This window comes from Pseudoalteromonas sp. R3 (assembly GCF_004014715.1).
In the GTDB taxonomy this organism is placed as follows: domain Bacteria; phylum Pseudomonadota; class Gammaproteobacteria; order Enterobacterales; family Alteromonadaceae; genus Pseudoalteromonas.
Genome location: NZ_CP034834.1, coordinates 634,387 through 865,072 on the forward strand (window position 1 = coordinate 634,387; position 230,686 = coordinate 865,072).

The 230,686-nt window shown below is 48.3% G+C and carries 188 protein-coding genes, 2 pseudogenes and 1 riboswitch (2 of these 191 running past the window's edge); of the genes and pseudogenes, 108 read left to right on the plus strand and 82 right to left on the minus strand.

Annotated features, from left to right (window positions below; genetic code table 11):
• On the minus strand, positions 1-3,139 hold the 5' portion of the coding sequence (locus tag ELR70_RS02260) for a hypothetical protein (RefSeq protein WP_054016405.1). It extends 368 nt beyond the left edge of the window; only the first 3,139 of its 3,507 coding nucleotides appear in the window; it begins with the start codon at positions 3,137-3,139; the stop codon falls past the left edge of the window.
• 306 nt (positions 3,140-3,445) lie between these two features.
• On the minus strand, positions 3,446-3,940 hold the full coding sequence (locus tag ELR70_RS02265; RefSeq protein WP_054016403.1) for a DUF6702 family protein: 495 nt from the start codon (positions 3,938-3,940) through the stop codon (positions 3,446-3,448).
• Between the two features lie 433 nt (positions 3,941-4,373).
• Here ELR70_RS02265 and ELR70_RS02270 point away from each other — a divergent pair, with 433 nt between their 5' ends.
• The 4 genes from ELR70_RS02270 to ELR70_RS02285 are packed head-to-tail and all read left to right on the plus strand — an operon-like array spanning position 4,374 to position 10,206.
• A complete protein-coding gene (locus ELR70_RS02270) occupies positions 4,374-4,604 on the plus strand; it encodes a hypothetical protein (protein WP_054016402.1) in 231 nt (76 codons plus the stop codon).
• A 53-nt stretch (positions 4,605-4,657) separates the two neighbouring features.
• Complete coding sequence (gene sbcD / locus ELR70_RS02275; protein ID WP_054016401.1) at positions 4,658-5,878, plus strand: exonuclease subunit SbcD; 1,221 nt, start codon at positions 4,658-4,660, stop codon at positions 5,876-5,878.
• On the plus strand, positions 5,875-9,531 hold the full coding sequence (locus tag ELR70_RS02280) for an AAA family ATPase (RefSeq protein ID WP_054016400.1): 3,657 nt from the start codon (positions 5,875-5,877) through the stop codon (positions 9,529-9,531). Before sbcD ends, ELR70_RS02280 begins: the two co-directional genes overlap by 4 nt.
• Before the next feature lie 9 nt (positions 9,532-9,540).
• The gene (locus tag ELR70_RS02285; RefSeq protein ID WP_054016399.1) at positions 9,541-10,206 is read left to right on the plus strand and encodes a class I SAM-dependent methyltransferase; all 666 of its coding nucleotides are present in this window, start codon (positions 9,541-9,543) and stop codon (positions 10,204-10,206) included.
• Between the two features lies 1 nt (position 10,207).
• Here the strand turns inward: ELR70_RS02285 and ELR70_RS02290 are convergent, their stop codons facing one another.
• A complete protein-coding gene (locus tag ELR70_RS02290; protein ID WP_054016398.1) occupies positions 10,208-10,750 on the minus strand; it encodes a hypothetical protein in 543 nt (180 codons plus the stop codon).
• Between the two features lie 252 nt (positions 10,751-11,002).
• On the opposite strand from ELR70_RS02290, the gene ELR70_RS02295 reads away from it, so the two are divergent.
• Complete coding sequence (locus tag ELR70_RS02295; RefSeq protein ID WP_054016397.1) at positions 11,003-12,880, plus strand: alkaline phosphatase PhoX; 1,878 nt, start codon at positions 11,003-11,005, stop codon at positions 12,878-12,880.
• 65 nt (positions 12,881-12,945) lie between these two features.
• Positions 12,946-14,610: a hypothetical protein gene (locus ELR70_RS02300; protein ID WP_054016396.1), complete on the plus strand. Its 1,665-nt coding sequence runs from the start codon at positions 12,946-12,948 to the stop codon at positions 14,608-14,610.
• An 865-nt stretch (positions 14,611-15,475) separates the two neighbouring features.
• On the opposite strand, the gene ELR70_RS02305 is transcribed toward ELR70_RS02300, so the two are convergent.
• Complete coding sequence (locus ELR70_RS02305; RefSeq protein ID WP_128064435.1) at positions 15,476-15,709, minus strand: hypothetical protein; 234 nt, start codon at positions 15,707-15,709, stop codon at positions 15,476-15,478.
• Positions 15,706-16,071: a rod shape-determining protein MreB gene (locus tag ELR70_RS02310; RefSeq protein ID WP_128064436.1), complete on the minus strand. Its 366-nt coding sequence runs from the start codon at positions 16,069-16,071 to the stop codon at positions 15,706-15,708. Before ELR70_RS02310 ends, ELR70_RS02305 begins: the two co-directional genes overlap by 4 nt.
• Before the next feature lie 409 nt (positions 16,072-16,480).
• On the opposite strand from ELR70_RS02310, the gene ELR70_RS02315 reads away from it, so the two are divergent.
• Positions 16,481-16,771 (plus strand): hypothetical protein, encoded by a 291-nt coding sequence (locus ELR70_RS02315; RefSeq protein ID WP_054016394.1) that lies wholly within the window; start codon positions 16,481-16,483, stop codon positions 16,769-16,771.
• A 60-nt stretch (positions 16,772-16,831) separates the two neighbouring features.
• A complete protein-coding gene (locus ELR70_RS02320; protein WP_235577121.1) occupies positions 16,832-17,296 on the plus strand; it encodes a nuclear transport factor 2 family protein in 465 nt (154 codons plus the stop codon).
• A gap of 60 nt (positions 17,297-17,356) precedes the next feature.
• Here ELR70_RS02320 and ELR70_RS02325 read toward each other — a convergent pair whose 3' ends face one another.
• The 3 genes from ELR70_RS02325 to ELR70_RS02335 all read right to left on the minus strand — a co-directional run bounded on the left by ELR70_RS02325 (position 17,357) and on the right by ELR70_RS02335 (position 21,842).
• Positions 17,357-19,477: a TonB-dependent receptor gene (locus ELR70_RS02325; RefSeq protein ID WP_054016392.1), complete on the minus strand. Its 2,121-nt coding sequence runs from the start codon at positions 19,475-19,477 to the stop codon at positions 17,357-17,359.
• A 161-nt stretch (positions 19,478-19,638) separates the two neighbouring features.
• The gene (locus ELR70_RS02330) at positions 19,639-20,442 is read right to left on the minus strand and encodes a hypothetical protein (RefSeq protein ID WP_054016391.1); all 804 of its coding nucleotides are present in this window, start codon (positions 20,440-20,442) and stop codon (positions 19,639-19,641) included.
• 53 nt (positions 20,443-20,495) lie between these two features.
• A complete protein-coding gene (locus tag ELR70_RS02335; protein WP_054016390.1) occupies positions 20,496-21,842 on the minus strand; it encodes an amidohydrolase family protein in 1,347 nt (448 codons plus the stop codon).
• Between the two features lie 325 nt (positions 21,843-22,167).
• On the opposite strand from ELR70_RS02335, the gene ELR70_RS02345 reads away from it, so the two are divergent.
• The 3 genes from ELR70_RS02345 (at position 22,168) to ELR70_RS02355 (ending at position 23,891) form a co-directional block, all read left to right on the plus strand.
• Complete coding sequence (locus ELR70_RS02345) at positions 22,168-22,590, plus strand: VOC family protein (protein ID WP_054016389.1); 423 nt, start codon at positions 22,168-22,170, stop codon at positions 22,588-22,590.
• Between the two features lie 121 nt (positions 22,591-22,711).
• Positions 22,712-23,314: a hypothetical protein gene (locus ELR70_RS02350; RefSeq protein ID WP_054016388.1), complete on the plus strand. Its 603-nt coding sequence runs from the start codon at positions 22,712-22,714 to the stop codon at positions 23,312-23,314.
• Between the two features lie 187 nt (positions 23,315-23,501).
• A complete protein-coding gene (locus tag ELR70_RS02355; protein ID WP_054016387.1) occupies positions 23,502-23,891 on the plus strand; it encodes a disulfide bond formation protein B in 390 nt (129 codons plus the stop codon).
• Between the two features lie 71 nt (positions 23,892-23,962).
• On the opposite strand, the pseudogene ELR70_RS02360 reads toward ELR70_RS02355, so the two are convergent.
• From ELR70_RS02360 to ELR70_RS02385, 6 genes and pseudogenes are all read right to left on the minus strand, one after another.
• A pseudogene (locus tag ELR70_RS02360) lies at positions 23,963-27,090 on the minus strand (efflux RND transporter permease subunit).
• On the minus strand, positions 27,087-28,178 hold the full coding sequence (locus ELR70_RS02365) for an efflux RND transporter periplasmic adaptor subunit (RefSeq protein ID WP_054016385.1): 1,092 nt from the start codon (positions 28,176-28,178) through the stop codon (positions 27,087-27,089). Before ELR70_RS02365 ends, ELR70_RS02360 begins: the two are co-directional and overlap by 4 nt.
• Positions 28,179-28,279: 101 nt before the next feature.
• Positions 28,280-28,987 carry an SDR family NAD(P)-dependent oxidoreductase gene (locus ELR70_RS02370; protein WP_054016384.1) on the minus strand — a complete coding sequence of 236 codons (708 nt, stop codon included), beginning with the start codon at positions 28,985-28,987 and terminating at the stop codon, positions 28,280-28,282.
• Positions 28,988-29,703: 716 nt separating this feature from the next.
• Positions 29,704-30,036, minus strand: coding sequence for a DUF3325 domain-containing protein (locus ELR70_RS02375; RefSeq protein ID WP_054016383.1), 333 nt, complete (start codon positions 30,034-30,036; stop codon positions 29,704-29,706).
• Positions 30,033-31,598, minus strand: coding sequence for a PepSY-associated TM helix domain-containing protein (locus ELR70_RS02380; RefSeq protein WP_054016382.1), 1,566 nt, complete (start codon positions 31,596-31,598; stop codon positions 30,033-30,035). Before ELR70_RS02380 ends, ELR70_RS02375 begins: the two co-directional genes overlap by 4 nt.
• Before the next feature lie 2 nt (positions 31,599-31,600).
• Positions 31,601-31,897, minus strand: a complete 297-nt coding sequence (locus ELR70_RS02385) for a hypothetical protein (protein WP_054016381.1) — start codon at positions 31,895-31,897, stop codon at positions 31,601-31,603.
• A 219-nt stretch (positions 31,898-32,116) separates the two neighbouring features.
• Between ELR70_RS02385 and ELR70_RS02390 the strand changes: the two genes are divergently transcribed.
• The 5 genes from ELR70_RS02390 (at position 32,117) to ELR70_RS02410 (ending at position 35,292) form a co-directional block, all read left to right on the plus strand.
• Complete coding sequence (locus ELR70_RS02390; protein ID WP_054016380.1) at positions 32,117-32,686, plus strand: uracil-DNA glycosylase family protein; 570 nt, start codon at positions 32,117-32,119, stop codon at positions 32,684-32,686.
• A gap of 159 nt (positions 32,687-32,845) precedes the next feature.
• Positions 32,846-33,211: a hypothetical protein gene (locus tag ELR70_RS02395; RefSeq protein ID WP_054016379.1), complete on the plus strand. Its 366-nt coding sequence runs from the start codon at positions 32,846-32,848 to the stop codon at positions 33,209-33,211.
• 117 nt (positions 33,212-33,328) lie between these two features.
• Positions 33,329-33,619: a YciI family protein gene (locus tag ELR70_RS02400; RefSeq protein ID WP_054016378.1), complete on the plus strand. Its 291-nt coding sequence runs from the start codon at positions 33,329-33,331 to the stop codon at positions 33,617-33,619.
• A gap of 346 nt (positions 33,620-33,965) precedes the next feature.
• On the plus strand, positions 33,966-34,670 hold the full coding sequence (locus ELR70_RS02405) for an SDR family oxidoreductase (RefSeq protein ID WP_241566299.1): 705 nt from the start codon (positions 33,966-33,968) through the stop codon (positions 34,668-34,670).
• 133 nt (positions 34,671-34,803) lie between these two features.
• Complete coding sequence (locus tag ELR70_RS02410) at positions 34,804-35,292, plus strand: DUF2314 domain-containing protein (protein WP_054016376.1); 489 nt, start codon at positions 34,804-34,806, stop codon at positions 35,290-35,292.
• Here the strand turns inward: ELR70_RS02410 and ELR70_RS02415 are convergent.
• Positions 35,289-36,500, minus strand: a complete 1,212-nt coding sequence (locus tag ELR70_RS02415; RefSeq protein WP_054016375.1) for an alpha/beta hydrolase-fold protein — start codon at positions 36,498-36,500, stop codon at positions 35,289-35,291. The genes ELR70_RS02410 and ELR70_RS02415 overlap by 4 nt on opposite strands.
• A gap of 172 nt (positions 36,501-36,672) precedes the next feature.
• Between ELR70_RS02415 and ELR70_RS02420 the strand changes: the two genes are divergently transcribed.
• The 3 genes from ELR70_RS02420 to ELR70_RS02430 are packed head-to-tail and all read left to right on the plus strand — an operon-like array spanning position 36,673 to position 38,698.
• Entirely contained in the window at positions 36,673-37,593 is a 921-nt protein-coding gene (locus ELR70_RS02420; protein WP_128064437.1) for a winged helix-turn-helix domain-containing protein, read from the plus strand.
• On the plus strand, positions 37,590-38,138 hold the full coding sequence (locus ELR70_RS02425) for a hypothetical protein (protein WP_128064438.1): 549 nt from the start codon (positions 37,590-37,592) through the stop codon (positions 38,136-38,138). The genes ELR70_RS02420 and ELR70_RS02425 overlap by 4 nt, the downstream gene beginning before the upstream one ends.
• A complete protein-coding gene (locus tag ELR70_RS02430) occupies positions 38,135-38,698 on the plus strand; it encodes a hypothetical protein (RefSeq protein ID WP_128064439.1) in 564 nt (187 codons plus the stop codon). The genes ELR70_RS02425 and ELR70_RS02430 overlap by 4 nt, the downstream gene beginning before the upstream one ends.
• 4 nt (positions 38,699-38,702) lie before the next feature.
• Here the strand turns inward: ELR70_RS02430 and ELR70_RS02435 are convergent, their stop codons facing one another.
• A complete protein-coding gene (locus ELR70_RS02435; RefSeq protein ID WP_054016421.1) occupies positions 38,703-39,182 on the minus strand; it encodes a GNAT family N-acetyltransferase in 480 nt (159 codons plus the stop codon).
• 101 nt (positions 39,183-39,283) lie between these two features.
• Between ELR70_RS02435 and ELR70_RS02440 the strand changes: the two genes are divergently transcribed.
• Positions 39,284-40,201: a LysR family transcriptional regulator gene (locus ELR70_RS02440; RefSeq protein WP_054016373.1), complete on the plus strand. Its 918-nt coding sequence runs from the start codon at positions 39,284-39,286 to the stop codon at positions 40,199-40,201.
• A gap of 96 nt (positions 40,202-40,297) precedes the next feature.
• Here ELR70_RS02440 and ELR70_RS02445 read toward each other — a convergent pair whose 3' ends face one another.
• Positions 40,298-41,068 (minus strand): substrate binding domain-containing protein, encoded by a 771-nt coding sequence (locus ELR70_RS02445; protein WP_164881415.1) that lies wholly within the window; start codon positions 41,066-41,068, stop codon positions 40,298-40,300.
• A gap of 26 nt (positions 41,069-41,094) precedes the next feature.
• Positions 41,095-41,232, minus strand: coding sequence for a LysR family transcriptional regulator (locus ELR70_RS02450; RefSeq protein WP_164881416.1), 138 nt, complete (start codon positions 41,230-41,232; stop codon positions 41,095-41,097).
• Between the two features lie 142 nt (positions 41,233-41,374).
• On the opposite strand from ELR70_RS02450, the gene ELR70_RS02455 reads away from it, so the two are divergent.
• Positions 41,375-41,998: an NAD(P)H-dependent oxidoreductase gene (locus tag ELR70_RS02455; RefSeq protein ID WP_160317407.1), complete on the plus strand. Its 624-nt coding sequence runs from the start codon at positions 41,375-41,377 to the stop codon at positions 41,996-41,998.
• A gap of 66 nt (positions 41,999-42,064) precedes the next feature.
• Here the strand turns inward: ELR70_RS02455 and def are convergent, their stop codons facing one another.
• From def to ELR70_RS02470, 3 genes are all read right to left on the minus strand, one after another.
• A complete protein-coding gene (gene def / locus ELR70_RS02460) occupies positions 42,065-42,580 on the minus strand; it encodes a peptide deformylase (protein WP_054016370.1) in 516 nt (171 codons plus the stop codon).
• Between the two features lie 68 nt (positions 42,581-42,648).
• Entirely contained in the window at positions 42,649-43,611 is a 963-nt protein-coding gene (locus tag ELR70_RS02465; RefSeq protein WP_054016369.1) for a helix-turn-helix domain-containing protein, read from the minus strand.
• Between the two features lie 15 nt (positions 43,612-43,626).
• The gene (locus tag ELR70_RS02470) at positions 43,627-44,172 is read right to left on the minus strand and encodes an isochorismatase family protein (protein WP_054016368.1); all 546 of its coding nucleotides are present in this window, start codon (positions 44,170-44,172) and stop codon (positions 43,627-43,629) included.
• Positions 44,173-44,412: 240 nt separating this feature from the next.
• Here ELR70_RS02470 and ELR70_RS02475 point away from each other — a divergent pair, with 240 nt between their 5' ends.
• The gene (locus ELR70_RS02475; RefSeq protein ID WP_010384442.1) at positions 44,413-44,598 is read left to right on the plus strand and encodes a hypothetical protein; all 186 of its coding nucleotides are present in this window, start codon (positions 44,413-44,415) and stop codon (positions 44,596-44,598) included.
• 151 nt (positions 44,599-44,749) lie between these two features.
• On the opposite strand, the gene ELR70_RS02480 is transcribed toward ELR70_RS02475, so the two are convergent.
• Genes ELR70_RS02480 through ELR70_RS02495 form a run of 4 tightly spaced genes read right to left on the minus strand, consistent with a single transcriptional unit; the run spans position 44,750 to position 47,564 of the window.
• Entirely contained in the window at positions 44,750-45,403 is a 654-nt protein-coding gene (locus ELR70_RS02480; RefSeq protein WP_054016367.1) for an SCO family protein, read from the minus strand.
• Entirely contained in the window at positions 45,396-45,797 is a 402-nt protein-coding gene (locus ELR70_RS02485) for a hypothetical protein (RefSeq protein ID WP_054016366.1), read from the minus strand. The genes ELR70_RS02480 and ELR70_RS02485 overlap by 8 nt, the downstream gene beginning before the upstream one ends.
• A 4-nt stretch (positions 45,798-45,801) precedes the next feature.
• A complete protein-coding gene (locus ELR70_RS02490) occupies positions 45,802-46,359 on the minus strand; it encodes a hypothetical protein (RefSeq protein ID WP_054016365.1) in 558 nt (185 codons plus the stop codon).
• Entirely contained in the window at positions 46,356-47,564 is a 1,209-nt protein-coding gene (locus ELR70_RS02495; RefSeq protein ID WP_054016364.1) for a hypothetical protein, read from the minus strand. Before ELR70_RS02495 ends, ELR70_RS02490 begins: the two co-directional genes overlap by 4 nt.
• Positions 47,565-47,723: 159 nt before the next feature.
• Between ELR70_RS02495 and ELR70_RS02500 the strand changes: the two genes are divergently transcribed.
• A complete protein-coding gene (locus ELR70_RS02500) occupies positions 47,724-48,716 on the plus strand; it encodes a LysR family transcriptional regulator (RefSeq protein WP_054016363.1) in 993 nt (330 codons plus the stop codon).
• Here the strand turns inward: ELR70_RS02500 and ELR70_RS02505 are convergent.
• The gene (locus ELR70_RS02505) at positions 48,684-49,445 is read right to left on the minus strand and encodes an isocitrate lyase/phosphoenolpyruvate mutase family protein (RefSeq protein WP_054016420.1); all 762 of its coding nucleotides are present in this window, start codon (positions 49,443-49,445) and stop codon (positions 48,684-48,686) included. The genes ELR70_RS02500 and ELR70_RS02505 overlap by 33 nt on opposite strands.
• Positions 49,446-49,625: 180 nt before the next feature.
• Here ELR70_RS02505 and ELR70_RS02510 point away from each other — a divergent pair, with 180 nt between their 5' ends.
• The 3 genes from ELR70_RS02510 (at position 49,626) to ELR70_RS02520 (ending at position 52,955) form a co-directional block, all read left to right on the plus strand.
• Positions 49,626-50,492, plus strand: coding sequence for a LysR substrate-binding domain-containing protein (locus ELR70_RS02510; RefSeq protein WP_235577120.1), 867 nt, complete (start codon positions 49,626-49,628; stop codon positions 50,490-50,492).
• A 117-nt stretch (positions 50,493-50,609) separates the two neighbouring features.
• Positions 50,610-51,617: a permease gene (locus tag ELR70_RS02515; RefSeq protein WP_054016361.1), complete on the plus strand. Its 1,008-nt coding sequence runs from the start codon at positions 50,610-50,612 to the stop codon at positions 51,615-51,617.
• A 78-nt stretch (positions 51,618-51,695) separates the two neighbouring features.
• A complete protein-coding gene (locus tag ELR70_RS02520; RefSeq protein WP_054016360.1) occupies positions 51,696-52,955 on the plus strand; it encodes an FAD-dependent oxidoreductase in 1,260 nt (419 codons plus the stop codon).
• Positions 52,956-52,966: 11 nt separating this feature from the next.
• Here the strand turns inward: ELR70_RS02520 and ELR70_RS02525 are convergent, their stop codons facing one another.
• Positions 52,967-53,317 carry a metalloregulator ArsR/SmtB family transcription factor gene (locus ELR70_RS02525; protein ID WP_054016359.1) on the minus strand — a complete coding sequence of 117 codons (351 nt, stop codon included), beginning with the start codon at positions 53,315-53,317 and terminating at the stop codon, positions 52,967-52,969.
• Between the two features lie 118 nt (positions 53,318-53,435).
• On the minus strand, positions 53,436-58,739 hold the full coding sequence (locus ELR70_RS02530) for an alpha-2-macroglobulin family protein (protein WP_054016358.1): 5,304 nt from the start codon (positions 58,737-58,739) through the stop codon (positions 53,436-53,438).
• Between the two features lie 210 nt (positions 58,740-58,949).
• On the opposite strand from ELR70_RS02530, the gene ELR70_RS02535 reads away from it, so the two are divergent.
• A complete protein-coding gene (locus tag ELR70_RS02535; protein WP_054016357.1) occupies positions 58,950-59,777 on the plus strand; it encodes a DUF4437 domain-containing protein in 828 nt (275 codons plus the stop codon).
• A 51-nt stretch (positions 59,778-59,828) separates the two neighbouring features.
• Here ELR70_RS02535 and ELR70_RS02540 read toward each other — a convergent pair whose 3' ends face one another.
• From ELR70_RS02540 to ELR70_RS02575, 8 genes are all read right to left on the minus strand, one after another.
• Positions 59,829-60,164: a hypothetical protein gene (locus ELR70_RS02540; protein ID WP_054016356.1), complete on the minus strand. Its 336-nt coding sequence runs from the start codon at positions 60,162-60,164 to the stop codon at positions 59,829-59,831.
• 204 nt (positions 60,165-60,368) lie between these two features.
• On the minus strand, positions 60,369-60,725 hold the full coding sequence (locus ELR70_RS02545; RefSeq protein WP_054016355.1) for a RidA family protein: 357 nt from the start codon (positions 60,723-60,725) through the stop codon (positions 60,369-60,371).
• A gap of 198 nt (positions 60,726-60,923) precedes the next feature.
• Positions 60,924-62,372, minus strand: a complete 1,449-nt coding sequence (locus tag ELR70_RS02550) for a dihydrolipoyl dehydrogenase (RefSeq protein ID WP_054016354.1) — start codon at positions 62,370-62,372, stop codon at positions 60,924-60,926.
• Between the two features lie 90 nt (positions 62,373-62,462).
• Positions 62,463-63,191 (minus strand): glutathione peroxidase, encoded by a 729-nt coding sequence (locus ELR70_RS02555; protein ID WP_054016353.1) that lies wholly within the window; start codon positions 63,189-63,191, stop codon positions 62,463-62,465.
• A 236-nt stretch (positions 63,192-63,427) separates the two neighbouring features.
• Positions 63,428-65,590 carry an ATP-binding protein gene (locus ELR70_RS02560; protein ID WP_054016352.1) on the minus strand — a complete coding sequence of 721 codons (2,163 nt, stop codon included), beginning with the start codon at positions 65,588-65,590 and terminating at the stop codon, positions 63,428-63,430.
• A gap of 53 nt (positions 65,591-65,643) precedes the next feature.
• On the minus strand, positions 65,644-66,678 hold the full coding sequence (locus ELR70_RS02565) for an AraC family transcriptional regulator (RefSeq protein WP_128064442.1): 1,035 nt from the start codon (positions 66,676-66,678) through the stop codon (positions 65,644-65,646).
• On the minus strand, positions 66,678-67,457 hold the full coding sequence (locus ELR70_RS02570) for an SDR family oxidoreductase (protein WP_054016350.1): 780 nt from the start codon (positions 67,455-67,457) through the stop codon (positions 66,678-66,680). Before ELR70_RS02570 ends, ELR70_RS02565 begins: the two co-directional genes overlap by 1 nt.
• A gap of 131 nt (positions 67,458-67,588) precedes the next feature.
• Complete coding sequence (locus tag ELR70_RS02575) at positions 67,589-68,617, minus strand: DUF4097 family beta strand repeat-containing protein (RefSeq protein ID WP_054016349.1); 1,029 nt, start codon at positions 68,615-68,617, stop codon at positions 67,589-67,591.
• A gap of 256 nt (positions 68,618-68,873) precedes the next feature.
• On the opposite strand from ELR70_RS02575, the gene ELR70_RS02580 reads away from it, so the two are divergent.
• The gene (locus tag ELR70_RS02580) at positions 68,874-69,659 is read left to right on the plus strand and encodes an MBL fold metallo-hydrolase (protein WP_054016348.1); all 786 of its coding nucleotides are present in this window, start codon (positions 68,874-68,876) and stop codon (positions 69,657-69,659) included.
• Here ELR70_RS02580 and ELR70_RS25825 read toward each other — a convergent pair.
• Positions 69,643-70,581 carry a GNAT family N-acetyltransferase gene (locus tag ELR70_RS25825; RefSeq protein ID WP_128064443.1) on the minus strand — a complete coding sequence of 313 codons (939 nt, stop codon included), beginning with the start codon at positions 70,579-70,581 and terminating at the stop codon, positions 69,643-69,645. The two genes, ELR70_RS02580 and ELR70_RS25825, sit on opposite strands and share 17 nt — an antisense overlap.
• Positions 70,582-71,224: 643 nt before the next feature.
• On the opposite strand from ELR70_RS25825, the gene ELR70_RS02590 reads away from it, so the two are divergent.
• Positions 71,225-71,695: a GNAT family N-acetyltransferase gene (locus ELR70_RS02590; protein ID WP_054016347.1), complete on the plus strand. Its 471-nt coding sequence runs from the start codon at positions 71,225-71,227 to the stop codon at positions 71,693-71,695.
• Positions 71,696-71,783: 88 nt separating this feature from the next.
• The gene (locus ELR70_RS02595) at positions 71,784-72,173 is read left to right on the plus strand and encodes a response regulator (RefSeq protein WP_054016346.1); all 390 of its coding nucleotides are present in this window, start codon (positions 71,784-71,786) and stop codon (positions 72,171-72,173) included.
• 70 nt (positions 72,174-72,243) lie between these two features.
• Here the strand turns inward: ELR70_RS02595 and ELR70_RS02600 are convergent, their stop codons facing one another.
• Complete coding sequence (locus ELR70_RS02600) at positions 72,244-74,412, minus strand: M3 family metallopeptidase (RefSeq protein WP_054016345.1); 2,169 nt, start codon at positions 74,410-74,412, stop codon at positions 72,244-72,246.
• Between the two features lie 170 nt (positions 74,413-74,582).
• On the opposite strand from ELR70_RS02600, the gene ELR70_RS02605 reads away from it, so the two are divergent.
• Complete coding sequence (locus ELR70_RS02605; protein ID WP_054016344.1) at positions 74,583-75,152, plus strand: DJ-1/PfpI family protein; 570 nt, start codon at positions 74,583-74,585, stop codon at positions 75,150-75,152.
• On the opposite strand, the gene ELR70_RS02610 is transcribed toward ELR70_RS02605, so the two are convergent.
• A complete protein-coding gene (locus tag ELR70_RS02610) occupies positions 75,149-76,024 on the minus strand; it encodes a LysR family transcriptional regulator (RefSeq protein ID WP_054016343.1) in 876 nt (291 codons plus the stop codon). The genes ELR70_RS02605 and ELR70_RS02610 overlap by 4 nt on opposite strands.
• 98 nt (positions 76,025-76,122) lie before the next feature.
• Here ELR70_RS02610 and ELR70_RS02615 point away from each other — a divergent pair, with 98 nt between their 5' ends.
• Positions 76,123-77,511: an MATE family efflux transporter gene (locus ELR70_RS02615; protein ID WP_082353253.1), complete on the plus strand. Its 1,389-nt coding sequence runs from the start codon at positions 76,123-76,125 to the stop codon at positions 77,509-77,511.
• Positions 77,512-77,551: 40 nt separating this feature from the next.
• On the opposite strand, the gene ELR70_RS02620 is transcribed toward ELR70_RS02615, so the two are convergent.
• Positions 77,552-79,963, minus strand: coding sequence for an ABC transporter permease (locus ELR70_RS02620; RefSeq protein WP_054016342.1), 2,412 nt, complete (start codon positions 79,961-79,963; stop codon positions 77,552-77,554).
• A 170-nt stretch (positions 79,964-80,133) separates the two neighbouring features.
• On the opposite strand from ELR70_RS02620, the gene ELR70_RS02625 reads away from it, so the two are divergent.
• The gene (locus tag ELR70_RS02625; protein ID WP_054016341.1) at positions 80,134-81,249 is read left to right on the plus strand and encodes an amidohydrolase family protein; all 1,116 of its coding nucleotides are present in this window, start codon (positions 80,134-80,136) and stop codon (positions 81,247-81,249) included.
• 533 nt (positions 81,250-81,782) lie between these two features.
• Here ELR70_RS02625 and ELR70_RS02630 read toward each other — a convergent pair.
• The 3 genes from ELR70_RS02630 to ELR70_RS02640 form a co-directional block, all read right to left on the minus strand.
• Entirely contained in the window at positions 81,783-83,051 is a 1,269-nt protein-coding gene (locus ELR70_RS02630; protein ID WP_054016340.1) for a S41 family peptidase, read from the minus strand.
• A gap of 11 nt (positions 83,052-83,062) precedes the next feature.
• Positions 83,063-83,653: a hypothetical protein gene (locus ELR70_RS02635; RefSeq protein ID WP_054016339.1), complete on the minus strand. Its 591-nt coding sequence runs from the start codon at positions 83,651-83,653 to the stop codon at positions 83,063-83,065.
• A gap of 132 nt (positions 83,654-83,785) precedes the next feature.
• Positions 83,786-84,805 carry an alpha/beta hydrolase gene (locus ELR70_RS02640; RefSeq protein ID WP_128064444.1) on the minus strand — a complete coding sequence of 340 codons (1,020 nt, stop codon included), beginning with the start codon at positions 84,803-84,805 and terminating at the stop codon, positions 83,786-83,788.
• A gap of 432 nt (positions 84,806-85,237) precedes the next feature.
• Between ELR70_RS02640 and ELR70_RS02645 the strand changes: the two genes are divergently transcribed.
• Together ELR70_RS02645 and ELR70_RS02650 are read left to right on the plus strand one after the other, a co-directional pair.
• A complete protein-coding gene (locus tag ELR70_RS02645) occupies positions 85,238-85,912 on the plus strand; it encodes a type 1 glutamine amidotransferase domain-containing protein (protein ID WP_054016338.1) in 675 nt (224 codons plus the stop codon).
• A 78-nt stretch (positions 85,913-85,990) separates the two neighbouring features.
• Positions 85,991-86,599, plus strand: coding sequence for a glutathione S-transferase family protein (locus tag ELR70_RS02650; protein WP_054016337.1), 609 nt, complete (start codon positions 85,991-85,993; stop codon positions 86,597-86,599).
• 178 nt (positions 86,600-86,777) lie between these two features.
• Here ELR70_RS02650 and ELR70_RS02660 read toward each other — a convergent pair whose 3' ends face one another.
• From ELR70_RS02660 to ELR70_RS02670, 3 genes are all read right to left on the minus strand, one after another.
• The gene (locus ELR70_RS02660; RefSeq protein WP_054016336.1) at positions 86,778-87,278 is read right to left on the minus strand and encodes a tyrosine-protein phosphatase; all 501 of its coding nucleotides are present in this window, start codon (positions 87,276-87,278) and stop codon (positions 86,778-86,780) included.
• Positions 87,279-89,270 (minus strand): methyl-accepting chemotaxis protein, encoded by a 1,992-nt coding sequence (locus ELR70_RS02665; RefSeq protein WP_054016335.1) that lies wholly within the window; start codon positions 89,268-89,270, stop codon positions 87,279-87,281.
• Positions 89,271-89,536: 266 nt separating this feature from the next.
• Positions 89,537-89,962, minus strand: coding sequence for a DUF2141 domain-containing protein (locus ELR70_RS02670; protein ID WP_054016334.1), 426 nt, complete (start codon positions 89,960-89,962; stop codon positions 89,537-89,539).
• Between the two features lie 303 nt (positions 89,963-90,265).
• On the opposite strand from ELR70_RS02670, the gene ELR70_RS02675 reads away from it, so the two are divergent.
• Together ELR70_RS02675 and ELR70_RS02680 are read left to right on the plus strand one after the other, a co-directional pair.
• The gene (locus ELR70_RS02675; protein ID WP_054016333.1) at positions 90,266-90,883 is read left to right on the plus strand and encodes an HAD-IA family hydrolase; all 618 of its coding nucleotides are present in this window, start codon (positions 90,266-90,268) and stop codon (positions 90,881-90,883) included.
• A gap of 112 nt (positions 90,884-90,995) precedes the next feature.
• Complete coding sequence (locus tag ELR70_RS02680; RefSeq protein WP_054016332.1) at positions 90,996-91,721, plus strand: YebC/PmpR family DNA-binding transcriptional regulator; 726 nt, start codon at positions 90,996-90,998, stop codon at positions 91,719-91,721.
• A gap of 455 nt (positions 91,722-92,176) precedes the next feature.
• Here ELR70_RS02680 and ELR70_RS02685 read toward each other — a convergent pair whose 3' ends face one another.
• Positions 92,177-92,377, minus strand: a complete 201-nt coding sequence (locus tag ELR70_RS02685) for a hypothetical protein (RefSeq protein ID WP_054016331.1) — start codon at positions 92,375-92,377, stop codon at positions 92,177-92,179.
• Positions 92,378-92,995: 618 nt separating this feature from the next.
• On the opposite strand from ELR70_RS02685, the gene ELR70_RS02690 reads away from it, so the two are divergent.
• Positions 92,996-97,063: an ATP-binding protein gene (locus tag ELR70_RS02690; protein WP_160317406.1), complete on the plus strand. Its 4,068-nt coding sequence runs from the start codon at positions 92,996-92,998 to the stop codon at positions 97,061-97,063.
• Positions 97,064-97,303: 240 nt separating this feature from the next.
• On the opposite strand, the gene ELR70_RS02695 is transcribed toward ELR70_RS02690, so the two are convergent.
• Positions 97,304-99,235 (minus strand): phytase, encoded by a 1,932-nt coding sequence (locus ELR70_RS02695; RefSeq protein WP_054016328.1) that lies wholly within the window; start codon positions 99,233-99,235, stop codon positions 97,304-97,306.
• A 413-nt stretch (positions 99,236-99,648) separates the two neighbouring features.
• Here ELR70_RS02695 and ELR70_RS02700 point away from each other — a divergent pair, with 413 nt between their 5' ends.
• The 4 genes from ELR70_RS02700 to ELR70_RS02710 all read left to right on the plus strand — a co-directional run bounded on the left by ELR70_RS02700 (position 99,649) and on the right by ELR70_RS02710 (position 102,442).
• A complete protein-coding gene (locus tag ELR70_RS02700) occupies positions 99,649-100,536 on the plus strand; it encodes a diguanylate cyclase (RefSeq protein WP_054016327.1) in 888 nt (295 codons plus the stop codon).
• Positions 100,533-101,420, plus strand: coding sequence for an AraC family transcriptional regulator ligand-binding domain-containing protein (locus tag ELR70_RS02705; protein ID WP_128064445.1), 888 nt, complete (start codon positions 100,533-100,535; stop codon positions 101,418-101,420). Before ELR70_RS02700 ends, ELR70_RS02705 begins: the two co-directional genes overlap by 4 nt.
• Positions 101,420-101,548: an AraC family transcriptional regulator gene (locus ELR70_RS25190; RefSeq protein WP_164881417.1), complete on the plus strand. Its 129-nt coding sequence runs from the start codon at positions 101,420-101,422 to the stop codon at positions 101,546-101,548. The genes ELR70_RS02705 and ELR70_RS25190 overlap by 1 nt, the downstream gene beginning before the upstream one ends.
• Positions 101,549-101,941: 393 nt before the next feature.
• Positions 101,942-102,442 (plus strand): hypothetical protein, encoded by a 501-nt coding sequence (locus ELR70_RS02710; RefSeq protein WP_128064446.1) that lies wholly within the window; start codon positions 101,942-101,944, stop codon positions 102,440-102,442.
• A gap of 46 nt (positions 102,443-102,488) precedes the next feature.
• Here the strand turns inward: ELR70_RS02710 and ELR70_RS02715 are convergent, their stop codons facing one another.
• The 5 genes from ELR70_RS02715 to betI form a co-directional block, all read right to left on the minus strand.
• Positions 102,489-103,193 carry a TorF family putative porin gene (locus ELR70_RS02715; protein ID WP_054016324.1) on the minus strand — a complete coding sequence of 235 codons (705 nt, stop codon included), beginning with the start codon at positions 103,191-103,193 and terminating at the stop codon, positions 102,489-102,491.
• Between the two features lie 12 nt (positions 103,194-103,205).
• Positions 103,206-104,423 carry a choline transporter gene (locus ELR70_RS02720; RefSeq protein WP_054016323.1) on the minus strand — a complete coding sequence of 406 codons (1,218 nt, stop codon included), beginning with the start codon at positions 104,421-104,423 and terminating at the stop codon, positions 103,206-103,208.
• A 136-nt stretch (positions 104,424-104,559) separates the two neighbouring features.
• A complete protein-coding gene (betA, locus tag ELR70_RS02725) occupies positions 104,560-106,227 on the minus strand; it encodes a choline dehydrogenase (RefSeq protein WP_054016322.1) in 1,668 nt (555 codons plus the stop codon).
• A 16-nt stretch (positions 106,228-106,243) separates the two neighbouring features.
• Positions 106,244-107,707 carry a betaine-aldehyde dehydrogenase gene (gene betB, locus ELR70_RS02730; RefSeq protein WP_054016321.1) on the minus strand — a complete coding sequence of 488 codons (1,464 nt, stop codon included), beginning with the start codon at positions 107,705-107,707 and terminating at the stop codon, positions 106,244-106,246.
• A 1-nt stretch (position 107,708) separates the two neighbouring features.
• On the minus strand, positions 107,709-108,299 hold the full coding sequence (gene betI, locus ELR70_RS02735; RefSeq protein ID WP_054016320.1) for a transcriptional regulator BetI: 591 nt from the start codon (positions 108,297-108,299) through the stop codon (positions 107,709-107,711).
• A 376-nt stretch (positions 108,300-108,675) separates the two neighbouring features.
• On the opposite strand from betI, the gene ELR70_RS02740 reads away from it, so the two are divergent.
• The gene (locus ELR70_RS02740; RefSeq protein WP_054016319.1) at positions 108,676-110,733 is read left to right on the plus strand and encodes a TonB-dependent receptor; all 2,058 of its coding nucleotides are present in this window, start codon (positions 108,676-108,678) and stop codon (positions 110,731-110,733) included.
• Here ELR70_RS02740 and ELR70_RS02745 read toward each other — a convergent pair.
• Entirely contained in the window at positions 110,730-111,500 is a 771-nt protein-coding gene (locus tag ELR70_RS02745) for an SDR family oxidoreductase (RefSeq protein ID WP_054016318.1), read from the minus strand. The genes ELR70_RS02740 and ELR70_RS02745 overlap by 4 nt on opposite strands.
• Positions 111,501-111,609: 109 nt before the next feature.
• Here ELR70_RS02745 and ELR70_RS02750 point away from each other — a divergent pair, with 109 nt between their 5' ends.
• Entirely contained in the window at positions 111,610-112,515 is a 906-nt protein-coding gene (locus ELR70_RS02750; protein WP_054016317.1) for a LysR family transcriptional regulator, read from the plus strand.
• Between the two features lie 71 nt (positions 112,516-112,586).
• Here ELR70_RS02750 and ELR70_RS02755 read toward each other — a convergent pair whose 3' ends face one another.
• Complete coding sequence (locus tag ELR70_RS02755) at positions 112,587-113,306, minus strand: substrate binding domain-containing protein (protein ID WP_164881418.1); 720 nt, start codon at positions 113,304-113,306, stop codon at positions 112,587-112,589.
• Between the two features lie 338 nt (positions 113,307-113,644).
• On the opposite strand from ELR70_RS02755, the gene ELR70_RS02765 reads away from it, so the two are divergent.
• From ELR70_RS02765 to ELR70_RS02790, 6 genes are read left to right on the plus strand one after another with little or no spacing between them, the layout of a single operon-like run.
• Positions 113,645-114,250, plus strand: coding sequence for a glutathione S-transferase family protein (locus ELR70_RS02765; RefSeq protein WP_054016315.1), 606 nt, complete (start codon positions 113,645-113,647; stop codon positions 114,248-114,250).
• Between the two features lie 28 nt (positions 114,251-114,278).
• The gene (locus ELR70_RS02770) at positions 114,279-115,733 is read left to right on the plus strand and encodes a di-heme oxidoredictase family protein (RefSeq protein WP_200908215.1); all 1,455 of its coding nucleotides are present in this window, start codon (positions 114,279-114,281) and stop codon (positions 115,731-115,733) included.
• A gap of 18 nt (positions 115,734-115,751) precedes the next feature.
• Positions 115,752-116,897 carry a cupin domain-containing protein gene (locus ELR70_RS02775; protein ID WP_082353250.1) on the plus strand — a complete coding sequence of 382 codons (1,146 nt, stop codon included), beginning with the start codon at positions 115,752-115,754 and terminating at the stop codon, positions 116,895-116,897.
• Positions 116,894-118,102 (plus strand): SRPBCC family protein, encoded by a 1,209-nt coding sequence (locus tag ELR70_RS02780; protein WP_054016314.1) that lies wholly within the window; start codon positions 116,894-116,896, stop codon positions 118,100-118,102. Before ELR70_RS02775 ends, ELR70_RS02780 begins: the two co-directional genes overlap by 4 nt.
• A 2-nt stretch (positions 118,103-118,104) precedes the next feature.
• Positions 118,105-118,593, plus strand: a complete 489-nt coding sequence (locus tag ELR70_RS02785) for an aromatic-ring-hydroxylating dioxygenase subunit beta (protein WP_054016313.1) — start codon at positions 118,105-118,107, stop codon at positions 118,591-118,593.
• A gap of 19 nt (positions 118,594-118,612) precedes the next feature.
• Positions 118,613-120,502, plus strand: a complete 1,890-nt coding sequence (locus ELR70_RS02790) for an NAD(P)-binding domain-containing protein (protein ID WP_235577122.1) — start codon at positions 118,613-118,615, stop codon at positions 120,500-120,502.
• A gap of 145 nt (positions 120,503-120,647) precedes the next feature.
• Here the strand turns inward: ELR70_RS02790 and ELR70_RS02795 are convergent, their stop codons facing one another.
• Entirely contained in the window at positions 120,648-121,340 is a 693-nt protein-coding gene (locus tag ELR70_RS02795) for a pirin family protein (RefSeq protein ID WP_054016312.1), read from the minus strand.
• Positions 121,341-121,531: 191 nt separating this feature from the next.
• Here ELR70_RS02795 and ELR70_RS02800 point away from each other — a divergent pair, with 191 nt between their 5' ends.
• The 13 genes from ELR70_RS02800 (at position 121,532) to ELR70_RS02860 (ending at position 134,330) form a co-directional block, all read left to right on the plus strand.
• On the plus strand, positions 121,532-122,344 hold the full coding sequence (locus ELR70_RS02800; RefSeq protein WP_054016311.1) for a hypothetical protein: 813 nt from the start codon (positions 121,532-121,534) through the stop codon (positions 122,342-122,344).
• A gap of 985 nt (positions 122,345-123,329) precedes the next feature.
• Positions 123,330-123,938, plus strand: a complete 609-nt coding sequence (locus ELR70_RS02805) for a hypothetical protein (RefSeq protein ID WP_054016309.1) — start codon at positions 123,330-123,332, stop codon at positions 123,936-123,938.
• A gap of 1 nt (position 123,939) precedes the next feature.
• On the plus strand, positions 123,940-124,374 hold the full coding sequence (locus ELR70_RS02810) for a hypothetical protein (protein ID WP_128064450.1): 435 nt from the start codon (positions 123,940-123,942) through the stop codon (positions 124,372-124,374).
• Positions 124,375-124,535: 161 nt separating this feature from the next.
• On the plus strand, positions 124,536-125,039 hold the full coding sequence (locus tag ELR70_RS02815; RefSeq protein ID WP_164881419.1) for a glycosyltransferase: 504 nt from the start codon (positions 124,536-124,538) through the stop codon (positions 125,037-125,039).
• Positions 125,040-125,056: 17 nt separating this feature from the next.
• Positions 125,057-126,229, plus strand: a complete 1,173-nt coding sequence (locus tag ELR70_RS02820) for a radical SAM protein (protein WP_054016307.1) — start codon at positions 125,057-125,059, stop codon at positions 126,227-126,229.
• An 8-nt stretch (positions 126,230-126,237) separates the two neighbouring features.
• On the plus strand, positions 126,238-126,597 hold the full coding sequence (locus ELR70_RS02825) for a glycosyltransferase family A protein (RefSeq protein ID WP_128064452.1): 360 nt from the start codon (positions 126,238-126,240) through the stop codon (positions 126,595-126,597).
• Entirely contained in the window at positions 126,552-126,920 is a 369-nt protein-coding gene (locus ELR70_RS02830) for a hypothetical protein (protein WP_128064453.1), read from the plus strand. The genes ELR70_RS02825 and ELR70_RS02830 overlap by 46 nt, the downstream gene beginning before the upstream one ends.
• Positions 126,917-127,150, plus strand: coding sequence for a hypothetical protein (locus tag ELR70_RS02835; protein ID WP_128064454.1), 234 nt, complete (start codon positions 126,917-126,919; stop codon positions 127,148-127,150). The genes ELR70_RS02830 and ELR70_RS02835 overlap by 4 nt, the downstream gene beginning before the upstream one ends.
• Positions 127,134-128,540, plus strand: a complete 1,407-nt coding sequence (locus ELR70_RS02840) for an ATP-binding cassette domain-containing protein (protein ID WP_164881420.1) — start codon at positions 127,134-127,136, stop codon at positions 128,538-128,540. Before ELR70_RS02835 ends, ELR70_RS02840 begins: the two co-directional genes overlap by 17 nt.
• 8 nt (positions 128,541-128,548) lie before the next feature.
• The gene (locus ELR70_RS02845) at positions 128,549-129,652 is read left to right on the plus strand and encodes a glycosyltransferase family 2 protein (protein WP_054016304.1); all 1,104 of its coding nucleotides are present in this window, start codon (positions 128,549-128,551) and stop codon (positions 129,650-129,652) included.
• A complete protein-coding gene (locus ELR70_RS02850; protein ID WP_054016303.1) occupies positions 129,649-130,368 on the plus strand; it encodes a DUF1796 family putative cysteine peptidase in 720 nt (239 codons plus the stop codon). The genes ELR70_RS02845 and ELR70_RS02850 overlap by 4 nt, the downstream gene beginning before the upstream one ends.
• Positions 130,365-133,415 carry an amino acid adenylation domain-containing protein gene (locus ELR70_RS02855; protein ID WP_054016302.1) on the plus strand — a complete coding sequence of 1,017 codons (3,051 nt, stop codon included), beginning with the start codon at positions 130,365-130,367 and terminating at the stop codon, positions 133,413-133,415. The genes ELR70_RS02850 and ELR70_RS02855 overlap by 4 nt, the downstream gene beginning before the upstream one ends.
• Before the next feature lie 105 nt (positions 133,416-133,520).
• Positions 133,521-134,330: a transporter substrate-binding domain-containing protein gene (locus ELR70_RS02860; protein WP_054016301.1), complete on the plus strand. Its 810-nt coding sequence runs from the start codon at positions 133,521-133,523 to the stop codon at positions 134,328-134,330.
• On the opposite strand, the gene ELR70_RS02865 is transcribed toward ELR70_RS02860, so the two are convergent.
• Positions 134,320-134,763, minus strand: a complete 444-nt coding sequence (locus tag ELR70_RS02865; protein WP_054016300.1) for a GNAT family N-acetyltransferase — start codon at positions 134,761-134,763, stop codon at positions 134,320-134,322. The two genes, ELR70_RS02860 and ELR70_RS02865, sit on opposite strands and share 11 nt — an antisense overlap.
• A gap of 315 nt (positions 134,764-135,078) precedes the next feature.
• On the opposite strand from ELR70_RS02865, the gene ELR70_RS02870 reads away from it, so the two are divergent.
• Both ELR70_RS02870 and ELR70_RS02880 read left to right on the plus strand, forming a co-directional pair.
• Positions 135,079-135,399: a hypothetical protein gene (locus ELR70_RS02870; RefSeq protein ID WP_054016299.1), complete on the plus strand. Its 321-nt coding sequence runs from the start codon at positions 135,079-135,081 to the stop codon at positions 135,397-135,399.
• Positions 135,400-135,646: 247 nt separating this feature from the next.
• Entirely contained in the window at positions 135,647-137,242 is a 1,596-nt protein-coding gene (locus ELR70_RS02880) for a PepSY-associated TM helix domain-containing protein (protein WP_235577119.1), read from the plus strand.
• A gap of 93 nt (positions 137,243-137,335) precedes the next feature.
• Here the strand turns inward: ELR70_RS02880 and ELR70_RS02885 are convergent, their stop codons facing one another.
• Both ELR70_RS02885 and ELR70_RS24735 read right to left on the minus strand, forming a co-directional pair.
• Positions 137,336-138,301 (minus strand): hypothetical protein, encoded by a 966-nt coding sequence (locus ELR70_RS02885; RefSeq protein WP_054016296.1) that lies wholly within the window; start codon positions 138,299-138,301, stop codon positions 137,336-137,338.
• Positions 138,302-138,438: 137 nt separating this feature from the next.
• Entirely contained in the window at positions 138,439-138,609 is a 171-nt protein-coding gene (locus ELR70_RS24735; protein ID WP_164881421.1) for a hypothetical protein, read from the minus strand.
• Positions 138,610-138,750: 141 nt separating this feature from the next.
• Here ELR70_RS24735 and ELR70_RS02890 point away from each other — a divergent pair, with 141 nt between their 5' ends.
• The 4 genes from ELR70_RS02890 (at position 138,751) to ELR70_RS02905 (ending at position 140,804) form a co-directional block, all read left to right on the plus strand.
• Positions 138,751-139,104: a DUF5329 family protein gene (locus ELR70_RS02890; RefSeq protein WP_054016295.1), complete on the plus strand. Its 354-nt coding sequence runs from the start codon at positions 138,751-138,753 to the stop codon at positions 139,102-139,104.
• Between the two features lie 134 nt (positions 139,105-139,238).
• Positions 139,239-139,865 carry a LysE family translocator gene (locus tag ELR70_RS02895; RefSeq protein ID WP_054016294.1) on the plus strand — a complete coding sequence of 209 codons (627 nt, stop codon included), beginning with the start codon at positions 139,239-139,241 and terminating at the stop codon, positions 139,863-139,865.
• 41 nt (positions 139,866-139,906) lie between these two features.
• Entirely contained in the window at positions 139,907-140,263 is a 357-nt protein-coding gene (locus ELR70_RS02900; RefSeq protein ID WP_054016293.1) for a cupin domain-containing protein, read from the plus strand.
• 40 nt (positions 140,264-140,303) lie between these two features.
• Positions 140,304-140,804 (plus strand): GNAT family N-acetyltransferase, encoded by a 501-nt coding sequence (locus tag ELR70_RS02905; protein ID WP_054016292.1) that lies wholly within the window; start codon positions 140,304-140,306, stop codon positions 140,802-140,804.
• 74 nt (positions 140,805-140,878) lie between these two features.
• On the opposite strand, the gene ELR70_RS02910 is transcribed toward ELR70_RS02905, so the two are convergent.
• Both ELR70_RS02910 and ELR70_RS02915 read right to left on the minus strand, forming a co-directional pair.
• Entirely contained in the window at positions 140,879-141,487 is a 609-nt protein-coding gene (locus tag ELR70_RS02910) for a LysE family translocator (RefSeq protein WP_054016291.1), read from the minus strand.
• 47 nt (positions 141,488-141,534) lie between these two features.
• Positions 141,535-141,918: a nuclear transport factor 2 family protein gene (locus tag ELR70_RS02915; protein ID WP_054016290.1), complete on the minus strand. Its 384-nt coding sequence runs from the start codon at positions 141,916-141,918 to the stop codon at positions 141,535-141,537.
• Positions 141,919-142,215: 297 nt separating this feature from the next.
• Here ELR70_RS02915 and ELR70_RS02920 point away from each other — a divergent pair, with 297 nt between their 5' ends.
• The 3 genes from ELR70_RS02920 to ELR70_RS02930 are packed head-to-tail and all read left to right on the plus strand — an operon-like array spanning position 142,216 to position 145,968.
• A complete protein-coding gene (locus ELR70_RS02920; RefSeq protein WP_128064456.1) occupies positions 142,216-143,493 on the plus strand; it encodes a sensor domain-containing diguanylate cyclase in 1,278 nt (425 codons plus the stop codon).
• Positions 143,490-145,469, plus strand: a complete 1,980-nt coding sequence (locus ELR70_RS02925; RefSeq protein ID WP_054016288.1) for a TonB-dependent receptor — start codon at positions 143,490-143,492, stop codon at positions 145,467-145,469. Before ELR70_RS02920 ends, ELR70_RS02925 begins: the two co-directional genes overlap by 4 nt.
• Entirely contained in the window at positions 145,462-145,968 is a 507-nt protein-coding gene (locus tag ELR70_RS02930; RefSeq protein ID WP_054016287.1) for a YfiR family protein, read from the plus strand. Before ELR70_RS02925 ends, ELR70_RS02930 begins: the two co-directional genes overlap by 8 nt.
• Before the next feature lie 177 nt (positions 145,969-146,145).
• On the opposite strand, the gene ELR70_RS02935 is transcribed toward ELR70_RS02930, so the two are convergent.
• On the minus strand, positions 146,146-146,679 hold the full coding sequence (locus ELR70_RS02935; RefSeq protein ID WP_054016286.1) for a dihydrofolate reductase family protein: 534 nt from the start codon (positions 146,677-146,679) through the stop codon (positions 146,146-146,148).
• Positions 146,680-146,777: 98 nt separating this feature from the next.
• On the opposite strand from ELR70_RS02935, the gene ELR70_RS02940 reads away from it, so the two are divergent.
• The 5 genes from ELR70_RS02940 to ELR70_RS02960 all read left to right on the plus strand — a co-directional run bounded on the left by ELR70_RS02940 (position 146,778) and on the right by ELR70_RS02960 (position 150,160).
• Positions 146,778-147,344 (plus strand): helix-turn-helix domain-containing protein, encoded by a 567-nt coding sequence (locus ELR70_RS02940; RefSeq protein WP_054016285.1) that lies wholly within the window; start codon positions 146,778-146,780, stop codon positions 147,342-147,344.
• Positions 147,345-147,550: 206 nt separating this feature from the next.
• Positions 147,551-148,027: a GNAT family N-acetyltransferase gene (locus ELR70_RS02945; RefSeq protein ID WP_235577118.1), complete on the plus strand. Its 477-nt coding sequence runs from the start codon at positions 147,551-147,553 to the stop codon at positions 148,025-148,027.
• Positions 148,028-148,174: 147 nt separating this feature from the next.
• A complete protein-coding gene (locus tag ELR70_RS02950) occupies positions 148,175-149,266 on the plus strand; it encodes a YHYH protein (RefSeq protein WP_054016284.1) in 1,092 nt (363 codons plus the stop codon).
• Positions 149,267-149,283: 17 nt separating this feature from the next.
• Positions 149,284-149,796, plus strand: coding sequence for a hypothetical protein (locus tag ELR70_RS02955; protein ID WP_054016283.1), 513 nt, complete (start codon positions 149,284-149,286; stop codon positions 149,794-149,796).
• Positions 149,797-149,968: 172 nt separating this feature from the next.
• A complete protein-coding gene (locus ELR70_RS02960; protein WP_054016282.1) occupies positions 149,969-150,160 on the plus strand; it encodes a hypothetical protein in 192 nt (63 codons plus the stop codon).
• Between the two features lie 95 nt (positions 150,161-150,255).
• Here ELR70_RS02960 and ELR70_RS02965 read toward each other — a convergent pair whose 3' ends face one another.
• Complete coding sequence (locus ELR70_RS02965; RefSeq protein WP_054016281.1) at positions 150,256-151,065, minus strand: sulfite exporter TauE/SafE family protein; 810 nt, start codon at positions 151,063-151,065, stop codon at positions 150,256-150,258.
• A 435-nt stretch (positions 151,066-151,500) separates the two neighbouring features.
• Here ELR70_RS02965 and ELR70_RS02970 point away from each other — a divergent pair, with 435 nt between their 5' ends.
• The 4 genes from ELR70_RS02970 (at position 151,501) to ELR70_RS02985 (ending at position 155,262) form a co-directional block, all read left to right on the plus strand.
• Positions 151,501-152,475 (plus strand): DUF1852 domain-containing protein, encoded by a 975-nt coding sequence (locus ELR70_RS02970; protein ID WP_054016280.1) that lies wholly within the window; start codon positions 151,501-151,503, stop codon positions 152,473-152,475.
• A 29-nt stretch (positions 152,476-152,504) separates the two neighbouring features.
• Positions 152,505-153,533, plus strand: a complete 1,029-nt coding sequence (locus tag ELR70_RS02975) for a methionine synthase (protein WP_054016413.1) — start codon at positions 152,505-152,507, stop codon at positions 153,531-153,533.
• 215 nt (positions 153,534-153,748) lie between these two features.
• Positions 153,749-154,783 (plus strand): kelch repeat-containing protein, encoded by a 1,035-nt coding sequence (locus ELR70_RS02980; RefSeq protein ID WP_054016279.1) that lies wholly within the window; start codon positions 153,749-153,751, stop codon positions 154,781-154,783.
• A gap of 161 nt (positions 154,784-154,944) precedes the next feature.
• Positions 154,945-155,262 (plus strand): hypothetical protein, encoded by a 318-nt coding sequence (locus ELR70_RS02985; protein ID WP_054016278.1) that lies wholly within the window; start codon positions 154,945-154,947, stop codon positions 155,260-155,262.
• Positions 155,263-155,386: 124 nt separating this feature from the next.
• Here the strand turns inward: ELR70_RS02985 and ELR70_RS02990 are convergent, their stop codons facing one another.
• Positions 155,387-157,561 (minus strand): phosphatidylinositol-specific phospholipase C domain-containing protein, encoded by a 2,175-nt coding sequence (locus tag ELR70_RS02990; protein ID WP_054016277.1) that lies wholly within the window; start codon positions 157,559-157,561, stop codon positions 155,387-155,389.
• Positions 157,562-157,875: 314 nt separating this feature from the next.
• Between ELR70_RS02990 and ELR70_RS02995 the strand changes: the two genes are divergently transcribed.
• Positions 157,876-158,313, plus strand: a complete 438-nt coding sequence (locus ELR70_RS02995; RefSeq protein WP_054016276.1) for a cupin domain-containing protein — start codon at positions 157,876-157,878, stop codon at positions 158,311-158,313.
• Between the two features lie 643 nt (positions 158,314-158,956).
• Positions 158,957-160,899: pseudogene (locus tag ELR70_RS03000) on the plus strand (RecQ family ATP-dependent DNA helicase).
• 964 nt (positions 160,900-161,863) lie between these two features.
• Here the strand turns inward: ELR70_RS03000 and ELR70_RS03005 are convergent.
• Positions 161,864-162,175, minus strand: a complete 312-nt coding sequence (locus tag ELR70_RS03005) for a hypothetical protein (protein WP_054016273.1) — start codon at positions 162,173-162,175, stop codon at positions 161,864-161,866.
• A gap of 895 nt (positions 162,176-163,070) precedes the next feature.
• Between ELR70_RS03005 and ELR70_RS03010 the strand changes: the two genes are divergently transcribed.
• Complete coding sequence (locus tag ELR70_RS03010) at positions 163,071-163,859, plus strand: hypothetical protein (protein ID WP_054016272.1); 789 nt, start codon at positions 163,071-163,073, stop codon at positions 163,857-163,859.
• A gap of 141 nt (positions 163,860-164,000) precedes the next feature.
• Here the strand turns inward: ELR70_RS03010 and ELR70_RS03015 are convergent, their stop codons facing one another.
• From ELR70_RS03015 to ELR70_RS03025, 4 genes are read right to left on the minus strand one after another with little or no spacing between them, the layout of a single operon-like run.
• Positions 164,001-165,227, minus strand: a complete 1,227-nt coding sequence (locus tag ELR70_RS03015) for a DUF1552 domain-containing protein (protein WP_054016271.1) — start codon at positions 165,225-165,227, stop codon at positions 164,001-164,003.
• Positions 165,228-165,257: 30 nt separating this feature from the next.
• Complete coding sequence (locus ELR70_RS03020; RefSeq protein WP_241566261.1) at positions 165,258-167,906, minus strand: DUF1592 domain-containing protein; 2,649 nt, start codon at positions 167,904-167,906, stop codon at positions 165,258-165,260.
• 41 nt (positions 167,907-167,947) lie between these two features.
• Complete coding sequence (locus tag ELR70_RS25205) at positions 167,948-168,427, minus strand: cellulose binding domain-containing protein (protein WP_241566262.1); 480 nt, start codon at positions 168,425-168,427, stop codon at positions 167,948-167,950.
• 12 nt (positions 168,428-168,439) lie between these two features.
• Positions 168,440-170,239, minus strand: coding sequence for a cellulose binding domain-containing protein (locus tag ELR70_RS03025; RefSeq protein WP_054016269.1), 1,800 nt, complete (start codon positions 170,237-170,239; stop codon positions 168,440-168,442).
• Positions 170,240-170,471: 232 nt separating this feature from the next.
• Positions 170,472-170,554, minus strand: a riboswitch (cyclic di-GMP riboswitch).
• Positions 170,555-170,909: 355 nt separating this feature from the next.
• Here ELR70_RS03025 and ELR70_RS03030 point away from each other — a divergent pair.
• The 3 genes from ELR70_RS03030 (at position 170,910) to ELR70_RS03040 (ending at position 176,739) form a co-directional block, all read left to right on the plus strand.
• Entirely contained in the window at positions 170,910-171,626 is a 717-nt protein-coding gene (locus ELR70_RS03030) for an SIMPL domain-containing protein (RefSeq protein ID WP_054016268.1), read from the plus strand.
• Positions 171,627-172,078: 452 nt separating this feature from the next.
• Positions 172,079-175,783: a hypothetical protein gene (locus tag ELR70_RS03035; RefSeq protein WP_054016267.1), complete on the plus strand. Its 3,705-nt coding sequence runs from the start codon at positions 172,079-172,081 to the stop codon at positions 175,781-175,783.
• 170 nt (positions 175,784-175,953) lie between these two features.
• Positions 175,954-176,739 (plus strand): class I SAM-dependent methyltransferase, encoded by a 786-nt coding sequence (locus tag ELR70_RS03040; RefSeq protein WP_054016266.1) that lies wholly within the window; start codon positions 175,954-175,956, stop codon positions 176,737-176,739.
• A gap of 210 nt (positions 176,740-176,949) precedes the next feature.
• On the opposite strand, the gene ELR70_RS03045 is transcribed toward ELR70_RS03040, so the two are convergent.
• The 4 genes from ELR70_RS03045 to ELR70_RS03060 form a co-directional block, all read right to left on the minus strand.
• Entirely contained in the window at positions 176,950-178,710 is a 1,761-nt protein-coding gene (locus ELR70_RS03045) for an FAD-dependent oxidoreductase (protein WP_054016412.1), read from the minus strand.
• 14 nt (positions 178,711-178,724) lie between these two features.
• Positions 178,725-180,467: a thiamine pyrophosphate-binding protein gene (locus ELR70_RS03050; protein ID WP_054016265.1), complete on the minus strand. Its 1,743-nt coding sequence runs from the start codon at positions 180,465-180,467 to the stop codon at positions 178,725-178,727.
• Entirely contained in the window at positions 180,454-182,310 is a 1,857-nt protein-coding gene (locus ELR70_RS03055) for an FAD-dependent oxidoreductase (RefSeq protein WP_054016264.1), read from the minus strand. Before ELR70_RS03055 ends, ELR70_RS03050 begins: the two co-directional genes overlap by 14 nt.
• Positions 182,311-182,482: 172 nt before the next feature.
• Entirely contained in the window at positions 182,483-182,860 is a 378-nt protein-coding gene (locus tag ELR70_RS03060; RefSeq protein ID WP_054016263.1) for a hypothetical protein, read from the minus strand.
• 251 nt (positions 182,861-183,111) lie between these two features.
• On the opposite strand from ELR70_RS03060, the gene ELR70_RS03065 reads away from it, so the two are divergent.
• Positions 183,112-183,684 carry a hypothetical protein gene (locus tag ELR70_RS03065; protein WP_054016262.1) on the plus strand — a complete coding sequence of 191 codons (573 nt, stop codon included), beginning with the start codon at positions 183,112-183,114 and terminating at the stop codon, positions 183,682-183,684.
• Between the two features lie 148 nt (positions 183,685-183,832).
• Here the strand turns inward: ELR70_RS03065 and ELR70_RS03070 are convergent, their stop codons facing one another.
• A complete protein-coding gene (locus tag ELR70_RS03070; protein WP_054016261.1) occupies positions 183,833-184,258 on the minus strand; it encodes a DMT family transporter in 426 nt (141 codons plus the stop codon).
• Complete coding sequence (locus tag ELR70_RS03075) at positions 184,258-184,716, minus strand: DMT family transporter (RefSeq protein WP_054016260.1); 459 nt, start codon at positions 184,714-184,716, stop codon at positions 184,258-184,260. The genes ELR70_RS03070 and ELR70_RS03075 overlap by 1 nt, the downstream gene beginning before the upstream one ends.
• 92 nt (positions 184,717-184,808) lie before the next feature.
• Here ELR70_RS03075 and ELR70_RS03080 point away from each other — a divergent pair, with 92 nt between their 5' ends.
• Positions 184,809-185,729, plus strand: coding sequence for a LysR family transcriptional regulator (locus ELR70_RS03080; RefSeq protein ID WP_054016259.1), 921 nt, complete (start codon positions 184,809-184,811; stop codon positions 185,727-185,729).
• Positions 185,730-186,178: 449 nt separating this feature from the next.
• On the opposite strand, the gene ELR70_RS03085 is transcribed toward ELR70_RS03080, so the two are convergent.
• The 3 genes from ELR70_RS03085 to ELR70_RS03095 all read right to left on the minus strand — a co-directional run bounded on the left by ELR70_RS03085 (position 186,179) and on the right by ELR70_RS03095 (position 188,224).
• A complete protein-coding gene (locus tag ELR70_RS03085) occupies positions 186,179-187,150 on the minus strand; it encodes a hypothetical protein (RefSeq protein ID WP_054016258.1) in 972 nt (323 codons plus the stop codon).
• A 137-nt stretch (positions 187,151-187,287) separates the two neighbouring features.
• The gene (locus tag ELR70_RS03090) at positions 187,288-187,557 is read right to left on the minus strand and encodes a barstar family protein (RefSeq protein ID WP_082353247.1); all 270 of its coding nucleotides are present in this window, start codon (positions 187,555-187,557) and stop codon (positions 187,288-187,290) included.
• 22 nt (positions 187,558-187,579) lie between these two features.
• Entirely contained in the window at positions 187,580-188,224 is a 645-nt protein-coding gene (locus ELR70_RS03095) for a hypothetical protein (RefSeq protein ID WP_054016257.1), read from the minus strand.
• Positions 188,225-189,095: 871 nt separating this feature from the next.
• On the opposite strand from ELR70_RS03095, the gene ELR70_RS03100 reads away from it, so the two are divergent.
• From ELR70_RS03100 to ELR70_RS03130, 8 genes are all read left to right on the plus strand, one after another.
• Positions 189,096-189,611 carry a hypothetical protein gene (locus ELR70_RS03100; protein ID WP_054016255.1) on the plus strand — a complete coding sequence of 172 codons (516 nt, stop codon included), beginning with the start codon at positions 189,096-189,098 and terminating at the stop codon, positions 189,609-189,611.
• Positions 189,612-189,861: 250 nt separating this feature from the next.
• A complete protein-coding gene (locus tag ELR70_RS03105) occupies positions 189,862-191,118 on the plus strand; it encodes an HlyD family efflux transporter periplasmic adaptor subunit (RefSeq protein ID WP_054016254.1) in 1,257 nt (418 codons plus the stop codon).
• 112 nt (positions 191,119-191,230) lie between these two features.
• Positions 191,231-191,968: an ABC transporter ATP-binding protein gene (locus tag ELR70_RS03110; protein WP_054016253.1), complete on the plus strand. Its 738-nt coding sequence runs from the start codon at positions 191,231-191,233 to the stop codon at positions 191,966-191,968.
• Positions 191,965-193,236 carry an ABC transporter permease gene (locus tag ELR70_RS25210; protein ID WP_241566263.1) on the plus strand — a complete coding sequence of 424 codons (1,272 nt, stop codon included), beginning with the start codon at positions 191,965-191,967 and terminating at the stop codon, positions 193,234-193,236. Before ELR70_RS03110 ends, ELR70_RS25210 begins: the two co-directional genes overlap by 4 nt.
• 20 nt (positions 193,237-193,256) lie before the next feature.
• A complete protein-coding gene (locus tag ELR70_RS25215) occupies positions 193,257-194,390 on the plus strand; it encodes an FtsX-like permease family protein (protein ID WP_241566264.1) in 1,134 nt (377 codons plus the stop codon).
• 32 nt (positions 194,391-194,422) lie between these two features.
• Complete coding sequence (locus ELR70_RS03120; RefSeq protein ID WP_054016252.1) at positions 194,423-195,808, plus strand: sigma-54 dependent transcriptional regulator; 1,386 nt, start codon at positions 194,423-194,425, stop codon at positions 195,806-195,808.
• Positions 195,808-197,139, plus strand: a complete 1,332-nt coding sequence (locus ELR70_RS03125; protein WP_054016251.1) for an ATP-binding protein — start codon at positions 195,808-195,810, stop codon at positions 197,137-197,139. The genes ELR70_RS03120 and ELR70_RS03125 overlap by 1 nt, the downstream gene beginning before the upstream one ends.
• Before the next feature lie 442 nt (positions 197,140-197,581).
• Positions 197,582-198,937 carry a trypsin-like serine protease gene (locus tag ELR70_RS03130; RefSeq protein ID WP_054016250.1) on the plus strand — a complete coding sequence of 452 codons (1,356 nt, stop codon included), beginning with the start codon at positions 197,582-197,584 and terminating at the stop codon, positions 198,935-198,937.
• 185 nt (positions 198,938-199,122) lie between these two features.
• On the opposite strand, the gene ELR70_RS25830 is transcribed toward ELR70_RS03130, so the two are convergent.
• Positions 199,123-199,257, minus strand: coding sequence for a cytochrome b/b6 domain-containing protein (locus ELR70_RS25830; RefSeq protein ID WP_347232122.1), 135 nt, complete (start codon positions 199,255-199,257; stop codon positions 199,123-199,125).
• Between the two features lie 299 nt (positions 199,258-199,556).
• Here ELR70_RS25830 and ELR70_RS03140 point away from each other — a divergent pair, with 299 nt between their 5' ends.
• Positions 199,557-200,057, plus strand: a complete 501-nt coding sequence (locus ELR70_RS03140; RefSeq protein WP_054016249.1) for a zf-TFIIB domain-containing protein — start codon at positions 199,557-199,559, stop codon at positions 200,055-200,057.
• A gap of 435 nt (positions 200,058-200,492) precedes the next feature.
• Here the strand turns inward: ELR70_RS03140 and ELR70_RS24740 are convergent, their stop codons facing one another.
• The 3 genes from ELR70_RS24740 to ELR70_RS03150 all read right to left on the minus strand — a co-directional run bounded on the left by ELR70_RS24740 (position 200,493) and on the right by ELR70_RS03150 (position 202,719).
• Positions 200,493-200,669, minus strand: a complete 177-nt coding sequence (locus ELR70_RS24740; protein WP_160317405.1) for a hypothetical protein — start codon at positions 200,667-200,669, stop codon at positions 200,493-200,495.
• A 203-nt stretch (positions 200,670-200,872) separates the two neighbouring features.
• A complete protein-coding gene (locus ELR70_RS03145; protein WP_054016247.1) occupies positions 200,873-201,844 on the minus strand; it encodes a glutathione S-transferase family protein in 972 nt (323 codons plus the stop codon).
• Between the two features lie 38 nt (positions 201,845-201,882).
• Positions 201,883-202,719, minus strand: a complete 837-nt coding sequence (locus tag ELR70_RS03150) for a pirin family protein (RefSeq protein ID WP_054016246.1) — start codon at positions 202,717-202,719, stop codon at positions 201,883-201,885.
• A gap of 241 nt (positions 202,720-202,960) precedes the next feature.
• Between ELR70_RS03150 and ELR70_RS03155 the strand changes: the two genes are divergently transcribed.
• The 10 genes from ELR70_RS03155 to ELR70_RS03190 form a co-directional block, all read left to right on the plus strand.
• Positions 202,961-203,926 (plus strand): hypothetical protein, encoded by a 966-nt coding sequence (locus tag ELR70_RS03155; protein ID WP_054016245.1) that lies wholly within the window; start codon positions 202,961-202,963, stop codon positions 203,924-203,926.
• 205 nt (positions 203,927-204,131) lie between these two features.
• On the plus strand, positions 204,132-205,211 hold the full coding sequence (locus ELR70_RS03160) for a hypothetical protein (protein WP_054016244.1): 1,080 nt from the start codon (positions 204,132-204,134) through the stop codon (positions 205,209-205,211).
• 861 nt (positions 205,212-206,072) lie between these two features.
• Positions 206,073-206,270 carry a hypothetical protein gene (locus ELR70_RS03165; protein WP_054016410.1) on the plus strand — a complete coding sequence of 66 codons (198 nt, stop codon included), beginning with the start codon at positions 206,073-206,075 and terminating at the stop codon, positions 206,268-206,270.
• A gap of 351 nt (positions 206,271-206,621) precedes the next feature.
• Positions 206,622-213,311 (plus strand): non-ribosomal peptide synthetase, encoded by a 6,690-nt coding sequence (locus ELR70_RS03170; protein WP_054016242.1) that lies wholly within the window; start codon positions 206,622-206,624, stop codon positions 213,309-213,311.
• A gap of 208 nt (positions 213,312-213,519) precedes the next feature.
• Complete coding sequence (locus ELR70_RS03175; RefSeq protein WP_241566265.1) at positions 213,520-219,771, plus strand: non-ribosomal peptide synthetase; 6,252 nt, start codon at positions 213,520-213,522, stop codon at positions 219,769-219,771.
• Positions 219,762-220,265: a phosphopantetheine-binding protein gene (locus ELR70_RS25220; RefSeq protein ID WP_241566266.1), complete on the plus strand. Its 504-nt coding sequence runs from the start codon at positions 219,762-219,764 to the stop codon at positions 220,263-220,265. Before ELR70_RS03175 ends, ELR70_RS25220 begins: the two co-directional genes overlap by 10 nt.
• On the plus strand, positions 220,262-224,431 hold the full coding sequence (locus ELR70_RS25225; RefSeq protein WP_241566267.1) for an amino acid adenylation domain-containing protein: 4,170 nt from the start codon (positions 220,262-220,264) through the stop codon (positions 224,429-224,431). The genes ELR70_RS25220 and ELR70_RS25225 overlap by 4 nt, the downstream gene beginning before the upstream one ends.
• A gap of 71 nt (positions 224,432-224,502) precedes the next feature.
• Entirely contained in the window at positions 224,503-227,709 is a 3,207-nt protein-coding gene (locus ELR70_RS25230; RefSeq protein ID WP_241566268.1) for an amino acid adenylation domain-containing protein, read from the plus strand.
• A gap of 111 nt (positions 227,710-227,820) precedes the next feature.
• Positions 227,821-229,494 (plus strand): cyclic peptide export ABC transporter, encoded by a 1,674-nt coding sequence (locus ELR70_RS03185; protein WP_054016239.1) that lies wholly within the window; start codon positions 227,821-227,823, stop codon positions 229,492-229,494.
• A gap of 115 nt (positions 229,495-229,609) precedes the next feature.
• Positions 229,610-230,686 carry the start of a non-ribosomal peptide synthetase gene (locus ELR70_RS03190; protein WP_164881422.1) on the plus strand. Its footprint extends 11,931 nt past the window's final position, so the window shows 1,077 of its 13,008 coding nt (coding positions 1-1,077); it begins with the start codon at positions 229,610-229,612; the stop codon falls past the right edge of the window.

The window sequence follows — 230,686 nt, forward strand, 5'->3', positions numbered from 1 at the left end:
TTTCGTTCTCGATCTGATAGGTGTTGTCTGGCTTACCTATGATGACAAAAGCGTCGTAACTGCTAAACCGCCCGAAATAATACACGCTGATTTGACCATGTCCCGGGTAACGAAGTGTTTGGTACTGTCGAAGGTTACGTTCAAATTCAACCCGTGCGATGCCCTGACGGCTGATGGCCAGCTCGGTTCCGGTGATATCCCATACTGCTTGCTCATAAGTATCAAAACTCGCAGTCCATGCAGGGTTTTGCTCCGGGTCAATATACTTCCCATTTGCGTCTACCGGCAGGCCCTGTTCATTGAGGCCGTATGGTTCGATATAGTATGCGGCATAGCCTCCCGCGCTGCTTGGCTTGAGGAAAGCAGTAATACTTCTGTCAATGTTGTGGAACTGATCAAAGTAGCGCGTACTAATCATGTAGGCATTTTGCTCATTGACCGGCTCAACCACATTAATGAACGCAGACTTTTGTTCTATGGCCGTGCCGTTATGCGACACGCTATAGTGATAATTCGCTGCTTTGGCATCGTCGCTTGACGAAGTCCAGGACTGTGTCAGTTCACCAATAACAGACGTCACGGTATTACCGTCTGCTGCTACGGTAATCTCTGGCTGATTAGAAAACTTGGGATACAAATAACGCGCAGACAGGGTATAGCTACCACCAACCTGGTAGTCTTGTTCTGTGAGCTGATAGCGAGCATATCCGCCTTCTAATTGTGCGAGATGAATATTATCCATATGTGCTGGTGTCAGCAAAGTCTGAACGTCTTTTATCGCGGCGAAGTTGACGGGCATACGTCTGAGTTTTTTGAGTGTTTCCGCATTGTCAGCGTAGATCCAGGTACTCCAAGGGAGATCATCGGCCGGTATTGTTTCACCGGATTCAAGTACGACTTGCCCGTTTGCGTAACTGACAATTTTTCCTCGTCTGAATGAGACAAACTGAGCATCAAACTTTCCGTGTCCATCAGGGAGCACCCGCTCGAGTCGTGTTGGACTGTAACCATCGGAATATGTTCTTTTATATACCATATAATCAGTACCCTCATAGGTGCTGAGTTCTCTGATATGAGTTGCTAGGGTACCATCATCCTGCGCATATTGAGTGGTAAGGGTCGCAATGCCCTGCTCATTGACTGGCTGATAGTCAATGTCTACCGTATCTCCAGCTGTGCTGGTGATTTTTGCTTTTGATTGCGACGCGAAAGTCAAAGTACCTGCTTTAGGAATTACACGGCCAAACTGCTCAAAGCCTGCCGGGTTGAACTCGCTCAGGTTATCGAGTTTGACAGTCAGGTTGGCGCTGATCTGATCTCCCTGAGCTGCAATAAATGCCCCGCGCAGTGACAACATGGCAGGCACAAAGACGGTATCCGGACGAATGCTGAAATCGTAAGTAGAGATTGCGCCACTGGAGGAGGATGTTTGCTCTATTTTTTCGATGTGCTTAGCAGTCAGCTCTGCATTGATCATACCTTTAAAGCTCACCGGGTTAGCGACGGCGTCTGTCGCTTTTTGTGCTACGGTTACGTTCAGTGTCAGGCTACCATGGCGACCATCAAGTGTCGGGGTATTATCTTCTTTGAGCTGTGCCACGGTGACGGGTTGATTCAACACGACCTGGACTTGGCTACCCGGGTGGAGAGTTAACGCGGCAATGCTATTTTCAACTTTGCCTGAAACGGTCAGCGTATAAGTTTTGTTGTCCTCAGCAATCATTATGTTAGCGTTGGCTTGCAGCTGCTCATCACCGGCTGAAGCAGAGACTGAGTAGCTCAATCCGGCTTCGTCGATAACAGCTACACCGGTCGCTCCGGCCAATTCCAGATAATCATCCAGTTTGATTGGCAGGTTATTGTTGGGCAAGTCACCAGCGCGGCGAGCACTGTCGATTAAGGCTAAGGCTTCGGAAACATCCGCAAGCAGTTTATACGAGTTCGCTTGTTCACGTACCACATCGGTTGCATCTTCAATGAGAGTGACAAACTGTTCACCCTGAGTCTGTACGTCCTTACCTTGTGCATCAGCAATATCAAACAGGTTGGCAAATACGCGAATGTCTTGCACCATGGCTGCCGCTTTGGCTACGGCATCTTTCCCACTTTGCTGTTGTGCCTGACCTTTGACACGATCCTCGGATTCCATGTCGGCGCTGAGCATCTCATTGTGTAGTCGGGTTGAAAGTTTTTCTAGCTTGCTGAGTTTGCCTAACTGATCTGCCAAAGTGGGATCCGCTTTAATCAGCGTGATCAGTTGTTTGCTGGCCAGCTCTGCACCAGCAAGAATATCACTGAGATTAAATTCAAAGCTGGCATCGTCATCTCCTTCACGGTTGGCCAAAAAGGCGCCGTCAGTTGCCTGAATATCAGCAATAGCCTCAGCCAGGCGGGTGCTCAGAGCATTTGTTTGTTCATTTGAATCCGCAAACAAGGCGTGTGCTATACCGGCGTTGATCAGTGCATAGCGTAGATCGTTACTGTTATCCTCCCCCAGCAGTGAGGCGCTGTCTTCTAGCATTGTTGGCGTCATTTGCTGCAGTGCACCGACCAGCCCAAACAGATCCGCGATTTCTGAGTGTGCTTTCTCAATGGACTCAACTGAAACGTCTCCGCGCTGCTGGGCAATTGCTGCTGCAAAGTGCGTCAGCGGTGTAATATTGGCCGTGCTTGACTGCTCGGTTACATTAACGAATGTGCTTAGCACCAGCTCTGGGTCTTCTTTGGTCAGATTAATGCGCTCCCCAAATGCAATAGCATTACCCGCATCATTTTGACCACATCCAGCTGGTGCATCACAGATCATGTAGGTTGGTTTTTGCGTATCCTGACTGACACTGATCTGTGCTTTGACTATGCCCTGTACGCCATCAAGGGTGGTACTAAACTGCCCCTTTTCATCGGTAAAAACAGCGCTCTGCTCTGTTACCTGAACGGGCTTACCTTCCTTAAGTGTGAAAAAAGTCACAGGCGCGTTGATCAGGGTGCCTTTTGCTGCAACACCTTTTATTTCACGGGATGTGCTTGTGGTATCTGGAGTCTGATCCTGAGTGGTCTGTTTTGCATTGTCGTTGTCAGAGCCGCATCCGCTGAGTACAGACAGAACACCTATCGCGAGGAGTGTTTTTTTGAATTCCATGTTTAGTCTCCGAAATTTCGAGGTAGTAGAGCAATACGCAGGTCAGACCACTACATGGGTCGACGGTCTAAAGAGAAGGGGGAAAGTTATGTATCAGTTAGAATGCCATATCCTTGCTGTGAATCCACTTCGTCCTGATGCAGTATGTGCTTTATTGCTATTATTGGTTCAGGGTGTATTTTAATCAGATACAGCGTTTTGGCAATATCTAACCGGACTTTAGTTTTATATTCAAAAGTCTAATCATGGAGTGTGATAAGCAAGGTAACTTTGGTTTTAGCTCTATTGGTGAAAAAAGCGCAATTGCTACTTAGGGAAACTCACCCACAGCCAGCCATCAGCACCGTTAAAGTGCAGTGTCTGAATCGCATCATGTGTTTTGAAGTTGACCATATTGACCTGTTCTGACCAGACATCCCTGAGCGCATCATGGCGCATTTGCAGGCGATTCAACACATCGGGCATAGGAGCGCGTTGGGTCACCCAGAAAAACTGTCCGTCTATGCTACCGCTGTATAAGGAAAGGGGTATGACTTTACCGTTTTCATCTTTAAGCGCCACAGTATTATGCACATACTCGGCAAAGCGGGCTCTGTCTGATGCGTTTTGAAAGAGGTTAGCCTCTTCACCAAATAGTTTCTCAACAGCATGTTCTGTATCGTGCAAATAAAATCGATGCATGAGTTCGAGCTGCTCACTATTTGGGTCAATCAGTACTGTTGTCATAGCGGCTTTTATCTGGTGCGCTGTTGCGGTGTTTGCCCAAATTAATGCCAGTGCGGCAATCAGCCGATCCTTCATGTGGTCCCCCTTGGTTGCTTTCGGGTTCTATCATATCGCGAATTGGTTCTGATTATTGTTATTTTACTGCTGTCCTTGTTATCCAGATTAAAATAATCAGTATGTAGTGAGCGCATTGAGTTTTTCATTGTTTGCATTGGTCTAGTGTGCGATGTGTCTTGGCCCCGTTATTGCTGGCTGTATAAACCCTGCATTCCAGGTATGTAAAAGTGACATGCTTTGTGTGTCAAAATGACAATAAATTTTCGTGCCAAGTTCCCATTTTGCAAATTTATTGTCTCTATTTTACAAATAAATTAAAAAAGCCAAATTCAATGGTTGAAATCGGAACTAAATTCCCAGTAAAATCGCGGACTTTTCAATCGGCGAGTAAAACTGGCGTTGGTTTTGCTCTGTACTAAGTACCCGTTTAGCTTAAAATGTGGTGAGCAGTATGGATTTCTACATACTAAAAAAACATGAGAAACTCGTTGCCATACCGGCAGACGAACAGAACTGTAAAGAGTATCTAGATAACGGTTATTTTTACGTAGATAAAGTGGCCGCGTGTAACGAAAAATCGGCACTGAAACGATTACATGGCAAACACAATCGTTATTTAAGAGCACTTTGGTTACTGGTGATACCTGTCGTGATTTACGCCTGGCGTCAACTCAGCCATTAACCTCTTCGCCTAAGCAGTGTATATTAACCGACATTAAGGTTAAGGAACGCTGCATGAAGGTTTTACACACATCTGACTGGCATTTGGGTCAACAGTTTTACGAGCACAGCCGTCACGCTGAACATCAGTTTTTTCTCGACTGGCTGTGCGACACACTCACCTCCTATCAAATCAATGTTTTAATTGTCAGTGGCGACATCTATCACAGTGCAACGCCCTCCGCTATGGCTGAGCAACAGCTATATTCGTTCATAAAGCGTGTAAAAATGAACAACCCGGGTCTACATATTGTGATCACTGCAGGCAATCATGATTCTGCTAATCGAATAGAAACCGCCAAGCCGTTACTGAGTCAGTTTGATACCCATGTGGTGGGTCGCTTTGATAAGCATAATCCTCAGGATGTGGTTAAAACCCTCGTAACCGAACAGGGCACGTTACAGGTTGTGGCTATGCCTTTTTTGCGCAGTGCCGATCTGGACAGTCAACCCGACGACCCGCTGGCGTATCAGCAGGGCGTGGAACGTGCATATCATGCTGCATACCAAAGTCTGGATGAGCAACATCCGGTTCTGGCTATGGGTCATTTGCATGCAAAAGGGGGCAGTATTTCTGGTGACTCCGAGCGCAACATCACGATAGGTGGCTTCGATGCCATTACTGCAACTGTATTTGGTGAGCGCCCTGATTATGTAGCACTGGGACATTTGCATAAAGCACAAAAAGTCGCAGGCTGTGAATCAATTCGATACTGTGGGACGCCCTTACCGATGTCATTTTCGGAGCGCAACTATCGACATCAGGTGCTGCTGGTGGAATTTTCCGACAATGTCCTCAGTGGTGTAAAGCCCCTTGACGTTCCCCGCCTAAAGCCGGTGATTTTGCTCCCTGAACGCGGTGGCGCGACTTTGGATGAATTACTTGAGTTACTGAGTGATTTGGATCTATCTGACTATCAAGACAAGCCCGAAGCGACGCCTTACCTGAGGCTACGTCTCAATGCCAGTGACACGGATAGCCAGTTCCGCGTTAAGATTGAGCAGGCACTGACTGATAAACGTGTCCACTTTTGTGGTATCGAGCGGATCAGTACAACACAACACTCTTTAGACACCCCTTACTTCGAAGACTTGGGGCAGGTCGAGAAGCTGGAGCCAATGCGTTTACTGGAGTTGGCATATGAGGCACAAATTGACAGCGAGCAACCTGTTCCCGATGCGTTGCAAAATTGCCTGATGCAGGTGCTGGCCAGTGTACAGGAGCAGGAAGCATGAAGTTATTAGGGATCCAAGTACAGAATCTGGCATCGCTGGCTGATGCTGAAATCGACTTTACTCAACCTCCGCTCAAAGATACTGGCCTGTTTGCCATCACCGGAGACACCGGCGCAGGTAAAAGCACCTTGCTGGATGCCATTTGCCTGGCGCTCTATGGCAAAACAGCACGCTTAAAAGCAGACGCCAAAAACAAAGTGTTACTTAATGGCGATGAGCTAAAGCTCAATGATCCGCGTAACCTATTGCGTCGTGGTTGTGTCAGTGCCTTGGCTGAAGTGACTTTTTGTGGTCAGGATGGTGAGCAATACCGCGCAAGCTGGCGTGTCAGCCGTGCCCGCAATAAGCTCAACGGGCGAGTGAAAGAGGCCGAACACCAGGTTGTGCGAGTAAGTGATGACACCCTACTTGCCACCAAAACCACCGAAGCCAAACAGCTTCTGGAGCAACTGCTGGGATTGAACTTTGAGCAGTTTTCCCGGGCAGTCTTACTTGCACAGCATGAGTTTGCCGCCTTTTTAAAAGCGAACAGTGATGAGCGTGCGCAGCTGCTAGAAACCCTGACCGGTACGGCCAAGTTCAGTGTCATAGGTAAGGCAATTTTTGAACACCATAAAGCCAAACAGGATGCACTGGAGCAGCGCAAACAATCACTGAATCACGTTACTTTGCTCAGTGATGAGGTGCTTGCTGAGCATCAGAGCAAAGTAGCCGGCTTGACGACATCCATTACACATGCCAGGCAGGAAGAAAAAACGCTTGAGCAGGGGATCACCTGGTATCAAACCTGTGAAAAACTGACTCAACAGTGCCTCTTGGCTGAGCAAGAGCAAATGCAGTTTCAGCAGCGCCTGAAAGAGCTACAGGATGACTACAATAAAGCCAGGCGTGCACAGTCGGTAGAAGTGATAGCGGACAACCGGGTCCAGGCCAAAGAAGCCATAGCCCGGTTAACACAGCTGGATGCGGATATCAGTGCACTGCAACAGCAAGATTACACCCCGCAGATCCGCTCTGCACGCAGTGCCCAGCAAGATGCTCAGACGCGACTTACACAGGCAAAACAGCAGTTGCAGGCAGCAGCGCCCGCTCTGCATGCATTGCGTGAGTTAGATCAACAACGCGAAGCCAATAAGCAGCTGCTGGCACAGAGCACTGCGGCGCTCAATGAAATGCGAGCGCAGCATGATACGCTGATACAAGACGTTGAAAAATTAGAAGTGCAACTGAAAACTGATCGCCAGGAGATGGCGCTATTGCAGTCCCGTTGTGAAGCAGAACCTGAGCTTACCCATTTGAGTGCGCATTGGCCGCAGGTCAGCAATGCGCTGGCGCACTGGCAGAGCTGTCAGCAGCAACGCATTAAACTGATGGCTGAACAGCAGCAAACACAGGTGAGTGTTGATAAAGACAGGGTGGCACAGCAAGGACTAAAACCCAAACTGGCTGAGCTAAAGCAACAACTCACAGATGTTCAGGCCAGCCTGAATGCCACTCAGTCTGAGCTAAGTGGGCTCGATTATGAGACGTTACAATTTCAGCGCACTCAGTTATTACAGGCGCAGCAGAGCCAGCAACAGCGCAAGGAGCTGGACCAGGAACTCGGTGAACACCGTGTTCATATTGACCGCTTAAGGCATCAGCATCATAGTCTGCAGCAGCAGCTTAAAGATACAGAGCAGCAGGATGAACTAACCAGACAACGCGTGTTACTGACCCAGGAAAATCTCCAGCAGGTGCGCTTTCGGGCCAGTGACAGTGTCAGTAACTTGAGGGCTCAGCTGGTTGCTGGTCAGGAATGCATGGTGTGTGGTTCGACCGAGCACCCCTATGGTGTGGATCATATCGACAGCCACTGGCAAACACTGATAGCCGATTTTGAATCGCAATATCAGGCTGCAGAAAAGGCCCGTGAGCAGACACAACAGCGGTATCATGACTTGGTTGGTCAGGCCGAAAAGTGTAATGGTCAGCTACAGGCCGCGCTCCAGCATGAGGCGCAGCTCAGCAGAAAGCTCGCTCAGGTTGCAGAGATTTTAGCGCAGCTGCCGGCAGAGTTACGAGATACAGGCGATCCTCAGGCATATCTGGCTCAGCTGGAGCAAAAATTACATACCTACAGCCAGCTGAGTAAGAGACAGCAACAATTGTGGCAGCAACAACAGACATGCCAGCAGGAGTTACAGCAACAGGAGGAACAGCTGCGGTTGTTGCAAAACCAGATAGAACGAGCTGAGCAGTCATTGGCTTATGTGCAGAGCAGGTTGACAGACATTCAAACTGAACAGCACGATGCAGTAGCAGAGATAAAACAGTTATATCCAGTGCCATTATGGTGGCAGCAGTTTGAGCAAGCACCTGACGATGCCATCGCAATACTGACTGAGCAGGTGCGACAGAGGCAGCAGCAGCAAGCATTAGTTGCAGAGCTACAACAAAAAATCAGTAACGATGAACAACAGGCGAAGTTACTAGAGCAACAGCGCCACGACAAACAAGTGCAACTTGATAAAGCGGTGCGCTCAGATCAGCAACTGGCTGAGCAAGCTGATGCACTGACGCGCGAACGTACTGCAATACAGCCTTTGGAGGTCAGCGCCGACAACTGGCATCAGTCTTTGCTGGAAGCGCAGCAAAGCGCTGAGGCTGCCCTCGCTCAGGCTACGCAGCATGCAACCGAGTTGCGCCAGGCACAGGAATCTCAGGCACTGACATTGGTACATAAACAACAGTCGCAACAGCAGCAGCACGAAGCGCTCGAAAAAATTCAGTCTCGTTACCAAGTCTGGTTCACTGAGGTAAAAACGCAGTTTGAGACACTGACTGAGGACGAAGTCGAGACACTGCTGCAATGGGATAAAACACAGTGGCAAACCTTGTTACAGGCGTATGAAGAGCTAAATAAGGCTTTTCAAAGTGCTCAAAGCAAGCATGCGCACCTTAATGAGGAGCTTCAGCTACTTCGGGCTAATCCCGCAACTGAGCAAAGCCTGGAGCAACTTAAGGCAACTTTGGCGCAGCTGCAAAAGGTGCGAGACGAAAACCAGGCACAGCTGGTCAGCATCAATGCCGTGCTAAAACAGCACGAAGATAATAAAGCGTATCTGGCTGAACAGTATGAGCAACTTCAGACTCAACAAGCTGAGTATGAACACTGGCATTTGCTAAATCGCTTGCTTGGTGATGCTACGGGTAAAACTATGCGCAATCTGGCTCAGGCGCAGACGCTGCGGATCTTATTGCAGTATGCAAACCATCACCTTTGCAGCCTGAGTAATCGTTATCGTCTGACGGTAATAGGTCAGTCCCTCGAAATTGCGATAATTGACCGGGATATGGCTGATGAACAGCGCAGCGTAAACACGCTCTCTGGTGGCGAGTCATTTTTAGTGTCACTGGCACTGGCGCTGGGTTTGGCTTCTCTCTCATCAAACCAGGTTCAAATCAGCTCATTGTTTATTGATGAAGGATTTGGCACTTTGGATCCACATACGCTTAGCGTGGCGCTGGATGCGCTTGATGCTTTACAGTCGCAAGGGCGTAAAGTGGGTGTTATTTCCCATGTGGCAGAAATGACCGAACGCGTTGCGACACAGATTAAAGTACAAAAACAGGCCGGCGGTTATTCGTCAGTCACCATCAGTGAACGATAAGGAGACATCATGCCCAGTTTTACAAAGGATGAAGCAACCCATTACGACAGTCGCATTGAGCGCCTGGTGCCTGGCTATCAGCTGTTACATGAACTGGTTCAGGCACAGTTACAGACGCTATTACCCGAGCAGGCTGAGGTCCTGATTGTGGGCGCCGGGACTGGAAAAGAAGTACTGCAGCTGGCAGAGGGTAACCCGAACTGGACTTTCATCGTACAGGATGTGTCTGACGATATGCTGGCCATCGCAGATCAAAATTTTACTAACTGTGGATTGTCATCGCGCGTGACCATGCATTCAGGGCCGCTGGTGCCGGGCCAGTATCAGGCAGATGTTGCACTGTGCCTGTTGGTGATGCATTTTGTGGCAGACGATGGCGCTAAGCTGGCACTACTGGAGTCAATTCATAGTAACCTCAAGCTGGGTAAACAGCTGCTTCTGGCGGATCTAATGAAGCCCGAAACCCCATTTGAGCGCGAGTCTCAGCTTAAGCACTGCCGCGCAATGGGCCTGACTCATATCGGCGAAGAACGAATGCGTCATAATCTGGAGCACGAATTTTACCCACTCGACAGGATCCGGCTGGCAGAGCTGCTGGATGAAAGCGGTTTTTCTGCCGCTCATATGTTCTTTAAAGCGTTAGGGTTCAGTGGCTTAAGCTGTATTAAACAGTAACTCAGTTATGCTCCGTCAGGATCAGCTCAGCCAGCTTTGAGATCTTTATATTACTAAGCTGGCGATAATCCAAATACGGGCAGATCAGTAACTTATTAACGGGGTCGATGGCAAATTCCTCATCTATCCAGTGCAAAGAGTTAGTAAAAATATGATCTCTGAGTAAAGCTTTTGCATAAGTGCGCCCCGCTATGATGTGCCAGTCATAGCGATTGGCAGCCAGATCAGGCACAGAGAACAATAAAGCCTCCTGACTTCCCTGCTGTAACAGCCGCTTATCCCGATACTTTTGCCAGCTTGGATAGTGTTTTGGTTGGTTAGTAAAATCGTGATCTGGGTGACTAAGTTCAGCTATAAACTTGGCATAGACATTAAACACCTTGCGCCAACCATTACCACATTGCTGGTTGATGTAGTCGATTTCCCCAGCCTGTAAGGCTATGACTTTATTTAATTTTTGAAATTCTGCGAGTTTTGGCGGGTGTTCGACATAAATAGCCAGCATCCCCTGCTCTGCGCCAAACCCGTAAGTTGGTAAATTCATGATCTCACTAAAAGGTGTTTGCTAATACTCTGAATATTATATCTGTTTTTGTACCGCTCTTTCGAGTTATCAGCTGTAAACCCCCTTTACACTGAGCTTTCGCTCTAACTTTTCTGACTGTCTTATCTTTGACTTATAAATGACTGAAAATATTAATATTTAAGAAATGTGTCTGTAACCGGTTCGGCCCAACCTATTGTGCGCTTTATAACAATAACTGTAGCAATCGTAGCAACTAACTCGGAGTAACTAATGAAGCGCATAGCATATTCGTTGATCGCCGCTGCCGTCACAGTGGCATTATCCGCCTGTGATGGTGACGATGGTAAACAAGGCCCTCAGGGCGAGCAAGGTGTTCAGGGTGAGCAAGGCACTAACGGTACAAATGGCAAAGATGGTGCGAGTGCCGCTAAAGGTAATGATGGCGCTAACGGTACTGATGGCCAAAACGGTGGTTCAGGCCTGATCCGTATTGCCACAGTGCCAGCTGGCGCTGAGGTCACAGGTTTGTTCCTGAGCGAGCAAGGCGATCTGTTCTTCAATGTACAGCACCCGAGCGATGCGAATACATTGGTAGATGGTAATCAGCGCCCTTATAACGGCGGCACTGTGGGTGTACTAACGGGTGTTAACTTCAACGAATTGCCACGCAATATTGTGAGCTCACCTGTTCCAGTGACAGATCTTGAGAGGCAAACGGTTGTGACTGCGATTGGTCAATATCAGATCCTGGGCCAGACTGGTGATGTGTATGCTGACTTGGGTGAAAAAGGCTTGGCCGGTGGCTTAGGTGTGCACTACGGTATCACCTCAGGTGACAAAATCCTTGAAAACGACAGTCCGGACTTCAATGGCTTTGTTCCAAGTGCTGACGATGAAAATACAGGTTATTTATTTACTAACTGGGAAGCTTACCCGGGTGGTATGAGCCGCCTTAAAATGAGCAAGAGCGACACGGGTAAATGGAGCATCGAAGAAGCCATGATGCTCAATTTTGATGCCGTTAAAGGCACCGCGGCAAACTGTTTTGGTTCTGTATCACCTTGGGGCACGCCGTTAACGTCTGAAGAATGGATTGTAAGATCTGACGTTGACACTACTCAACATGCTAACTGGAATGATCCGGCCTTTACCAGCATCAACAGAATGAAAGAGCTGGTTGCACCTGAGTTCCCTAACCCATATCGCTATGGTTATATTGCTGAAGTGCAAAATCCGCTTTCCGATACGCCAGATATTGTGAAGCACTTCACCATTGGCCGTTACGAGCACGAAAACTCAGTAGTTATGCCGGATGAGCGCACTGTGTACTCTTCTCAGGATGATACCGGTGGCGTACTGTTTAAGTTTATTGCAGATCAACCTAAAGATCTGAGTTCAGGTACGCTGTATGGCGCGAAGCTGACTCAGGACAAGGGCCTGAACGATCCGGCGGTGACAGGCTTTGATGTGACCTGGGTTGAAATTGCATCAGGCACCAATGCTGAAATTGAAGCCTGGATTGCCGAGTACGATGAAATCAATACTGAAGACTTTGTTGAAGGTCAGACAAGCTACCTGTCTGTGGCTGACGTAAAAGCCTGGGCAGAAGGTAAGGCAACCTACCCAACGCTTGCTGAAGGTGGTGGTCTGGTTACAGCGGGTAAGCCAATGGATAACCGTGCCGCATTCCTTGAGTCTCGCCAGGCGGCCAAGCAGTTAGGCGCAACGGCAGAATGGCGTAAGCTGGAAGGGATCAGCATCAACTACGACCGTGTAGTCGAAGCGGTGACAGGTCAGGACAGGGTACCGGGCGAAGTGGTTGAGCAGGCTTATATGTATATCGGTGTTGCTGATATCGACAATACGATGACTGATGGAAAGGGTGATGTTCAGTTGTCGAAACGTGTTCTTGATTGTGGTGGTGTTTACCGTGCCCACATCGATAATAACTACAACCTGACTCGCATTGAGCCAGTAGTGATGGGTGGCACATTCCGCTCTAGCCTGACTGATGCAGAACAATGTGACGTCAATCAACTGTCTCAGCCTGATAACGTGATTGTTATGCAGGACGGCCGCATCATCATTGGTGAAGACGGTATCCAGGAAAACAACACCCTGTGGTTGTACGATCCTAACTCTAAGTAAGTGTAAGACTCGCGGTGCCCGTTCGTGGCACCGCATTTTTTTATCCAAAAATGGACGTCATAAAAATGAAATACCAAGTAATCGGCCTGGCGGTAGTTACTGGCCTGGCACTGACCGGCTGCGAAGAAGCACAACATCATAATCAAGCTGCCGAGCTAATCGCCTCGCAGTCAGCGCATAAAGTTGCACCTTACAAACCCGGTGATGACATTCCGGCAACCGCTTACCTGGAGCACGATGAGGTCTATAACCCTGAGTCTGTGATCCCACCTCAGTGTTACACCAAAACCGATGGCGTGAATAACCCCTGTTATGCCTGCCATCAGACTTATCAGCAGGAGCCGGAAAGACCCAACGCGATGCGCGATGGCCATTTGCAGGGCGTGTATGAATTCTCTGACTTAGGCCTGAAAAACCACTGGAAAAACCTCTTTGTGGACAGGACAGATTTGATTGCAGGTGTGCCAGATAAAGAGATCATGGAATGGATCAATCAGGATAATTACACCCCGTTTATAGAAAAGCTGAAACAAGATAAGCAATGGCAAGGTGAGATCACCCCGTTGGAAAACCTGGCCTACCCGGAAAAAGCCTTTGATGAAATGGGTTTTGCCAAAGATGGCAGTGGCTGGGTGGCGTTTAACTACAAACCCTTCCCATCGACGTTTTGGCCCACCAACGGTTCCACGGGCGATGTGATGATCCGTTTGCCCGAAGCGTTTCGCTCAAAAGGTGGCGTATACAATCAGGACGTGTACCTGGCAAACCTGAGTCTGGTTGAGCTGGCATTAAAAGGCTTAGATAAGATCTCAACACCCACAATCTCGGAACAACGCATTGGCCAGGATTTAAATGGCGACAATCAGCTCACCAAAATCAGCGAGATAACGAGGCAGTCACATTATGTGGGGGATGCCACAGATGCGTTGGCGCATATGCTCTACCCCCAGGAAACTGAGTTCCTGCATACAGTACGTTACATTGGTGTAGACGAACATGGTGGTATTTACAACGCGCCGCGTATGAAAGAAGTACGCTACATGAAAAAGCATAGGTTTAAGACCCGCCAGTCACTGAATTCTTCATATCACCGTGAAGAAAAAGAGAAAGCATTCGAAAATCTGCCGCAAACCCTGTATCTGGGCGATCAGGGTATCAACAACACCTTTGGCTGGACCATTAATGGCTATATAGAGGACAAGCAAGGTAACCTGAGACCACAGCATAAGCAGGAGCTTGCGTTTTGTAATGGCTGTCACAAAACCATAGGCTCAACCTACGACCAGACCTTCTCATTTGCTCGCAAAGTAGAAGGCGCACGCGGCTGGGGCTATATCAACCTCAAAGAAATGAAAGATGTCCCCAACAAAGGTGAAACTTTGGGGGAATTCCTGACTTATATGAACCGCGTTGGCGGTGGCGACGAGTTCCGCCAGAACCGCGAAATGCTGCAAAAGTGGTTTAAAGCAGACGGCACGGTAGACAAAGAAAAAGTCGAGTCAGCAGATAACCTGTACGAGCTGATCACCCCATCAAAAGAACGGGCGCTGGCACTCAACAAAGCCTACAAAACCATTGTGGAGGAGCAAAGCTACCTGTTCGGCCGCGACGCAACATTGGTAGAGGCAAGCAACGTACTGCAACAAGTAGACGACTCCCAGGCCCCGTTAAAAAAGGAAAACCAACACCAATGGGACATGCAACTTGATTGGGTGAGCAGCGACCGATGATTAATTATCATCGCAGCACTGCGAACGCTTTTCATGGATGAAAAGCCGGGAGCCCCCTACAGGGACGTATTGCCACTCGTACGTTATGAGAACGACGATTGATAATCGTCGCAGACTCGGCGCCCCCGCTCACTTAGCGCTTTTCATGGATGAAAAGCCGGAAGCCCCCTACAGGGACGTATTGCCACTCGTACCTTACGCGACCGATGATTAATTATCATCGAATATTGTGAACGCGAGGCATGGACGCCGAGCCGGGAGCCCTCCACATGGACGTATTGCCACTCGTACCTTATGAGAACGACGATTGATAATCGTCGCAGACTCGGCGCCCCCGCTCACTTAGCGCTTTTCATGGATGAAAAGCCGGAAGCCCTCTACAGGGACGTATATCCACTCGTACCTTAAGCGACCGATGATTAATTATCATCGAATATTGTGAACGCGAGGCATGGACGCCGAGCCGGGAGCCCTCCACATGGACGTATTGCCACTCGTACCTTATGAGAACGACGATTGATAATCGTCGCAGACTCGGCGCCCCCGCTCACTTAGCGCTTTTCCTGGGTGTGTCGTGCAAAGTCGTGCTCTAGCGCGTTCTTTGCGCAAGGTGAAATGAGCCGTTTTAGCTGGACTTACAGTGTACTCTTTCCTGTAATTCACCTGTCTGAATGTCGACACCCTGTACACGACATGGGATCTATTATCATGCAACTCGAATTTAGCAATAACTTGGAAATTGAATACGCCAGATCCGCTGCTCAGCAAAAATGAGTGATTGTTGCACAGATAAGTTGTCAATCAGGTTGTTCTCCATCGTTAGCAGGCTGAGTATAAAGTTTAATGACTGAATTATTCATCCTGTTCAGTGTAACCCTAAATACACTGCGGCCAGGATAAATAGAGCAACCCACAGTAATGGCCATAACCCGATATCATCGCTGCTTTTAAGCCTCGCTTGAGAGGGGTTAATGCCACCAATGTCTTCAACCTGGTCAAAGTCAAACTGGGCAATTGATAAAGGGCATCCGACATGAATTTTGCTATCGGCAGAGCCAGCTCCAAGTGCTACTTCTCTGAATGCCCTGACTTCAATCATAGTAAGCCCCCTTCTGTTTTTTCCATTGGGTGTATAACTGTTTTCGGAGTCAGTTTCAGAAATTTACCTTTGTAGAATGTGGAAAACGCATGTTGTAATATTTTTTCTCCAACATGGAAGTCGGAAAATAACAGCCTGGGATGAGAAAATGGGTTAATGACCTGAATGTCAGGTGACGTGAGCTCATTTGCCTCTTTACCAATGGCTGCAATCACTTTTTTGCCTGATTTTGTTGATTGTAATGCCAGTAAGGGGACATCCTCGTAAGTTTGCTTCGTTTTTATATCTGTGACTTTTAACTTGTCTTCCCAAATTTGCACATATAAAACAGGCGCAAACTTTTTTTGAATCCACTTCAACATATTGAAACCCTTTTAAAGCAGGGCTTCTATATTACCATCAAAACAGGTTTTATGGGTTGGGCTTTGAGTGAACAGCTGATCACCAGAGTTGCCTTTTTAAATGAGTGCTTATGTATCGTGTTGATAAAAGGAAAAAAATACTACATCCATACGAGCCCAAAAGAGGTTTATATAACCTAACCTCCACTAAAAATGTAAACAATGATGAATGACTGAAACAATAAAGCTTAAAATAGCAGACTGTTAATTTTTTTCTTTTCATATGGTTAGAACGAAGGTTTAGCCAATCAGGCTCGCCAGTCTGTCATAAGTTAATACAACAGAAGGCGTTGGTTCGATGAGAAGCCAAGTATTCACATGCTAAGGTATTTGCGGAAGTCGATATGATAAGTAGCTACAGGAGTGTCATATGCAAACAAAGAAAAACATAAAAATGATGATGTTTATTTGGGCTGAACGACTCCCGCTTATCTTGGCGTTGGTTATCGGCTTGTTGTCTACAGGACTGTATTACCTGGTACTGTTTGCCAGTATGGCTGATACTGAAAGCGCTCTGATCTGGCTGCTTGGATTTGGGGTTGGTGGTGCCAGTATTGGCTATCTGGCTGGCTTAAGTATCGCTAAGCAAGTATACGGTGAACAGCAGGGCACTGAGCCATCGATAACTGACGGCTATGAACAATCGAACAATGGTGATTAGCTCTGGATTGAATAAGTAAACCAGACACTCATGATGTCCTCGATAAATGAAGGGAATAGGATGAAAATAACAAGAAAAATAATGGCTTGTGCCTTTTTAAGCTTGCTTTCTCTGGGAGCCCAGGCGAAAGCTGACTGCGCAACCAATTGTCAGCTGAGCAAAGTAAACCAGTATTTTGATGCATTGGATACAGTCTCTTATAAAGGCTCTACCGTTGCGGATATTGATGCCCTGATTAACCTTATGCACGATGAGGTTAAGTACGAGCATATTGAATATCAGGCAAATTTTGATAAACCCGCCTGGCGACGCGCATTTTTACGCAACCTTGAAAGTGGCCGTTACGATAGTGCAACCAATCGTGAGATCCGGGTATTACGAACTATTCCGGGTAAAAATCACGTTGCTGTAGAGTATGCTTATGGTTTCAACCAGGCTGATGGCAGCTGGCAACAGCAAGAGCCGATGCTGGCCGTATTTGGTTTTAAAGAAGGCAAAATCAGCCTGATAAGGGAGCTGTGGTAGTGATAAGCGGCGTATCCGTGATGACGGATACGCCTGTCGTATGTTTATTACGTCAGATAATTAAAAATCATAGCTGATCCCGACATACGCTGTACGTGGCATGCCGGGTTGGATACGGGTTCGGCCAAAGCGCTCCTCGTTTTGCAGTGCATAGGTTTTGTCGGTGAGGTTGGCTATCCGGGCGTGAAGCTTTACACGCTTATTGAGCCGGTAGTTGGCCTTGAGGTTAAACACCGTATAACCCGAGTAAGTATCGGTATTTTCAACGCTCAGGTAGTAATCACCGATGCTTTTGGCTTCCGCAGTTAGTCTGAGTCCCTTAATGGTCTGACTAGTGTAGTTAAGCCTGAAGTTGGCAACATACTCCGGTGCCATGTGCAGGCTGTTACCCGACAAATCCTGCTCCATCGACTCGCCCGTCTCGCGGTGAACCCGTCCTTCATCACGAATGTAATGACGGAATTCATGATCAGACTGGCTGTAGGCCAGCGCGGCAGAAAATGCGCGGTTAAACTGGTAATTCAGGCCAAGCTCAAAGCCTTTATGTCTGACACTGGATGCATTGACCCGGTAAGAGGCGCCCAGGTCGCTGAATGCCGTAACAATGGCATCGTCCACATCCATTAAATAATATGCCAGTTCAATCGACAGCGCATCCAGGTTGGCCTTGTAGCCCAGCTCATAGGTATCGGACGTTTCTTCTTTCAGACTCCCCAGCTGTGCACTACTTTGGCGGCTTTTAAGGTGGTACATCTCAGGTGCTGTGGGTAATCGCATCGCGTTGGCAAAGCGTGCATATAGACTCGACTGCTCGTTAAGCAGATAGTTCAGGCTCAGCTTAGGGCTGAGGTGGCTGAAGGTATCCTTACGGGAATCGATAGAGCGATTGCCAAAGCCATCGTCTTTGTATTTCGGCAGTGCATTATCAAATTCGTATTGACTGTGGTCAAAGCGTGCACCCAGCGTATAACTGAGTGCATCGCTAAAATAGCCGATATGCTGGATGTAAGGTGACACGCTCTTGAAGGTGGTGGTGTCGTCGTAGAATACATGCCCTTGTGGGTAAGTTGCCGCTCCACGCCCATTGGTGGTTCGGGTGGTGGGCTGAAACGAATAGGTATCTCCGGAAGTATGTTCTAAATCGACGCCCAGTGTTGTTTCGGCACTGTTTTGGTGGGACCAGCTTGCCAGTGCCAACAGGCCGAATGTGGTGACTTCCGTTTCTTCTACCGGGAAATTGGGCTGCCAGGTAGCGAGGTGTTCCAACGTGCGATGACGCGCATAAGGAATAAGTGACACACTCAGGTTTTTATCCTCATACAGATATTCAGTACTAAGGCGTATATAATCCGTGGTTCTGCGCGGATCCAATCCGATCACCTCGTCAGGCAGGCCTGACTGAGAGGGATCCTGTTCAAATTGCTCTATGCTGAGTGTGGTCAGGATCTGCTGATCAAGCGATGAGGCAATCAGCGAGGTCGTCAGGCTTTGTTTGTCGTCCAGCTGATATTCATGGCGTACATCCAGCTCGGTTTTTTCAACGGCGTTATGCTCTCGCCAGCCGTCATTTTCCAGATAGGCCGCTGATACGCGCAAGCCACCCAGATTGTCATCCAGCCAGGTGGTGCTGCCATTTATACGTGAATAGCCATGCTCCCCAAGTGTCAGGCCCAGAGAATTTTTATCTGCTGAAACCGGCTTCGACAATACATTGACCGTGGCTGCTACCGCGCCTGCGCCATGCAAGCTAGTTCCTGCACCACGAAGGACTTCGAGGCGTGACAGACCAATGTTACTGCTGGTCCACCACAGCGCATTATGGGTATAAAAGGCAGCCGATTGCAGCGGGATATTATCCTGTAAATACAAAGTGTAGCCGTCAAAGTTAATGGGCATGCGCACGGCGGCGTTGTGTCCTTGTCCACCCGATAGTTGATTGATCAAAACGCCCGGTATCGTTTGCAGTGACTCGGAGATATGCTGCGCATTGTCGTCAGCAATGGTTTGCTCGGATACCTGACCGACACTCAGGGCCAGATCGGTATTGGCTTTGGCTGTACGGGTTGATGTAACCGTGATTTTTTCTATCTGGTCGATACCTACTGTATCAGCAGCAACCTGTGCTGAGTATGCCTGTAGCAAGGCTAACGTTAACGCAGAAACAGTCAAACCGGGTTTCATGAAGACCTCATTTTTCGTTCAGGGAGCTGGATGATAATCCTGCCATGGAAAAATGTACAAATTATGCGGTCAGTATATGGTGATGTTTTTATTATCGATCTTTGCCTGGCGGAGTAAACCAAGTCCTGCCACATGATATTCACTTGTATGGTTCAATGAGCTTATTCGCGATGCTGTAACTCACTGGCCAGTTGCTGTGCCTGAGTAATTTCATCGAGTGTCATACGCTGCTCCAGATATTGCCTGGTCCACTCAACACGACCATACACCTCACTGTCCTGGCGGGTTTGCAAAAAGTAATGGCTGTATGCAAGTGCCTGAATATAGTTTTGTCCGCCGGTGTCAGGGTCCAGATACTGATAGCCACGGATCAACTGTAAGGTCGCTTTCTCCCCACCCAGTATTGCGGCTTGTTCGGTCACCTGATATTTCTGTGCCGTGAATGCTTGCATACGAGCAACCTGTTCATCTCTGGTGAGTGTACGCAAACGCAGCGCCTGGTGTATTTCCGTCGGCGCGAGTAGCCATAGTGTATCGGCTGCTTTGTCAGAGCCCATTTTGGCTGCGTTTATTAGCTTCTCTACATAGTTTTCATCACGGTTGGTGTTGCTCAGACAGCCTTCATATCTGGTTTTCATGGTATCGATTATCTCGTGCACTTCATTGCGAGATAATGCCTCTTCGAACCATTGATTGAACGCTTCGTCGCTACGCGGTACGTTGCGACACTGGCGTATTTGCATGGCTTGTTTGAATAGTGCCTCGGCTGACTCGGTCTGCACCTGCTCGGGTTGTTGGCGTGTCGTGCTGACAATTGTATTCGTCAGGCCCCGGTGCTGAACGTGTTCGATAATGGGGGCTGCAACTTTGGTATTCTCGGTTTTATTCTGTTCTTTTGGGTAAAGGTACAGCGTACAAATAAAAAGACAAAGGCCTGTCAGCAGGCCAATATATAGACGGTGCATTAAAAGGGTCCCTGTTGATGAAAGGTGCCGCTTTATGAAGGCGGCACCCGAGATTAAAATCCGTTTTTAAGCACCAGGGCTCTGTCGACCACCTGGCCCTGATGGATCACTGTGTGGATTTTTTGGGTGTTCTGAATATCTTCTATCGGTGAGGCATCCAGGACCACAAAGCTTGCCTGAGCGCCGGTTTGCAGTGTGTTATCTATACCCAAGAAAGTCCCCGCTTTTGTTGTTGCTGCTGCCAGTGCTTGCCAGTTTGTCATACCTGCCTGAGTGAATTTCAGTATTTCTCTGTGTACAGAGTAACCCTGAATAGTGCCGTAGTTACCGGCGTCTGTGCCTGCTAAAACGGTTACACCGGCCTTCACTAACGCAGCCAGGTTGGCTGTTCTCTGGTCGTCGAGTTTGCGCCACTTGGCCTCCCGGTCGCCCCACTTCTTCATAGTTTGTTCGCTTTGGTAACCTGCGATAATGTCGGGAGTCGTCATAGCCTGAACCAGTTCGGAAGCAAGTACGGTCTTGTCGAACAGAAAATCCGTCAAGTCTGTGTGAACTGTCATAGTTGGGATCACCACCATCTTTGTTTTGGCTATTTTATCTGCCAACCCTGCCGGGATGGGTGTACCGGGAATGTGTGTAAAAGCACTTGCCCCTACCTCTATGGCATCACTGACCTCCTGCCAGGTTTTAAGGTGGACAATGGTTTTGATCCCCAACTGGTTGCTTTGCTGGACAATGGCAGAAAAGGTCGCTTTATCAATTGAGGGCTGGTCGTCACTGGGTTGATATACCACTTTAATAACGTCGGGTTTGGCTTTGGCCAGGCTTTGCACTTGAACTACGGCTTCTTCGGGGGTCGACATAGTGCGTGTTTCCAGGCCGTATTCTGTGCAATGGCCTTTTGGCGCGGTCAGACAAGATAAACTGCTGTAGATATCGGCACCCAAAAACGCACCTGTTCTTTGTTTTTGTCTTGCAGCTATCTGGCTTTGCTCATGGCCAAATAAGTCTACAAACCCAGTTACTCCGGTATAAAGTACACGTTGGGAGATCTTTTCAGTACCGGCAAAATCTGATTTAGCATGGGGAGCCCGATTGCCAAAAGCATGAACATGCATGTCGATCAGTCCCGGGATTAACCAACGGTTGTTCAGATTGAGTATTTGACCTTTAAAGTTGGCTGGAGGTACGGCGTATTCAGCGGCTATCTTGCCTTGCTCAATAAGCACGGCACCACGGCGGATCTTTTGTTTTTCGGTATCGACTATCTGAACCTGAGTGAGCAGCAGTGTATCTGGAGAAGAGATTGGGTTATCAGCTGCATAGCTAAATTGTGTTGTCGAGAGCATGAGCATGGCACCACTGAGTATGGCTGTCAGCTTTGTAACTATTGTTTTCATTATCTGGATCCTTGAGCTGAAAAAGTGTTTTTTATTAGTGTTATATCCAGCGTCATAGTGTGCCTATTTAGCAGATACCGTGCAACGTTAAATAGGCAGGGTTACGCAATGTAAAGGGGGTTGACGCCGCTTAAGAAGGCGCCAGAGCAGGTTCAATAAAACTTATTGTGATATTGTAAGATTTATTTTCGTCGCCCGGCTCTTATGTCTCCATGGTTGCCGATGACCCAGTATTTTTCGAACAATTGGGGTATAGATTGGTCGCACCGAAGAGCCAGGGCATGACTAAGAGGTTCCAGCCTCACAAATAAACTCAAGGGTCACTATGAAACAGAACATTGCGCACATCGCGCTGGTGGTCAACGACTACGACGAAGCGCTCGACTTTTATGTCGGTAAACTTAAGTTTGAGTTAATAGAAGATACCTATCAGGCGGAGCAAGATAAGCGCTGGGTAGTGGTGGCACCGCCTAATTCTCAGGGAGTTGCTTTATTACTTGCAAAAGCCTCTAAACCAGAACAAAAACGCTTTGTGGGCGACCAGGCGGGCGGTCGTGTGTTTTTGTTTTTAAGCACTGACGATTTTTGGCGGGACTATGAAGCGATGAAAGCTGAGGGGATTCAGTTTGTGCGAGAGCCCGCGACACAAGACTATGGCACGGTGGCCGTATTTGAGGACTTGTATGGGAATTTATGGGATCTGATCCAGTACTGCGATGACCACCCGATGTCTCGCAGGTGCTGCTAGTTTCAATAGCCATGCAACAAAGTGGATATAGGATCTGCAAACGATACTTACTGATGAGTTTTTATAAATAGAGTACACTCAAGCACTTATCCAGTGTCATATCTTTTGGAGTCATATAACAATGATAAAAGTGGATTACGCTCAGTATACTCTGGAAGAGCTTATGGAAGCTCGGCAGCATATAAGCGCCGATTCGGAAAATTACCCGGCTCTGATGGCAGAGATCAGCGCCCGACAGGAAAATACAAGCTCGTACGAACAACAGCAGGTGAAAGCGTCATTTCACAGTGCTGAAATGCGGGTGAAGGTCATAGGCTATATGCAGTTACTGGCTGCGCTGGTGATGACGGTTGGCCTGATAGTTGGCCTCTTTGAGTCGGGGTGGTCACTCATTAGTCTGCCCTTTATCATGCTCAGTGCAGCGGCGGGTTATACCGTCATCAGTGAGCAGGTAAGGTGGTACTGGCTATCCATATTGAATCAGGGATTACAGGTTGTCAGCTTCTCTTTTGGGGTACTTAACTATAAATATACCGGGCTGGGAGGTATCCAAATTGGTTTTACCTGGCTAACAGAGTTCAAATTGTCTTTTGGCATTTTGCTCTCTTCGACTGTGCGTGTTACGGGGCATGCAGAGGCGCTTGCAGAGAATGCTGTTCACATCGATGTGCTTGCTTTGGTGTTTATCGTTGCCCTGCTCACCTTGCGAGAGCGTCAGCAATAGCCTTGTTTTGATTTTTTAACGTGGCCGCTCGGCCACATAACCTGTCGATCTGATTGCTTTTTTATTCCTTAATAGTATTACTTATTCTCATTGTGAATATGTGATAGTATATCTTAATTGTGATGTGCGAGCTGTCGCCAGCAAAGATTGTGGTGTACTCAGCTTGTTGATTAAGAAAGGTAAATAGATGTTATTTGAGTTAGAAACCTATACCCGCCATGCTAAGTGGCTGGGCCTTGCTGCTATTGGGATATCCGTTCTTGCCTGGACGGTTGAGTTAATGGGAGCTGTTTATGTTTGTCCTTATTGTCGCGTGCAACGCACAGTCATTGGCCTGCTTGGCTTAATTTTGTTTACTGGGGCTGGGCGTCATTGGGTAGGTAAATATGCCGCACTGGTATTTGGTTTCTTTGGAGCGGTTGTTGCTGCGAATCAGCATTTTATGGGCTGGAAAAAGATTTCAGCTGGTAAGTTTGAATTTAATGAGACCCTGATCATTGATCCCTTCTTGCTGTCGGGCTTGGCGATGACGGCAATCATAGGTTTGGTCTGGCTGGCCACCACACAGAAAAAATAAGCGGCCAATTTAGGCTATACGCAAAACCAAACAATACAGCCCGAAGCATTGTGCTCCGGGCTGGATTGTTTTTAAGCCGGTTTTTCGTCCTTAATAACAGCAACCAGCAGTGCCGGTAAAAAGGTCAGGCTGAGTAGTGTTGAAACCAAAATACCACTGAGTACGATAATCCCCACACCGCGATACAGCTCGGTTCCTTCTCCTGGGATCAGTACCAGAGGTGCCAGACCGAAAATGGTGGTGGTCGTTGACATCAGTATTGGTCTGAGGCGTTTTGCAACGGCCTGCTGGACCGCTTCTTTGACCTTCATTCCCTGCTCCATCACATAACGACGAGTCTGATCGACAATCAGGATGGGGTTATTCACCACAGTGCCCAGTAAGATCAAAAAGCCCAGCATAGTGATCATATCAAATGGCTGATGGAAGGCACTGAGCCCTATGGCCGATAAGGTGCTGTTAATGCCATTAACGGTCACCAGTCCTAGCAGGCCTCCGGCCATACCTAAAGGCACGGTCGCCAGAATAAACAACGGATAGCGCCAATGGGTAAAAATGGCCACCAACAGCAGGTAGCTCAGTACCAGTGCTATAACAAAGTTGCCAGACAGAGATGCTTTTGTGGCTTCTAACTGATCCGCGGCACCACTGATGTTGACCTTAATACCCTGAGCAATCTTACCCTGTTGCCAGAGGTTAGGTAACAGCTGTTGACGCACTATCTGCTCGGCTGTTTCCAGCGCAACGTCTCTCGGCGGGATGATATACACGGTGACGGTCCGGTTACCATCAACACGACGCACGGAGTTGCTGTTCTTACTTTCAACCAGATCGGCCAGCGCATTGAGCGGTAGCACCTGCCCGTTAGGGGTGATGATAGGTGTTGTCGATAGCTGCTCTATGGTCTGGCGATTACCCGAGCCACTGAACAGGAACATGTCGACTTTATCATCGTTAAGAATGAATTCATCTACATATGCGCCATCACTCATGGCAGCCACGGCGTACCCAAAGTCTCTATTATCCAGCCCCAGCTCTGCCAGTCGTGCCCAGCGGGGTTGGATCTCGATGAGTGGCTGGTCGAGTGTCAGTGATCTGGGGTCGGAATTGATCTGCGGCTTATCAAATAGTTTATCCGCTTCGCCATAGACTGCTTCTGCCGCGCTATAGAGGTCCATGATGTTTGCACCGGCAATATCCACCGCGACGGCACGTGTACCGCCATCATTGCTGGAAATAATCGAGCCACGAGCAGAGAATGCACGCATGCCTTCGTAACTTCTGAACTTATCCGTAATGGCATTCATCATCTGATTGATATGCTCTGGTTCAACCGGCGCACTTAAGAACCAGATCCGCCCAACTGACACTGACATGGAGTAGTACTCCAGTGGTGGCATATCAGTCTTCCCCGCCAGAAAATCCGCGTTGTCTGCCTGCACAAAGCCATCAAAATAGCCGCGCAGTTCCGTACCAATTTTTTCCATCTCAGTCAGGTTGTAGTTCGGGGGGCAATCATCATAGAAAACGCCTTAGGCTCTTCACCTTCAGGCAAATATTCGGCAGCCGGCATCAGGGTTGTGGCCAGACCCATAATAACCACGATAAACGCAGCGCTGGCAATACGTGCCTGGGTGGTCGTGCGGGTAAATAGCTGTGATAACTTCAGCCAGTAGGCACTCAGCTCAACCTGGCGTTTTTCTTCCAGATCTTGCTGCTTACCAAAGTTTGCCAGTGCGACGGGCACCACAAAAATGGCCACAAGCATAGAGGCAATGATGGCACCAGAAATAGCAATCGCAATGTCTGAGTAGAGTTGGCCGGCTTCCTGTTGTACAAACAAAATCGGTGCGAAAACTAATACCGTTGTGGCGGTTGATGCCAGTACAGCAGGCCAGACTTCCTTCACGCCATTGATGGCCGCTAAGCGTCGGCTGATCCCCTCGCGTTTGGCCTGAACGATAGATTCTAACACCACTATGGTATTGTCCACCGTCATGCCGATGGCAAAGGCGACCCCGGCCAGGGAGATAACATTGATGGTGCGGCCAAAGCTCATCAGAGCAAAAAAGGCAGCGATGGTACATAATGGGATCCCCATCACACCAACCAGCGTCGCGCGGCCAGAACGCAGGAAGAAGTACATCACCAGAGTGGCCAGCAGCGCACCTAATGCCAGATTGGTCCATACGTTCTCCAGAGAGCTTTTTACATAGCGGACATCGTCGCTCAGTAATTTCAATTCCAGACCATTTTGCGCGAGCAGCTGTTGGTTAATTTCTTCAACCACTGGCAGCATCTGTTCTTTGATATCAAGTACGTTGGAGCCGCTTTCACGTCGCACCGACAGGCGCAAAGTACGTTCACCATTTGAATAGCTCACACCGCGAGTTTCGAAGTGGTCCAGCGTGACGCTGGCAACATCTTTGAGCAGTACATTGGCATTGCCATCACGCTTGATGATCAGGTTTTCCAGTTCATTGAGTTGTTCAAAGCGGCCAATCACACGCAGCAGGTAACGGCTTTCGCCACTTTCGATATCACCGCCAGAGGTATCGCGGTTACGGTCGCGGATCACGGTTCTGACGTCGCTCAGGCTGATGCCGCGCTGAGCCAGACGTGCTGCATCGACCTTAATCTGGATTTGTCGTTGTGCACCGCCGCCAATGCGTACTTCGGAAACGCCTGTGACGCTTTCCATACGTGGACGAATGTAATCTTCGGCGTAATCCCGCAGCAGATCCATGTCCAGTTGTAATGGATTGCCGGCTTGCGGTTTAAGCAGGAAGAACATAAAGGCGTTACTAGAAAAGGAGCTGGAAAACAGCCGTGGCTGGTCGACATTTTCCGGATAAGCAGGCACCTGGCTGAGTGCATTGTTTACCCGGATCAGGGCGTCGTTGACCTCAACACCAAAAGGAAATTCCAGCTCTATGGTGGCTTCGCCCATTTCGGCAAACGAGATCATGCGTTGCAGATTCGGTAAGCTGCGCAGGTAGCGCTCCTGTTCAATCAGGATCTCTTTTTCCACATCTTGCGGGGTTGCGCCGGGCCAGCCCGTTTGTACTGTAATGGTTCTGACTTCCAAATCAGGGATCATTTGTACAGGAATGTTCAAAGCTGATACCAGGCCCAAAATGGTGGTGATCAGCACCACCACGGCCACTAAGGTGCCGCGTTTTACCGCTGATTCTATCATTGTAGGTTCCCTGCCCTGGCGCTGATTTGCAGTTGTGTGCCTTCTTTTAACAGCTCGATACCAGTAGTGATCACCGACTCATTACCTGTCAGGCCGGTCACTGCAACATAGTCTGGTCGAGAAGCCGTGATGGTCACCATTTTTCGTTTGGCTGTGTTGTTGTCGGCAATAAACACGCTGCTGCCGCCATCCGGGTGCTGCTTAACGGCTTTTTTGGGGATCCATACAGCACCGTCTTGTGCACTCAGGAGCAGATCCGTCTGGGCCGACATGCCTGGCGTAAATTGAGCATGGACCGCCATGGTATCGGTCAAATCAATGTGTGCCGTAAAGGTCCGGCTGGATGGATCTGTGACGGCAACGATGCGACTGATCTCGGCTTTAATAGGCTTAGCAGCGTTGATATCGGGCGTAACCATAACTGGTAGTCTGGGCGTTGAGCGTAACAGGGGAAAGTACTCCTGCGGGACATTGATCACAATGCGTAAGTCTGATTCTGCAACCAGTGTAAAGAGCTGATTGCCCGGTGTGACCCACTCGCCCATATCCACAGAGCGTCGCCCTATTACGCCTGTAAAGGGGGCATACAGCGTATGACGGTTTAGTCTTTCTTGTGCCAGGGCAACCAGTGCCTGTTGTTTTACCTGTTCAGCCTTCGCGTTGGCCAGTGCTGCGGTGCGCTCACCAATCAGCGTTTGTGCCACACTTTGCTTTTTGGAGAGTGCTGCAACTTCATCAAGCAGGCGCTGTGCCTCGTTGACCGAAACCTTGGCTGCCTGCGCACCGGCCCTGGCCTGTGCCAGATTTAACTCTGCCAGTGTGGCATCCAGCTTTAGCAATGGATCGCCTTTGCTGACGGTGTCTCCTGCATCTACGAGCAAGGCCTGTACTAGTCCAGACTCCTGACTGGCCAGTTGTGCGTCGTGTCTGGCTTCGACTGAGCCGCTAAGGGTCATTACCCTGGGTTGCTTTGTGGCACTGGGTGTGTAAACCTCAACCTGTGTGGCTTGCGCTAGCCCCGAGTGTGAGTAAAGCAACATTGTGGTGATTAGCATGACGCTTGCGATTACGCGTGCGGAAATATGCATATAAGCCTCTAATGATAATAGTTTTCATTTAATTCTATGGGTCTTTTGACCAATAAGCATGCGATTTGCGACTAAACATGAGATTTTTGCTATTTATGGGATTACCAGGTAATCGCTGAACCATCATAGCTATAAAAGCCGCCACTGTCTGATGCCTGCTTACTGTAGATCAGGTCTATCAAACTCTCTGCCACAAAATCAGCAGTAAACAGCTTGCCTGCGGGCACATTTTTTTGGAAAGGGACTGACAAGGCGGTATCGGTTGTACCCGGATGGAATGACAATACACAGCAATTTGGCAGTTTATAACGCCATTCTATACTGATGGTTTTTAGTGCCATGTTCAGGGCGGCCTTGGCACTGCGATAGCTGATCCAGCCACCCAAATGGTTGTCGGAAATACTGCCAATGCGGGCTGACAGCGCAACAAAATAAGTCGGATGTTTTGCTTTGAGCGCTTTGGCAAAGTGTTTGGCTAACAGCAAAGTCGGCACTGTGTTTGCTTGCAAGTTTTCATTAAAAAAGCCGGGGTCGAATTCCTGTATGGACTTCTCTGGTAGTTTGTCGGGGGTATGCAGCAGCCCCGTGGCATTGATGAGTATATCGACCTGCTGAACCTGTTCTGCTAAGTCGCAGACGTCGCATTCCTGACTCGCATCGACCTTAATCCACTTTACATTGTTTAAGGTGATAGCTGGCTGTGTGGTTCTATATGTCGCATATACCTGAGTATCGGGCTGCATATTGGCAAAACGTTTAACCAGAGCCTGCCCTATTCCACCTGAACCGCCGACAATTAAGACTCTCACCCGTGCTCCTTTTTAAATACCTGTTTTGCTTTATGAGTGTATTAAACGGACTATATGACGGATTGGATCTGTCTATAGAGATCGGGTTTTTACTAACTCTATCTGAAAAGGGCTTTGAAACCCCGCTAGTTAGTTAATAGATCACATTTTTACTAACTTATGATTCCCTGTAGATCAAGATTTAACTAACTTGGTCAGTATTCAGATCAGTAATTAACTAACTAAGTTAGGCTCAGATCACGAATTTACCAACTTATGAGCTTTCCGTGCTTGGATCAGGGTAAGGAATAGGTCGTTGCCTGCTTTTATTGGCGGTATTTGCTCTATAAATGGGTGATAAAACATAGCACTGCCAGTTTGGGATCGTATTTTTACTAACTTGTGAGGCTGTTGGATCGCACCATAGATCACTAATTTACCAACTCCTCTTTCCTCAGATCGCATTTTTACCAACTAAAAACAAGTTCGGGTCAGCGAGATCATTATTTTACTAAGTAATTGGCCCTGGTAGCTGGCTGGGATTGGTTTTTTTACCAAGTGCGGGGTGAAATTTGCCAGAAGCTGAGCTGAAAGCCACCCTGATATACGTGTGCTTTTTGCGCAACTTGGTAATTTTTTGCTCTGAATTATGTGAGCCCAGCGCGTGGTATATTGGACTACCTACATGATATATATAATATTTTAAGGGGCTGAGAAAGCTTCAGCCCCTTATCATTTTAGACCGCATGTAGTACTGAAATCAGGAGCGTCGTGGCCGGAAGTAGGTAAAATAGTGATCTCATCCACTTTGGCCGAAACGTGAGTAAACAGGTAAGAAGCAATACAGAGAAAGCCATCTGGCCGCAAAACATCAGACTGCCGTATCCGACAGCCTGACTAACATTTATCACCAATGTTAGTAAAAGTATGATCCAGGCTGCGATCAGGTAGCGCTGACTTAGCGCGTGCTCTGGTCGAGTGCCAAACACGGCTTTGTAGTGCGGTGTTTTAGCCAGTGCGAAGGCCATGAAGCTGGTGAAGCACAGTAAGGTCGCGATCAGATACATCATGCAGTACGCTCCCTGCGGACACGCTGTGGCTGCTGTGTAGACTGAAGCTGTTTGCTTTGCCAGAAAAATACCGCAGCGGCCAGCAAGGCCATAGTATCAAACATGGCCAGCGCCCACTGTCCATTACTCACGTAACTAATTAAACTGCCTTGAGTTGTTAGCGCATTGCACAGTGGTAGTGTTAGCCAGGCCAGGGCGTTGATGAGTGCCAGAGCCCGCCAGCCTTGGGTGTTACGCCACTTGGTGGCAAACAGAGCCGTGGCCGCCCAGGTAAGGAAAAATACCAGCACTTCCTGATCAGCACGGCCACTATTCGTTACCGGGATCAGGCGATTAGCATAGAAGAATGCTGCGGTTGCCAGCGGTAGCCCCATAATCGCCGCGAGATTGAGTGATTCCACCAACTTAAGACCAAAACCGACGGGTTGCGCCAGCTTTTGACGCTCTTTTAGGCGTTTAGCCCACATCACACAGCCACTGGCAATCATGGCACAGCCTGCGAGGCCACACAAAAAGTAGAGCCAACGCAACCCCGGGGATGCAAGGCGACCTGTATGCATGGCTATCATGCCGCCATATAATTGGGCTGCTGCACTGTCTTCCTGGTGGGCGGTGTTGAGCAGTTCGCCAGTTTTGCCTGAGTACAGCCACACCGCTTGTTCGTCTTTTATCTCACTGCGGTTAGCGCCGTAAATTTTCATCACAGCTGCTGCATCCTTGGGGTGATCTATGATAATGCGTGAAATGGGTTGTTCTGGCCAGTTAGTAAAAAAGTGATCCAGAGACTGGGTAAATGCTGGGCTGGTCAGGGGTTGTTGGCTCAGCTCTGGGCGTTGCCGCTCCGGATAGAATTCTTTTCTGAATTCCTTTACCCCACCTTCATAGACGGTTTGCGCCGGGTAGGGGAATAGCGTGAATATGAGTGTGATCAGACCTGTGTAGGTGATCATCAAGTGAAATGGTAAGGCCAGCACAGAGCTCAGGTTGTGGCCATCCAGCCAGCTTCGACTACCTTTGCCTGCCCTGAACTGGAACATATCCTTAAAAATACGTTTGTGGATCACTATCCCGGAGATCAGGGCAACCAGCATAAATAAGCTAGCCAGACATACTATCCAGCGTGCTGTGGTGCGATCCATATAATGTAAGTCAAAGTGCAGCCTATAAAAGAAACTGCCTCCTTTGGATTCTCTTGGTGTTACAGGTACCTTGCTGTCGGCCGCCAGATTGTGGTTTACCCAACTGGCTTTTTCTCCAGGCGCTGGGTAGGGCAAGTGAGAAACGCGTAGCAGAGTATTGCGCTCAGAAGGCAGACTGATCCACCAACGTGCTGCGTCAGGTGCCTCTGTGTTTAGGCGTTCGAAGCCATAATCTAGTAGCGCCTGCTGCGAACTTTGCACCTTAGCACTGTATGGGTGCAATTCAGGTTTGCTCCACAAAGTAATTTCCTGGCGGAAAAAACTCAGAGTACCGGCAAAAAATACCAACCACAGCAGCCAGCAGAAAAGTAGCCCAACCCAGGTGTGTAACCAGGTCATAGAGCGGAAAAGACTGTCTTTCATAGTTATCCTTTTAATATCAGGATCAGCATCCATTGCAATATGGCAAGCAGCAGCAATCCACCGCAAAGGAGGCGTAGTGACTTTATTGCAAATACAGCGATAAAAATAAGGCAGTGAATGAGTACACTCAGGCACACACTGAATAATACGGCGTCAACTTTAGAAACAGGCAACGACAAGCTTATCAGGCTGATGGACAGCGCAGTGAGCACGTAGCCGCCGAAAATAGCCGTTGCAAAGCGGGCAACGACGTTCAGTCGATAAGCGGTAAAATAAGCAAAGTAAGACGACATCGGCATACTTGTTCTTTGATCAAAAATAGGGAGGCGAATTATTACTGAATCGCGCTATAAATAACAGTAATTATCATTAGCAAATGCGTTAAATGTACAAATATTAATGCCAGATGGAATATCAAATTCCAAAAATCAGCTGCTAGGTGTTTTATGGGCATTCTTTAAATGGATAGACCCTTGATATACTGGTCATATAATAATATGAGGTTAAGGGAGTGAGATTTGAATATCATAGAGCGTGTCCGGCAGTGTACTTTATGTCGGGGTGAGCTGCCCTTTGAGCCTAGACCTGTGATCCAGGGATTGCCTACAGCCAAAATACTGATTGCGGGTCAGGCCCCGAGTATGACTGTGCACAAAACGGGTAAGCCATTTGATGATGCCAGCGGAAAACGGCTCAGAGATTGGCTGGGGGTCACTAAAACTCAGTTTTACGATCCTACCTTGTTCGCGATTGTGCCCATGGCCTTTTGTTACCCGGGCAAGGGTAAATCGGGTGATTTGCCTCCTCCTAAAATCTGTGCGCAAACTTGGCGCGTCCCTTTGCTTGAGGTGTTTGAACAAATTGAATTTACTATATTAATTGGCCAATATGCACAAAGCTATCATTTGACTGATTTTGTTAACGTGTCACTGGCCGTTTCTGGCTGGCAATCGAGTTTACCCGAGCAGCTAGCATTGCCTCACCCAAGTCCTCGTAATCAATTATGGTTGCGAAAACGACCCTGGTTTGAGGCTGATGTGATACCGGCATTAAGAAATCGTGTTCAGGAAGTTTTGGGTGAATTTTGAACGTTTTAAGGCCGGAATATTAAAGGAGTTTGGGACTATAATGTAAACTTTTAGAAAATGAATTAACTCATATGGGTTGCTATTTAGCACTGTATAGCTCATAATTTGGTTTGAGTTAGAATTACAAATTTTAACATTTTATATTCAAAGGACTTGAACATGTTATATAGAATTTCGGGCTGGTCAGCCATCGTTCTCTCTCTGTTGGCTTTATATCCCAGTTACCAAACAGGCGCACTATCGGTCATTGGATTTTACCTGGGCTTATTTGCCCTGCTCCTCTCTTCTTTCGCAAGCCACACTGGCAACCTAATCTATTACCGTAGCGTATTTGTATTTTCTGTACTGAATGTTTTTTTCGTGAATGATGGCACCTGTGTGATGTTATTGGCAGAAAATAATGATTGGGTGTACATAGGATCTATGTATGGGATTTTTATTGTAATCAGCAGCATCTGTGGCTTTTTGGTCAATAAAGATAGCTTTTTACTTAATATTGCTCCCAAAATGAAGCGCGCTCGGTAATCTCTAAAACCCAAGGCAAACTCCTTAGAAGGGCATTTACAAAATAGTTTTTCGCTTATACACTTGTGGTGGTTTTTAACACAGCCTAACTGATAACGACACAAGGAGCGGTACTGAGTGTTTGTCGTCAACATAACATACACTGTTGAATTGGAGGAAATTGATGCGCATTTACCCGCACATATCCAGTTTTTACAACAGTATTATCAGCAAGGTGTGTTTTTAGCATCTGGTAGAAAAGTGCCCAGAACTGGCGGCATGATTTTCGCCAAGGCAACGAGCCAATCTGAGTTAGAAGCAATTCTACACAACGACCCTTTTTATCTCGCCGGACTGGCGAATTACGAGATCACAGAAATTGAAGTAAGCAAGACTGCCAGTGGTTTATCACAACTGCTAACGCTATAAATCAGCTGATATTTACAGGCTGAACAGAGTACTATGATTGACGTTCATGGCTATGAGCGTAATGCATGGTGTATTAGCAGGGTGTCCACACGCCAGTTTTGGTACTTCGATATCATTTCAAGTTATCCCATTTTTGTGCTTTGCATGATATCCCTGCTGCGGCTTTCTCTGTCCGGCTGACAACGACTGTGCGTTGGTTACTCTGCCTTACATTTTTTGTTTAAAAGGAATCTACAACGGAGAATATTATGGCCAGACTAGACAATAAAATAGCCCTTGTAACAGGTGCTGCCCGGGGATTGGCGCGGCGATCGCGACATGCTTTATTGAGCAAGGAGCAGTCGTTATTGTTACAGATAAAAACGCCGAAGAGGCTATGCAACTTTGTGAGAAGCTGGGTGAAAATGCCTATTTCCTTTCACTTGATGTGTCCGACGAGGTGCAATGGCAAAACGTTGAGCGTTTTGTCCAAGACCAGTTTGGTCGACTCGATATACTGATCAATAACGCTGGGATCACGGGCTTTTTAGAAACACAGGGGCCACATGATCCTGAACATCTGGATTTGAACAGCTGGCACACAGTACAGCAAACTAACAGCGATGGTGTGGCATTAGGGTGTAAGTACGGTATTCGTTTGATGAAAGCGTCCAATGCGGCCAGCATTGTGAATATTTCTTCTCGTTCTGGACTTGTGGGGATCCCGGCTGCCGCCGCCTATGCAGCAAGTAAAGCTGCGGTGCGTAATCATAGCAAATCGGTTGCGTTGTACTGCGCTCAGCAAAATTACCCGATCCGCTGTAATTCGGTGCATCCGGGTGCCATTTTAACACCTATGTGGGATGCCATGTTGGGAGAAGGAGAAGCCCGTAATGCAGCTATTGCTGGCATTGCTGCCGATATCCCGCTTGGCCATATGGGGCGTGCCATAGATGTTGCTTATGCCGTGTTGTATCTCGCATCAGATGAATCTGCTTATGTGACAGGAATTGAACTGAACGTAGATGGCGGGATCCTGGCTGGTAGCAGTGCCTCACCTAAATCTAGCTAAGTAATACGCAGTTCCTTTCCAGGTGGAACGGGCATAAAACCAGGCCGGTATATTACCAATACCGGCTTTAGTCCTGCGAATTAGTTTGCTAAGCTCAAATTAACAGATGTCACAATTACAAGGAGCCAGGCTTATGTACTGGGGTTTGATTGTTGTTTTTATTGTGCTGGCTTTTTGGCTGCATAACCGCTACAGCTCTAGCTCAGAGGATTATCCCGCGCTGGAAACAGATCCGAACGATCCCTTGTTGCTTCAGGCTGTGGCAGACGCTAAAGCGTCATTAGAAGAATTCAAATCACTGTACCGTCAGTTTCCCAAAGATGCGTTTGTCAAATTAGATTTCGAAAGCGATTGTGGCGTTTCGGAACACCTGGGCGCGCATGTTGAAGGCATAAAAGGCGATGAACTCAGCGTGTTTTTGGTTACCCCTCCTGTGACACATCAGGGAAAGTTAGCACATAACTATACCTGCCACTTTGATGACATTGAAGACTGGCAGATCACAGATAAAGACGGCAACATCTACGGTGGCTTCACACAACGGGCGATGTTTGCCATCGCCGAGCGTGAAGGTGTAGAGTTGCCTGCCGAGCTTCAGGAAATGCAAGCAAAGTATGTCTAAAGCGAGCGTTTCTCTGTGGCTGCAATGACCATTTCATTCAAAAAGTCAGAGACGGTTTTATCTTCGATGTTGTTAGCTTCGAGCAGTGATAGTGCAGTGTTAAAACTAACAACGGCCTGGCTATATTGAGCCATTTTCATATATCCCAGCCCCAGGCTTTGATGGGCATAAGCTGACTCTGGATAGAGGGTGGTAAAATAGCTTAGTGTTGCCATTGCCTGTGTGTTGCGGCCATATTCAAACTGCATGTGTGCCAGATCTGCCAGCGTTGATTGCTGCGCTAGGTATTGTGTTGCATCGCGCTTTGACAGCTTGTTGAAATAGGCTTGAACGTTTGCGATATCGCCGTATTTTGCGGTTTGTTCAAGGTCTGGATAAATTAACTCTCGATATAGAAAGGGCAAGCCAGAAAGCATCGACGGAAAGGCAATACTGCTGTGATCTTCATCAGGTATTATTTTGAATTGCCAACGCAGGCCAGTTGGTGTGTGGCTGTGCAGCTGAGCACTTAAATTCATCATATACGCATAGTAGCCTTGACTCTCTTGCTCTCCCAGCGTCAAAAATAGATTGGCGTGATGTGTGCTATAACTTTTTTGACTTTGTGTAACCAGCTGACTGATTTGCGCCGTGCTCCACCATGGAGCCGGGCTTGCCAACAGATAGTTGGCAAACAGAGTCGGCTGGTTAAATAGCAAATGCATGCCAAATACCCCAGCGTTTGAGTGGCCAACAAGGGTTCGAGTTGGGTGGACTGTGTAGTTTTGTTCAACCCAGGGGAACAGCTCGTTTTCTAAAAACAGAGCGAATTTGGGAGCACTCCCAAATTCCGGAAAATGCTCAGTAATATGAGACTGCATGCGGCCCTGGGCTGGGCCCTGAAGAGGAGGCAGATAATCTCTGACTCTGATTTTTGTTTTTACGCCAATCAGAATCACATTTGGAATTTGACGTGTGTTACGTAAGGCGTTTGTGACGCCGACAGCCTGTTCAAAGTAATGCTCCGCATCCAAAATATAGAGCGTGTGATACCGTGTTTGTGCGTTATAGTTTTTTGGTAAGTGAATAGTTACTTCCCTTTTCTCATCTAAAATATCTGACTCTATAGTAAGTGTCTGTCCTGTAATCAATGGTGCGACAGAGACTGCTGGTGCAGCGTGTGATTGGGAGAATAGCCCAAGTAAAATAGCGATCAGTAATATGCGCATAGGTAGATAGTCCTTTGTTATTGTGTACGAAGCAGCTTAAATGCGAAGTTTGAAGGGGTGAAGTTATAACGGCTGATTTTTCGCTGAATGTTGCTATTGGATTGCAAGCGGATTTGCTTATGCTTTATTTATCAGTATGATTTATATGCTTTTATTATCTGGTTGGTAAGGAATGGAAAACAAGCAATATAGGCTTGGTCGATACTTTGTTGACGTCTCACGCAACGAAATCGTTCAAGGTGATAGCACCGTCTCTGTGCCTCCCAAAGCAATGGAGGTCTTGCATGTGCTTATCCAAAATCAGGGTAAAGTGATTGAGTTTACAACCCTGACTGAGCTTGTCTGGCACAACAGAGTCGTGTCACCTAATTCCCTGCAACGGTGTATATCCCAGTTACGCCAAGCATTCGGAGAAGACAGTAAATCACAAAGTGTGATCCGAACACACGCGCGACGTGGTTATAGTCTGGAGCTGGCTATTGGGGATGGCCCGGCCAGTGTGCCAAAGCGACGATATCTGATTTATGTGCTGATCCTGGGTATGCTCATCTTCGCTGGGCTGAGTATAGAAGGTTGGCGAGCAAGCCAAGAAAATTTTGCTAAGGTTGAACTCACAGCAAGTACCCCACTGACCAGTAGTGACGGACCAGAGATGTATGGTAGTTTCTCTGCTGACGGTCGCTTTATTGTATTTTTGCGAAGCATAGACGCTTGCCACAGTCATATCTGGGTTAAAGACCTGGTGCGTGCGCAGACATTTCGCCTTAGCTCGAAACCCGGCGTGTATGGGCGCCCAAGGTGGTCATTGGATAGCTCACACATTGTGGTTCCCGCTCGTGGTCAGTGTCAGTCAGATTCAAAAGCACAGCTGCGCTGGTCTATCAAACGCTTTAATATGGGTTCTGAACGGTCTCTGCCACACGGTGGAGACACAATATTAGAGGCAGGTCAGCAACGTGTAGGGAAAGTACTTGGTTTTAAACAAGGAGCCATAACTTTTTTGCAGGAATATACAGACAACCAGGTGCGTTTAGCGACTTTTAACCCACAAAACGGGAAGGTTTTGCCCTTGTTCAGCCCCGCGGGGGGTTGATATATGAATATGTCTATCTGCCAAAGCGTGATCAATTTGTCGTGTTTGTAGTCGACAGTATCAACCAGCACGACATGGTGTTGTTATCGAGTTCGGGTGAGATACTCGCTCAGCATCGTCTTAAGTTTCCATTTGCAGTTTCAGGTGTTACAGGCGTTGAAGTAAGCATTCACCCGTCCGAGCGTTACCTTATTGCTGACATTGCAGGTAAACTCTATCACCTGACCCTGAAGGGGGAATTAAGTTTGCTGCCTGCCCCAACTCGTCATAAGGCATCTGCTCCACATTTTCATCCTGAAGGGCGGTCATTATTGGTAACCGAGTCTTATGCCGATACCGACATTCGGGTGTTCTCGTTCAAGACAAACTCTGTTGGTGAGCCCGGGCTCTACCCTCAACTGCGCTCAAACCTGAGCGATGAGGCGGCACGTTTTCAGCCAGGTGGTAAGTTAGTTGCATTTACTTCCACTCGTTCGGGAATCGTCAGGTATGGTTGTCCAATGGGCGGACTAGTTATCCTCTTGAAGCACCTGATACACCAATGACATCTAGGTTCATAAGCTGGTCTCCTGCGGGAGATGCCCTTGCGGCTGCGACACAAGATGGCGTAATTGTGTACAACCTGGAGGGAGGTGCCCGGCATATCCAGACTCAATATCCTGTATTGGAAATTCTGCAATGGTCTGACAAACAGACCCTGCTGGTATTGGTACCAGAGTTAGGAGCACAGCGGCTTTATCAATTGCATCTTCACAATGGTCGGTTCATGAAAGTGTCAGATCGTGATCTTCTCTGGGCGGTTAGTACACCAAATAAAGAGATCGTTGTACTAGATAAAGAGCACAGAATATGGATTGGAGATAAAGAAGTGAGTGGCCTGGCAAAACAGCTGGAGCGACCCTATTTTTCGTTGCACGATGGCGCACTATATGGCGTTTCTCCTGATAGAAAGCTGTGGCGATATCACTTAGATGATGATGTGCTGAGCGATATTGCACAGCTTCCTGTTGGCGCCCGTTATGTCAGTGACGTCAATGGTGAACAGGCGCTGTTGACTTATATGATGCAGCTAAACCGAGAGTTAGTTTCTTTTTCTGTTCAATAAATCTTTACTGCTCGGCAAACGCTCTGAGCTCATCACCCGTCAGGCGATAGATGATCCATTCGTCCTGTGGTTTTGCGCCAATACTGTTATAAAAGTCGATGGCGGGTTTGTTCCAGTCGAGCACTACCCACTCAAAGCGGCCACAGTCTTTTTCCAGAGCCAGCCGGGCCAAAAACTTCATCAATGCTTTGCCCGCGCCCTGCCCGCGCTGATCCTGAGATACATAGAGGTCTTCCAGGTAAAGGCCATATTTACCCAGCCAGGTCGAATAATTGAAAAAATACACAGCAAAACCAATCGCCTCGCCATCTTGCTCACAGATCAGTGCATGGGCACGTACATCGTCACCAAACAGTTTTTGCTCAATGTCAGAAACAGTATTGAGCACAGCATCAGGCTCTTTTTCGTAGACGGCTAGTTCATTGATAAAGTGTAAAATGGTTGCAGCGTCGCTTTTCTGTGCGTGGCGAATGGTGATACTCATTGGTAAATGACTTCCAAAGTTGACATGATTGGGGCCCAGTGTAAGCTCAAATTTTAAATGAATAAAGTGCATAGATTGCACGTGCTAAATGTATATTATTAATGAGCAAACTACCCAATCTAGATCTAAATTTGCTTAAGCTGTTTGCTGCTCTGTATCAAAATGGTTCTGTCACGCACACTGCTGAGCAACTCAACCTCAGTCAGTCTGCTTGCAGTCATGCACTGACCCGACTTAGGGAGCGCCTTGGAGATGAGCTCTTTGTGAGAGTAAACAACCGTATGCTTGCAACAGAGCACGCTCATCAGTTAGCTAAAACGGTGCTGCCCGCTTTGCAGATGCTTGAGCGAGGGTTACAAGAAGCCAGACCCTTTGATGCCAGTGAAATGCATACATTGACGATTGCAGCCACGGATTATACCGCCTGGTGTTTGCGGCCCTTTATAACCCACCTGCTCTGCAAATTTGCAAAACTGAACATACGGTTTGTGCAGCTTGAAGAGCGTATTGCTGAGCAGGCACTGGAAGAAGGTGCTCTGGATCTGGTTTGCGGGTTCGCACATCAGCAGGAGTTTTCTGAGAGCCTGGCACAACTCAACTGGTTTGAAGATGCTTACGTCACAGTCCGCTGTCAATCTCATCCATGTAGTCAAGCACTTGAATTGAGCGCTTTCCTGGCGTATCCACATATTCTGATTGCTCCCTGGAATGAGCGGCGGGGCATTGTTGATAAAGCGCTGGCCAAAATCAAGAAATCCAGAACCATCGCGGTGACTACGCCTCACGTGCTGATGGCACCGACTTTGTTACCCGACAGTGATATGCTGCTGACTATGCCACAGCGTTATGCTTTGCAGGTATGTGACAGGTTACAGCTCCAACTAGAACCTCCACCGCTATCGGTCCCCAACTATCAGCTAAAGTTATATTGGCATCGCACCCGTAAGAGCGATCCTAAAATCGTATGGTTTGTGAAGCAGTTTTGCGACTTCCACAACTTGCCCGATACCGAGACGTAGTTAGTAAAATACTGATCTCTTTATATGAGTGATATACACAGACTTACTTTTCTGAATGATTCAGCAAGGCTATAAATATCAACTGCTTAGTTTGGATCAGGTTTTTACCATATTGGTCATATATGCCTGCATATACTCGCAGATAAAGTCGACACTGAGCTTAATATTCGGGAGCTGATACTTGGCGTGTTGGTACACCAAGTTGATTTCCATTGTTGGCGTTTTACCTGGCGACAGAATATGGTGCGCTGCGACCGGTGTCACCTTGCCTTCCAGATGCGGTGGGATCAGCCAGTCCGGGGCCAGTAAGAGCCCTTCCCCCTGTTCAAGTGCATCCAGCAAGGTAGCACTGTCATTGCTGATAAGCACAGGCTGTGTATCGAGCGGCTGCCAGTCGTCGCCCAGGCACACCCACCAGGGAACGATCGTATTTTTGTTGCGAAACATAATCGTCGGGCAATCACTAAGTTGCTCGAGAGACCAGTTTGGCGTACCAAATTTAGCATTAAGCTCATCAGCGAGCTGGGTTTGAGCCCAGAGTCTAAAGCCGCTGCGGATAAGTGGCCTGGCAATAAGACGTGCGTCATCGACTGGCCCGCCTCTTATCGCCAGGTCGACCGAGTCTTGACCAAACAGTGCGTATTCATTGGTGTAGTCCAGATCGAGGAGAATGTTGGGAAACTGTTGTCGGAAACGCCTGAACAGTGGAACCAGCAGCGCCTGGGCCAGACCGGGAGGTGCACTGACTTTTAGCGTGCCGCTTGGATTGTCGAAACTCTGTGAGATCAGTTCGTCAGCGTGAGTTAGTCTGCTGAGGAGCTCGCTGATATGTTGGTAGTAGATCTGGCCAAGTTCAGTAATACTCACATGGCGGGTAGTCCGCTTGACCAGCTCTACCCCAGCGATGCTTCCAGATCTTTAATGCGTCTTGAAACGGAAGACGCGGGTACCGAGAACTCCTCGGCAACCGCACTGAAGCTGTTCAATTCAACGACGCGCTTGAAATAGCGCAGTGCTCTGAGTTTATCCATAGTGATCCGAACGGCCATTTATAGCAGTGAATTTAGATTATTTTTGCCATAAAGACAAAACTGATTTGTGTTTAACACACTTTTTCATAGCACACGAAAACGCAATAATACATGGTGTAGTTAGTTTTAAGTGATGATTTATATGACAAAACAAGTGCTTATTATAAAGTCTAGCCCAGCAAATGAATTCTCCATTTCGAGTGAAATTGCCGACTACCTGCAATCACAATTGCAAAATAAGAATGAAAGCCTGACTTTTACAGTGCGTGACCTTAGCAAAACACCGGCACCGGTTTATGACAATCAGATCCTCAATAGCTTTTATGGTGATCAGGATGCGTTAACAACTGAACAAGCCGCAGTGGCACAGCCGTCATTACTCTATATTGAAGAGCTGAAACAGGCAGATATCATTGTCTTTGCGTCTCCAATGCATAATTTCAGTGTCACCAGCCTGATGAAAAACTATATTGATCAGATCTGCCGTTTTGGTCTGACTTTTTCTTATTCAGAGCAGGGACCAACGGGACTGTTGCAAGGAAAACAGGCCGTGATTATCGCCAGTGCGGGTGCCGATATGGCAATGCCTGAGATGCAAGCTGTCGACTTTCAGGTGCCTTATCTTAAGCAGGTGTTGGGCTTTATCGGCATCTCCGATATTAAGGTGATCACGGCATATGGGATCAGTATCCCGCACATTGGCAGTGAAATGGCGACTGAGCGGGCAAAAGCACAGATTGATCAATGGCTGGGTAATGCAGCCTGACACTGTCTCAGCCAGCATTTATGTTAAATTAAACATCGCTGGCTAATATCTGGACAGATTGTCGTTTTAGGCGCTTTGCTTACTCTGTGCTTTCACGTATTTCTTCACCTTTTTCATGGCCATTTGACGTTTTAACGGTGACAGGTAATCGATGAACAGGTTGCCCGACAAATGATCTATTTCATGTTGCATGACAATGGCCAGAAATTCATCGCTGTGTACTGTGATGGGTTTTCCGGTACGGTCAAGCCCCTTTACAGTAACCTCTGTATAGCGTTCTACTTTGGCAAAGTAGTCAGGTACTGACAGACACCCCTCTTCACCCATAGCTTTGTTGCTGCCGCTGACCACTTCCGGATTTATGAGGATTAGTGGATCATTTCGTTCTTCTGATAAGTCGATGATCACAATTGCTTCATTCCGGCCAACCTGAGTTGCAGCCAGACCAATTCCATTGCTGGTTGCATATAAAGTATCGAGCATATCGTCGATGAGCGGTTGTACTGATGTGATATCACTGACTGGTTTTGCTTTTACCTGCAGTCTTGGGTCGGGTGCGGTTAGGATTTCTAAAACGGCCATTTTGTTATTTGTAGTTATCTGAAAACACGGAGTTTAAAGCGTAAAGTGCACTAAGGCCAGTGCAATTCTTAATGCTGGTGAGCCTGGCGGTATTGCGAAGGAGACAGGGATTCGTATTGATTCCAGATCCGTCGAAAGTGACGAGCACTGCTGTATCCGCAGGCCTCAGCGATGGCCTCTATCTGAATATTACTCCTGGACAATAACGCCTTGGCATGTGCTACTTTAATGCTGCTGACATACTCACCCGGTGTGATCCCAAGTGTTTGTTTAAAAAGACGACTAAGCTGGCGTACTGAGAGGTGAGCTGAGTTTGCTAAAGTTTGCAGGCTATGCGAGCATCCCACCTCACTGCAGATCAAATCCTGGACCTGATGTAAAGCCCGGTGCATATGGTTGCGATGTTGCAGCCAGGGACTGAGCTGAGGATCTTGCCCGTTACGGCGAAAGTACACCAACATTTCTTTGGCAACCTGGGCGGCAACATACTCGCCAAACTGCAATGATACAAAGTGCAGTGTCATATCTATGCCTGAACTAATACCCGCGCTACTGAATAGTTTGCCGTCCTGTACAAAGATACGATTATCGGCCACTTTACAGGCTCTGAATGTCTGACGGAAGCGCTCAATGAGCGCAAAGTGTGTGGTACAGGCTTTGTTATTGATTAGCCCTGCTTTTGCTGCCAGTACTGCACCTGAGCAGATAGTTAAAATATAGGGGTCATATCTGGCCTGCTCTTCCAACCATTGCTGAGTAACTAGACCTGCCGGGCTGTCATAGGTAGCAAACGAGTCGTTACAGCCGGGTAAGATGACCACATTATTGGCATTCAGTTGGCCGGGTAAAGGGCTAAGCTGATGTAGCATCAGCCCGCCATCCATTATTTGTTCACGCTCGGCACTGACATAATGTATCTCAATTGGCTGCCCTGCACGCCTGGCTTCCAGTAGCACCTGCAATGGTCCTGCCAAATCGAGTGGTAGGGTGTGTTGTAACAGGACAAAGTAAAAGTGCTGCGGTGCTGGCATTTTTTCTCCTTATTCTTAGGCCACAAAGTCCTGCGTTTTGCAGATTGTGGCAAAACGCTCAGCCAATACCAGTTCAGTACGGACCTTGATTTCATCGGCACTAAAGTGCTGACCGCTTGGCTGATGTTGCATATCAAATGTTAGGGTTGCATCGGTGACAAACTCGACCTGAAAACCCAGGTCGCTTGCAACACGGGCGGTAGTTTCACAGCACTGCTCCGTGCGAATGCCTGAGATAGCGACACAGCCTATGTTATTTCTTTTCAACCACATAGCAAGCCCTGTATCGGTAAAAGCGTTGTGTACTGATTTATGAAAGGTTTTATCAAATTGCATATCCAAAAATGCCATGGGCTTAACAAACCCAGAGGCAGGATTGAAAGGGCTGTCTGGCACGTCGTCACGACTATGAAGAATTTTGATCACTTTGTGTTGATTGCACTGAAATGCAGCTATCAGCTGAGTCAGGTTATGCTGGAAGTCAGCGACATCGCGAACGGACCAATAAGGAGTGTGGTAGAACGAGTCCTGGGTATCTATTACTAGTAAAGCTTTATTCATGGTGTATTGTCCTGTTTATGTATTAATGGTGTGTTCTGTGTGTAGTTTAGTGGTTTTCATTGCACACAAAGAGATCGGTTTTGGACATATAGAGGACGTATATAGCCACTTTGTAATAGTTGTTCAGGGTGGTGTGATGACAAAATTTGCTTAAGCGGGTTGACATGTATTTATTATGTATATACGTTGTATATACATAATAGAGGCTGAGAGACAGGCCTCCGGTGCAGGAAGCAGAGCATGGCTAACAACAAAGATGCACAACTAATTGTGCGTATCAATAAAGCGCAAAGAGATGAGTTTGTTGCCTTGTGCAACGAGCTGGATACCTCCTCTTCCCGCGAGATTAGAAAGTTTATTAAGCGGTTTGTGAAAAAGCACAAGCCAGAGCAAGAGAAACCGGTCAAAGGAGATCAGGATGGCTAAGAAAGTTGATGTTAAAAAGCTAAAGAAAGAAGTACAGAAACGTACTGGTAAGATTGCAAAACATGAAGCGAAAATCAAAAAGCTGAAAAAAGCGATCAAGAAAGCGAGCTAATCGCGAAAAAAGGCAGCCAATGGCTGCCTTTTTCTTTTCTTATCGTGGGCTATCAACCCTACTCCTCTCTGTGTAAATCCCCTTTACACTTTCTGCCCGGCTTATTTCGTTGTGTAATTGATTCGCCAGCTCTGCTAGGTTGTGATCAATATTAAAACGCGCACGCAATTTTCCCTGCGGACCCGTAAGGTAAAGTAAAGTGGAATGGGCAACCTGATAATTGCCTGGTTTAGGGTCAACCTGAAATTGTGCGCCTAGGATATTCGCCAATGACTTGAGCTGCTCCGGGTGACCGGTAACACTGAAAAATGATGGGCTAAATTGGCGTACATACATGTCGAGCATGGCTATCGAATCGCGCTCTGGGTCGACCGAGACAAACAGGTACGCCAGCGTCTGGTGGTTTGATAACCTCGACATATGAGTTTCAAGTACTGCCAGTCGAGAGAGAGTTGTCGGGCAAATATCCGGACAATGTGTGAATCCAAACATGATCAATGTCCACTGTCCATGTAATGAGCGGTTATTAAACACACCTCCTGCGCTTTGCAGTTCAAATGGCTTCAGGCTGCGTTCGGTTTTCTGCACCAGGCTCTGTACTAGGGCTGGCTGGGACGGTGGGGTGGTGGGTAAGACTAGGCCCAGACCTAAACCTGTAAACAGGGTTAATATTAATGCGTTTCTGTTACCCATCTGCATCTGCCTTTTTTGCCTGCCAGCACAATCCCAATCCCAATAACGCAGGTAAGGTAACGCCCGCAAAATCAATTAACAGAAAAATTGGCCCGCAGATCCCGACCAGTACTTCCCAAAAATGAAACAGGGCGTGGCAGGTTAACCAAAGAGCTGGGAACAGCCATACTTGCAACCGATAACGGGCATAAAAAGCACCATAGCTGAATGCCCCTCCAATCAGGATATAGAGCATACCGATATCACGTATAAAGTGCTGGTTATAAAACCCCCTGTCAGGCACGCCGGGCACACTCCAGTACCACTGTTGCGGGTAAAGCAGCATAAACACGCCATTAGCCAGCGCCGCCAGTCCAAGAAAAACGGCGACGGATGTGATGACTTGATTGCGCATAACGTTACCCTGTTACTGAACTGCTTTTGTCAGACGGCGTCAGCATTTGCTCATTCACGACCACACGACTGCAAGCTTTACCGTATCCCAAAGTATATTTAAGGGCCGGATAGACACGACAGGAGCTGATACTAAACGCGATCGCAATCAGCCCCTTCTCTCCCCACATGGCACGAACATGCGGGCGAATGTCATCGGCACTGGGGTCATGGGCTAACACCAGATCGGTAAATTCCACTATCTGAGCGAGTTCATCAGGTAATGCAGTAAGGTCCTTGTTGACGATTGCACTGACCTGAGCCGCAGGCACACCTGCTTCCAGTGCCATATTGACCAGTAGCTGAGTGCAGGGGCCACAGTCGTCCCACAATATGGCGCGTAACCTGGCGGCATATAATGGTGCCACAGGCAGTCCCCCGCGATAACCCGCCATGGACTGAAATTTCAGGTATTTAAAAAAGGCGCTCAGATCCGCGGACAGAATGTCCTGCATATACGTGACGTCGTAGTCATACTTTTTTTGCATAGAAATGAGCATTTTGTTCAGTAGGTATTTGATCATCGGATACTCCTGGTGGTTTGGTAAGCCTGGTCAGAGGGTGCACTTAACTGCGAGTGACGCTGTGCAGGGGTTTTTAGCGGGCGTTGTAGCAAGAGCAGGCAAAGGGTAAACAGGGCTGCAAAGGTGCACAACATAAGGGTATAGATATCATTGTTTAGCAGTGCTGCACCAAGGAGTGGGCCAGATGCCACGCCTATGCTGGATACCACGGCTGCGACGGATGAAAGCTGTCCTGAACTATCCTGCTCTGCGATGAGGGCGAGCAGGTAGGCATGTACGGCGGGCCAGGAAAAAAACAACAGTGCCAGCGCCAGCATGTAGACAAGGTTAAAATGCGCGTAAATGAGCAGCAAGGCAGTCATGAAAGAGAGCAAAATGCTGCTACATAAATACAGTGTGCGGTGTGCCTGACCTGATTTCAGAATGGGGAGTAACGCGCCTGCCAGCCCCAGTAAACCGGTCAGCGCAATGATCTGGCTGATCTGAGTTTGAGACTGGCCTGCACTTAGACCCATCTGGCCCGCAAACGCCCAGATCCCGCTGGCCGCGACCAGATAGAGCAGCATCGCCAGCAGTAACCGGGCGCTTTTAGCTGTTAAATGCAGACGTTTTGAATGCTGTTTTGGGCTATGTACCGCTGGCAAGGCTGGCAGCAAGGGCAAAAAGAGCAATGCAATAAACACCAGCGCAGCCATGATATAAAACACGGCGTAGTCACCGAGCAGGCGCTCAAGTGCCGGTACGGCATAGATCACCATAGAGCCGATACTGAACTGAATAAACAGCAAGGTGCCGAAGGCTCTGTCCGGGTTCGTTAAACGCGCGAGAATGGCAAATGAAATACCGACACTAAAGCCACCCAGTACCCCGGCGATAAATCTCCAAGTCAGCAAACCTGTGTAAGTGCTCCATGCTGATGTACTAAGCTCCATAGCGCCTAATGCGATGAAGGTGAACAGTAGAGCGGGTTTCCAGGCAATATATCGAACCACAAAAATGGCGCAAATACTGCCTAGTAATGCGCCATACCCATTACTGGCCACCAGAGTACCGGCATGCTGTGCGGAAAAACCAATCCCGCCTGCCAGTGCATCCACAACGGCGGGTAAAAAGTTGAGATAGGCCAGTCCGGCCATGGCAACGAATGCCAGGCAAAAATAACGGATCCCTGAGTTTTCTGCATGGTTTGCAGTGTGCTGTAACATAGTGTGTCGCCTCCTGAGTCACTTTGTCATTACTCTAAGAGATTCAGAGAGGTGGAAAAACCAGCGATTTTGCCATTGAGTCGTGAATACTATTCATGAATAATTGCTGATATAGTGCAAATATCGACGCTGTTTACCCAATTCACAGGACTGACTATCATGGATAAACTGAGATCACTGACACTGTTTCTGGCAACCTGTGAGGAACAAAGCTTTGCGGCTGCAGCGCGTGTCTGTAATACAGATCCTTCTACCATCAGTAAAGCCGTAAGTCGCCTCGAAGCTGAGCTGGGGGTAACTTTATTTCAGCGCTCCACCCGGCAATTGAAGATCACCGCTGCCGGGCGGCATTATGCACACACCGTACGTTCGAGCATTCAGGCCCTGTCCAGCTGTGAAGATGAGCTCAGACAACTCAATGACGCACCCAGAGGACGGTTGCGGGTGAATTCCGCCGTGTGCTATGGTCACCTTTACCTGCGCCCGTTACTTAAAGCGTTTTGTCAGCGTTATCCCGAGATCACACTGGAGTTATCTCTAGACGATATGCATGTGGATATTATCGAGCAAGACATTGATGTGGCGTTACGTACAGGGTTTATCAAAGATAGTCGTCTGGTGGCTCGCTGTCTGAGTCCGATGGATTTTTTAGTATGTGCTTCACCGTATTATCTTGAACAGCATGGCACGCCAGGCAGTCGAGGCGATTTTGACAATCATGCCTGGATAGGCTTTAAGATCAAAGAAACACAGCAGCTACAACCGATTTTTCTGCCAGATGAGCAGGGAAATTATCAGCTCTGCGACCTGCGTCGTACCCATATTACCGATGATGGCGAGGCCATGGCACAATTATGTGCCGATGGTCTGGGACTTGCTCAGTTACCGCACTTTTTGGCTAAAGCAGGTCTGGAAACTGGGGCGTTGGTGTCACTCTACCCTGCGTTCAGAGCGCCTTTGCCAGAGGGCGGGGTATTTGCGATTTACCCCAAACGTGAATACCTGCCTGCCAGAGTACGGGTTTTTCTGGATTTTTTGGTTGCGGCTTTAGCAGTGCAACAAGAAACGCCAACCCATACCTGGGCCGAGCATTGGCCGGAGCGTATCCGCTTTGACGGATCAGCTGAACAAGGGCGCACAGTTGCCCTGTGAGCGGACCTGTTCAAGCGCAGTGTTCAGGTGAGTGTGCATGCCCTCAAAGGCGAAGTTGCCCATACTGATCCGTTTAACGCCTAGCCCGGCCAGGGTGTCGATGTCGGGTAAATCAGGCATCGCCATCACATTTAGCGGCAGTGCACACGCATGTGTGATGGCCTGAATATCTGCTGGCTTGACAATGCAGGGCAAGAACAAACCATCAGCCCCAGCCTGCTGGTATTGTTGAGCCCGATGTAATGCTTCCTTGCGTGCGTTTTCCAGACCCAGCAAAAAGGCGTCACAGCGCACATTGATAAAAATGTCTGTCTGCTGAGTGATTAAATGGCCGCGTACAGACGCTAAACACTCAGCAAACTCACCGGCATGGGCTAATGTACGAGTTGAGCCAACCAGGCTGTCTTCAAGGTTAACCCCCACTACGCCCAGCTGTGCAAGTTGCTGAATATGTTTTGCAATTTGTTGTGGGTCACGGCTGTAGCCCGCTTCAATATCAACACTCAGTGGCAAGCTGGTGGCACTGGCGATACGGCTGACCATAAAGCGCAGCTCGTCGAAAGGGAGCTGTTCACCGTCCTCGTAGCCCAGCACACTGGCGACGGCGGCACTGGAGGTACCTATGGCCTGATATCCGACGTGTTGTGCCGCTTTGGCACTGGCAGCATCCCAGACATTCGCCAGTAAAAGAGGGGTTGTTTGTTGATGTAGTTGTGTGAAGTGTTGCATATCGTCTCGCTTTTCCAGGTGTTTGTTTTTGTTGGCAACGTTTTGGTTTGCAACATAGTGCGTTTGCGAGAAATAAAAGACCAACGATAAAAATCGACTTGTATTATAAGCAGAGCTTATAATAGGGTTTTTCAGAAACCCGGCAGCGTCCCTATCGTGTTTAAAAATATGAATTTGCTTGTGACGTTTGAGTGTGCGGCAAGACACCAAAGCTACAGTCTGGCAGCTGCTGAACTGTGCATCTCTCAGGCGGCGGTCAGCCAGCAAATGCGCCTGCTGGAGCAGCAGTTGGCACAGCGGCTGTTTGTCAGGACCGGCCGACACATGCAGCTCACACAGGCGGGTGAAACTTTGCACGAACATATTGCACCTGCCTTAACGATGATCGGTCAGGGTATAAATCGTTTACGTCAGGAAGAGTTGGCGGGCGAACTTTGCATCAGTTCTACCCAGGCATTTAATACCCTGTGGCTGATGCCCAGATTGCAGGAATTCGCGAGTTTGTATCCGCAGATCCGCATTCGTCTGCACTCATCCGCCAGCTTTGAAGATTTACAACACGCCCGCATTGATCTGGCGATCCGGTTTGGCACTGAAGTAGAAAAGCACACTCCGACGACGTTAGCGTGTGAATACTTTGGCGCATCACCTGTTTTGCCTGTGTGCTCCGCTCAGCTTGCTGAATCATTGCCACTAGCGGCGCCTGCCGATTTGCTGTCGACCTGGCTGGTCGCCTTAGAGCAGTCTGGTGCTTATGACTGGCCCCAGTGGTTTGAAGCACATAGCGTGCCAGGCTATGCTGAACATCCGCACTGGACCTATGTGAACTCTACAGATATGGCACTCAGTGCCGTCGCGAATGGCCACGGTGTCACGCTGGCAGTGCCTTATCTGTTTCAGCGTCAACTCGATAGTGGCGAGCTGGTGATCCCATTTAAACTGCCCCACCCCAACTCGGTAAAACGTTATCTGGTTTATGATCCCAACTCGGCTCGGATAACCCGCCTGAAGGTATTTATGGCCTGGTTAAAAGCGCAGGAGATATGACGCGCATAGGGCAAGACTGGTTTTAAATCCCATATTTCTATATTTATAGAAATAACTATTGATCTGAATTTATATTTCTATAATACTAGAAATGTGAGTTTAGATCGGGAGAGACTTATGTCACCAGAAATGCAGGTCATGCTTGAAGAAGCGGCCGATATGTTTGTGTTCCTCGCTGCGGAATTAACTGTATTGTTTCTTGTAGTGAGTTATTTAGTGGGTGTGCTGCAGGAATACATCACACCAGAAAAGGTCCGGGAAAACCTGAGTGCACGTAAAGGCAAAGGTTATATGATTGCTGCGCTGCTGGGCGCCATAACGCCGTTTTGTTCCTGTTCAACGATACCCTTTCTCAAAGGCCTGTTGCAGGCACGCGCCGGGTTTGGGCCGGTTACCGTGTTCTTATTTTCCAGCCCGTTGTTAAACCCCATTGTTATCGGGTTATTGATAGTGACATTCGGCCTCGATGTGGCGCTATTTTATTTTGTCATTGCACTTGTCACGTCTGTGGTGTCTGGCTATGCACTGGAGCGGCTGGGGTTTGAACGTTATGTGCGGGACGAAGCCTATCAGGCTGCGGTCAGCCAATCTGCTTGTAGTGCTAATCAGGCAGACAAACCGGGCTGTACAGACGTCCCTGCTGACTCACAAACGTCCGTTAACCAGAAGCGCGGTTGTGCAGTGCAAAACTCGAATGAGGCAGCTATGCCTGCAGAAAATCGCTGGTTGCGGATCTGGCACGCCACCTGGAAAGACTTTCGCACTACCCTGCCTTATCTGTTGCTTGGTATCACCATAGGGTCATTCATTTACGGTTTTGTGCCGACGGAGCTCATCGTTGAGTATGCCGGTGAGAATAAATGGTACGCAATCCCCCTTGCGGCCGTGATTGGTATCCCCCTTTACATTCGTGCTTCGGCAGTGATCCCCCTGAGTGCCGGTTTAGTGCAAAAAGGCATGGCACTGGGCTCGGTTATGGCACTGATCATTGGCAGTGCGGGTGCCAGCCTGACCGAAGTCATTCTGCTTAAATCCATCTTCAGAACACAGATGATCCTGGCTTTTCTGAGTGTCGTGCTTGGGATGGCGATCACTGCGGGATATCTGTACACGCTTATTTTTTAAATTATGGCATGTCCTTTTTGCGCTGTGAGCCTGAACGACAGCGAGACTTGGACACATTCAATCAAGAGGTAATCTGATATGAAACCAATCAAAGACGTCATTATTATTGGTGCCGGACCTGTCGGGCTGGCCGCTGCAGCGAGACTGGTCGAAAAAGGCATACGCCCCACCATCATTGAAAAAGGTAACTCTGCCGGAGAGGCAATACGCCAGTGGGGTCATGTGAGTTTGTTTACGCCCTGGTCCTATATGATTGACGACGCCGTTGTTAGCTTGCTTAATCGACATGGCTGGCCAGGCATCGATCTTAATGCTATCCCAACTGGTCAGGAGGTGGTTGAGCAGTACTTGCAACCTGCGTCGCAGCTGCCTGAGCTTGCTGAAGGGATCCTTTATAACACAGAGGTTTTCGGAGTGTCGAAAGAGGGGAGCAGTAAGCACACAACACAAGGTCGCGACCGTGCTCGTTTCGCAGTGCATTGTCGCAATGGACAGGGAATTCAGGTGCTGCATAGCGACGCTGTGATTGATGCTTCCGGCACCTGGTCAACACCTAATCCATTGGGGTTAGATGGCCTGCCTGTGCCGGGTGAGCTGGCAAATCTGGACAGAGTGCATTATGGCATTCCTGATATTCTGGGTGCGCAGCGAGGCGACTTTATGAATAAGCGAACATTGGTCGTAGGTGCGGGTCACTCTGCAATGAATATTGCGCTGGACTTACTGAAACTGCAAACCGCTGAACCGGACACTGAGGTGATCTGGGGAATGCGAAAAAACAACATAGATAAATTACTGGGCAGAGGTATTAACGATAAAGTGCCGGCTCGCAAGCAGCTGGGGCTGGCAGCAAAACAAGCGATTGAGCGCGGTGCACTAAAACTGCTTCCTCAGTTAGAGATCAGACAAATCACGCGTTCTGACCATGGACTGGAGATCGATTCTTTGGTGGCTGGCACCCAGGCTGAGATACAGGCAGATCACATCATCGTTGCCACTGGCTTCAGGCCTGATCTGGATATGTTGCGAGAGTTAAGACTGGATCTGGATCAGATTGTCGAAGCGCCGTCACAGCTTGCGCCTTTGATTGACCCAAACCTGCACAGCTGCGGATCGGTGCGTGCCCATGGTGTCGATGAACTGTCCCATAATGATGCGCACTTTTACATTGCAGGTATGAAGTCTTACGGACGTGCTCCTACCTTCCTGATGCTGACCGGTTATGAGCAGGTCCGCTCTATTGTTGAATCCTTGGCTGGTAATGAAGCCGCGGCCAGACGCGTTCAGTTGAGATTTCCCGGCGCACCTGAAGCTCAGTCTGGCGCTTGTTGTTCTTAGGTTGCGTCGATTTATGTGTTATCGCAGGGAGTATCACAGTCGCGCGATAACACATCATCACAGCCGGGTTCATCGGCCTGATTGGCGCAGCACTCCTCTTGCAAAAATCCGATTAACCCAATCAGAGCGTCATATTGAGGCACGCAATAAAGCGTCCGGCTTTCTCGGCGTTGCTTAACCAGCCCTACTTTAACCAGGCGATTTATATGGTGTGACAAGGTAGAGCCAGGTACATTCAATGCTGCCTGTATTTCTCCAACAGGGACGCCCTGTGTGCCACCTTTCACCAAATATCGGAAAATGCTCAATCGGGTTGTGTGCCCCAGTTCGGCGAGTTTATCTGCCGCAGATGCCAGGTCCATAGTGTACTCCTCAGTTATATAATTCCATAATACTGGAAATATATAACTGAGGCAAAGCAAGCCAGTGAATTTTAGGTCTGTCACTTTATCGATCTGGCTTGTTTTGATGGAGTCATGCTCAGGGTCGCGTGCTTATAAGCACTTCCTGTGCATTGCTGTCTCCGGCTATCTCTGGTTGATACATCATTTCAACGCTGGCGGGTGGCGCCAGATAGTTGCCACCGGCCTGTGCCTGTGCCAGATATTCAAATGTTGTTGTCCCGGCGCTGAGATATGCCTGATGCCAGAGCACTTGTTGTGCCCCTTGTGATGTCTGTTGCATAAGCAGACTGGTATCCAGGGAGTCCGCCTTCAACCAGTTTTTATACTGAGTATGGCTGTGTTGCGGATTGAGCAATCGCAGCCCGCCTGGCAGTGTATCGGTCAACAGTACATGTGCTCGCTTATCAGCCGAAAAGACCTCCAATGTGACTTTGATCAGGTAGCCAGGCTTAATTGCCTGACCTGCAATGGGCTGCCATTTGTCATTGCTGTATGTGTGATAACGTCGAGTCACATCCAGGCCATTACTCTGCGTCTTGGACAATGAAAGAGGCTGACGGGTTTGTACTGTTAACCAGTAGGGCTCTGCCAAAGGTGTCTTTATTTTATATTCGTTGCTCTGAGCATCAGGTGATGCTGTCAATGATACGGGGGCCGCTGCGTTATGCTGGTGATCTTGCAGGGCCAGCGCACAGATCCCATCATTCAGCGTATTGCCAAAATGTCCCTGGCGGTGTTGACGACTGATGGCCAGTTTGCTGAGTTGTGCTTTCAATGCCTCACGCTCAGTGAGCAGCAGAGCAAGACATTGCTCCAACGGACCTGGCAGCGCACTGAGGGTTTGATCCTCAAAGCCGGTGTCGAGAACCCGGGTGAGTGCACGCTCCAGTTCAGGCTGCTCGTGTCCGAGCGCTTTCATTGCCAATAGTTGTAACAGATTACTACGAGTGCCCGTTACACCGAAGGTGTGTCGCCAGGAGAGTACCTGCTCAAGTGTCACCTGTCGGCTTTGCGCCAGCGCCCACCACTGCCAGTCGGCACTGTCATCGTCAAATGCTCGCCGTTGGTGCTCTGCTATATGTAATGCCTCAAGCACGTCCTGGCTTATGGCTTCTGGTATTGTTTTATCGATAGTCAGACTCAGGGGACTGTTATTGAGCCATTGACTTACGAGCAGCGTATAGGCGCTCAACATTGGGTCTGGGTAGGCGTGCGGGTAGTAAGCGTATCCCGTACCAAATTGCCAGCTTGAGTTCTCAGTTGCGCCCTTGGTGAGCATCTGTTGCAGGGCCTGCTTTCCCTCTGGCCAAAGTTCACTGGCAAGGGGGTTTACACTGTAGCTTAATGCTCTGGAAAGCGTTTGCTCCCAACATTGATGAGGATAATGCTGATGGTGTTGCTGTAGTGCAGACCAATTGGGAGCGAGCTGCTCAATGGAGTGCGCTTCAGCTGATTCGACCTGTACACCCTCTGCCAGTGTTACGGTGTTTTGGCGGGCAGGGTCTAACAGCCATGACTGCTGCACAATACGGCTACTATCGCTGACCCTAAACTCCGAAAGTCGCGGGAATGCCATTCGTTCGCTGTGCAGCTGCAATATGTATTCACCCGGTGGCAGCTCAGGGAGTGTGACATCAAGCAACTGTGGCTCCTGCTCTTGCACCTCAATGGTGTGCTCTGCGAGTGTCTTACCGTTGAGTGTGAGCCGCACTTTATCCTCTAATGGTTTTCCCAGCCGGTTTTCTGCCCGAATGGTGACTATGGCTTTGTCACCCTGGATAAAATGTGCTGCATGAGTTAGGTGATATTCCAGCCCCGCATGACTGGTGATGGTGTTTGTATACGTCTGTGTGCTCTGAGTATTCAGGGCCACGGCAAACACACGCCAGCGCCCAAGTAACTGGGGCAGTTGCAGTGAGACCGTTTTTGTCTGGTTAGCTTTAAGGGGGATGACCGGTTGCCAGATGGTATTTGCCAAAGCCTGAGACAATGTATCTGGTGGGGCGATTCTTGATCCGGTTGCCATCATTGCTTCATATTGAGCTTTAAAAAGCTGCTCATCCAGCTGTTGGATAAACTGCGATGCGACCAGTCTGTCACTCAGGTTATAGTCACTGATAAGGCTTTGCTGATACCCTTCACGGTTAAACAATCGATTGAGATGTATCTCGCCTGCCTGTGCACTGGCAATATTAAACAATGCATCATTGACCAGCCAGAGCTGAATATCCGCGTCCTGATCGCTGGATACCTTGATATCCAGCTGACCATTGGCTGCCACTGTTTCTGGGTGCTCTACCCTGATTGACAAAGCGTTAGCGGGTCGCACCTCAACGGAAAGGCTGGCAAACTGGCCGCGCATGTCGGGTTTGGTTGGCAAAGCAGGCGAAGAAGTCGCCCGTGAAAAATGAGGCTGGGCTTGCCATTCGAGCTGTGCAGCGCTGGCGTCACTCAGCCACTGTTGATGTAGCACTTCTCGATGGTGGTCCGAGTAAGGCATGACGGCTGTTATCCGAAAGCCGGGTAGCCAGCTGGGCGGTACCTGCAAAGTTAAGTCGTTGCTTCCCTTTTTTACTGTAAAGGTGTGTAGCGACTGATGCTCTCCGGCAGTGATAAAAGCCAGTATTTCGCCGTTTCTGAGGGCGTTTACAGAGAAGGTGTATTCCGCTTGGGCCGTTATCTGTTTTTTACCCGTTAAGCCGAATTGTGCTGCCGGTTCGCTTTCATCTGGTGAAGAGTCACTGCGAAAAACGTTGCGCATCCACAAGTAATCCTGCTTCCCGCTGCGGATATCCAGATAAAAAAAGTCTGACTCGTTGTCGGGCAGAGCGCAGGTTGCGGGTGTCTGGATCTCACAAAGTAACACCTGTTCCTTGCGTTGTTGGCCCTGTTCCGTGGTTGAAACTTCCATATGAACGGAGGCCGGCACAGACACCGGATTACCTGAGTGGTCGACAGCTATGATATGCACTTGTCCGTCTTGTTCCCGGACACCAATATAGTGCTCACGGGATAAGTAGGTCAGTTGCTGATTGAAAAATTGTACTTCGCCTTGCTCGGAGACCACTCTGCCAGACAGAGCCAGTTTTACCAGTGGCAAAGTCTCAGTTGGCGTGAAAGTAGCTGAAGACAGCTTGCCATTTGTGCTTAGAGGAATGGCGTTATTGCGCTGGCTCGCAGGCTTTTCTCTTCTGCTGCTAAAGTCATACTCCTGTGGCCAGCCACTGGGCAGATCCGAATAACCAAAGCGAATAAACTGGTATTTTAGCTCACCGCTGAGGTTGTCTGCATCAAATCCATTCATGGTTTTGCCACTCACAGAGAGGTTCAGTGGCCGATCTTTATATGCTGTGTCAGGGTGTTGCCAGGTAAACTCTATCTCAGGTGGAATAAACTCAGAGACATAGATTGAACCCAAAAAGTGAGATGTCCCCGATACTTTGGCATGCACATGATATCTGCCCTGCTTATCAACGCCTTCGGGGAGGTGAAATTGTCTTAGCCCAAACTCAGACACTGACTGTTGTGCCAGGCGAGCTTTGTGTTCGGAGCCTCTTCTTTGCAGTGTGAGTTCGATATTGTCGAGCACAGGTTGCAGGCCGTCGCTGGTGTGACGATACAAAACGACACTCAAGTCGATGGCTGAATTGGGCTGATAAATGGGTTGGCTTTTAAGCAGCTCGCCACTGATTGCCGCAGCAGATTGGGGCGTGAGCGCCATCATGGCGTGGGTGGTGTCTTTGCTGGCCCATAACCAACAGTCAGCATTGTTTTGTGGGTGTAAAGACTGCCATTGCTCAGGGGACAGCGTAAGCAATCCCTGCTGATTACTTTGGCCAAGATATTTGGGCGCGCTAAAAGACGCACAGGCAAGGTAAATATCGACATCAGCGATGGTCTTGTCGGTATCAAATTCTGTGTTGTAAAGGGTAATACCGGAGCCATGATGGACAGACAGGTTAAAGTCAGATGCGGTCAGCGTTTGCTGCAGCTGGCGCATTGTTACCTGATTGTCATAAACAGAGGACGAACCCGGGCCTTGCAGATCGTAAAATAGTATGCCACTTCGGTCTTTCAGATGGCCACTGACAGGCAAGTTAGTCTGATGTATTCGGTTATCCATATGACGCGGCATATCCGGCAATGGCATCAAAAGTTCTGATTTATCTTTTGTCTGTAGCCAGTGATGCAGCTGCGCCAGCTCGAATACGGGATAAAATTGAATTGAGAGATCTGCTGTATTACGTGTGCTCAGAGACAGTGCTGCGGGGGTACGTGCCCGATAGGCACTGCCTGATTGCTCGCTGATATGCCAGTAAGGGCTACTGGGCCCTGTACTCAGCGTCAGCAAACCTGCTTTTTTAAACGGATGCCCCGTTGAATCTGAACGCAGTGTGCTGAGATCCAGTTGGTAGTCCGTTTCCCCTTTGAGTGCGATGGGATAATAGTACAGGTCACTTTCGTGGTTTTCACGCGCGTTGCCTTTGATTATCACAGGTTGCGTGGCAATCGATGCTGATATGACAGACTCCATGAGCCAAAACTTCTCTACCCTGTGGGTAAAGCCCAATGCCAGTGCTTCTGGGGCACAGGAGCCTGCCTCTTCAGGGGGGAGCGCTTTAAAAGCGTTTTGCCAATATGGCCCTCGAGCGAAAGGCTTTACACAAAAGAGTCCCTTAAACTCGGCCTCAACCTCTGGCTCTGGGCGTTGCTCAGGGGAGAGAATTAGCTGCGAGGCCGGCAATGCAACGTGTGCTTGTGTAGGCTGAAAACCGGCGGGCAATGCAACCTCCAGATTGCCGTTATCTATCGGCTCAGCAAAGTCAATTGTGAGCCGATAGATTTGTCTTGAGTCGGCTATCTCATAATGTCGCGCTGTTGGAACAATCGTTTGATCATTAAGCTTAAAGGTCAGCGAATGCGTGATATCCCATACAACGTGCTTGTCTGTTTCTGTGTCAGCAGAGTAAACCAGCTGAAGCTGCGTTTCTTCGCGCTCTTCTATGTAAATGGGCCAGTTAGCACTGTGCCACTTTGCTGTTCGGTCATTTTGTAACTGAGAATGCAGACCAGGAAACCCAGCTTCAACACGCACTTTCACTGGTTTGTAGGCGCTTGTTTCTGTGTGTATATCACAACTGAGCTTATTGAATGTCACATAACGCCAGCGGCACTGCTGCTTGTATTGATCAGTGAGTGTGATATGCGTCAGTTGTGCGTGGCTAGGTACTTGTCCCGCTTGAGCAATATCCTGGTCAAATTGGATCAGAATTTGTTGGAGGGTATTTTTTTGTGTATGAAAGCGAATATCCTCGACCTCTAATGCCTGAGTAGCCCAGGTTAAGCAGGTGAGCAGTAACAGCACGCCTCTGAGTAACATATTGAGTCCTTGTATTGGTGTATCTGATGACTTTAGCAAATTTATAACGTTGGCCAGTATAGAAAGGGGTTAAAGTGCATTACTAAACTTGATTATCATTGTTTTATTGATAATCTTTCAATCTTTAGCCAATTTATTGTCTGTTCAATAGAGTCTACTATGACACGCGTTGCTTATTAAATCTGCGATTGCTCTGGGAGGCCGATAACCGTGGTAAAACTCAATACACTCAACAGCCTGTTGGCTGGGACCCTGTTTATTCCAGTTGCTGTGTTGGCTACTGATGCACACACCACTGCAGACAAGGTTAAGGTGGTCAGCACTGAGCAAATAGAATGGGGTTACCTTAATCCTGCACGGGGTGACAAAAGCCCAAAAGCGGCAAACCTATGGGGTGACAGAACAGGCTCTGGTGCTACCGGAATGCTGGTCAGGTTTGAGCCGGGCTTCTCATCGCCACCACATATTCACAATGTGTCTTACCGTGGCATCGTGATAGAAGGCTCATTACATAACGACGACCCCACAGCAAAAGCCATGTGGATGCCATCGGGTTCTTTCTGGACCCAGCCTGCAGGTGAAGATCACATTACTTCAGCCAAAGCGCCAGCCAACATGATTTACCTGGAGATAGACAGCGGTCCCTATCTGGTGAAGCCATCTACTCAGCAGTTCGACAATGGTGAGCGCCCCCTCAATCTTCATTACAATAACCTGACCTGGCTGGATCAGGGTACTTCGACTCAGCTGAACGGTACAGGAATTGAAATGGCCAATCTGTGGCAAAAAAGCGGTTTGACAGGTGTGTTGTTGCGCTTACCTGCGAATACGAAAATGACGTTGTCGAACGAAGGCACCGAGTTTAAGGCGGTGGTTATTCAGGGAGAGCTTAATTTTGAGCGGGAAAATGCTCGACAGGTACTGCACGCAGGCAGCTTTGTGACAGCCCACCATCCTGTAGACATGTCTTTTTCAGCGGACCAGCAAGTGTTGTTGTATGTACGCACCAATGCTGCGTTTAAGGTAGCGGCAGAATAGCCACAGGGTCACAAAAGCAGGCTCAGCAAAGCCTGCCCTTTATATCAGGTGTTATGGGCGGTAAATAGTACGCAGATAGTCTTTGACACCATCGTCACAACGCGCACCATCTTCTTCCCCTTTTGCTTCTACAGGGTAAAGGCGAACCTTGTAGCGGTATTTTTGCGCATCCAGAGCACGCATATAGATGCCGCCGAAGTTGCTGTCGTCGTAATCTTTGTACATTACATCTAGTGTACGGCCGTCATAAGCGCTGGTTGAATAGACTGTAATGCCCATTGAGTTTGGTACTACACGCTCAATAAAAGCTTCACACCAGTGCGCGGCATTTGCGCTTGCAGATAAAACAAGTGCTGCTGATGCAGCTAATAGAGATAGTTTTTTCATGATATTTCCTTATTATGATTTCCGACTCCGTATGAAGTCGCATCAAATATAGGAACTAATAATGAATCTTAGATGTGATTTTTGTGTATTTTTCATACACTAAATGTGTCAGGGGTTGATGGGAGGTGGCCAGTATAAAAGCTCAGTCAGACCAAGCTTTTCGTTTCAGGATAGTGATGCAGTGGCCACTAAACCACAGCTGCCTTAACTGGGGTTGATCTCGGCGGCAATCACTGAAATTTCTACTAACAGAGCGTCCCGCGCCATAGCGGCTTCCACACAGGCACGCGCAGGTGCATGGCCTTCAGGAACCCAGGCGTCCCACACCTCGTTCATGTCACTAAAGTACTTCATGTCTTTAATGTAAATTGTTGCAGATAGAATGTGCTGACGGTCACTTCCAGCCTGTTGCAATAGTTCATCGACTTTTTCAAGCATGGTGGTGGTTTGCTCTTTAATGCCTTGCTCTGCGTCTTTACACACCTGACCACATAAATAAATTGTGCCGTTGTGTTTTACGATACGACTCATGCGTTGTTTGGTATCAATTCTCTGTATCACGGGTGGCCCCCTTGTTGAATAATTGGTGGAACAAAAGAGGTGCTCATGGTACCACTGCTTATTTCATAGGGTAACCACTTTGGCTCTGAATGCGATTTAAGGGCATGCGCAAAGCATCAAAGCCGATAAGAATTAAACCTTACCGGCCGACTTGTGTGCAGCTTACAGTCAGGTTAAGACTGGATTGCCTGATATGTGTTATGCGCCCGGACCACACTCCATGCAGTGCTGGACAATATCCGGACCAAATTTAAGTTTGGCGTTAAGGTTTCGCAGTGCAGTACGCAAGCCTTCCTCTATGACAGGGTGGTAGAAAGGCATGTCTAGCATTTGAGGTACCGTCATCTTATTTTGTACAGCCCAGGCGAGCAAGTGCGCCATGTGCTCGGCGGCAGGACCGATGAATTCTGCACCCAAAAACAAACCACTGCCCTGTTCTGCATACAGGTGCATATAGCCCTTATTCCTGAGCATGACTCGGCTACGGCCCTGGTTTTCAAAACTGACTTCACCGATTGCGAAGCAGCCACATTTGCCATATCGTTCGTTCAGTTGTTTAAAACTCTCTCCTACCATGGCGATTTGCGGATCACTAAATACGGCAGCAATCGGTGCACGTCGCAGGCCATTGCGCACATCCGGAAAACGTCCGGCATTTTGACCGGCAATGGTGCCCTGATCGGCGGCTTCATGCAGTAATGGGATCTGGTTACTGGCATCTCCGGCAATGAAGATATGGCTTTCACCGCATTGCATTGTATGTGAATCAGCCAGTGGCACACCGCGCTCATCCAATTCTATTCCGGTATTTTCAAGGCCCAATTTGTCGATATTTGGCACCCTGCCCGTTGCAGCCAGCACATAATCAAACTGCTCTGTTTGCGGTTTGCCATCACGGTCAATGTAGGTGAGCTGAGCTTTGTCACCAACTTGCTTCATATCAGACACTTTGGCATCACTGTCAACGTAAAACTCTTCTGCAAACACAGTATTGGCATAATCCTGAATTTGTGGATCTGTGAGAGGTCCAATGTTACCCCCTACTCCAAAGAGCTTCACCTTAACGCCCAGTCGATGTAGTGCCTGACCCAGCTCAAGACCTATCACTCCGGGACCAAACACCGCAACTGACTCTGGCAAGTCCTGCCAGTCGAAGACATCGTCGTTAATAATAAGGCGATCGCCAAATGCTTGAAAGAATCCAGGTACATTGGGTCTTGAGCCGGTTGCAATCACAAATCGTTTTGCAGTTATTATGGTATGGTCATCGATCTGAACTCGATTTGCGTCCAAAAAGCGCGCGTACCCTTTGATCCTGTCTTGCTCGGGCAGTTCATCCACAGCTTCCAGTACAAAGCCAACAAACCGATCTCGCTCGCTGCGCACCCTTGCCATCACGGCTTTACCATCGATGTCGGGGGGCGTGGTATTGACTCCGAATTTTGGCGCTTCAGTGACGCTGTGGGCTGCTTCTGCTGCTGCAATCAACAACTTGCTGGGCATACAGCCGACACGTGCGCAAGTAGTGCCATATGCACCGGCTTCGATCATTAACACATTATCAGTAGATTGTTTGGCATTACGATAGGCGCTGAGCCCAGCTGTGCCCGCACCAATGACGACGACGTCAGTTTCAAGTTGTTTCATGTTTTACCTCTGAGCAAGGGGGAGTATTGAGGGGCTGTAACGCCCCTTTACAGATGTGTTTATTGGCTTGTAATTAAGCCTGCACAGACATTAAGCGAAGTGCGCCGCTAAGTCGTCGGAGCCACCAATGTGCTTGCCGCCAATGAATACCTGAGGGACCGTTTCGCGGCCAGACAGCGCTTTAAGGCTAGTCAGTGTCGCTTGCTGACCTAATACCAGCTCTTCATAAACCAAGCCTTTTTCATCCAGCAGTGCTTTTGCTTTGGCACAGAAAGGACATCCAGGCTTAGTGATAATAGAGACAGGCTCAGGTTTTACTTGCTCTGGATTTATGTACTCAAGCATAGTATCTGCATCTGATACTTCAAACGGGTCGCCTGGTACGTCTGGTTCAATGAACATTTTTTCAATCACACCGTCTTTGACCAGCATAGAATAACGCCAGCTGCGCTTGCCAAAGCCTAACTCTTTTTTGTCAACCAGCATGCCCATGCCTTCAGAAAATTCACCGTTTCCATCCGGGATAAGCGTAACATTTTCGGCTTCCTGATCTTTGGCCCATGCGTTCATCACAAAGGTATCGTTAACCGAAATACAGACGATGTCATCAACACCATTTTGTTTAAACACGCCAGCTAACTCGTTGTAACGTGGCAAGTGAGTTGATGAACAGGTCGGTGTAAACGCACCTGGTAATGAGAAAACCACGACGGTTTTACCTTTGAATAAGTCATCTGTGCTGATGTTCTTCCATTCGTCGTTTTCACGTACCGGAAAAGTAACCTGAGGAACTGTCTGACCTTCGATATTGTTTAGCATAATGTGTGTCTCCTTTGATTTCGATGGAGCCATTATCAGCCACATCGATTCATTTGTATAATGGGTTAAATTAATTGGTTCGATTGAAAAAATGGAATAAACACCTTGTCAGGTGCGTATTGCACTCTGACTATGATGTTTTTCAAGGTAGTATGAATTACTCAAAAGTAAAACTGTACGAAAGGGAAGTTGACCAGCTACCAATGAGCTATGAGGCGTTCTATCAATTTGCTGATTTAGGTGTTCAGGGGAAGGGTGAGCGTTACCCTTAGCCCGCCCAGTTCACTGTGCGATAAAGAGAGCGTTCCCTGATGTAATTCAGAGAGTTTCTGACAGATGGAGAGCCCGAGTCCAGAACCACCAAGGTCACGACTGCGAGATTTATCGCACCGGTAAAGGCGCTCGGTGAGACGAGGCAAGTCCTCATCGCTGACACCGGGGCTGGAGTCGTCAAAGTGGCACACCAACAGATCCTCTTGTCTGGTAATTGTGACGTTTACGTGACCCGGTTTGTTGCTGTAATGACAGCTGTTGCGTGCCAGATTATTGAAAATCTGATGCATCCGGTTGCTGTCGCAGACAATGAGGTCGGTGTCTGTCAGGCGATTGTCTGTCGTCAACGTTAAGTCGTCTTGTTCTATTAAGGGTTTGATACCGCTGAGTAACTCATCAAATAACACTCGAGCCGGCCAGGCTTGCAAGTCGAGTTGTAAGCTATGGGTATCAGCCTGCGCCAATTCATAAATATCAGCGATAAGCGTATTGAGCATTGAGAGGCGACTTTGCATCAGCTGATAGGTGGCGTCCGGATCGGTAATCAAATTGTGTTGTAGCGCCTCAATATTGAGCTTAAGTACGGTTAGTGGCGTTCGTAGTTCATGTGATACATCTGCAAGCAGTTGTTGTTTGAGTGTCAGTGCCTGATTCAGTACAGTGGCTTCTTTTTCCATCACTTTACGCTTTTTCAGGTGATAGAGGTAAAACATCAGGAAAAAGTTCAGCAATACGATGATGGCTGCTGCGAGGACAACACTTTGTAATTTGCTCTGGCGTTTTTGTTCATCCAGTCCACTTTGCAGCTGGTTGACTTTTAACGTCTCTAAATTGAGTTCAGCATCGCGCTTTTTGGCTTCTAGTCGGGTCAGTTTCGATTGTTCAGTTTGTTGTCTGAGCAGTGCTGTGGCATGTGTCTGATAGGTCAGGGCTGCTTCAAAATTCTGTTGTTTCTGATGGGCAAAAGCTAACACTTTTGCTGCCTCAACCATAGTATCTGTTGGGGTGGCGGTGAAATAAGGCGCCAGTTGCTCTATGGCCTGGTCGGGGCTTTGATGGCTCAATGCGCTGGCATACCAGACGAGATTGTTCAGGTACAGTGCTCGGCTAGTGTCGGGGTTGATTAATGCCAGACCTTGACCAATTAAGTTGGCCGCATGCGGATAGTTTGTTTTGGCTAACTGTACGCGACCCAAACCTGCAATGGCCCAGCCAAGATTCCGCTTATGGTTAATTTCCTCGTTGAGTGTTTTGGCTTGCTCAAATGCCTTTTCTGCGGCATCCAGCTTATTCAGTTGCAAATATTGTTCTGCAACTCGGATCTGAGTTTGCCCCATATAGAGGCGGTCGTTGACCTGTGCATCATAGCGGTAGGATTGTGCAAACGCATCCAGTGCCGCCTGATGATCGCCGAAATCAACGAATATATCAGCAAGGCCATAATACGTGGCTGACAGCATAGCCGGCTCTGGGGTAGCCTGTTCCTTTAGCCAGCTGAGCTGAGCCTGACGACTCTCAAGTGCTCGGTCTAACTGGCCAAATAGCTTATAGATTCGAGCTTCGGTATCAAATGCGGCATTGTGTAGCGGAATATTGTTATCTAACTCAGCATAGTGCTTAGCGAGAGTGACATGCTCAATTGCATTTAGGTCCGGACTGCCTTTTGCTACTGCATTGGCTATCATGCGATGGGCATGACTGAGCATGCGCCAGTCCTGGGTGCGCGAAAAGAACTCGCTGGCTTTTAAAAAGTGCGTTTGAGCGGTTTGGCTGTCGCTCAGGCGATATGCAAGGTCACCCCGTACCCAGTGATATTTTCCGAGCATAGAGTCATCAGGGTGAGCGTTTAAATGTGATGCTAATGCATCTAGCCTGATTTGAGCGCGGTCATAATCGTCGAGCCGTACCAGGTGTAAAGCGGTTCTGTGCAGAACAAAAGTGCGTTGCTCTGGGGTCAGGGTGGATTCTGTAAGGAGCGCTTCGCCTTCTTCAAGTGCTGTGCGGAAGTCTTTTTTCCCTTTTAATGGGAATTGTTGCGCATAGGATGCAAAATCCGCGCTGTGTGAGGCCGAGGGCCAGAGTGCACAGAGTTGAGCTGCAAAGGTTAAGGCGAATAAGTTCTTCAAAATTAACGTCCGGTAGTGTGACGTTAAATTTTATGTGTTATCGGAATAAACGCCTATCCAACTTTTCTATTAAATTGAATAATCCTTGTTAGCTCCCGCTTCATCCTGATGCCTAAACTGACCGGGGGCACTCCATGCCATTGGCTAAAGGCCCTGATGAACGTATTGGCGTCACTAAAGCCGAGTAAAAAGGCGATTTCTTGCAACGACATACTGGAGCGGCGCAGATATTGGCGGGCCAGATCGGAGCGCAATGTACTTAACAGAGACTGAAAGTTGACAGACTCACCATCCAGTTTGCGTTGTAAGGTACGTTTGCTGATCGCCAGTTTTCCGGCCACCTGGTCTGCACTTACCTGCCCTGACGGCAATAGTTCCATCAGCAGTGCTTTGACCTTCTGTGTCATACTGGCAGAAGCATCGAGTTCAGCCAGACGACGAGCAAGATCATTTTCAAAAAAAGACCACATGGCGGCGTTTTCAGTCAGAAATGGCCGCTGTGCATCCTCAGTGCTGAAACGCAATGCAACCTGGTGACTGAGGTTAAGTTCGGTACCAAAATAATCATTAAACTCTGCGGCGTTGTCGGGAAGTTGTGTGACGTACAATGCTGCGGGTACTATCTGAGTACGAGTTGCAAGGCGAGCGAGCTGGGTGAAAAATGCCAGTTCACATAGTTCAACCGACTTAGGTAAAGGCTTGTCATAGCCGTAACAATCAAGACTGAGTAATAAACCCTGATTGTCTTCTCGGACATCCAGGGTCAGCGGTCCTATCAGAGGTTTGTAACTGCTGAGACGACGCATTGCTGCGCTCAGATTGGCGCTACAAAGGCAAGCGAAAATAGCCGGATCGAACGCCTCAACGTTGAGATGCTGTGCCAGTTTAAGTGGCAGTGTTTCACCTATTTGCTCTTCCATGGCATGCCACAGGTCAAAATACTGCGCGGCATTCAATGAAGCAGGCAAGCTTTGCCACAGGTCAGCTGGTAATTTTGCCTGTTTTAACAGTTGTGCCTGATCCAGACCAAGGTCTTTAAATAAAATCAGGCAATGGGGCGACAGGGTAAATTTGGAGGTGCGCTTCATTACTTTTCCATTGTACGGCGAGACATAGACAATACCAAAGCGCGAGGTAACAGAGGCACTATCCAGTTTAGTAAGAAGTTTAGCATAGGCTCATTAAACGACAATAGTTTACCTCTTTGCATAGCCTGATAGCCACATTTGGCGACAGATGAGGCGCTTTTACCTTGCTTGAACACAGCCAGGTCTTCAAGGTTGCCTGTTTTGGCAAACTCCGTGGCTACGGCACCCGGACATAGGGCCGTGACACTGATCCCCTGCTCTTTCAGCTCTTCTGCCAGAGCTTGAGAAAACGAAGTAACAAAGGCTTTGGTTGCATAATAAGTGGCTTGTAGTGGGCCCGGGATAAACGATGCTGTGGAAGAGACGTTAAGGATTTTGCCACTTTTTCGCGCTGTCATATCCTGAACAAACAAGTGAGTCAGTGCTACCAGGCTACTAATGTTAACCTGGATCATTTCGAGGTCCGCTTGCAGTTCACGTTCATGAAAAAAACCATGGCCGCCGAAGCCGGCATTGTTGATCAAAACATCGACTTCAATACCCTGTTGCTTGGTTGCTGTGTAGATCTGTTGTGCTGAGCCAGGATCCGTCAGGTCGGCTGTAATGACACTGGCCTTGACACCATAGGCTTGCTCCAGCTCGTTTTTCAGCGTATTGAGTTTACCTTCTGAGCGGGCAACGAGGATCAGATCTCCCCCTCGCTGAGCATGCAAGCGAGCCAGCTCTAAACCAATACCTGAAGATGCGCCTGTAATGAGTGCTGTGTTTGTGTATGTCATGATGTCACCTTATTGCCTGAGTTGATGATGCCATTGTAGAAGCTGGCATCAAGAAGTTCACTGGCAAAAGGTGACGCTTTACTTGCAAAAGGTGTCGTTCTTTTTATTCGTGGAGATGGAATTACATCGAGCTAGTCCCGAATGTTGACCTCACCGCGCACTTTTTCGATGCGCTGGCCACCCGAAGTATCACCTGTGATGGTGAGGCCGCCAGCTTCAATTACTTCGATGTCGCCGGAATCATCATCAATGGTGACGTGGCCTTTGATGTTTTGTAGTACCAGGTTACCACTGCCATCGTTTACGTTGACATTGCCCTGCACGTCCTGAACTTTGATGAAACCAGAGTCATCGCGTAAGTCCAGCGAGCTACCACCACGGATCTCAAGATTGCCAGAACCATCGACAATGATCAGATCGCCGCTCAAGTCAGTCAGGCTGATGTTACCTGATTCATCGTCCAGATTGAGTGAGCGCCCACCAATGATTTGCAGGTCGCCGGAGCCATCTTCGATGTCCATATCGCCACGAATGTCTGTGATATAAACTTGCCCAGAGGCATCGTCGAGTTTAAGCTGACTGCCGCCCTGAATACTGATATCGCCAGAGCCATCCTCGATATCCAGCATACCGCTGACACCACGGATAAGCATTTGTCCTGAGCCATCATCAATTTTGACATTGGCCGCGCCATTAATACTGATGTCCCCGGAACCGTCTTCCAGTTCAATATCGCCTGTCATTCCTGTAATGGCAATGTCGCCAGAACTATCGTCAATATCTAATGCCAGATGTTTAGGCACACGCACTGTGAGATCGATTCTGGGGCTATTGCCGCTGTACCAGACAATACCAACCCGGGTGTTTTGTTTTGCGACGAGTCGGGCGTTATTGCCGTCCTGTTCAAGACTGAGCTGATAGCTATGCTCTTTGTCGGTCAGTATCTTGGCCTCGACTTCGATGTGTGTGAGGTTATCGTCACCAACGATGTCCAGTGAACCCGCACTGGTATCTGCGACCAGGCTGGAGAGGTTTGCTGCATCCAGTGTCAGGCTTTGTTGCAGTTCTACATCGGCCACTGTTTTACTGTGGCCATCAATATGGATTACACAACCACTAAGTGCTAATGCTGCGAATAAAGGAGAGAGTTTTTTTATCATGGTGAGTTTCCATTTTGTTCTTTTTCGATATGTACAGGTTTAGCAAAACGAGTGCCAAAAATATAAATCTAATAATATCATAGTGATATGGGGTTTTGCGGCCTCGATAATGGATGCAGTGTGACTGACTTTGGTGAATTTGACCAAATATTAGTGTAACTAATTATGTGTGTAGGTTTGAGTGTGTCACTGAATTGTCAATTATTGCATCTAGCATTGGACTTGTACCGAGTGGCTTTCATTGACGAGCAGACAGATGTTACATTCGATAGTAACCCGGCCGACACAGGACAATACGAGTGATACGCAGGCGCTGGCAAGAATTCCGGATTGCGCTATGTTTCTCGGGGTTGGGGCGGCCAGTGCTGCGGAGCTTGGGAATTCAGCATGTGTTATCTGCAGTAACGACTCACCCTGGTTACTTATCGACTGTGGCCACGATACCCTGTTGCGATTTAAGCGGGCTTTTGGCGGTCAGTCTCTGCCTCAGGCGGTATTTATTACTCACCTGCATTACGATCATATTGGCGGGCTGGAACAGCTCTACTTCAAAGCGGCATTGCGTGAGCAAAAAGTCCGCTTGTATGTGCCTGTGCAACTTATCCAGTCATTGTGTGCCATGCTGGCTTATACTGGGTTGGCAGAGCAACGTGAAGATGTCTGGCACACTTTTGAGTTACACCCGGTTGGTGAGTACTTTTTTCATCAGCAGGTTCGGCTAAATTGTTATCCGGTGCGTCATCAGGCCCCTGGCAGCGCTTTTTCCCTGCATTTGCCCGGACGGTTTTTCTACAGCGGTGATACCCGCCCCATCCCTGAACTATTAATACACCACGTAGGTCAGGGAGAGGTCATTTTTCACGATTGTGCAGCGTCGGGCAACCCCAGTCATGCTGGTCTGGATGAACTACTAAGAGAATATCCGCCAGTCATACTGGCCAGACTGTGGGCCTATCACTATCACGGGGAGGACGACGTACGTGCGTTTGAACACGCGGGTATTAGGTATGCCAAACCACAGCAAATTATTCCTTTTTGTTAAGCCCTTTACAGTGCGTACCCTGGTCAATTCGACTGATACGGATCTCAGCCAGCATTTCCTCTTCCTCCTCATCAAAGCCGGTTTCAATGAAACCAAAACTGGCATAAAAGTCCTTGGCAACCGGGTTATCTGGTACGTAACAGATTGCGATTTCAGTGATTTCCGGGTGGCTACGGATCTCCTCCAGTGCTGCACTAAGGGCTTGTCGGCCTATGCCCTGCTGCTGATATGTTTTGTCCACCATTAATCGCCAGATTGAGACCCTGTGTGGCTTTTCAAACACCCACATAATGAGGCCGACCTGTTCACCCCGATAATTGATTGCACGTACTTCATATTCCGGGTTATAGGCTGCTTCCAGGAGCGTCCAGTCGTTGGGAGCCACCAATGACTTTTGCTTTTCGTGCAATTGCAGATCACCCAGATGTTCAAAATTTTCACGCCAAACACTACTCAGAAACACTTCTGGTTGCACAGATTCCCGGTGCCACTCCATCAGGTAGGCATTGTCGCTCCAGCGCCCTTTGAACTCAAATGAGAGTTGGCTAAGAAGTGCTCTCATTCGCTCATTACCCTGTACATAGACAGCGGAAATGACCTGGCAATCCGACTTAGCTTGAAGTTGGGTAAGTAATGCCCGCAAAGCCTGAGTTGCAAATCCCTGGCGTCGATAACGTTTGTCTATGAGCAGTTGTGTGATGGTATATTCATACTTGGTGCCCTCGGGCTCCATGGGGTGATACTGAACAAACCCGACCAGCGTTTGCTGATGATAGATAAGCAGGTTGCGGTAATATGCAAAGAATGCCGACTCAGCGAGCGCTTCGGCTGGTGAGGCAATATAGTTCAGGTCTTCACTGAGCAGTTGCAGCGCAAATACGTCACTGTAGTTGTCTTTAGTGGCTGATTTTAGTGTGATCATGACGACTCCTTTTTTCCTTATATAGGTCCTAACTGGCTAAAACCAAGCCATTTGTATGTTTTTTGATGTTTACAGTAGATTATCGTTAAGTTATTGATTTTTAATGATGCTTTTTAAGTCAACGAAGTTTGATGACTTTTTTAGGATAATAATTGCACTATTTTCTGGTTATTTGGGTAATTTTTTGCTATCAATGTTACTACTTTTGGTTGTATTGCTTATTCTCTTATTCATACTTTTGTGGGTTTTAAGGGGCAGAGAAAGAAGCGAGGGGAGTTAATCATGTTATTTTCTCATTCAGGCCGCACTAGCCATAATCAGTGTTCATTGTTTTTCATCATCATTGCGACAGTCATTCTGTTTGCTATTACTCTGTTACTCGCTTAACTGGTCGATATCCACGGACGGCCTGCGCAGTTTGGCAAAATAACTCAAACATGTGGAGCATTGTGCTCGTTAATCACATGCTGCAACTTGTTTCATCACTACAATATCTGAATATATTTAGTTATATTTCCCGCAAAATACGTTAAAATACTCCTTTACGATGTTGTACAGGTCATGTCCCTTAATCAGGCATGTCTTGCTACTAAAGGGCGCATAACTGTGCTCTGAATGTAACCGCTCTGTTCAAAGGAAAATTATGCAACTAGTTGATTTAAAAAGCGATGATCCCAGTGTGAAAGAACTATTTGCAGAAATTGACCGACTTATGAATACCCTCTACCCTATTGCCAGTGACCAATCTCTGGCGTTGGAAGAACTCAATCAGCCGAATGTCCGCGCTGTTGGCCTTCGCAACGAAGAAGGCATTGTGGCGTGTGGCGCCATCGTCAAGCAATTCGACAAAACTTTATACGGTGAAATTAAGCGTCTGTATGTCAAACCTCAGTATCGCGGTAAGGGGTTGTCCAAACGTATCATGCAAATTCTGTTGCATTATGCTGGCGATGCGCAAATCCCTCTGATCCGTCTGGAAACCGGGGTTAAACAAGAAAAGGCCATTAACCTCTATGAGAGCCTGGGATTTGAGCGTTGCGAACGATTTGGTTTGTACCGTGACAATCCGCTCAGTGTGTTTATGTCCTTGTCGCTAAACAAAGAATCAAACTAGTCGTTGAAAACCCCAAGTCCTAAAGTCGACTTTACCGCCATCTTAGTCTAATTTTTTATCTGACTATTGCGAAGTTAAGGAGGAGCGGGTGAAAATTCTGGTTGTCGATGATATGACCTCAATGCGCCACGTGATGATAGGCATGCTTCGTAAGCTTGGTTATGAAGACATAGATGAAGCCACAGATGGTTTGCGGGCCCTGCAATTGTTGAGTAACAAAAACTATGATTTGGTGATATCCGATCTGAACATGCCACATGTGGATGGATTAGGGCTCCTTAATGAGATTCGCTCCAGACCTAAGCTCAAACACCTCAAGTTAGTTATGGTAACCTGTGAAAATGGTCGCGAACGCGTGCAGCAGGTGCTACTACATAAGGTTGATGGCTTTATTATCAAACCCTTCTGTCTTGCTACATTAGAAAAACAATTAAAGCGCATTACAACATTTACGAAGCAACCCAATCTTAGCAATTAGTATGATATTACTGTCTCTTTGATAAGCATTAAAAAGCCCCGTTACTTCGGGGCTTTTTTGACTTTGAAGATTACTGCTGTGAAGTAACCGGGAAGCCTCGATCCAGCATCAGGGCTTCTACCGCAGCATCACGACCGCGGAACTTGCGATAGGCCTCCGCCGGATCCATTGCATTACGAACCGAGAACAGGTAGTTAACCAGACGTTGTGCAACGTCTTCATCGTAAAAACCACCTGGTGCACTGGCAAATGCCTGTGCTGCATCTGATGTCAGTACTTCTGCCCACAGGTAGCCATAATAACCGGCTGAATAACCTTCACCGGAGAAAACGTGGCCAAAATGGGTGGTACGATGGCGCATCACAATTTCGGATGGCATGCCAATCGCCGCCAGCTGAGATTTTTCGAATTCAACCGGATCGCCAATCTTGGCAGGATCTGTGGTGTGGAACTTCATGTCCATGATGGCCGATGCCAGGTATTCAGTGGTGGCGAAACCCTGGTTGAAGTTGGCTGCCTGTTTGATTTTGTTTACCAAAGATTTTGGCATTGGTTTGCCTGTCTCATGGTGTACCAGGAAGCGGTCAATCACTTCATCGGTCACCAGCCAGCGCTCTAATAGCTGAGACTGGAATTCAGTGTAATCACGCACACCTGAGTTTGAGCCAGGATATTTTACTTTAGAAGACAAAGAGTGCAGCGCGTGGCCAAATTCATGGAAGTAGGTTTCTGCGTCATTCCATGAGATCAGACTCGCCTGGCCCTCAGGTGCTTTCACAAAGTTAGAGTTGTTTGAACTGAGTACATTGGTTTTGCCATCAAATGTGGTGTGACCACGGTAGGACGTTGCCCATGCGCCAGAGCGCTTGCCTTGACGTGCAAACGGGTCGAGATACCATAAACCGATATGTTCGCCGCTGGTCTTGTCGGTTACTTCCCATACACGTACGTCTTCATGGAACACAGGGACTGAGCCCTCTGGTACTTCGGTAAACTCGAAGTTGAACAGGCGTCCGGCAACGTAGAACATGGCTTCACGCAGCTTGTCCAGTTGCAGGTATTGTTTTACTTCATTGGAGTCCAGATCGTACTTGGCTTTACGTACTTTCTCTGAGTAGAAACGGTAATCCCATGGTTCGATTTTGATGTTTGCGCCTTCTTTGTCCGCCAGTGCCTGCATATCAGCAACTTCTTCTTTCACACGAGCAATCGCAGCCGGCCAGACATTATTCATCAACTCCATGGCATTTTTAGGATCTTTGGCCATGCGATCTTCAAGGCGCCATTGTGCGTAGTTCTCATAACCTAGCAGCTGCACGCGCTCATGACGTAGAGTCAGGATCTCATTAATGATGGCTTTGTTATTGTGCTCACCTGCATTGTTACCGCGGCTATAGTAGTTTTGCCATACCTGTTTGCGTAACTCTCGTTCTGTGGAGTACATCAGGAAAGGATCCATAGATGAACGGGTGTTGGTGACCGCGTACATGCCCGGCTTACCCCGCTCTTCAGCAGCTGCAGCCGCAGATGTGATGTACGACTCAGGCAGGCCCGAAAGCTGATCTTTTGTCAGATACACCACATAGCCTTCTTCATCGGCCAACACATTATTTGCGAAGTCTGCGTGCAGCTTTGACAATGCCAGATTAATCTCGGCGTAGCGTTTAGCTGCTTCTCCTTCAAGCGTTGCACCATTGCGGGCAAAGTTGTTGTACTGAAGCCAGGTAATACGTTGCTCTTCAGCTGTGAGCTTTTTGAACTCCGCACTCTCGTAAACTGTTTTCACGCGCTCAAACAGGGCTTTATTTTGGGTGATTTGTGAGCGGTATTTGGCATATTTTGCCATCAGGCCGCCCTGCATCTGACGAAACTCAGGCGACGAATTATTTGCGCTCCAGATACCAAAGTAGGTAAAAAGGCGATCCAGTGCTGCGCCTGAGCGCTCCATCGCAACAATGGTGTTCTCAAATGTTGCGGGAGCGGTGTTGCTTGCTATCTGATCTATTTCGCTCAGATGATCCGCCAAAGCAATATCCAGTGCCGGCTCCAGGTCTTTCAGCTGGACTTTATCAAACTGAGGCACACCCTGGTAAGGGCCCGAAAAAGGTTGTAGTAGTGGGTTTTGATATTGTTTTTCAGCGATTGTAGGTGCTGCTGAGCTGCTTGGTTGTGTGCTGCTGCATCCTGCCAGCCCGATAATTACGGCTGCGCTGAGTAGTGTTAGTTTCATTTTCAACATAGTTGGATTTCGCTTGTTGGTATTTTAGTGTCAGCATACTAAAAGACTATTTCATGAAAGTGCAATCAGGATTCGATTAATCGCCAAAATCAAAGTGTAAAAAGATATGAATGGCTAAGATCTGCGCTACACTATGAGGGCTCAAAAACTTCCTTATTCTGGATCATTCAATGGAAATCGGTATTTTTATTTACGATGGCGTTGAAGTGCTAGACTTTAGCGGCCCATTTGAAGTGTTCAGTACGGCAGCACGTTTTATCGACGAGCCCGTAAACATTAGTCTTATTGCTCCCAGCCATGCGCCGGTTAGTTGCCGTGGTGGCCTGTCTGTTAACCCGCATTACAGTATCCATGGTCATCCCCGATTTGATTTACTGGTTGTTGCTGGTGGACAATATCAGCATGTCGTCAACAATACGTCTGTGCTGGCCTGGCTGGCTGAAACCGCCACTCACACGCGACGATGTGCATCTACTTGTACGGGGGTGTTTTTGTTTGCCGAAGCTGGGCTGATTGATGGTAAGTCTGTGACCACGCATTGGGATGATGTGGACCTGTTGCAAACACAGTACCCACACCTGAAAGTGCTTAAGGATACGCGGTTTGTTATGGATCAGAATTTTACCAGCTCAGCTGGGATTTCAGCCGGCATAGATATGAGCCTTGAGCTGGTCAAGCTGCATTTTGGCAAGAAACTGGCGGAGAAAACCGCCCGGCAGATGGATTATAACTGGCTTTAGGACATCATTGACACAGTAGTGTCGTACAGCCAGTGAATAACCGGGCCTTTGGCTTTGTCTCTGCGCCTGACCAGGCCCATATCTACTGTCAAAGAACCGGGAATGTTACGCGTTGATAAAATGGTGACGGCTTCATTAAACCAGTGTGATTTAACCACATGTTCAGGCACCATTGCCCAGCCAACGCCTCTGAGCACTAAGCCAACTATGTAGTAATAACTGTCGATATGCCAGTGATGCGAGGAGATGGCCTGAGACTGGTTGTTGCCGATGCGGTCGCGGATCACCAGCTGTCGGTGTTGATTAAGCTGTTCCACCGTCGGGCTTGAACAGGACGCCAGAGGGTGATCAGGTGCCACGATCAATCTCTGCTCAAAACTGCCCAGCGGGGTAAAATCCAGATTCTGCGACAGAGGTTTTTGATGAAATAAAATGCCCAGATCGGCTTTTTGTTCTTCCACCCATCGGGCAATATCATCTTGCGAGCCATTTAATATTGATAGTTTTAACAAGGGAAACTGATGTGATAGCCGTTCAAACATGGTTTCAAAAGCATTGATAGGTACGGCTTCATCCATGGCGACGGTCACAGAGACTTCTTCTCCACAGCTCATTGAGAGTGCTCTGGACTGCAGCCTTTGACATTGCATCAGCACGGCCTCGGCTTCTGCAAACAAGTCATGTCCGGCGGCATTTAATACCGGTAGTCGTGAAGAGCGATCGAACAACTCAAAGCCCAGATCGGTTTCGAGATTGGCGATGGCGGTACTGATACGCGATTGTGCTTTGCCCAGTTTCCGGGCCGCAGCAGAAAAAGAGCCGGTTCTGACCGCAGTGACAAAGGCCTCCAGCTGGTCGAGTGTCCAGTGCATAGGGTGCTCCAAAGTATCCGAAAAGCGGATGGTAACTAACTTTAACTCATCCGTTAAAAAAGCATAATAGCGGGTATTCGCAGTGAGTGGGGAATTTTATGCAAACACACGATGCTGAGCTACCAGTGCTCGGTCAAGATCAACAAGGGTCCACTGAACCACACAATGAGTCGGTTGCCAGAACATTCTGGCGTTACACGATCCCAGCCGTAGTGGCCATGATGGTAAATGGCTTATATCAGGTTGTGGATGGGGTCTTTGTAGGCCACTTTATCGGGTCCGATGGACTTGCCGCAGTTAATCTCGCCTGGCCTGTGGTGGGGCTGATTGCGGGACTGGGCACACTGGTCGGGATTGGTGCGGGGAGCTTGTTGTCGTTGTTTCGCGGTGCGAAAGACACCACACAGGGGCAAGCTGTGCTGACGACCAGTTTTTGGTTATTACTGATACTGGCTGCAACGACGAGTTTGGCACTTTATGCCAGCGGTACCTTATTGTTGGATTTACAGGGCGCCAGTGGCGATGTGCTCAGATTCGGGCACAGTTATCTGTCGGTATTTGGCTGGGGGGCTGTGGCAACCATGGCAGCGGGCGCGCTGCCTATGCTCATTCGCAATGATGGTAGTCCCGGGGTCGCCACGCGCTTACTGATCTTTGGCGCACTCACTAATATTGTTCTGGACTATGTATTTATCGTGCTGTTGCAGTGGCAACTTGCCGGTGCCGCCTGGGCAAGTGTGGTATCACAGTCTCTGGTTGCTGTGCTGGCTCTGAGTTATTTCTGTTCAGCAAAAGCGGGTGTTAGATTGACGGCAGCCAGTCTGAGGTTTTCTCTTAACCTGGCGGGGCGGACTCTGGTGCAGGGGGCCTCGGGACTTGTGATGTTCCTTTACTTTGCCTTTATCACCGCGCTGCACAATAAGCAGTTACTGATGTATGGTGAGCCTCTGCACGTCGCGGCATTCGCGCTGATTGGCTACATTGGTGTGATTTATTACTTTTTTGCAGAGGGAGTTGCCAGTGGGATGCAACCGCCGATCAGTTACTATTATGGGGCAGGGAAGATAGAGAGAATTAGCGCAACATTGAAGCTGGCTTGTCAGGTTAGTCTGTCGGTTGGGCTTGTTATCGTGTTGTGTCTGAATGTGTTCCCGGAATTCATTGTGTCGCTCTTTTCCCAGGAGAATACATTGCTTAATGAGGCGCAAAAAGGCGCACGCCTACACCTTTCTATGGTTTTTCTGGACGGGTTTATATTCCTAGCGGCGATGTATTATGTGGCGTTGGATCAGGGGGCGAAGTCTTTATTGATCTCGCTGGGTAACATGGCCATTCAGGTGCCTTTTTTGTTCTTTTTACCTGAGTATTTGGGTGTTGACGGGGTGTGGCTGTCCGTACCTGTGTCTAATCTGGTCCTGACTTTGATCGTTGCACCTATGCTGTGGCGTGATGTATCACGGTTGCGACATGGCAGGGTGTTCAGCTAAAGCCAGCATTAATAAGGGGGTGGCAACCCCCTTTACATCTTTAAACTAATCGCTTTACAGGCACATATTGTCTGGCTGTGACCAGGCTGATAGCGACTAAGGCAGTAACCACACTACAGAAGCTTATCGCAACCAGCGTGAGGTCAGGTGAAAACGCCATCAAGGTGTTCAGCCAGGGCCATGCAAATGCAAGGACGATCCCTGCAAGTAAAACACTCAGCAGTGCGGGCTGCAAAAAAGCGTAAAGCCTCGCGGCAAGTACCTGACGACGCTTGGCACCCAGCATGAGATGTACTTTGACAACGCCCTGCTGCAGGTATGCGGCGTAACTTTGCAAACTGTAGACGCCATAAGCTGTGATGATTAGGATCAGCGCATTGATAAACATCAGTAACAGTGATGTGATGCGCCGATATTGATGCGCATGCGCTATTTCCTCTTCCAGCGCGCGCCACTGTGTCAGTACAAACTGTGGGTGTTGTTGTTGCAACAGCGTATTGAGTTGCGCTTTGCTCAATGTAAGTCCGGGCGTCACTTTGACCAGCATATAAGTGGCACTGCCATAATTGGGCAGGTAAAAGCGTGGTGGTGATATAGGCTTGCCTGGCAGCTGCAAATCGTCGATAACTGCGATGATCCTCAGGGCATTCGCCCCATTAATATTAACGGTTTTGCCAATGACTTCACCACCCAGTTGGCGCGCGAATGTTTGATTGATGATCACCACAGGGTTCTCATCCTCAATGTCCTCGAGGGTGAATGTACGCCCGGCGACAAGGTGCTGATCCAGAACCTCAAAGTAATCCTGGTCGACATTGCGGTGAAATGGCAGATAGCTGGCATCTTGCCACGGCGCGGTGATTTTAAACTGAAAGTCGTCTTTAAGTGGTGAACGGGCGAAGCTGACTGATAACACGCCCGGCTCTTGCAACAGTGTCTGCTTAAAGGCCTTGGCCATGGGGGCGTAGGCTGACCAGCCTTGCCAGTCTAGTGTGGCGACACTAAATTCCAGTTCATATACCTGACTTGCATCGAAGCCCAGGGGATGAGTTAGCTGTTTGAGGCTGTCCCAGACAAGCTGAGAGCAGGCTAACAGGGTTATTGACACCAGCAAAACCTGCGAGGCAACAAAGCGCCTGATGGTCGCCTGTGACAATTGCTGAGCTTGGCCCTTGCCGCTACGTTTAAGGCTGTTTAACAGATTGGCGGGTTGGCAATGGGAGCGACTCAGCAGCATGAATAAGCCCAGAATTGCGCTGCCTAATACACAGGCCAGTAGCATAACAGGATAGGTAAGTGCCAGGTGTTCACTCTGATAGATAAACTGTGATAGCCAGGCTGCGCTGAGTTTAAGTACCAGAGTTGTTAGCCACAGAGAGAGTATCATCGCCGGTACGATCAACAAAATCAGCTGACACAGCAAGGTAGTGCGAATGGTGCTGTACTTTGCACCAACGGCGCTGCGCACAGCTAACTGGTGGCGGCTTTGGAGTAACTGGAGCAAAAATAACTGGGCCAGATTCAAGCTTGCCAGCAGCAGCAGAGCGAGCGTACAGGCAAATACAATCAGTATGATCGGGTGGTCGCCGCGCAGTGCCTGGGTTAAGGTCTGCATTGTGAGTTGCGTTTGCCAATCTGCCAGCTGTGGGGGAGCATGACGAGAAGCGGTTTCATTCATTGCACTTTGCAGATGTGTGAGCGCATTTTGCGTGGCATCAGAGTTGATCAGAACCCGTATATTTGGATCGGGGCTTTGCCAGTACCCCTTGTACTCTGAATTATTGTAGCGCCATGGGAGCCACAGCTGTGGTTGCCAGCCCGCTTTGAATAGCTCGGGCGGTTGATAGTTTTGACTGACTACGCCGCGAATGGGGTGAATAATCCCATTAATATTGATGTGTTGCTGTAAGATATCTGATGTGCCACCAAAGACCTCCTGCCACAACGCAAAGCTGATCACTGCCCCTTCTGGCTGCTCCTTTGGCGCTACCATAAAGTGATCCCCCTGACCGTGCACAAACTCAACCCCCAGCATGGCTTGCCAGTCACCACTAAGATACGCCGTTTTTATTTTTTCTGCATTTGTCGACGTCAGTGGTACTTCTTCACCATAGTAAAAAGCCAAAAGTGGAGCTGTTTGCAATGCACGCTCTTGTGAAAGATGCTGCCCGGTCAGTAGCGCAGCGGTGGCGGGGTAAGGCCAGCCATTATCATGGAGTTCGGCAGCTGTTCCCTGGCGTTGATGCTCAAGCTGGAAAATAGTATTGGGCTGCGGATAGGGTAGGGGTTTAAACCAGATATGGTAAAGCAGGGCTGCAACACATAACACGGCGCTGAGCGTCATTGTGAGTAAGATAAGCATACTCAAAGCCCAGCGAGGTTGCTGGCGCAGTTGCATGAGTGCTGGTTGTAAACAGGTAAACCAGATAAAGTCACGGTAGCACTGTGGCATAGTGTGTATCCATTGAACGGTCAGTGATCAGGGTTTAGTCTACAGCAAAGATTGGTCCATAAAAATTGTATAACAATAACAAAAGGTTATATATTTAATGCCGGATGCAATTGCAAAAGCGGACGATCAGTCCGGAATTATTACTCTCAGACTCCCAAAGGAGAATTACAGTGAGGATAAAGAGGTCGTGCGCAGCATTATGCTTAGTGGCTATGGTGTCATTAACGACAGCCTGTCAGTCCCCGGGAGCTGGACGTAAGCTGGCGCAGTTTAAAACGGGTTCTGAACAAGCATGCTATGACAGAACAACCCAACCCTATACATTTGTGGTCGATGCCCATGCTCACTTTCGCCCTTTTGGTGGTGAAGCTGTGCCCTATACTGAACTTGTTGGTTACTTTCAAAGCGCTGACGTATTATTCGTCAATGTGTTTGGTATTGGACAGATGTTTAGCGCCCAAAGTGGCTGTCAGCGCTTTTCGAGCTGTCCAACCGGTGAAATTAAGCCAACTATCAGAAATGATGTGATCAACGCATCTAACGCGCTGCTCCACCCGACCACAGAGACGCACCTGACTTTGTCTATGAGCTTTCCTGATCTGAGTAAACCGCATCACATAGTGCAACAAATGACATTGCTCGATGAAGAGTTTGGGCCTGCGTTTGGTTGGATGGGAGAGGTCAACTTAGTGAAACAGGCATTGTTTGATCATTCTCATCAGGCAACCCCTGTAGAGCGTATTAAAGACTGGGCACCTTTCATGGCCAGGCTACGTGCGCCTGATCAGGGTCGCTCGCCCATGCCCTTGTCAATACATGCTGACATTGGCTCTGATACTGAGCCAACCAAATACTTACATCTAATGGAATCTGTACTGGCCCAGTATCCAGATAACCCGATTGTTTGGGTTCATATGGGATTGTCGAGGGAGCAAACCAGGATGGATCCGCAACAACACATTGAAATCCTGTCTCGCTTGCTGGACGCATATCCAAACCTGATGCTGGACATTTCCTGGCGCGTTTTATACGAGGCTTATTTTCGTCATGCGGCAATTCGAGCGCAGTATGTGGCGTTTTTTAATCGTTATGCCACACGCATTCTGACCGGCAGTGATTTTGTTGCAGCAAAAGGTTACAAGTACCGGGATTATGTGCGTGAAGTCGAGATCAACAGTCGTATCAATCAGTACCTCAGCGATAAGGCGTTTCGCCATATTGCACTGGGTCAGAATTATTTTGACTTAATGGGACTAAGCTATCAGGCGCCAGAGATATGCCAATAACATCAGTTGTGAGCTGGTGTAAATGACCCCGACAGGCGGGGTCAGGCAACGCCTGTCAGTGGCAATAAAAAGTCACAAATGTGTGAGTGTTACACTGACCATCGGTGACACAAAAATGGCTTGGCGGTGGTGCCGCACCACCCACCCGGGGCGTCAATCCTGCGTCCAGTCCTTTTGCCTCGTTCGACAGTTGCTTTATACCAATTTCACTTAATACCTGTTCAATTTGAAGGAGCAAATATGACGCTAACGGCGTTAAAAATTTCTCATTTAGAACAACTAAATAGCAAAATTTTTGCCTCGCCTATAGGGATGTAGGTGCCTCAGCGATAGCAGGACGCGGGAGCGGTGTTATCGACCATATTTTCTCGCCTCAAAATAGAACACTTAATTAAGCAAATTGGTATTACATGTCTTTGTTTAATTTCATGGTCTTTTCCTTAGTTGAATTGTGTTGCTTTTTTCAGCAACATCTTCAACTTAGCGGGTAAAGAACGAACCAGCAATTGCCTATTTGTAACATTTTTTACGCATTAGTCTGTCTGAGGCTTGTTGAGCCACTCCAGTGCCGCCTGTAGCGTGGCGTCCTGCTCCTGATTGTATTGTCGCTGTTCAATCACGATATCAGGGATAAATGCTTCTCTGGGTGTACCGTCAACGTGGTAGAGCTTTTCTCTGGGTAACATATAATTGAGCTGGCTATGGGGCAGGGTCTCACCGTAAATGGCCCCAAGCAGTTGCGACATTTGTGTGCCTACGACCGTTGCCCGCTTCATGCCATGCAGGCCAATCGTTAGTCCTTCCCCCATGCTGCCTGTCCATTTGTTACAAAGTACAATTAACGGCTTGTCATACTGGAAGTCTCCACGTGGATACACGAACTCCTGCCAGGCGCGTTTCACGCCAAACTCTCGCTCGATAGAGACTAACTCATGTGTCTGATAAGGCTGAGGTGCTTTTATAAAGCGGCTCATAATGCCTCTTGCCACTTCTGTATTGCCACCACTGGGGGTGTGGCGTAAATCGAGGATCATGGCCTGGGTATCTTTTAACTGATCCATAGCCTCGTCAAATGCACTGATTAGCGCGTTATTGCCCAAGCTGTTTTCCGGGCGTATATAGCCCACTGTGCCAATGCGCTTTTGTGTCAGAAGGGGTTTTTCTGTGATCACATTTTTTACAATGGCTTCAATATCCAGCAGCTTTATTTCGGTTTTACCAAGCCAGCGAACTTCCAGTGAGAGGCGTTGTTTACGTTTACCCGTTAACAGCCGGTTGAGTGTCCAGCTTTTTGCCGAGTCGAACCCCGAAACATTGGCCTGTTCAATGGCTTGTTCGACGGCAATGCCATCAATACGCAGGATTTGCATACCTGCACGAAAGCCTTGCTGATAAGCTGATTCGGCAAAGGGGACCGCAGTGATAGTTGCTTGTCCATTGCGCCACTGTGCCCACAAGCCTGTGGCCGTGGGCATTGGCAGATAATAGTCTTTTGGCCGTGGTGTAACGTCAGCGTGATGATCAAACCAATGTTCCAGACAATGATTGAGCCGGCCTGACAGTTGCAGCTTAGTTTTGAGTTCAACACTTTGATGACGAATACACTGCTCAAAAGTGGCGAAATCGGTCGGTTTGTCATCACGGTAGGCATAGCCGAGCCGGACATACTCAATAAAATGCTCTATGTCCTGCTGTATTTGCTCTGGCGTCAGAACATTTTGCTTATCATCTGTTTTAGTGGAGGCTGCAGCATTGCTAATGCAACAGGCTGACAGCAGTGTTGCGACGAGTAATGAGCGCATGACTATCCTTATTATTGTTGGTAAACAAGTTGCTCTTCTAGGGTATCAAGCTGTTGTTCATAGTCTTCAGCTGACAACTCTCCGCGCTGATAGCTGCGTTCCAGAATCAGCACCTGTTTTATATAACGCATACTGGCAATGAATATTTTGGGTGCAACCCGCTGTGAACGCTGCAATGTAATAAGATGCTCATTGAGTTCACTGAGTGCTTCCAGAGAGAGATTTTTACTGCTCAGGTTCTGGCTTAACATGGTATCCAGGTAATGAGGGTAAACGAGCGGGTTATTAGTAAAAAAGTCAGCTTGATCGCCAAACTCTTCAATGTTTTGCTGATAGGCTTCATTGAGGCGGATGCTATAGTCCAGACTCTCTTCTACAACCGCCTCAGCTGCGGTGAGTACCTTTATTAAGTCTCTGATTTCTTTTTGATCTGAGTCGTAATTGCTAATTGCAATCGCCAGTAATACACCGACCAGAGTCGCAACCAGAGTCAGAATAAAATTGCAGGCTACGTCATGGTGGCGGGTGAACGCCTTGAATGAGGACGTGAACAGTAAAGCGCTGAGCGCCAGAAGTGCGCAGGTCAGTATGATATACAGCATAGTGGTAATAATTATTTTTGTTATATAGGTAAGATATTGATTTTATAAGAACAGTGCAACTAAAGAGCGAAAAGAGGGTGAAGATTGTGTGTATTGAGTCATTTCTTCACCCAAATCGTTGTGCTTCAGCGACTATGGCGCTGGTTGGTGTGCCTGAGCATCAAGCCACGCTATTAAAGCGTCCAGCGCGCCCGGCGCAAAGTCGTCTTCGGTGAGGTACAAAGCGGCCCTTACTGGCAGGTCAGTTTTTAGCAGGCTATGAGAGGCATTGCTGATGACCTTTTGTGTGAGCTTGTCTGGTGCACCTATGGTGCTGGCAAATATCTGTTGGCTGTGATCAACATCAACCCGGGTGTCGGAATCGCCAAACAGGGCGAGCAGTGGGAAATGGATCTGAGAAAAACCCAAGCTGACATCTGAGTCTATATTGGTCCGGACAAAGTTGAAGCGGGCTTCGTCTTCCAAAGGAGTGCCCATAAAAGGATGCAAATGCAGATCACTGCCTTGATAAGTGTCATACCCGGATTTTATCAGCTGGTACTCTATTTCATTTAATTCTGAAATTTCCGGCCACACCGAGTGGTCATCGGCATGGATCTTTTGTTCATCTATCAGGCGCAACCACATCGTATATTTGCTCTGCTCTCGCCAGTTTGCCGCGCCTCCCACTAAAGCTGCAAATTCAATCTCAGGTTCACTGTGCAGTTCGGCCAGTACCCAGCTTGCCTGGCTAAAACCAACCACGCCAATTGGATTATCCGGGTAACCATTGTCGCGCAAGTAGCGAATTGCGCTACGTACTTCCTCTGCGCGTTGAGGCATGGTTTGAGCCAGCCAGTTTCCGGTTGACTCGCCAATTCCGGGTTTACTCCACGACATGGTGGCATATCGTTTGCGGGTTAAAGTGTTGATAACAGGGTCAAAGTATCCGTTGGCACTATGATCCATCGCGCCATCGCCGTGGACAAGCAGGATGATTGCATCATGACTTTTATGTACATGTGGCACGACCAGCCTGGCATCTAAGGTGTTTGTGTTTGCGCTGAATGCAACGTAGCGCTCTTCGACGTGTTCCTTGTTATTGTTATGGCATCCGCCAAGTAAGCAGCACAAAAAGGTAATAAAAACAGCAGTATTCCATCTGGGTATCATGATCTCTCCTTTTATAAACTGATACCAACGCATGCGATAATTTTGAGCATATAAAGAGTTGGTACATTCAAATATCATCAGGTGTCTACCATATAGAAGGATCTCCCCGATGAGTGTTAAGCAGTGTGGAAAGTTGTAAGCTGCTGTAAAATTTCAGGTCAGGTACATCTTTGTGTAAGCGGCATCGACTTCCGCTTTGCCTTCCACTGAGACGCACAGGCATTTGTAATGCCCTGACAGGCAAGCCGTGAAAATGGCCAGGCATATATTACATCAACCCTGACTTTATTATTGCACAGCTGCAAAAGTGTTTATCTACATGTTTTATTATCATTTCCTGAGAAATAATCTACAGTGTGTTTTCAGAGCGTGTTGCTATTGCATACACAGGCGTTGTCTAAGCTATCATTTAATTCTGGAGGGTAAAGCTCGATGAAAAAAGTACTAATACCGGTCACCAACCATGCAACCTTAGGCGAAACAGATCAGGCCAATGGGACCTATGCCCCGGAGTTGACACATGTAGTGCATGTACTCAAAGCACAGGGGATCGCCTTTGACTTGGCTTCTCTTAGTGGTGGTCATGCTCCTCTGTATGGCACTGACATAGAAGGAGATGAGGTTAATCAGCAGATGCTCGCCGATACTGAGCTTCAGGCTAAGATTGCGAATACGCTGAGCGTATCTGAGCTTGATATCAGTGACTATGACGCCATTTTTTACCCGGGTGGTTTCGGGCTGCTTAGCGACTTAGCGACAGACAGCCAGTTTGCTGAACTGGCAGCAACACATTATGAAGCCGGCGGAGTCATTGCTGCAGTGTGTCATGGGCCCGCCGCTTTGCTGCCTATTACATTAAGTAATGGTGAAGCGCTCATCGCTGATAAATCGGTGACCTGTTTTACCCGTGAAGAAGAAATCGATTTTGGTACCATCAATGACATTCCTTTCCTGCTTGAAGAAGCAATAGCTCGAAAAGCGGCGCAGTATCGTAAAGTTCAGCCTTGGCAGGAATTAGTGATTGAAGACGCACGCCTGATCACAGGTCAAAACCCAGCCAGCGCTCATGCCGTGGGTGTGGCACTGGTAAAACATCTTGCACAGTAATTGCTGCGATTATTAACAGGCATTGTCAGTGCCTTACAGCATCTGGCAGGCCTCTTCTGATAAGGAATCCATGTATCCATGATTAAGGTACATCATCTCAACCAATCACGATCAACCCGGGTATTGTGGCTGCTCGAAGAACTTAAGTTACCCTATGAAGTAGTACACCATGAAAGGGACGCGCAAACCAGGCTGGCACCGGCGAGTCTGGGTGAGGTTCATCCGCTGAATAAAGCTCCGGTTATTGAACACAATGGTCTGGTATTGTGTGAATCGGGCGCGGTGATGGAGTATCTGCTCGATCAGGCCGACTCAACGAGTTTACGTCCTGAAAAAGGCGACGCCCATTACTATCAATATCTGGAATGGTCTCATTTTGCGGAAGGGTCACTGGCGCTACCTGTGATCACCACCCTGCTGATGCAGATGGAACAGCGCGAAGGCACAGCGCCAATGGATGGGTATATTGCCAAAGAGCTGGCACTGGACTTGGGGTACATCGAAGCGACGCTGACAAAGCAGGCGTTTTTTGCAGGTCCGCAGTTTAGTGCGGCAGACATTATGATGACCATTACCCTGGAATTTGCTGCCAACCTCAACCTGCTGAATGATAAACCTCAGATACAAGGCTATCTTAACAAAGTGCAAAGTCGCGAGGCGTATCAGGCCGCCAGAAAACTGGGCTAAATCATTTCACTATCGTCTGCTCTGTAGTGTGCGGAGCAGATATTTTTTCAGGGCCGTTTTGCACGGGCTCATGATGCAGCATATGACGAGCAAAAAGTGACTGATCTGATCCAGGTTCTGGAGACCTTTCGCCAGCATCATGGGTTTGCCGCTGTCAGATGACAGCGGCACCTGATTGCTACTCGAAACGAGAGAACTGATTGAAAAAAGCGAGCTGAGCCGGATGAGTTAAGGCTTTGGGACGCAGCGCCTGTACCTGAGGGATGATATCCGCCTTATCCAGCCCAAGTTGATACATGATCAACCCAATGACCATTCCTGTACGCCCTGAACCGCCTTTGCAGTGAACCGCAACAGAGCCTTGTTCAGACAAAATTGCTTTGAGCGTCGGCCAGCTCTGTGCAAACGCCTGCGTAAAATCTTTATTAGGTGGCGCATCGTCTGCGATCGGCAGTTGAAACCATGACATACCAAGGGCATCACACACCTGAGGTAACGCTGTTGCTTCGTTGCTTTCTAATTCTGAAGGATACATGAGTGTCACAATAGCCTGTGCGCCGGCATCGTGCAGTTGCTGTACGGATTCTGTCAGTGGTGTGCCCTTAGTACCCGGGCAAGGCGTAAATAATAACGCTGCACCTGTGTCTAAATGCAGCGTATCAAACGGATGTGAGGTCATTTAGTTTGTCTGTTCCTGTACTTTATAACGGTCAATTAATTCATCCATATCCATTGCGGCTTCTGCGATATTAGAGGCCGCCACAGCAATTTGTTCGGCTCCGGTCACATTTTCGGTTGCCTTGGCAAAAATTTCTACAATATGCCGACTAACTTCGTCAATGGCATTGCTTTGCTGCTGAGTGTTCACTGACACAGAATCTGTCACTGATTCTACCTGTTTCGCCTGTTCGACGATTTTGCCTAAGGCTTCTTTGATTAACTCGGCACGCTGGGCAGCCTGCATGGCGTTATCCTTACCCTGAGTGATTACATCTGATGCTGATTGTGCGCTGCTTTGCAGTTCGTTGACCAAAGCCGAGATTTCTTCGGTGGATTGCTGAGTTCTGCTGGCCAGGCTACGTACTTCATCGGCAACCACGGCAAAACCACGCCCCTGCTCACCTGCCCGGGCAGCTTCAATGGCGGCATTTAACGCAAGTAAATTGGTCTGCTCTGCGATACTCTTGATCATATCAACCATGCTGGAAATACTGCCCACCCGTTCGTTCAGCGCATCGACGGATGTCGCAGACTTTTCCATATCAAAGGAGGCTTGTTGGATCACCGATACCGCATCTGTGACGACTTTCTGACCATTAACCGATTCCTCAGTAACGGACTTTGCCGCGGCAGCATTTTCTAACATAGAATTGGCAATAACCTGGATATTAGCGCTCATTTGCTCAGCCGCTGAGGCGATAGTCTGCACACCTGATTGCTGCTCAACCAAATTGGTCTGGCTCTGGCTGATGGCACAGGCGGTTTCATGTGTAGAGGTTGCAATCTTGCGTGATGCACGCCCGAATTCAATCAAGTCTTCTTCAAACTGTTGGGTCAGTCGGTTAATGTCTTTTGCCGAATTGCCCAAATCGTCAGAACTTAAAATATCGATTTCATGTGCCAGGTTTCGATTGTTAATCGCAATAGCAATCCCCTCAGCAATTTTTACTGACTGCTGATGGCGAAGACGGATTGATATAAACAGGGCCGCTGTGATCAGCAAACCTATCACCAGAATAATCAGCTCAACCACCAGAATGGTCACCGCCGTTTCCTGAATGTCTATGGCTGTTTTATCAACAAGTGTTAAGGCTTTTTCCTCGGCCTCTTTCAGGGCGTTAATACGCCGAGTGGCGGCTTCAAACCAGGCTTCTGGATCTTGCCCAAACCCAGAATCCCGATCTGCGACGGCGGCTCTGAAAGCATCAACGTTTTTCATGGCACTGCTGTTTAACGCTGTGGAAAACATGGCTTTCATTTGTGGGGGAGACGCTTCTAGTGCTTCAGCTAGATAAACCTCTTGTTTGGTGTGAAGTTGGGTATAGCGGGTTCGAAGTGCCGGAGTAAATCTATCTTGTGCAAATACATTGCTCAGAACGGCACGCTCTATACCGGCAGATTCTTTGGCGCTGGAGAAATTGTATATCGCCATTAATTCAGTGGCGACGATATAATCCCGGCTCAGGCGCGCTGCAGTGATGACAATATGCAAGCCCTGGTTGTTTATGTCGGTGTAGTACTTTAAAGCTTCAGGCAGGCTCATAGAGAGCGCACTTACTTTACGCCTTACATTGTCGAGCTGGTTAAATTTTTGCAAAAATGTGTTGATCTCACGCGTCATTTCATCCGACAAATCCCAGTTCACCACCTCGCTTTTAAGCTTACTGAGCTTGCTTTCGGTTAAACGGCGCTGCTGCGTCAGGTTGCTTTGAAATTTTTGGCCTTGTGAGCCGATAAACCCGGCTGAAGCACCTCGTTCTTTCTGTGTTTCGTGAATCAGCGCGAGTACCGCGTGGCTCAAAAAGGCATTATATTCGGCGTCGTATGCATCATTCATGCGTTTCGCTGATACCGATACATCATAAAAAATGACGCCACCGAGCAACAAACAGGGAAGTAATACGACAAGGGTTAAATGGCTGGAAATGGTTTTAGCTATTGTTCTCAGCATGCACGACTCACTTCTGGGGGTTAAAGCGGGAATAGCTGTTAAAAATTATAGTGCGAAGAGCCAAAATTGGATCACTTTGCAGCCACACTATTGCACAAATTAATGCTCTAAAGCTAGTAACTTGCTAACATTTAATAAGAAAAAAATACTATGAGCCTGTTATGGGGACGATAAGTGATGTCGTAGAGTGCATGGAAAAGTAAGCTGTTTTGATGGTGGATGAGAAAAGTGCCACAGAACAAAGAACGACTGTGACACTTTTTCTGTCAACGCAGTCTTATTTCTAAGTTCTGATTGTGCTGCGTGATCTGTACTGCCAGCTGCGGAAACTGTGGGATGCCGGCAAGCAGCTCATTATTGCTAAAACCATAAGGCTCTGTTGGCAAGCCAAAACGATTGCGATTTAGCCGCCCATCGCCATTGAGATCCTGATAAACCATAAAGCTGTATTGTCCGGGTTCTACATTATGCAGCGTGAGCTCAGGCTGAGTGTCTGACACCTGTTGCTGTGCAACCCGCCAGGCTCGTTGTTGTAAAAATCCTGCTGCCGAGTCATAGGCTACCAGCTTTAGGGTGCCTGACTGGTGCGCCAGGCCGCTGAACGTAATAGTCAGATCCTGTGCCATTGCACTGGCCGAAAGTGCACCAAGTATGCAGGCAATGGCGGTAGTGCGAGTCAGATGTTTAGTCATGTTAGTTATCCTTTGCTGAATCAATTTGTTGATGGGATAACTTTACGAAATGAAGCGGGTGGTAGCATGTGTGATCTGTCATGACAATGGCATGACAGATGTCATTTGTGTCCAAAGATGTCATGTTTTAGCGGTGGTTTCAATTGATCCACTTTGCTTGCTAACTCGTACCTTTATAGCGTCCCTTTGCTGTGATATGACCAGCAGGTTGGGCCTGAATAATTTTGTCTCAATATCTTTGCAAGGTAACACAGCTTACCCTATGTTTAGGGCTGGTTAAGCCTTGGTGATAAGGAAATATGAATGGCTGATTTAACGGTAAAAGGTGTGATTTTTGATTTGGACGGCACCTTAGTAACCTCTACCCTCGATTTTGCTTTAATTAAGGCGCAAGTTGGCTGCGACCGTGACGCGGATTTACTTGACTATGTCGAGTCTTTACCCTCGCCTTACATGCGCGAGGAAGCCATGGCATTGATCCATCAACATGAAATGCAGGATGCACAGCACGCCGAGCCCATCCCCGGTGTGATAGAAACGTTGTCTGTATTAAAAGCGATGGGCATGCCTATGGCCATTGTCACACGTAACTATTCTAAAGCGGCCAAATTAAAGCTGTCGCGCTGCCAGCTGGGCCTGGATTTCTTGCTGACACGCGAAGATGCGCTACCAAAACCTGACCCGCAGGCACTTCATATGGTCGCAGATACCTGGTCGCTGCCTTATCAGCAGTGTGTATATGTAGGCGATTACAAGTACGACATCGAGGCAGCGCAACGCGCCAATATGCATGCATGTTTGTTCGCACCACTGGGTATGCCTGAATACGCTGATCAGGCCGATATCATCATTGAACGCTTTTGTGACCTGCCAGGTGCGCTGGGCTTGCACTATCAGGCTCGCTCTGGCCAGTTGGCCTGATTAATTCTTATGGAATGCGTACGATACCGAGCAATTCTCGTCTGGGTATAGCCCAAAATGCAATGTCTTGTTAGAATCTTGTCCAATTTAATTTGCACAAACGAGAATTAAGATGGGTAGAGCATTTGAAGTCCGCAAAAACGCCATGGCAAAAACGGCAGCGGCAAAGACCAAAGTAAACTCAAAATATGGTAAAGAGATCTATGTAGTTGCGAAAAACGGTGGTGCAGATCCGGATACCAACCTCTCCCTTCGTCGTTTGATCGATAAAGCTAAGAAAGACCAGGTTCCGGCACACGTTATTGAAAAGGCGATTGAAAAAGCAGCTGGTGGTGCAGGTGAAGATTACTCTCCGGCACGTTACGAAGGGTACGGTCCTGGTAACTGTATGGTGATTGTGGATTGTTTAACTGACAATCCAAACCGTACTATCAAGGATGTACGTCTGCCATTCACCAAGACAGACTCTAAAATTGGTAGCCCGGGCTGTGTTGCACACATGTTTGATCACTTTGCTATTCTTGGCTTCGCCGGTGATGACGATGAAGCGGTACTGGAAGCGCTGATGATGGCGGATGTTGATGTCACCGATGTAGAAGTAGAAGAGGGTCAGGTCTCTGTGTTTGCACCGCACACTGAATACTTCAAAGCGAAAACTGCACTGATTGAAGCGTTTGAAGGCATCAATTTCGACGTAGACGAAATCACTTGGGTACCGCAAACACACGTTGAAATCACGGGTGAAGACGATCTGGCAAACTTCGAGAAGTTTATTAACATGCTGGAAGATTGCGACGACGTACAAAACGTGTATCACAACGCGATTGTGAAGAACTAAACGAAAATGACGTTGTAATGTGCTTCATGTATGTGAAGCACAACACGCCAATGTTTCTAAAAAAGCCGGGCACTGTTGCCCGGCTTTTTTGACAGGGTACACCTTTGTGCCTGAGTCATTTGTGTATCAGCAACTGCGTGACTTGGACTGCTCATCATAGACAGGTAAATATGTTTTGGAAGGAAGGGCAATCAATTGTTTCGGGCTTACAATAAGATACCGGCTGACACTGAATTGAACGGCAATCTCTGAAATTTGTAACGTAGCCACCCCCAATCTCAGGGGTCTGGTTGGCAGAAATGTGCGATTTGGCACAGAGCGACTTCATATTTTTTTTGTATAGCTTTAACTTCATATTTCTGTCCTTTGCTCCGTCATTTGACGTGATTTACAAGTCCTGTATCACTGCACAGTGACACCTTTATCACTGTGCAGTTAGTCTTACAATGCCAAAATTAAAGACATTGAATGGTTTGGCATAGTGGGCCATCTGAGGCACATCCGTAGCTCTCGGTACAGCCACCTCTGCGTGTATCACAACGTAAAGAACAGGCCGCACGACTGCCTGCACCGGCGACTTCAGGGGTCTGATTGGCAGCAATTTGCGAATTCGCTGAGAGTGATTTCATATGTTTTTTATTAAGCTTAAGTTTCATTTTTCAGTACCTTTAATGTGTGATAGAGGTAATTAACCTCTGATCCTGTTGAGTTAAAAATTGTAGTGTTATACCTGTAAAAGCAGTGCTTACAGACAGGTCACTGTCGCACAGTTAGGGCCTTCGGATTTGCACCCATAACTGAGATCGCAGTTTGCTTTGTATGAGTCGCAAGCCAAAGTGCAGCCGCCGCCCCGCGTATAATAACCACCGGCAATCTCAGGTGTCTGGTTGGCAGAAATGTGAGAATTGACAGAGAGCGCCTTCATATTTTTTTTGTTTAGTTGTAGCTTCATTTTTTAGTACCTTTGATAAGTAACTCGGTAAAGTTAGTTATTGTTCCTTCACTCAAGTCGATATTGATGCTTCCATGCCCTTTTTATGCACATTCTGAATTATTGATGCACTCATACTTGTTTGCATTTCATCAGGTAATGCGGCCCCTTACTCCGTTGGCAACACTGTAATCGTCTACCGTACAAAAAAGTTTAAAATTTGGGACGGCTTGTTTCAAAATTGGGACTGTGTAATATATAAGTAAAAATATCAAAAGGATGGAATAAAAAAGAAATGGTAAGGAAATTATCTTTTGTGTTTTTTCTATGTATGAGCTTGCTTGTGCAAGCGACAAGCCTAACGCCGGTACACACTAAAGTTCAGGATCCAGTTGTTCGGCATATCGCTGATTTTGAAAACCGTGCAATAGGAGAGGTGACTGCACTTCATCAAGATAAATATGGCTTTTTATGGCTCGGAACCACCACAGGCCTGTATCGTTATGATGGCACAATATTGCGCCATTATGACACTACAACAGTGCCGTCACTGGCGCATAATTTGGTACTTGATATTGTTGAAACTGCCGATGCACTGTGGTTGACAACCTATGGCGGTGGACTACATAAGTACGACTTTGCTAAAGACACAATCAAAATATTTGGCCCTAAACATGACAACTTTTCTGAGCAACAGCTTTGGTTTGCTGAGCTGGCAGATTCTGAGCTGTATATTGGAGGACGAGACGGAGGGCATTTATTTGACGTGCAATCAGAAACCCAACTCACATTACCCGAAAAATTGCGGCATACGCTCTCACAGAAGAACATCTGGCGCTATTTAAAGGATAAGCGGGGTGATCTTTGGATAGCGACCTTATCTGAAGGCCTGTATCGCTATATTTATGCCACGGATGAGTTACGGCATTATCCCGGGCAAAATGGCAATGACGGACCTGCTGACAATATTGTCCGTGCATTGCAATTGGATGCTCAAGGGCGGCTTTGGATAGGCACAGATAATGGTCTTAGCGTCATGAACACAGACACTGAGCAGTTCCAGCACTTTCTCTATAACCCGGATGAGCCTGATGCACCAGATAGTTTGGCTGCAAACACCATCTGGGCGTTACATTTAGATAGCCAACAACGTTTATGGGTGGGCGCGCGCTCAACCAATTTAGGGTTGTCAATCTTAGATACCAAAACCTTAACCTGGCAAAATATGGGACTTGGCGAATCTGGCGGGCTGAGTAACCTCACCATCAGCGTGATTGAAGAAGATGATCAGGGCAATATTTGGCTGGGTACCCACACTGGGCTTTATCAGATCCCAGCCTCTGCACTCGCTTTTTCAGTGCTCTCACTCCAGCAAGGGTCAAATAACGTAACATGCACTTATCTGGATAGTCGTGGTGTTTTATGGGTGGCTACCGACACAGGTATCTATCAACGCAAAAATGGGAAACTGTTTCATGTGTCTTCGATTGTCGGTGTCAATACGTTTGTAGAAGCATCTGATGGTAACATTTGGGCGACCTCCATTAACCGGGGACTGGTCAATCTGAGTCCGGAGGGGAAGTTGTTACATCACTTCTTGAAAGGGGATGCATACAATACCGCAACTAGTAACTTTATAACGGTTGCTGCTGATGGAGGGGCTGTCTGGGCGGGCGTCTATAACGCGTCAGAAGGGATTGGCTTGATGAAGCTTGATTTGGCCACTCTGGAGTCTGAGTGGTTCAACACCAACTCACCCGTTCGGCAAATTGCTGTGCTCAATAACAAGCTATTACTGGGGCATAATAACTCTCTTCCCAGCATATTCGATAAAAACGCTGGCACGGTAACCGAGCTTAGCCTCGATAACGATGAAGTAACAGACAGTATGGCTATTATGGATATGCATATTATCGATGAACGTTATACCTGGATCGCTTCGCATTACCGTGGTTTATGGTTAGCTGATAGCGAGCGACATACGCTTACCCAGGTTTCATCTATTTCAAATAGTGAGATTTGGGCAATGTGGCAGACAAACGATTCGTTGTGGCTAGCCTCAACCGACGGCCTCTTAGAGTTGGAGGCGGATCACCACACTATGAAAGTTAATTTAGTGCGTCGCTTGGATGCACAGCATGGTTTGCCAAACAGCAACTTCAATGCTCACGGGGCGACGTTCGACAAACAAACGGGGATGGTTTATTTGGGGACGTTGGAAGGATTAGTGCTCTTTGACATGGCGAAAATGCACTCTGCCTCATCCACCAAACTTCCATGGATGACTCGATTCAGTATCATCAATCAATCTGTGAGTGTAGGCTCTTCCCCTGCTGAATCAGCACTTTCTCGGGCAATAGAATTAACCGAATCCATCACTTTAGGGTACGAGGATTATGTTTTTTCATTGGATTTCGCGACTCCCGATTTCGTTGAAGCGCAAAGCCTGGAGTATGCATACAAGTTAGAAGGCCTTGATACAAAATGGTTTTATACCGACAGTACGAGCCGCAAAGCTACCTACACTACCTTACCTGCCGGAAAATATCGTTTTTTGGTAAAAAGTAAACGTCGGGACGAGGATTGGCCAGACACATATCGCGCGTTAGATATCGAGATTTTGCCCCCCTGGTGGCACACTTGGCAGGCTTATTTGGCGTATGGCGTTATATATTTAATCTTAATGTGGTTATTTGTCCGTCACCGTAGTCAACGTTTGAAGCAGCAAGCACGAGCTCTGCAACAGGCCGTTGAACTAAAAACTGCGGAACTGAATGAACAAAATGATGAGCTTAAACAAAACCAGCAAACTATTGCTGCCTTACTCCAGCAACGTACGACTTTTTTTACCAATGTGTCTCATGAGTTGAGGACACCATTGTCGTTGTTGAGCATTCCTTTAGAGCACTTGCAGCGTCAACATACTCAGGGTGAGTCGGCCTATCTGACCGGCGTAATGAGCAAAAGCCTTGCACAATTGCGTCGTCTGGTAGAGCAACTGATGACTCTGGCACGATTGGACAGTCAGGTAGAGCAGAGCCAAACTTCAGTCTCCACTGTGCAGGTGTGTGCCGAGTTATACGCGGTTTTTAATCCTTTGTGTGAGCAGAGAAACATTCGGCTGTCGTTGTCTGATATTCCGGATATGCATCTGAGTTTAATTCCTGAAACTTTGCAGACTTGCCTGGCGAACCTGTTGTCCAATGCCGTTAAGTACAGCTTTGATGGTGGAGATGTGCGACTGACCGTATCCATGCACAATATGGATGTACATTTTTGTGTGCAAGATCAGGGTTGTGGTATAGCTGCGCAGGATATCCCTAAGATTTTTGAACGCTTTAGTAGAGCTGGCAGTGTGGCACAACAGGGTCAGGTTACAGGCTCCGGGATTGGGCTTACAGTCGTTAAAGAGTTAGCGCTTGCCAATGGAGGTGATATTCGCTGTACCAGTGAGCTGGGCAAGGGGAGTACATTCACACTGACACTACCGGCATCATCTGTGGTAGCCGCAGGCGTTGACGCTGCGCAGGCTGAGCACCAGCCGTTATTATTAGAAGCAGGTATTTTGGAGCAAAGTGAACCTGTGCTGCTCACGCCAAATGAACCAACAGGACAAACCAAACCGCTGTTGCTGGTAATTGATGACAATGTGGAGCTGCGTGAGTTACTGTCTTTTTCACTGAGTGAAGCTTATACAATTGAAACAGCGCAAAGTGGTCAGCAAGGGATAGACATGGCATTGCAATTATTACCGGACCTGGTCATCTGTGATCTAATGATGCCGGATATTGACGGTTTTGATGTGACGCAGCAGTTACGAGAGCATGCATTAACCAGCCACATTCCTATTATTATGCTAACCGCCAAGAGTGAAACGCAAAGTCGTTTAAAAGGCTGGCAACAGCGGGTAGATGACTATATAGCCAAGCCATTTAATCTCACTGAGTTAACCATGCGAATTGATAATCTGTTGGCAATCCGTCAACTGATCCGCAAGCGACTGGATACTTTGGTTGGACGTAATCTGGCGTGTGCTTCTGCAGAAGCTTCTTTTTGTGACAGAGATAAGCAATTTTTACAGCGCTTTGAAGATTTGGTAAGGCAGCACTATCAGGAGCCTGATTTTAATCGCTCTTTCGCAGCCAAAATATTGGCTGTTAGTGAGCGCCAACTTAATAGAAAGCTGTCAGCATTGTTGGACCATAATTTTGCAGACTATCTCAGACGTTATCGTGTTCAACAAGCCGCGACTTTTTTGCGGCAGGGCACAGATACCCCCATCAGCCATATTTGTGAGCTGGTTGGGTTTGCTTCTAGTAGTTATCTGGCAAGTTGTTTCAAAGCTGAATTCGGTGTTTCCATGCGTGAATATCGGCAAAAACACTCTTCACCAGAAGCGGAGCCTTTGTAAAATACCGCCCAAATAAAGGGGGATCTGAGCCTATAGCGCCAGCTGTACAATGCTGGCGCAGTCGATTAATTACATCTATGGGATGCATGAGTCGGACATAGGGTTGATATGTACGTCTGATGCATCCAGCATGATGAGGTGTTTATTCAGCCGTTACAGAACGGTTGCTTTTTGCCAGATACCTCAAACTCTTAATGACGTTTTAAGTTCATCGAAAATATCTTTGATATGCATTGATGGCTATTTCTTAGGTTTCTTAAGCCCGGTACTTTCCAGCACATCCCGCCAGCTGACGTATTTAAAGTTTTGTGGTTGATCAGGGAAGCGATTGCGGCCATCCTGGAGCACCAGCAGACCCTCTGGGTAGTCTTGGGTTCGTAGCCGGGTAGACAATGCCAGACCATCGGTTTCTGATGCCCCATCAATGCCCTTAAAGCCATCCAGGCCAACGCGAAACCCTGCTAAATGGCGGTAGGGCGGTGTTGCTTCGTAAAGCTGATAGCTGTTATTGCCCTGGCTGGAAACAACCAGCACAGGAGCGTCACCAAAAGACAGTGCCAGGCCTTCTACATCATCAACCAGATGCTTGCCCACTTTTGCCACTGAAACGGGTTGGCTGTTATCCGCCGGATTCAGGCTGGTGGCCCAGATCCCTACGTCTTCTTCGCCAATAAATAAACGGCCACGCGTATCATCTGCGACACAGCCTTCTGGTTGTGAGCTTAGGGGGATTTCTCGCATTTTCTCAGCATGCAGCTTATCCTGATAGGCTTTAACTCTGTATTGAAAGGTCAGGCCGGCTTTGTTGTTTGCAAACACGTAGTGACTGCCTTCAAAAATGGCCATACACAGTCCATAAATTTCTTCCAGACCCGATGGTGCACTGCCCAGACGAAAGACGTGGCCGTTTGCCTCTATGCCGTAAAATGCGAGGCTGTCATCGTTGCGCTTACTGGCGGCAGCAATACTGATAGTTCGCCCTTGCCAGCTAAAACCATCACGCAGATCGACATTGTTAAGCCGACCATCTTTGAATTCTTGTAACCGTTTACCCTGCAGATCGTAGACTTCCAGTCCTTGCTTCTTGTGTGTACCCAATACCCTAGAGGCGTCGGGGTTGGTAGGATGAACCCAGATAGCCGGGTCATCCATGGCGTCTCCAAATTGTAAAGCGGGCTGGCTTTGTGCTGCGGGCCGAACGACCGGCAATGCTTGCGCTGTGAATGCTGATTTTAGGGAGATTTGAGTCGTGGCATATTGACCTTGTAGTTCATTGGTAAAGCTCAGTGTAGCCTTTGCTGTGCCGGGTAACTGACTCAGGTTCATCATAGTCGCCATGTCATTTTCAAGCCCCAGGGAGTCTGCTGCTGACCAGCTATCGGCAGCGTCTGGTGCATCCCAGTAAAGCACTTGCTGGCCGTTTTCCAGTAATGCAAAGAGTTCTCCTGAGTCACTGGTTGCCAGGCTAACTGCTGGCTCTGACTGACTTCCGTATGGGGCGACCAAAGAGACCGGGTAATACTGGGGGTTATCTTCAATACGAGCAGAGTAGCGCCAGATCCCCAAAGGTTCACTAATGTAGAGGTAGCCATTGCGCGGGTCGACTGCACAGGAATCCGAATCATAAGGTAAAGACAGTGTTCGCAGCAGCAGTGGCGTTTGCAGCCAGCTTTGTTGTTGGCGTAGCAGCCATTGCTCAGCTCTTCCTCGTCCGTCTGAGACAAAGATAGACAGTGTCTGGTTAGTCTTATCGGAGAATAAGCAGAAATTATCGACCAATAATCCGGTCTGCGACAGTTCAAAGCGTGGCAACAGTTGCGCTGAATTGGCATCCAGTGTGCCTACGAACACGCTATCTTTGCTGCCCTCAAGTGCGGCATACAGCCACTGATTATCACTCAGCTCGCTCAAGCGGACTTGTTTGAACGCGCCCGGGAGGTGTGCTTTAAGTGTGCTTCCCTGGCGCAATACCAACCCCTTATGCTCTGAGGCTATCAGTATCTGGTCTTTACCTGGCACCTGGGCGCTATCCACTATGCCAGCGACAGAGCCTTGAGTTTGGAGTTGTAATGGCTGCTGCACAGTTTGCTGGTTTGTTTGATTTTGGCAAGCACTTAGCGCGCCCAGTAACCCCAGTATAAGCGTTGTTTTGTATAACTTCTGTTTTTTCATTTTTAAGTTCCGACGTCACAGAGTATTGACGGAGATGGGCCAACTTATCGCACACTAAGCTGATTTTGAAACCGCCAATGGATGTAAGTGAGCGGCTACCTTAAAAAGTCGATATGACCGTTTTGTTTCAGCCTAATCTGCGATTGCCTCGAGGTATATGATTTATGGCTGATTGAGCGTCAAATACATGGGGGAGTGAGCTACTTAGCCATATAAAACATGTGACATTCAAAAATAAATGTCAATAAAAACAAGTGGATATTGGTTGTTGGTGTGCTTTTTTAGAGATTGATGCAATGTTAAGTGAGCCGTTCCGGCCGGGTCTAAATAGCTCAGGTCTTAAGCAGCGACGTCTTAAAAGTGTCATATAGCGTCGTTAGGATACTCGAAATATTCAAGATTTGGCTTAAAAGATGAAGAATGTCAGCAGTTTATGCTTAGCACTGGTTTTCAGTACGCTATTGACCATTTTGGCGTTGTTCATCGGTGAGCTTAAATTAATGCATGACGTTGACTGGGTTGACTTAGTTGGTGAAGCAACTTCGTCTATGATGGCCGCAATCTGGCTAATACTCCTGACACTATGTCGCCCGAGAGGCCGCGTGACCACTGTGTTATTGCTGGGTTCTGCAACCTACTGGCTCACAACCTGGCTTGACGTATTGGATGAATTCATTGCTTACCCGCCGCAAAGTCACTTATTTACCTGGCTGGAGTCGTTGCCGGCCCCGATCAGCATGACGCTGCTCACCTGGGGGTTGGTCACCTGGTATCGGGAGCAGCAGGCGGTTAATCGCCAGCTTAAGCAAAGGGAGCACTTTCACCGTGAGCACAGCCTGATAGACCCGGTTACCCAGTTGTATAGTCTGCAATACCTGTTGATTCAGCTAAACCGTGAAGCCATGTTGCACGACAAGCGCAATCAGCCACTCTCTTTGGTTATGGTGGATATCAATGGCTTTGCCCAATACAATCGGGAGCATGGTGCTCATAAAGGGGATCAGGCCCTCAATGAAGTTGCTTCGGCACTCGAAGTTGCGCTCAGAGAAACCGATCTTGCCTGTCGTTATACCAGTGATCGCTTTGCGATACTGCTGCCTGATACTCCATCACATGAAGTCGGTGTTTTCTCTAAACTAATTCAGGAGTGTTGCAACACAGCGTTAAAAGGGGCACTGAGTGTAACAACCGTGCAGGCTACCCGGATTGAGGGTGAATCCGAAAATGCGTTGTTTGAGCGACTCAATCAACAGCTTGCGGGGGCGAAACGTGCGACTTCTGCGGTAGTGGAGGCAGTATGATACCTGCAAACTTTGCCTATCTGAATGACAAGCGTATGCCTGCGCATTTCCTTATCACCATACTGGAACTGGCCGAGCACTATCAGATAAAACCACATCAGCTTATTCGTGGGTCTCAGTTATTTCTTGAAGACTTGGCTTATCCCGGTGCCCAGGTTGCACCAGCCAGCGCGCTTTTCATACTAAAAAAGCTTAAACGAGAGTTGACCGAACAGCCCCAGCTGGCACTGGAACTTGGGCAAAGGATAGCGACCGGTCATGGCCACGTTTTGTTTGACCTGTGGCGCTATGCACCGAATTTAAGTGGTGCCCTTAATGCCTGGGCAAGAGTTCAAAAGGGCATTGAGACCTTGGTCCAGTTCAACGTGGAGCGACATCAAGGCAAGCTCTATATCAGGCTGACTGAATCAGCATCATTAAGTACGCAGCAGCGTATGCTATTTGAAATTGTACTCTCGGCCTGCCGGTTGCTGCTTAAAGAGCAACTCGGTGCGCAGACCTGGGTGAAGGTAGAGCTGCCATGGTCACAACCCGGGCAGGATTTACACTATCCGGTTTTTCTGGGTGAACATGTGCGGTTTGACGCGCCGCGTTGCGCGATTATTTTGTCTGAAGAGGCGCTTTACCAGCCCTTCAAAGAGGCCAGTGCGCTGCGGTTTGCTCAGGCAAAACACACAGCCAAGCATCTGTTGTGCCCGCCGCAGCTATTGCAGGCTCATTTGCGTCGTATATTTAGAAAGAACCTCGGGCAGGCCTGGTCGCTGGAATATACTGCCGGCTATCTGGGTATGAGTCCTGCGACATTGAAGCGTCGCCTTAAGCAAGATGGCACTAATTTTAAACTACTGGTTGACGAAGTCAGGGGCAAGAAGCGTTGCACCTGATGGATCTTAATCAATGGAATAACAGCCAGCTGGCCAGCACCATGGCATTTGCCGATGTACACAGCTTTCGGCGCGCATTTAAGCGCTGGACCGGGGCTGTGCCCAGTGCGTTTCGCTGTGGCTCTTAATCATACCTCCTACAATCATAGATATAACAAGCGCAGAGTGCGCTTGTTACTAAACTTTATTAATCAGACCGGGCAGCGTTTCGTCCCTTCGCAGTTCGACCGGGTGTCAATACAAACCCAAAATGATTCATCGATTACACGGCCACCCCCTATCTGAGGTGTCTCTTGAGCGCGAATAATCGTTGCTGGATTAACAGATAGAGATTTAATGGATTTTTTATTCAAAGTCACTTTCATAGTTAACATCCTTTTTGTTGTGGAAGTAGCAGGTTGATTCTTTTCTTTTCAAATGTCAACGGTGTGTTGCTATGTAATTATTGTGTAATGTTCTTTCGTTGGAGCTGAAACTAGTCTCATTACTGCCATAAGGCAAAATGAACAGAGGACATGGTTATGGAATTTAGTAAAAGTACAGCTCAGCTACAGGGAAATTTCGATGGACGTAATGACTTAGTAGTCACAGTACAGAATGAGACCCGGTATGAGTTGACCATCTATACACACACTGAGCATGGAAAATTGAAAAAGTATCCTACTGATAACAGAGTGGCTGTAAATGGCCAATGGGAAGGTGGGGTAGAGGCGCAAGGTGCTGGCTCCAATTTGACACTAGGGATCAATGTGCAAGGCAATCAGCCTCACTGTTTTGGTTGGGCTGTGATGTCTGCCACTCCACCTAACAAAACCAATTACGTAAAAGTTGCATATAACGATAGTGGATTCAGCAGTGGTAGTGAAGCCTATAAAAGTGCGGACAGCCAGTCCAAGCATTATGCTAATGACGGGTATTATACCAATGTTAGGCACGACGTTGAAATTATCGTGAGCATAAGTCAGGACAGTGGAGCATCCAGCACTATTATTGTCAGAGAAACAGCTTCACGTGGCGAATAAATGAGAGAGTGAGGGCGCCGTTGCGCCCTCACTGTAGTCACTTGGATTACAAGTTAAACGTGCGTGCAATCGAGAACACAAAGCGCTCGTCGGTATGCTCGCCATCTATGGTGGTGTCTTCCACGGTAAAGGTTAGATCGAAATCGAACTGTGTGGTGGTGTAAGAAACGGCATAGTGGGTGTAAGAGCTATCGAGCCCATCCCAGGCATATTTCTCAGCATCGAATGAGTTAGATACGTCGCCACTGAGAGTAATTGAGTGGTTATCGGCGATATCAAAGGTATGCGACAGCATCACAATACTATGACCGACATCAACACCAAAGTAGTCCCAGCTATACCAGAAGTTAACATTGGTGGTACCCAGGCTACTTGCGTAAGCAAACTTTGTGTAGACTTCAGGGTAGTTATAGTCGCTGGACGCATCACCACCATGATAGGTGTAGTAGGCGATACCATAATCCACCGACCAGGCGCTGGAAAGCTCCGAAGAGCGACCAACGTAAAAGTCCCACTCATGGCCTGTGTCATCGCCAAAGTCTACCCCTGAGGCCCAGGTGCCCACATACCAGCCAGCATCGGCTGCGTAGTCCAGGCTACCCTGAATGGTCGGGTCGCTCTGTGTCTGTGACACCCCGTTAAAGGTATAGTCCGAGGTGCCGGTAATGGTGGTTGACCAGCCAGCTACAGCCATGTTCGACAGCAGGGCCAGAGGAAGTGCGCAGAGTGTAGTTTTAAAATTTATTTTCATTTCTTTTGAACCTTAGTTTACGGTCTCGATACGGCTGAAGTCGATGGTATTCTCTTTGGGTGAACGGGTAATATTGGCCACTGTTTTGAACTTGCTATAGCAAATATAGCCAAAACAACCAAAAAAGAGCGCAATAACCAGTGCACCAACCCATTGTATCTGCAAAAAGTTTAGTTTAAATAGCAGCGTCAGCAACGACAGGGCGGCAATATTAAATAAAATATAGTTGCGTTTCCCGAGTTTTTTAACCGTTAGGCCAAGGTTATCGGTATACAGTCTAATTAATGAGTCCAGAGAGTTGATCACAAAGATCACGCCAACAATGACCATCGCCAGATTTTTAATCCCTGCGGTGTCAATGCCTGCCTCATGGTAGTGATACAACACACTAAACCACACGGCGATAGGAATAGACGGGAACACCAGCATGGCCGCCAGTACCTGATAGGTTTTCAGACCACCGACAAAGCGTGAAGTGAACTGACCTATCATGATGCTCCATGCGAACCACCAGAACAGGTAAAATTCATGGTAATCATTGAGTGGTAATACAAACTCGTTGAGATTGCTAAAGTAGCCGCCCAACAGCGCAATATTGTTGGTAAAGGCGCTTATCTCACTGTCACCAAATACAAATGCAGAGGCCCACATAAAGGCGATCAGAGCGATGAACATCCAGGTTGTAGAAATACTCAGAATACGCACGTACTTCAGGCTGGTGCTCGAATACACCGCAAAGCAAATGGCGGCGAACACAATGAGATAAAAGGTCGGAATAATGGATTCACCATCACCCACATTTGGCATATACCAGGGCAGGTTGGATAGCAGCAAATAGGCCGTAAAGGCGCATGTACCAATAATGACCACGTTGTTGATGAATTTAACCCAAGGGATCTCGAAAAATTTCACCTTAGGTTCTATTACGCAGAAATAAAAACACGTCAGAAAATAAAATCCCCAGATCAGGAAGCCCCAAAAGCCAAATTCGATGGCGAGTGGATTGGCAAACGCATATTCTGGGCTTGCTTTTATGTCTGCGTAACCCGCAAACTCCGTCAGCGGAAACATGATAAGTCCGACATCCAGCCCGGACGTAAATAAAATAGCAATAAAGGTAAAGGTTTTAACCGGTGTCACACCGACACAGCGTAGGTTCCCCCATTTTAATAAAATAAAAGCAATCGCAATTAGGGTAAATACAATGCCTGCACTAAGCCATACTGTCATTGTCACCCTCCCAAAATAAGTAAAAATAACTCATTGTCTCTCCGTTTTTTATTGTCTCCGCATTAACCCGATACAACCAATTTGTATCGCGCACCACTGCAGACCCCACGGCCCGATTGGGCCGCAGGTGGCTTTGTTAAATCTCCGTGCTACGTTGTACTGCTTGCCACTGGTTGTGATTGGCAACCTGAGCATTGTTTGCTTTGAGGGCCGGCTGGCCCAGAATAATATCTGCGGCTTTCTCCGCGACCATAATAGTTGGTGCGTTGAGGTTGCCGTTCGGGATCGTCGGGAAGATAGACGAATCCACTACGTTCAGGCCATCGATACCATGCACCTGGGTGTTTGAATCCACTACGGCCATGTCGTCTTCACCCATTTTGCATGAGCAGGACGGGTGATAGGCGCTTTCGACGGCCTGGCGTACAAAGGCATCGATTTCTGCGTCGCTCTGCACGTCTTTGCCTGGCTGAATTTCACCGTCGCGGTAGGCATCAAAGGCCGGTTGCTCGATGATCTCTCTGGTCAGGCGAACACAGGCGCGGAAGCCTTCGATGTCTTCCTGGTGTGCCAGATAGTTAAATTGGATCTTGGGGGCCTGAGTCGGGTCGGCCGATTTAATGGTGACTTCACCGCGACTTTTCGGTTTGTTGTGACCAATATGGACCTGGAAACCGTGTCCGTCAAACGCACTTTTGCCATCGTAGCGAATGGCTGCGGGCAAAAAGTGATACTGGAGATCTGGCCACTCAACACCCGCTTTGGAGCGGATAAAGGCGCAAGATTCAAAATGATTGGTTGCACCCAGGCCGGTTTTGTTGAGGAGCCAGCGTGCTCCGATCAACCCTTTAGAGAACCAGTCCAGTTTGCCATTGAGGGTAATGGGCTGCTTACACTTGTACTGGAAATAAAACTCCAGATGGTCTTGTAAGTTTTTACCGACGCCGGGCAGATGATGCTGTACCTCAACGCCTGCGGCTTTGAGTGCATCCTGATCGCCAATCCCCGACAGTTGCAACAGGTGCGGCGAGCCGATTGGTCCGGCACTTAAGATCACGCGGCGCTCGGCTGTGGCACGATGGGTTTTGCCCTTACATTGATATTCCACGCCCACAGCGCGTTTACCATCCAGCAGCACCTTGTGCGCCAGCGCACCGGTGACGATTGTCAGATTGTCACGCCCCTTTACAGGGTCGAGATAGGCGCGGCTGGCAGAGCAGCGACGGCCATCTTTTACCGTCATGTGCATCGGGCCAAAGCCTTCCTGCTGCTCGCCATTGTAATCGTCAGTCTTGGCATATCCTGCCTGTGCACCGGCTTCGATAAATGCGCGATACAGCGGGTTGGCCATTTCGTTACCATTGTTGGTGCCAAGCGGGCCTTCACTGCCCCGATACGAGTCTTCGCCCAGATACCAGCTTTCGGCACGCTTAAAGTAAGGCAGACAAGCCTGATAATCCCAGCCCTGTGCACCGTGTTGCTGCCATTCATCAAAATCTTTGGCGTGGCCACGTACATACACCATGCCATTGATAGATGACGAACCACCCAGCACCTTGCCGCGTGGGCAATGCATCACCCGGTTGTCCAGATGCGGCTCCGGCTCGGTATGAAACTGCCAGGCGTATTTGTCGGTATTCATAGGAATAGACAGCGCCGTAGGCATCTGAATAAAGATGCTCTTATCGCTGCCACCCGTTTCTAACAGTAACACCCGGTGTTGTGGATTGGCGGACAATCGATTTGCCAGTACACAGCCTGCTGAGCCAGCACCGACAATAATATAGTCGAATACTTTTTTCATAATCTGGCTCCTTTGCTTAAAATGGGCTTTCGATTTGGCTCATTCCTACGTAAACAGACTTGGTCTGGGTGTAGTGATCCAGTGTTTCAATGCCATTTTCACGGCCAATACCGGATTGTTTGTAGCCACCAACCGGCATTTCGGCGGGTGAGTTGCCATAGGCGTTGATCCAGGTAATACCAGCCTGTAACTGGTGGATCACGCGGTGTGCACGCTGAATATCGCGGCTGAATACCCCAGCCGCCAGACCCAAGTGCGTATTGTTGGCACGGTTAATCGCTTCTTGTTCGTCATCAAACACCATGACGCACATGACCGGACCAAAGATCTCTTCGCGGACTATGGTCATGTCTTCGTGACAGTCGGTGAATATGGTGGGGGCAACAAAGTAGCCGTTAGGTGCCGAAGCCGGGCTCAGGGCATGGCCACCAGTCAGCACGGTCGCGCCTTCCTGCTTGCCCTGCTCAATGTAATCTAGCACCAGCTGCTGATGTTTTTTCGAGATCAAGGCGCCCAGATTTACTTCGGGATTAAGTGGATCGCCAGCGATAATATTGTGCTCTGTGCGGGTTTTAAGCTGTTCAAGGAATTGCTCATACACGCCGCGCTGCACATAAACGCGTGTACAGTTTGTGCAGATCTCACCCTGAGTGTAGAAGTTGCCCAGCATGGCAGCACTGACCGCCTGTTCGATATTGGCATCGTCAAATACCAGCAGCGGCGATTTACCGCCCAGCTCCATGGTCACGTCTTTGAGGTTAGAAGCAGCACTTTGCATGACTTTTTTGCCCGTGCCCACTTCACCCGTAAACGAAACTTTTTCAATTTCCGGGTGCAGTGTCAGCCACTGTCCGACTTCGGCGGCACCCTGTACGACATTAAAGACACCTGCTGGCATACCTGCTTCAACAAAGATCTCAGCCAGTTTCATTGCACCCAGCGGCGTTTCTTCAGATGGTTTAAAGATCAAAGCATTACCAGCCGCCAGTGCCGGGCCGGATTTCCAGCAGGCGATTTGCAGCGGGTAGTTCCAGGCGCCAATGCCTGCGCATATACCTAACGGTTCTTTGCGGGTATAGTAAAAATCATCGCCGACCATTTGTTGCTGGCCAACTTGTGCAGGCGCCAGTCCGGCAAAGTATTCGATCACATCAGCGCCAGTTTGAATATCAACGCATTCGGCTTCTTGCCAGGGTTTGCCGGTGTCCAGCACCTCGATTTTAGCCAGCTCATCGTTGCGCTCACGCAATAGCGCCACCGCTTTATTCAGAATTCTGCTGCGCTCAATCGGGGTCATAGCTGACCACTGCGCAAACCCGGCTTTGGCACTGTCGATGGCCGCTTTTTGAATGTGTGCATCTGCCACTTCAACGTGATAAATGACTTCGTCGGTCGCGGGGTTTTTTACCGCAAACTGCTCGCCGGTCTGATTGGCAAGGTAGCGGCCGTGAATAAAGTTCTGGTAGAGCGGTGTGGACATATTAGACTCCAAATTGTTGGATGAGGGACTGGATATAGCGTTTGGCCAGATCCTGCGCGCTGTCAAACTGCGCATCATCGGCTTTATTGAGAACGGCTCTGAGCCACAGGCCGTCGATCATAGCGGCACCCAGCTCAGCAGCTTCACGCGCTTCGCCCGGGGCCATTAACTGTTTAAACGAGTACAATAAATTACTGTAAAGTCGGCGCGCATTGACGCGCTGTAAACGATGTAACTCAGGATCATGCATGGAGTGCGCCCAAAAACTCAGCCAGGTACGGGTGGTGTCTCGTTGTTGCTGCACCACGGCAAAGTTGGCTTCGACAATAAACATTAGGCGCTGCTCAGGCGTACACCCCTGTGATGTCCGTTGCAATAAGCTGCGTTGCAGACTGCTCAGGAGGTAACGCACAGTCGCTTCTATGAGACCTTGTTTACCACCAAAGTAGTGGCTAATGATCCCCGAAGACATACCTGCTTTTTTACTGATGCTGTTAATCGTGGTGGCTTGTAATCCAAGCTCAGCCACTGACTGTAAGGTCGCCTCAATCAGTTGTTGGCGACGCACAGGTTCCATTCCGACTTTAGGCATATTTTTATTAATTGACCGTTCAATAAAAATAAATTTTAAGGTGAACAGGTGGAGAATTCAAGGTTGACATTTTGTAAATGATACTGGGTCTCTCACTCGTTTATTTCTATCTTTATGATATTTAAATAATTATATGGGATTGAATGAAAATTGAATTTGTCCTGTATGTGCTTCTATTTCGGCCGGAATTCGACCATCTATCACAAGAGTGATGTACCAACACTCAGCAGTAGATAGGTTTTTTGTTGTGCTGACTGCAAAAGTATTGACTGATAAGTCCGCTTATTTGGGTTGCGGTGTGTAAATGCTCTATTTCACTCAAAAGTCAAAATGCTTAGCTATACTTGCCAGAGATTTCTTGTTAAGTAAGCAGTATATGGCCCGATTAGTTACCTCTTTATTTATCTGCGTGATCTCGCATAGTTCAATGACATTGGCACAGGAGGGGGATGCGCTCTTTGCAATGTCATTTGAGGAGCTACTCGACCAGGATGTGACTGTTGCAGCTCGTAAGAGCGAATCCTGGCTGGCTTCATCCGGCACTGTGTACGTGATTAACCGCTCGGATATTGAGCGCTATGGCTGGCGTGATTTAAAAGAGATCCTCGCCTTTGTACCGAACATGGACTATTTCTACCAGTGGTCCTGGTTACCAGGAGGTCAGAGGGGGTTTACCGGGAATATGTCGGGTACCCTGATGCTGATAGATGGCCGTGAAGTGCAAAATTTGCTGGCTAATGAAGCTTTTATTATGAATAACTTTCCGAGCGCCAGAATTGAACGAGTAGAGATATTACAAGGGCCAAACTCCACCTTATATGGGGGTAATGCAACGCAAGGGGTGATCAATGTGATCACCCGCCTGGACAGCGGTGTGAACGAATTGTCATTACTGGTTGGTGATGTGGGAACGCGCCATGGGCATGGTCTGCTTCATTATCAACAAGGTGAGGTTGAACTGGCGGTGTCGGCCAGTTATTTTGAAAGCGATCAGGATTATCGTGAAATAGGTGGTTTTTTGGTCGATGATGACGCATTCAGCCGTAACAGCAAAGATCCATTAAGAAACCACAACCCCAATGACTTTCGCAATCGAGAGCAAAATATTACGCTGGACAGCCGCCTGACTACACCCTGGTTTTATCTTGGCAATAACCTCACTCGCACCACCAATGTTAGTGGTATAGAAGCTGTCGCGTTTGACTACATTACCGGAGATGACGCTTATCGTGGGTATAGTAGCTACTATCTGGGCAAAAATATGCAACCGTCCGTAAACTGGTCGGGCAATGTTGAACTGAGCTATTTTCGTGAGTACAAAGAGAAATATCGCCTCAGTGTGGATAACTCTGATCAGGCAACTCGTTATGAAGAACTGGCATTATACACTGAACGCGAAGACATAGGGCCGTCAGACAGGATACGGCTCAATACCCAATGGACCTACCAGGGCGGTTCTGATCAGGATTGGATCTTGGGGTATGATGGCTGGCGAACCGAAATCGGCCGCAAAGTCAAATACCGGCGAACCGCTGAGGGGGTTAGACTGGTTACGCCTGACTCCTGGCCGACAGACAAAGAGCGTTCTGATAAGCACGCCGTATTTGGCCAGTACTCAAGGCTGTGGCGCTTTGGTGAGCGCACGCTCAAAGTCAACGCCGGGCTTAGGTATCACCGTCAGGATTATACCAATGCCAGCTGGCTGCCCCGAGTCAGCATGGTCTATCAGCCAAACCCAGAGCAAGCGCTGAAACTGACCTATGGAAAGGCGTTTCGTCCACCCACAATTTTTGAGTTCGACCTGGTTGTTGACGACGAAATTGAATCGCAAACTATGCAGATGTACGAATTCAACTGGAGCAGTAAGTTTCGCTGGCGTGGGGTTGAATTTGCCAATATCTCTGTCCTGTACAGCATGCAGGCAAAGAACTTTTATCAAAAAGTACAGGACCCGAATACCCAGATTTGGCGCACCATAGTGGCCGGAGAGCACAGAGTATCTGGATGGGAAAACCAGCTGCGATGGCATGCCCAGCGCTGGCACGGGCAACTGGCTATACGCTATGTTTCACCGGATAAAACCCAGGTTGCAGGGCAATCTGTGGTGCTGAATGTACCAGGTTACAAGGTGAAACTGGGTTTAGGTTACACGCTGGATCAACACTGGCAGGTCTCTGTGTTTATCGATCATTGGGATAAAGTACTGACCGAAGCCAATCGCTTTCAACAAAGCGGCACTGAGGTCGTCACCATACCCGCCTGGATGACGCTCAATGCCAATCTAACTTACACAAAAGGCAACAGCACGATGGGCCTGTATATCGAGAATTTGTTCGATGAAACCTATTATCACGGCAACGCGCGGGGTGTGTCTCCCGTTAAGTATATTCAGGCGCCACGAAACTTGCGCCTGAGTTGGTCATATCGTTTTTAACGGGTAACAAAGCCGCCATTGACGAATAAAGTCTGACCCGTGATCCAGCGCGCCTCTTCACTGACCAGAAAGTCAATCATGGGCACGACGTCATCTATGTTACCAAGACGATTAAGCACGCTGGCTGCACTGAGATAGGCAACGGACTGAGCATTTTCTTCGCCGTGGAAAAATGCGGTATCTATCGGGCCAGGTGCTACCACATTGACAGTGACTTTCCGACTGCCAATTTCCTTAGCAAGTGCACGGGTAAAGTCTTCAAGCGGGGCTTTGGCACCGGCATAGGCGCCGTAAAGGCCAGTAAATGCGCCCAGTAATGAAGTGCCCATATTGATGATTCGACCCTGATCCTGAATATGCGTAGCAGCATGCTTCATCATTAAAAATGGTGCCTTGGTATTAATCGCGAAGAGTTGGTCATACTCTTGTTCAGAAATATCTGCAATGGCTTTTTTCAGGACTTTTCCGGCGTTGTTTATAACAATATCAACGCGGCCAAAGGTTTCCAGAGTCTGTCGGTATAGGGCCTGAACCTGGCTTTCATGACTCAGATCGCCCTGAACTAATAGTACTCGTCTGCCAATCTGAGCAATCTCGGCGGCGGTTTGCTCAGCGTCGTTAAGCGACGCATCACTGTGATAGTGTACGACAACATTGGCGCCACGCTTTGCCAGTGAAATAGCAAATGCACGTCCCATGTTTCGGGCAGAACCAGTAACAATGGCGACCTTACCGGTCAAATCAAGAAGGGTGTTTGAAGTAGACATAATACGCTCTCCTGTGTGGGTTAATTGACGAAAGTAAGCTTAGCTGCTTGCGTTTATTTCAGGTATGCCATAAGTTTTCATTTATTAATTGCATATATCGCAAAAAGCAATGAACACAAATGAACTCACTTTTTTGAAAGTGATTGAGGCGGGCAGCCTCAAAGGCGCAGCAGAGCAATTGAATACGGACCCTTCATCAGTGAGCCGTAAAGTGGCTGCGCTGGAGCGTCATCTGGGTGTTAAACTGATCAATCGTTCTACGGTGCGATCTCAGGCAACCGAGGCTGGGCTCCTATATTTTCAAGGACTAAAACACATTGCTGAGCAACAGGCAGTGTTGGAAAGTCGTCTGCGAGGTTTGCAGGATCAACCCAGTGGAACCCTGACGGTCGCTGCGCCAGTTGATTTTGGTACTCAGTTTGTTGTACCTGTACTGAACAAGATGCGGGCCGCTTACGCTGACCTTAAAGTCGAGTTGTTACTGGGAAGTCATTTTGAAGATCTGACTGCCAATGGCATTGATGTGGCAGTACGTGTTGGCATGCTGCCGGATTCAGGGTTGATCTGCAGAGGGTTGGGCACTGCTGAGCGTGTACTGGTTGCCAGCCCGGGTTATCTGGAGCAGATTGATGGGGTAACGGGTCCATCCGGGCTGAGTCGGTGCCAGTTTATATTCTATTCACGCGCTCAGGCTAACAGTCAGGTAAGTATAAAAAAAGGTGAAACAACATCACGAGTCAAAGTGTCAGGGGGCTTTACAGTTAACAGCGTGTCTGCAATCCGACAGCTGGTTTTGGATGGTAAAGGGGTACACCTTGGGCCGCGTTGGGCCTTTGAAGAAGCGCTGAATACAGGTGAGCTGGTGGCACTGCTCCCTGACTATCAGTTGGAAGGGTTTCCAATCCATGCTTTGTATCGGCCCGGAGGATATGTTCCTGCCAAGATCCGGTGTTTTATTGATATGATAAGCCAGCATTGCGAGCACAGCTTTGATACCAGGACAGGTACGCGATGATATGTTCACCTGAGCTGTTTTCAGTCTTTAAGTGTTTTGACCGCTATGGCCTAAAAATATATTTTGGGTGATTATATCAAGGTGTTGAGTAACCTGTTCCCTTGCGTCTGAGGTTCGACGGGATTATCGCCATATTGCTGTTTCAAAAAGTTGATAAAAACGCGCGATTTTTCTGGAATATACTTATTCTCTGGGTAAATAACATGCACACTTAACGGTTGTTTAATGGCGTCTTTCATTAGCTGAATAAGCGTACCGTCTGCCAGCTCCTCCTCGACCAGAAATTTAGGGATCAATGCGACCCCGGCGCCGGATTTGACCAGTGTCTTAAGAATATTGGGGCTGTTGACTGAAATCGGGGCCGATGTAAACAGTGCATCCCACTGATCGATATCTTTGTCATCTACCCAGTCGTTAATTGGCATTTTCTTATCAATGAGCCAGACATGGGTATTGAGGTCTCTGACACACTCAGGTTGACCGTGTTGTTTTATGTACTCAGGTGTTGCGCATAACACCATCGGAAATTGACATATTTGCGTTGCCACAAAGTCCTGAACTTCGGTGGAACCTACGCGGATTGCCAGATCGAAACTCTCTTCGACTAAATCGACTTTGCGGTTATTAAGTTCTAAATCCAGCTGGATATCAGGATATAAAGACATAAACTTAGGTAACTTAGGCGCCAGCACTTGCTCTCCGAATGTCACCGAGGTTGTGATCCTGAGCAGGCCTGTACATTTAGTGCTTTCCTCACTGACCTGATCCACCAGTGAGGTATATTCGTTCAATACGTGGACGATACCATGATAAAATGTCGTCCAGCCCGAGTCATAGAAACCTTTCTGGTTGAGCGGTTAAATATCTTGGTGGCATGTTGATTTTCAACTGCATTGACGTATTTACTGACAACGGACTTCGAAATACCCAGTCGCAGGGCTGCTGCCGTAAACGAGCCGGTTTCTGCCACCGCGATAACTGCTCTAAAGCCTTCTATAGTGTCCACAAGTTAGGTCCTTTTGTTTTCAATTTGTGTGATCAGTGTTTTCGTTTTGTATGTTTATTCTATGAAAATTTTAATGTCTAATGCTCCGCATGTCACCAATATAGGGAGCATTAGGTTGCTATCATGAGTAATATTCAGCTGTACTATCACCCGATGTCAGGGCACAGTCACAAGGTCCTCACTCTTGCATCAATGTTAGGGTTAAGCATAGAGACTGTGACCGTTGACTTAAAAGCTAAAGCACATTTGTCTGAATCATTTTTGCGTCTTAACCCGGCTGGCAAGATACCTGTGCTGGTCGATGGAGACAAAACGATCACTGACTCCCACGCTATCTTGTTTTACCTTGCCCAACAATACGACCAACAGCGAATCTGGTACCCAGATGATTTGCCAACCCAGGTAGAGATCCAGCGCTGGTTTGCGCTCTCTGCGGGCGAGCTGTGTACTGGTCCCGTCGCGCTAAGAGGGATCCGGATATTAGGTAAACCAGGCAATGAAGAACAAGCTATGCAGCTGACTATCAAGCTGTTTTCTCTTATGAGCAAACAGCTGGAGCAGCAGCCATGGCTGGCAGGCTCACACGCTACCCTTGCGGATATTGCGCTTTACAGTTACATCGCTTTGGTTATCAAACTCGAGCCAAGTCTGAGCGATTTTCCGCGCGTACTTGACTGGGCTGCACGTTTCGAGCAGCTACCCGGTTATCGCACATTACCAGAAAAATAAACCCGCATTGTATGTAATTGGAGGGGCCATGAACAGCTACATACGCACAAAAAATAGAGTAAATACACTAATTGACCGTCACCTGTTGATGGCCGTTCCATTGGTTTTGTCTGGTGTGATAAGTGCATCAGTAGAGGCCGCTTGTCCGGTGGATTATCCGGAAGAAGGGGCGATTAAAAAGCATATTGAACATGATGATATTGCAAATGGAAAGGCGACTTTAAAGCAGATCCATAAAATGGGGCGAGATCTTTTCGTTGCCAAGTTTAATAAATGTGATGGTCAGGGTCGTCCGGCAACGACCGGCGGTGGCGTGAAACGTGCTCCGGATCAGCCCGCTTTTATTCGTACCTCATCACCTGAAACGAATTCCTGTGCCGGGTGTCACTCTCAGCCAGCCATAGGTGGATCAGGTGAGTTTGTGGTCAACGCTTTCATTTTGGCACAGCGTTTGGACCCGGTTACAGAGTCCGTGTCTAATCAGTTTAGTAACGAAAGGAACACACCGGGCATGCACGGTGCGGGTGCCATTGAAATGGTAGCCCGTGAAATGACCTACGATCTGCGTGCCCAGGCCGAAGCTCTTCCTGACGGGGAACACACATTAATCTCAAAAGGAGTGTCCTTTGATATCCGCAAGGAAGGCGGATTGGTGGTGGAAAGTGAAGGCATTAATACAGATCTGATGGTCCGGCCATTTAACCAGTCGGGCAACATTGCCACTTTGCGTCATTTTACCGTTGATGCAATGAACCATCACCACGGCATGCAGGCAGAAGAGCGTTTTGATTTAAACCCGGGCAAAGGATTCGATAAAGATCACGATGAAGATGGTGTGGAAAGAGAGTTATCGGTTGGTGACATCACGGCACTATCTGTGTATCAGGCCAGTTTACCCGTGCCGGTTCAGGTGATGCCGCGAGCCCGTGCTGAGCGCAAAGCCGTGCGCCTTGGCAAGCGTAAGTTCAACGAGATTGGCTGTAACAGCTGCCATGTACCGGCACTTAAGCTGGATACGCCGGTATTTTCTGAACCCAGCCCGCTTAATGCGTCTCATACTTTCCGCGATACCAGTCGTTCGGTGCGCTGGGATATGACCAAGCAAGGTCCTAAGCCCCGGTTGAAGAAAAACCCAGATGGCAGTGCCACAGTATGGGCCTATACAGACCTGAAACGCCACAATTTGTGTGATCCGGTGGAGCGTGAAGATGCCATTCGCTTTTTCTGTAATGAAACACTCGATCAGGCTCGTCCGTCACAAGATGGCCGCCCGGGGAGTGAGTTCTTTATTACCAGAAAGCTCTGGGATGTAGGCAGTTCAGCGCCTTATGGTCACCGGGGGGATATCACGACCATTACCGAGGCCATCCTGTACCACGGTGGGGAAGCACGTCAAAGTCGTGACCACTTCTCGCTGTTACCGCTTTCTGAGCAGAAGAGCATTATTAAATTTTTGAAATCGCTACAAGTTGTAGAAAAATAAGATACCTAAGGAATGAGCATGTCTGAGAGTAAATTAGTTTCACTGGTAAAGCGCGATGATATTCCGTCTATTCGCACTATCGAGGTTAACGGTGTTGAGCACTGGTTAGGTCACGTTAAAGACTTCACCAAACATGAAGGGCTGACCGAGTTTTTGCCAAAGGATAACCGTATTTCGATGGCCTGGGTCAGACTGGAAGCTGGTGAGCAGCTGGATGAGCATATCCATCCTGTGGAATCGATGATCTTAATTTGTGAAGGCGGCGCGTCTACGCTTGGCGATGTAGAAACTGACATGGGCGCAGGGGATGCACTGCTGGTTCCACCTGGCCGCCCCCATGGTTTTATCGGCGCAGAGCCCGCGGGTTTCTGGGGCCTGTCATTACAATTCGATTCCCGTGGATTGTATGAAGACATAGCCGACCCTTGGGCGACGTTCCACGAAGACGAAAACTATGAATTGAAGCACGCCGATACCATAGTCGACAAACTGTTCCAGAAGAACGAAATCTTCAAAGATCGTTTCGATAAACATCGCTTGTTTGCACTGGTAAATAAAGGGCTGCTAACAGACTCAGAGACAAGAAATCGTTTCTTGGATTGTTTTCAGGTGTGGTCAAATCACTTCCAGAAAATGGTGTTTAACCGATATCTGACCAGTGCAGAGGGGGCACATTTAGATCTGGCCTGGGATCATTTAATTGAAGAGTTCGGTCACAATATGGACTTAGCTTCCAGCCGGGATTCGAGCACGCGTATTTTTGATCCGGTTCTTGAAGCGACCAGTAGCTGGTTCTGCAGTATTTTAAACCGCTTGTCTGACATGCAAAAGTTGGTTCTGATCCACCTGGTAGTTGAAGCCTCAGCTACTGTATTCTACAAGCATGTAGCGCCTGTGATGTCAGAAACACAGCATTCTCGCCATTTCCATGAGCATGACGATGGCGACCACGAACATGTCAAAATGGGCTATGACTTTGTGCGTCGTCAGACACCCAGCCTGAGTGAGGCAGAAGGTTTGCTTGAAATTCAGGAGCAAGGTTGGTCCATGCTGATGTCGGTGATGAGCCGGATCGCTGACTTAGTGGTCTATGGCTCAGAACGACAGTCAAACAGCAACGCAGAGCAAGCAACTAAGCAACCGGCAGCTGAGCTTGAATCATGAGTGAGTTCCAAGGATGGCCTGACGCGGGTGTGCGCAGGCTTCCCCAGCACATTTATGCCGACAAGGATAACTTTCAGCGTGAGCTGGACGCCATATTCTTCGCCGATTCCTGGAACTATGTGGCATTAAGCTGTGAGGTGCCAGAGCCGGGCGATTATATTCTGAGCTCGGTAGGCAATGTCGGTGTAATTGTGTCGAGAGACCGCAAAGGGGCAATTCGCGTTTTTGTGAATCGCTGTACTCATCGAGGCGCGCGGTTATGTGAGAAGCGAAAAGGCAACAACAAGCTGTTTACCTGTCCGTATCACGAATGGCGTTTTAATCTGGAAGGCCGCCTGGTGGGCGTGCCTTTGAGTCAGGGGGTGAAAGGAAAAGGGGGAATGTCGGCGCAGTTTGATCCGCAAAATCATGGTTTGAAACAGCTAAATGTATGTGAGCGACACGGTGTAGTGTTTGCCAGCTTTAGTAACGACATGGTGCCGCTTGAGACCTATCTGGGCCCTAAGATCCTGCGTTACTTTGACCGTGTATGTGATGGCCGTCCCTTAAAGGTGATTGGCAAGCATAAGCACGTTGTTGCCGGGAACTGGAAGCTGCAAATTGAGAATGTGAAAGACACCGTGCATGCGGCTATTTTGCACTCATTTTTCACCTTGTTTGGGATCTGGCGGTCAGATCAGGAAACGGAGATCGTGGTTGAGGACAAAGGCATGCACAGTGTGCTGGCTTCTACTGCCACATTTAGCAAGCAGCAGACTCACTCTGAAAAAGTTGATTCGGAGTTTTCATTACTTGATCCGAGTTTGATAGCCCATGAGGCTGAGTTTTCTCATGCGACTGGCGCAGTCATGACTATCTGGCCAAACCTGATTTTTCTGCAACAGTTGAACTGTTTGGTCATGCGCCATGTGGAACCGGTTAGTCAGGATAAATGTGTAAAAACCTGGACTTTCTTTGCGTATGAAGACGAAGACCCTGCGCTGACGGCACGGCGGGTTAAACAGGCCAATTTACTGGGAGCGTCGGGCCTGGTCACCATAGATGACAATGAGATCCTGGCTTCCTGTCAAGAGGGTTTACAGCAGCAATCAGAGTTTGAATGCGCCATTGAATATGGAGAAGGCACGTCAGATTGCGATCATATGGTGTCTGAATCAGCGATCCGTGGGTTCTATAACTACTATCGTCAGGTGATGGAGCTGTGAGCATGGAAGAAATGTTGAAAACCTTGTTGCTGGAGCGCTCTGTTCGCGAATTTTACCAGCGCTATCACGCCCAACTGGACCAGCAAATGTTGACCCAGTGGCCAGACTTTTTTACCGAAGACGCCAGTTACTTAGTGACCAATCGAGCCAACTTTGAAGAAGATATGCTGGTCTACAACGTGTTTTGTGAAGGCAAAAAAATGTTGATAGACAGGGCACTGGGCCTACAAAAAGCCGTTTGGTTTCGTGACCGATTGCAACGCCGGTTTGCGGGCAGCATAGAGATCACGCACCAAAGTGAACATGCATTAGAAGTGGTGAGCAGCTTTATGGTCACTGAATCCCGACAAGGAGAGCCTTCCACTTTGTTGCTTACCAGCGAAAGTCAGGACAGCCTAAGCGTCGCACCAGACGGTACGCTGCAATTTTCAAAGCGGCTTTGCATCATAGACGCAGAAGTGTTACCTGATTCGATAATTTACCCAATCTAACCGAGTGGGAGACGATGTGATGAATTCACAAGCTATGCAGGCACCAAGCCACCCGATGAAGCGTGTTGCGGTCATTGGCGCAGGGTTATCTGGCCTGGTAACCACCAAAGAACTGATAGATCAAAGCCACACTGTGGTGTGTTTTGAGCGCAGTGATGACATTGGTGGCGCCTTTTATAACAAAGAAAACGAAGGTGGGATCTATAACGACATCCACCTGACGGTTTCTAACTTTTTTATGGCGTTTTCCTCATTTGCGCCAAGAGAAAAGAATCGCAAGTACTGGACTGCCAGTGAATATATCGAGTATCTGCAAGACTTTACCGAGCATTTCAGACTAAGAAAGTTCATCCGTTTTAACACTGTCATTGAGTCTGTTGAGCCAGTTGGCACACAAAAATGGCGGGTGACTTATCTTAAAAACGGTGAACGTAAAGACGAGTTGTTTGATTCTGTTGCGGTGTGCAGTGGCAAGTTTCGCAACCCGTTATTGCCCTCTGTTCCCAACATGGAGCAGTTTAAGGGGACTATTCACCATAGTTTTGATTTCAAAGAAGCGTCAAAATTTAAGGGTAAAAAGGTGGTCTGCCTGGGGCTGGGAGAGTCTGGCTCTGACGTGGTGCACCAAATTGCGCAAGTTGCGCAAGAGACTCATCTGGTGGTTAAGCGCCCCAAGAGTATTATTGCCCGGGTGATTCTGGGTGATACCGGAGACTCCAGAACCACACGAGCTGCGCATTACTCTTTTTTGGTTAACCATTCGCTTTTTGAGGCCACACTGAAGAAACGGATTATGAATAAAGGCTTGAAGGTAAATGAGCAGAAACGTCAGCGACCTTTAAGCGCATTTTGGATGTGGAAGTTTCTGGTTAAATACGGCCTGCACGGCGAATTCAGTAATAAGAATGATATCTGGTTGCAGGATCTGGAAACCGGGCAAACCCAGCTGCATTTGTTCTCTGTAAAGCGTTTTGCTGAGAATGGTGTTTATCTTCACGATGGTCAGTTTATTGAATGTACCGATGTGATGATGTCGACCGGCTATGAGACGCAGTTTGACATGATCCACCACAGCGCAGCACAAGATGCGGCGAAGAATATCCGCTCTAACTTTTTACACATGATCCACCCGACATTACGAGACAGCTTAGTCTGGATTGGATTTACCCGTCCGGATGTGGGGGGCGTTCCGACCATTGCCGAGTTACAGGCGCGTTTATATGCCCGGGTTTTAGCGGGTAAAACTGAGCTGGCTGATTCGCACACGCTGCAACGGCGCATTGAGGAATATCAGCAGGAATGTCGGGAGCAATTCTGTCTGGAGCCAGACCGTTCAGAAAATGTGCGTTACTACCGATTTACCGGTGAGCTGGCCCGAACGCTGGGCGTAGAGCCTAAATGGTATCACTTGTTGCCAGACCCCAGGCTGATCTTCAACTTTTATCATGGCAGCTTAGTCGCCGCGCAATTTAGATTAAGCGGGCCGGGTAAAGATCCTGAGGCGGCCAAGGCGATGATCCGCCGAGTCGGTCTGATGCAGGTACCCACCTGGCATAAATTCTTTTTCTTTGGCCTAACCAGTGCTTTGAGTTTAATAGCACCTGTGGTGCGTAAGGTCGTAAAGATGTTGAAAATGCAAGAGCACAACTGGAATGACTACAAACAATATCAAAGTGTGGCAGATATCCTTGCGCATCAATGGCCATCGGGGCAGGCTTTCCCGTTGAGTAAGACTGACACTTTGGCTGAACTGTTTAGCCAGGCCTATGAATATGAAGGGTTTAAGTTCTTCTTACATTCTGAGTATGAGGTGCCCTTGCGGTTGCTTTCACCCTCTGCGTCCATTAAAGATATTGATGATTTTTTGCGCTTTCAGGAAGGCGCAGCGCCACTGGAGGAAAAGACTTAATTTTTTGAATGCTGGACGTAGCTGTGACACTACTGCCCGTAGCAAAGCCATGCCTGTTTAACTGCGCATGGCTTTTTTTGTTTGGGTACCAGTATTGATTGCTGAGAAAGTTGAGCTGCAGATACGTTTTCTACTGTATTGACATTCAGCCTGGTGGCAGCTCAAACCACAATGCCTCAAGTGGCGCTGTTGCAGTCACTGTAGCGGCTTCCCGTGCAGTCAGGCCCATCGCATCGCCAGGTTCTAGCCTTATTTCAGCAATTTGGGCTGAACCTTCAACTAGGTGTAGATAGCCCCAGCGATTATGTGTGTTCAGTGTGTACGTCTCACCTTTTGAGAGCCTAAGACGATGCAGACTGGCATCCTGATGAATGACCAGTGAACCGTGCTGGCCATCGGGAGTTGCAAGCGGTGTAAGCGGACCGTCTTGTTTGATATTGGCCTGCGCGTAACCGGGATTGAGCCCTTTAGCATTCGGGCGGATCCAGATCTGTAGAAAGCGAGTCTGTTCCGTGGCAGAGTGATTGTATTCAGAGTGCGTTATCCCCGTGCCTGCGCTCATCAACTGGACGTCGCCAGCTGGAATGATATGGTGGTTCCCTCGGCTGTCTCTGTGTTCCAGTGCGCCTTGTATGACATAAGAGATGATCTCCATATCACGGTGACCATGTGTATCAAAACCCTTACCTGGTGCGACCGTATCATCATTGATAACGCGTAATACGGAAAACCCCATATGCTTGGGATCGTAGTAGTGGCCAAAAGAAAATGTATGCTGGCTATGCAACCAACCCATATGAACCTGGCCCCGTTCTGAGGCGCGTCGTATTGATGGCATAAGTTTTATCTCTGAAAGTGGAATACCATGACTGTAATGTTTAGTTAAGTAGAATAAAATGCGTCATTATCGGCACTTTTATTCTGTTTTAAAGAATGAATATGTTGCAACTCATTGCGTGCCTTAGTGGATGTATATGCTAGAGTTATAGAGTTCGAAATAAGCCTGTGAATTCAGTTTCAGGGAGTGTTATGTCGTCTTTAAAGCAGTTTATTCCATCACCCGTAATTGCCGTTGCTGCGGCTTACCAGACGCACCTTGGCGGTATTGATGTCTTTATCTGTTTTGCTCAGATAGATGAAGATAACCAGCTGCTGCTCGAGCTGCGAGAAAGCCATCAGTTGAGTGTGGGAGATTTGGTCACTGTGCATTTGGATAACCGCACCGGCGTGAGTGAATATGATGCTGAGCTGAGTGTCTATCGTTTATCCTATAAGGGGCGAGTAACAGCATTGAATAATACTGAGGTCACCATAGCGCCGCTTGAGTACCTGGTTTATTATGGGATTTCGGTAGCGCTGGAATATCGGGCGCCGGGTTATGAATTCCCGGAAGATCCGCGTGTGCAAAACCCCTTGCCCTGCACACCTTTAACCGCAACGCCTGTGATGGATGAAGAAGAGCATGACAACAAAGTTGGCGTGCTGATCACCAAAGCACAGTCGCAACCACACACTACCGTGATGGCGTTTTTATCCAGCACCGATGACGATATCTTTTTTATCACTTTGCCACAAACCTTTAAATCCAGCCTGATGAAGCGGGATAACCAGTGTTATTTTGCGATCGACAATCGTGCCAGCTTTACCTTTGAAAACTATGTCGAGTGGAACTATTCCATTATTACCGGGCGGGTGCATCAAATAGCCACCAACAGTACTTTGTTTAATGAAGTGAGAGAGTTATTTATCTCTAAAAACCCCTGGGAAGTGGGCTTTTTCAGTCATCCTGACATTGAGATGTATCACCTGAAGGCAGAGAAAGTGGTATGTCCTAAGCGGTGATGTTACCTGTTTGACTTGCTTTGTTCTCGGGCTCTGGGCCGGTATGATGCTGAGGAGTCGCGTGGTAGGCCGTTGTCTGATCTAAATTCTGTTCTGGCGGGGGTCTGGTTGCAAAGCACATCCTCTTTTCGAGTTTCTTATGAGCCAACACAAACCTGACCCTTTTCATCCGTCATCCCGTGCTCGACACGGGATCTTGCCGAAGAGCACGCCGTTGATGGTGCATTTCCCGAGCTAACAGTCGTCTGTAGGTAGATACCGGCTCAAGGCCGGCATGACGGGGGAGTGTGCGCATTGTCTGGCATATCAGTCGTCTGTAAATAGATACCGGCTCAAGGCCGGTATGACGGGGAGAGTGTACATTGTCTGGCATAACAGTCGTCTGTAAATAGATACCGGCTCAAGGCCAGCATGACGGGGAGAGTGTAAATTGTCTGGCATAGCAGTCGTCTGTACATAGATACCGGCTCAAGGCCGGCATGACGCAGGGGAGTGTGCGTATTGTCTGGCATATCAGTCGTCTGTAAATAGATACCGGCTCAAGGCCGGCATGACGGGGGGAGAGTGCGCATTGTCTGGCATAGCAGTCGTCTGTAAATAGATACCGGCTCAAGGCCGATATGACGCAGAAGAGAGGTATGCATGTGAGGAGCTTGTGCCGAGCCGCAAGAGGAGATTTGGTTTTAAAAACAGCCAGTCTATTTGCATCATTGGCAAACTTTTGAGTGTAAATGTTGACTCATGTCATACAGAGCAACACGCTTTTCCTGCTCAGCGTCATGGAGGGATTTACCGCCCAATGTTAAGCAAAAAAGTCCATGTTAATAGTATTGAAATGGGCTGTTTTCTCATTAGTTAGAATAACCATTGCTCAGTGTTCATTGTGCTCTCGTAACCATTCATCACTTTTCCATAAGCGATTTTATCCAATAATTATAATAACTTGCAGGCCATCAAAGCAAAGCAACATAATGGGTGGCCGGATATGGAACAGCAATTTAAAGATCGCAGAGCAGAACTTTTGGTACAAAAAATGCGCCGTACCGAGCGCTTTATGAATCATCAAGGGCTTGAAAAGACAGCGGTGTCATTTGGCGATGAGCAGCTTGAGTTTATTGAGCATGCTATGGTCGACGGTCTTAATGAAGACACCATACGCACCATCGACTTTCACCGTCGTTGTCTGGCTGCGGGCATCGACAATGGTCGTCATTACTGGTGTTTTAAGCAGGACGAGCAATTGGTGGGTATGTCTGGCTATCATTATCGGTTATGGGACCCAAAAAGTATTGTCTGGGGTGGCTGGTTTGTTGCCGACCAGAATGTGTCGCCTCTGGTAAAAATGGCGATGCTGCTTGATACGCTCAAGGTATTGCTGGAAGAGACTAACTACGAAGAGTTATACATCGAGGTCTTCGCCGATACTGAGCAGTCAAATATTCTCAATATCTATCATTCTTTACAGTTCACTTCGCTTGGGCGTTTTGAAAGTTTCTACGGGCCGAAGCAGGATATGGTGGTGATGAAGCTGGAGCTGGCTGAGGTCAGGGCGCTGTGGTTAAACACCACTCGTCCACTTGAGCGAGTGCAGTAGCATGTTGCTTTTGTATGTTGAATCCGGTGCGGGCTCGCGAGCACTGGCGCTGGCGCTGGCGAACAGCTTTCGTCAGCAAGGTGAACAGGTCGAGCTGATGTCAGTATCTGAGCTGTTACCACCGTGGTTATCCGACATACTATTTGGCCAATACTATGAGTGGTGTATGTCGGGCAAGCAACATCACAGTAAGTTGTATGCTAGTCGCTGGTTTTACCCGTTTCTCTATCGGTTGTTACCTATGTGGCTGGCGTTCAAGGGTAATAATAAGCTTAGCGAAGCCAAAGCGGTGCTCCGTCGTCACAATAAAGTAGTGGCATGTAGTTACTATGGCGCTTTTTTTGCCCGCTATTTTGCCAGACTGGCAGGACACGAGATTGAGATCAGTGGCGTGCTGGGCGACTATCAGATTTCCAACGGCTGGCGTACCCTTTAACACGCCTGTTTATTTCGCACCAGTATGATCATCCGGTACTGGACTGGCATCGCGCCAGAGGTACCCGTATTTTACCTCTGGGTATCCCCACCGAGGGCTCGCAGGGTGTAACTATTTCACCTAAAACTGCAGTCCAGGCTTGTGGCTCGAGACTCAGTGTTTTGTTGTGTGGCGGCGGCTGGGGGCTGGGCATTTCTGCCTCTACGGTTGCGCTGCTGCTGACACAAGCGCAGTTTGGAAAAGTCACTGTCATTTGTGGTCAGAATGTGGCGCTGTATGAACAGCTGAAAACACGTTTTAGCAATGATATTGCACAACAGCGACTGGCGCTTACCGGGTTTGTGTCTGATATGCAGTCATTTTATGCGCAAGCCGACATCATTATCACAAAAGCAGGAGGTCTGACGCTGACAGAGGCGGCGCTGACTAATACCTGTCTGATCATTCATGGCGCTTTACCCGGGCAGGAACAACACAACCGTGCGGTATTTGTGGCGCAGGGCGCTGCGTTGAACGCCGAGTGTGAGCAGGAGTTGAGTGAGTTGCTAAGTCGCTTACAGACATCCGCCGAGCTGCGCAGGCAGACGGCCATGCAGGCTGCCTCTTTGGTTAATGCCAAAGCATCACAACAGATTTGTCATCATTTACTCGCAAGTAGCAAATAATATTGTAGGAGTCGACTATGTGGACTAAAAAAGCCACGCAACTAGCGGTCAGCGAATTACCGCAAGCACATCAGAACTTTATGGCCAGAAATCCGGGCTTTACCGCTCATCATCAGGCCAGTACCGAGCGTGTGGCTAATGCCCTCAGACGCTATGCCGCGAGCGGAAAAATTGAAGCAGATAATATCTGTAAGCTGGTAATTAAAATGACCAGTAGCTGCAACCTGCGTTGTGAACAATGTTTTCAATGGCGTGAAACCGGTTTTCACCATGGCCTGGATCCCACCGCGATTCCCTATGATCAGAGTGGGCACCTGTTTGATTTTGTGGAGCGCCAGCGCTGCGACATTATATTAACCGGGGGTGAGCCCACCTTACACCCCGACTTTCCAAAGTTTCTCAGCCGCCTGGCTGAAGCCGGGTGTTTTATCTACATCTGTACCAACGGTCTGATGATTAAACGCCACTTTGAAGTACTCAGTAAGTATCACGACCAGCTGGCTTTTTTAATCTCTATTGACGGTCCAAAGGACATTCATGACTCGATCCGGGGAAAAGGCACTTATAACAAAACAATGGCGGGTATTAAGCTGCTGGCTGAGGGCAAAAAGGAAGGTAAACAATGGCTGATTGGGGTGGAAAACACCATGATGGCCAAGAACCTGGACAGAGCGACAGAGTTACTGAATGAGTGCGAGCAAGCGGGTGTTGACTGGATGATCTACAACCACCTGTGGGTGGTGGATATGATGGCGCGCAGTGAATATCATCGTTTTTGTGAGGACTATGACACAGTGCCAAATTCCTATACCGGATTCGATATGGGAGATTTTCGCCCGGATTACATTGAGAAGGTAATCGAGACCATAGATACACTACGTGCTTATCCCGCGCAGATCCCGGTGCTATTTGGACCAGACTATGATGCTGATGAAATTCGTCAGTACTATCGTGGCAAGATGCCGGCACGGCCTCACTATCTCAAAATGGGCGTAAAACTGGACGTCGACATTGGCGGCAAGCTGGTGATGACCAAGCAGTTCCCGGATCTGGTTTTTGGTAATGTGCTCGACACCCCCATTGAGGAGCTAATCGCTTCTGAACCTTATCAACGAGCGGCTAAAACAATGCGTCAGCAGAGTCTTAAAGTGCTTAATGCCTGCCCTGATGCGCATAACTTTTTGCTCTAGAGGTGCCTATGTTGTCAGTGATCTTGCCGGCCCACAATGAAGCAGAGGCGCTCACAATCAGTTTACCTGCACTGGTCGCTCAATTGCCCGAAAACGCAGAACTGATCGTGGTTTGTGATCGTTGCTCTGACGCAACAGCAGAGATCGCTCGCCGATATACGGCGCGGGTTTTTTCCATTACCGCGGGCAGTGCTGCGGCGGCCCGTAATTACGGTGCAGAGCAGGCAAAAGGTGAAATGTTTTTATTTCTTGATGCCGATACGGTATGCAGTGAAAACGTGCCTGAACTGGTGGGCAGCTTGCCCTGGGCACTGGCAATTCAGTGTACGGAACCGCGCCGCTACAAAGTGACAGCGGTCACTGGTTAGGTCGTTTTATTGCGGCCGACATTAACCGTTTCAATCGTCGACATCAAAGCATGGGTGGTAATTGTTTTGTCGCAGCAGGCTTATTCAGGGCTGTGGATGGCTTTAATACGCAATTATTGCGTGGTGAGGACACCGATCTGGGTGTGCGCTGCCAGCGTCAGGGAGGACGGTATGTGTGGCTAAAAGGCGGCCATTTTGTCCATAACGAGCGCAAGTTTCGTACCCACGGCTACGTCAGATATTACTGCTCTTTGGTGCTCGGTGGTTTGCTTTGGCAGCTTTCTGAGCGGCTTTATGCCCGCAGTCTGGGAGGCCAGGCATGATAGACAAGTGCAAAGCCTTATGGCAGGTACTGTCACTCAAACTGGTGCTGTTAAGCAGCCTGAGTGCCTGTACCACCATTTTTATACTGCATACATTTACCATGGCACTGCAACTGGATAGCACGAATTCAGCCAACCTGATGCAAGGTGCGCTGTGGTTTGCAGTGGCTTTTTTGCGCTTTTGTTGTTGTTCAGCTCACTTTTCAGCGCAGTGTGATCCGGCTAACTGAAACCACCATCAAAAAGGTTCGGCTGGATATTCTGGACGCAGTGCGTCATGCCCGGTTGCAAATGGTTGAACAATTTGGCCAGGAGCGGATTTTGTCGGCGATTGCTTACGATGCCAATACGCTCAGCCAGCTGAATCAATTTGTTGCACTGAGTGTGGGTCACTTGTTCACTGTGCTAGCAGCACTGATCTATATGTTTGTGATTGCGCCTATGGGGGCACTTCTGGCGCTGGGGTTGATGGCCGTGGCGGTCATTGTTTATTGTTTGCGCTTTGCTGGTATCCATCAGGGGTATGAACGCGCACGCGAAGCCGAAGATAGTTTTTTTACACATCTGCACGATTTGCTGATGGGGATACGGGAGGTCAAACAAAATGCCACACGCAATGACAGCCTTTACCGAGAATACCTGAGTCGCGATGCGACCGAGGTTCAGCATAACAAAATCTTGGCCGAGTGCCGTTTTGCGCACAATCAACTGATGCTGATGGCTGCGTTATACCTGCTCGCTGCCGTGGCGGTATTTGTTGCACCGTTATGGTTTGCTTTATCACCGCAGCAAAGTATCAGTTTTGTCATCATTACCTTGTTTATCGTGAGCCCATTTCACAGCAGCATGGAGCTGTTTAGGGTGCTTAGCCAGCTTCAGGTCTCGCAAGACAAGCTGGCCGAAATTAAACAACTGGCCAGTGACGCGAGCGAAGACGACGCAGCGTTTAGTCAGGCTTCGTTTTCACATCAGCTGACACTGCAAAAGCTGACCTTTGAGTATCAGCAAGGGTTCGCTGTGGGGCCGATCAATCTGACGGTGAATCGAGGTGACATTGTGTTTATTTCCGGCGGAAATGGCTCGGGAAAAACCACTTTTATGCGTCTGCTGAGCGGCCTGTATACGCCAAAGAGTGGACAAGTCTGGCTCGACAACGCCGCGCTGGACAAGGGGCAGTTACTCACTTATCGACAGCTCTTTGCAGGTATTTCGGCCGACAGCGTGGTATTTGCAAATCGCTATGGTCAGCCTATGGGCGAAGAAACGATTAATCAGTGGCTGGAAAGGCTCGAGCTGAGTGACAAAGTCCAGTTTCGCGAGGGGCAATTCACCAATATTCGTTTGTCTACAGGTCAGTTGAAACGCCTGGCCATGGTGCAGGCTTTAATGGAGGAGCGGCCGATTCTGGTGCTGGATGAGTTTGCTGCCAACATCGACCCACAAAGCAGGCAGGTGTTTTACCGGCAGTGGTTACCAACGCTCAAAGCCATGGGTAAAACACTGTTTGTGATCACGCATGATGAGGCTTACTTTGATTGTTGCGACTGTCATTATTTGATGCGGGACGGTCAGCTTCATCCCTATCCGGCACAGACACTGTCATTGGTTAAATCGCACTAAGGAGTGTTATGAAAGACTATCAGTTAACCTGGCTTGAACAGCGGGTGCATACCGAAACGACGGCGGTGCTGGTGCCCTTTTACAATGAAGCTGGCGATAAAACGCACTTTGCCGAGCGACTTGCATATTTTGATGCGCTGGCAGCGCGCTACCCTGAACTCGATATCATCCTGATTGATGATGGTTCTACCGACCAACCTTTTTCGGCCAGTACCGAGCAGCTGACCCATCTTAGTCTTAGCCGGGTGACGCCAAATGGCCAAAAGATCGGGGCTCTTTACACCCTGATCAAAGCTTTGCCCCATAAGTACATCATTTTCACCGACTTTGATACAGAGCTTCAGGGTTTGGATAATCTGCCTGAAGTACATCGTAAACTGGCAGCAGATCCCACCTCTATGGGATGCTATTTCAGCATGCGCCCCACGGCGGGCAACACACCCGCAGTGCAGTTTCAGATGCTGGAATATGCTCTGGAACGAGCCAGCTATCAGTTCAGTAAAAATGAAGGCAGCGTACCTATCATGCCGGGCGCTGGGTGTTTGTATAAGCGACCTGTCATTGCTGATTTATTATCTCGTCATAGCGGGCTGCGCAGCGGTGAAGACAGAGAAACCTGTTTGCTGGGCCTGGAACTGGGTTATACCGTGTTTTATGCGCCTGAAATAGAGGCACTAACGCACCCTCCGCAAACCTTCAGTGCGCTGCTGCAACAACGCCGTCGCTGGTCGCAGGGGTTTGTTGAGGTGGCACTGCATAAGGCCGAGTTTTATCGAGCCCAGATGGCAGACAAAACCATTCTGGGCCTGCGCCATCGTATTGACATGATCTCTGTCAGCATCTTTCTTTTGATGCCTTTGATTTTGCTGAGTGCATTTTTGTTCAGCACGGCGGTTGGTGTTGCTCTGGTGCTGGCCTGGACAGCGCTGGGATTTGTTGAAACCTTCTGGCTGTATAGTAAGGCGAGCAGTGAGTTTCGGACTATTCCTCACCATAAGCTCAAACTCTGCCTGATCCCATTTGCCAGGGTGATGCTGGAAGTACCGACCTGGTGGCGGGTGATAGGGCGCGTTTGTTTAAACAAATTACAAGGTAAAGGAGCCTGTGCATGAGTAATCCCTTATCAGTCCGGGCAGGCAACCCTTATATTGCTGGTAATTATAGTCGGGTACACAGTCTGGGCATGGACTGTCGACCCAGACACCTGACCCGTCAACTGGGTTTAGGGTGTCGGCGTGGCCCATTCGACTGGATCGGCGGGCGCTCTGTTGCTGATCTCGACAGAGCATTGCAAACGCGCTGCAAAGAAGTGCTGTTGCTGGAAAACTTAACGCCCTATGAGCCCGACTGCAAAGAATATCGCAAGTATGCCGACCCCTCGGCTGGATATTTATCGGCCCACGATTTTGCGCTGGAAAACCACGATTTGGCTCGGGAGTATCCGATCTTTCGTGAGAAATTTGATGGGATCTGCGAGCGCTTTTTTACCGAGCTGGCAAGCCTTGACAGTGTATTGTTTTTCCTGAGTGTAGCCATGGAAGAGCATGCCGACTGGCAATTCGAAACGCCCGACGAAATCTTGTCTAACACACTGGCTTTAAAAGCAACGCTTGAGCAGGTGTGTCCAAACGCAAAAGTGGGCCTGCTGGTGGCAACCTTTCACGATGAGCTTTCTGAACACAGCCGTCCCGGATTGGCATTTACCCGCAAGTACACTTTTGACAATGATGAACCCTGGATGGAAGGGCGTGAACTCCAGCACTGGAGTGATATGTTAGTGGGTGTCAACGGATTTTCCGGACTCAGCGCTGTCAAGGAGTCGGCATGAACCTTGTCACAGTGGCTGATATGGTCGCCCAGATCCTCAAACAACCGGCTCAGGTACAGGCTTTAGCGGGCGATGACTGGACATTAAGCTATGGTGAGTTGCGAGAACTGGTTGCCTGCTGCCTTGCTCAGCTCAAGACATTTGAAGTTCAACCGAATGAGTGTGTGGCCATCTATGGGGATGATCCTCGGTTAAGTACGGCAGGTGTGTTGAGTGCGCTACTGATGGGATGTCCTTTTGTGTGCCTGGATACCCGTTTCCCGGTGGCTCGCAAGCAGCATATGCTGGCACGTAGTCAGGTGCGGGTATTATTTTACAGTCAGAATGACCCTCAATTGGGTGTCGCGGGTTGCAAAATTGCCCTGTCTTGCAATCAGGCACCTGCTGCGCTCTGTGTGCATACACCCTCAGCAGACACTATAAATAACGAAAAACAGCATGTTGCTTATCATGTGTACACTTCCGGCAGTACTGGACTGCCCAAAGGCATTAGCATTTCGCGCCACAGCCTGGCTCAGCAGATCCAGGCCGCACGGCAACAATATCAGCTCACACCGGATAATCGTGCGTTGTGTATTTTATCCAGTGCGACCGACGCGTTTTTACAGCAGCTGCTGATGTTTCTCTCTGCCGGTGCCTGTGTGTACTTTACACAGCGTACAGTCCTTGACCCGGCAGAGTTTGCGGCTGTATGTATCTCACACAATATCACCCATATTGACGTACCACCTAGCCTGCTGGCAACTTTTCTGGCCGATCCCCGGGCGCAAGACTGGTTTTCGGACATGGCACTCAGCACGGTGATTCTTGGCGGAGAGGAGTTCAGCCACAATATAGTGCGCCACTGGGAGCGGCTAAACCTGTTTGAACGCGTGGCGCTTTATAACGAATATGGTCCGTCTGAGGCCACAGTGACATCCTGTTTGCACCGCGTTACTCGTCAGGACCTGCAACGGCAAAGAGTACCCATTGGCCGTCCGTCGGCAGGCAGTATCTTGTTGATCGTTGACGCTCAGAATCGGCCAGCCAAAGAAGGGGAATTGTTAATTGGGGGAGAGGGCCTGGCTTTAGAGTACCTGGCTGAGCCACAAAAAACGGCCGATAAGTTTATAACGATGCAGCGGTTAGGCCGTACGCAGCGCTTCTATCGAAGTGGCGATTTGGTCAAGCGGGACGAACAAGGGCTTATCACTTATCTGGGTCGCCAAGACAATCAAGTGAACTTACTGGGACATCGGATAGAGCTTGAAGGTATCGAAGCGGTACTGGATCAATATCCTGGCGTACAGAGTTCAGCGGTACTGGCTGTTGGTAGTGAACTGATAGCCTTTGTTGCCGGAGCGCTTAATGGCACACACACACCTAAGCTACGCAAGGCGTTGCGCCACTCTTTGCCTGACTATATGCTGCCGGCACGGTTCTACTATTACTCTCAGCTGCCAACCACCGCCATTGGTAAAATTGATAAGCAGGCTTTACAGCGGACCGCTCAGCACCGGTATGCGCAAGCTTCCAAGGTCGCATCTGTGTCTGAACTCATTGCACACAGTCTAAATATACCGCGTGCCGAGCTTGCCATGTTTAAAGGGTACAAGGAACAGGGAGGCGATTCACTCAAAGCGTTGGCATTGCAGCTGCGTGCCAAACAACACGGCTGGACCTTGTCTTTGTCTCAATTGCTAAATGATACGCCACTGGCTCAGTTAGAACACAATGAACATACCAACAAACTGCTTTTCTCACCTGAGCTGCTCAATTACGCTTTGCCGAATAAATTGGCCATGATCTATGTTGAGCAGATCGCCCGCTGGCAAGTGTGCTCTGTATTGTTTACCCGCCAGCAGATCAGTAGTGTCAAGGTGCATCAGGTTGCGCGGATCTTACTGCGTAAGTATCCCACGCTGAGGCTGCGCTTTAATGTGAAAGAGATGACACAGTCTATCAGTAAAGGGGCTTTACACCTGACCGGTGTGCTTGACGTGACCAGTTTTGATGACTTTAAACGACAGGCCTGCGATGCATTTAAGTCCCGTCTCGCGGAATCTTCTTTGCACGAACAGTTAGTGACCATTGCCAGCTATCGCAGTCGCTACGGTCATATTGTGGCTGTGGGAGTGAACCATCTGCTGGTCGACGATATCAGCCTTCAGGTGCTCAGTAATGATCTGGACAGCCTATTGCATGCGCCGCGACAGTTTGACAGACAACGAGACTGGGCGTTGCTGCATTGGCAGCAGCAGTGGCATTGTGCAGTAATGGCAGGCCGGTTTGATGAAGATCTTGTTTACTGGCGTCGCGCGCTCAGTGGCAAAGGGACTTTTTGTCAGGAAGCAGAGCGCAAACTCAGGCAGTTGGACAGGCTACAATCAGTCAGTAGCCAGACTAAACTAGGGGATCCGGAACAGATCGCTGCCCTGACGTCACGGCTTGCTCAGCAGGGTCAGTCTCTGCAGACTGTTCTTTGTGCGGCGCTGGCTCATAGTTACCGAGCGTGCACAGCAGAAAAGTCTATGGTGGTGGCGCTGGAAAACAACGGCAGACAACCTTTAAATGATCTGGAGCACGGAATCACCGTTGAAGTAGGTCAGGCTGTTGGCTGGTTTGCTCAAAGCGCCCCTTTGTTGCTACATAGCCGTGAATCTTTTGAAGCACAGTTAGAAACAACCTGCGCGGACTTACTTGCACCTCCCGTGGGCGGGCACAGTTATGGCTGGTTGAGTTTATTCAGTGAGGACCCGCCTTTTAAAGCACTTGTTCAAACTCAGGCACCAAGAATTTCGCTGGCTTTTGCCAGTCATATTGAACTGCCTGAGCAGCAATTGTTTGCTCAGCCAAGGCTTGGCTTGAGTGCAACCGATTGGCTCAAAGACGAAGACGTTTTTTCCTTTGGGCAACTCTATCACTGGTTGCAGATCCGATTTGTGCGTGAGCAAGAAGGCGGTTTGATGGTAGAATTAAAAAGTGATGCCGGTATTGTAAGTCAGTGTTGGCTTGACGCGCTCTCAGCGCATTTGGTCAAGGCCTTTAAGCAATTGAGCTTTGGATAACCCTTATTTGCCAGAGCTGAACGCTTTGATTTATTGCTTAAAATTAGGGTCATCGCTTAAATAGCATGTTATGGTCTAAGCTGGTAAGTGTTGTGTGAGGGGAATATGCGCTTGTTTCGCCATTGTTTTAGCATTTTGCTGGCCACTATCGTGTGCCTGACGCCATATATAGCCTTTGCACAATCCTGCGATCAAACGGTCACTGTCAGTGCCAGCGACAACTGGCCACCATACTCTTATCGAGTGGGTGAGCAGTATCACGGCCTGGACATTGAGATACTGGAGCTGGTACTGAACAATGCCAATTTATGTTGGCGCTATGTGACTTTTCCCTCTTCAAGCCGGGCCTTTGAGGAATTTAGAAAAGGCAAAGTCGATGTGATTTTTGCAGCCAGCTTCACACAGGAGCGACGCAAGTTTTCAGAGTTTAGTGTGCCGTACCGGGATGAAGTCATGCAATTGTTTCGCCACGCGGATAACCCCCTGAGCCCGCAACATGCATTTGCGCCAACCCTGCACTTTTTGACTAAGTCGCTTGTGGCTGTGAATCGTGGCAGTGTTTACGGCGAAGCATTTTCTCGCGTTGCCCAGCAGTGTCCGGATTGTGTGGTTGACATCAACTTAGCGACAGAGCGTTTTGATTTGCTGGTGCGAAAGCGTGTTGATTATGCAGTGGAAGATTTGTTCACCGGCATTTACCTGATCAACCGTGAGCCCTATAACGCACATGTCAGAGCAAGTCGTTTAACCGTACATAAAAACCCGGTACATTACATGATCCGTCCGGGTCTGTTCAGCGAAAAGCGGCTACAGCAGTTCAACCTGGCCATCGAACGCAATCAGGCTGCCATCGATGAACTGATTGATCTGCATTTCCAGCGTTTGTTATCTGGCTCTGTGCAAGCTAAGCCATAAATGCTTTGTGCGCAGGTCGGCGCATAAGGTATTCATACTCGTCTTCATCATAGGTCTTGAAGCCCAGAGAAAGGTACAAACGACGCGCCGGGTTGTGTTTGAGTACTGTCAGGATAAAGGGATTATTGGGGTATTGCTCAAATAAGTACTTGAGTGTGCTGCGGCCAAGCCCTTGCTTCTGGAATTCAGGCGCAATTTGTAGTTGCATGATGTCCACCTGTTCATTTACCAGCCTAAATTTGAGTGTCCCGACCACCATCTTATCAATGATCAGCAAATGGGAGCAGGCATAATCTTCTTCCAGCCGACACAAGTGTGCCTCGTCACTGAGGAAAATGCCTGCCTGCTCAAGATGCTCTACCATGGTTTGCAGGCGAAGCTGTAACAGAAAAGGTTTGTCGGCATTGCTGGCTTGCTTTAATTCTATCTCCATATTCCCTCACTATTGTCTGGTCTGTCGCTCAGAGCTTGTTTGCACCTCGCCGGCCGCACTTCGTCGCCCTGAAACTCAAGATGGGAAATTGATAGTGCTATTGCTTATCTAATCCCAATGCTTTTCGGGTTGCAAGGGGAAATTGTTCAAAGAAACAAAACTTTAATGAACCTGAAAATCGGGCGTTGAGGCATTCATAACAAATGGTCTGCAGTGCAATACGCAGCTCATCAGCGACTATATTTTGTGCTTTGTAGTTGAATGTCTGGGTGTAAAACCGTACCATAATTGCAAATGATAACGATTAGTATAAATATGAGTTTTATTGAAATTATTCCTCTATGGCTGTCTGCACTGAGTTTATATCTCGGCAGTGAACGGCAAACCCTGATTTCCAGAGCATGGCCCAAGCCGTTGGCTGGGTTTAGTGCGCTCTCTTTGTTTATTCTCGGGATCGTAACATTCAGTTTTGATTACCCCTGGGTATCGTCAATGCTGGCGGCTTTGGTGGTGTTTATGCTGAGTTTGTTTACGGTTACCATCAGCTCGGGTTACTCGAAAGCACGCACCTTCTCAATAACCGCGGCGTTGTGCCTGGTGAGTTTACTTTTCGGAGGGGCAAGTTATGTGGCCTAGAACATTAATTGGATTGTTCATCGGTTTATTTTTGTCAGTCTCTTTGGTACTGAACTTAAACTTATTGCTTCCTTTTGCTGAAGGAACCAGGCTGCTGATTGGTTTGATTTTGGCATTTCCCATTTGGGCGGGCTGCATCGTATGGGCATATGCTTATCCATCAGCGTGGAAATCTTTTAAGGCGCTCATGCTTATGTTTGTGCCGTCCGTCATACTTAATACAACTCTGATGATGCTAAGGTAGGCAATGACGATGAATAATCAGACGTTAAAATCACTCACGAATGCACATGCCTGGGTTGGGCTTATCATTTCCACTGTCCTGTTTGTGATCTTTTTTGCAGGCGCAATCTCGTTGTTTAAGGCCAATATCACCAGCTGGGAACGCACCCCTTTGTTGATCGATGTCAAGGCCGCAACAGGCACGCCAGCGTTCGACAAAGCGTTGGCAACCATCGAAGAGCAATACCAAGTGGAAATGCATGGCGGCTTTTTCATCTTTCCCCCGGACGAACACAATCCTTATATCGAAATTGGTTTTGAAAGCGAGTTAGCACAGCCGGATCCAGTGACCGGCGAAGATCATGAACATCACACGTTGTTGTTTGACGCAACCTCGGGAGAGCTGGTCGGGGACAGTCATGAATATAACTACGCCGAGTTCGTCTATTTGCTTCATTACAACCTTGGGCTGGACCGCCCGGGTTTGTACTTTGTGGGCTTAGTGACCTTGTTTTTCTTTGTCGCGATACTCAGCGGTATTGTGATTCATTGGCGGAAGTTGTTCAGTAAGTTCTTTCAATACCGTAAAGACGGCAAAAAAGACAAATGGCTGGATGCGCACAACCTCATTGGCACTATGGGTTTGCCGATGCATATTATGTACGCCTTTACTGGTTTGGTATTCAACCTGGTGATTATTTATCAGATCTCTTATGCCGTGATTTTGTATCAGGGTAATCAGGATGCTTTACTTGATGCCGCCGGATTCGACCAGCCTCACCTGGAAGAAGTAGATAAGCGCATGGCCATGACAGGCGTAGACGATATGTACCGGCGCGCGATGGCCACTATGGGCGATGTAACACTAGAGCGCATAAGCATAGAGCACTATGGTGATGAGAGTGCCATTTTGGTATTTGCGGCAACCAGCAATGACGACTTTTCTCTTTGGCGCGAAGTGCGCTATCTGATGAGTAGTCAGGAGCAAATTTACCTGACGATGGACAATTACGACAATGCAGTACGTGGTGGCTTATCAACCATTGCGAGTTTGCATTTTGGTGATTTTGCCGGCTATGGCATGCGTATGGCCTTTTTCTTGTTTGGCCTGGCAACAGCGTATTTGATTATCACAGGTAATTTAATGTGGATCGACAAGCGTGCCAAGCAACGTAAGCAAAGTGCACGTAGTCTGAACTTTGTCAGACGTCTAACCTCTGGTGGTTTTATCGGGGTTGTTTTGGCGACGGCAGTAGGCTTTGTTTTGGCGAGAGTATTACCTGTAGAGCAGCTTGGCAGAGCGGACTTAATTGAACGCAGCTTTTACGCCGTGTGGATCGCCAGCATCGTCATCGCTCAACTGTTTGCCAATCAAAAGTTATTCTGTAAAGGGCTACTCGGTATATGTGCTGCATTGTTTGCTCTGGTCGCAGTTGCAGACTGGACCTTGATGTATGGTGTTTCCAGCCAGCTTGAAGGGAGTGTGTTACGCGACGTTTTACTGGTAGATGCTATCTTACTGTTATTGTCTGCAATCTGTGTTGGGGCTATGAAACGGGTTTATGCAGGCGAGAAACAGGTGGCACCCACAGACGTGGAGCCCATCGCCTCCCAGGCATAACTCACAAAGAAAGGCGCTGTCACAGCGCCTTTTTTGTGCCTAAAAGGTAGCCTTGCTGTCGTCATCATCACAAGACATCGTACGCAGCTTTATTTAGAGACAGCTAACAGGGCAGGTATCAGGACCTAGCGGGTTCTTTCTGCGTTGACTGTCTAATTGTATTTCCAGCGTGTCAGAGAGCTTAACGTTTAAAGAAGCCGAATGTGTGGTGTAGCCCAGTGAATTACCAGAGACTGAAATACGGACTGACTGCCCACTGATGATGTGTCGAATCGCATCTTTTGCCTTTACGCCTAAATCTTCACCGCCATAGAAAAACTCACCGCTCGGGATCGCTTTATCCAGAGAGAAAATAGTCCGAGAGCCAGTTAGTTTATCACTGTTAATGGCACCATAAACCATGCTAGATAGCTTTGACTCAACGAAGTTATCTATCAGGTTCGACAAGCCTGGAATGCTGATCCCTAAAAAGCGGGTTTCAAAATCAATATTCAGGTTCACCGGGTTAACTCTGATGTTGCTAACTTCACCACTATAAGGGTTGTAGTCTGCTGTTGCCCAGATTTCAGGAGAATTGATTTTGCCATAGGCCTTGAAAATAAAGGATGGAGTGTTTTTTAACGTAATTTTTGCCGTAGAGCTAATACCTATGCCACCTGCCTTAGCTAAAATACGGCTGCCAGATTCACGTAACTCAAATACCAAAGGCCCGTTGAGATTGGTGTTTACGTAGTCCAGGTCAAAGCTGCCATTGAGGTTAGCGTCGATACTCTGATACACCTTCTGGCGGATATCCGTTTCGAGTGCTTGCCTGCGATAAGAGGTCTTTGTCAGTACTGATTTTACGTGATTGTTTCTGTCCAGTGCACAGCCCTGATAGCCTTTGTAAGAGACAGACGCGGTAACCCGGGTAACATAATCGTCCCGATGGTGTTGCTCAAATAAACTGTAGAAATCACACTCACCAATATTATTGTTGATTGCGGCTGAAGCCATACCAGGCAAAAAACTAGTGCCTAAAACGGCTGCCAGTGTCAGTGCTTTTACTTTTGTACTCATCTTTCATTTCCTTTGTATTTTAGTTTTGCGTAACAATTTATCTACTTATGTTTATAAACGTCAAAGGAATAAATATTAATTTTTAATTAAATGAGTTCTTGTCCATCTTTTTAAAGTAAAGGCATCGGAGTGGTTGTTCAGTCTAATTCTTCTTTGAGTAAGCGCAGCAGTGCTCTGAGCCCCGGATGTCGCTCTAAGTCACGGCAATAAAGGTAGTAGTCAACACTGGGTAATGCTTGCTTAATGGGTAAAAATTCAATCTGTTTATTGTCGTGCTGACTCAGTAATGAAGCTGGGTATGTTAACAAAGAGAACGACGACCGGCCTCTGTGAGGCTGGTTTACTGTGTAAGTACAATATAGTGAAAGTAAAAAAATGATGATGAATTTAAACTAATCGCCCTGAGGGTGCGTCAAACAGCCCATACCTTTTTATAATTGGAAACTGCTATGTTGAGTGTATTTTTGTTTGGTACGGTACTATTAACTGCTGAAAGCTCTTCGATAAGTGAAATCAACCATCTTCTGATGTATGTCGCAAAGACCCAATGCCGGTATGAACGTAATGGTACGCTGCACACCGGTGCAGAAGCTGTTGAACACATACAGAAAAAATACGAGTATTTCTCTGATGATATAGGGTCAGCAGAAGAATTCATTCAGTATGCTGCAACCAAAAGCAAGTTGTCGGGCAAGCACTATCAGGTGCATTGTGACGGGCAGCCGCCTTTAACAAGTAAAGACTGGTTATTGGATGAACTGTCCACGTATCGCTTGTCGACAAATCGCAGTGCACAAAAGTAAGCGCCTGCTGCACGAGTTATATGGGCTTGTAAACAAGGCTTGGGCGAAAGAATAGATACCCGTTGGTGGTACTTGTGCGATCGCTAAATGTTCTGTAAAAGAGGACTAAACAACAAAACACGGAATGACGCTAAATGGATTACCTCTATGCTGTTGTACTCTTTGCCATATCATCCTCAGTGACACCTGGACCCAATAATATTATGGTGATGACGTCAGGGGTAAACTTCGGGATTCAAAGAAGTTTGCCGCTGCTCAGTGGTATTTGTATAGGCTTTGCCTTTATGCTACTGCTGGTTGGCCTGGGTTTTTCGCGGCTTTTTGAGTGGTTTCCTGCGCTGCATATGATCATCAAATGTGCTGGTGTAATGTATCTGCTTTACCTTGCTTTGTTGATCGCTCGCTCTGCAGATACTCAGGGCGCCGAAAGTCAAAGCAAACCCCTGTCATTTCTAAAAGGCGCCTTGTTCCAATGGATCAATGGCAAAGCCTGGGTGGTCGCTACCGGCGCAGTTGCAGCATTTACAACGCTTGGAGCTGGCGTTGATAGTCAGACCGTGTTGATTGCTACGACCTTTCTGCTGGTCTCTTTCCCTTGTGTTGGTGTCTGGTTGTTGTTTGGCTCTATGCTTAAGAATTGGCTTAACAGTGCTGCCAGTCGAAAACGTTTCAACCTGACCATGGCTGCTCTATTAGTCATATCCATCTTGCCGGTGTTAAAAGAGATTGTGGAACAGCTGTCAGGGTTGGTAACTTCATAGAGATACAAAGCACTGTAAAGGGCATTTACACAGGAGTAATTATGACCCCGGTTTCAAAAAACAACGCAGAACACTATTTGTGGGGGGCGCAATGCGATGGCTGGCACCTGGTCAAGTCGACGGCACTCAGTGTGATACAGGAACGTGTACCGCCTGGTGGGGCAGAACGCCGACATTATCACAGTCATGCAGAGCAGTTTTTCTTTGTGTTAAGTGGCGTCGCTACGCTGGAAGTGGATGGTACTGTTCATACATTGCAGCCACAACAGGGGTTGCATGTGCCTGCCAGTATTGCTCATCAGCTAAGTAATACACACCATGAAGACCTCATATTTATCGTCACATCAACGCCGCCCAGTCATGGTGATCGGGTTGAACTTGCTCCAACACGCGATTGAATTAATTTATAAGTACAATAATAACGTAAGGATTACCCAAATGGTTACCTATCGACTCGCATTAGCGACAGAGGCTGATAACTTAAAAAAGCTATTGTGGCAACACGGCCAGAATGAATGGAACTACCTCACCGAAGCTGGCGTTAATGCCGAATTTGAGCTGCTCGAGCGCGGCGCAGCAAGTGCTATGGTGGCGGTACAGGATGATGAAATAGTCGGCTTTGCGGTGCTGATTGACGGCGCTCACAGCCCGGACTATCTGGACAAATATACCAGCCACAGAGCGATGCATTTTATTGGTGATGTGGTGGTTGCAAGTCAGCACAGCGGTAAAGGGGTTGCCACTACCTTGCTGCAAGCTTGTATCGCACAGGCAAAGCAGGCGGGTAGTGAAGTGGTCTTAATAGAGCGCCATGAAGAGAATCTGGCTTCTGCGGGTATGATGCGAAAAGCAGGGTTCCATATTGTTGATACGTTTTTTGACCCTGACAAACGCAGTGCCGGGTCACAAAAGAGCTGTATCCTTTCAAAAGCGTTATAACAACAAGCTTAACGAAAACTCAACGTAGTCAGGTAAAGACCACACAAATGCCAGTGTGGTCTTCATTAAGCCGGTCAGCGCAATGCTACCGTCACGCCAGATGCTGCCAGCACTGAACCGGCACACCGGTTGAGCACGGTAAGCCGTTTTGGCGTTGATATCAGCTTTCTGGCCTGACTGCCCAAATAAACATAGCCCAGGTTAACTGAGCCAAATGCCAGCGTAGCACATGCCATGATCCCTAAAATGTCCATATAGGTCATACTTTCTATGGCCACAAAGGTGGGAAACAAGGCAACATAAAAAACAATGGCTTTAGGGTTACTCAGCGTGAGCAAAAAGCCGCTGAGTATGGCCGAGTGTGTGCTGGGTGTTGCTGTGTCTTTTGCCGTTGTATCGGGTTTGGACAGTAGCAGTGAAACCCCCATCCAGATCAAATAAGCCGCACAGAGATATTTGATAATGACAAAGGCGCCACCTAACACTTCGGCAACGACAGCCAACCCCGAAATTGCGAGCAGAATGAACACGTAGTCGGCCAGCAATAAGCCCAGGGTCATACTAATACCTCGCTTATAGCCACTAGCAACGGAGGCTGAAGTAATCGCTAAGACGGCGGGGCCGGGTATGACGGCAACTAGAAACATCGCGATAAACAACGCGAGGTAATGTTCAAAGGTCATGCACTCGATCCTTTTCAGCTAAGTTAAATATCCAGACTAAGCATATCTCAGCTCACGTCTTTAATATAAGTGATTTTGTTATTGTGAAATCGAAATTGGGTTTCGCCCTTAAGCTTTAGTGTATCTCCTGCGCTCAAGCCATTTGGCAGGTCGGCTGCCAGGGTTGCCTGATATTGAATGTAGGCTGTAACCGCATACTCCTCCAGAGCCAGCTCGGTAATCGTCTGTTGGCGGGTCGTGAATAATGCGGCGCCTTTTACTGCGAGTTGTTCGAATGCGGCTTTACCATGCGCGCTTGCTGTGACTTCTCCATTTGATTCATTTTCAAAAACAATATGTTCATCCAACAACGCTAGCATAGCGTTAATGTCAAAGGTGTTGTAGGCGTGAATATAAGCCTCGACCAGGTCAATATGATTATGCTCTGACATGTAAATTCTCCTTATTTAAAACATGTGTATCGCCCTGACTTTGCGCAGAGCTAAGGTCATTAAATCGACTGGCGCATTGTTTGGCAAGTGGCTTAACGGCAAACACCGCTAAAACATGCGTTATCAGCAAAGCGTAGCTGCATGCCCTTTTGTGAAGCAACTGAACGGCTCAGCAAACGCTTTTGTATTGCAATAAACCTAATAAACTTCGTGAATTAGCTGCCACTTACTGTTTTTTATACAGCTCTCTTCTATATTTATTAAGACAATACAGTCATCTGGTTTATTGGGGGGCACTTGAGCGAGCCGCTACCATCTATGTCTCTGGTAAAGAGACTCACTCAGCTAAATTTGTCGGTGATGGCAAGTAGCATGCTGTTGGTGTTCTCGCTGACCTCTATTTTGTTGTGGTTTGTTGTTCGTGACCGCCAAGCCGAAACCGCTGAGATTAATCTCGCTCAATTAGCGCATAATGTGGTGCCTATGCTGGTATTCAATGATGTAGATACGGCAACCAAAGAGCTCACTCTGGTTGGCATCAAAAAGGACGTGCTGTTTGTGTCTTTGCGTAAAACTTCAGGCGAAGTATTCAGTGAATATGCAGAGCCCAGTTTTGTGCCTTCCTCTGCACTATACCAAAAAATAGGATCTGAGCCTCAGCGCGAGTACGAGGGCGTACGAATGCGCTTATATTACCCGGTTGCTATCAAAGGCAAAATCGAGGGTGACCTCATTATGGTGATCGATTTAACCAGCATGATGTACTGGTATTTGCATCTGGTGCTGATGTTAGCGTTACTGATTGCCGCCTTGTTTACGGTGTCGGCTTTTTTGCTGTCGCGTGTACAGCGTAAAGCCCTGACACCTCTGATAGCACTGTCAGAGCTGGCTCAGCGGGTATCCAGCGAACATAATTTTCAGTTGCGGGCAAACGTGATCCGGGACGATGAAATAGGTATTCTGACCCGCAGTTTTAATGAGTTGCTTAAACGTGTCGATATTTCTCAGGCGGAGTTGCGCCAGCAGCTAGAGCAGGAGCAGGCGCAGGGTCAGCAGCTCAAACAAATGGTACGAACCGACCCGCTCACTAACCTCCCTAATCGGGTTGCGTTAAATCAAATGCTCAAAGAAATCACCTGCGAAGCATGCATGCCAAGACCGCTCAGTTGCCTTATGTTCATTGATTTAGACAACTTTAAATTCGTCAATGACAACTATGGCCATGATGCCGGCGACGAGACGCTTATTGAAGTTGGCAATCGGATCAGTGCCATGATCCGCAGTGATGATTTGCTATGTCGATTGGGGGGGGATGAATTTGCATTACTTCTGCCAAGTATAGAGTCGACAGAAAATGCTGAAAAGCTGGCAGCAAGAATAGTCACCATTATTAACCGCCCTATAGTCATAAAGGATACCGTGATGCCGATTGGTATCAGTATTGGCCTTGCCTATACCCCATTGGATGCCAGCGCGCCTATGGACTTGTTAAATTGCGCCGACGATGCCATGTACGCGGCAAAACGTGCGGGTAAGAACAACTTTAAGGTCTTTAGCAAACAGGCATCAGTATGAATCAGCGTTATCTTATGGCCGGTCTCATGGGGTTGTTGTCGCTCAGTGTACTGGCAAACAATGACCCACTCCCGGACCTTGAAGACTTGCTCAGTCAGCAGCTCAATCAATTGCCCAGTAATACACAAATATCTGCCGGTTCCCGAATCGAACGTTCAAGCAGCGATAGCATGGCCGTCACCCATGTGATCACGGACAAAGACATCAGACAATTTAATCTACAATCACTTGCCGACATACTAACTATGTTTGTGGGGATCACCACACGAGATAACAGCTCGTTTATTTATCTTGGTGCGCGAGGTATAGGTCGGCCCGGCGATTTTAATTCGCGTTTTTTGTTTTTGCTTGATGGCACCAGAATGAACGAAAACCTGTTGGATGCAGGGCTGTTGGGCTACGAAAACTTTGTCGATGTGGGGTTAATTGAACGGGTTGAATACAGCCCGGGTGCGTCTGCTGCTTTGTATGGGAACAATGCGCTTTTGGGTGTGATAAACATAGTCACTAAAACCAGTAGCAAGTTACGTGGTCTGAATACCGCCTTTTCGGTGACCAATGATGATACCCTGCACGGACGAGTAACCGTCGGGGGGCGCTCTGAGTCAGGTGCCGACAGCTGGTTGTCTCTCAGTGGTTCCAGGTTAAGATCTAAGGACTTTCCTGTGCCCGGCGCACCAGCAGAGTTGCTGAGGTGGCAGGATCTGAACAAGGAGAGCAGCAGCAGAATTATGCTCAGCCATCAAACGGGTAGTTTACAGTTGCAGGCTGCGGCTTCCAGGCGTCAGCGCAGTTTCCCCGATGGCTTTAGTGTGTTGTTTAGCGGCGGTGCAGAGCCGACAGCGCCTGAACTTGAAACGCTTGATAACGAAGCTTATTTTCTGGCTCTAACCTATGACGACAAAGTTTCAGATGATATGGAAGCCTATTTTCATATTTCCACGCATGGCAATGACCTGATACGCAGCGTGCCATTGACACTGCAAAGCGGTGAAGTAGAGTTTGTCAGACCCATGAATTCCGGCCGCTGGAGTAACCTGGACGGGCAGCTGGTCTTTTTAGGTGTTGAGAACCATGAGTTTATGGTGGGAATAGACTTTCAGAAGGATCACCGACAGGAGTTTAGTTCACGGTCCAGTCTGCCGTCCCAATTTAACTTTGAACAAAAAAGTAACGAAAATCGTTACGGCCTGTATTTTCAGGATCTGTGGCGAATTAATCCCAGGTTTAAGCTCCAATGGGCCTTAAGACACGATGACTCTGATTTTAGCCCCGCCAGATGGTCGCCCAGTCTTACCCTTAAATATAGTTTTTTAGAAGGTCACCATCTGTTACTGCGCCACAGCCGTGCGTTCAGAGTGGCAAACTTTCTGGAACGTAACGCCAACAGCGTGTTCAGTGAACCAAACCCGGAAAACGAAACGATAGATTACAACGAGCTGAGTCTTGTGCAGCGCTGGAGTGACTCGTTGTCGTCTTTTGCGACTTTTTATTACGCCGATATAAATAACCTGATCCATCAGGACTTCTTTCGGCCAATTTACTTTAATCCGCCGCCTATCAGGAGCCATGGGGTCGAATTTGGGGTGGATAAACGCTGGGCGAGGGGGATGTCTTTGATTGCCAATTTGGCCGTCCAACGCTCCAGATTGAGAGGTGGGTTTGGCATAGCGAACTCACCTGAATTTATTGGCAAGATGCGTTTTAGCATGCCCCTTGGTAACTCTGGTTTTACACTGAGCCTGAACTCTTACGGAGTCAGTAAAAGGAGAACCTTTGATAGCCATTTACCTGGGTATGTCAGCCATGACGTCAGCTTAAACTGGCAAAATAGCCCGGATCTGTTTGTTGCTTTGGGAGTCAGAAATATCACAGATAAAGACATACTTGAGATCACCGATGATGGTTTTACGCCTTATTTGCAGCGCCGTCGGCAAGTACACTTGTCGGTTAACTGGAGCTGGAATAATGATTAAACAACTGGTTGCGGTGTGTTTATTATTCATGGTTTGCGAGGGAAAAACACAAAGCTTGAGCGAGAATGAGCTCAAAGCTGCGTTTTTGTATCGCTTCAGTCAGTTCAGCAAGTGGCCTCCGCCGCCGCCCGACAAATTGCGCTTTTGTGTTGTTGGCAACCCGGGCTTGTATCAGGCGGTTACTTCACTACTGCACTCGCAGGGCATGGAAGATGACACCGAAGTCCTGGAATTACCAAACAACGAACAAATATCGCGTTGCGATATTCTGTTTCTGAGCCAGCAAAACCGGCAACAAACTCAATACTGGCTCGAAGATCTGGAGCAATCTCCTGTACTGGTCGTTTCGGATACCAGTGAGGGGTTTCGTCAGGGCGCTATGATAGGTCTGATAGCCGATGCCAATAACCTCAGTTTTCGGGTTAACCTGACTGATGCAAAACGCCGCGGCCTGAACTTCAGCGCCCATTTACTTAAACTGGCCACTGAGGTACGGTAAAAAAGCAAGCCCTCAAAGCCTGTGGCTGCCATCTTTTGTTTGTATATTGCCCGGCTTTATCAGATACAAGCGCCGGGATTTCCTGGTCGCCACCCAGCCTGGAAAAGGCTGCGCTGCTCTGAGGTAATGAACCGGTGAGGCGCACTATTCCATGGGCAGTACAGATATAAGTAACGATTATGCGTGTCGTACGTAAGTGGTTTGAACTAAGTCTTTCAGCACTATTTCACTCCTGGTAACTTTAAATTGCAATGGCTGAGTGAGTTCGCCGAACAAAGGAGAGCCCCCGCCAAGCAGTACAGGAAAACGGGTGATAACCATTTCATCAATCAAATCGTCTTGCAGGAAGCTTTGAATTGTCACGCCACCGTCGATATATAGCTTGTTGAACCCCTCGGCATTTAGGCTCTTAACAATCTCTTTAGGGTCGCCTTTGGCCAGGAATACTTTGTCTTCAAAGCCTTGTGGTACTTTTGTCATCGTGTTGCTGACGACGAATACAGGCTTAACATAAGGCCAGTCGCAATCAAAGCTCATAACCATATCGAAGGTATTGCGCCCCATCACTATGGCGTCAATTCGTTCCATTAAGGCATTGAAACCAGTGTCAATATTATCCGGATTTGGTACAGAGTTCAGCCAGTCGAGTTTACCTTGTTTATCTGCGATAAAGCCATCCAGGCTCGCCGCTATAAAAACGATGTTTTGCATAAGTTTCTCCTCACACTCGCTGTGGTTGAGTTTAGGTAATAAATCACTTAGAATTTATTCTACACTGTAGAATATAATTAGTTTATCGGGAAAAGCAGATGGCCGTCAATGAAAAGAAGCGCGGACGACCGGCTCGAAGGCAGTCGCTTTTAAGTGCTGAAAGTATCCTGGATACGGCCAGACACTTAATGAAAAGAGATGGCAAAGTGCCAAGTGTCCGTGCCATAGCAACGCACTTGGCAGTGGACCCTATGGCTATCTATCATTACTTTAAGAATAAGAATGTACTCCTGGAAGCACTGACCACATCGCTTGTTGCTCAAATTTATCAGCCCAGCCCAAATCCTGATTGGCAAGCTGAGTTAAAGCGTTTATGTATCAGTTATATTGAGCTGCTGAGCGAGTACAATGGATTATTACAAACCATACTGAGCATGAAATCATATGGTCCTGCTCAGGTATTTACCCAGCGCTTTCAAGCGATTGTCGGTCCTTTGGGCTTACACGAGAAAACAGAAAAAGACGGTCTTGATTTACTGGCTGATTACTTACATGGCTTCGCTTTGTCTGCCAGCTGCTGCCACGATAAGGCGCTGTTTAAGCCCAGCTTGATGGACGGCCCTCTGGCGCTTGTTTGTCGCTCTTTGGAGTCATCACAAACTTAGGGCTTACAGTAGTTGTCTGGTTAAGTGTGTCAGCTCAGGTTCTAAAGCTATCCACACCTGAATAAATCTGACAGCGCTTACTTTCAATGGCTAGCAGGTGCCCGGCAAATGCGGAGTCATTAAATGACGGTCTGCTTTTCGTAAGGTCCATTATTGTTTATTCTTTGACTTTGCAACCAAAGAATATCAGATCCAGGAAGTTGAGTATGGAGCCGGTTACTGACCCAGGCATGATAGAGTTAGAAAAATCAAAATTAACAGACGTAGAACGGTTTGTTGAAATGGAACAGGCTGCAGATACATCCGGCTTTATTCTCCCGAATAGTGCACAGCAGCACCGCATAGCCATGGCACAGCCGCATACAGTGTACTTGTCTATCTATGACAATCAGTCGCTGAACGGTTTTATTATTCTGGCACGCGATGGTGAAACCTGTGTGGAATTTCGCAGAATTGTGGTCAGTGCTAAAGGCCGCGGTATTGGTCAGCACGCAATCAGCAAGATGGAACAATATTGTGTCGACGAGTTGGGGTGCAAGCGTATCTGGCTTGATGTATTTGCCGAAAATACCCGTGGTATTCATATCTATCAGAAGCTTGGCTACAAGCAGTTTAAACAGGCTGAGCACAATGGGCAGCCCTTGCTATTTATGGAAAAGTCGCTCCAAAGCCTGAATGATTAGCCTTATTGTCGGCGAATAGTTTAACCTCTGACTACTTGCACAGTATTTGCACTTTTTTTGCGCCGTGTTTGCACAATCCACTCATATAGTGAAAACCAGAGGTAGCCAGCAGGCTACCAAGTGGTTATCACTGTGGGAGTATCAGATATGGTTACAATACATAAAAAGTCTGTTTTGGCGCTGTGGGTATCGATGTTTTTATTGTCGGCATGTGGGTCCGGATCGGGTGGTGAGGGTAGTACTCAGAGTGACTCTGTAACCACAGATGTCAGTAGCGCGAGTTCAGGTTCTGCAACGCAGGTTGACAACTCGGTTACCGAGGATTCCGGCAATGGGTCCGAAACTGATGATTCTGGCTCTCAGGATTCGGGAACAGGACTTGATACCGACAATGGTACCGCAGTGACATCCGGCTCGACCGACGGCGTGCTGTGTGATTACTTCTACAGCGAGTTCAATGATTCCGCCTCGGTACAAATGACCAGCAATGCCGACTGGAGCTGTACCGGAAGCGCCCGGCAACTCACAGCCAACGGCATTCCAGACCATGAAACGGGTACTTTTCCTAATCCGGGAAACCCGAACACCATCAGCGAAACCGCAGTTTCTGTCAGTTACACCCTAACGCCCGAACAAACGGATACGGTTTCAACGCTCGGCGGGCCAAGAGGCGCAACGGGGTATGTATTGAACGGCGTTAAAATAGACGCCAATACCGCAGGCTCGTGCGATGATTCCGGCAACAGCTGTAGTTTGGTTGGTAACACCGGCAACTGGCATATCGAAGCGCTTGGCCAGACCAGCTTTGACTTTGGCACCGATGACAACAATGCCCATGTACAGCCCAATGGTGCTTATCATTACCACGGCATGCCGGAAGGCTTTATTGCCCTGCGTGGTGGTTCTGAAACCAGCATGACTCTGATTGGCTGGGCCGCGGATGGCTTCCCAATTTACGCCCGATATGGTTACAGCGATGCACAAGATTCAACATCGTCATTAAAGGTGATGACGGGGAGTTACCAGCTGGTGGAGAACGTCAGCAGCAACCGACCCTCAACGTCTGTTTATGCACTCGGAACCTTTGCGCAGGATTGGGAGTATGTGACGGGCAGTGGCGATCTGGACGAATGTAATGGCCGTTATGGCGTCACCCCTGAGTTTCCGCAAGGCATTTACCATTATTATGCCACCGACACCTATCCGTATTTTCAGCGTTGTGTGAAGGGCCAGCTTTAGTCATAGGAGGTTTAATCATGTTTTATTTAATCAAACGTATCGCTATGCTCGCCTGTTTGGTCACGTCGGCAGCGGCCAGCGCTCACTTAATGGTGGCCGAGCAGGGTACCCTGAATTTTGACGAGTCGGGTGCTTACCTGGTGGTGGCCATCGACCCGTCGAGTTTTCCAGACGCGGATGCTGATAACGATGGGCATTTGTCAGTTCATGAATTTAAAGGAGCGCACAGGGATATCTTCAATGCAATTCAGCAGCAAGTCTTTATGACTCAGGGCGAGGCCACACAGAAGATTGAAGGGCTGATCCTCTCACCGCAGAGCGCTCATCACGGCGACCAGACCGAGGTAGAGCAGATTGTGGTGATGGGCAAGTTTGTCGGCGTTGATCACAAGCAAGGGCTGCGATTTCACAACGGATTTTATGGCAAAGGTAATGACAAGCAACTAGCTATACGGGCCAAATACAAACGCCTTGGTTTATCACAGCGTTTTACCTTAACCGCAAAGCAGCAGGCTGCAAAAGTGTTCTGAATGACAGCGGGGTGACTGAGATGAAAGCAGCAGAACGGATATCACTTAATAGTCAGTTATAAACGGGGACGAAGCGGCAAACTTGTCCCTCTATTGCAAATATTCTGGATTAAGTTAAGGTAATTATTGAAACTTATTTATCAACACTTATTTATCAACACAAGGAATGATTATGAAACTGATATTTAAGAAAAAGCAGATCAAAAATTTAAGTAAACTCCCCACACTGGCTGCTGATGCAACGCCCAATGTTGCTGGTGGTGAGTATACAAACACCGGGTGCACAACCATTTGCCCGTCTATTATTAAAATGTGTACCACTCGCCCCGGAGAGTTTAATTGCCATTCCACAATCATGTGTTAAACCTGCCTAAGTTGCGGCGCTGAGTGCCGCAACTCTTTGGTACTGAACCGAATGTGGTTAAAACGGGGCGCTCAATCCGGCCCCTATGATAGAGCCTAAGCGAGTGTCATATTTGCCGCAACCAGCACCAGTAACCCCGCAAAAATTTTCTTGATGGTTGGTACGGGTAAATGGTGGGTCGCTTTAGCGCCCAGCGGGGCGGTAAACCAGGACGTACAGACAATTCCCAGCAGTGCGGGCAGGTAGACAAACCCGGCAAACCCATCTGCTAAGGCAAATTGAGCACTGCCCGACGTGACATAACCCACTGAGCCAAACAGGGCAATCACGATGCCACAGGCAGAGGCGCAGCCAATGGCTTTTTTCATATCAATGGAGAAAAACGTTAACAGCGGCACCAGCAGAGCGCCGCCGCCGATGCCAATCATGGCTGAGAGCCCGCCAGTTAAGGTTGTAAACCCCGTTAACACCCCTTTATTGGGCATACTGCGCTCATCAGCAGCGGGCTTGTTATTGCCAAAAAACATCTTCAGTGCAATCAAAACCACGCTGATGGCAAATACCCAGCGTACGATTTGCTCGGGTAGCATGGTCGCTAAAAAGCCGCTGATCAGCGCGCCCAGTGCCACCCCCGTCATGATCCAGGGAGCCAGCTCCCAGGGCACATTACCATTTTTGTGGTGGGCGATGGCCGAGGAGGTCGAAGTAAACAAAATAGAAGCCAAAGACGTGGCAATGGCGGCGACAATCACCTGCTCAGCAGGCAACACCGCAAAGTACAACAAGATACTGCTCAGCACCGGAACAATTACCAGCCCGCCGCCAATGCCAAGGAGCCCGGCCAGAAAGCCCACACCACTGCCCAGCACGGCGCAGCATAGTATCAATAACAACAAGTCACTCATTGTGTTTGTCTCATCTTATTATTCGGGGTTAGACAGACGACGAGGGGATTGCCTGTTAGTCAATCGATTCGCCGCGTTCCACTGGAGTATATCAAGATACGGGCGCAAGCTTTTCAGATAAGCTTTGAATATTCCTCACGTTTTAGTTGAAGGAAATTTAATTTGAACATCTAGCCATCTGGATGTTTAAATTTCTAGGTGTTTTTATGCCTTTTTTCTTGTGGCTAGCCGGCAAAAAAGCGGGGCCTGGTAACAAGCATGAACACAGCTCAAGTTTTAGGTGAAATTAAACCGTTTTTCTTCAAGTGTTTACCCGGGTAACAATGTAACTGCTCTCAACGCCAGACCTGCTTGATTATGGCTAAGTGCAAACGCTGCACCAAGAAGAGCACTGTACATTTGGGTTAAATAAAGAAAATTGGATACCAGAACGCCATGAACAACGAGTTTACTTTTACAGTCAAAAGCCTCATTTTTGATGAGCACTATCATCCGTCGGACAATACACGGATCACAACCAACTTTGCCAACCTGGCCAGAGGGGAAAGTCGTCAGGCGAACCTGCGTAATGCATTAAAGATGATCGATAACCGTTTTAATGCGCTGGCGAGCTGGGACAACCCAAATGGCGACAGATATGCCATTGAGCTGGAGATCATCTCGGTAGACATCGACATTGCGGGTAGCGGCGAAGCTTTTCCTTCAATCGAAGTGCTGAAAACTAACATTATTGACCACAAAACCGGTGAGCGCACCGAAGGCATCGTCGGTAACAACTTTTCATCTTATGTGCGCGACTACGATTTCAGTGTGGTACTGCTCGATCACAACAAAGGTAAACCGCAGTTTAGTATCCCCGAAGGCTTTGGAGAATTGCACGGCAAGCTGTTTAAGCACTTTGTGAACTCCAGTGCCTATCAGCAAAACTTTAAAAAGCGTCCGGTGATCTGCCTGAGCGTGTCGGACAGCAAAACCTATGTCAGAACCGAAAACCAACACCCGGTATTGGGCTTTGAATATGAGCCAAATGAGTCGTCACTGACCGAGCAATACTTTAAGAAAATGGGTTTGCAGGTGCGCTACTTTATGCCGCCAAACAGTGTTGCCCCGCTGGCGTTTTATTTCTTTGGCGACCTGCTGAATGACTACACCAACCTGGAGCTTATCAGCACCATCAGCACCATGGAGACGTTCCAGAAAATCTACCGCCCGGAGATTTATAACGCCAATGCAGTGGCAGGCAGACGCTACCAGCCAAACCTTAAAAACCAGGACCACTCACTGACGCAAATTGTGTACGACCGTGAGGAGCGCAGCAGGCTGGCGGTGGAGCAGGGTAAGTTTGCCCATGAGCACTTTATTAAACCTTACCAGAATGTACTTGAGCAGTGGTCGGCGAATTACGCCTGATAGTTAACGACAAAGAAGCGGCAGAAATTATGAAAACACTTTTACCCACCTCCACAGCAGGCAGCTTGCCTAAACCTGCCTGGCTGGCACAACCTGAGGTACTGTGGTCGCCCTGGAAGCTCGAAGGACAGGCACTCGTTGACGGCAAACAAGATGCACTGCGCGTGTCGTTACAGGAGCAGCAGCTGGCAGGGGTTGATATTGTCAGCGATGGCGAGCAAACCCGTCAGCACTTTGTGACCACCTTTATTGAACACCTTGACGGCGTGGATTTTGAAAACCGTAAAACGGTTAAAATTCGTGACCGCTACGATGCCAGCGTACCAACCGTGGTCGGTCCCATCAGCCGTCAGAAGCCGGTATTTGTTGAAGATGCTAAGTTTTTGCGCCAACAAACCAGGCAACCTATTAAGTGGGCGCTGCCCGGCCCGATGACCATGGTAGACACCTTATACGATGACCATTATAAGAGCCGCGAAAAGCTGGCCTGGGAGTTCGCTAAGGTATTGAATCAGGAGGCCAAAGAGCTGGAAGCGGCCGGCGTCGACATTATTCAGTTTGATGAACCGGCATTCAATGTGTTCTTTGATGAAGTGAATGACTGGGGCATTGCCTGCCTGGAGCGTGCCATTGAAGGTTTGAAGTGCGAAACGGCTGTACACATTTGCTATGGCTACGGCATTAAAGCCAACACTGACTGGAAAAAAACACTGGGCTCAGAGTGGCGTCAGTACGAGGAAGTGTTTCCTAAGCTGCAAAAGTCGAACATAGATATTATCTCGCTGGAGTGCCATAACTCACGGGTACCCGTTGAGCTATTATCCCTGGTGCGAGGCAAAAAGGTCATGGTCGGTGCCATTGATGTAGCGACGGATACCATAGAAACGCCGGAAGAAGTCGCTGCAACACTCAGAGAAGCCCTCAGATATGTAGATGCCGATAAGCTTTACCCCTGCACGAACTGTGGTATGGCACCGCTTGCACGGGAAGTGGCCCGGGGCAAATTAAATGCCCTCAGTGCTGGTGCTGAGATAGTGCGCAAGGAGCTGGCTAAGTAAGTGTAAACCTGACACAAGACATCCAGGTAAATAAATTGACTCTTTGATCTCTGTAACATAAAGCTGGGTCAGATCTCATTGTGTAGGGCATACGACGGCTTTTTGTTGATGTTGGTTATATTTTGCGGTAACTGTACGTTAGATGACGGCATATGAGTTGATCTTGTGCTATTACAACAACGTATAACCTAATCACAGAGTTTTAAGGAGTCAGAATGCGTCGTTTATCAGCAAGTATCCTGTGTCTGCTGCTATCGGGTTCACTTCAGGCCACCCAGAGTAACACACCGGGCCAGGCCTATAGCTGGGTGGCGGGTCCCGATTTACCTGTGGCATTGCAAGAGGTTTATCCTGCTGTTTTTAACAAGCGCATTTTTGTGGGTGGCGGTTTTACGCCTTCCGATCTTCCCTCGTTTTCTGACTTAGGTCCCACCACTGACGTGTTTTTGCTAAACCCGGCTCACGCGCGCTGGACCAAAGCCCCTGCTTTACCCGCTGCCCGTCATCACCTGGGCATGGTCGCTAACCAGCATTTTCTGTATGCCATTGGTGGTTTTACGGGGGCTAAGGATAACGCCTGGCAAATTCAGCGCTCGGTATTCAGGCTCGACGGTAATATGCAGGCCTGGCGCAACGCACCGTCTTTGCCCATACCGCTTGCCGAGTCAGTATATGCCAGCATGGGCAAAAACATTCATGTGATCGGTGGTAAAACGCCCAGCCGGGACAGCGGTAAAAACATGGATACCGACGCACACTATGTGCTGGTTAACAACGCCTACTGGCGTAAGGTTAAGTCTGCAAGTGTGGCGCGCAATTCGGCCGCCAGTGCGGTGATTGGTCATAAAATTTACGTGATTGGCGGACGCACCAGCGGCAAAGAGGTCGTTAACCTCAGTCACGGCGAAGTTTATAACACCAAAACGGATAGCTGGTCATCGATTGCCCCCTTACCTGTAGCATCGGCCGGGCTGTCGGCCAGTGTGCTGGATGGCAAAATTATTGTGTCGGGTGGCGAGGTGTTCGGCCCCGATGGAGACTGGCAGGAAGGCAAAGCCCTCGATGAGGTGTGGGCATACGATCCGCAAACGGATCTGTGGCAGACACTGCCCGATTTGCCTCAACCGCGCCATGGTCACGGCTCAGTCTCGTTTAACGAACAGCTCCATATTATCGGCGGCGCTGCCAAAGTAGGGCCGCAGGAAACCTTGTCATCGACGCTAGTGCTGACATCGAGTGTTGATCCCTAACTAAAAATGGCATCAAATTATAAAATAGTGAGCTGTTGATCAAGAACCGAGCTTTGTCAGGCAGAAAATTGATTGTATTTTATTCATTATAATTACTAGTATACAATAAAGGCACTATTACAGACTGTCTCTTAATACAGTCGTCAGCTAACGGGTTCTTAATGAAATACTTTTTAATTATTCTGTCTTTTATGTGTATAAGCACTCAAGCTAGTACTAAGCACTTCACGCAACATCAAGTGAATATCAAGCGTCTGGGCAGCCATACTGGCCAGGTGTTTTATATGTCTTTTGATAAGCCATTTTCAACAGACTGTGCGTGGAGTAACCTCTATTGCCCAATCGCTTCAAAGGAATGTGAAAACTTCTATTCGCTTGTGATGGCCGCTAAGGTATCTGAACGAAAACTATCTGTTGTTGCTTACTCTCAGGACACACCTGGCGGTAGCTGCACAGTAACGCATGTAGAGTTAAATTGATAAAGGAATTGCCGGGGGCACCTTGGATTAGGTAGCCTGCATCTCTTTAGTAATGCAATGGCTACCTATGTTATTTGCTCATATGAACAAGCTTATCGCACAACCTTTCCGGGTGCAGTTATGGTTAAGGCAAGCAACTGGCCTTAGTGAAAAAGTATCTCACTTCGTAATCTTCACAGGTGGTGTAACTGCTGCTTCCGCCATTGCTGGAGTTCCAGCAGGCAAAGCCTGAGCTGTTGTTAACCAGATTTTGGCCGGTCAGGCTTGAGTCCAGCTTGTTGCCTTTGACTCGTGCAATCACTCCTGCAACATCGCTGGTGCTGCAACTGGCAGCGATGTTACCCACTGACTGATGGGAACTGAATAACTCATTATCGCCACTGGCCGGATCATCGCGGTCAAGCCAGCCGGTGGCATAGAGCCCGCCGTTAACCTGTGAACTGGCGATGCGATAAACGCCCAGTGAGTTAAGTTCTTTATTATCGGTGCCATGAAAGGCAAACAGTTGCTGGCTGGCGCTGGCCGAGTAGGTTGTACAACTGCCAGACGAAGTACCGCCTTTGATTGAACTGCCATTGCTGGACGTCAGCTTCAGATAATACACCGTATCATAACCATACTTGCCATCGTCTTTACAGATCTGCAGGCTTTTTAGGTGCTCGCCCTTGCTGCTATCAAAGGTCAGTTTATCACCCCAGCTACCGCCGTTGCCGCCGTAGGTTACGCACATTTCTGATGTGCCAACACTGGCATGAGACAGGCTCTGTTTGGTTTCGTAACAGGCTTGAAAACCATCTACCCGATTGTTTGAGCGAACCCGCACTGAGCTGAGGTTGAAGGTGCCACCCACCAGGGCTTTACGTTTTAACAAGGCAATATCGTTAAAGCCATCGCCTTTATTGGTCGAACCCACTGCAGTGTTTTTGACGTACTGCCAGTCGATATGTTCAGCCGCGTTAGACAACCAGAAATCATCGAACGCCTTGTAATAGTTCACCCAATGATGCTCTGAACTGTCGCCGATAGTATTTTGTAACTGAACATGCTCGTAAGCATTGAATGGCATCGCAAAGGTATAACTGCCGCCCAGGCTCTGACAATTCGCAAACCCCATCTCCCAGCTGCCCTTGCTGGTGGTCAGCTTCCAGTTACGGTTGTCATCTACACAAGCGTGGTATTGATAGGTAGAGCAGGCTTTGTCGACAATAGCAGCATCGCTTTCGAGGCTGGCACAGTCGCCTGAACCATTGGGCCGGTTCGATTTCCACGACCAGATAAAGTCTTCAATCTGGACTTCATTGGCACCATAGCCGCTGGCAGCGCTGGTGTTATTGGCCTCGACCAGCGCAAGCTCGAGAATTTGGGCGCCTTTGTTGGCCCACTTGCTGATCACATTGCTGCCGGTTTTACTTGAACTGGGACCATCCGGATTAAGCTGCGTCGCGCCATCAATGATCACTGTCATATTGTTGGCAAGATAGTGTGCGGTCTGATCGCCGTTCACACACTCATTGCTGCCGTTCTGGCAAAATGGTTGATTACTTTGCAGATTGCCACTGGCATCGAAGGCATCGACGCCGATAAACACGGTATTCCAGAATTTAGAGTAACTGCCGCTGCTGTGATAGGAGCACAGGTTGCTGTGATCTCTGGGGGTTTGCACCACCGCTACCAGCTGCTTACCCGCCGCCAGAATGTCGCGTTTGGTGAGGTGCGACACCGGTAAAGACGCACAGCTTTTATCGGCATAGCCCCAGTCAGAGGGCATCAGCAAATAATCACCTATGTCCTTTTCCAGGCGCTCGCCAATTTTGTTGTGCCAGTTTTTATGGTCGTTATGCTTGTACGATTCGATTTTCAGTAACACCACTTCGTCCGGGTTGTCTTTCAGAAAGTCTTTAATGTCGTCTAACCCTTCCGACAGCTTTGCATGAAAGCTTGAACAAATGGCTTTATTTTCCAGCGAGTTGTGGCACAGCATAGGGGTAGAATCAAAGGTGCCTTCCGGGTAGATATCAAATTCCATCACCCGTATGCCGCGCTTAAGCAGGCTCTTGGGAGAATAGTACTGATTCACATCGGTATAAGTGCCTTTACTCCAGGCATGTGAGGCATAGGCATTGTGCGCCCCGGCCCACAAGGTTTTAGAAAAGGGCGCAAAGTTATCTATCTGCCCTTGCAAGTCCAGTCGTGTCACTTTCTCATCATCGGTATCTATTGCGGCATGTACCGCAAACGATGCGCCAGATGCCGCGACTGCACCTGCCAGCAGCAACGCCAGTGTATTGCTTGGTTTCATGGTAAAAATCCTCTCCTTTTAGTGTGAAGCTGGTCCTTAATCAGGGTGCTGTTTACGCCCCTGTACGAGCAACCGCGGCAAATATAGGCGCGAAAAGTGCAAGAAGTGTGAAGATGTGAGTTTTAGCTCTAATTTCGCTTGGTTTGAGTATTCCTTTAGCTTGTTGGTAGGTGTCGCTTCACTCTACACTCAATTTTTGATGACTTTGTATAGGCTGGTGACATCACACATAGTGATGTAATCTGGCAAGTCTTTTTCAAAGAGAATATAGCGAAAAGTGCCGCTAAAGCGCTTTGAGTTATCGAGGGTATACAATGAGATATAAGCACGTCAAAGCAGGTAATGCTGAGAGACATGATCTTGAACAGGGGGAGATCACGTCCATTCTTGCATCTGGCTCAGATACAGATAACCGAGTTTCTATTTTTGATAGCAAGCTGCCTAGAGGCAATGAGGCGCCGTGGCATTTTCATGAGATTGATGATGAGATCTTTTACATTATCTCAGGAGAAATAGAGTTCGGTGTAGAAAACGACGAGTTTGTTGCAAATGCTGGCGACCTTGTTATTGCTGGTCCCAACGTAAAAAGACGTTTTAAGGCGATCACCGACAGTCACGTGCTCGTTATCAATACGCCTTCAGGCCCCTCTGAGGGATTTATTCGGGATATATCCAAATTCACCGCTGACAATCCTCCGACTGAATCACACAGACAGGCATTTATTGAAAAGTACAAAATCCACATAGTCTAGCTGGTTGAAGAGCCTGATTTAGGCACCTGAGTTGGCGCTCTGGTACTGTGAATTCATAGGTGCTCGAAGAATATAACGGAGGGTATTTGGCAACGTGATTTGTGGTCGCTGATCCAGATAAACTCATCGTCATCCCGGGCACTTGCGAGCCGGGATCTACTAACCGGCAATACCGTGGTTCCTTTTGGTCATGAACCCAACCAATCCCTCGGTCATCCCGGACGCGTGCGAGCCGGGATCTACTAGCCTGCAATGCTGTAGTTCCTTCTGGTCACGAACCCGACCACCCCCTTGGTCATCCCGGACGCGTGCGAGCCGGGATCTACTAACCGGCAATACGGTGATTCCTTCTGAACGCGTGCCCAACCAGCCCCTCGGTCATCCCGGACGCTTGCGAGCCGGGATCTACTAGCCTGCAATGCTGTAGTTCCTTCTGGTCACGAACCCGACCACCCCCTTGGTCATCCCGGGCGCGTGCGAGCCGGGATCTACTAGCCTGCAATCCTGTGGTTCCTTTTAGTCACGAACCCTACCAACCCCGCGGTAACTCGGTTGCTATCCAACCCGTCAAACTGGTTAAGTATTGTTGGGGGTTGGTAATGTGTTATCTTACACGGCAGTTGTTAACACGGAATTTTGCATCATGAACGAATCGGCGCTCCACCAAACCTTATCGCAACGTTTTGGCTTTTCAGCATTCAGGCCTGGCCAGGAACAAACAGTCACCCAGCTGGTCAACGGCCACTCTAGTCTTGCAATATTCCCAACCGGCTCTGGTAAGTCCTTGTGTTATCAGCTGACGGCTTTACAGCTGCCCCATTTAACCTTAGTTATCTCGCCACTGCTGGCACTTATGAAAGATCAGCTTGAGTTTTTACACAGCAAAAACATCAATGCGGCCAGTTTAGATTCAACGTTAACCCGCGAGCAAAGCCAGTCTGTGATGCAAAATGTCAGAAATGGCAGCATTAAAGTGCTGATGATCTCGGTTGAGCGTTTTAAGAACGAGCGTTTCAGAGAATTCATTAAGCAAGTGCCTATTTCTATGCTGGTGGTTGATGAAGCGCACTGTATCTCTGAGTGGGGCCATAATTTCAGGCCCGATTATCTTAAGCTACCCGACTATCGTAATGAGTTAAACATCCCATTAGTGTTGCTGCTTACTGCCACGGCGACCAAAAAAGTAAAGCGCGACATGGCGAACCGGTTTGATATAAAACCCGAGCATATTGTTCAGACGGGCTTTTATCGTGCCAACCTGGATTTAAGCGTGTATGCCTACCGGAAGCGCAAAAAGTGCAGGCACTGATTGGTTATTTAAAGCAACAAGCTGGCGCAGGTATTGTGTATGTCACGCTGCAACAACAGGCCGAGCAGGTGGCTAAGCAATTGCAGGCGGCGGGCGTAAACGCCGCTGCTTATCATGCCGGGCTGGATGACAGCCTTCGTCAGAGTATCCAAAACGATTTCATGAACAATCACAAGCAAGTGATCGTTGCCACGATTGCTTTTGGTATGGGCATAGACAAATCCGATATTCGGTTTGTGGTGCACTACGACCTGCCAAAATCGATAGAGAATTACAGCCAGGAGATAGGCCGTGCAGGGCGCGACGGGCAATTCTCTGAATGTATAACTCTGGCTAACTTAGATGGCGTTGCGACGCTTGAGAACTTTGTTTACGCCGACACCCCGGAGCAAGCCAGCATTCAGGCTTTGATTGATGAAATTCAATCGCAGCAACAGCAGGGCTTATGGGAAATGCAGGAGCTCAGCGCCTCTAAAGTCAGCAATATCCGATTACTGGCATTAAAAACCTTGCTGGTGCAGTTCGAACTCAAAGGCGTGATTGAGGCCAAATACGCGTTTTACGCCGACTTTAGATTCAAGTGGTTACGCACAGAGCAGGACGTCATCAGCATGTTCGATGCGAACCGTCAGCAATTTATCCAGCAGATAATTGCCAATACGCACTTTAAGAAAGTGTGGGGCACCGTTGATATTCAGGCCTTAGTGCAACTAGGTCACGACAGAAATCGCATTGTAGCGGCGCTGGACTACCTACATGAGCAAGGGCATATCGAGCTTGAGTCAAAACGCATGATGCAGGTATATCAGGTTATTGATACTAAGCTGGCTGAGCCGAATCTGGCCAAAGAACTTGCCGATTACTTTTTAGATAAGGAGCAAGCCGAGGTTAAACGCATCGCCGCCATGCTGCGCTTTTTTGAGTTAAACACATGTTTAAGTTACAACTTAGCACGCTATTTTGACGATGAAAACGCACCAGAGCAATGCGGACACTGCTCAGCGTGCCGAGGCCAAATTGCACAATTAACCCAGTCTAAGCAGGCAGAGTTTCCATCGGACGATAAGTTACGAAACGACTTAAATGGGCTAAAACAGCACTTGATGCAAATTGGTGTTACACCAAGCCTGGCAATACTGACCCGATTCCTGACTGGCATGACCTCACCACTGGCAACGTCTTCCAAATTCAGACAACGCGCCGGATTTGGCAGCTGCGCTGACATTCGCTATCAGCAGGTTCTGAGTAAAGTAAAGCAATTAGGTTTTGGGGCATAGCTGCGTGCAAAGACAGAGTAAATCCTTATTGGGTAGCACCAAAATCAAAGCGAAACAGTGTTTGAACGAGTACCGGCTTGATAGTCAAATCAGGCGTACTCTTTGTAATATACAGCGTAAGCTATCCTGAGTTGGGCCAGGCTGGCGTGGACACCGCTTTCTTGCCCGCGGTAATTAAAACGAATGATTCAATTAAATATAGCTCTTTTCTGTACCATATAAATTTTAGGTAGTTTATGCACTTATACTTAGTTTGGCTTGTATACATGGTTCTATCTAGTTTCTCTTTTTTGATGCTCATGATTGGAGAGATGATAGGCATCGTTTTTTACTTTGGATTTCTATTGGGCTGCTATTATTTGCCCCTATTTAAAGAGTGGAGGAAAAACGTAGAGGGCTTTAAAAGAGTTGAAGTTGTCAATACAGTAATTTGCTTATCTCCACTTTCAATCATGGTTAATGAATCATTTGAAATGTTGGTTTTATGGGGGTGGGTGTTTATATTCAGTATTAATAATTTTGGAGTGGACAGAAGAATTAGAGCACTATATGAAAAAAAGAATTAAAAAAACGCATATGGACGCGCCAGCGGAGTTAAGCCGAGTAGGTTTGTGGGATAGCTAATGTAAGCTATCTCGTTCTATTACCCCTTTTCCATTTCTGATGCTTGGTCCAGTCCGCTGTAAATGTGTTGCTCAGACATATATCTGGTTTCGACTGATTATATCCAGCGCCCCTAAAGAGCTCCGAGCCTGCACACCCTAAAATTGATACACCCAATCGGTCTTTAGTTATCGTATCTTTTTCGGGTTTTGCGCAGGCAGGTTGGACAAACAGATAAGCACCTTCAAAACGACATCCACCACCGTCATCCCGGACGCTTGCGAGCCGGGATCTACCAACATGCGATACAGTGGCTTCCGTTGCAATTGAGCTCACAAACCCCGCTGTCACTTGTCAGAATTTAGGGGTTAATGATTATGTACCTTGCGCTGACATAGTGAGGAAGTGACGAGCAGCTAATGGAGCCATTTTTATCATCAATGTAAACTTCCACGCTTTTATCTGCCGCGAGGGCTGTTAAAACAATGGCGTTACTTTTGTCCGACGGTGGACAAATCCACTGACCATTAGAGCCGCTTGTCTTGAATGCAGTGTTGCCACTACATTGTTGAGGATAATCCATCACCCAGGTGACTTTGCCTTTACAGTTGATATCTGCTGCATTTGCCAATACAGGGAACAAAATAAGTAGAGCTGGTAATAACGCTTTCATAAACCTTCCTTTAGTGTTTAATATTTTCGCTAACGGCACAAAGTGCCTTGTTTAGCATTGCTACGAGCGGGCACTGGCTGTGCCTTTATGTCAGCTTGTAACTGCATGCCACAGAGCAAGCTTACAAATTTCTGACTTATTATTGATAATTTTTGTTAGTTTGTGATGAAAGGCGAGTACCGGGTTAGTTTCAGCTTTAGGAGAGTGACCAAAATGTGGAGCGGGTATCCGGGCTAAGTGTCGTAAATGTATGGTGAGTGTCACTTATTATGCACCATATCTTGCAGTGGCAAACCGGTGCGGTCGAACTCACAAACCTCGTAGTCATCCCGGGCGCATGCGACCTGGGAACTGTTCAACTACTGCGCAGTAGTTCCTTGGGCCACGCCATCTTGGGGTGGATGTCCTAGCAAAAAGCATTTGTGTTCGCAAAACAACAGCACGATAGTTGATTGATGAGTAGTAGCCTGTGTTTGTTGGGCTTTAACAACGATGTTGAACGTTTGCCATTTGAGGGCATAGGTAAATCAAAGTCTCTAAGAAAGCTATACTGGCCTCTAGCCTCCCCGTATTAATGACACAAACAGGCTCATCGTCGGGCGACTAACAAGGGGCTATGGCGTCAATTGTTAGGTTTCGGCATTTGCGAGCAGCTGGGCATTAACCCAAATTGTACCTGTTCTTATTCAGGTCGTCTTTAGGTGCGGGATACTCCAAGAAGTCATATATCACAGGCTCTGAACGTGATTAAAGGAGGCTTGTTCCTATATTGATATAATGATAAATTCCTGTGCTAATAAGTAAAATCTTGTCGACGCATGGTTGTTCTAATTCCTGACTCTAGGGATGTGTTCACTTTAGTGTGTATCGGCAGGAAATCTACAGGACATATACTTTGCGTCTAATAACTATTTTTTCGTTCATCTTATTTCTCTCCGCGTGCAACTCCACAGGGCATAGTTCAAAAGCGACTTTTGTAAAAGTTGGTGTTAAACCGACTGAGCATCTGGCAAGCCTGAGTTACCACGATATTAAACCTGTCAGTTACATAGACTCGCTGGGTAAAATTCCGGTTTACAGTGACTTTAAACCACATGCCAAAGAGGTTGCAGTTTATGATGGCCTTTTTTGGGAAGTTACCCCAATGGGGCAATATGTCTATTATCTGGCAGGTGACTTCAAGAAAAATGAGAAAGGGTTGCTAAGATTTGGCTCTCAAAAAACAGAGTTACGGGTTGAGATCAGCTATGAGGATGATGCAATTGATGTAGCTGGCTATGAAATGAGCTATGAATATGAACAAGCAAGTCGAGGAAGCAGTCTTGATTTATCTGATTTACAAGGACTGCAACTATCTTCGATAGATAGTCTGTTGGATAAATCGCTAACTGTTGATGGTTCTTACTATTCCCGAGGGGTGTTCAAAAATAGTGAACTAGGGTCAAAAACATCTAAGTCTCGATTTGAATTTATGAAATACAAAGACAATGCAAAGCTAGTATTACTTTATGAAGATATCCTCGAGCCACAGAGTGAAAATGAGGAGCCCCGATATCTCAAGATCATAGTGTCTAGCAAACAAGCTGACCTTGATGCTGGTGCCTTGTCATCTTTATTTAAGGAACTAGTGTCTGTTTACCACGACATGCCTTATAGTCGGCTGTCCGGAGCGACGAGAATGTAGTGTGAGTATAGCGATGGCGGTTTGTCACACTTCGCTATCAATACCCACAAAAAAAGCCCCTAAAAAGGGGCTTTACTGTCCTGATTATCTATAAACCAAAACCACTCACTAAATATAAATAACCGTTATCAAAACAACCACCTAAACAATCACCCCCGGAATTTCCTTACCAAACCCAAGGTCTACGCCACAAGCCTTGGCTGCGGTGTGCAGTACATCGTGCTGGTTGTAGCCAGAGCCGATGTCGCTGACGACGCCGCGGTTGATGCGGGCGCCGCCACCTGCGATCAGATAGGCGCAGGGGTTGGCAGAGTGTTTGTCTGCGTGGCCCATGTCGGTGGTTTCTAGTACCACTGTGCTGTCTAAGATGCCGGCTGCTTTGAGTTTTTGGATCAAATAGGCGCTCAGGCTGCCCAGGTGGCTGCGCATTTCGGTGTAGTACGGATAGTTTGGCTGGCCGTTACTGCCACCGTGAATGGCGTTGTGATAGTGCCCCTGGAAGTTCAGCTCAGGAATGCGGAACTCGGACTGGTGGTTACCAAAGGCCAGTGATACCGAGCTGGTCAGGTTACATTGTAAAGCTGCCACGGCAATGTCTGCTTGCAGCCTTGCCTGCTGACTGAAGGTATCAAAGGTCAACGGGAACTCAGTGTCATCGGGGGCAATGCCACAGGAGGAGCCGCCAGAGAGCTCATCTAAACGTCGCTGGGTGTCTGCAATGGCATCGAGATGATCATTCATGCGCTGTATTTCGTAGCCTGCGAGCCTGTTTTTAATCGCGTTGGCTGCCGACATATGCGCATTCATGATAGGCGTTTTACTGTTGCTGCCCTGGGCGCCGCCAAACACCATTTTATACACGGTGAAGGGGTTTTCCTGGAACGGCAAATGATTACGGTTGTCTTTGGTTAAGTGACCCTGGCCATTACTGTGAACGCCTAAGTTCAGATAACGAAATGGCAGGTTCGGGCCCAGTGCGTTACCCATAGTGACGTCGTAACTGTCACCGCCCCAGTTCTGGGCGAGCAGCACCGGCATACGGCCATGACCCGCATTGGAGTGGGCCATATTGACCATAAAGTTACATTCGGTTTTTACCGGCTCATAGCCTGCCGACATCACGCCCAGCTGCATGGTTTCACCGCTGCCTGTGGGGTTCCAAAGCGACGCAATAGAGCCGCCCGGAATATAAATAGACACGGTTTTATTGGGCAGCCCGGCGTCCATCGCATCGGCATGTCGTGCGTAAAGCAATCCTGATACCAGCGGTGATGTGCGGATCAGGGCGGTCGAAATACCCGACGCCATAAACATTTTTAATAAGCTGCGGCGCGATATCGCCATGTTATTTAAATGCTCTTTTTTCATGTTACTAACCTCTTAATGTTGTGACCCGCATTACTCGCTTCTGGACCAGGCTTTGCGATAACGCACCGACTTGAGCGAGCCAAATTTCTCCAGCATGGCTCTCGGGCTTTCCTGCATCATGGTGTTGGTCAGTGTGTCGATTTCACACATATAACCGACCTGCTCTGTCTGAGACAGGCGCTTGTCTTCTTCACTCGTCGGGTCGATTGAGTCATGACCCACACCCATTACGTAGCGGAACATTTGCTGTGGTAAGCAGCTTTGAGCAGAAGACAGGTCGGCTATCACCGCACCTAACTGTTTAGTGCCGTTGAATGGCACAAAGTCACTGACCTGAGCGTATTTCTCAGGGGCATAGAGGGTGCCCGAAGCATTGATCACATTCCCGTTGTTGTCTTGATTGCGGATGTTGCCCACGGCATCAAAGTCTTCCATGCCAAAGCCCATCGGGTTGATGTACTTTTCATGGCAACTTGAACAGGGCTGGCCTTCGGTCAAGCTGTGGTACTTGAGTCGGTTAGTGGTCGTCGGGTCTTGCAACAAGTCAGACAGCTCGGCAAGCCTTTGCTCTCTGGCTTCAAAGGTACCGGCTGGCGGATCGGGCTGATCCTGGCACAGCATACGGCGGCGTACTCTGACCGAGCGTAAGATAGGGTGCGACTCGTCGACTTCTGCCCAACGCGACATAAACGCACCATTGGCTAAGATACCCCCACGCTGTGTGGTCTCAACTTTTTGCATGTCATCACCCGATATGCCAGGAATGTTGTAGTGGTTGGCCAGTAACTGATTGACGAACGTGAAGTTGGCGGTATACAGCGAGCCAAATTTTTCGTCCGGCTGAGTCATGATGTAGGAGAAGGTCTCATTGATCTCCGCTTTCATGGCGGGTACCAGATTGGCAAAGCCCGGATAGTGGTCCGGATCTTTACTGGCGACCTCTAAACTGCCTGTGCCCAACCAGCTACCTACAAAGTCACCCAGCACCGGTTTGGCTTGCTCTGCCAGGCGGTTCGCATGGGCAATGATATGGGCTTCATCACGCAGCTCATCACGCTCAGCGGCTTGCCACAGAAGCTGATCTGGCGTTGATCCGGTAAAGGTATAAGACAAGAAGGTAGCCATTTCCCACGAGGTTAGCTCAAAGGCGTCGTAATCCAGCTCTGAGTTATCCGGGTTTGCTTCGCCCAATTCATGACGATAAATAAATTGCGGCGAAGACAGCAAGCCTTCCAGCGCTAACTGCATGCCCGCTGCAACGTCGTTATTGTTGAAAAATCCGGTTGCGATCAGTCGATAACTGTCCGCTTCATCCTGCGTTAGAGGACGGCGGAATATCTGCGGCGCTAACTCATCAATCAAACGGTTGGCACAGTCTTCGTTAATGGCTGCACAACTTAAAGCGGGCGAGTAGCCGTTGTCGGCCACCCATTGTGCGATTTCTTCGGCAACCAGCAGGTAGTTGCTGTAGTTAGAAGGCTGCACAGCGGCATGGGTATTATTAATGAAAAAGCCCACCTGAGAATCTGGCGACAGGCCGTCTGACACTTCAAAATCAACTCCCAGTAAGTCTTCTACTGTGTTTTGATATTCGGTTTGGGTCAGGATTTTCAGCTGTCTTGCACCGTATGCCACAGGCGCGACACCCACATCACAGGTGAGTGGCGCAGGCCACAGGGTTTGCAGATATGCCGCGATATCCGTGGCACATTGCTCATCACAGGCACCCGGCGCACCATAAGGCATAGTCGCGGTGATCACATCAATCATGGCCTGTACATCGCGTTCTGTATTAAGCGCAGGGAATGAGCCCAGACCGCCGCCCTCAGAGCCATGACACCCGGCACAGTTGGTTTTGTACAACTCCATGCCACGAGCAATGGGGTCGGTTTGCGTGACTGTGATACGGGCAATATTACTGGGCTGGGAGGGCACTGAGTTGTTCAGCGCAATCACCTTGTAATCAAACTCGCCGGACTCCGGTAAACCCGATTCATAATAACTGGCGTTAGAGGCAAGCGTAGCGGCGGTGTGCCAGCGGCCATCAAGCGACTTTAAACGCACCAGATAGTTGGTTTCGTTATTGCTGTTGTCGTACCAGCTTAATTGCGCCTGCGCTTCGGTAGAAAGCACACTGGCGCTGAGCTCGGAAGGCGCAGCGGGTTTGGCCGCCATATCAACCGGCTCAAAACCATCTTGCTCGGCTGATAAAAAGGTCAGGTTAAAGTAAACCGGTACGGTCTCGCCAATGCCACTCAGGTTAGCGACCACTCGCAGTGCCTCAATACCATAGTCCATATCAAAGGTTTTACTGTCGACTATCAAAGGGGTAAGCGTACTGACATTAACATGGCCCGTTGCCAGCTTCACGACCAACACATCCAGGCTGAGTTCATGGTTAACGCCATGCAGGCTCATCTCGCCGGTAACGGATTGAACCGTCGGGTTGCCCACTTCCAGCGTGCTCAATAGTGCAGGGTCAATCTGGGTGCTGAAGTACGCCGTTGGCAGTAATTCTGTTTCAAACAGCAAATCCATAACCCGGCTGTTTCTGATATCCACACCGGTAGACACACTATTTAAATCAACCGCCAGCGTGACGCGCCCGTCGGCATCAATACTGCCCGATAGCGCAGGAGCAGCGTTATTCTGAGACGCAAACTGGTTCAGCTCTGCCACATGGTCTTTTTTGACCGACACATAGCTGAGTGAAGACTCAGCTATGTCCAGCGCCCATAAGCCCGTTTCTGTGACCGCATCCGGGGCGTAGTCGGGCCAGAGTTGCTACACACATCACCACTGAGGGTAATGGCAACGTCTTCGCTCAGGCCGTTTTTATTGGCAACAAAGCCCAGCCCAAATGACTGATTTGCATGGACTGTATTGCCTTGTGAGGTGATGGTACAACCCGTGTCGTTACAGTCGAAATTGCCGTTCCAGCTATTTTGCAGGGAGATGCCCTGATTCCAGGTGAGTTCGAGGGACCAGTCGTTAATGCTCTGCTCTGAGTCATTTTCTATGACTATCTCGGTTTTAAAGCCATTGTTCCAGTTATCCGGAATGTTGAATGAACACTGTGCTGCCTGAGCAAACGGCGCGCTTGCGATTAAACTAATACAGGCGGCAAACTTTGCCATGGCCGGTGCTGCAGATTTGCTACGAGTAAAGGTAGAGAATCGTGGTAAATTATTGAATATCATTTTCTTTCCCTCCTATTGTTGAGCTTCAAAAACTAAGTTAAAGCTCACGGGAACCGCGTAACTGATCACAGATAAATTCGCCAATGTTCTCAGTGTTTCTATACCTGGCTCTAAACCAAAGTCTGTTGCGTCCAGCACTACGGGGGCAAGGCTTTGCACCATCACCTTAGTGTGCGTCAGGCGGCGAACTGCCACGTCTGCTGTCACTTCGGCTATCACGCCTTTGAGGTTGAGCGTGGCGGTCACTGTCTGCTTGTCAGTGCTGCCAATGGGTAAGGCTGTCAGAGCTGCATAATCAACCGCGAGCAGCACTTCGGCGTGCGGGAACAAGCTGGTATCAAACAGGTGCTCCTTCATTCTGCCGTCCCGGGTGTCATTGCCCGTATTAACACTGGCCAGATCCAGGGTGAGCCTTGCTGCCCCTTGCTCAGAAATATTGCCACTGAGGTTTTCGAAGGTGTGTGCTTCAACCACGTGCTGTTTTTTGGTGGAGACAAAATACAGGCTGGAGCTTTGTGGGTTTAACTCAAACGGCCCGGTGATGGGCGCTACATCTGGTTCTGCGACCTGAATGCTGATGGGCTGGCTGACCGTGGTATTGACCCCGTCATTGACCGTTAATTTAACCGTAAACGTGCCGGTTTGATCGAAAACATAAGCAGGGTTTGGCTCGCTGGATGTATTACCATTGCCAAAATCCCAGCTGTAGGTCAGGGTATCGTCGTCTGGATCGGAAGAGCCGCTGCCATCAAAGTTGACTGTTAAAGGACGCTGGCCCGAGGTTACAGAGGCAGACGCAACGGCCGTTGGCGCATGGTTAATATTGCCATCTGTCGAGCATAACCCGCCTAGCGAAGGCGTAGTAGGGGTGTCATTTTCCTGCGCCTTTTGGGCATTAAAGCCAAAGTTTAAGCTCTGACCCGGGTTAATGGTGCCGTTGTAGTTCTCATTCACAATCTCATAGGGGTTATTGCCACTGTGATTGCCATGCCAGACGCCGGTCAGTTTAGTGTTGTCGGCAAATTCCATCAGCACTTTCCAGCCTGAAATGGCCACGCTTTCGGTGTTGGTGATAGTGACCTTGCCGCGAAATCCTGAGATCCATTCCTGTTCCACTTCAAAGATACATTGTGCTGATTCTGGCTGAGCTTGTTCAATCGATAGCGAAATTGGTGCTGCCTGGTAGTCATTGGTGCCGTCGTTGATGGTTAACGATACCTGGTAATCACCCGGCTGCTCAAAGGTATGCTGTGGGTTCATTTCCTCTGAGTTGTGGCCGTTACCAAAATCCCACAGATAGCTCACTGTGTCTGAGGCCGAATTGGCAAGCTCGCTGCTGAACTGGATGGTGGCAGGTGCCGTGGCATAGGTGTCAGATGCGGTAATGGCAACACTGACTTCGTTATTGTCATCCTGCCCGTTGCTTTCGCAAATGCCAGAGAAGGCAGGTGCAACGGCGGTTTGCCCGGCCGCTTTTTGCACGTTAAAACCAAAAGACTTTGACGAGTTTGGGTTAATCTTTCGGTTCCAGCTGAGGTTCTCGAACTGATAGGGGTTGCTGCCGCCCAGTTGGGCGCGCCAGGCATTGTTGATTGACTCACCCCGATTAAACTCAAGACCGACCGTCCAGCCATCTAAGGCAACGTCGGAATCGTTATATACCGTGACTTCTGCGGTATAACCGCTTTGCCACTCATTTTTTACCTTGAACTCGCACTGCGCTGCCAGGCCTGGCATAGCGTGTCCTAAAGCCATTAAACAGAGCCCGACTTTAAAAATCCGGCGCTGCTTGTTGTATCTATGTTGTCTCATGAGTATTCCCCAGAGCATTGTCATCTGACATGTTGTTTCCCTGCTGTTCTTCGCTGAATAGGCGGTCGACCAGAATGAACAGGTTAAACTAGCAAGGGCAAGCTCTGGGACGAGGAAAGACTAAAAGAGGGCGGTATGACAACAGATGCCATAGGCGTGAATGCCAATATGCTACGCAATGCGCATACAAAACAACAGTATGCACACTACGCTTCATTTTTACTCGTTGGCATTCAGCAACCCCGCTATCTTAGTATGCACCTTAGACCGGAAGCTTTGCGTCCCTTCCTTTCGAAAGGTTTGCTATTTTAAGCCTGTCTGTGGAAGGTAGCTTAAAATTGCAATAACCACAAAGGCCACACCGCAACTTTCACATTATTTGCACATTTCACCTGAGTTAACGCCGAATTGCTGTTTGAAATTTGTCCTCGGGTATTGTGAAGTCCTTTAAATTTAATGATTTATGCTCACTTTTAGACATGTGCACAATGTGGCTCAATTGTGCAAAAGGGGCAGGAAGTACGTCCTAAATTTTGTCCGGTTATGGTATGTTGTCTGTTTGTGATTGGTGGACAATCTTTAAAAAGTCGAACTGCTTATTTTGTGTCAGTGTCGATTTGAAAATAACAGGCATACTGTTTTTTAAGTATTAAATTTTAAGGAGATTAACGTGAGAGCTTTAGTGCTAATTGGATGCTTGCTGATGAGTTGGAATGCTATTTCTTCTCCCATTCCGGATTTTCCATTTGTAACTGTGACTGGAGAAAGCTCTCGGAAAGTTACACCTGACACCGCGGTAGTAGGAATAGAGGTTGTTACTTATTCAGAAAGCGCTGATAAGGCTTTTGAAAAACTGAATAATACGGCTGCCAAGCTTCTATCAATATTGAAAAAATATCAGGTGAGTACTGACAATATTACTGCGCATCAGTTCGCAAAGGATACGAAGCAGGCTCGTGAAAAAAATGGCTACAATCGATTAGATATTTTGGGATACGAGTTTACTCAGATTTTTGAAATCCGGTTGGATAAATTAGAACGCTATTCAGAAATTGCTGATGAGGTCAGCAAAATGGACAATGTAAGAGGTCTGAAAAGCGAATTTGATGTATCAAATCGAGAGGAAATTGAAATTGAGCTAATTGGCCTTGCGGGCAAAAACGCAAAATTGAAGGCAAAGAAAATGGCACTTGGCTTAGATATTAAATTAGGCTCCGTTTTTGCCATTAATGATACAGGGTCGTACAAATCCTTTTTTGCAACCTTTGGCCTGGACAATGACAGAGCCATAGCGTTTGGTATGCCAACCATTGATAGCTCTTTTTTTGTGCCTAAACATATTGAAATATCAAAAACAATAAACGTTCTCTATAAGTTAACGCCATAAGGTCTGTTGTGGTTTGTCTCTCAGATCTGAAATTAGGCTTTGATAGCAAGGTTACATATTCAGCCATGTGTCTAGAAGTCTTGATAACCCTCAATATGCTGGGATAACAAGCTCGCTTTTTTGTATCGGAATCATCCTTGAAAGGTGAGCGTAATGAGAGTTGCTCTGGCATTTCTATGCTAAGAGCCTCAGCTCCAGCGTATGAGCAGTATAAAAAATAAGCGCTTTGTTTGATTGGTACAAGATGTCTACTTTCCATTTTCCTCCTTATTCATGAATCGCTCAATTCAGTTTCATAGTTATCAGCACTAATAGATGCACAAGTTAGAAGCTATTCAGTCTGTTTTTTGGTCTTCAAGGTTGATTATTTGGTTGTGTTGTAAGTGTTACTTAGTTTAAAAGTGTATCAATTATAAGTACAATGTTCATGGATTATAAAAAAGGAATATACAATGTATAAGAACTGGATAGGTATAGCGACAGCTACCTGTATATTGAGTGCATGTGGTGGTGGCGGTGGCGATTCGGCACCAAAATCAGAGCTCGGTTTACAAGCGCTGTCGAATAACCCCAATGGTGATGTACCACAAAAAAAGCTTCAAGCTTTGTATGGTGGTAATGAAGAGCCTGCACAAATTAGTCCTGACAACTTCATGCAAATTACGCACGATGTTCTTTATTGGCGAGATGTCACTAAGTTTATTGTTAACACTGACTCTCGCTATTTTTCTCCAACTTACCCTGGTTTCCAACAGTATCAAAGCAGGGATTACTGGTTGCCAGATGACCAGCTATGTGAATCTGGTAATGCTACACTCCCTAATTTTGAAAATGAAAGCGTTTTAGTACCTAGCTATGAGGTCGTGTATGAAAACTGCCAAATAGGGCCTTTGGTTGCAAATGGCAAGGCCACATTACATTTGATAGGGCCTGATGTTACATCAGGGCATGTCGAAAAGCTTGCAATAGAATTATTATCCGGGTTTTCAATTCATGAGCAAAGTGCGGGCCAAACCTATCAGGTTCAGGGATACGCCATCGAAAATCAGTACGATCGCTCAGAGAGCGCTAGTATGGTGTTTAGTCAGAATGGCGAACAACTCGCGTGGGTTGATTACACCGAGGGAAGGGAGAGCTATTCTAGTGTTTATCTGCCGCAGTTTGGCAAATTAAGCATTGCACCTGGATTAAGCATTGTCGATGGGCAGGGTGGTGAGATCCGCATCAACAATAAGACAGATGAGATTTTGATTGCACTTACACAGCCACAGGGAGAGTATTTCTTTGAGCTCAACAATCGTCAGCGAAACTATTTTTATTCCGGTGGTAAAGAGGACGCCAGGTGGATAAGCGTTGCAAACTCTGATTTTAACTTACCCACTTTGCTGGCTGACAATGGCCCAACACTGGTGCGCTTTGACGCCAAGAATGTGGTGAAGCTGGGAGAGCAGGTCACGTTGCTTCCTTACTTTATTGACGCGCCAGATTATAACCTGTCAAAAGTCAGCTGGCAGATCACTGCACCAGGCGAATCTGAACCTGTGACTAGCAGCCAATGGGAAAAAGAATATACGTTCGAGCAAAGCGGAGAGTATCTGGTTACGTTGATTGCGACGGATACCCATAATAACAAAGCACAGTTCTCTGAGACCATATATGTCATCGGTGGAAGCACGTATCTAGGGGCAGAGGTGAGTATTGAAGTTGAGTCGGACTTAACTGAGAAAACACCTTATCGCGCTAAAATAGGCGTTGCTGAGAATGGTAATTATCAGTTTGCGCTGGTTTCTGGCCCGGCTGGCATGACTGTGGACGAAGCCGGGGTTGTCAGTTGGGATGGACAGCAGTCCGCGGCTTTTCAGTTTGCGGATACAGTTCATTACAGCGTGAAAGTGACAAACACAGAGTCACAGGGGTCCGAATTAGTTTCTGGTAAAATCGCCTTGACGCACACACCTAAACAGCTTGAGTCATTTTATCACTTAAGCGGTGATACACCAGCCAAAGCGCTCGGCTGGACAAACTCCGGTAATGCAAATCGCTCTATGCTGTTAAGCAGTGAAGAAGCGTTCGGTGCCGGTATTACCTCTTTGACACTGCAAGATGAAACTCTGGTTGTCGAAAGTAACTTATTCCAAACTCCTACCAAGGGGAAGGTACTGAATGTGACGTATAGTGATAAAGCGGAAGAGCTCGTTTATTTATACGCACATGAATACGAATACAGCCGTCTGGCAAGCTTTAAGATTTCAAGTGACGAAGCACATGTGTTCAACCCAGAAAATTCGCTCCATCGTATTGCTCCTTATATTACTGACCTGGATAACGACGGTGAGTTAGAGATAGTTAATACGTATTCTGTAAGTGGTGTTGAACTGTATAACTCAAGCTATGAAAGAACTGTGGCTGAATTAGTACACGGTATGACGGGTCATACAAGTTACAGCAAGTGGCAGGAATGTGACTTAGATGGTGATGGGACTATAGAGTTGCTACAAACCGTTTCAAACTCAAACAGCGTCCAGCTAAATTTAGTCAGCTATGTTGATAAACAATTAAAGGCAGTGCATGGTGCCTTAATCAGTAGTGAATCATATTATGGTGATGCTATCGCCAATATGGTTGACTTAGATGGTGACGGTCGATGTGAGGGGGTTATTTCCTATGTAGGCACTGCCGACAATGCATCACTTGGCTGGCATGTTTACGACGGTGAAACCCTGGTGTTGGAGCATATTTCTGACGGATATTCAGAGCTGCTTGGTTATGAACATGAGCCGTTTGCGGTGAATTATAGCGCACTCATTTTTAAGTCTGATTCTGCTATGCGAACGCTCAGTTATAACCCGCAGGAAATGCAGTTTGTTACCTCACCTTTGGAGTTTTCTAGCGGACTGGACATTCAGTTAAACCCAGAATATTCAACATTAGTAGGGCGAGCCGACCTGGATAATGATGGTAAACAGGAGTGGATCTATAAACATACTCTGTCTACTTTGGACGAACTGTATAGCAAACTGGGCGAGCACTATGAACCTGGTTATCACTATACTAAGCACGATATTGTTTACGTGGCAGCCGATGTAGAGCAAGGCTTGGTGACGCCTAAATATCGCAGCAAAGCGATAATGATTGCACCGGTTGTGAGTGTATTGCCTACTGGTAATGGAGCCACACGCGTGATTACTGAGCGAGATAAATATAGTCAAGCTCGGTATCATACTGAGATAGACACGCAAGGAAAAATTACGCCTCAAAGCCGGGAAAAAATGGCGGGAGTACAGGTTGTATATCGTGATGATGGCTCGTATTACAGGTTTGACTCATACGATAATACCTACACGTTATACGATGCCAATGACAAGGCTATGCATGCAGGAGAATGTACTCTTGATGCGTGCAATTTCAACACTGACAAAAGTATTAGACGAGTTACAGGTAGCTATCAGGGGATAGATATAATTGCAGAGCCTGGCGAGCATAATTTTCTACTCATTGATACTAACGCAAAGCAAATTCACAGGTATTATGAGTATTCGGGTATAACGCATTTAGTGCCACATCCTGACTTTAATAGTAATGGATTGATTTTTGTTAAAGAGAAAAACCCGCACCGGCAGACAAACTTAGATGATTCAGAACTGAGCAAATTCGATATTCTGGACTCAGGCGTATATCGTGTTACCCGCAACGGTATGGAACTGGTTCACTCCTGGAAGGACAAAGTGTTCAGTCAGCACAGCGATTATACTTACGCGGCGGTATGGATGAATACGGATGCCGACCCAGAGCTAGAAATCGTTCATTATATCCAGCTCAAACACTACACTGGTTTTGATGACGTTCTAGATTACTCTTTCTCGGCCGACAGCAATGGAGACAATATCACCTACCATAAGTACCAGGGTTACCTGAAAGTTGGGATCAATGATAAGCGGGATGTTTTCGAACCTATATGTATTGAGCTATCCTGCCGAGAGTCAGTTATTCGCTTGGTTGGGTCTGACGAGGGGACTCAGTTGACAGCTTTGGATAGGTTAACCGGGTTACCTATCTGGTCGCGCAATATTGCAAGTAGTAACCACGAAGGGAAAGTGCTTTATTATGATAAAGATCAAATATACTTCAGTGCAAACGGACTGCATGTAATTCGCTAGCTTTAAAAGTCGGTGTCACTCATGTACAACTGGAGTGACACCGAATGCTCCTATTTAATCCAGCCTAGCTTCTTATCTCCGGTCGTGACTTTTCACAAAGGTTTGCACCGCTCATACGTCTGCGCTATGTTACTGAATAGTCATCAAGGAACTTATAATTAATTGATATTATGGATTATTTAAGCATTAATAAATCAGCCTGGAATAAAAGAACCAAAGTGCACGTTGCATCTGAATTTTATGATGTTGCCGGGTTTAAAGCCGGGCAGTGTTCATTAAACCCGATTGAGCTGGCACAGGTGGGTGATGTGCAGGGCAAATCTTTACTGCATCTGCAATGTCATTTTGGCCAGGATACCTTGTCTTGGGCTCGTTTGGGCGCCGATGTGACTGGGGTAGACTTGTCTGAAAGTGCTATCGCGCAGGCAAATAGCCTCAAAGACGCGCTTGGTCTTAAAGCGGAGTTCATTGAAAGCGATGTAATCGAATTTGGTCAAAGTAACACACAGCAGTTTGATATTGTGTTTACCTCATACGGCGTATTGTGCTGGTTGCCCGACTTAACAGCATGGGCAAACACGGTGGCGGGTGCGCTCAAACCTGGTGGTGTGTTCCACTTGATTGAATTCCATCCATTCAATGACTTGCTGGCAGGCTATGCTTATTTTCCTCATGGTGCGCCTGATATTGAGCAAGAGGGCACTTATACAGAAAACTGCGATGGCAGCAAGAGTACCACAGTGACCTGGACCCATTCCGTCAGTGAAGTGATCAATGCATTGATAACGGCCGGTCTGAACATTGAGCTCTTTGCTGAACACCCGTATAGCCCATACGATTGCTTTGAAGGGCTGGAGTGTGTGCCTGAGCTAGGATATCAAAAGCTGCACCAGGGTCAGCAGGTGCCTATGTTGTATTCGATCAAGGCCAGTAAATATCAGCGCTCAGATAAGTAATCCGAGCTATTGGTGTAACAATACTCGCAGTGCTTTAATGGCGCTGAGTGACCAGTCAAGTTCTGATCTGTGTCAGGGTGACTCGGTGACTGCTGGCTGGTGAGTAAACGATATGTTCGTGATGATGGTTTTGCGGGTCCATAACCAAAAGAACTGTCAGACTTGCGGCTATTCAGCCAGCTACTCTGACAGTTCAAACAAGAGGGGTTTTTAGATAATCGTCTTACGCGTTCTCAAACGATTGAAGTTAATGTAAACCCCCTTTCCACCGCTGCAAGGTAGCGGTACTTCAAAGCCAGAGTACTTTTCTTTTATTCTGATCAATTCCTCATAGCTTTCCTGAAAGTAAGTTTTGGTTGGAATTGAGGCATCTTTGAAGCTGATAAACGCGCCGTAGGCACCTTCAATGGAGGTATCGCGGCTGACTTCTATCCAATCAAGCGCTCTGTTCACAAAACGATATACCGGGTTCTCTTGGCCCAACATTTTGCTGTCGCCTTGCCCGTCGTACTTCAGCTCGGTATTCCACCAAGTTTGATATTGAATGGTGTACTGTGCTTTAGAATACGGGAATGCAACTCGACGTAAGGCACCAACACTAGATTCATCGGCGTAGAATGGGCCTGCAATTGCGCCTAGTGTCACATAGCTAAATAAACCCAATGGTGCATTTTCATCAAACAGCAAAGACGAGGTTAACGAGCGCAATAGCTGTCTCTTTCCTTGCTCAGTGAGACCGCTTTCTTGTACCACTTTTGACGTGATTTTATGAGGCGCTGGCGCATCAAAATCAGGGGTAAACGGCGTGCCGTTGGCATTGGCAACTAAGCCTTGTTTAACCCCGGCCGTTGCCAGGTTGGCCAACGTATTTCGTGACCAGTCAGACATCAGGGCCGCGCTGTAGCTGTCTTTAGTGTCTTTACCTGTTACCAATATTCTTGATGTTGGAAAGTATTTTTTACCAAAGCTGAGCAGTTCACTTTCTGTGCCCCGCCAGTAACCATACATGGTGCTTGGGTGCTCTAAGTCCTTTTCACAGGCCACCGACTTGTCCGCAATGGCGTTAATTTTAAGGTTTGTACCAACCAATTGTTCCGTGCTTGGGTCATTAATGGCATTTTCCCATTGCGTCAACAAGTCCCATGTTTTCAGATCTGTGGAGTCACCTGTCGGATTATTCCAGTGAATTTCAAAACGATGGATCTCTTCGGGTAGTTCAAACGCTTTCACCCGAAATTCAGTGACTATGCCATAGCTTAATGCACCACCACCACGCAGCGCCCAGAGTATGTCATTGTGCTCAGTTTCCGACACATTCACTTTTGAACCATTTTGCAAAATGACCGTGGCTCCTACAAGTGATTCGCAACACATGCCATGTGCTCTCGTCCATGGACCCCAGCCACCGCCCTGAATGTAACCGGCTAAACCAACCGTTGCACAGGTACCGTGCGGGATGGTCAAAGGTGGGATGCTTTTGTCCTCTGGTTTGGCAAGCTTTGGTACAAGCTGATAAAAACGATAGCCAGAACCGATATGAGCGATGTAGCCATCCTTACCTTTTTCAATTGAAAAGTCTTTTAGCCCGCTTAAATCGAGCAAGACAACATCCGTCCCCGTGCATTCGCCTTCGTGATCGTGACCACCCGAGCGCACTCGAATGGGTAAATTATGCTCAATTGCTTCTTTGTAGGCGTTCATAACATCATCGGTATGTTTACACATAACAATGACCGATGGAGAAAACTGCAAGCGGGTATTGAAGATCAAGGCATTAATTTGATAGTTATTAAAGCGCTCCATACTGGTATCGCCGCCTGGCAGCAGAGTCAGCAGCTGGTCGGCTTCAAAGTTGTGCTTTTCTTCAAGCGCAGTGATGTAGTTTTGGGTTGTTTGCCAGTAATGCGCGATGCGTTTTTGCGCTTCTTCTAACTGGCACTCTGGAATGGGTTTATTACATTGTTCAGTCATAATCATGTCCTTGTTCACATAGTCTTTTGGCATGTGCAGTCGCTTACCTTAGTACCCGTGATCGCTTCTGCTAAATCTTGTATTGCCGGGGCAAGATCTTTTTCAGCTATTTTTACTTCAACTAAATAAGGCGATGTTGGGTGCTGCTTAATGGCAGAAAAAACATTGTCCAGGTCGCTGACTTTTTCGACCTTTAAATAATTAACACCATATGCGCTTGCCAATGAATCATAGTTCCAGTGATGAAGTTTATCGAATGGCGCAAAATCAGCCGCAGGGGTAAAGGCGCAGATATCAACAAACGATTGCTCTATGGCGTATACCTGATTGTTCATCACAAACACCACGGTATTGAGGTTATAGTGGCTAATGGAGGAGAGGGATTGGCACATCATCATAAAGCCCCCATCACCGGCAACCACCACGCTACGCTTATCATCGGCAAGGCCGGTGCCCAGTGAACAGCCGGTTTCATGACCCAAAGAACCCCAGGCCGCATCACTCACAAAGCGGTTTTCTGCCAGGCCAGTTAAACGAGCAGCCATGTATAGCGACGAGCTTTCGCCTAATACCAGGTTGTAATCACGAACCGTTTCACAGGTTTGCAATTGCTTTTGATAAACGCTGAAAAAGTTGTCGTAGGTAATGTTTGCGTTGCTGTCGACATCTTCGGTCAAGTACAGATTACGAATGGCAGGCAGCTGGCTGTTGAGTTGTAACGGGTGGCTATCAATATAACGGTTCAATTCATCAATGAACTGTGCCAGATTAATGCCGCTAAATTGTTCACTCTCGCCAACCCGAGCGACATTCATATTTACTCTGACAAGGTCATTGCCTTGAGTTTTTAACATGGTGAGATAGTCGTCAGTGAAAATAGCCCCCAGCGCCAGAATACAATCGCTCTCACTCACAAAGTTAAACGTATCCTGCCAGGACGCTTCGCCTGCGTATGTGCCCACAAATAGCTCTTTGCCAACGCCATGGGTTTCACTAATGACCGATTTTGCCAGCGTGGTTGTGGTGTAGGGGATGTTGAGTTTGCTTAAAAGCGTAACGATTTGCTCCTGCAAACCGAGCCTCGCCAGTTCAATACCCAACAGCACAACCGGGTTATTTGCGGCTTTGAGCCGGGTTATTACTTTGTCTAACAATGACGTCATCATAGCTGGGTTAGCACCCAGAGGTGGAATAATCAAATCGCCTTCAGGCCTGGGGCACTCTGCTCCCCATACGTTTTGCCACGCCTCTAAGTAAATAGGCCTTTTTTCACTCATTGCCAATTGCAGGGCATTATCGATAATAGCGGGAGCTGACTGCGCGTCAGCCAGTATCTCGCTGGCAACCGTCACGTTTTCAAAGACCTTTTTATCTGCGCTGTAATCTCCGGTTGAGTGATGAAACAGTACGCCTGTTTCTTCAATGTCCACACGGTTCTCGGCCGAAGGACTCGCAGAGATAACAACAACGGGATTGCGCTCTACATAGGCGCCTGCAATGGCGTTTAATACACTAAATGTGCCTACACCATATTGCACAGATACCGCGCCAATGCCTTTGTATCTGGCATATCCTTCCGCCGCATAACCCGCTCCCAGCTCAGTCACATCTCCGACGGCGTCAATACCATCAAAGTTGTCTAACGTGGTCATAAACTCTTGTACATAGTCTCCCGGCACTTGAAATACCTTGTCGAGCCCAAACTGTTTTAGGCGACGGAGCAGGTGGTATGCAACCGTGTAATTATTGGTACTCATGGTTGATCCCCCTGTAAGCAAATTCCGTGACCTCATCGAGCGTGTCCGGGTTCGCATTCGGTTGTTCATTTTGAACCGTGCTTGGGTTACATCCGTTAGTACAATCCACGGGGAGGTAGTTGTGGTGAGTTTTTAGCCATTCCTCATATTGTGCCTCGTCTTTGGTTAACCACTGCGGTGTGGGCAGGCCAAAAAACTGCGCCAATGTCGATTCTGCTGTATTAAGCGCGCCTTCAACCCAGCCCTGCTCATAGGAGTAAGCTTCACCGACAATATAAATATTTTCTTCTTCAACAGGGTGGCGCATTCTGCACATGATCTCGTCAAGACGATAATTGGCTTTCCATTCGTGCCAGCCACCGCCGTACGGATCGTCGCCCCATTCCTGGTAAATCGCGGAGTAAGGCATAGGTAAGGCTTTTTGATTATGTAAAGCCTGAATTTGACGATGCGCCGCTTCAACCATACTGGTGGTGATTTGATACTGATTTTTAGGCACAATTTCGTTACTGCCAAAACCTTCACAGCCGTAAGCTGGTACAAAACCCGGGTAATGCTCGCCTTTTTCCAGCCCTTTCCAGTAGGGGATGGTGCCAATATCGTTGTATGAAGCCATTAACAAAGAGTTGGTATTTGGCTCGCCATAGGTTTTTAGTGTTTTACATACTTGCTCGCCTTGCTCATTCACCTCAAACTCAACGCATTCTTGTTGGTCACATTCGGTGCCCATATAGTAAGTCTGGCGAATGGGTAAATCGGTCACTGAGCGGCCTGCCACCAATCCCAGGCTGCGCCACCAGGGTTGCTCGTATGCCATAAACATCTTGATCGCTTTTTGGATCAAGACCGACGGGATATTTTCTTTTAACCAAGGATGCTCAAAAAACTCTGACTCAATCAGTTCAAGGGAGCGTCTTGGCATCGCAAGAATGATCTGTTTTGCTTTTACGCGTTGAGTGGGTTCATCTGCGTCGACCACCTGGCCACTGTCGGTTTCCATCATGGGTTGAAAAATGAGCTCGTAGCGATGTTCACAACCCTTATGAATTTCTATCTTAACCAAACGCTTAAGCATATTAACGCAACCGTTGGCTGCTTGAAACTCTTCGCACAGCTTCAGAGGTAACGCCTGAAAGCCGTCTTTCAAGGTTTTAAACACAGTATCGTCACTGTACTCTGTTGCAGGCAGCTGTGTGACCGCGCTTGCATTGGCTACGTTGGCATCGTATCCGCCCGCTTCTTTCATAAACAGGTATGCTTCGTTGCTTAGCACATGTTCAAGCAGGTTCCAAAAGCCGAATTTCCATATCTCTTTACCAAACACTTTTACTTTCATCTGCTCAGATAAAGACATATCAGCAAAGCCTGGGCAAATTAAGTTCATGACTTTAACTTGCAGGTCTTCCGGGCCATAGCCGCGCTCAGTTTCTTCTAAATTGTAGGGAATTTTGTCTGGACACTCGGCAAAATCACGGTATCTGAAGTACTGGCCACGCAGATAAAATAAATTGTTTTCGCTGCCAGCCTCAACAGAGCTTGCCTTGTCAGAAGGGTATAAGGGTAATTTAGAGCCCATGGGAAAGTCTTTGGTTTTTAGCCCAAGCTCATCCACCAAAGTGCTCACCATAATGTGCTCATCCGGGATAAATCGCATCCCGCCAAGCTCCGCAACAACGTTAGGTAAACCCGGTAAGGTGCGACTGTATAGTCGGCCACCTATCCGGTCGCTATACTCAAACAGTTCTATTTTCTTTGTGTTTCCATACGTTTGTTGCAAACGCCAAGCACTATATACGCCCGACACACCACCACCCACAATGGCAATATCTATTTCACTGTTCATTTTATATGCTCCTTTAAGCTTTGCTTTAAGAGCATATTTCAGGGCCAGAGTTTTATCTATTACACAAAGTTACAAGGGGTTATGGCGCATTAAGTGGCTAAAAAACATCAAGATCAAAGCGAGCGCGATTAGGATTGAAAAATGCCTAAGGTTGATTAAACGTGGGGTCATATCACGACCCTTGACTCTGCTGGTGGTAGTGACACCGCTTACGCTCCCAAGCCCAGCAAAATACTAAAGCTGCTAAACCACAGGCATAGGTGATATACAAGGGCACTAAAGTATTGGCATCCTCTGCATACATAAATGCATTAGACATCACCCAGGCGGCGACAGCACCAATTCCCAGCCATGCGGCTGCATAATACAGCCTATGGCCAGGTGCGCTCATATAACCTGAAAGCACCACACATGCCGCTGCAACGCCGCCTATCACGGGTTTTTTCCACCAACCTGCATACTCTGCCATTATGCCCGCAAGGGTTGCGGAAGCGATAAAGGTGACGATGACAATCAAAATGGAAAGTAATAATTTGAGTGCCTTTTGCATAACTTGCCCTATTCAAGAATCAAACACTATTCAGCATAGTCTATAATTTTCATAGACCTATAGTTTAGTTGCGGTGAGGTGATACGCGGACGCGCTCTTGACTCTGGTTATTGTCACGGAGCTAGGATATAAAATAGAAACAAAGCTTGTTTTATTGTCACAGAGTTTGTATCTAATCCTGATAGCAAAGAGTAGCCTTTGCCTTTAGAGATGCAACTTGGACTACCCAGATTTTATATGGAGTAACTTACATGCCAGGTGTTCATCAACAGAAAGCAAAACAGCCTCTTAATCTTTTGCTTTACAAATTGAATCTAAACAAACGAGGTATGTGGCAAATCTTAGCCGTAATCCTTCTGGCTTTGATACATGGTACAGCCAATGCTTGCAAACCTGCTCCCGGCTACACAAAATTCTCACCTGGTATTCAGGACAAAAATCAAAGCCACTCTTTGGTGATACCCAAAGCTAACTTGGCGTTAATCAAACGTGGCTATGATGATGGAAATGGTGGTTCATGTTCAGGAAATGGCGTCATAAAAATACAATTTGACAACGAAAACCCAGTTGAAACTACCGGATATAGGTTAAAAGTTTTGTCGGGGAGCGTTTTTGGCAATTACATAATTCCAGACTTTCCAGTTATGCCCAGACGCGATAACTTTGAGGAAAACGCACTGTATTTTACATGGTATGACGGTGGCACAAAAATTAGGGAAAAAATAGACTTAGTACTACAAATAATCGCGGTTTCACCAGCGGGAGAAGAGAGTGAGCCCTATTTACTGTCAATCCAGCACTCTGGCGGTAAGCTTAACGAATGAAGGGGATTATATCTCAAACCCCACAAAACCCAGGCGCCCAGCGTTATCTGTCTCTTTTTTAGGTTGGCTGACAAGTTTTTGAAAGGGTGTCTGCATCGTTCGATTGACGTCATAGTCTCTTGTTATGAACGTACTTAACAAGTTGTAATCAATTGTTTTTAAAGCTTAACTTTCCCTTAAGGAAGACTCCAGTGACAATTAAAACAGCCCCAAGAAACTGTACTCCAAATTGTTCAAAGCCGAAACCATAAACCTCAATGAACAAACCAAACAACATTTGTCCAGCGACAACCAATACGATTGAATTTGTTGAACCAAGTCTAACCATAACAAAACTATTCACTGCTACGTAAAGCGCACCAATAACTCCCCCAGCATATAAAGTTAGATCTTGAGGTAATGTACTTACAGGCTCAGATATAAATATAAACAATAAGGACAGTGAAACAAATCCCACAATATGATTCACGAATGAAGCATGAAATACACCATTATGCACACTAAGCTGACCATTCAAAATTCGACTTAAAGTGATACAAAACCCGTTAAGAAGACCCAATATTATAAACTCCATTACATCTCAACCCTACCGTAAATTATTAACATTGCTCCTGTTGCGACTAATAATGTGGGCAATAGATTGGCTACCGTGGCCTTAGTTTTTGGCTGGTTTAGCAAACCAAAATGTTCAATAATTAATGAAAAAAGAAATTGCCCAATGAGTGCTAACGCTAAAGTTCCTGTCAACCCTATATAACTCTGTACTGTCATTGATGAAAAAACTACTGTTAGGGCTCCTGGAACACCTCCAAACCAATACTGTTTTTTAATTTCAGGCCGGTTTGCACGATCGTCATTTTCTTTGAATACACAATATAGAAGCAACGCTGTAATGCCACCAACTCCATGAGCAATCCAAGATGCTTGGAAAGCAGACGTAGTATCCGCTAATTCGGCATTAACACTAATCATTAACGCAAGCAGTAGACCACTAAAAATAGCTACAAGAGCTAAACCACTTTGTCTTAACATAAATTCTCCTCTTCTAATGAGAGTATTATAATTGATAACAAATCGAGGCATAATGGACTATTCATCACAACTAAGTTGAGTAAAACTCACCAATGAAAGATGTTTTTTCCGCAATCCCAATATTTGTAGCAGTTGTAGAGTCGGGCTCATTCTCGTTGGCATCCGAGCGCCTTGGAATGACAAAGTCAGCCGTGAGCAAACGTATATCTAGTTTAGAAGATAGCCTTGGTACAAGGTTGTTCCATCGAAGTACTCGCAAGTTGACATTAACGGAGTCAGGCGAGGAGTTTTCAGATTACGCTCGTAATTCTGTATATATAGCTCAGCAAGGAATTACCGCAGCGACACTAAATCAAGGCAGTCCTAAAGGTACATTAAAGATTAATGCCCCGATGACATTTTCCAGGTTACACCTAGCCCCTCACCTAAAAGAATTCCTAGACCTGTACCCGGATATAAAAATTATTTTAAGTATGGATGATAAAGTTGTTGATATGATCGAAGGTGCTTACGATGTTGGGATTCGGATCGGAGAGTTAAAAGATTCAAGCCTAATTGCCAGACAGCTCGCTAAGTGCAAAAGTGTTGTATGTGCTGCCCCTGAATATTTGCAACGAGCTGGTACTCCCAATACTCCGCACGACTTGAAAGACCACAACTGCATCTATTACAGCTTGTTCCAAGCTGGTGTTGAGTGGACTTTTTTAAAAGCAGGTAAAAAACTCAAGGTTGAACCTACTGGAAATTTCATAGTAAATAACAGTGATGTTATATGTGAGATGCTTTTACAAGGACTAGGGATCTGTCAAATGCCAACATTTATTGTGCAGAGATACCTCAATACAGGCCAGCTAGTTCAAGTATTGGCTAACTATGATTTGCCAGACCACAGCATTTTTGCTGTGTATCCAGAAAGACGGCACATGCCAGAGAAAGTTAAAGTTTTCATCGATTTTATTGAGAAGAAACTACACTCCGTTTATTGGGAAGTTGAAAGTGAAAAAAGCGCATAACGCCACAAACTGAGGAACCCTCAGATAATAATTTTTAAAATCAATGTAATGGACACCCAACAATGTAATGGACACCCAACAATGTAACAATGTAATGGACACCCAAGGTATTGTTTGATCAAATTTATTTGGCAGGTTCAACTTGGAAGTGCACCAACTTTTTAAAGCAAAACAATGTAAAGCAAAACAAAGACACCCAGTACAAGACAAAACAAAGACACCCAGTACAAAGGAACAAAATATAGCCACCCAGAGTTATCTGTCTATTTTTTAGTTTCTTAGCTGATGAAAGCAAGTGCTATATAGGCTTAGATTAGGGAGAAATCGCGAGAGGCGGTTTCATGGGTAAGGAACCACAGCAGAAACCGTAGTTTTTGCAAACCACGTAGCACGGTTAAGCGTTGATTGAGTGTGACATTCATCATTTAAACTTCGGATAGAGGCTTATGCTAGCCCAATAAGCGCTCACAATTAGTCAGATTGGGGCGTCGCTTTTTTTGTAGATGCGCACAGTATTCAGTCATTGCCTGCCGTCTGCCGACGGCACCAGGGAATATTTTGGTAAATCGTGTAGTGAGTTTTTGCCAGTCTTCTGGCTCTATCTGTAACCGAGCGAGAATAGGCTGGGTTTCGCAGATGTGACCTCGCTTGTCTGCACGAACGCATCGGCCGGTGAGTTCTACGAGTTCAATGTAGTACTTAAGCTCAAAGGGTAATCCTTTGGGCATGTTTTGTCTGGGGTTGCCAGCAAAACGCAGAAGGTTCTTCGGTTGCGTGCCTTCCCGGGCGTGTTCAATGCGTTTTTTGATGCTGGTATGGTCAGAGGTTTCGGGTGTGTTGGCCATTTTGGCTCTGATTGGATTGAGGTCAACATAGGCCATGCAGGCGGCCAGAGCGGCTTCATCGAGTAGTGCCTGGGACTTAAATCTGCCCTCCCAGAAGCGGCCTGTACAGCCATCTTCTTTATTGGCTCGGCGGGCAATGTCTTCGTTCAGTACGCGCATAAACCAGCTAATACTCGCAAGTCTCTCCCTATACTTCTCGATAATATCGTCAAGCATCAAACGCTCAGACGGATTAAGTTCGTTACCTTCGATGAATTTGTGCGTCAGCCAGTTTCCCTTAAATAGCTTATGCCAGCGGATGACGATGGCTTTGTCATTCAATCGATTGGCTTTTTTATCATCCACATATAATACGATATGGGAATGATTGCTCATGACAGCGTAAGCGCAGATATCGATACAGAAAATGGTGCCCAGCAGGAGAAGCTTTTCTTCAACCCATTCACGGCGATGCTCATAAGATTGGCCTGTTAATGGGTCCTCACCACACAAAAAGGCACGCCTGACACAGCGCGAGATGCAATGGTAATATTTTGTGTCAACTAAACTGACCTGGCTTTTCCGTGCCATTGGCATTTGCTTCGTCCTTATCCTTGGAGCCGTAGCATATTAAAAGCATAGATGGCGGAGGCATGGTAGACAAGTTTTTGAATGGGTGTCTGCGTTGTTCCAACGAACGCAGTGAGTAAACTTGAGCAACTTGTTATAGCGCATTAGCTCCAAACCACAATGCAATTTATACTTGGGTACTCAATTTTTAAGTCGGTGAAGCACGTTTGAAGTTGCTGATATGAACTTGGTAGAGCTAACCGAAACTTTTGAGAACCCGTAAATTCTATATTTGCTGGCAATTCAATTAAACCTGTAATTGAATCCCAAAACGCATCCCAATTATGACCATAAAAATCAGGGAAAGAGAATGCTGACGACAAAAGAACATGTAGCTGTTCTTCCGTTTTAATTGTACTTAAATCTATCTGCATAATTCCCTTGCGCTATAACGTCTCAAGAACCGGTGCAGCTTGCTGCATCCGTATTACTTGACTTGTTAGCTGCGGTTTCAATGTTTGCTAGTCGATAGAAGAATGCAACGTATAACAAACTTAATTCGCGTAGAGCTTTGTATATAGGCTCAACGTGCTCTTCACCTGAACACGTACCGGAAACGTCAACTAGTGCTAGTGCTTCTGTAATCTTGTTATCTAGTTTAACTGCAAGCTCGTAGCAGTTATGATCTTTTAAGGTTTGGCAAATCGCAATTGCCTCTGCCAAAACTATTTTTCTACTCTCAAATGTTAATGAGTTATAGTCATCCGCGAAGCATTTAGCCAAGTCAGCTTTAATTTCTTCACTTCTTTTTTTGCTAGAAACTGTTCCACAATAAACATTTAAGATTGCTGTTACTTTTGCAAATAAGGGACTATAAATTTCCTGCAACTTTAATATTGCGGAACTCTTCGATTTTGAATTTTCCATCGAAAGAATAGATTGTTGTTGAAGTTTGGCAATTTCTAGATCTTTTTCTTTAGTAATCTCAGCGAGCCGCTTTGATTGAATAAAGGCAAATAACATACCTGCCACTGATACAAAATATGGACCAATAGCCTTTACTAGCTCGATAAGATTTATGGATTGCTCTGTATTAGACATGAAAACTCCATGAGCAGCTAACAGCTTATTAGCGTGAATACCGGTTAGATCCAGTTCCTAAAACCGTACAGATCACAGCTAAATTATTTTATTCATAATAAGAACAATAACCTACCACTATTGTACTAGCTACTCAAGCCAAAACGGCTCTGTTAAACCGAGTCTCGTTGATAGCGAGACTTGGGGTCTCGTTATGTAAAACTACTAACTTACTGACTCTCTTAAATTCAAAATGATGGCTGACTTAAACGAGACCTGAATGCGCGGAGAAAACGAGAAATTTGACAGGCAAATCGGTCATATTTACTTATACCTGTATAGGTGTACAGTGTTTGAGCTTTTGGTATCAGGTTTCTATGGCAGATGTCCAAGGACAGCTACCCCAAGGAACGTGGTCTCATTCTGCCCCGGGATTAACACTAGAAGCACTTGTGCCAGAGCCTGTCTTACAAGTTTACGAAGCAGCACCAAAAAATGGGGCGCTTTATCCGATCGAAAGTGCACCCGTTGCTAAACAAGATTCGAAGCAGATGTGGGTGGTAATATCCGCAATTGTAATGTCCAGGCAGACGATAGGCGTTGCTCATCAGGCTTTCTACTCCACTCAGATCAACCAGCACTACTTGTCATCTATAGAAGTGTAAGTCATTGAAAGTAAATTGCTTCGATGCTAAGTTGCTGTGTCTTTTATTGACGGTCGCCAATTGTGAGGCTGGCTTTTATGTTCCTTGAACATGCTTTCCTGTGTTTTGGGTGAAAGAAGAATATGTCCTTTACCTGGTTTAAATTAGGAACAGTGCGAGTGTCCAACCGGTTTTCAGAGAGCCACTTCTTGGTAGTTTAAAATGGGTTTTATAAACGAGGTAACACGATGACAATAAAAAAGAAAATGACCATTCTGTGCGTGGTTGCGTCATTATTAAGCGGGTGCAGCTACTTTTTCGGTGAGAATATTAAGCTGGAAAATTGTTTTACTCCCTATTCCGTGTCGCAACATCAGTCGACCCTGAATTTATATAAGCATCCTTTTGATGCATCCGAGACTTACTTTGTAGATGCAGGTTATGCGTTTCGGATTTCCGTGGATTACACAGTAAATAGCAGACCTTCATTAATTCCAAATAATCGTGATTTCTTAGAACAGGATCTGGAATTGACAGGGGACATGATCATAAGGGTGCCCGACTGGGCGCACAAATATTTGGGTGGTAGCCCGCTCGGTGTGAACTTGCCTGCTACCTATGATGGTCAAGTTGGGGTGCTTAGTGTGCTCGCGATGAAAAATGCGGAAATTGACTATCCCAAAGACGTGACACCGCACTGCAAAAAAGCAATGAAAGAGGTGTGTGAAGGCAAAAGCTGCAGGTTTGCAAGTTTATATAACTAGTTATGTTTGCACCAGCACAATAGAAACGAAGGCATGCTTCGTTTCGCCTTCTTACTCCTTTTCAATTTAACACCTGTCTCACTTCTGGCACACCTCATAGTTTCACCTGTCTCAATATCGACACACCTCTTTATTAGTTCTGAGTGATGAAAATTAAAAGTTATTATAAAACAATGCCTTAAATAATGTCTTATTCTGGCACGTAGCTTGTAATCTCTGTAGCAAACACATTTCGAAGCACAGAGGCAAAATGGACATACAAAGAGATCTTAAACAGCCTGCACGCTGGAAAAAACTGGGTTATTTGCTGCCGGTTTTGGCACTGGCGTTGGGGTATTACGGAATACGACAGTTTAGTGGCGATGCGTCGTATTTTGTTGACCGGGAAACTGTGGTGACGGCCAGGGTGGAGCAGGGCGACTTTCAGGTCAATATTCGGGCCACCGGTGTGCTAAAGCCTGCCGAGATCCGTTGGGTGGCGGCGCAGGTGTCGGGTCGGGTAGAGCAGGTGCTGGTTAAAGCCGGTGCCGAGGTAGAGGTGGGGCAGCTGCTGCTTAAATTGTCTAACCCGCAGTTACAGCGAGAGCTTGACCAGGCCCGCTGGGAATTGGCTGCAGCGAAAGCCGAAAACAATGCAAAAATCGTGGCGCTGGAATCGCAACTGGTGGGGCTCGACAATCAGGTGGTATCAGCCGATCTGGGTTTTCAGGCTGAAAAACTAAAACTGGATGCCGAAACGCTACTGATAGAGCAAGGTAATGCCACGGTGTCGCAGCTTGATTATCAGAAAAGTCAGCTGGCGGTAAAGCGTGAACAGCAAAAGTGGCAGGCAGCAAAGCAAAAGGCACTCAAAATGCGTGCTGAAATTGAAGCCACCAAGGCGGCACAAACCGCTCGGTTTGGTCTGCTGGAGAATAATCTAAGACGGATGCAGGAGCAGGTTGATGCACTGCTGGTGCGTGCCGACAAAGCCGGTGTCGTGCAGCAAATTTCGCTGGAGCTGGGCGAGCAAGTCAGTCTGGGCGGCAGTATCGCATTGATAGCCTCGCAACAGAATTTGTATGCCGAGCTGCAGGTGCCCGAAGTCAGAGTTCAGGACATAGAGGCTGGCCAGTCTGTCATGCTGGATACCCGCAACAATGAGATAACCGGCACGGTAACACGTATCGATCCGGCGGTGGTGGATGGCATGGTCCAGGTTGATGTTGCTTTGCCGCGAGATTTGCCGGCGGATGCGCGCCCTGAGCTGACTGTCGATGCACAGATCCAGGTGAGTCACCTGAGCAATACTTTATACGTCCGGCGTCCAACTTATGCGCCAAAATCTAGCCAGATACAACTCTACAAACTCGATCAGGCTGGTCGCTTTGCACATAAAACTGTGGTGGCGCTGGGCAAGGTTTCAGTCAATCAGGTACAGATTGTCTCGGGGCTCAAAGCCGGCGATGAAATCATTATTTCCGACAGCAGTGACTGGCAGGATCATGCCGAAATCAAACTGAATTAAACACGTGATATCACATACTCAAAGTCGTTATCAATAACGACAGGTATTACGCCTTAACCTTGCCAACAGCAGGTGTTTATTGCACCCTGTTGGCTCTGAAACGGAGTCATTCATGAGCGCACTCATAACATTAGAAAATATAACAAAAAGCTTTTACACCGACGAAATTGAAACCCAGGCACTGCATGGCATTAATCTGAGTATCAACAAGGGCGAGTATATCTCACTGACGGGCCAGTCCGGGTGCGGCAAGTCAACCCTGCTCTCCTTACTGGGTTTACTCGATTCGCCCACAAAGGGGCGCTATATGCTGGGCGACCAAGATGTGTCTGCGCTCTCTCGCGATCAGCGCGCAGCCATTCGCAGTAAGCAAATTGGCTTTGTCTTTCAGTCGTTTAATCTGATTTCAGATCTGACGGTAGAAGAGAACGTGATGCTGCCACTGAGCTATCAATCTGGTATCAGCCGCAAAGTGATGCAGGCAAAAGCACAGGAAGTGTTACAGAAAGTCGAGATGGGTCATCGTACTGCACATTTCCCTTCACAGCTTTCGGGCGGTCAGCAGCAGCGTGTTGCCGTTGCCAGAGCCCTGGTGAATGATCCAGCCATAATTCTGGCCGATGAGCCGACGGGGAACCTGGATTCAAAGAATGCAACGGCGGTACTAACGCTGTTTGACAAGTTACACAGTGAAGGCGCCACCATTTGTATGGTTACGCACGACCCAGCTTCGGCGCAGCGTGCCGGTCGTAGCCTCGAAATGTTCGATGGTCGTCTGGTCGGCGACATCCGCAATACACAAGCGCCACGCCCGACAACTCAGGTCACCGCCGATCTGGAGGCATTATGATGGCCATGATGCTGGATCTAAAATACGCGTTGCGACAGCTTTATAAGTCGCCGAAATTTACCGTCATGACGCTCGGGGTATTATTGGGCGGTTTGTCGATAGCACTGTTCACGTTCTCATTTTTGTATACCACTATCTACAAGCCGTTGCCTTTGCCAGAAGGCGAAACTGCGCAGCGCCTTGCTGTGTATAACGACGGTGAGTTCGACATGCTCACTGCCAACGAATTTATGGCCGTCAAACAGGGCGTGTCGGTCTTCTCGGAACTTGGGGTTTACCGCGATCAGGATGTGCGAATGAGTAAAGGGGAGGCCGGGCGAAACTTTTTCGGCGCTGCTGTTCAGGCTGGTATGTTTGAATTCAGCCGAACTAAACCATTGGCCGGAAGGACCTTTACTGCCCTGGATAGCCTGCCCGGCGCCCCGGCTGTGGCTGTGATCAGCGAAGAGATGTGGGCAGATGAGTTTAATCGCGATCCTCAGTTGCTTGGCCGGGCTATTGAGCTAAACGGCGTACAAACGGAAGTTGTCGGAATTATGCCACAAGGCTACCGTTTTCCACATATTGCCCGTATCTGGTTACCTTTGCAGGATAACATCTTTGATGTGCAGGCTCCGATCAGTGAGCAGTTCAACGTCTATATCCGACTAAAAGAGGACGTAGAGGTTGCACACGCCGAGCGTGAAATCACTCAGGTGCTGCGCTCTTTACAGCTGCAAAATCAGCAAAGCTATGGCATGGAAGCAGTACAAAAGCAGGCGCGTATTCTGACTTTTCAAATGGCTCAGACCGGAGGCGAAGGCGCAACGGTGTTTTTATTTCTGAGCGCGATCTCCTGGGTGGTATTGCTATTGGCTTGTATTAATGTCGGTAATCTGCTGTTGGCCAGAATACTGGAAAAACAAAAAGAAACTGCCATCCGAAATGCACTGGGTGCCAGTTCCGGGCGCTTGATCAGCCAGCTGATGTGGGAAGGTATTTTGATCACTGTGCTGGGCACTTTCTTAAGCGTTTGTCTGGTCGGTGCCTTACTGGATTATGTCAACGTGGGGCTGCGCTCCTGGTTACCCGGCGCCGGACTATTCTGGTGGCGTTATGGCCTGGATGGTGCAACCCTGATGATGGCACTGGTTTATATGCTGGGTACTTTGTTTATGGCTGTTTTCTTGCCGGCCTGGCGCAGCACCCGACAAGACATCAATGCCACACTCAGAGACGGAACACGGGGGCGCAAAGCCGAAAAGCAGGCCGTTTATCGCGAATATTAGTAACCACACAAGTGTTTCTGGTGGCACTGCTGATGCTGATAGGCTCCGTATCGGCGCTGATCGCCAACAAGTTCGTTAATATTGATTTGGGCGATGACTATCAGAATGTGATGAGCACTCGCTATAGCACGCCTGAACGGACCTACCCAAGCGCGCAGCAACGTCTGAATCTGACCTATGCATTAATGGACGAAGTGCAAAGTCACAGTGCCGTCACTCATGTATCGGTTGCGCAGTGGCTGGGACCGAAAAAAGTGCACTTTGGTCATCAGGAGTTTGACCAAGCGCAGACCGGCACTGAAATAGATACCATCTCGATGATTGGTGATTTCCAGACTACTGGGGTCCGCTTGCTTGAAGGGCGAATGTTTAACCGGGCCGACACGGCGGACAAACGTAAGGTCGTGATCATCAGTGACTCAATGGCCCAGAGATACTGGCCAGGAGAATCGGCACTGGAGCAACATTTTGTGATGGAGATCGAAGGGAACCGTGAGCAGGTGTACGTTGTCGGTGTGGTGTCGAACCTGATGAATCCGAAATCTCTGTTCGGCAGGCTGGATTCAGCCGATGAAATATACCTCAGTGGTAGCCAGTTTGTGCAAACGCTTCAGAAGCTTTCCTATCGTATCTTGCCGGGCACCACGAATGCGGAGGAGATTTTCTACCGTGCCATGTATAACACGGCGCCTAACCTGGACGTGACACAAACCGTGATGCCAGCGATTAAAAATCGTGACAAGATGCGTGAGTCAATGAAGTTTATTTCTCACCTGACCTTCGCAACGGGCGCTTTTGCACTGGCACTGGCGGTGATTGGCATCTATGGTCTGACTGCCAATGCGGTGGCACAACGAACGCATGAAATCGGCATTCGCCGGGCTGTGGGGGCTCGTGATCGCACTATCATTGCGCTGTTTATGCGCCAGGGAGCGACGCAATTGGTGATTGGCCTGGGGCTGGCGTTGCTCCTGTTTAGCGTGATTGCTATGGGGTTTCAGAGTTTCACCGAAGGCCTGTTTCCGGTCAGCGCCTATTTTGTGATGGCTTGTTTAGTGAGCATTGCATTGACTTTGGTGGTGCTGTTGGCAGTTTATATGCCCATCAGCAGGGCGATAAAACTTGAACCGAGTTCAGCGCTGCGTTATGAATAGCGGCTTTAAAATGAAGGAAGTATAAATACGGCATGAGCATAAAACGGCATATTTTGGTGGCCGATGATGATATGAACGTCATTGCGGGCTTATCTTTTTTGTTGCAGGACGAAGGGTACGAGGTGAGCTGTGTCACCACTGCTCAGGCCGCATTGGAGAAAGTCAAAGTGCAGTCGTTTGACTGCGCTTTGCTGGACATGAATTTTGGTAAGGATACGACTTCTGGCCAGGAGGGACTGGCTTTAATCTCTGAGCTCAGAGAGCTGGATAGTCGGCTGCCGATTGTCATGATGACAGGTTGGGCGACCATAGAACTGGCGGTGGATGCGATGCGCAGTGGTGCTCAGGATTTTGTGCAAAAGCCCTGGGACAATGAGCGTTTGCTACATACACTGGAAACACATATCACACTGGCGCAGTCGCAAGGGCTGAATGAGCGTCTTAAACAACAAAACCGCCTGTTGCAGCAGGCGGCTCATCCGCAAGCACGCAATGAAATCGTGGCGCGCTCTCAGGCGATGCAACAGCTTTTGACACAGCTTGAGCAGCTGGCACAAAGCGACATGAATATCTTGCTCACAGGCGATAACGGTACCGGAAAAAGCATGCTGGCAGCCTATGTGCATCGATGCTCCGCGCGTGCTGAGCAGGCTTTTGTTACGGCAAATATGGGCGCGATTGTTGAAAGCCTGTTTGAAAGCGAAATGTTTGGCCATGTCAAAGGGGCATTCACCGATGCTAAGGCTGCGCGGGCCGGACGTTTCGAAATGGCCCGTCATGGCACCTTATTTCTCGATGAGATAGCCAATATACCGCTGTCACAGCAGGCCAAATTACTGAGTGTGCTGGAGGAGCGTAAGTTTGAGGCCGTTGGCAGCAGTCAGTCTCAGGTTGCTGATGTGCGCCTGATCTCAGCCACCAATGGCGATTTACCTGCGCACATTCAGGCAGGGACGTTTCGTCAGGATCTGTACTACCGGCTCAATACCGTTGAGCTCAGAGTGCCGTCTCTCAGAGAAAGAGCGGAAGATATCGCACCGCTGAGCGACTACTTTTTGGCGCAGTTTGCGGCTAAATACAATAAACCTGAGCCAACACTGAGTGAGGAAGCGGCAGTCGCACTGCACAATTATGACTGGCCCGGCAATATTCGGGAGCTGCGTCATGTGCTGGAAAGAGCCTTGTTTGTCTGTAATTCAGCCTTGATCATGCCTGAAGATCTGGCAATTGCTGCGACAGGTGAAGAGCAGGTGCAGAGCATTGATAACCCAGGCCTGACGCTGGACGAAATCGAACAAGCCGTACTGCGCCAGCGACTACGCCATCATAAAGGTAATGCCAGTGAAACGGCCCGTTCACTTGGGCTGAGTCGCAGTGGATATTACCGTCGACTGGCAAAATTTGGGATGGCGGAGTAATGGTGCCTGAAGAATCCTGGTTTGGACTGACCCGCCTGCAACGCCTGATCATTGCCGTGTGTCTGCCGTGTTATCTGCTGATGATTACGGGTTTGCATATGGCGGGCTGGAATAGTTACTTAGTGGTGTTTATTGCCACTGTACTTGGCTTGCTGTTCTGCTATCTGGTCGTGGCGAGTAAAGTCTTACTGGCGCATCAACTCAGAACCCTGACAAACCTGATAGAGGCGATGACCGTTGGCGACTATTCGTTACGGGGTCGGGTAAGCGGTGACAGGGCAATGTCTGAGTTGCTGAGCCAGGTGAATCTGCTGGCAGAGAGTCTGAGTCATCATAAAGCCATGGCGGTGGAGTCCCGCCTGCTCTTGGATAAATTTATCGACCAGATGGATGCCATGGTGTTGGTGCTGGATGAACACGAGCGGGTAATTATGGCTAATCAGCCTGCTCAGGCGGTACTCTTAACGCAAAAGCCCAGTGCAGAGCATCCGCTGAAACTCACCAGCAGTAAACTGGGCCAGCAGCTGATGGCCTGTGAGGGCAAAATAGTGACACTGGATGATGGCCAGCTCAGTGGTGAATACCTGGTACTGCGAGAGCGATTTATCAGCGATGGCAAAACCCATCAGTTCTTAATCATTAGTAATGCTGAGCGTTTGTTGATGGAAAAAGAACGCACTGCCTGGCAGGGGTTACTGCGGGTGTTAAGTCACGAGGTAAATAACTCGCTGACGCCTATCAGTACTATCGCCCAGCAGCTCAACAAACGCCTGGCTCAGCAAGATAATTTGCCGTCTGCACAAAGTCTGCGTCAGGGGGTGGGGATTATTAGCGAGCGGGCAAGCTCACTCAGCACTTTCCTTGAAGGCTACACTCGTCTGACCCACTTACCTCAGCCCAATAAGAGCCCACTTAAGTTGGGTTTTGTCACCCAGACACTGGAAGCGCTTTATCCTGAGATCCACTGGCGGTTTGCGGTCGATGAGTCGGCTACTGTGATGGCTGATAAACAACAGTTCGAACAGATCTTACTTAACCTCACCAAGAATGCGCAGGAAGCCGTATCGTCTGAGCAGCACCCCGAAATCACCTTTTCCTCGTCCACTCAAATGAACCAGCTGGTCCTGACTATGGTTGATAACGGGACAGGGATCTCAAATCCGGAAAATGTGTTTGTACCGTTTTACACGACCAAAGCACAGGGTAGTGGCATCGGGCTGGCTTTATGCCGACAGATCATGTTTTCTCACGGTGGCAGTATTAAACTGGATAATAACCCGGATGGTCCGGGCGCCCGGGTCAGGCTGTTTTTTCCTTATTATGAGCATTGAAGCAGGTCAGCAGTCTGGTGGTGCACACTCTGAAGCATTGAGATTCGCGATGGCTGCGATTTGCGTTGTTAGTATGATAAGCCAGAGAGCGCTTTGATTAGCATCAGCGCCAAGTGCTAAGCCGCTTTACAGCAGCTTATGCAAGGTGCCAGGCTATTGTAGGGGAGTAGATACCGGCTCAAGGCCGGTATGACGGCTGAGTGGGTATTTAATATGGGTATAACTCTGAATGCCAGGTACTGCTTACTATGTTTTGCTGTTTTGCGTTTGCTTGACATTCATCAGGCTATTTGCGCAAACACCAAGTTCTTATAAAAAATGCCAGAGTTCAGGCATTGAGTGAAAATAAAAATTGAGCTGTTATTAGCTGCTTTATATTTACAAGTGTAAATTTTGTGTTTATATTTTTCGGTTCCCAATAAAGGAAATACAAGGTATACACATGTTAAAGGTTAAAAATACACTCTCAATGACAGCGTTGTCTGTTTCGCTGGGGCTGGGTCTGAGTGCCGCAGCTATCGCTCAGCCGGCCAATGTAGGTGGGCACTCACTTGATAGTATAAGTCCTGAATACTATGAACCTGAAATTGTCGGTGGTAATCCAGCTAACACCGCAGACTGGCCATTCTATACCCAGATCCTCAATTCTAACGGGACCACCGCGTTTTGTGGCGGCAGTTATGTGGGGGATGGTTATGTATTGACGGCTGCGCACTGTGTTAACAATAAGTCAGCGCGCTTTTTAAATGTTAAAGTGGCGGGCTTTTTACTGGGTGGCAATGATGGTGACCGCATTGCTGTGGCTGAAAAATACGTACACCCTCAATATAACAGCAGCACGCTGAACCATGATGTTGCGTTACTTAAGCTGGTTCGCACACCAACTCAGGGTAGCTCGGTTGCGTTAGCTCAGGGGAATGTTGAGCAATATGTACGGGTTGGCGATTTAATCTCAGTAGCGGGCCTTGGCCGTCTTAGCGAGGGCGGCAGCCGCCCTACCAATCTGTATGAAGTAGACGTGCCACTTGTTTCTGATCAGGTATGTCGTCAATCTGGCGGCGCCTATCAGAATGTTGGCAGTGTGGCATTTTGTGCAGGCTACCCTCAGGGTCAGAAAGATTCGTGTAGTGGTGACAGTGGCGGCCCTATTGTTGCGAACTCCGGCGGTCAGGTCGTTCAGCTGGGGATTGTCAGCTGGGGGGTCGGCTGTGCCCGCCCGGAAAAATATGGCGTGTACGCAGATGTTGCGGCGCTGCGTAGCTGGATAGACAGCGTGAAAGGCGATGCTGAGCCAGTATCAGTGTCGTTCAAGGCAAATGATACTCTGGCAGGCTTTAAAGTCGGAGAAACCAAAGCTCATACCTTCACTATCACCAATTCAGGCAATACGCCATTTAGCTTTAAGTCAGTCAATCTGACCACCAGTGGTGTGACATCTGGTCTGGTTAATCCGGTGGATACGTGTAGTGCCAGCACCTTGACGGCAAACCAGAGTTGTCAGGTTGGTGTTGAATTTGGTGCAAGCCGAAGCGGTACTGCGGGTGTGGCGCTGAACTTTACACTGGAAGAAAGCCAGGTGAACTACAGTGCAAAAGCGACTGCGACAGTTACGTCAGGTGGTGATACGGGTTGTCCGGGCAACTGGGACGCGAGCAAAGTGTACGATAAGCCAGATCAGGTGACGTATCAGGGCTTTAAGTACGAAGCACGCTGGTGGACGCGTGGTGATGTGCCAAGCGAGTCGGGCACCTGGGGCGTCTGGAAGCAAATTGGCGTTGATAGCGGCTGCACACGCTAACCCGTAATAGTAAAAGCAGCTTAGGCTGCTTTTATTGATTTTAAATATGGGCTGTTACTCAGCCAACACCTTTTTCCTAAAGCAGGCACATCACTGTCATTACAGGGGGCTCGGCTGCCAGCTTTTGACTGGCTTTTTCCCTCTGTTAGTCATTTGTTCATCCAGAATGTTGCCTTAAGGCGAGCCTAGCGCTCGCCACCGTGTGTCATTTTAAGCAAAGTTCGATCTCGTTTCACAAAGTGATGGTAAAGCGCGACAGCGGCATGGCCTAAGATCAGCATCCAAATCAACCAGGTACCGAGAATTTCCTTGTGAATAATCTTTTAATCATTTGAAATATATATGGTTTTCATAATGGTGATAACAGGAGACTGTACTTATTGATACGCTACACCTGGATGGCGGTAAGGTACTGGCCGAAGGCATTGAAACCCAACAGCAACTGGATATTTATTGCCGGTAAGTTGGGGGAGATTATGTGCAAGGCTACTCTTTGATAAACCAAAGGAATTCGGCACTTAATGCTTGGGTTTTGCAAATCTGGACACAAAAAGTATACTGTTTTGCACCGTGGCTCGGTAATGAGTACAGCGATTGCTAGAAGATTGGAGTTTTAAATATGCAGTGTCCCAGAACTTTACACCCACTGAAAAAGGTCAAAGTGGGTGGTATTGAGGTATTTATATCTGAACACAGTGGCGGCGCCTTTTTTGACAACCAGGTATTGGCTAATTTCACCAATCCAGCTGACTTGCGTGCAGAGGTGCTGGCTAAGCACTTGCGCCAGTTTTCAGCGCCACTCGCCGATGAAAGTAACCGAGTAAACTGCCCTAAATGTCCAGATATCGTGATGATGCGCCGTTATTTCAGTCCATTACGTGTCGTTGAAATTGACGAGTGTCCGGGCTGTGGCGGTATCTGGCTTGATACAGGTGAGCTGGACAAATTACACCAGAATCACCTGAGTGCAAAAGAACGTGAGATGTTGAGGATCAAAATGCTGGAGGAGCACCGGGCTTTTCATATTGATAGTCCCAGTCGCTATAAATTATCCGGGAAAGATGGCCGCAGCAATCTGGAAAAAGCGTTTGAAATCGCCGCAGAGATGATAAGTGATTGAGCTATAAACGGCAAATGACTGAGCTGTGAAGTCTGTGTATTTAAACAACGAATGCTATAGAATGGAGCAGCAGCATGGCTGACTGAATCCAAATACAGCAGCAAAATATACAGGTAGAAATGACATACCATGTATGTCGTCGTTGCTTGAATTCAGGCTTATCAGGATATTTGTAGTCAGGCGGACCAACATACATGGGCAGACCCAGTTTATAGTTATCCATCAGGATTAAGCAGGTGAGTCCCACTAACAGGTTTAGTGTTGCCAGGCTGAAAAATTGCTCTACAGAGTAGCTAAAGTAATTCAAAGCAGACACGACTACAAGACAGGCCCAGCAACGAGAAAATGAATATTGCGCAAACAAAAAACGCAAACCTTGCACTGCGGCGGATCTTAAAAAACTGAGCATGAGGATTGGGTTGACTCCATTGCTGTCTAGCTGTTGATATCTAGTAGCATCCCTACTGCGACGCCGATTGCGATGCCCAGAGCTACACCATTGGCAATATTTTCCGATGAAACACCAATGGCCGTACCGACGGCTAAGCCCGTTACCATGCTAATACCTATCTTGCTGGCGGTTTTTTTACGGGTTTCTTTATCTGCCTTCATGATTTCACTCCTTAAAACTCACGTTAGACTGTGGCTAATTTTACACCAATTGATTTCCTATTCCAGCAATTTTATCGAAACTGCATAGCCACACTCTAAGTCAGGGAGAGTGATATATGAACCGAAATGCGTGTGACGGGGTTTGTTGTTCTGGTAATAACAAGCCACTGTAAACGGGGTTTACAGTGGCTTGGACAAAGCGGTTATCCGCGATTGTGCGGTTGTGTGTAGTCTATGTCCGGGCCGACAGGGACAACCTGGGTTGGGTTGATCATGGTGTGGCTAAAATAGTAATGGCGCTTAATATGATAAAAATCTACCGTGTCGGCTACGTTTGGCCACTGATATAGCTCACGGATATACCCTGCCAGATTCGGGAAGTCCTCAATCTGTTTCAGGTTACATTTAAAGTGTCCATGGTATACGCTGTCGAAGCGGATCAGTGTGGTAAACAAGCGCCAGTCTGCTTCTGTGAGTGTATCGCCCACCAGATAGCGCTGCCTGCTCAGTCGTTGTTCCAGCTGTTCAAGGGCTTCAAACAAGGCCGTTACAGCCTCTTCGTAGGCTGCCTGTTCTGTCGCAAACCCCGCTTTATATACTCCGTTGTTGATTTTGTGATATACAAACTCGTTGATTTCATCAATGTCCTGACGCAACGCTTCAGGGTAGTAATCATCAGTGTTACCCGTCAGTTCATTGAAGGCCGAATTGAACATGCGAATGATCTCGCTCGACTCATTACTGACAATCCGGTTGGTGTGTTTGTCCCAAAGGACAGGCACTGTCACACGGCCAGAGTAATCTGTTTTATTACGGGTATACAGCTGGTGCATGTAGCTGTGCTCAAATAGCGTGTCACCACTGCTGAGCGTCTCCTTGTCAAAGGTCCAGCCGTGCTCAAGCATATCCGGGCTAACCACAGAGACGTCAATATGGGCTTCAAGTTGCTTTAGCTTTCTGAAGATCAGGGTTCGATGTGCCCAGGGACATGCCAGCGACACATACAAGTGATATCGGCCAGACTCTGCTTTGAAGCCGCTGTCACCGCTCGGTCCTGCGCTGCCATCGGCGGTTACCCAACTGCGCAACTGAGCGTCTTCACGTTGAAACTTACCCTGGTTACTTTTAGTGTCGTACCAGACATCATGCCATTTACCTTCAATCAATCGTCCCATTGTCTTGTCCTCTCAATTTGGTTAATTCTGACTATGCGTTAAATGCTACCGAATTTACCGGCATGATAGTCACGCACGGCCTGATGTAGCTCTTCCGGTGTATTCATGACAAACGGCCCCATATGGGCAATTTTCTCCCCGATTGGCTGGCCTGCCAGCACCAGCACACCTGCTCCTTGCTCGCCACTGTGCAGCTCTACCGGGTGAGATGGGTCAAGCTCCAGCTGATAGGTGGCGCTCAGGCGTGTATCGGCCAGACTACCCGTGTGAATGTAGAGCAGCACTTTGCCAAAACCCGACATATCCAGCGAGATCTGTTGCTGAGGAGGTAAAACCACATCGGCAATGACGCCATTACCTGCTAAGTCATTTATCGGTGAACTGGCTGTTTGCCCTTCAACTTGCCACTCTCCAGCCAGTGCCTTGAGCTGGGCGCCAGAGTGGGTGACTATAACGGGTGCCTTGTGCTCAGTCGTATCCTGATAACGGGGAGCGCGCATTTTGTCTTTGGCAGGCATATTGAGCCAGATCTGAAAACCGTGCATGCCCTGTTCGGCATCGCTCAGTGGCATTTCCGAATGGATCACGCCGCGTCCGGTACTCATCCATTGTACATCTCCGGCGCGAATGGCTTTCTTGTTGCCCATCTGATCCTGATGTTCAAAGCCGCCCTTACGAATGTAGGTAAAGGTTTCAATACCGCGATGTGGATGTGCTGGAAAGCCAGCCATATAGTCACTGCTGTTGTCTGATTTCAGTTCATCGATCATCAAAAAGGGATCCAAACTTTTACCATCAAAGCCCGCGATCCGGGTGATGTTTACGCCTGCACCATCCCGCGTAGCCTGCGCTTTATTGATACGAATAATTTGCATAAAAACCTCGTTGCCTGCGCCATCAGTTAAAGTTAGTCCAATGCGCTGTGTTTGCCTGATGACGTCACTTTAGCAACGACATCATGAGAATGAAATTTGCAAATATTGAAGGTTTTGTTCGTTTAAATAGAATGTATGTCGTTCATGGGCCGCTCAGTTTACCGATTGGATACTGCCAGCGTATAATTATAAGGTACGCTTAATCGCGACCAACAGCGACAGACATCATAAGGAAAGCACAATGAATAAAGTCGGATTACTCGCCGCCATGGTGAGTGTTGTTTTGCACACTCCCTTATCTGCACAGGCGTCGGAACCTCAGTGGCACTGTAATGAGCAAGCGCTGGTGTTTAAGAATAAAGCTGAGGACAACTTACATGCCTATCTGAGTTTTCTGGCGCGCAACCCCGGTGTGTTTCCTCGCGGACTCAATGACCAAGATCAGCAAAAATGGCATGCCGCTATCGATCAGTACCGTATACTGACAAGCCAACCCAGATATCACCCTTTGTTCAGTGACTCGGAATTAAGCGAACTGACCCAGCATCTTTTAGATTCGAATCATACTATCACCGATTTACCGGTCAACGACCTGACTCGTGGCTATTTCGCGGTGATGAGTAGTTATCGGGATGAGATATGGCCACAACACCAGGCTCAGAATAAGGCCTGGACCGAGCACAGCATCGCACTACTCAATGAGTATGGCGCCAGTGTTTGCTCGCGATTAAATGATATATTTGGAACAGACGTGATTGTGGTAGAGCAACATCAGGTTTCTATCGTTGCCCGGCCTTTTTCGCACGCTGGTGCATTTACCTCAGGCAGGAACTTTTTTACGTTTATCAATACATTTCAGGATGGTTATAAAGACTGGTTTGCTCTGGAAATGATATTTCATGAGGTGGCGCATACCAGCTTCCCAGATTCTCCTTTTTATCAGGCGTTGAAACGTCAGGCTAAACTACAGGGCAAACAAGAAGCTTTCAAATCATTGTGGCACCCTATGTTGTTTTATATCGTCGGTGAGGTAACCCGACAAACACTCGCCGCACAGGGTCATACCTTTGTGCCTTATGTTTCCTGGAAAGGGCTATATAAAAATCGCCAGGAGGAGCTTGCTAAACTAACGCGAACTATACAGCCTTATGTGGATGGCCAGGTGTCGCAGGAATTGGCCATTAAAAATTTAATAGATGCCCTGTAAAGGGCAAAATAATCGTCAGCTGCCTTGACCGATACCAAAATGTGGCATTTAATTTACTCGGCTCGGCAGGCCGAATCGCCTGGATTGTTGCAACGGGTTGTTTCAGTTACACTACGAACTGAAAGTAGGCGGATAGGGCCCATTTTTTAGCTTTTGGTGAGTGTTTTTCTGGTTGTCAGAGCCAGGAGTCAATAGAGTAATAATTATGTTAGAGCAAATGCTGCTGAGCAACCTGAACAATAAAGCAGAACTCGATGATGAGTCCTTTGAATACAAAAGTATCTTTTTAAGCTCAGTTGTTCCGGATCCCACCAATGGCCGGTTTTTACCTTCTATATGTATAGATGATGAAGATGCACGTCTGTTTGTGGCTCGCAAATTAAGCAAGGCACAGCTCACTAAACTTTATCAGGGCGAAGACCATGTTCTGATTGGCAAATCTATCATTATTAACTGCCTGAAGCACGGCTCAGAGGACTGGAAGCGTGCGTCTCAGACCATAGACTCTATCATCGAGTTGGGTGACAACATTTCTGTGTCCGAGATGATCCAGGCACCTACTTTGTATCCTCTGGAGGACGGCCGCTTCCAAATTCTAACCGGCCACCGTCGCTTTTTTGCACTGGTATACGCAAAAGGGTATGGCGCTGCAGCTCAGTTTAAGGTCTACGACAGTAAGCCTTTACTTACTAAAGTGAAGCAGTTTCAGGAAAATGCCAGCCGTGAAGACTTGCCTCAGTATGGCAAGCTACAGGCATTTTCAAATGCGGTGACTGAAATCGAACAGTTAAACAAAGCACGTTTGCAATCCGGGTTGTCGCGCCTCACGGTGAGAGAGATAGTACCTAAGCTTGGCATCTCAATGGGCGCGTATGATAACTACAAGGTATTATCTCGTTATCCAGTGGTGATGTCAGCCTATGAAAGGGGCTGCAGTTACTCTTTTATCAAAATGAAGCGACTGATTTTGTCATTGGAATCCCAGTATAAAGAAGCACACAATAAGTCGACCCTGAATGCTATGGACAAACGTGCCGTTTCAGAGCTTATTGAGCAGCAATTACAGGGGATCAAAAAGCAGCCAGCGAAAAGCAAATCTCCCTTTATCACCACGTCGTTTGCATCTCATACGGCTTTGCAAAGACTACTCACGCAAGATGTTACGCAACTGGCATGTGGGGTAGACTGGTCAACACTGGACTGGCAAGACAAAAAGGCTGTTTCAGCGGCGCTGGAATGTGTAATTACTCACCTTGAGCAAGAGTCAGAAACTGAAAAATCGTGATTATGCCAGCGTTTTACCGCATGTAGCAGTGCTAATAGCGGCATAATCCTACCAACTTAGAGCCATTGCTCGATGGCTTATTATTGTCTTTTTCGATACATCACCTTCAACATTATCACGCTATTATTGCTGGAAAATAGCTTTTTTTGATTAATTACGTGTGGATTTTAGGTAATTCTATCCAGGTTAATCTGGCATGTATACAGGGACAAAGCTCAACTATTCTAGTTTAAAACCTGCTCTCAGATTCTGAATTTTAGCTTCATTTCAGTTTTTCATTTCTGAAAATAAAAAGCGTTTTTTCATAATGTGACAGTAAAAAGTCATTCAAATATGTCTTTTATATTACAGGATGCATGAAAGTATAATCTACAAATTAATCATATCAATATATGCCATCTATACAGTAAACCAATTGCCAGAAGTAAGCTGGCATCCTTCTGCGCGGTACATTTTGAAACATATAATTCCTCAAACCGTCATGTTATTGTCCCGATGTGTGGGGTATAAATGTCCCCAATACGAAAGGCCAACAAGGCTCGACTAGCCTGCTTCAGGCTGGGGCTCCGCCAGTGCCCAGTGCAGGAGAGTGCGATTTTTCTGGGGAAGTTAATCTAGTGCACACGTGGTTTGTTAACTATTTGTTGTGATAGATCTTTCCGTGTTAAATGGTGCTGCATGCTTAGGGAGGTAGATGTGAAAAACAAAATAAACATAATAAAAATAGTGGGTTATTTATTTGTTTTATGAAATTTATAATTTTTAGAAACAAAAGTGTAGAAAAAAAATGCAGATTACATAATAATGCGCTTGCGTAAAACATTTAACACTTTGCAATACTTTTTAACATGGACTGATAAGATGAAAAATGACGCATTGACAGAGTTAGGCATCAATCTGAACATTCACAATATAAATTCAGATGCTGTAGATGTGCAGTTGCTCCATCATATCTTCAAACTGGCCTATGACTTTGGCTATAAAGATGGTTGTAGTGGTGTATATGTGTGCCCGGCTTCTTCACTACGTTCATTAAGTGGCAGTGAGCTTGACGCGTAAGTCAGGCTATGAATTTATACATATCTCAGCACTGCGACCTGATATACCGACGCGGTGTAATAGCAACATAAAAACCGAAGAGCTGGGTGTGTTTGCATGTTGTTCTTCGTATCCCAATTCGCTTAATTAGGTGAGCTATTTTGTAGCGGAGAAATCGTGTTTTCGCATGGCGCATGATATATGCGTATTGATTGTGCGAAAGTTTTGGATAAATACGATCAAAATCGGGTTTTTCTCGCTGATAGTACAAGGGTTATGGCTGATTGGATTTGTGTGCACCTGGCGACCTCAACATGATGACATGTTTGCCAGTGTTTTCTTTATCATCAACTTGATTGCAAAAGCGAAAATATGAAACAGTTCTTTTTACAGCTCAGTGAAAAAGGGATCAAACTCACTGTCGATGAGCAGGGTAAGTTGCTTGTCAGGGGTAAATTGAAAGCCCTGACCTCAGAAGAAAAAGATTTTCTAAAGAACAACAAAGCGCAGATCATAGAGTCTATTCTGGCACACCAAAAGGTGTCGGCCGTGTCTCCCATTGTAGCCACAAAAACAGAATCGTATGCCGATACTGTCTTGTCCTTTTCTCAACGTCGATTATGGTTTATCGACAAGCTTAATGGGGGGTCCAGTGAATACAATATGCCTATGGCATTCGAGGTGCACGGACAGCTGAACATCGACAGGGTGGGGCAGGCCCTGAACGAGATAATACAACGTCATGAAGTGTTAAGAACGGTTTTTTATGAGCGCGATGGTGAGCCCTGCCAGATGGTGTTGGACAATACGTCTTTAACCATCACAGTGCTGGATTTGAGCGAGCAGACAGACTCCCATGGTGCAGCTGACGCTTATCTTATCCGTGACGCTGCCAGAACATTTGATTTGAGCAAGGATTTGATGGTGCGGGCCAGTTATTTGCAGCTGACGCATGATGACAGTGCTGCCTGCCAGGCCATTTTAAGTTTCAACATGCACCATATTGCCTCCGACGGTTGGTCGATGGATGTACTGACCAAAGAGTTTTTTGCCATCTACCAGGCCCTCGAGCAAGGCATGTTAGCTGCATTGACGCCATTACCTATCCAGTATCGTGATTTTGCCAACTGGCAACAGCAAACCTTTGCCACAGAAGGACTAAACAAACAATTAGATTACTGGCAACAGCAGTTAGAGCATGTGCCAGCATTGCATCAGCTGCCATTAGATGCAAGCCGGCCTGCTGAAAAACAGTATCAGGGCGAATTGGTCACGGCACAGCTAAGCGCAGCCGTTGCAACTCAGTTACTGGCACTGGCCAGAGCCTTTCAGTTAACCCCTTTTATGCTGTTGCACAGTGCGCTGGCGTTAGTATTAAGCCGACACAGTAACACTAAAGATATTGTTATTGGCAGTCCGGTCGCTAACCGCCAGGATCCGGCTCTGGCTCCTTTAATCGGTTTTTTTGTCAACACTCTGGTTTTCAGAGTCAGCACTGCGCATGACACCCTGAGTGATTATCTGGGCCATGTCAGAGCGGTACATCTGGGTGCACAGAGCAATCAGGATGTGCCATTTGAGCAGCTGGTTGAAGTACTTAATGTGCCCCGCAATAACGCCTACAGTCCACTGTTTCAGATTTTACTGACCACGGATAACCACTATGGAACAGCACCGTCTGACGCGCAGGGAATAAAGCTTGGGGCCGCCACTTTGCAGGCCATGCCAGAAGCTGCCCTGACCACCAAATTTGATCTGGACATTCATATGTCAATGAATGAGTCGGGCGTGTCGGTGGGCTGGACTTATGACATAGCTCTGTTCAGCAAAGCACATATCAGTCAGCTGAGTCAGCACTTATGCAATGTACTGAGTGCTCTGGCTAAGTTGGCCGAAGCAGGAGACTGGTCTGCCAGGCTTGCAGCCATACCGATGGAGAGTGAGCAAGAGCAGCAACAAGCGTTGGCGCTAGGCAGTGGCCGCGTAGTTGACCCCAAGTGCTCGGCTGTGCATCACTTGCTTGAACATCAGGCTCAGGCCAATCCTGATGCCGTGGCAGTGGAAACACAGGAGGCTCAGGTCACTTTTGCTCAGTTAAATGCACGTGCCGATGCACTGGCAAAACGCCTCGTTACAGAGCATCAGGTGAGCATGGGCCAGCCGGTGGGCATTGTGGCGCAGCGCTGTGTTGACACTTTGTGCGGGATTGCCGCAATACTGAAAGCGGGTGGGGCCTATGTACCACTAGACCCCCAGGCGCCGGTAGACAGATTAAACTATATTGTCGGCGAACTTTCACTGTCGCTGATATTATCTCACTCGCTGGATTCTTTTGTCGGCATGCCGTGCGTAAGGCTGGACGACCCCACGCTGTGGCAATTTCCTGAGCTGTCTGCCGAGCTCCCTGAGGTGGCAGCCAACAGCCCGGCTTATATCCTGTATACCTCAGGCTCAACAGGCAGACCAAAAGGTGTCAGCCAGCGCCACAGCACGCTGGTTAATCTGTGTATGCATCAGGCGTATGTTGACGGCATTACACAGCCCTACCGTACATTGCAATTTACGCCACTGACATTTGATGTGTCAGCTCAGGAGCTGGCAACAAGCTGGTATACCGGATCTCCGCTGATGCTCATGTCTCAGCAGCAAAAAGACCAGCTACAGGATCTGGGCGCTCTGGTTGCAAAGCACAATATTGAGCGCTTATTTGTGCCACCAGCTGTGTTTGACCTATTGGCTGAGCAGGCCACGCAACATCCGGGTATTCCTATGGCAGCACTTAAGCAAGTGTGTGTTGCCGGAGATGTGCTGAAGATCACCCCCAGTATTCGCGCATTTATGACACAGCATCCGCAGTGTGATTTATATAATCATTACGGGCCGACAGAGACGCACGTCGCCACCACCTATCATGTACAAAACTCAAACGAAGAAGAAGTCAGTATAGGCCAGGCAATTGCCAACACGACTTGTCTGATCCTGGACGCCGATTTAGCGCCTGTGCCTGTGGGCTGTGTGGGTGAGCTCTATGTTGCCGGACCGGGTGTGGCCTTGGGTTATTATAACAACCCAAGCCTGACTGAAGCGCGTTTTCTTGATAGATCACAGTTGCAGGTGCCACAGGCGGATATCGCGTGTGTCTACAAAACGGGCGACTTGGTGCGCATGACGTCGCAGGGCAACTTGCAGTACCTGGGCCGCAGTGATGAACAAATAAAAATTCGAGGTTTCCGTATTGAGCCGGGTGAGATAAGTGCGGTGCTTGAGTCCTTCCCAGAGGTGGAATCGGCGCTGGTGCTTGCCACTGGCGAGGGCGACAGTAAACACCTGGTTGCATATGTGCGTCCTTGTATCACGTGTGAGACAAATGAGATACAGCAGCACCTGATCACCGCTTTACAGACTCAGCTAAAAGATCTGTTGCCCGCATATATGGTGCCTTCCGCCATTGTGGTGGTCGAGCAATGGCCGCTGACCCGTAACGGCAAAATTGACAGGCGTGCACTGCCTGTCATCGACTTAACTCAAACGCAGTGTCAGGGAGAGGCACCGCACACTGCGACTGAACAGGCACTGGCGCAGATCTGGTCAACCCTGTTAGGGTGTGAAGCAGCAACGCTGACCCGAGATGCCGATTTCTTCGCGCTGGGTGGCCACTCTTTGCTGTCAGTCAGGTTAGTTTCTTTGATCCGCAGTGAGTTTGAGATTGAGGTTGCGGTTAAACAGGTTTTCTCAGCGAGCACGTTACTGACAATGGCGGCCCTGATTGAGTCAGGTACCAAAGCCACTCGGCCACCCATTGAACCACAGGAGAGAAATACAAACCGCTTTGCGCTATCTTATGCTCAGCAACGCCTGTGGTTTATCGATCAGTTTCAGGGCAGCTCTGCTCAGTATAATATGCCCATGGCTTTTGAAATAGAAGGTCCATTTGATCTGACTCTGGCCCAGCATGCACTGACGACGATAGTAGAGCGTCATGAGGTATTGCGGACTGTTTATCAGGAAGGGCAACAAGGACCTGTGCAAGTGATCATGGCGGTACAACCTGTGGTGATACGACATCTGGAACTCAGTCATCTGGATGGTGCGCACGCACAACAACTTGATCAGCTGCTGGCTGAAGATGCACATGCGGCCTTTGATTTAGCCTCCGACCTGATGCTACGTGCCAGCTATATTAGCCTGGGTTCGCAGCGAGGTGTGCTACTGCTTAATATGCATCATATTGCCTCAGATGGTTGGTCATTAAATCTGTTCAGAGAAGAATTCTTCACGCTTTATTGCGCATTTAGTGCAGGCCAGGACAACCCGCTGCCTGCACTGAAGATTCAGTATGCTGATTTTGCCCAGTGGCAACGTAACTGGCTACAAGGTGAGGTGCTGCAACAGCAGCTCGATTACTGGCAGGCACAGCTGAGTGAAGCGCCTGGCGTACACAGTATTCCACTGGATAGTCCAAGACCTGCCGAAAAACAATATGATGGCGCTATGGTATCGGGCAAAGCATCGGCACAGCTGGCGACACAATTATGTGATATGGCTGCGCACTATCAGATGACGCCATTTATGCTGCTGCATGCGGCACTGACACTGACCATCAGTCGTTACAGCAACAGTCTTGATGTGGTGATTGGCACGCCGGTTGCGAATCGGATGCAGGCGGAAGTTGAGCCGCTGATAGGTTTTTTTGTCAATATTCTTGCGCTGCGGGTCAACACAGAGCAGCCCTCTTTGGACAGTTATCTGCAACACGTCAGAGCCGTTCATCTGGATGCACAAAGTCATCAGGACTTACCGTTTGAGCAGCTGATTGACGCATTGCAGATCCCGCGGGGTGATGCCCATGCGCCGCTTTGTCAGATCATGACCTCATTTAACAGCACTCAGGCACAGGCAGGCTCAACACAGAGTGCACCAGAGGGCTTGGTGATCACGCCCGTTATGCAGGCCGGTTGTGTAGCAAAATTTGATCTCGAAGTGGAGTTTTCCATGAGTGAGTCCGGACTGCAGGCCAACTGGATTTATGATACTTCACTGTTTACTGAGTCGCATATCACCGAATTGAGTGAGCATCTGATGCTGTTACTGGAGCGCCTGGTGCAAACTGAGATGACACAAAATCTGAATCATTCACCCGGACAGCTGAGTGTGCTGGCGAACGAACAAAGCCAGTATCTGGTTAATGCCCTCAACGACAATTACCATGACTACGAGCGGTCGCTATGTATTCATCAGGCATTTGAACAACAGGTAGCGCGTAATCCAGAGCATATTGCGCTGATCTTTGCCGATCAACAACTGAGTTATGCTCAGCTAAATGGCAAAGCCAACCAGCTTGCACACTATCTGCGTGAGCGCGGTGCCATACAGTCGGACACTTTGATAGGTGTGGCACTTGAGCGTTCACTGGAAATGATCGTCGCCACACTTGCGGTGTTGAAAGCGGGTGGCGCTTACGTACCGCTGGATCCGGCCTATCCGCCAGCACGACTGAGCTATATGCTCGAAGATGCTGGCATCAAAACCATTATCAGCAATGAGACCATTAGCGAAGCTGTACGTCTCTCGGGGTTTGACCTTATCACTGTAGACGGTCTGCTGAGTGATGATGCGTTGGGGCCTTTCAGTCATTGCAGTGATGAAAACCTGGACAGCAAAGCACTCGGACTATTGCCTACCAGTTTGGCGTATGAAATCTATACCTCAGGGTCAACAGGCCAGCCAAAAGGCGTGTTGCTTGAGCATCAGGGGATCGTGAACCTGGCGGATAATCAACGCCGGGCATTTGCCATCACCCCGCGCAGCAAAATCCTGCACTTTGCTTCCATGAGTTTTGATGCCGGTACCTGGGAATACGCCATGGCGCTGCTAAATGGCGCGACCCTGGTGATTGCACAGAGCGAACAAAGACGCTCGCCCGAGGCCATTACGGCGCTGCTGGCAGAGCAACAGATCAGCCATGTCACTTTGCCACCGGCATTCCTGGCCATGATGCCGCTCGAAACTTCGTTGGCCTTGCAGGCGTTGATTGTCGCCGGTGAAGCGTGTGAAGCTGAGCTGGTCAATCAGTGGTCGGCACATTATCCCTTCTTTAATGCCTATGGTCCGACGGAAGCCTCCGTATGTGCTTCTTATCAGCGGCTCTATCCGGGCGCGCCAATCACCATAGGCAAACCCCTGAACAATGTCAGTCTGTATGTCCTGGATAAGCATATGAATCTGGTGCCACCGGGCGTGATTGGGGAGTTGCATATTGGCGGTGATGGTCTGGCTCGTGGCTATCATAAACGTCCCGAACTGAGCGCTGAAAAGTTCGTCGATAACCCGTTCTACTATTGCCCGGCCCATCGCGACAGCACACGCTTGTATAAGACCGGAGATCTGGCCCGGGTTCTGCCTGATGGCAGTATTGACTTTGTCGGTCGTCTGGATGCTCAGGTTAAAATCAGGGGCTTTCGGATTGAGTTGAGCGAAATTGAAGCGCAATTAAACCGCTGTCCACAACTGGATTCGGCCGTGGTGTTAGTGAAACAAGCCAGTAACGGGGCGGATATGCTGGTCGCATACATTCAGCCACACACTGAGGCTGAAAACACCACAGAGCTTATCTCAGGCGTTGAGCAAGATATGTATGAGCAATTACCGGAATATATGGTGCCGAGCCGCTTTGTGGTGGTTATGCAATGGCCGCTGACTCCGAACGGTAAGATTGATAAAAAAGCCCTGCCGGATATATCCGCAGAAGACTCTGAACAGCCCTATGTGGCGCCACAGACTGAAACTGAGCTGGCGCTGGCCCAGGTCTGGTCCGACTTACTGGGTATGGAGGCCGCTTTGATCAGCAGCCATGCACGTTTTTTTGAACAAGGGGGCAACTCCATTTTGGTAACCCGGCTGGAGACTCAGATCCGACATCGTTTTGCGGTGGAATTCTCTATCAAAGAGCTGTTTGCTCAACCTCAGCTCAAAGAGCAGGCCTTACATATTGATTATCTGCTCAGCCGCCAGAGCGACCTGCAGACCCAAGATGATACTGAGCTGGAGGAAATGGACTGGTAAAGGTGGCGGGCTACTTAATTCGCCCGTTCAACATGAGCACAGGTACCAAAAAGCACGTATAAACCTGCCAGCCTGAGTGTTCACTCAGGCTGGCTTTAAGTCGTAGAGGCTAAGCCGGTGTCGGGGTTTTGTTCGGATACACGAACAGCACACCTGTTGCGGGCGCAGCGCTTTTGCAGTTAACACAGATATGAGTTAGTCAGTCATTATGGAAAATATCAAACAGCTACTCGTGCAGCTTGAGCAGGCGGGGATCCGGCTATTTCTGCAGGACGGGGCATTAAAGTCTAAAGCCAAAAAAGGGGCCATAACGCCCGACATTGCCAGGCAGATCAAACAACATAAAAGTGCAATTATTGAGGCGCTGACACACTATAGCGATGCCCCGCAGGTAAACCCGGTGACCCCCCGTGAAGACCTCAGCCATTATCCAGTATCATTTGCACAGCAACGCCTGTATACGCTGGACCAAATTCAGGGTGGCTCCGCCGAATATCATATGCCGATGGTGTTCAGGCTCAGTGGACAACTAGATGTGGCACTGATAGAGCGGGTGTTTCGTGAGATTGTTTCCCGTCATGAGGTGCTCAGAGCCGTTTTCCGGCAATCCGCGCAAGGTATGCAGCAATCCCTGCTTGACCCGCAAGACTTTACCGTTGAGGAGTCACACCTGACAAGTCAGGACGAGGCAAGTGGTATTGAGCGCTTTGTTCGTGAGGCCGCAGAGCAGCCTTTCAATCTGGCTGAAGACTTTATGCTGCGGGTGCGTTTTGCGACTCTGCCAGCGGGAGATGCAGGTGTGTTGTTTATCAATATGCACCATATCGCCACCGACGGCTGGTCTATGGACATCCTGATCCGGGAATTCTTTGCCCTGTTCCATGCCTTTGGTTATGGTCAGCCAAATCCGTTGCCGGAGCTTTCCATTCAGTATGCCGACTATGCACAATGGCAACGTGACTGGCTGCAAGGTGAGGTGCTGGATGCCCAGCTCAGTTACTGGCAGCAGCAACTGGCCGAACTGCCCCGAGTTCATGCCCTGGGGCTCGATTACCCCAGACCTGAAGTGAAAACATATCAGGGCGAGGTGGTATCACAGACTTTGAGTGCACAGTTATGTCAGCAGCTGGCATCCGTTGCCCGTCGCTATGGGTTAACCCCGTTTATGCTGATCCATGGGGCGCTGGCGCTGGTACTGTCTCGCAACAGTAATCACCATGATATTGTCATCGGCACGCCTGTGGCTAACCGCCGTCAGGTGGAGCTCGAATCGCTGATCGGCTTTTTCGTCAATACATTAATCCTGAGGGTGAATACTCAGGCGCAACCACTTGGTGACTATCTGGCTCAGCTCAGGCAGGTACACCTGGATGCTCAGTCTCATCAGGATCTGCCTTTTGAAAAACTCGTTGAAGTGTTGAAAGTACCGCGCAGCACAGCCCATAGCCCGCTGTTCCAGATTATGCTGACCACGAACTCCGAATACGGTGTGCGCGATGCACATGCTGATACCACTGAGCTGGCAGGTCTGTCCATCAGCCCATTGCAGGGCAATGGCGCAACGACCAAGTTTGATCTGGACATCAATGCCTCGGTAAGTGATGACGGCGGCGCAATTGAATGGACCTATGACGTGGCACTGTTCACGCGCGAGCGCATCGAAACCCTGGCGCAGCACCTCAACAACACACTGGCTTTTCTGGCACAGCTCAATGCCGACAGTACGCTGAGCACCGCTGCTATCCCTATGCTGACCGATAATGAGATTACACAGCTCAGCGGGTTTAACGACAACGCTATTGAGTATCCACAACAGCGCTGTATTCACGAGCTATTTGAAGCACAGGCAGAGCAAGCACCTGAACGCGTTGCTGTGCAGTGTGGCGATGTTGCTGTGAGTTATGGTGAACTGAATGCCAGAGCCAATCAGCTGGCTCACTATTTGCGGTTTGAGCATCACATTGCTCCGGATTGTCCGGTGGGGATATGTCTGGAGCGTGGCGTGGAAATGGTGGTTGCTATGCTGGCTGTTCTCAAGGCCGGTGGCGCTTATATTCCGCTTGACCCGGCTTATCCTGAAGAGCGTCTGGCTTATTTGATTGAAGACGCCAGTCTGAAAGTGGTCCTGACCCAGCAAACACTCACCGGTACAGTGTCATTGCCCGGCACACAGAGGGTAATGCTGGATGACCTGATTACACAGCCCGGCTGTGCGTTCTCGCATTATTCCACGGCAAATATCGGGCGCTGTGAAAGTGGTGTGACTGAACAGCATCTGGCCTATCTGATCTATACCTCGGGGTCGACGGGCAAACCAAAAGGCGTGATGATCGAACACCGTAACACAGTCGCAATGCTTTACTGGGCCAGGGCTGCTTTTAGCGATCAGGCGCTGCGCCGGGTACTGGCCTCAACGTCACTGAACTTTGACTTGTCTGTGTATGAAATCTTCTTACCTTTGAGCTTTGGGTTCGAAGTTGTGGTGGTTAAAAATGCCCTGGCATTGGCGGATCAGCCGCTGGATATCAGCCTGATCAATACCGTGCCCTCAGCAATGAAGGCGCTGCTGGATGTGGGCGCATTACCCGCAAGCCTGACCACAGTTAATCTGGCCGGTGAACCACTGACAGCGCAACAGGTAAACCAAATTTTTGCAGCCTTGCCCGAGGCTGAGGTGTGTAATCTGTATGGGCCGTCGGAAGATACCACTTACTCAACCTGTGCGCGCTTTTCCACACAGCTAGAGTCGGTGCCGGACATAGGTTATGTCATCGCCAACAGTCAGGCCTATGTGCTGGGTGAAGCGATGGAGCGCTTGCCAATTGGCTGTGTTGGTGAGCTTTATCTTGGCGGTGCCGGTGTTGCCCGTGGTTATCTCAATCGGCCTGAACTGACCGAAGAGCGTTTTATTGCCAATCCCTATTACGAGACACACAACACGGATTGCAGCCCTCGCCTCTATCGCACTGGCGACTTAGTGCGTTACCGGCAGGACGGACGACTGGAGTTTATTGGTCGCAGCGATGACCAGGTGAAAATCCGTGGATTCCGTATTGAGCTGGGTGAGATTGAACATCGCCTGAACCAACTCGATGATGTTGCATTGTCGCAGGTGCTGGCGCGCACACTGGCGGATAGTCAGCAGCAGTTGGTGGCTTATGTCCAGCCTTGTATCACGTGTGAGACAACCCAGGATGAGACGCAGCAGGCAGCCTGGATCAGCGATATCAAACTACGTCTTGGACAACAATTACCGGCCCACATGGTACCCGGTCTGTTTGTGGTCATGCCACAGTGGCCGTTGACACCAAACGGTAAAATTGACAAAAAAGCCCTGCCAGCGCCGGATGCGTTACAACAAAGCAGTGCACAATATGTGGCGCCCGAGACTGAGCTCGCTCAATTGCTGGCAAGCCTGTGGGCCGAGCTGCTGGGGCTGGAGCAGGATAAAATCAGTGCCACCGCAAACTTCTTTGAACTGGGTGGCCACTCCTTGCTGATTATGCAGTTACTGGCCAAACTGCAGCAGCACAACCTCAGTTGCAGCGCCCAGCAGCTGTTCCAGGCCGTTGATCTGGCGGCTATGGCGGAAGTTATTTGCGAGGCCGGCGACACCTTTGCCATCCCTGAGAATAAAATACCGCCTCAGTGTGATGCCATTACGCCCGACATGCTGACGCTGGCAACGCTTGAACAATCTGAGATTGATGCCATCGCCGCAGCGACATCCGGCGGGATGCGCAATATTCAGGATATGTATCCACTGGCGCCTCTGCAAGAGGGGGTACTCTTTGTTCATACGCTGAATCCAGAACATGACCCTTATGTCACTACCGCCAGTTTTGAGTTCACATCAGCGGGTAAATTGTCTGGGTTTGTGACTCAGCTGAACTGGCTGATCCAACGTCATGATGTGCTGCGCACCGCGATTTTCTGGCGTGGTCGTCAGCAGGCGATGCAGGTAGTCATGCGTGAAGCCAGACTACCGGTCACTGAACTGGCGCTCCGTGAGGGCAACATTGAGGCGCAGTTTACTGAGTATGTGGCAAGCGGACCACATGGGTTTGATCTGGAGTCTGCGCCGCTGATCCAGTTGGTGGTCACGCCAGAGGATGAACTGGGGCGGGTATTCGCCATGCTCAAATTCCATCATCTCATTACCGATCATGTGTCATTAGAGATCCTGATGAGTGAACTCGAAGCCGACAATGTGTTGGCACTGCCAGCGCCTTTGCCTTACCGGGAATTTATTGCTCGTTCAATGGCGCAAAGCGCTGAGCTTGACACTGAAGCCTTCTTCACTGAACAACTGGGCGACATAGATACACCCACCTTGCCGTTTGATTTGGCTCAGGTCACCGGGGATGGTAATTCGGTAGTTGAATTTCACTCGACGCTCAGCGACACGCAGTCTCAGCTGATCCGCACTTTATGTAAACGCCATCAGTGCAGCCCGGCGGCTTTGTTTCACCTTGCCTGGGCGCAAGTACTCAGTGCCTGTTGTGGCCGTGATGAAGTGGTGTTTGGTACTGTGATGTCTGGCCGGATGAACGGTATGGCGGGCATTGAGCGTATGATGGGGATGCTGATCAATACCTTGCCACTGCGCGTATCATTAGGTCATCAGGCGGCCCATGTTGCACTTAAAGAAGTCAATGATGCCTTGCAGGCGCTGTTACCCTATGAACAGGTATCTCTGGCCGAAGCGCAAAGTTACAGTGGGATAGACGGCAATACGCCGCTGTTCAGTGCCATCGTGAATTATCGCCACTCGGCGACACAGTCGGAACCTGCGGGTGAACAGGATACGTCGCCCGGCGTGGCGCTGCTTAGCACGCGTGAGCGCACTAATTATCCGTTCGATTTATCGGTGAATGATCTGGGAGAGGGCGATAGTTTTAGTCTGGACTACCAGATTGAACAAAGCGTCAGTGCAGCACGGATCGCTGAGCTAATGCACACCGCGTTAGACGCGCTGGTGGAGGCATTGAATGAGCACAGTGAGCAGTCGGTTGCGACACTGGCAGTACTGAGTGAGCCTGAGCTGACACAACTCAGTCAGGGGCAAAGTGACGAAGCCAGTTATCCTCGCAGTGCCTGTATTCATGAGGTGTTTGAACTGCATGCCAGAGCTACACCGGACAGTATTGCCTTACGGCTGAATGAGCAGACCCTCAGTTATGGTGAACTGAATGCCAAAGCCAATCAGCTGGCGCGTTATTTGCGCGAAGCGCATCAGGTTGGCTCCGGAACTTTAGTGGGTCTGTGTATAGGCCGCTCTGTAGAGATGATAGTGGCCAGTTTGGCGATTCTGAAAGCCGGTGGTGCGTACGTACCGCTGGACCCTAACTATCCGCAATCGCGACTGGCCTATATGTTAGAAGATACTCAGCTGAGTGTGATCCTGACTGAGCGAGCGCAACAAGAGACTCTGGCCTTCAGTCAGGTGACAAAACTGATGCTGGATGACGCTGACACGCCCTGGTCAGCCCTGAGTAAAGACAATCTGACCCGGGCAGATGCGCTGACACCGCAATCGCTGGCCTATGTGATTTACACCTCTGGCTCCACGGGCACACCAAAAGGTGTAATGACCCCACACCGAGCCGTCAATCGCCTGGTACATGCGCCTAATTTTATGGCTCTGGATAGCCAAACGGTATTTCTGCAAAGTGCCAACATTGCCTTCGATGCCGCGACGCTCGAAATCTGGGGACCCTTACTGAATGGCGGGCGCTGTGTGTTGTATCCGGACAGCCTGATCACACTGGATGGACTGAATCAGGTATTGCGTACTCAGGAGATCACAGCACTGTGGCTGACCTCGGGGCTGTTTACTGAGTGGAGCAAAGTGTGTAATGAACTGGCAGCTGACACCCTGGCGTTGCAAAACGTGCTGGCCGGTGGAGACGTGCTCAATCCGCAAGCGGTTGCCGCCGTGCAACGGGCACTGCCTGAGGTCACAGTGATCAATGGTTATGGACCAACGGAAAACACCACTTTTACTTGTTGTTACCCGGTGCCTCAACACAGCGACTTAAGTTCAGGCGTGCCAATTGGTCGCGCAGTGCAGGGCGACCAGCTGCTGATCTTAACGCCGCATGGTCGTCGGGTACCACAAGGGGTGGTTGGTGAGCTGTGCGTTGGGGGTGATGGTCTGGCACTGGGTTATCTTAATCAGCCAGCGCTAAGCAAAGAGCGCTTTATTCGCAATCCGTATCAGACTCAGGGCAACCAGCCTGAAACCTTGTATCGCACCGGCGATCTGGTGCGCTGCAATACTGACGGGCTGATTGAATATACCGGGCGGGTAGATGCTCAAATTAAAATTCGTGGCTTCCGGGTTGAGCTGGGTGAAATTGAACGCCAGCTGGAAATGCTGGACGATGTGGCTGCGGCACTGGTCACCATTAAAACGCGCACCGGGGGGATAAACAGCTGGTTGCCTATGTGGAATTAAACTGCGGTGGCAAACAGGAGGAACAAGGTGCGCATATTCAGGGGCTGGCCCAGGCACTGGCCGCCCAGTTACCTGCCTATATGATCCCCGCAGCCTTTGTACTGGTGCAAGACTGGCCGTTAACACCGAATGGAAAAATCGACAGACATGCTCTGCCCGAAGCGGATTTCAGTCTGATGCAGGCTGAATATGTGGCACCGGCCAGCGAGCTGGAAACGCAGCTGGTTGCACTGTGGTCGGAGTTACTGGACCTGCCAGCTGAGCAGATCAGTACACAGGCCAACTTTTTTGAGCTGGGTGGCCATTCACTGTTGGTCATGAAGTTGCTTCAGGCGCTTAACCAGCACCTTGAAATTGAACTGCAAATCGCTGACCTGTATCGCTGCGAAAATATTCAGCAGATTGCCGGGTTTATTGAGTCGGTTCAGGCCATTCATGACCAGGCGCTGCCAGCGCAGCAAGACAACAATGAATTTGAGGATTTTGAGCTATGAGTGTTGAGTTGCTCTTTCAACAACTACAACAAGCGGGTGTTATTTTTCAGTCTCAGGATGATAAAATCACCCTCAAGCTACCCAAAGAAATGGACAGTCAGCTGAAACGTCAGCTGGCCGAAAACAAGGACGCGCTCAAGGCATTTTTACACCAGCTTTATGCCCGCAGTCACAAACGCCCGACGCTGAAAAAGACGCCGGGTTGCAGCGCGCCTCTCTCTTTTGCACAGCAGCGTCTGTGGATGCTCAATGAGCTACACGGCGGCAGTGCGCACTATAATATGCCGCAGATCTATCGTGTCGAAGGTCAGCTGGAGCCTGCACTGGTGGAACAGGCGCTCGCACAAATTGTGCAGCGTCATCAGGTGTTGCGCACTGTGTACCAGTCTCAACAGGGCAAAGCGGTGCAGGTTGTGCGCGATGATGTGGTTTTTTCATTAACCTGTGTGGATCTGAGTGCGCAGGCACCTGATGCAGCACAACAGGCTTTGGATGCGTTGCTGCAAGAAGATGCTCAGACACCCTTTGACCTGAGCCAGGATCTGATGATCCGTGCAACCTGGGTGAGCATGAGTCATACGGCTCCGGGCCAGGTGGTGGGATACTTGTTATTAAATATGCACCATATTGCTTCTGATGGCTGGTCGATGGCGATCCTGAGCCAGGAGTTCTTTGCGATTTATGCCAGCCTGGTGCAGGGCAATGCGTGTCCGCTGCCTGCGCTGGCTTTGCAATACAAAGATTATGCGCACTGGCAGCGTGAGTGGCTGAGCGAAGAGGTGCTCGCATCCGGGCTGAAATTCTGGCAGCAGACACTGACCGACTTACCCGCATTGCATAGCCTGCCGCTGAGCTATCCAAGACCTGCACAAAAAGGGTATCTGGGCGCCAGGCATGATGCCTCGCTGGGGGTACCTGTTGCCAAAGCACTTACTCAGCTGGGTGAACAGTATCAGCTCAGCCCGTTTATGCTCATGCATGGTGCGCTGGCACTGACCTTGTCGCGTTTTAGCGGCACCTCAGATGTGGTGATAGGCACCCCGGTTGCAAATCGCAGCGATGCCCAGCTGAAAGACCTGATTGGTTTTTTTGTCAATTCTCTGGTGCTCAGAGTAAGCACAGAGCATGACACGCTGGCAGACTTTTTAGCCCATATTCGCCACGTCAACCAGCAGGCTCAGTCCCACCAGGATGTGCCGTTTGAGCAGATTGTCGAGGCACTGAACATTGAGCGTGATGGTGCTCATACACCTTTATTTCAGATAATTTTGACTACTAACTCTGATTATGGGGTAGCCAGTGAACAGGCGCACAGTGTGGCACTGCCCGAGCTGAGCATGACACCGCTGAGTGGCGATGAACCTATCTGTAAATTTGATCTGGAGATTAACCTGAGTCTGGATGAGCAAGGTGTTCATATTAGCTGGTTATATGACAAAGCCTTATTCAGCCCGGCGCTCATTACACGTTTCAACGCCCAGTTGGTGGCGGTTATCGAAAGGCTGGCAGGTGCTGCGGCGAGTGCCAGTCAGCCAATGTTGAGTGAAATCTCGGCGCTTCATGCAACAGAGCAGGCGCAGCTGGCGGCGCTGATGACCCCCAGTGAGCTGACAAAGGACGCTCATCAGACGGTGACAGAGTTGTTCAGCCGCAGTGTCGCACTTGCGCCGCAGCATATCGCACTGGTATGTGGCCAGCGTCAGCTTAGCTATAGTGAACTCGACAGTGCGTCCAATCGTCTTGCTCGTTATCTGATAGCACAAGGTCGCCATGCATATGTCGGCTTATTGCTGCCGCGTGGTATTGAGATGATAGTCGCAATGCTGGCCGTGCTAAAAAGTGGCGCGACCTATGTCCCGCTGAATCCGGACTATCCGCAGTCACGTATCGACCATATTGTGGCAGATGCAGATCTTAACCTGGTGCTCACCTGTGCTGAACATCGCCCGATACTGCAAAGCAGCAATATACAGGCGCTGGAGCTGACCCCTGCACTCACAATTGAGGGATGTGACGCGTTTATGCGTTTTGGCTCTGCACAGCTTACTGAGCACTTGCCTGAGCCAGAAAACCCAGCTTATGTGATTTATACATCAGGCTCGACCGGATTACCCAAAGGAGTTGTGGTGCCACATCGGGCCATCAGCCGACTGGTGATGTCGCCCAACTTCATGAGTTTGGACCGGGACACCGTGTTTTTGCAGGCTGCAAATGTGGCATTTGATGCGGCAACGCTGGAAATTTGGGGGCCACTGCTCAATGGTGGTTGTTGCGTGATCTATCCGCAAGCCCATATCACACTGGAGACACTGAATCAGGTGATTGAGGCGCACCGGGTCAATGCGATGTGGTTGACCGCCGGACTGTTTAGTGAGTGGAGCAAGGTAAGCACGCAGGCACAGACACAGCTGAGCTCGCTGCGCACGGTGCTGGCTGGTGGTGATGTGTTAGACCCGCAGGCTGTGGCCCGGGTGCAGCATGCTTTGCCAGCAGTGCAAGTGGTCAATGGTTACGGTCCGACCGAAAACACCACCTTTACCTGTTGTTACCCGGTGCCTGCGCATTTTGATCCCGCAAATGCGGTGCCGATTGGTCGTGCACTACAGGGCGACAGTGTGATGGTGCTCAGCGGTAATGAACTGGTACCGCCGGGGAGTGTGGGTGAGCTGTGTGTCAGCGGACCCGGACTGGCGCTGGGTTATTTAAACCTGGCAGCACTGAGCGCAGAAAAATTCACCGCCAACCCTTTCTATGACGACGCTCAAAGTGATGCCTATCGACGCCTTTATCGTACCGGTGACTTAGTACGTGTTCAGGCCGATGGCGTCATTGACTATGTGGGTCGTACCGACAACCAGATCAAGATCCGTGGTTTCCGGGTTGAGCTGGGTGAAATCGAGCAACAAATCACGCAGCTGGACAGCGTGGCCAGTGCGCTGGTGGTGGTAAACGGCGAAGCAAATAAACGCCTGGTGGCTTATATTGAACTAACCTGTGCAGCACGGGAGCTTGGGGCCTTGGATAACACTCAGCTGAGCCAGACACTGGCACAGCGGTTACCTGGCTATATGGTTCCGGATGCGCTGGTCCTGATTGAGCACTGGCCGTTAACCAGCAACGGAAAAATCGACCGCCGTGCGCTGCCGGAACCCGCACTGACAGAGGTGGATGCAGCATACACGGCCCCCGTCTCTGAGGCGGAACAGGTCGTGGTTGACGTGTGTGGTGAATTGCTTGAACGCGACCCGGCAGAGCTCAGCACAACAGCTAATTTCTTTGCGCTGGGTGGTCACTCGTTGCTGATGATACAGCTTATTGCTGCGCTCAAAGAGCGAGGGTATCAGGTTGATAGTCAGGCCCTGTTTACCAGCAGCACACTGGCGCAGATGGCGACTCAGTTGAGTGAGGATGCAGAACAGGGCTTTGTGGTGCCGCAAAACCGGATCCCTCTCGAGTGTACTGAAATTACGCCTGAACTGCTGGATCTGGTTAGCCTTACGCAGGACGAGATCAATGAGATAACGGCGCAGATTCCGGGCGGTGCTATAAACATTCAGGATATCTATCCTCTGGCGCCGTTGCAGCAGGGGATCCTGGCGATGCACACACTCAGTGATGGCCGCGACCCCTATGTTACAACCATGGCGTTTTCATTCTCACAGCGAGCGTTATTACAGCTGTTGGAGACACAGCTCAATACGCTGATCGCCCGTCATGATGTATTGCGCACCGCGATTTTGTGGCGCGGCCGCACTGAGCCCGTTCAGGTGGTGCTGCGTGAGGCGCAGATTGCGGCGCAATGGCTGCCGGTGAACGCCGGGCAGGATGTGCAAGCGGTATTCGAAAACTATGTCGCACACGGTGCACACCGCCTTGAGCTGGAATCGGCACCTATGATGCAGTTACAGGCGATGGAGGATAAACAATCCCGGCAAATTTATGTTGTGCTTAAAGTGCACCACTTGCTGATTGATCATGTCTCGCTGGATATTCTGATGGCTGAGCTGGCCCGGATAGAAAGCGAAGGCGCAGCCAGTTTGCCTGCTGTGACACCCTATCGTCATTTTATCGCTCGTGTACTACACGACCAGCAGCATCACGACGCTCAGCAATATTTCAAAGCGCAATTAGGAGACTTTGACCAGCCGGCCTACCGTTTGGGCTGAGCGAAGTAAACGGCGATGGTGGTCAAATTGATGAGTTTAAACAGCGCATTCCGGCTGAGCTTGCCAGTAAAGTGAGAGACTATGCCAAAAGCCAGGCAATGAGCCCGGCTGCGTTATTTCATCTGGCCTGGGGGCGGGTAGTGGCCGCCTGTTCTGGTCAGCAGGATGTGGTGTTTGGCACTGTGTTATCAGGGCGAATGCAGGGCGGGCCTGAAATGGCAAACATGCTGGGCATGATGATTAATACCTTACCTGTGCGTGTCAAACTAGACCTGCGCAGTGCACAGGAGGCTTTGCTCGATGTGCATGCGGCCCTGCAGTCGCTGCTCCCCCATGAGCAAGCTCCGCTTTCTGAGGCTATGCAGGCTTCGGGCGTTGAGGGCAACATGCCATTGTTCAGTGCGGTACTTAATTATCGTCATTCTCACGATGTGAGCGCGCCCGATGAAGCGGCGGAGCTGAAACTATTGGGCGTGAAAGAACGTACTAACTATCCGTGTGTGATGTCGGTCGATGATTTGGGCAGTGATTTTTCACTTACGCTGCAAATCGACAACAAGGTGAATGGCCAGCGTATCAATGCGTATCTGGTTACCGCACTGACTCAGTTACTGGATGCGCTGCAAAGCGATTCACTCCAGCCGGTTGCTGCGCTGCCAGTGTTGCCCGATGACGAGCAACATCGTTATCTGGAACAGTGGAATGACACTGAGCAAAGTTATGCGCGTGAGGCCTGTGTGCATCAGCTGTTTGAACAACAGGTCGCAGCGACACCCTGGAATATTGCACTGCGCTTCGAGGCGCAGACCCTCACTTATACCGCGCTGAACAGTAAGGCCAATCAGCTGGCACACTATTTACGCAACACTCATAATCTTGGTCCGGATTCACTGGTTGGACTGTGTGTTGAACGCTCTTTCGAAATGGTGATTGGCATCTGGGGCATTCTTAAAGCCGGTGGTGCTTATGTGCCGCTGGACCCTGAATTACCCGCTGCGCGACTTAATTATCTGGTTGAGAATGCCAGTGCCGATGTGGTACTCAGCACACGTGCTGTGGCTAATCGCGTTGAACTGGGCGAAGCAAAGGTAGTGGCGCTGGACGAGTTTGATTATGACGCCCATGACGAGCGAAATATTGCCGTCGATGAAATCGGCCTGACGTCGCAGCATCTGGCTTATATGATTTATACCTCAGGCTCAACGGGCAAACCCAAAGGTGTCTTGCTTGAGCATCAGGCGCTGCATAACCGCATCGACTGGATGGACAAAGAATATGGCTGCGACACGTCAGATAAAATTCTGCAAAAAACCCCGTACAGTTTTGATGTATCAGTGTGGGAATTCGTCTGGCCCATGCTCAAAGGTGCCGAGCTGGTGATTGCCAAGCCCGGTGGACACAAAGATCCTGCCTACCTGAGTGAGTTAGTTGTGGCCACCGGTGTCACTAAGCTGCACTTTGTGCCCTCGATGCTGGGTGTGATGCTGGAACAGGGCGACCTGGGCCGCTGCACCTCAATAAAACAGGTGTTCTGTAGTGGTGAGGCATTACAGATAAGTCATGTCGAACAGTTTAGGGCCAGCTTACCAACTGCGCAGTTACATAACTTGTATGGTCCGACGGAAGCCGCCATCGACGTGAGTTACTGGGATTGCGCGCAACCGTATGGCAACAGTGTGCCGATAGGTAAGCCCATTCAGAATATTCAGCTCCTGATCCTCGATGAAGCACTGAACCTGCTACCGCAAGGGGCGTGCGGTGAGTTACACATTGGCGGTGAAGGCCTGGCCCGCGGCTATCTGAATCGCCCGGAGCTGACTGACGAGCGCTTTATCGCCAACCCGTTTTTCGATGCCAGTGCAGCAAACAGCAGCCAGCGGTTGTACAAAACCGGCGACCTGGTGCGCTATCGCGAAGACGGCAACATTGAGTATATGGGCCGGCTGGATCATCAGGTGAAGATCCGCGGTTTGCGCATTGAGCTGGGCGAAATTGAGTTTTATATCGGTGAGCACAGCGATGTAGATTCAGCGCTGGTGATGGCCTTAACCGATGAGCATGGTAGTCAGCGTCTGGTGGCTTATGTGAAGCCGCTGGGTGAATACGATGAGCAGGCACTGACGACTGCCATCAGAGCACAGCTTAGCGAGGTACTGGCCGAGTACATGGTGCCCGATAGCTTTATCTATATTAGTCAGTGGCCACAGACGCCAAACGGAAAAATTGACCGCAAGGCGCTGCCTGCGCCTGAGTTGTCCGCACTGTCTGGCGGTTATGAGGCACCGAAAGGGGATACTGAAGTGATGCTCGCGCAGGTGTGGGCCGATGTCCTTAAACTGCCCGCCGATCAGATCAGCCGTGACGCCAACTTCTTTGCACTGGGTGGCCACTCGTTGTTGGTAATGAAGCTGGTGCAGAATATTGATCAGGTTTTCAAAACCCACGGGATTGCTATCAACAAAGTGGTAGAGCGACCCACACTCAGCGCCATGGCCGAGTGCATTGCTCATCATAATGACCAGCAATGGCAGGCCATTCGCCCCGTGTTGTCACTGGATTTTGACCCGGCAGTAACGATTTATCTGGCGCCCGGAGCGGGCATGACCAGCGGCGGCTACATGGACCTGGCACGGGCGTTACCTCAGGTGCAGATCATGAGTCTGGAGCCTGTAGGCATGAGCGAGCAGGACCCGGTTATCGACAGCTGGGATGAACTTATCAGTTGCTATGCAGATGCCATTGTCAGTGAGCGCAATGCGCGTGGCGCAGAGGCAGAACCGGCTGTACTGATGGGCCATAGTTCAGGGGGAGCCGTAGCATTTGCAACTGCACTGAAACTGGAGTCATTAGGATGTAAAACACAGCTGCTACTGTGCGAGTGTTTAGTGGCAACCGATGATGAAGCCCAGTTCGAGATCAGCGATGCTGAAAAGCAGGAATTAATGCTGTCCTATGCCAAAGCGCTTAAACCTGAAGACAGCGAAGAGCAGTTGTTGTCCTGGCTCAGCCTGGGTATGACTCAGCGCCTGTTCAATGTGTATTTCCAGCAGGTGGACTGGTCAAGACGCTATCAGCCCGAAGCCTGCCTCAATGGTGCGTTAAGCATGATAGTGACTCCTGAGCTGGGAGAAGCATACTGGCAGCAAAAACAGACCCAGTTGCAGGCATATGTCAGCACACAGGTAGAGACCATCCACACAGAAGGCAAGCATGTCACTATGGTGAAAAGTCCTTATGTCAGTGGCCTGGCAGACAAACTCATGGCGCTACTGGCCTGAGTAGACAAAGAGTGAAACGGGTTATCTGACCCAAGCATGCAGGCTGGGGCAAAGTAGTTTCAGCCTGCGTAATACCTATTTTAGAATTAGTAACCATTACAAGGCTGTTTTATGTTATATCGGCTAGTTTTATCTCATAAGAAACTACTCATACTTGCCACGCTTTTGAGTGTTGTCAGTGCGCTTTCAGGCATCGGCATCATTTCACTGGTCAATGCTGAGATAGAAAATGTGTCTAACCCGGACTCTGATGTGCTCAAAGCACTGGGCATTTTTTTCGTCGCACTGGCGGGGTTTCTCACCTTTAGTGTGATTTCTCAGTACATTCTCACTAAGTTATCCGTTCAGATCATGGTAAGTATTCGCGAGAATCTGGTTCAGCGTGTTTTGTCGACCAGTTATGAGCAGATTGAGCGCGTGGGTGGGCATCGGATTTTTGCTACTTTGACCAAAGACATTGAGTCACTCACCGCAACCCTGAGTGCCGTACCGCATGTGGCCTATAACCTGGCTACCGTGTTGCTGTGTTTTGCTTATATGAGCTATCAGTCCTGGCAGCTGTTTTTGTTTGTCGGTGGCGTGTTGTTGCTAGCTATGCTGGTCGCTCAGCTGCTTATGAGCCTGGGCATTCAGCGCTTTCAGGCTGTGCGGGAACTGGATGACAGCCTGTTTAAGAACTTTCGTGCCCTGATTGACGGTGGTAAAGAACTGAATATTAACTTCAACCGTAAGCGTTTTTTTTACAAAGAGGTGGTGACGCCAAATATTCAGGAAATTAAAAAGTCGACAATTTCAGCGCACATTATATTTATCATTCTGAGCAACTGGACCAATCTGATCTTGTTCCTGGCGCTGGGGTCTGTGGTTTTTATGTCACAACTGTTTTTGAGCGGCATAGCCACTGAGGTGGTGGTGAGCTTTGTGCTGACGCTGGTTTATGTGATTGGTCCACTGACGGTGTTGATCAACACCTACTCTGTGGTTGCTGAGGGCATAGTGTCGAGCCAGAAAATAGAAAAGCTGCAACTATCGGAAGAGATTTTGACTGATCAGCTGGACAACACACTGCACCCTGAGCATAATTGGCACACTCTGGACATCGAGGCCATCGAATATGAATACCGTCGTGATGACAGCGACGACTACCACTTCTCCATCGGGCCTATCAGTACGCAAATCCAGCGTGGCGAAATCGTTTTCCTGATTGGCGGCAATGGCTGTGGTAAATCTACCTTCGCCAAAGTGTTATGTGGTTTGTATACCCCAACTCGCGGCAGTATCCGCCTTGATGGTCGGGATGCCGCGCATGCAATGGATTGGTACCGTTGCCACTTTAGCACCATCTTTTCTGATTTCTACCTGTTTGAGCAAGTGATCGATGCCAACGGCATGCTGGCCGATGACAACAAAATTCGTCAATATCTGAGCAAGCTGAAGCTGGATCAGAAAGTCACGGTAGAAAAAGGCATTTTATCGACCACTGAGCTTTCTCAGGGTCAGAAGAAACGTCTGGGCTTATTGCTGTCGTACATGGAAGACACACCGCTTTATATTTTTGATGAATGGGCAGCCGATCAGGACCCGTATTTCAGAAACTTCTTTTATCGCGAACTCTTACCTGAGCTTAAGTCTTTGGGTAAGACCGTGTTCGTGATCAGTCACGACGAACATTACTTCTCACTGTCTGACCGCATTCTCAAATTTGAAGCCGGTCAGATGGAAGACGTAACCACGTCATTTGCATCTGCAGAACCTGTTGCTGAACAGCCTGTAGCGCTGGCCTGAAAGCCAGATAGCGGGCTTTCGGCCCGCCACGTTTTGTGCCTTACGGTTATGCCTTATGGCCTGAGTATTATCAAGGTCCCGCGCATCGGGGCCAGTGAGTATGGATAGACCAAGAATGAATAATAGACGTTACCCCCTGACATCATCTCAGCAACCAGTCTGGATGGAGCAAGTATTCAAGAGTGAATCCCCACTGTACAACGTTGGGGGTCGGTTTGTATTAACAGGGGCACTGGACCCGATACGCTTTAAGCATGCACTGGATCACGTCGTAGCACACACCGACGCTTATCGTATCAACCTGGTACTGGAAGACACCCAGCCCTGGCAAATCATCAATGATGATCTGCAACTGGACTGGAAATGTATTGACCTCAGTGGCTATGCGGATGCGCATCAGCGTGCAGCAGACTATTGCCAGACTCAGATGTCTACTCCCTTTGATATTTATGGCCCTTGTTTATGGCGCATTCACTGGTTAAAAATCTCCGAGCAGGAAAGTGCCATGTGTATGGTGTTCCACCACCTGATAGTGGATGGCATTGCGGGCAGTCTGTTCCTTGAGTACCTCAGTGAAACGTATCTGGCGATGGATGCACAGGGGCGTTTCATTAAAGAAGTGCCTGAACGCCCGTCGTACAGCGAGTTTATTGAAAAAGACCTGGCCTATCGGCAGAGCAGCCGGTTCGAAAAAGACCGGGCTTTTTGGCAGGAAAAGTTTAAGACCTTACCCGATCCGCTGCTGTTGAAGAAAACCAATCAGTTTGATGACCAGCCATTTGCCCGTCGCGAATACGAATTTACCCAGCAGCAGTACAATCAAATCGGTGCGGTTGCCGCGCGTTATGGTTGCTCGGCAACACACTTTTTCACCACCCTGGTCGCGGTGTATTTTTCGCAGATGAATGATAAGCGTGATCTGGTCCACATCGGGATGCCCGTCCACAACCGCAGCTCGGCTAAATTACGCCAGACGATAGGTATGATGGCGTCAGTGATCCCCGTTGGCGTGGCCTTTTCGCGTACCGACAGCTTTGCTGACACCTTTAAAGCCGTGGCCGCCGAGCTCAAACGCAGCTACAAATATCAAAAGTACCCGCTGCATGAAATGATCCGTGACCTTCGGCCGATGAATGAGGGTGAGGGTCAGTTGTTCGATATTCAGCTGTCAGTGGAAGATCACCCTTCCGAT

What these genes read in the sequence shown, in the direction of transcription:
- ELR70_RS03150 (WP_054016246.1), bottom strand. Translation starts at nt 202,719, where the DNA reads ATGCAAATTATTCGTATCAATAAAGCGCAGGCTACGCGGGATGGTGCA.
- ELR70_RS02630 (WP_054016340.1), bottom strand. Translation starts at nt 83,051, where the DNA reads ATGCGCTCATTACTCGTCGCAACACTGCTGTCAGCCTGTTGCATTAGC.
- ELR70_RS02480 (WP_054016367.1), bottom strand. Translation starts at nt 45,403, where the DNA reads ATGGGTAACAGAAACGCATTAATATTAACCCTGTTTACAGGTTTAGGT.
- ELR70_RS02320 (WP_235577121.1), top strand. Translation starts at nt 16,832, where the DNA reads ATGAAAATAACAAGAAAAATAATGGCTTGTGCCTTTTTAAGCTTGCTT.
- ELR70_RS02750 (WP_054016317.1), top strand. Translation starts at nt 111,610, where the DNA reads ATGAACACAAATGAACTCACTTTTTTGAAAGTGATTGAGGCGGGCAGC.
- ELR70_RS02780 (WP_054016314.1), top strand. Translation starts at nt 116,894, where the DNA reads ATGAGTGAGTTCCAAGGATGGCCTGACGCGGGTGTGCGCAGGCTTCCC.
- ELR70_RS02495 (WP_054016364.1), bottom strand. Translation starts at nt 47,564, where the DNA reads ATGTTACAGCACACTGCAAACCATGCAGAAAACTCAGGGATCCGTTAT.
- ELR70_RS02605 (WP_054016344.1), top strand. Translation starts at nt 74,583, where the DNA reads ATGGAAATCGGTATTTTTATTTACGATGGCGTTGAAGTGCTAGACTTT.
- ELR70_RS02665 (WP_054016335.1), bottom strand. Translation starts at nt 89,270, where the DNA reads ATGCTGAGAACAATAGCTAAAACCATTTCCAGCCATTTAACCCTTGTC.
- ELR70_RS02330 (WP_054016391.1), bottom strand. Translation starts at nt 20,442, where the DNA reads ATGCACCGTCTATATATTGGCCTGCTGACAGGCCTTTGTCTTTTTATT.
- ELR70_RS03045 (WP_054016412.1), bottom strand. Translation starts at nt 178,710, where the DNA reads ATGACTGAACAATGTAATAAACCCATTCCAGAGTGCCAGTTAGAAGAA.
- ELR70_RS02975 (WP_054016413.1), top strand. Translation starts at nt 152,505, where the DNA reads ATGAAAACACTTTTACCCACCTCCACAGCAGGCAGCTTGCCTAAACCT.
- ELR70_RS02845 (WP_054016304.1), top strand. Translation starts at nt 128,549, where the DNA reads ATGAAAGACTATCAGTTAACCTGGCTTGAACAGCGGGTGCATACCGAA.
- ELR70_RS02450 (WP_164881416.1), bottom strand. Translation starts at nt 41,232, where the DNA reads ATGGATAAACTCAGAGCACTGCGCTATTTCAAGCGCGTCGTTGAATTG.
- ELR70_RS02475 (WP_010384442.1), top strand. Translation starts at nt 44,413, where the DNA reads ATGGCTAACAACAAAGATGCACAACTAATTGTGCGTATCAATAAAGCG.
- betA (WP_054016322.1), bottom strand. Translation starts at nt 106,227, where the DNA reads ATGAAAAAAGTATTCGACTATATTATTGTCGGTGCTGGCTCAGCAGGC.
- ELR70_RS25210 (WP_241566263.1), top strand. Translation starts at nt 191,965, where the DNA reads ATGATGGCCATGATGCTGGATCTAAAATACGCGTTGCGACAGCTTTAT.
- ELR70_RS02865 (WP_054016300.1), bottom strand. Translation starts at nt 134,763, where the DNA reads ATGGAGATAGAATTAAAGCAAGCCAGCAATGCCGACAAACCTTTTCTG.
- ELR70_RS02720 (WP_054016323.1), bottom strand. Translation starts at nt 104,423, where the DNA reads ATGACAGTATGGCTTAGTGCAGGCATTGTATTTACCCTAATTGCGATT.
- ELR70_RS02295 (WP_054016397.1), top strand. Translation starts at nt 11,003, where the DNA reads ATGAAGCGCATAGCATATTCGTTGATCGCCGCTGCCGTCACAGTGGCA.
- ELR70_RS03050 (WP_054016265.1), bottom strand. Translation starts at nt 180,467, where the DNA reads ATGAGTACCAATAATTACACGGTTGCATACCACCTGCTCCGTCGCCTA.
- ELR70_RS02430 (WP_128064439.1), top strand. Translation starts at nt 38,135, where the DNA reads ATGACATCTAGGTTCATAAGCTGGTCTCCTGCGGGAGATGCCCTTGCG.
- ELR70_RS02385 (WP_054016381.1), bottom strand. Translation starts at nt 31,897, where the DNA reads ATGCCGATGTCGTCTTACTTTGCTTATTTTACCGCTTATCGACTGAAC.
- ELR70_RS02265 (WP_054016403.1), bottom strand. Translation starts at nt 3,940, where the DNA reads ATGAAGGATCGGCTGATTGCCGCACTGGCATTAATTTGGGCAAACACC.
- ELR70_RS02990 (WP_054016277.1), bottom strand. Translation starts at nt 157,561, where the DNA reads ATGAAACCAAGCAATACACTGGCGTTGCTGCTGGCAGGTGCAGTCGCG.
- ELR70_RS02985 (WP_054016278.1), top strand. Translation starts at nt 154,945, where the DNA reads ATGAAATACTTTTTAATTATTCTGTCTTTTATGTGTATAAGCACTCAA.
- ELR70_RS03125 (WP_054016251.1), top strand. Translation starts at nt 195,808, where the DNA reads ATGGTGCCTGAAGAATCCTGGTTTGGACTGACCCGCCTGCAACGCCTG.
- ELR70_RS03065 (WP_054016262.1), top strand. Translation starts at nt 183,112, where the DNA reads ATGCCAGGTGTTCATCAACAGAAAGCAAAACAGCCTCTTAATCTTTTG.
- ELR70_RS02790 (WP_235577122.1), top strand. Translation starts at nt 118,613, where the DNA reads ATGAATTCACAAGCTATGCAGGCACCAAGCCACCCGATGAAGCGTGTT.
- ELR70_RS03160 (WP_054016244.1), top strand. Translation starts at nt 204,132, where the DNA reads ATGTTAGAGCAAATGCTGCTGAGCAACCTGAACAATAAAGCAGAACTC.
- ELR70_RS02825 (WP_128064452.1), top strand. Translation starts at nt 126,238, where the DNA reads ATGTTGTCAGTGATCTTGCCGGCCCACAATGAAGCAGAGGCGCTCACA.
- ELR70_RS02520 (WP_054016360.1), top strand. Translation starts at nt 51,696, where the DNA reads ATGAAACCAATCAAAGACGTCATTATTATTGGTGCCGGACCTGTCGGG.
- ELR70_RS02955 (WP_054016283.1), top strand. Translation starts at nt 149,284, where the DNA reads ATGTTTTATTTAATCAAACGTATCGCTATGCTCGCCTGTTTGGTCACG.
- betB (WP_054016321.1), bottom strand. Translation starts at nt 107,707, where the DNA reads ATGTCCACACCGCTCTACCAGAACTTTATTCACGGCCGCTACCTTGCC.
- ELR70_RS25225 (WP_241566267.1), top strand. Translation starts at nt 220,262, where the DNA reads ATGAGTGTTGAGTTGCTCTTTCAACAACTACAACAAGCGGGTGTTATT.
- ELR70_RS02375 (WP_054016383.1), bottom strand. Translation starts at nt 30,036, where the DNA reads ATGATGTATCTGATCGCGACCTTACTGTGCTTCACCAGCTTCATGGCC.
- ELR70_RS02710 (WP_128064446.1), top strand. Translation starts at nt 101,942, where the DNA reads ATGGAATTTAGTAAAAGTACAGCTCAGCTACAGGGAAATTTCGATGGA.
- ELR70_RS24740 (WP_160317405.1), bottom strand. Translation starts at nt 200,669, where the DNA reads ATGAAGGCAGATAAAGAAACCCGTAAAAAAACCGCCAGCAAGATAGGT.
- ELR70_RS02820 (WP_054016307.1), top strand. Translation starts at nt 125,057, where the DNA reads ATGTGGACTAAAAAAGCCACGCAACTAGCGGTCAGCGAATTACCGCAA.
- ELR70_RS02550 (WP_054016354.1), bottom strand. Translation starts at nt 62,372, where the DNA reads ATGAAACAACTTGAAACTGACGTCGTCGTCATTGGTGCGGGCACAGCT.
- ELR70_RS02740 (WP_054016319.1), top strand. Translation starts at nt 108,676, where the DNA reads ATGGCCCGATTAGTTACCTCTTTATTTATCTGCGTGATCTCGCATAGT.
- ELR70_RS03055 (WP_054016264.1), bottom strand. Translation starts at nt 182,310, where the DNA reads ATGAACAGTGAAATAGATATTGCCATTGTGGGTGGTGGTGTGTCGGGC.
- ELR70_RS03165 (WP_054016410.1), top strand. Translation starts at nt 206,073, where the DNA reads ATGAAAAATGACGCATTGACAGAGTTAGGCATCAATCTGAACATTCAC.
- ELR70_RS03060 (WP_054016263.1), bottom strand. Translation starts at nt 182,860, where the DNA reads ATGCAAAAGGCACTCAAATTATTACTTTCCATTTTGATTGTCATCGTC.
- ELR70_RS02645 (WP_054016338.1), top strand. Translation starts at nt 85,238, where the DNA reads ATGAAAAAAGTACTAATACCGGTCACCAACCATGCAACCTTAGGCGAA.
- ELR70_RS02795 (WP_054016312.1), bottom strand. Translation starts at nt 121,340, where the DNA reads ATGCCATCAATACGACGCGCCTCAGAACGGGGCCAGGTTCATATGGGT.
- ELR70_RS02395 (WP_054016379.1), top strand. Translation starts at nt 32,846, where the DNA reads ATGTTATATAGAATTTCGGGCTGGTCAGCCATCGTTCTCTCTCTGTTG.
- ELR70_RS02970 (WP_054016280.1), top strand. Translation starts at nt 151,501, where the DNA reads ATGAACAACGAGTTTACTTTTACAGTCAAAAGCCTCATTTTTGATGAG.
- ELR70_RS02410 (WP_054016376.1), top strand. Translation starts at nt 34,804, where the DNA reads ATGTACTGGGGTTTGATTGTTGTTTTTATTGTGCTGGCTTTTTGGCTG.
- ELR70_RS02335 (WP_054016390.1), bottom strand. Translation starts at nt 21,842, where the DNA reads ATGAAAACAATAGTTACAAAGCTGACAGCCATACTCAGTGGTGCCATG.
- ELR70_RS02980 (WP_054016279.1), top strand. Translation starts at nt 153,749, where the DNA reads ATGCGTCGTTTATCAGCAAGTATCCTGTGTCTGCTGCTATCGGGTTCA.
- def (WP_054016370.1), bottom strand. Translation starts at nt 42,580, where the DNA reads ATGGCCGTTTTAGAAATCCTAACCGCACCCGACCCAAGACTGCAGGTA.
- ELR70_RS02705 (WP_128064445.1), top strand. Translation starts at nt 100,533, where the DNA reads ATGATACCTGCAAACTTTGCCTATCTGAATGACAAGCGTATGCCTGCG.
- ELR70_RS03025 (WP_054016269.1), bottom strand. Translation starts at nt 170,239, where the DNA reads ATGAGACAACATAGATACAACAAGCAGCGCCGGATTTTTAAAGTCGGG.
- ELR70_RS02365 (WP_054016385.1), bottom strand. Translation starts at nt 28,178, where the DNA reads ATGCATATTTCCGCACGCGTAATCGCAAGCGTCATGCTAATCACCACA.
- ELR70_RS02465 (WP_054016369.1), bottom strand. Translation starts at nt 43,611, where the DNA reads ATGCCAGCACCGCAGCACTTTTACTTTGTCCTGTTACAACACACCCTA.
- ELR70_RS02420 (WP_128064437.1), top strand. Translation starts at nt 36,673, where the DNA reads ATGGAAAACAAGCAATATAGGCTTGGTCGATACTTTGTTGACGTCTCA.
- ELR70_RS03155 (WP_054016245.1), top strand. Translation starts at nt 202,961, where the DNA reads ATGAATAAAGTCGGATTACTCGCCGCCATGGTGAGTGTTGTTTTGCAC.
- ELR70_RS02525 (WP_054016359.1), bottom strand. Translation starts at nt 53,317, where the DNA reads ATGGACCTGGCATCTGCGGCAGATAAACTCGCCGAACTGGGGCACACA.
- ELR70_RS02310 (WP_128064436.1), bottom strand. Translation starts at nt 16,071, where the DNA reads ATGTTGAAGTGGATTCAAAAAAAGTTTGCGCCTGTTTTATATGTGCAA.
- ELR70_RS03110 (WP_054016253.1), top strand. Translation starts at nt 191,231, where the DNA reads ATGAGCGCACTCATAACATTAGAAAATATAACAAAAAGCTTTTACACC.
- ELR70_RS03185 (WP_054016239.1), top strand. Translation starts at nt 227,821, where the DNA reads ATGTTATATCGGCTAGTTTTATCTCATAAGAAACTACTCATACTTGCC.
- ELR70_RS02380 (WP_054016382.1), bottom strand. Translation starts at nt 31,598, where the DNA reads ATGAAAGACAGTCTTTTCCGCTCTATGACCTGGTTACACACCTGGGTT.
- ELR70_RS03015 (WP_054016271.1), bottom strand. Translation starts at nt 165,227, where the DNA reads ATGAAAAAAGAGCATTTAAATAACATGGCGATATCGCGCCGCAGCTTA.
- ELR70_RS03040 (WP_054016266.1), top strand. Translation starts at nt 175,954, where the DNA reads ATGGATTATTTAAGCATTAATAAATCAGCCTGGAATAAAAGAACCAAA.
- ELR70_RS03140 (WP_054016249.1), top strand. Translation starts at nt 199,557, where the DNA reads ATGCAGTGTCCCAGAACTTTACACCCACTGAAAAAGGTCAAAGTGGGT.
- ELR70_RS02350 (WP_054016388.1), top strand. Translation starts at nt 22,712, where the DNA reads ATGATAAAAGTGGATTACGCTCAGTATACTCTGGAAGAGCTTATGGAA.
- ELR70_RS02290 (WP_054016398.1), bottom strand. Translation starts at nt 10,750, where the DNA reads ATGAATTTACCAACTTACGGGTTTGGCGCAGAGCAGGGGATGCTGGCT.
- ELR70_RS02860 (WP_054016301.1), top strand. Translation starts at nt 133,521, where the DNA reads ATGCGCTTGTTTCGCCATTGTTTTAGCATTTTGCTGGCCACTATCGTG.
- ELR70_RS02745 (WP_054016318.1), bottom strand. Translation starts at nt 111,500, where the DNA reads ATGTCTACTTCAAACACCCTTCTTGATTTGACCGGTAAGGTCGCCATT.
- ELR70_RS02835 (WP_128064454.1), top strand. Translation starts at nt 126,917, where the DNA reads ATGATAGACAAGTGCAAAGCCTTATGGCAGGTACTGTCACTCAAACTG.
- ELR70_RS02685 (WP_054016331.1), bottom strand. Translation starts at nt 92,377, where the DNA reads ATGAAACTTAAGCTTAATAAAAAACATATGAAATCACTCTCAGCGAAT.
- ELR70_RS02555 (WP_054016353.1), bottom strand. Translation starts at nt 63,191, where the DNA reads ATGCTAAACAATATCGAAGGTCAGACAGTTCCTCAGGTTACTTTTCCG.
- ELR70_RS03085 (WP_054016258.1), bottom strand. Translation starts at nt 187,150, where the DNA reads ATGCCAATGGCACGGAAAAGCCAGGTCAGTTTAGTTGACACAAAATAT.
- ELR70_RS02620 (WP_054016342.1), bottom strand. Translation starts at nt 79,963, where the DNA reads ATGCCACAGTGCTACCGTGACTTTATCTGGTTTACCTGTTTACAACCA.
- ELR70_RS02890 (WP_054016295.1), top strand. Translation starts at nt 138,751, where the DNA reads ATGTTGAGTGTATTTTTGTTTGGTACGGTACTATTAACTGCTGAAAGC.
- ELR70_RS02680 (WP_054016332.1), top strand. Translation starts at nt 90,996, where the DNA reads ATGGGTAGAGCATTTGAAGTCCGCAAAAACGCCATGGCAAAAACGGCA.
- ELR70_RS02940 (WP_054016285.1), top strand. Translation starts at nt 146,778, where the DNA reads ATGGCCGTCAATGAAAAGAAGCGCGGACGACCGGCTCGAAGGCAGTCG.
- ELR70_RS03130 (WP_054016250.1), top strand. Translation starts at nt 197,582, where the DNA reads ATGTTAAAGGTTAAAAATACACTCTCAATGACAGCGTTGTCTGTTTCG.
- ELR70_RS02670 (WP_054016334.1), bottom strand. Translation starts at nt 89,962, where the DNA reads ATGACTAAACATCTGACTCGCACTACCGCCATTGCCTGCATACTTGGT.
- ELR70_RS02855 (WP_054016302.1), top strand. Translation starts at nt 130,365, where the DNA reads ATGAACCTTGTCACAGTGGCTGATATGGTCGCCCAGATCCTCAAACAA.
- ELR70_RS02910 (WP_054016291.1), bottom strand. Translation starts at nt 141,487, where the DNA reads ATGACCTTTGAACATTACCTCGCGTTGTTTATCGCGATGTTTCTAGTT.
- ELR70_RS02635 (WP_054016339.1), bottom strand. Translation starts at nt 83,653, where the DNA reads ATGCTGTATATCATACTGACCTGCGCACTTCTGGCGCTCAGCGCTTTA.
- ELR70_RS02880 (WP_235577119.1), top strand. Translation starts at nt 135,647, where the DNA reads ATGACGATGAATAATCAGACGTTAAAATCACTCACGAATGCACATGCC.
- ELR70_RS02530 (WP_054016358.1), bottom strand. Translation starts at nt 58,739, where the DNA reads ATGTTACTCAGAGGCGTGCTGTTACTGCTCACCTGCTTAACCTGGGCT.
- ELR70_RS02575 (WP_054016349.1), bottom strand. Translation starts at nt 68,617, where the DNA reads ATGATAAAAAAACTCTCTCCTTTATTCGCAGCATTAGCACTTAGTGGT.
- ELR70_RS02285 (WP_054016399.1), top strand. Translation starts at nt 9,541, where the DNA reads ATGCCCAGTTTTACAAAGGATGAAGCAACCCATTACGACAGTCGCATT.
- ELR70_RS03175 (WP_241566265.1), top strand. Translation starts at nt 213,520, where the DNA reads ATGGAAAATATCAAACAGCTACTCGTGCAGCTTGAGCAGGCGGGGATC.
- ELR70_RS02660 (WP_054016336.1), bottom strand. Translation starts at nt 87,278, where the DNA reads ATGACCTCACATCCGTTTGATACGCTGCATTTAGACACAGGTGCAGCG.
- ELR70_RS02805 (WP_054016309.1), top strand. Translation starts at nt 123,330, where the DNA reads ATGGAACAGCAATTTAAAGATCGCAGAGCAGAACTTTTGGTACAAAAA.
- ELR70_RS03005 (WP_054016273.1), bottom strand. Translation starts at nt 162,175, where the DNA reads ATGAAAGCGTTATTACCAGCTCTACTTATTTTGTTCCCTGTATTGGCA.
- ELR70_RS03120 (WP_054016252.1), top strand. Translation starts at nt 194,423, where the DNA reads ATGAGCATAAAACGGCATATTTTGGTGGCCGATGATGATATGAACGTC.
- ELR70_RS03075 (WP_054016260.1), bottom strand. Translation starts at nt 184,716, where the DNA reads ATGTTAAGACAAAGTGGTTTAGCTCTTGTAGCTATTTTTAGTGGTCTA.
- ELR70_RS02900 (WP_054016293.1), top strand. Translation starts at nt 139,907, where the DNA reads ATGACCCCGGTTTCAAAAAACAACGCAGAACACTATTTGTGGGGGGCG.
- ELR70_RS03035 (WP_054016267.1), top strand. Translation starts at nt 172,079, where the DNA reads ATGTATAAGAACTGGATAGGTATAGCGACAGCTACCTGTATATTGAGT.
- ELR70_RS02610 (WP_054016343.1), bottom strand. Translation starts at nt 76,024, where the DNA reads ATGCACTGGACACTCGACCAGCTGGAGGCCTTTGTCACTGCGGTCAGA.
- ELR70_RS02415 (WP_054016375.1), bottom strand. Translation starts at nt 36,500, where the DNA reads ATGCGCATATTACTGATCGCTATTTTACTTGGGCTATTCTCCCAATCA.
- ELR70_RS02925 (WP_054016288.1), top strand. Translation starts at nt 143,490, where the DNA reads ATGAATCAGCGTTATCTTATGGCCGGTCTCATGGGGTTGTTGTCGCTC.
- ELR70_RS25205 (WP_241566262.1), bottom strand. Translation starts at nt 168,427, where the DNA reads ATGATATTCAATAATTTACCACGATTCTCTACCTTTACTCGTAGCAAA.
- ELR70_RS03070 (WP_054016261.1), bottom strand. Translation starts at nt 184,258, where the DNA reads ATGGAGTTTATAATATTGGGTCTTCTTAACGGGTTTTGTATCACTTTA.
- ELR70_RS03080 (WP_054016259.1), top strand. Translation starts at nt 184,809, where the DNA reads ATGAAAGATGTTTTTTCCGCAATCCCAATATTTGTAGCAGTTGTAGAG.
- ELR70_RS02905 (WP_054016292.1), top strand. Translation starts at nt 140,304, where the DNA reads ATGGTTACCTATCGACTCGCATTAGCGACAGAGGCTGATAACTTAAAA.
- ELR70_RS02470 (WP_054016368.1), bottom strand. Translation starts at nt 44,172, where the DNA reads ATGAATAAAGCTTTACTAGTAATAGATACCCAGGACTCGTTCTACCAC.
- ELR70_RS02850 (WP_054016303.1), top strand. Translation starts at nt 129,649, where the DNA reads ATGAGTAATCCCTTATCAGTCCGGGCAGGCAACCCTTATATTGCTGGT.
- ELR70_RS02590 (WP_054016347.1), top strand. Translation starts at nt 71,225, where the DNA reads ATGCAACTAGTTGATTTAAAAAGCGATGATCCCAGTGTGAAAGAACTA.
- ELR70_RS02490 (WP_054016365.1), bottom strand. Translation starts at nt 46,359, where the DNA reads ATGATCAAATACCTACTGAACAAAATGCTCATTTCTATGCAAAAAAAG.
- ELR70_RS02270 (WP_054016402.1), top strand. Translation starts at nt 4,374, where the DNA reads ATGGATTTCTACATACTAAAAAAACATGAGAAACTCGTTGCCATACCG.
- ELR70_RS02515 (WP_054016361.1), top strand. Translation starts at nt 50,610, where the DNA reads ATGTCACCAGAAATGCAGGTCATGCTTGAAGAAGCGGCCGATATGTTT.
- ELR70_RS02355 (WP_054016387.1), top strand. Translation starts at nt 23,502, where the DNA reads ATGTTATTTGAGTTAGAAACCTATACCCGCCATGCTAAGTGGCTGGGC.
- ELR70_RS02325 (WP_054016392.1), bottom strand. Translation starts at nt 19,477, where the DNA reads ATGAAACCCGGTTTGACTGTTTCTGCGTTAACGTTAGCCTTGCTACAG.
- ELR70_RS02600 (WP_054016345.1), bottom strand. Translation starts at nt 74,412, where the DNA reads ATGTTGAAAATGAAACTAACACTACTCAGCGCAGCCGTAATTATCGGG.
- ELR70_RS02775 (WP_082353250.1), top strand. Translation starts at nt 115,752, where the DNA reads ATGTCTGAGAGTAAATTAGTTTCACTGGTAAAGCGCGATGATATTCCG.
- ELR70_RS02540 (WP_054016356.1), bottom strand. Translation starts at nt 60,164, where the DNA reads ATGAAAAAACTATCTCTATTAGCTGCATCAGCAGCACTTGTTTTATCT.
- ELR70_RS02280 (WP_054016400.1), top strand. Translation starts at nt 5,875, where the DNA reads ATGAAGTTATTAGGGATCCAAGTACAGAATCTGGCATCGCTGGCTGAT.
- ELR70_RS02695 (WP_054016328.1), bottom strand. Translation starts at nt 99,235, where the DNA reads ATGAAAAAACAGAAGTTATACAAAACAACGCTTATACTGGGGTTACTG.
- ELR70_RS03100 (WP_054016255.1), top strand. Translation starts at nt 189,096, where the DNA reads ATGACAATAAAAAAGAAAATGACCATTCTGTGCGTGGTTGCGTCATTA.
- ELR70_RS02785 (WP_054016313.1), top strand. Translation starts at nt 118,105, where the DNA reads ATGGAAGAAATGTTGAAAACCTTGTTGCTGGAGCGCTCTGTTCGCGAA.
- ELR70_RS02700 (WP_054016327.1), top strand. Translation starts at nt 99,649, where the DNA reads ATGAAGAATGTCAGCAGTTTATGCTTAGCACTGGTTTTCAGTACGCTA.
- ELR70_RS02435 (WP_054016421.1), bottom strand. Translation starts at nt 39,182, where the DNA reads ATGAGTATCACCATTCGCCACGCACAGAAAAGCGACGCTGCAACCATT.
- ELR70_RS03170 (WP_054016242.1), top strand. Translation starts at nt 206,622, where the DNA reads ATGAAACAGTTCTTTTTACAGCTCAGTGAAAAAGGGATCAAACTCACT.
- ELR70_RS02455 (WP_160317407.1), top strand. Translation starts at nt 41,375, where the DNA reads ATGACAAAACAAGTGCTTATTATAAAGTCTAGCCCAGCAAATGAATTC.
- ELR70_RS03105 (WP_054016254.1), top strand. Translation starts at nt 189,862, where the DNA reads ATGGACATACAAAGAGATCTTAAACAGCCTGCACGCTGGAAAAAACTG.
- ELR70_RS02305 (WP_128064435.1), bottom strand. Translation starts at nt 15,709, where the DNA reads ATGATTGAAGTCAGGGCATTCAGAGAAGTAGCACTTGGAGCTGGCTCT.
- ELR70_RS03090 (WP_082353247.1), bottom strand. Translation starts at nt 187,557, where the DNA reads ATGCAGATAGATTTAAGTACAATTAAAACGGAAGAACAGCTACATGTT.
- ELR70_RS03095 (WP_054016257.1), bottom strand. Translation starts at nt 188,224, where the DNA reads ATGTCTAATACAGAGCAATCCATAAATCTTATCGAGCTAGTAAAGGCT.
- ELR70_RS02800 (WP_054016311.1), top strand. Translation starts at nt 121,532, where the DNA reads ATGTCGTCTTTAAAGCAGTTTATTCCATCACCCGTAATTGCCGTTGCT.
- ELR70_RS02885 (WP_054016296.1), bottom strand. Translation starts at nt 138,301, where the DNA reads ATGAGTACAAAAGTAAAAGCACTGACACTGGCAGCCGTTTTAGGCACT.
- ELR70_RS02570 (WP_054016350.1), bottom strand. Translation starts at nt 67,457, where the DNA reads ATGACATACACAAACACAGCACTCATTACAGGCGCATCTTCAGGTATT.
- ELR70_RS02315 (WP_054016394.1), top strand. Translation starts at nt 16,481, where the DNA reads ATGCAAACAAAGAAAAACATAAAAATGATGATGTTTATTTGGGCTGAA.
- ELR70_RS02675 (WP_054016333.1), top strand. Translation starts at nt 90,266, where the DNA reads ATGGCTGATTTAACGGTAAAAGGTGTGATTTTTGATTTGGACGGCACC.
- ELR70_RS02345 (WP_054016389.1), top strand. Translation starts at nt 22,168, where the DNA reads ATGAAACAGAACATTGCGCACATCGCGCTGGTGGTCAACGACTACGAC.
- ELR70_RS02500 (WP_054016363.1), top strand. Translation starts at nt 47,724, where the DNA reads ATGGATAAACTGAGATCACTGACACTGTTTCTGGCAACCTGTGAGGAA.
- ELR70_RS03145 (WP_054016247.1), bottom strand. Translation starts at nt 201,844, where the DNA reads ATGGGACGATTGATTGAAGGTAAATGGCATGATGTCTGGTACGACACT.
- ELR70_RS02950 (WP_054016284.1), top strand. Translation starts at nt 148,175, where the DNA reads ATGGTTACAATACATAAAAAGTCTGTTTTGGCGCTGTGGGTATCGATG.
- ELR70_RS02615 (WP_082353253.1), top strand. Translation starts at nt 76,123, where the DNA reads ATGCAAACACACGATGCTGAGCTACCAGTGCTCGGTCAAGATCAACAA.
- ELR70_RS02580 (WP_054016348.1), top strand. Translation starts at nt 68,874, where the DNA reads ATGTTACATTCGATAGTAACCCGGCCGACACAGGACAATACGAGTGAT.
- ELR70_RS02895 (WP_054016294.1), top strand. Translation starts at nt 139,239, where the DNA reads ATGGATTACCTCTATGCTGTTGTACTCTTTGCCATATCATCCTCAGTG.
- ELR70_RS02995 (WP_054016276.1), top strand. Translation starts at nt 157,876, where the DNA reads ATGAGATATAAGCACGTCAAAGCAGGTAATGCTGAGAGACATGATCTT.
- ELR70_RS02960 (WP_054016282.1), top strand. Translation starts at nt 149,969, where the DNA reads ATGAAACTGATATTTAAGAAAAAGCAGATCAAAAATTTAAGTAAACTC.
- ELR70_RS02640 (WP_128064444.1), bottom strand. Translation starts at nt 84,805, where the DNA reads ATGATACCCAGATGGAATACTGCTGTTTTTATTACCTTTTTGTGCTGC.
- sbcD (WP_054016401.1), top strand. Translation starts at nt 4,658, where the DNA reads ATGAAGGTTTTACACACATCTGACTGGCATTTGGGTCAACAGTTTTAC.
- ELR70_RS02810 (WP_128064450.1), top strand. Translation starts at nt 123,940, where the DNA reads ATGTTGCTTTTGTATGTTGAATCCGGTGCGGGCTCGCGAGCACTGGCG.
- ELR70_RS02870 (WP_054016299.1), top strand. Translation starts at nt 135,079, where the DNA reads ATGAGTTTTATTGAAATTATTCCTCTATGGCTGTCTGCACTGAGTTTA.
- ELR70_RS02965 (WP_054016281.1), bottom strand. Translation starts at nt 151,065, where the DNA reads ATGAGTGACTTGTTGTTATTGATACTATGCTGCGCCGTGCTGGGCAGT.
- ELR70_RS25825 (WP_128064443.1), bottom strand. Translation starts at nt 70,581, where the DNA reads ATGATCACACTAAAATCAGCCACTAAAGACAACTACAGTGACGTATTT.
- ELR70_RS02945 (WP_235577118.1), top strand. Translation starts at nt 147,551, where the DNA reads ATGGAGCCGGTTACTGACCCAGGCATGATAGAGTTAGAAAAATCAAAA.
- ELR70_RS02440 (WP_054016373.1), top strand. Translation starts at nt 39,284, where the DNA reads ATGAGCAAACTACCCAATCTAGATCTAAATTTGCTTAAGCTGTTTGCT.
- ELR70_RS02650 (WP_054016337.1), top strand. Translation starts at nt 85,991, where the DNA reads ATGATTAAGGTACATCATCTCAACCAATCACGATCAACCCGGGTATTG.
- ELR70_RS02915 (WP_054016290.1), bottom strand. Translation starts at nt 141,918, where the DNA reads ATGTCAGAGCATAATCATATTGACCTGGTCGAGGCTTATATTCACGCC.
- ELR70_RS02770 (WP_200908215.1), top strand. Translation starts at nt 114,279, where the DNA reads ATGAACAGCTACATACGCACAAAAAATAGAGTAAATACACTAATTGAC.
- ELR70_RS02300 (WP_054016396.1), top strand. Translation starts at nt 12,946, where the DNA reads ATGAAATACCAAGTAATCGGCCTGGCGGTAGTTACTGGCCTGGCACTG.
- ELR70_RS02505 (WP_054016420.1), bottom strand. Translation starts at nt 49,445, where the DNA reads ATGCAACACTTCACACAACTACATCAACAAACAACCCCTCTTTTACTG.
- ELR70_RS02765 (WP_054016315.1), top strand. Translation starts at nt 113,645, where the DNA reads ATGAGTAATATTCAGCTGTACTATCACCCGATGTCAGGGCACAGTCAC.
- ELR70_RS25190 (WP_164881417.1), top strand. Translation starts at nt 101,420, where the DNA reads ATGGATCTTAATCAATGGAATAACAGCCAGCTGGCCAGCACCATGGCA.
- betI (WP_054016320.1), bottom strand. Translation starts at nt 108,299, where the DNA reads ATGCCTAAAGTCGGAATGGAACCTGTGCGTCGCCAACAACTGATTGAG.
- ELR70_RS02565 (WP_128064442.1), bottom strand. Translation starts at nt 66,678, where the DNA reads ATGAAGCGCACCTCCAAATTTACCCTGTCGCCCCATTGCCTGATTTTA.
- ELR70_RS02715 (WP_054016324.1), bottom strand. Translation starts at nt 103,193, where the DNA reads ATGAAAATAAATTTTAAAACTACACTCTGCGCACTTCCTCTGGCCCTG.
- ELR70_RS02935 (WP_054016286.1), bottom strand. Translation starts at nt 146,679, where the DNA reads ATGCAAAACATCGTTTTTATAGCGGCGAGCCTGGATGGCTTTATCGCA.
- ELR70_RS02485 (WP_054016366.1), bottom strand. Translation starts at nt 45,797, where the DNA reads ATGCGCAATCAAGTCATCACATCCGTCGCCGTTTTTCTTGGACTGGCG.
- ELR70_RS02930 (WP_054016287.1), top strand. Translation starts at nt 145,462, where the DNA reads ATGATTAAACAACTGGTTGCGGTGTGTTTATTATTCATGGTTTGCGAG.